The 164,657-nt window shown below is 38.6% G+C and carries 161 protein-coding genes, 18 tRNA genes, 1 pseudogene and 2 riboswitches (1 of these 182 only partly in view); of the genes and pseudogenes, 37 read left to right on the forward strand and 143 right to left on the reverse strand.

From position 1 onward, the window contains the following. The 3 genes from fusA to rpsL form a co-directional block, all read right to left on the reverse strand. Positions 1 to 271: the 5' end (the start) of an elongation factor G gene (gene fusA / locus IEV09_RS03755; RefSeq protein WP_188366941.1), read on the reverse strand. The gene continues 1,817 nt to the left of window position 1, outside the view; 271 of the gene's 2,088 nt are visible here — the first part of the coding sequence; its start codon is at positions 269 to 271; the stop codon falls past the left edge of the window. A gap of 79 nt (positions 272 to 350) precedes the next feature. Then, the gene (gene rpsG, locus IEV09_RS03760) at positions 351 to 821 is read right to left on the reverse strand and encodes a 30S ribosomal protein S7 (protein ID WP_188366942.1); all 471 of its coding nucleotides are present in this window, start codon (positions 819 to 821) and stop codon (positions 351 to 353) included. Between the two features lie 61 nt (positions 822 to 882). Further along, positions 883 to 1,296 carry a 30S ribosomal protein S12 gene (gene rpsL, locus IEV09_RS03765; RefSeq protein ID WP_188366943.1) on the reverse strand — a complete coding sequence of 138 codons (414 nt, stop codon included), beginning with the start codon at positions 1,294 to 1,296 and terminating at the stop codon, positions 883 to 885. Between the two features lie 316 nt (positions 1,297 to 1,612). Between rpsL and rpiA the strand changes: the two genes are divergently transcribed. Next, complete coding sequence (rpiA, locus tag IEV09_RS03770) at positions 1,613 to 2,290, forward strand: ribose-5-phosphate isomerase RpiA (RefSeq protein WP_188366944.1); 678 nt, start codon at positions 1,613 to 1,615, stop codon at positions 2,288 to 2,290. A 28-nt stretch (positions 2,291 to 2,318) separates the two neighbouring features. Here the strand turns inward: rpiA and IEV09_RS03775 are convergent, their stop codons facing one another. Then, positions 2,319 to 2,705: a hypothetical protein gene (locus IEV09_RS03775; RefSeq protein ID WP_188366945.1), complete on the reverse strand. Its 387-nt coding sequence runs from the start codon at positions 2,703 to 2,705 to the stop codon at positions 2,319 to 2,321. Between the two features lie 147 nt (positions 2,706 to 2,852). Between IEV09_RS03775 and gpmA the strand changes: the two genes are divergently transcribed. Beyond that, positions 2,853 to 3,521: a 2,3-diphosphoglycerate-dependent phosphoglycerate mutase gene (gene gpmA, locus IEV09_RS03780; protein WP_188366946.1), complete on the forward strand. Its 669-nt coding sequence runs from the start codon at positions 2,853 to 2,855 to the stop codon at positions 3,519 to 3,521. Positions 3,522 to 3,770: 249 nt separating this feature from the next. Here gpmA and deoD read toward each other — a convergent pair whose 3' ends face one another. The 12 genes from deoD to IEV09_RS03840 form a co-directional block, all read right to left on the reverse strand. Further along, positions 3,771 to 4,475 (reverse strand): purine-nucleoside phosphorylase, encoded by a 705-nt coding sequence (gene deoD / locus IEV09_RS03785; protein ID WP_188366947.1) that lies wholly within the window; start codon positions 4,473 to 4,475, stop codon positions 3,771 to 3,773. A 30-nt stretch (positions 4,476 to 4,505) separates the two neighbouring features. Next, entirely contained in the window at positions 4,506 to 5,321 is an 816-nt protein-coding gene (locus IEV09_RS03790; protein WP_188366948.1) for a purine-nucleoside phosphorylase, read from the reverse strand. 15 nt (positions 5,322 to 5,336) lie between these two features. Next, the gene (deoB, locus tag IEV09_RS03795) at positions 5,337 to 6,503 is read right to left on the reverse strand and encodes a phosphopentomutase (RefSeq protein ID WP_188366949.1); all 1,167 of its coding nucleotides are present in this window, start codon (positions 6,501 to 6,503) and stop codon (positions 5,337 to 5,339) included. A gap of 96 nt (positions 6,504 to 6,599) precedes the next feature. Further along, positions 6,600 to 7,556 carry an ABC transporter permease gene (locus tag IEV09_RS03800; protein WP_188366950.1) on the reverse strand — a complete coding sequence of 319 codons (957 nt, stop codon included), beginning with the start codon at positions 7,554 to 7,556 and terminating at the stop codon, positions 6,600 to 6,602. Continuing rightward, on the reverse strand, positions 7,556 to 8,701 hold the full coding sequence (locus IEV09_RS03805; protein ID WP_188366951.1) for an ABC transporter permease: 1,146 nt from the start codon (positions 8,699 to 8,701) through the stop codon (positions 7,556 to 7,558). The genes IEV09_RS03800 and IEV09_RS03805 overlap by 1 nt, the downstream gene beginning before the upstream one ends. Further along, a complete protein-coding gene (locus IEV09_RS03810) occupies positions 8,694 to 10,232 on the reverse strand; it encodes an ABC transporter ATP-binding protein (RefSeq protein WP_188367098.1) in 1,539 nt (512 codons plus the stop codon). Before IEV09_RS03810 ends, IEV09_RS03805 begins: the two co-directional genes overlap by 8 nt. A gap of 237 nt (positions 10,233 to 10,469) precedes the next feature. After that, positions 10,470 to 11,564, reverse strand: coding sequence for a BMP family lipoprotein (locus IEV09_RS03815; RefSeq protein WP_188366952.1), 1,095 nt, complete (start codon positions 11,562 to 11,564; stop codon positions 10,470 to 10,472). 230 nt (positions 11,565 to 11,794) lie between these two features. Next, positions 11,795 to 12,199, reverse strand: a complete 405-nt coding sequence (locus tag IEV09_RS03820; RefSeq protein WP_188366953.1) for a cytidine deaminase — start codon at positions 12,197 to 12,199, stop codon at positions 11,795 to 11,797. A gap of 15 nt (positions 12,200 to 12,214) precedes the next feature. Next, positions 12,215 to 12,877 (reverse strand): deoxyribose-phosphate aldolase, encoded by a 663-nt coding sequence (gene deoC / locus IEV09_RS03825; protein WP_188366954.1) that lies wholly within the window; start codon positions 12,875 to 12,877, stop codon positions 12,215 to 12,217. A gap of 13 nt (positions 12,878 to 12,890) precedes the next feature. Next, on the reverse strand, positions 12,891 to 14,192 hold the full coding sequence (locus IEV09_RS03830; RefSeq protein WP_188366955.1) for a pyrimidine-nucleoside phosphorylase: 1,302 nt from the start codon (positions 14,190 to 14,192) through the stop codon (positions 12,891 to 12,893). A gap of 173 nt (positions 14,193 to 14,365) precedes the next feature. After that, positions 14,366 to 15,379: a LacI family DNA-binding transcriptional regulator gene (locus IEV09_RS03835; protein WP_188366956.1), complete on the reverse strand. Its 1,014-nt coding sequence runs from the start codon at positions 15,377 to 15,379 to the stop codon at positions 14,366 to 14,368. Positions 15,380 to 15,395: 16 nt separating this feature from the next. Further along, the gene (locus IEV09_RS03840) at positions 15,396 to 16,001 is read right to left on the reverse strand and encodes a class I SAM-dependent methyltransferase (RefSeq protein ID WP_188366957.1); all 606 of its coding nucleotides are present in this window, start codon (positions 15,999 to 16,001) and stop codon (positions 15,396 to 15,398) included. Positions 16,002 to 16,159: 158 nt separating this feature from the next. Here IEV09_RS03840 and coaA point away from each other — a divergent pair, with 158 nt between their 5' ends. From coaA to IEV09_RS03855, 3 genes are all read left to right on the forward strand, one after another. Next, positions 16,160 to 17,080 (forward strand): type I pantothenate kinase, encoded by a 921-nt coding sequence (coaA, locus tag IEV09_RS03845; protein ID WP_188366958.1) that lies wholly within the window; start codon positions 16,160 to 16,162, stop codon positions 17,078 to 17,080. Between the two features lie 114 nt (positions 17,081 to 17,194). Further along, positions 17,195 to 18,760: a glutamine-hydrolyzing GMP synthase gene (gene guaA, locus IEV09_RS03850; RefSeq protein WP_188366959.1), complete on the forward strand. Its 1,566-nt coding sequence runs from the start codon at positions 17,195 to 17,197 to the stop codon at positions 18,758 to 18,760. A gap of 472 nt (positions 18,761 to 19,232) precedes the next feature. Further along, entirely contained in the window at positions 19,233 to 20,465 is a 1,233-nt protein-coding gene (locus IEV09_RS03855; RefSeq protein WP_188366960.1) for a hypothetical protein, read from the forward strand. A 56-nt stretch (positions 20,466 to 20,521) separates the two neighbouring features. On the opposite strand, the pseudogene IEV09_RS03860 reads toward IEV09_RS03855, so the two are convergent. The 12 genes and pseudogenes from IEV09_RS03860 to IEV09_RS03915 form a co-directional block, all read right to left on the reverse strand. Continuing rightward, a pseudogene (locus IEV09_RS03860) lies at positions 20,522 to 20,713 on the reverse strand (antirestriction protein ArdA); the annotation flags it as partial. Positions 20,714 to 20,919: 206 nt separating this feature from the next. Then, positions 20,920 to 21,228 carry an HAD-IA family hydrolase gene (locus tag IEV09_RS12835; RefSeq protein WP_188366961.1) on the reverse strand — a complete coding sequence of 103 codons (309 nt, stop codon included), beginning with the start codon at positions 21,226 to 21,228 and terminating at the stop codon, positions 20,920 to 20,922. A gap of 705 nt (positions 21,229 to 21,933) precedes the next feature. Continuing rightward, positions 21,934 to 22,698 (reverse strand): helix-turn-helix domain-containing protein, encoded by a 765-nt coding sequence (locus IEV09_RS03870; RefSeq protein ID WP_188366962.1) that lies wholly within the window; start codon positions 22,696 to 22,698, stop codon positions 21,934 to 21,936. 272 nt (positions 22,699 to 22,970) lie between these two features. Beyond that, complete coding sequence (locus tag IEV09_RS03875) at positions 22,971 to 23,435, reverse strand: GNAT family N-acetyltransferase (RefSeq protein ID WP_188366963.1); 465 nt, start codon at positions 23,433 to 23,435, stop codon at positions 22,971 to 22,973. A 135-nt stretch (positions 23,436 to 23,570) separates the two neighbouring features. Further along, positions 23,571 to 24,944: a bifunctional metallophosphatase/5'-nucleotidase gene (locus tag IEV09_RS03880; RefSeq protein WP_188366964.1), complete on the reverse strand. Its 1,374-nt coding sequence runs from the start codon at positions 24,942 to 24,944 to the stop codon at positions 23,571 to 23,573. 121 nt (positions 24,945 to 25,065) lie between these two features. Beyond that, positions 25,066 to 25,602: a ClbS/DfsB family four-helix bundle protein gene (locus tag IEV09_RS03885; protein WP_188366965.1), complete on the reverse strand. Its 537-nt coding sequence runs from the start codon at positions 25,600 to 25,602 to the stop codon at positions 25,066 to 25,068. A 102-nt stretch (positions 25,603 to 25,704) separates the two neighbouring features. Next, positions 25,705 to 26,331, reverse strand: a complete 627-nt coding sequence (locus IEV09_RS03890) for a DUF624 domain-containing protein (protein ID WP_188366966.1) — start codon at positions 26,329 to 26,331, stop codon at positions 25,705 to 25,707. An 83-nt stretch (positions 26,332 to 26,414) separates the two neighbouring features. After that, positions 26,415 to 28,226, reverse strand: a complete 1,812-nt coding sequence (locus IEV09_RS03895) for a beta-N-acetylhexosaminidase (RefSeq protein ID WP_188366967.1) — start codon at positions 28,224 to 28,226, stop codon at positions 26,415 to 26,417. Between the two features lie 115 nt (positions 28,227 to 28,341). Further along, positions 28,342 to 29,826, reverse strand: a complete 1,485-nt coding sequence (locus IEV09_RS03900) for an ABC transporter substrate-binding protein (protein ID WP_188366968.1) — start codon at positions 29,824 to 29,826, stop codon at positions 28,342 to 28,344. A 25-nt stretch (positions 29,827 to 29,851) separates the two neighbouring features. Further along, positions 29,852 to 30,772, reverse strand: a complete 921-nt coding sequence (locus IEV09_RS03905; RefSeq protein WP_188366969.1) for a carbohydrate ABC transporter permease — start codon at positions 30,770 to 30,772, stop codon at positions 29,852 to 29,854. 11 nt (positions 30,773 to 30,783) lie between these two features. Then, on the reverse strand, positions 30,784 to 31,689 hold the full coding sequence (locus IEV09_RS03910; RefSeq protein WP_188366970.1) for an ABC transporter permease: 906 nt from the start codon (positions 31,687 to 31,689) through the stop codon (positions 30,784 to 30,786). 64 nt (positions 31,690 to 31,753) lie between these two features. Then, a complete protein-coding gene (locus tag IEV09_RS03915) occupies positions 31,754 to 34,726 on the reverse strand; it encodes a glycoside hydrolase family 2 TIM barrel-domain containing protein (protein ID WP_188366971.1) in 2,973 nt (990 codons plus the stop codon). A gap of 354 nt (positions 34,727 to 35,080) precedes the next feature. Here IEV09_RS03915 and IEV09_RS03920 point away from each other — a divergent pair, with 354 nt between their 5' ends. Together IEV09_RS03920 and IEV09_RS03925 are read left to right on the forward strand one after the other, a co-directional pair. Beyond that, positions 35,081 to 35,923, forward strand: a complete 843-nt coding sequence (locus IEV09_RS03920) for an AraC family transcriptional regulator (protein WP_188366972.1) — start codon at positions 35,081 to 35,083, stop codon at positions 35,921 to 35,923. Between the two features lie 84 nt (positions 35,924 to 36,007). After that, entirely contained in the window at positions 36,008 to 36,160 is a 153-nt protein-coding gene (locus IEV09_RS03925; protein ID WP_188366973.1) for a hypothetical protein, read from the forward strand. Between the two features lie 78 nt (positions 36,161 to 36,238). Here the strand turns inward: IEV09_RS03925 and IEV09_RS03930 are convergent, their stop codons facing one another. The 3 genes from IEV09_RS03930 to IEV09_RS03940 form a co-directional block, all read right to left on the reverse strand. Further along, entirely contained in the window at positions 36,239 to 36,835 is a 597-nt protein-coding gene (locus tag IEV09_RS03930) for a TetR family transcriptional regulator (RefSeq protein WP_188366974.1), read from the reverse strand. A gap of 81 nt (positions 36,836 to 36,916) precedes the next feature. Next, the gene (locus tag IEV09_RS03935; RefSeq protein WP_188366975.1) at positions 36,917 to 37,597 is read right to left on the reverse strand and encodes an ABC transporter ATP-binding protein; all 681 of its coding nucleotides are present in this window, start codon (positions 37,595 to 37,597) and stop codon (positions 36,917 to 36,919) included. A gap of 3 nt (positions 37,598 to 37,600) precedes the next feature. Next, on the reverse strand, positions 37,601 to 38,677 hold the full coding sequence (locus IEV09_RS03940; RefSeq protein ID WP_188366976.1) for an ABC transporter permease: 1,077 nt from the start codon (positions 38,675 to 38,677) through the stop codon (positions 37,601 to 37,603). A gap of 236 nt (positions 38,678 to 38,913) precedes the next feature. On the opposite strand from IEV09_RS03940, the gene IEV09_RS03945 reads away from it, so the two are divergent. Then, positions 38,914 to 40,170, forward strand: coding sequence for an L-lactate MFS transporter (locus tag IEV09_RS03945; protein ID WP_188366977.1), 1,257 nt, complete (start codon positions 38,914 to 38,916; stop codon positions 40,168 to 40,170). A gap of 62 nt (positions 40,171 to 40,232) precedes the next feature. Here the strand turns inward: IEV09_RS03945 and yghU are convergent, their stop codons facing one another. Next, entirely contained in the window at positions 40,233 to 41,015 is a 783-nt protein-coding gene (gene yghU, locus IEV09_RS03950; protein ID WP_188366978.1) for a glutathione-dependent disulfide-bond oxidoreductase, read from the reverse strand. A 303-nt stretch (positions 41,016 to 41,318) separates the two neighbouring features. Here yghU and IEV09_RS03955 point away from each other — a divergent pair, with 303 nt between their 5' ends. Then, the gene (locus tag IEV09_RS03955; protein ID WP_188366979.1) at positions 41,319 to 41,978 is read left to right on the forward strand and encodes an aquaporin; all 660 of its coding nucleotides are present in this window, start codon (positions 41,319 to 41,321) and stop codon (positions 41,976 to 41,978) included. 48 nt (positions 41,979 to 42,026) lie between these two features. Here the strand turns inward: IEV09_RS03955 and IEV09_RS03960 are convergent, their stop codons facing one another. Continuing rightward, positions 42,027 to 42,662 (reverse strand): GyrI-like domain-containing protein, encoded by a 636-nt coding sequence (locus IEV09_RS03960; RefSeq protein WP_188366980.1) that lies wholly within the window; start codon positions 42,660 to 42,662, stop codon positions 42,027 to 42,029. 63 nt (positions 42,663 to 42,725) lie between these two features. On the opposite strand from IEV09_RS03960, the gene IEV09_RS03965 reads away from it, so the two are divergent. Next, complete coding sequence (locus IEV09_RS03965; RefSeq protein ID WP_188366981.1) at positions 42,726 to 43,250, forward strand: GNAT family N-acetyltransferase; 525 nt, start codon at positions 42,726 to 42,728, stop codon at positions 43,248 to 43,250. A 17-nt stretch (positions 43,251 to 43,267) separates the two neighbouring features. Here the strand turns inward: IEV09_RS03965 and IEV09_RS03970 are convergent, their stop codons facing one another. Then, the gene (locus tag IEV09_RS03970) at positions 43,268 to 43,888 is read right to left on the reverse strand and encodes a GDSL-type esterase/lipase family protein (protein ID WP_188366982.1); all 621 of its coding nucleotides are present in this window, start codon (positions 43,886 to 43,888) and stop codon (positions 43,268 to 43,270) included. A 213-nt stretch (positions 43,889 to 44,101) separates the two neighbouring features. On the opposite strand from IEV09_RS03970, the gene IEV09_RS03975 reads away from it, so the two are divergent. Further along, positions 44,102 to 45,247: a peptidoglycan-binding protein gene (locus IEV09_RS03975; RefSeq protein WP_188366983.1), complete on the forward strand. Its 1,146-nt coding sequence runs from the start codon at positions 44,102 to 44,104 to the stop codon at positions 45,245 to 45,247. Between the two features lie 193 nt (positions 45,248 to 45,440). Here the strand turns inward: IEV09_RS03975 and IEV09_RS03980 are convergent, their stop codons facing one another. The 5 genes from IEV09_RS03980 to IEV09_RS04000 form a co-directional block, all read right to left on the reverse strand. Beyond that, entirely contained in the window at positions 45,441 to 45,821 is a 381-nt protein-coding gene (locus IEV09_RS03980) for a VOC family protein (RefSeq protein ID WP_188366984.1), read from the reverse strand. 80 nt (positions 45,822 to 45,901) lie between these two features. Then, the gene (locus IEV09_RS03985; protein WP_188366985.1) at positions 45,902 to 46,555 is read right to left on the reverse strand and encodes an ABC transporter ATP-binding protein; all 654 of its coding nucleotides are present in this window, start codon (positions 46,553 to 46,555) and stop codon (positions 45,902 to 45,904) included. Further along, positions 46,556 to 47,434: a hypothetical protein gene (locus IEV09_RS03990; protein WP_188366986.1), complete on the reverse strand. Its 879-nt coding sequence runs from the start codon at positions 47,432 to 47,434 to the stop codon at positions 46,556 to 46,558. It abuts the gene before it with no gap. Further along, entirely contained in the window at positions 47,427 to 48,194 is a 768-nt protein-coding gene (locus tag IEV09_RS03995) for a hypothetical protein (RefSeq protein ID WP_188366987.1), read from the reverse strand. Before IEV09_RS03995 ends, IEV09_RS03990 begins: the two co-directional genes overlap by 8 nt. Continuing rightward, the gene (locus IEV09_RS04000; protein WP_188366988.1) at positions 48,191 to 49,297 is read right to left on the reverse strand and encodes a hypothetical protein; all 1,107 of its coding nucleotides are present in this window, start codon (positions 49,295 to 49,297) and stop codon (positions 48,191 to 48,193) included. The genes IEV09_RS03995 and IEV09_RS04000 overlap by 4 nt, the downstream gene beginning before the upstream one ends. A 138-nt stretch (positions 49,298 to 49,435) precedes the next feature. Between IEV09_RS04000 and IEV09_RS04005 the strand changes: the two genes are divergently transcribed. From IEV09_RS04005 to IEV09_RS04015, 3 genes are all read left to right on the forward strand, one after another. Continuing rightward, entirely contained in the window at positions 49,436 to 51,421 is a 1,986-nt protein-coding gene (locus tag IEV09_RS04005) for a sensor histidine kinase (protein WP_188366989.1), read from the forward strand. Then, entirely contained in the window at positions 51,418 to 52,008 is a 591-nt protein-coding gene (locus tag IEV09_RS04010; RefSeq protein ID WP_188366990.1) for a LuxR C-terminal-related transcriptional regulator, read from the forward strand. Before IEV09_RS04005 ends, IEV09_RS04010 begins: the two co-directional genes overlap by 4 nt. A gap of 122 nt (positions 52,009 to 52,130) precedes the next feature. After that, complete coding sequence (locus tag IEV09_RS04015; protein ID WP_188366991.1) at positions 52,131 to 52,589, forward strand: GNAT family N-acetyltransferase; 459 nt, start codon at positions 52,131 to 52,133, stop codon at positions 52,587 to 52,589. Here the strand turns inward: IEV09_RS04015 and IEV09_RS04020 are convergent. Continuing rightward, entirely contained in the window at positions 52,575 to 53,132 is a 558-nt protein-coding gene (locus IEV09_RS04020) for a histidine phosphatase family protein (protein ID WP_188366992.1), read from the reverse strand. The genes IEV09_RS04015 and IEV09_RS04020 overlap by 15 nt on opposite strands. Beyond that, positions 53,129 to 54,079, reverse strand: coding sequence for a helix-turn-helix transcriptional regulator (locus IEV09_RS04025; RefSeq protein ID WP_188366993.1), 951 nt, complete (start codon positions 54,077 to 54,079; stop codon positions 53,129 to 53,131). The genes IEV09_RS04020 and IEV09_RS04025 overlap by 4 nt, the downstream gene beginning before the upstream one ends. Positions 54,080 to 54,179: 100 nt before the next feature. Between IEV09_RS04025 and IEV09_RS04030 the strand changes: the two genes are divergently transcribed. Next, entirely contained in the window at positions 54,180 to 54,662 is a 483-nt protein-coding gene (locus IEV09_RS04030) for a GyrI-like domain-containing protein (protein WP_188366994.1), read from the forward strand. 293 nt (positions 54,663 to 54,955) lie between these two features. On the opposite strand, the gene IEV09_RS04035 is transcribed toward IEV09_RS04030, so the two are convergent. The 3 genes from IEV09_RS04035 to IEV09_RS04045 all read right to left on the reverse strand — a co-directional run bounded on the left by IEV09_RS04035 (position 54,956) and on the right by IEV09_RS04045 (position 56,978). Next, the gene (locus tag IEV09_RS04035) at positions 54,956 to 55,537 is read right to left on the reverse strand and encodes a hypothetical protein (protein ID WP_188366995.1); all 582 of its coding nucleotides are present in this window, start codon (positions 55,535 to 55,537) and stop codon (positions 54,956 to 54,958) included. An 83-nt stretch (positions 55,538 to 55,620) separates the two neighbouring features. Further along, positions 55,621 to 56,202: a uracil-DNA glycosylase family protein gene (locus tag IEV09_RS04040; protein WP_373281471.1), complete on the reverse strand. Its 582-nt coding sequence runs from the start codon at positions 56,200 to 56,202 to the stop codon at positions 55,621 to 55,623. 38 nt (positions 56,203 to 56,240) lie between these two features. Continuing rightward, on the reverse strand, positions 56,241 to 56,978 hold the full coding sequence (locus tag IEV09_RS04045; RefSeq protein WP_188366997.1) for an alpha/beta hydrolase: 738 nt from the start codon (positions 56,976 to 56,978) through the stop codon (positions 56,241 to 56,243). Positions 56,979 to 57,115: 137 nt separating this feature from the next. Here IEV09_RS04045 and IEV09_RS04050 point away from each other — a divergent pair, with 137 nt between their 5' ends. Continuing rightward, on the forward strand, positions 57,116 to 57,802 hold the full coding sequence (locus tag IEV09_RS04050; RefSeq protein ID WP_188366998.1) for a DUF2238 domain-containing protein: 687 nt from the start codon (positions 57,116 to 57,118) through the stop codon (positions 57,800 to 57,802). A gap of 55 nt (positions 57,803 to 57,857) precedes the next feature. On the opposite strand, the gene IEV09_RS04055 is transcribed toward IEV09_RS04050, so the two are convergent. The 6 genes from IEV09_RS04055 to IEV09_RS04080 form a co-directional block, all read right to left on the reverse strand. Further along, positions 57,858 to 58,409, reverse strand: a complete 552-nt coding sequence (locus IEV09_RS04055) for a TIGR01440 family protein (RefSeq protein WP_188366999.1) — start codon at positions 58,407 to 58,409, stop codon at positions 57,858 to 57,860. Then, positions 58,409 to 58,912, reverse strand: coding sequence for an ECF transporter S component (locus IEV09_RS04060; RefSeq protein ID WP_188367000.1), 504 nt, complete (start codon positions 58,910 to 58,912; stop codon positions 58,409 to 58,411). The genes IEV09_RS04055 and IEV09_RS04060 overlap by 1 nt, the downstream gene beginning before the upstream one ends. Before the next feature lie 5 nt (positions 58,913 to 58,917). Then, entirely contained in the window at positions 58,918 to 59,697 is a 780-nt protein-coding gene (locus IEV09_RS04065; protein ID WP_188367001.1) for a hydroxymethylpyrimidine/phosphomethylpyrimidine kinase, read from the reverse strand. Positions 59,698 to 59,835: 138 nt separating this feature from the next. Further along, positions 59,836 to 59,991, reverse strand: coding sequence for a hypothetical protein (locus IEV09_RS04070; protein WP_188367002.1), 156 nt, complete (start codon positions 59,989 to 59,991; stop codon positions 59,836 to 59,838). Positions 59,992 to 60,009: 18 nt separating this feature from the next. Continuing rightward, positions 60,010 to 60,873, reverse strand: coding sequence for an acyltransferase (locus IEV09_RS04075; protein WP_188367003.1), 864 nt, complete (start codon positions 60,871 to 60,873; stop codon positions 60,010 to 60,012). Positions 60,874 to 61,035: 162 nt separating this feature from the next. Continuing rightward, entirely contained in the window at positions 61,036 to 62,412 is a 1,377-nt protein-coding gene (locus tag IEV09_RS04080; protein WP_188367004.1) for an NCS2 family permease, read from the reverse strand. A gap of 54 nt (positions 62,413 to 62,466) precedes the next feature. Then, a riboswitch (purine riboswitch) is annotated at positions 62,467 to 62,568 on the reverse strand. Positions 62,569 to 62,789: 221 nt separating this feature from the next. On the opposite strand from IEV09_RS04080, the gene yaaA reads away from it, so the two are divergent. After that, positions 62,790 to 63,536, forward strand: a complete 747-nt coding sequence (gene yaaA / locus IEV09_RS04085; protein ID WP_188367005.1) for a peroxide stress protein YaaA — start codon at positions 62,790 to 62,792, stop codon at positions 63,534 to 63,536. 85 nt (positions 63,537 to 63,621) lie between these two features. Beyond that, complete coding sequence (locus IEV09_RS04090; RefSeq protein WP_188367006.1) at positions 63,622 to 64,602, forward strand: Gfo/Idh/MocA family protein; 981 nt, start codon at positions 63,622 to 63,624, stop codon at positions 64,600 to 64,602. 37 nt (positions 64,603 to 64,639) lie between these two features. On the opposite strand, the gene IEV09_RS04095 is transcribed toward IEV09_RS04090, so the two are convergent. From IEV09_RS04095 to IEV09_RS04105, 3 genes are all read right to left on the reverse strand, one after another. After that, on the reverse strand, positions 64,640 to 65,584 hold the full coding sequence (locus IEV09_RS04095; RefSeq protein ID WP_188367007.1) for a Gfo/Idh/MocA family protein: 945 nt from the start codon (positions 65,582 to 65,584) through the stop codon (positions 64,640 to 64,642). A 507-nt stretch (positions 65,585 to 66,091) separates the two neighbouring features. Next, positions 66,092 to 68,347: an ATP-binding cassette domain-containing protein gene (locus IEV09_RS04100; protein ID WP_188367008.1), complete on the reverse strand. Its 2,256-nt coding sequence runs from the start codon at positions 68,345 to 68,347 to the stop codon at positions 66,092 to 66,094. Positions 68,348 to 68,427: 80 nt separating this feature from the next. After that, positions 68,428 to 68,643, reverse strand: coding sequence for a hypothetical protein (locus tag IEV09_RS04105; protein WP_188367009.1), 216 nt, complete (start codon positions 68,641 to 68,643; stop codon positions 68,428 to 68,430). Between the two features lie 110 nt (positions 68,644 to 68,753). On the opposite strand from IEV09_RS04105, the gene arr reads away from it, so the two are divergent. Next, positions 68,754 to 69,173, forward strand: a complete 420-nt coding sequence (gene arr, locus IEV09_RS04110) for an NAD(+)--rifampin ADP-ribosyltransferase (protein ID WP_188367010.1) — start codon at positions 68,754 to 68,756, stop codon at positions 69,171 to 69,173. Positions 69,174 to 69,348: 175 nt separating this feature from the next. Next, the gene (locus IEV09_RS04115) at positions 69,349 to 70,251 is read left to right on the forward strand and encodes a D-alanyl-D-alanine carboxypeptidase family protein (RefSeq protein WP_188367011.1); all 903 of its coding nucleotides are present in this window, start codon (positions 69,349 to 69,351) and stop codon (positions 70,249 to 70,251) included. 74 nt (positions 70,252 to 70,325) lie between these two features. On the opposite strand, the gene IEV09_RS04120 is transcribed toward IEV09_RS04115, so the two are convergent. Next, a complete protein-coding gene (locus IEV09_RS04120) occupies positions 70,326 to 70,946 on the reverse strand; it encodes a DJ-1/PfpI family protein (RefSeq protein ID WP_188367012.1) in 621 nt (206 codons plus the stop codon). A 95-nt stretch (positions 70,947 to 71,041) separates the two neighbouring features. Here IEV09_RS04120 and IEV09_RS04125 point away from each other — a divergent pair, with 95 nt between their 5' ends. After that, complete coding sequence (locus tag IEV09_RS04125) at positions 71,042 to 71,989, forward strand: helix-turn-helix transcriptional regulator (protein ID WP_188367013.1); 948 nt, start codon at positions 71,042 to 71,044, stop codon at positions 71,987 to 71,989. Between the two features lie 84 nt (positions 71,990 to 72,073). On the opposite strand, the gene IEV09_RS04130 is transcribed toward IEV09_RS04125, so the two are convergent. The 3 genes from IEV09_RS04130 to IEV09_RS04140 all read right to left on the reverse strand — a co-directional run bounded on the left by IEV09_RS04130 (position 72,074) and on the right by IEV09_RS04140 (position 75,647). After that, on the reverse strand, positions 72,074 to 73,447 hold the full coding sequence (locus IEV09_RS04130; protein ID WP_188367014.1) for a M24 family metallopeptidase: 1,374 nt from the start codon (positions 73,445 to 73,447) through the stop codon (positions 72,074 to 72,076). A gap of 165 nt (positions 73,448 to 73,612) precedes the next feature. Continuing rightward, positions 73,613 to 74,419, reverse strand: coding sequence for a MurR/RpiR family transcriptional regulator (locus IEV09_RS04135; protein ID WP_188367015.1), 807 nt, complete (start codon positions 74,417 to 74,419; stop codon positions 73,613 to 73,615). Between the two features lie 28 nt (positions 74,420 to 74,447). After that, positions 74,448 to 75,647: an MFS transporter gene (locus IEV09_RS04140; RefSeq protein WP_188367016.1), complete on the reverse strand. Its 1,200-nt coding sequence runs from the start codon at positions 75,645 to 75,647 to the stop codon at positions 74,448 to 74,450. Positions 75,648 to 75,841: 194 nt separating this feature from the next. On the opposite strand from IEV09_RS04140, the gene IEV09_RS04145 reads away from it, so the two are divergent. The 3 genes from IEV09_RS04145 (at position 75,842) to vanS (ending at position 78,693) form a co-directional block, all read left to right on the forward strand. Further along, positions 75,842 to 76,597, forward strand: a complete 756-nt coding sequence (locus IEV09_RS04145) for an AAC(3) family N-acetyltransferase (protein ID WP_188367017.1) — start codon at positions 75,842 to 75,844, stop codon at positions 76,595 to 76,597. A 325-nt stretch (positions 76,598 to 76,922) separates the two neighbouring features. Then, positions 76,923 to 77,615 (forward strand): VanR-ABDEGLN family response regulator transcription factor, encoded by a 693-nt coding sequence (gene vanR, locus IEV09_RS04150; RefSeq protein WP_188367018.1) that lies wholly within the window; start codon positions 76,923 to 76,925, stop codon positions 77,613 to 77,615. After that, the gene (vanS, locus tag IEV09_RS04155; protein ID WP_245329618.1) at positions 77,605 to 78,693 is read left to right on the forward strand and encodes a vancomycin resistance histidine kinase VanS; all 1,089 of its coding nucleotides are present in this window, start codon (positions 77,605 to 77,607) and stop codon (positions 78,691 to 78,693) included. The genes vanR and vanS overlap by 11 nt, the downstream gene beginning before the upstream one ends. A gap of 87 nt (positions 78,694 to 78,780) precedes the next feature. On the opposite strand, the gene IEV09_RS04160 is transcribed toward vanS, so the two are convergent. Beyond that, positions 78,781 to 79,593, reverse strand: coding sequence for a metallophosphoesterase (locus tag IEV09_RS04160; protein ID WP_188367100.1), 813 nt, complete (start codon positions 79,591 to 79,593; stop codon positions 78,781 to 78,783). A gap of 284 nt (positions 79,594 to 79,877) precedes the next feature. Between IEV09_RS04160 and IEV09_RS04165 the strand changes: the two genes are divergently transcribed. From IEV09_RS04165 to IEV09_RS04175, 3 genes are all read left to right on the forward strand, one after another. Continuing rightward, positions 79,878 to 80,249, forward strand: a complete 372-nt coding sequence (locus IEV09_RS04165; RefSeq protein ID WP_188367019.1) for a hypothetical protein — start codon at positions 79,878 to 79,880, stop codon at positions 80,247 to 80,249. A 106-nt stretch (positions 80,250 to 80,355) separates the two neighbouring features. Further along, positions 80,356 to 80,796, forward strand: coding sequence for a LytTR family DNA-binding domain-containing protein (locus tag IEV09_RS04170; protein ID WP_188367020.1), 441 nt, complete (start codon positions 80,356 to 80,358; stop codon positions 80,794 to 80,796). Next, a complete protein-coding gene (locus IEV09_RS04175; RefSeq protein WP_188367021.1) occupies positions 80,793 to 81,200 on the forward strand; it encodes a hypothetical protein in 408 nt (135 codons plus the stop codon). The genes IEV09_RS04170 and IEV09_RS04175 overlap by 4 nt, the downstream gene beginning before the upstream one ends. Positions 81,201 to 81,251: 51 nt before the next feature. On the opposite strand, the gene IEV09_RS04180 is transcribed toward IEV09_RS04175, so the two are convergent. From IEV09_RS04180 to IEV09_RS04210, 7 genes are all read right to left on the reverse strand, one after another. Further along, the gene (locus IEV09_RS04180; protein ID WP_188367022.1) at positions 81,252 to 81,836 is read right to left on the reverse strand and encodes a DUF3885 domain-containing protein; all 585 of its coding nucleotides are present in this window, start codon (positions 81,834 to 81,836) and stop codon (positions 81,252 to 81,254) included. A 36-nt stretch (positions 81,837 to 81,872) separates the two neighbouring features. Further along, complete coding sequence (locus tag IEV09_RS04185; RefSeq protein WP_188367023.1) at positions 81,873 to 82,859, reverse strand: ornithine cyclodeaminase family protein; 987 nt, start codon at positions 82,857 to 82,859, stop codon at positions 81,873 to 81,875. A 93-nt stretch (positions 82,860 to 82,952) separates the two neighbouring features. Beyond that, positions 82,953 to 83,909: a glutathione S-transferase family protein gene (locus tag IEV09_RS04190; protein ID WP_188367024.1), complete on the reverse strand. Its 957-nt coding sequence runs from the start codon at positions 83,907 to 83,909 to the stop codon at positions 82,953 to 82,955. Between the two features lie 167 nt (positions 83,910 to 84,076). Next, positions 84,077 to 85,240, reverse strand: a complete 1,164-nt coding sequence (locus tag IEV09_RS04195) for a glycoside hydrolase family 5 protein (protein WP_188367025.1) — start codon at positions 85,238 to 85,240, stop codon at positions 84,077 to 84,079. A 19-nt stretch (positions 85,241 to 85,259) separates the two neighbouring features. Continuing rightward, the gene (locus IEV09_RS04200) at positions 85,260 to 86,627 is read right to left on the reverse strand and encodes an MFS transporter (RefSeq protein WP_188367026.1); all 1,368 of its coding nucleotides are present in this window, start codon (positions 86,625 to 86,627) and stop codon (positions 85,260 to 85,262) included. An 18-nt stretch (positions 86,628 to 86,645) separates the two neighbouring features. Then, the gene (locus tag IEV09_RS04205) at positions 86,646 to 88,295 is read right to left on the reverse strand and encodes a glycoside hydrolase family 43 protein (protein ID WP_188367027.1); all 1,650 of its coding nucleotides are present in this window, start codon (positions 88,293 to 88,295) and stop codon (positions 86,646 to 86,648) included. Between the two features lie 217 nt (positions 88,296 to 88,512). Continuing rightward, positions 88,513 to 89,463 carry a helix-turn-helix domain-containing protein gene (locus tag IEV09_RS04210; protein WP_229731661.1) on the reverse strand — a complete coding sequence of 317 codons (951 nt, stop codon included), beginning with the start codon at positions 89,461 to 89,463 and terminating at the stop codon, positions 88,513 to 88,515. A gap of 131 nt (positions 89,464 to 89,594) precedes the next feature. On the opposite strand from IEV09_RS04210, the gene IEV09_RS04215 reads away from it, so the two are divergent. Beyond that, positions 89,595 to 91,922: an ABC transporter ATP-binding protein/permease gene (locus IEV09_RS04215; RefSeq protein ID WP_188367028.1), complete on the forward strand. Its 2,328-nt coding sequence runs from the start codon at positions 89,595 to 89,597 to the stop codon at positions 91,920 to 91,922. A gap of 85 nt (positions 91,923 to 92,007) precedes the next feature. On the opposite strand, the gene IEV09_RS04220 is transcribed toward IEV09_RS04215, so the two are convergent. Both IEV09_RS04220 and dsdA read right to left on the reverse strand, forming a co-directional pair. After that, on the reverse strand, positions 92,008 to 93,333 hold the full coding sequence (locus tag IEV09_RS04220) for a GntP family permease (protein ID WP_188367029.1): 1,326 nt from the start codon (positions 93,331 to 93,333) through the stop codon (positions 92,008 to 92,010). Positions 93,334 to 93,351: 18 nt separating this feature from the next. Further along, on the reverse strand, positions 93,352 to 94,644 hold the full coding sequence (gene dsdA, locus IEV09_RS04225) for a D-serine ammonia-lyase (RefSeq protein WP_188367030.1): 1,293 nt from the start codon (positions 94,642 to 94,644) through the stop codon (positions 93,352 to 93,354). Positions 94,645 to 94,946: 302 nt separating this feature from the next. Between dsdA and IEV09_RS04230 the strand changes: the two genes are divergently transcribed. Together IEV09_RS04230 and IEV09_RS04235 are read left to right on the forward strand one after the other, a co-directional pair. Further along, positions 94,947 to 95,492 (forward strand): helix-turn-helix domain-containing protein, encoded by a 546-nt coding sequence (locus IEV09_RS04230; protein WP_188367031.1) that lies wholly within the window; start codon positions 94,947 to 94,949, stop codon positions 95,490 to 95,492. A gap of 130 nt (positions 95,493 to 95,622) precedes the next feature. Then, entirely contained in the window at positions 95,623 to 96,084 is a 462-nt protein-coding gene (locus IEV09_RS04235) for a hypothetical protein (protein ID WP_188367032.1), read from the forward strand. A 27-nt stretch (positions 96,085 to 96,111) separates the two neighbouring features. Here IEV09_RS04235 and IEV09_RS04240 read toward each other — a convergent pair whose 3' ends face one another. Next, positions 96,112 to 97,101, reverse strand: coding sequence for a helix-turn-helix domain-containing protein (locus IEV09_RS04240; protein ID WP_188367033.1), 990 nt, complete (start codon positions 97,099 to 97,101; stop codon positions 96,112 to 96,114). A gap of 281 nt (positions 97,102 to 97,382) precedes the next feature. Here IEV09_RS04240 and gpmI point away from each other — a divergent pair, with 281 nt between their 5' ends. Continuing rightward, a complete protein-coding gene (gene gpmI, locus IEV09_RS04245; RefSeq protein ID WP_188367034.1) occupies positions 97,383 to 98,912 on the forward strand; it encodes a 2,3-bisphosphoglycerate-independent phosphoglycerate mutase in 1,530 nt (509 codons plus the stop codon). A gap of 153 nt (positions 98,913 to 99,065) precedes the next feature. Here the strand turns inward: gpmI and IEV09_RS04250 are convergent, their stop codons facing one another. From IEV09_RS04250 to IEV09_RS04310, 13 genes are all read right to left on the reverse strand, one after another. Then, positions 99,066 to 99,521: a GNAT family N-acetyltransferase gene (locus IEV09_RS04250; RefSeq protein WP_188367035.1), complete on the reverse strand. Its 456-nt coding sequence runs from the start codon at positions 99,519 to 99,521 to the stop codon at positions 99,066 to 99,068. 184 nt (positions 99,522 to 99,705) lie between these two features. Beyond that, on the reverse strand, positions 99,706 to 100,302 hold the full coding sequence (locus IEV09_RS04255; RefSeq protein ID WP_188367036.1) for an alpha/beta hydrolase: 597 nt from the start codon (positions 100,300 to 100,302) through the stop codon (positions 99,706 to 99,708). Between the two features lie 12 nt (positions 100,303 to 100,314). Then, positions 100,315 to 101,415 carry a VOC family protein gene (locus tag IEV09_RS04260; RefSeq protein ID WP_188367037.1) on the reverse strand — a complete coding sequence of 367 codons (1,101 nt, stop codon included), beginning with the start codon at positions 101,413 to 101,415 and terminating at the stop codon, positions 100,315 to 100,317. A 78-nt stretch (positions 101,416 to 101,493) separates the two neighbouring features. Next, entirely contained in the window at positions 101,494 to 101,940 is a 447-nt protein-coding gene (locus IEV09_RS04265; protein WP_188367038.1) for a GNAT family N-acetyltransferase, read from the reverse strand. A gap of 161 nt (positions 101,941 to 102,101) precedes the next feature. Continuing rightward, positions 102,102 to 102,371: a type II toxin-antitoxin system RelE family toxin gene (locus IEV09_RS04270; protein WP_188367039.1), complete on the reverse strand. Its 270-nt coding sequence runs from the start codon at positions 102,369 to 102,371 to the stop codon at positions 102,102 to 102,104. Continuing rightward, positions 102,368 to 102,583 carry a type II toxin-antitoxin system RelB family antitoxin gene (gene relB / locus IEV09_RS04275; RefSeq protein ID WP_188367040.1) on the reverse strand — a complete coding sequence of 72 codons (216 nt, stop codon included), beginning with the start codon at positions 102,581 to 102,583 and terminating at the stop codon, positions 102,368 to 102,370. The genes IEV09_RS04270 and relB overlap by 4 nt, the downstream gene beginning before the upstream one ends. A 207-nt stretch (positions 102,584 to 102,790) precedes the next feature. Beyond that, positions 102,791 to 103,408, reverse strand: a complete 618-nt coding sequence (locus tag IEV09_RS04280; protein ID WP_188367041.1) for a sugar O-acetyltransferase — start codon at positions 103,406 to 103,408, stop codon at positions 102,791 to 102,793. Between the two features lie 103 nt (positions 103,409 to 103,511). Next, complete coding sequence (locus IEV09_RS04285; RefSeq protein ID WP_229731662.1) at positions 103,512 to 103,979, reverse strand: nucleoside deaminase; 468 nt, start codon at positions 103,977 to 103,979, stop codon at positions 103,512 to 103,514. A 20-nt stretch (positions 103,980 to 103,999) separates the two neighbouring features. Next, positions 104,000 to 105,448 (reverse strand): cytosine permease, encoded by a 1,449-nt coding sequence (locus IEV09_RS04290; RefSeq protein WP_188367042.1) that lies wholly within the window; start codon positions 105,446 to 105,448, stop codon positions 104,000 to 104,002. Between the two features lie 5 nt (positions 105,449 to 105,453). Further along, positions 105,454 to 106,593, reverse strand: coding sequence for an ankyrin repeat domain-containing protein (locus tag IEV09_RS04295; protein WP_188367043.1), 1,140 nt, complete (start codon positions 106,591 to 106,593; stop codon positions 105,454 to 105,456). Positions 106,594 to 106,603: 10 nt separating this feature from the next. Then, positions 106,604 to 108,025, reverse strand: a complete 1,422-nt coding sequence (locus IEV09_RS04300) for a YlbE family protein (protein ID WP_188367044.1) — start codon at positions 108,023 to 108,025, stop codon at positions 106,604 to 106,606. Continuing rightward, the gene (gene fdrA, locus IEV09_RS04305; RefSeq protein WP_188367045.1) at positions 108,022 to 109,560 is read right to left on the reverse strand and encodes an acyl-CoA synthetase FdrA; all 1,539 of its coding nucleotides are present in this window, start codon (positions 109,558 to 109,560) and stop codon (positions 108,022 to 108,024) included. The genes IEV09_RS04300 and fdrA overlap by 4 nt, the downstream gene beginning before the upstream one ends. After that, positions 109,557 to 110,408 (reverse strand): oxamate carbamoyltransferase subunit AllH family protein, encoded by an 852-nt coding sequence (locus tag IEV09_RS04310; protein WP_188367046.1) that lies wholly within the window; start codon positions 110,406 to 110,408, stop codon positions 109,557 to 109,559. The genes fdrA and IEV09_RS04310 overlap by 4 nt, the downstream gene beginning before the upstream one ends. 139 nt (positions 110,409 to 110,547) lie before the next feature. Between IEV09_RS04310 and IEV09_RS04315 the strand changes: the two genes are divergently transcribed. Next, positions 110,548 to 112,191, forward strand: a complete 1,644-nt coding sequence (locus IEV09_RS04315; protein WP_188367047.1) for a PucR family transcriptional regulator — start codon at positions 110,548 to 110,550, stop codon at positions 112,189 to 112,191. A 242-nt stretch (positions 112,192 to 112,433) separates the two neighbouring features. Here IEV09_RS04315 and IEV09_RS04320 read toward each other — a convergent pair whose 3' ends face one another. From IEV09_RS04320 to IEV09_RS04330, 3 genes are all read right to left on the reverse strand, one after another. Beyond that, positions 112,434 to 112,937 (reverse strand): GNAT family N-acetyltransferase, encoded by a 504-nt coding sequence (locus IEV09_RS04320; RefSeq protein ID WP_188367048.1) that lies wholly within the window; start codon positions 112,935 to 112,937, stop codon positions 112,434 to 112,436. 239 nt (positions 112,938 to 113,176) lie between these two features. Next, complete coding sequence (locus tag IEV09_RS04325; RefSeq protein WP_188367049.1) at positions 113,177 to 114,244, reverse strand: hypothetical protein; 1,068 nt, start codon at positions 114,242 to 114,244, stop codon at positions 113,177 to 113,179. Beyond that, the gene (locus IEV09_RS04330) at positions 114,244 to 114,756 is read right to left on the reverse strand and encodes an RNA polymerase sigma factor (protein WP_188367050.1); all 513 of its coding nucleotides are present in this window, start codon (positions 114,754 to 114,756) and stop codon (positions 114,244 to 114,246) included. The genes IEV09_RS04325 and IEV09_RS04330 overlap by 1 nt, the downstream gene beginning before the upstream one ends. 287 nt (positions 114,757 to 115,043) lie before the next feature. On the opposite strand from IEV09_RS04330, the gene IEV09_RS04335 reads away from it, so the two are divergent. Beyond that, positions 115,044 to 115,439 (forward strand): hypothetical protein, encoded by a 396-nt coding sequence (locus tag IEV09_RS04335; RefSeq protein WP_188367051.1) that lies wholly within the window; start codon positions 115,044 to 115,046, stop codon positions 115,437 to 115,439. Positions 115,440 to 115,529: 90 nt separating this feature from the next. On the opposite strand, the gene IEV09_RS04340 is transcribed toward IEV09_RS04335, so the two are convergent. Both IEV09_RS04340 and IEV09_RS04345 read right to left on the reverse strand, forming a co-directional pair. After that, a complete protein-coding gene (locus IEV09_RS04340; RefSeq protein ID WP_188367052.1) occupies positions 115,530 to 116,096 on the reverse strand; it encodes a cob(I)yrinic acid a,c-diamide adenosyltransferase in 567 nt (188 codons plus the stop codon). A 13-nt stretch (positions 116,097 to 116,109) separates the two neighbouring features. Next, positions 116,110 to 118,593 (reverse strand): vitamin B12-dependent ribonucleotide reductase, encoded by a 2,484-nt coding sequence (locus tag IEV09_RS04345; protein ID WP_188367053.1) that lies wholly within the window; start codon positions 118,591 to 118,593, stop codon positions 116,110 to 116,112. A 232-nt stretch (positions 118,594 to 118,825) separates the two neighbouring features. On the opposite strand from IEV09_RS04345, the gene IEV09_RS04350 reads away from it, so the two are divergent. Together IEV09_RS04350 and IEV09_RS04355 are read left to right on the forward strand one after the other, a co-directional pair. Next, entirely contained in the window at positions 118,826 to 119,506 is a 681-nt protein-coding gene (locus IEV09_RS04350) for a YoaK family protein (protein WP_188367054.1), read from the forward strand. Between the two features lie 18 nt (positions 119,507 to 119,524). Next, the gene (locus IEV09_RS04355) at positions 119,525 to 120,076 is read left to right on the forward strand and encodes a beta-class carbonic anhydrase (protein ID WP_188367055.1); all 552 of its coding nucleotides are present in this window, start codon (positions 119,525 to 119,527) and stop codon (positions 120,074 to 120,076) included. A gap of 76 nt (positions 120,077 to 120,152) precedes the next feature. Here the strand turns inward: IEV09_RS04355 and IEV09_RS12840 are convergent, their stop codons facing one another. The 4 genes from IEV09_RS12840 to IEV09_RS04375 all read right to left on the reverse strand — a co-directional run bounded on the left by IEV09_RS12840 (position 120,153) and on the right by IEV09_RS04375 (position 123,291). Then, a complete protein-coding gene (locus IEV09_RS12840) occupies positions 120,153 to 120,290 on the reverse strand; it encodes a Beta-galactosidase C-terminal domain (RefSeq protein ID WP_188367056.1) in 138 nt (45 codons plus the stop codon). A gap of 60 nt (positions 120,291 to 120,350) precedes the next feature. Further along, a complete protein-coding gene (recQ, locus tag IEV09_RS04365; protein WP_245329617.1) occupies positions 120,351 to 122,111 on the reverse strand; it encodes a DNA helicase RecQ in 1,761 nt (586 codons plus the stop codon). A gap of 102 nt (positions 122,112 to 122,213) precedes the next feature. Then, the gene (locus tag IEV09_RS04370) at positions 122,214 to 122,645 is read right to left on the reverse strand and encodes a GNAT family N-acetyltransferase (RefSeq protein WP_188367057.1); all 432 of its coding nucleotides are present in this window, start codon (positions 122,643 to 122,645) and stop codon (positions 122,214 to 122,216) included. Continuing rightward, entirely contained in the window at positions 122,620 to 123,291 is a 672-nt protein-coding gene (locus IEV09_RS04375) for an SGNH/GDSL hydrolase family protein (RefSeq protein ID WP_188367058.1), read from the reverse strand. Before IEV09_RS04375 ends, IEV09_RS04370 begins: the two co-directional genes overlap by 26 nt. 172 nt (positions 123,292 to 123,463) lie before the next feature. On the opposite strand from IEV09_RS04375, the gene IEV09_RS04380 reads away from it, so the two are divergent. Then, positions 123,464 to 123,937, forward strand: coding sequence for a YehR family lipoprotein (locus IEV09_RS04380; protein ID WP_188367059.1), 474 nt, complete (start codon positions 123,464 to 123,466; stop codon positions 123,935 to 123,937). A gap of 60 nt (positions 123,938 to 123,997) precedes the next feature. On the opposite strand, the gene IEV09_RS04385 is transcribed toward IEV09_RS04380, so the two are convergent. The 3 genes from IEV09_RS04385 to IEV09_RS04395 form a co-directional block, all read right to left on the reverse strand. Beyond that, a complete protein-coding gene (locus tag IEV09_RS04385; RefSeq protein ID WP_188367060.1) occupies positions 123,998 to 124,729 on the reverse strand; it encodes a class I SAM-dependent methyltransferase in 732 nt (243 codons plus the stop codon). 15 nt (positions 124,730 to 124,744) lie between these two features. Beyond that, entirely contained in the window at positions 124,745 to 126,421 is a 1,677-nt protein-coding gene (locus IEV09_RS04390) for a formate--tetrahydrofolate ligase (RefSeq protein WP_188367061.1), read from the reverse strand. Between the two features lie 148 nt (positions 126,422 to 126,569). Further along, entirely contained in the window at positions 126,570 to 128,336 is a 1,767-nt protein-coding gene (locus tag IEV09_RS04395) for a glycerophosphoryl diester phosphodiesterase membrane domain-containing protein (protein WP_188367062.1), read from the reverse strand. A gap of 152 nt (positions 128,337 to 128,488) precedes the next feature. Here IEV09_RS04395 and IEV09_RS04400 point away from each other — a divergent pair, with 152 nt between their 5' ends. Further along, the gene (locus IEV09_RS04400) at positions 128,489 to 128,968 is read left to right on the forward strand and encodes a GNAT family N-acetyltransferase (RefSeq protein WP_188367063.1); all 480 of its coding nucleotides are present in this window, start codon (positions 128,489 to 128,491) and stop codon (positions 128,966 to 128,968) included. Positions 128,969 to 129,254: 286 nt separating this feature from the next. Here IEV09_RS04400 and IEV09_RS04405 read toward each other — a convergent pair whose 3' ends face one another. The 50 genes from IEV09_RS04405 to IEV09_RS04650 all read right to left on the reverse strand — a co-directional run bounded on the left by IEV09_RS04405 (position 129,255) and on the right by IEV09_RS04650 (position 164,657). Next, the gene (locus tag IEV09_RS04405) at positions 129,255 to 129,698 is read right to left on the reverse strand and encodes a PTS sugar transporter subunit IIA domain-containing protein (RefSeq protein ID WP_188367064.1); all 444 of its coding nucleotides are present in this window, start codon (positions 129,696 to 129,698) and stop codon (positions 129,255 to 129,257) included. Positions 129,699 to 129,708: 10 nt separating this feature from the next. Next, positions 129,709 to 131,604, reverse strand: coding sequence for a heparinase II/III domain-containing protein (locus IEV09_RS04410; RefSeq protein WP_188367065.1), 1,896 nt, complete (start codon positions 131,602 to 131,604; stop codon positions 129,709 to 129,711). Positions 131,605 to 131,666: 62 nt separating this feature from the next. After that, positions 131,667 to 132,482 (reverse strand): PTS system mannose/fructose/sorbose family transporter subunit IID, encoded by an 816-nt coding sequence (locus IEV09_RS04415; RefSeq protein ID WP_188367066.1) that lies wholly within the window; start codon positions 132,480 to 132,482, stop codon positions 131,667 to 131,669. Continuing rightward, positions 132,472 to 133,299, reverse strand: a complete 828-nt coding sequence (locus IEV09_RS04420; RefSeq protein ID WP_188367067.1) for a PTS mannose/fructose/sorbose/N-acetylgalactosamine transporter subunit IIC — start codon at positions 133,297 to 133,299, stop codon at positions 132,472 to 132,474. The genes IEV09_RS04415 and IEV09_RS04420 overlap by 11 nt, the downstream gene beginning before the upstream one ends. A 12-nt stretch (positions 133,300 to 133,311) precedes the next feature. Continuing rightward, complete coding sequence (locus IEV09_RS04425) at positions 133,312 to 133,812, reverse strand: PTS sugar transporter subunit IIB (protein ID WP_188367068.1); 501 nt, start codon at positions 133,810 to 133,812, stop codon at positions 133,312 to 133,314. A 24-nt stretch (positions 133,813 to 133,836) separates the two neighbouring features. Continuing rightward, a complete protein-coding gene (locus IEV09_RS04430) occupies positions 133,837 to 135,024 on the reverse strand; it encodes a glycoside hydrolase family 88 protein (protein ID WP_188367069.1) in 1,188 nt (395 codons plus the stop codon). Between the two features lie 2 nt (positions 135,025 to 135,026). Next, positions 135,027 to 135,779: a GntR family transcriptional regulator gene (locus tag IEV09_RS04435; RefSeq protein ID WP_188367070.1), complete on the reverse strand. Its 753-nt coding sequence runs from the start codon at positions 135,777 to 135,779 to the stop codon at positions 135,027 to 135,029. Positions 135,780 to 136,795: 1,016 nt separating this feature from the next. Next, positions 136,796 to 138,985 (reverse strand): AraC family transcriptional regulator, encoded by a 2,190-nt coding sequence (locus IEV09_RS04440; protein ID WP_188367071.1) that lies wholly within the window; start codon positions 138,983 to 138,985, stop codon positions 136,796 to 136,798. Positions 138,986 to 139,111: 126 nt separating this feature from the next. After that, a complete protein-coding gene (locus IEV09_RS04445; RefSeq protein WP_188367072.1) occupies positions 139,112 to 139,942 on the reverse strand; it encodes a carbohydrate ABC transporter permease in 831 nt (276 codons plus the stop codon). Positions 139,943 to 139,952: 10 nt separating this feature from the next. After that, positions 139,953 to 140,849, reverse strand: coding sequence for a carbohydrate ABC transporter permease (locus tag IEV09_RS04450; protein ID WP_188367073.1), 897 nt, complete (start codon positions 140,847 to 140,849; stop codon positions 139,953 to 139,955). Between the two features lie 110 nt (positions 140,850 to 140,959). Continuing rightward, the gene (locus IEV09_RS04455) at positions 140,960 to 142,330 is read right to left on the reverse strand and encodes an extracellular solute-binding protein (protein WP_188367074.1); all 1,371 of its coding nucleotides are present in this window, start codon (positions 142,328 to 142,330) and stop codon (positions 140,960 to 140,962) included. Positions 142,331 to 142,986: 656 nt separating this feature from the next. Further along, positions 142,987 to 143,763: a phosphonoacetaldehyde hydrolase gene (gene phnX / locus IEV09_RS04460; protein ID WP_188367075.1), complete on the reverse strand. Its 777-nt coding sequence runs from the start codon at positions 143,761 to 143,763 to the stop codon at positions 142,987 to 142,989. Next, positions 143,753 to 144,847: a 2-aminoethylphosphonate--pyruvate transaminase gene (phnW, locus tag IEV09_RS04465; protein WP_188367076.1), complete on the reverse strand. Its 1,095-nt coding sequence runs from the start codon at positions 144,845 to 144,847 to the stop codon at positions 143,753 to 143,755. The genes phnX and phnW overlap by 11 nt, the downstream gene beginning before the upstream one ends. A 1-nt stretch (position 144,848) precedes the next feature. Then, a complete protein-coding gene (locus tag IEV09_RS04470) occupies positions 144,849 to 145,829 on the reverse strand; it encodes an extracellular solute-binding protein (RefSeq protein WP_188367077.1) in 981 nt (326 codons plus the stop codon). Beyond that, positions 145,762 to 147,438 carry an ABC transporter permease subunit gene (locus tag IEV09_RS04475; protein WP_188367078.1) on the reverse strand — a complete coding sequence of 559 codons (1,677 nt, stop codon included), beginning with the start codon at positions 147,436 to 147,438 and terminating at the stop codon, positions 145,762 to 145,764. The genes IEV09_RS04470 and IEV09_RS04475 overlap by 68 nt, the downstream gene beginning before the upstream one ends. Further along, positions 147,435 to 148,202, reverse strand: a complete 768-nt coding sequence (locus IEV09_RS04480) for an ABC transporter ATP-binding protein (protein WP_188367079.1) — start codon at positions 148,200 to 148,202, stop codon at positions 147,435 to 147,437. The genes IEV09_RS04475 and IEV09_RS04480 overlap by 4 nt, the downstream gene beginning before the upstream one ends. 220 nt (positions 148,203 to 148,422) lie before the next feature. Continuing rightward, a complete protein-coding gene (locus IEV09_RS04485) occupies positions 148,423 to 148,617 on the reverse strand; it encodes a CsbD family protein (protein ID WP_188367080.1) in 195 nt (64 codons plus the stop codon). An 18-nt stretch (positions 148,618 to 148,635) separates the two neighbouring features. Beyond that, positions 148,636 to 149,160: an Asp23/Gls24 family envelope stress response protein gene (locus IEV09_RS04490; RefSeq protein WP_229731664.1), complete on the reverse strand. Its 525-nt coding sequence runs from the start codon at positions 149,158 to 149,160 to the stop codon at positions 148,636 to 148,638. Positions 149,161 to 149,214: 54 nt separating this feature from the next. Next, positions 149,215 to 149,391, reverse strand: coding sequence for a DUF2273 domain-containing protein (locus IEV09_RS04495; RefSeq protein ID WP_188367082.1), 177 nt, complete (start codon positions 149,389 to 149,391; stop codon positions 149,215 to 149,217). 14 nt (positions 149,392 to 149,405) lie between these two features. Then, the gene (gene amaP / locus IEV09_RS04500) at positions 149,406 to 149,972 is read right to left on the reverse strand and encodes an alkaline shock response membrane anchor protein AmaP (RefSeq protein WP_188367083.1); all 567 of its coding nucleotides are present in this window, start codon (positions 149,970 to 149,972) and stop codon (positions 149,406 to 149,408) included. 232 nt (positions 149,973 to 150,204) lie between these two features. After that, complete coding sequence (locus IEV09_RS04505) at positions 150,205 to 151,092, reverse strand: ROK family protein (protein ID WP_188367084.1); 888 nt, start codon at positions 151,090 to 151,092, stop codon at positions 150,205 to 150,207. Positions 151,093 to 151,105: 13 nt separating this feature from the next. Continuing rightward, positions 151,106 to 152,026 (reverse strand): dihydrodipicolinate synthase family protein, encoded by a 921-nt coding sequence (locus tag IEV09_RS04510; protein WP_188367085.1) that lies wholly within the window; start codon positions 152,024 to 152,026, stop codon positions 151,106 to 151,108. Between the two features lie 14 nt (positions 152,027 to 152,040). Beyond that, positions 152,041 to 152,733 carry an N-acetylmannosamine-6-phosphate 2-epimerase gene (locus tag IEV09_RS04515; protein ID WP_188367086.1) on the reverse strand — a complete coding sequence of 231 codons (693 nt, stop codon included), beginning with the start codon at positions 152,731 to 152,733 and terminating at the stop codon, positions 152,041 to 152,043. Between the two features lie 34 nt (positions 152,734 to 152,767). Further along, positions 152,768 to 153,409, reverse strand: coding sequence for a YesL family protein (locus tag IEV09_RS04520; protein WP_188367087.1), 642 nt, complete (start codon positions 153,407 to 153,409; stop codon positions 152,768 to 152,770). A 22-nt stretch (positions 153,410 to 153,431) separates the two neighbouring features. After that, entirely contained in the window at positions 153,432 to 154,277 is an 846-nt protein-coding gene (locus IEV09_RS04525; RefSeq protein WP_188367088.1) for a MurR/RpiR family transcriptional regulator, read from the reverse strand. Between the two features lie 18 nt (positions 154,278 to 154,295). Continuing rightward, positions 154,296 to 154,751 (reverse strand): NanQ anomerase/TabA/YiaL family protein, encoded by a 456-nt coding sequence (locus tag IEV09_RS04530; protein ID WP_188367089.1) that lies wholly within the window; start codon positions 154,749 to 154,751, stop codon positions 154,296 to 154,298. 4 nt (positions 154,752 to 154,755) lie between these two features. Beyond that, positions 154,756 to 155,586 (reverse strand): carbohydrate ABC transporter permease, encoded by an 831-nt coding sequence (locus IEV09_RS04535; RefSeq protein ID WP_188367090.1) that lies wholly within the window; start codon positions 155,584 to 155,586, stop codon positions 154,756 to 154,758. Positions 155,587 to 155,598: 12 nt separating this feature from the next. Then, positions 155,599 to 156,465 carry a carbohydrate ABC transporter permease gene (locus IEV09_RS04540; protein WP_229731665.1) on the reverse strand — a complete coding sequence of 289 codons (867 nt, stop codon included), beginning with the start codon at positions 156,463 to 156,465 and terminating at the stop codon, positions 155,599 to 155,601. Positions 156,466 to 156,633: 168 nt separating this feature from the next. After that, positions 156,634 to 157,977, reverse strand: a complete 1,344-nt coding sequence (locus tag IEV09_RS04545) for an ABC transporter substrate-binding protein (RefSeq protein WP_188367092.1) — start codon at positions 157,975 to 157,977, stop codon at positions 156,634 to 156,636. Positions 157,978 to 158,166: 189 nt separating this feature from the next. Beyond that, positions 158,167 to 159,642 carry an MDR family MFS transporter gene (locus IEV09_RS04550; RefSeq protein ID WP_188367093.1) on the reverse strand — a complete coding sequence of 492 codons (1,476 nt, stop codon included), beginning with the start codon at positions 159,640 to 159,642 and terminating at the stop codon, positions 158,167 to 158,169. Between the two features lie 80 nt (positions 159,643 to 159,722). After that, positions 159,723 to 160,913, reverse strand: a complete 1,191-nt coding sequence (gene metK, locus IEV09_RS04555) for a methionine adenosyltransferase (protein ID WP_188367094.1) — start codon at positions 160,911 to 160,913, stop codon at positions 159,723 to 159,725. Next, positions 160,911 to 160,993, reverse strand: a riboswitch (SMK box riboswitch). Its footprint overlaps the gene before it by 3 nt. A 123-nt stretch (positions 160,994 to 161,116) precedes the next feature. Then, positions 161,117 to 162,556: a sulfatase family protein gene (locus tag IEV09_RS04560; RefSeq protein WP_188367095.1), complete on the reverse strand. Its 1,440-nt coding sequence runs from the start codon at positions 162,554 to 162,556 to the stop codon at positions 161,117 to 161,119. 103 nt (positions 162,557 to 162,659) lie between these two features. Continuing rightward, positions 162,660 to 162,731, reverse strand: a tRNA-Glu gene (locus IEV09_RS04565). A gap of 9 nt (positions 162,732 to 162,740) precedes the next feature. Next, a tRNA-Ser gene (locus tag IEV09_RS04570) sits at positions 162,741 to 162,828 on the reverse strand. Positions 162,829 to 162,852: 24 nt separating this feature from the next. Continuing rightward, positions 162,853 to 162,926, reverse strand: a tRNA-Ile gene (locus tag IEV09_RS04575). 14 nt (positions 162,927 to 162,940) lie between these two features. After that, positions 162,941 to 163,011 (reverse strand) — tRNA-Gly (locus tag IEV09_RS04580). 9 nt (positions 163,012 to 163,020) lie between these two features. Next, a tRNA-Phe gene (locus tag IEV09_RS04585) sits at positions 163,021 to 163,093 on the reverse strand. A gap of 30 nt (positions 163,094 to 163,123) precedes the next feature. Next, positions 163,124 to 163,197: transfer RNA gene (locus IEV09_RS04590), tRNA-Asp, on the reverse strand. A 32-nt stretch (positions 163,198 to 163,229) separates the two neighbouring features. After that, a tRNA-Met gene (locus tag IEV09_RS04595) sits at positions 163,230 to 163,303 on the reverse strand. A 142-nt stretch (positions 163,304 to 163,445) separates the two neighbouring features. Next, positions 163,446 to 163,535 (reverse strand) — tRNA-Ser (locus IEV09_RS04600). Positions 163,536 to 163,552: 17 nt separating this feature from the next. Beyond that, positions 163,553 to 163,624 (reverse strand) — tRNA-Glu (locus IEV09_RS04605). A gap of 57 nt (positions 163,625 to 163,681) precedes the next feature. Beyond that, a tRNA-Ile gene (locus IEV09_RS04610) sits at positions 163,682 to 163,755 on the reverse strand. A 15-nt stretch (positions 163,756 to 163,770) separates the two neighbouring features. Further along, positions 163,771 to 163,841 (reverse strand) — tRNA-Gly (locus IEV09_RS04615). A gap of 1 nt (position 163,842) precedes the next feature. Further along, positions 163,843 to 163,919, reverse strand: a tRNA-Asp gene (locus IEV09_RS04620). A 45-nt stretch (positions 163,920 to 163,964) separates the two neighbouring features. Further along, positions 163,965 to 164,038, reverse strand: a tRNA-Met gene (locus tag IEV09_RS04625). A 141-nt stretch (positions 164,039 to 164,179) separates the two neighbouring features. Further along, positions 164,180 to 164,269: transfer RNA gene (locus IEV09_RS04630), tRNA-Ser, on the reverse strand. A 38-nt stretch (positions 164,270 to 164,307) separates the two neighbouring features. Next, positions 164,308 to 164,381: transfer RNA gene (locus IEV09_RS04635), tRNA-Ile, on the reverse strand. A 14-nt stretch (positions 164,382 to 164,395) separates the two neighbouring features. Beyond that, positions 164,396 to 164,469: transfer RNA gene (locus IEV09_RS04640), tRNA-Met, on the reverse strand. A gap of 33 nt (positions 164,470 to 164,502) precedes the next feature. Then, positions 164,503 to 164,575, reverse strand: a tRNA-Ala gene (locus tag IEV09_RS04645). Between the two features lie 23 nt (positions 164,576 to 164,598). Continuing rightward, a tRNA-Pro gene (locus tag IEV09_RS04650) sits at positions 164,599 to 164,657 on the reverse strand.

The raw sequence follows: 164,657 nt of genomic DNA on the forward strand, positions 1-164,657 counted from the left end.
CGATTGTGAAATCCACGTGTCCTGGTGTATCGATGATGTTTACGCGATTACCTTTCCATTGTGCTGTTGTAGCAGCAGATGTAATAGTAATTCCACGTTCTTGCTCTTGCTCCATCCAGTCCATTTGTGAAGCTCCCTCGTGGGTTTCACCAAGTTTGTGGATTTTACCAGTGTAGTATAAGATACGCTCAGTTGTTGTAGTTTTACCCGCATCAACGTGAGCCATGATACCGATATTACGAGTGTTTTCTAAAGAAAATTCTCTTCCCATGTTAGGTTGTTCTCCTCTCAAATAGTTACTTTATGCTAAAGTTGCAATCTTTCTACTTCTTAAAAAAGTAGGGAGGATCTTACCAACGATAGTGAGCGAATGCACGGTTAGCATCAGCCATTTTATGAGTGTCTTCACGTTTCTTAACTGAAGCACCTGTATTGTTAGCTGCATCCATGATTTCTTTTGCTAAGCGTTGTTCCATTGTGTGTTCTCCACGCAAACGTGCGTAGTTAACAACCCAACGAAGAGCTAACGTTGTACGACGTTCAGGGCGAACTTCAACTGGTACTTGATAGTTAGAACCCCCTACACGACGAGCTTTTACTTCTAAAACAGGCATAACGTTTTTCATTGCTTGTTCGAAAACTTCCAATGGATCGTTACCTGTTGTTTCTTTAATAATTTCAAATGAGTTGTAGATGATGTTTGCTGCAACTCCACGCTTACCGTCAATCATAATACGGTTAATTAAACGTGTTACTACTTTCGAGTTATAAATTGGATCTGGCAAAACATCGCGTTTTGTAATTGGTCCCTTACGAGGCATCCATAACTCCTCCTTTACGTATAATATGTTTTTGTGTTTCGTTTAATTTCAATAGTTGTTCTTAAGCTTTAGGACGTTTCGTTCCGTATTTAGAACGAGATTGTTTACGGTCGTTAACTCCCGCAGTATCTAAAGCACCACGAACGATGTGGTAACGTACTCCAGCCAAATCTTTTACACGTCCTCCGCGTAATAAGACAACACTGTGCTCTTGTAAGTTATGGCCAATCCCTGGGATATAAGCTGTAACTTCAATTAAGTTAGATAAACGAACACGCGCATATTTACGTAACGCCGAGTTAGGTTTTCTTGGTGTCATTGTTCCCACACGAGTTGCTACCCCACGTTTTTGAGGTGAGTTCACGTTTGTGTGAATTTTCTTGAAACTGTTATATCCTTTGTTCAATGCAGGTGAATTTGATTTATCCGCCTGAGATTTACGAGGTTTACGTACTAATTGGTTAATTGTAGGCATTCCTTGTATTCCTCCTTCCTTAATTCGCTATTATAGACCCACACATCCAGGTGGTTCTTTTCATGCGATAAAAAATAATGCAATTTCATGCATTCGATCTGATTGTACTTTTCAACAGTCAGCATGTCTTCAAAAAAGACCTGTATATAAGCACCTTCGAAATCATACCATGCTTTAACAAGCGTGTCAACACTTTCCCTCATTATTTTCTGGTCTTTTTCATTTTTCTTCACCTACTGATTTTAACTATTCTTTTCAAGGTTTCACCTATATAATAGAAGGAGCATGAAAAACTCGTTATAAGGTGGGAATTAAAATGAATTTAAAAGAAATGGTTGGTATTAAAGCAGCAAGTTATGTTAAAGATGGGATGACGGTTGGTTTAGGGACTGGATCGACTGCCTATTATATGATTGAAGAACTCGGTCGCCGTGTGAAAGAAGAAAATCTAGATATCGTAGGTGTTCCGACTTCTTTTGCTTCAAAAGAACAAGCCGAAGCACTTGGGATTATCATTAAAGATATCGATGCAGTGACACACATTGATTTAACGATTGATGGTGCGGATGAAATTAGCCAAACTTTTCACGGCATCAAAGGCGGTGGCGCGGCATTACTTTTTGAAAAAATTGTTGCAACGTATTCAAAAGAAGTCATTTGGATTGTTGATGATTCCAAAATGGTTGAAAAGTTAGGTAAGTTCCCCTTACCCGTTGAGGTCGTCCCTTATGGTCAAGAGCAGCTCTTCCGTCTTTTCCAAGAAAAAGGCTATAACCCAACTTTCCGTATGGAAACAGAAGATCAATTGAGAAAAACCGATTCCGGCCACTCAATTATCGATTTAAACTTAGACGTCATTGAAGATCCGATTGCTCTAGCGTTGGAACTCGATCAAACCGTAGGCGTCGTTGAACACGGCTTATTTAACAATATGGTAAATACCGTCATTATCGGCGAAGCTCACGGACCAAAAGTCATCGAAAACATTCGTTAACTTCTATATAAATACAAAAAAGCAGCGATTATGTCTCTTCGAACATCATCGCTGCTTTTTTGCGACGTTTTTCTAAAAAATAAATACCTAAGAAGTTTAACCAAACCGTCAGAATCGATGGCAAATAAAAAGTCAAAAAGATTTCTAGTGCCAAAACGTATGAACCCGTTAACGCGAATACAATCCCAATCGGCAACGTCAAAACGACCACGCCATGCCCGACTAAAAATAAAGCAAACATCGCTTGTTGCACTCTTAGAAAAACCATCATCCGAGAACTCAATAGCAAAAGACTAAATAAGATTGCACAGAAGATGATATAACCTGCTCCATTATCAAAATCAAACCAACCAAGCTGACGATAAGTAATGAAACAATTAGATAAAAATATCACCCAAAACCAAATTCCACGCATGCCTTCTCCTCCTTTTCTACTATATATATGTTTATTTAGTATACCTGAATCTGCTTATCAATGGTTCTAATTGGTATTTTTTTATAAAAAGATGTACGCTAAACATATCAAATTTATAGGGTATTGCCCTAAGGAGGAATGTTACACATGGTAAAATTAGTTTTTGCTCGACATGGTTTGAGCGAATGGAACAAGTTAAATCAATTTACTGGTTGGGTGGATGTCGATTTAGCACCTGAAGGGATTGAAGAAGCGAAAGAGGCAGGCAAAAAAATCAAACAAGCTGGGATTGAATTCGACATCGCATTTACGTCTGTTCTCACTCGCGCCATCAAGACTTGTAACTACATTCTAGATGGTAGCGATCAACTCTGGGTACCACAAATTAAATCTTGGCGTTTAAACGAAAGACATTACGGCGCACTCCAAGGCTTAAACAAACAAGAAACACGTGATAAATATGGCGATGAACAAGTGCATATTTGGCGCCGTTCCTATGACGTGCTTCCTCCATTATCGCAAGAAAAACCCGACCGTCGTTACCGCCACTTAGCGCCACAAGATATTCCTAAAGGCGAGAACTTAAAAATCACGTTAGAACGCGCCCTGCCTTTTTGGCAAGACGAGATTGCGCCGGCACTTCTAGACAACAAAACCGTACTCGTCGCCGCTCACGGAAACTCGCTACGTGCATTAGCCAAACATATTGAAGGCATTTCCGATGAAGATATTATGAACTTAGAAATCCCGACCGGCATCCCACTTGTTTATGAAATGGATGATCAGTTGAATGTATTGAATAAATATTATTTATAAGAAATAAAAAGTCAGCACTAGGAATCTCCTAGTACTGACTTTTTTTATTTTTAAATACATACGATTGACTAGAACTGCTAGAGGGTCTCTTTGCCTCTCGCGCCAAAGCGCTCCAAAGCAACGACCTCTATTAGACGGTATAAAAAAGGCAGCTACTCGGTCATAAGCCAAAATCTTTTTGAAAGTAAAAAAACACTTTCAAACGATTTCCGGCTTATGACTCGTAGCTGAACGCCTTTTTTATAACCTTTATCTTATCGCTGTTTCTAGGCCGATTTGGATCATTTCGTTGAAGCTTGTTTGACGTTCTTCTGAAGTTGTTTCTTCGCCGGTGATTAAGTGGTCACTTACGGTACAGATTGCTAGTGTTTCGACATTGAATTTTGCGCCTAAGTAGTATAATACCGCGGCTTCCATCTCAACACCTTTGACTCCATATTTTGCTAGTTCCAACGTTTCAGCTGTGTACTCTTTATAGAAGCTATCTTCTGATAAAATATTTCCGACGTGGGTCGTTACGCCTTTATCCATTGCAATTTCATAGGCATTTTTCATTAAATGGAAATCCGCAATCGGTGCAAACTCAAAATAAGGGAAGTTGCGCTTAATAATCCCACTAGTCGTTACCGCTCCTTGGGCAATGACTAAATCACGTACGTGAACATCTGTCGATAACGCGCCACATGTTCCCACACGGATTAATCGTTTCACGTCATAAGATTGAATTAATTCATGGATGTAAATCGATGCTGATGGCATCCCCATTCCTGTCCCTTGTACAGAAACGCGTTCGCCTTTATACGTTCCCGTATATCCTAGCATACCGCGGACATTGTTATAGCAAACAGGGTTTTCTAAAAACGTCTCAGCGATGTATTTCGCACGCAATGGATCTCCTGGTAATAAAATTTTATCTGCAATTTCACCTGGTTTTGCTTCGATATGAACACTCATTCTTTTATTCCTCCTCAAATGTGGTATGCATTATAATGCTGCTAATGTTTCTTTCACTAATGATTTGAATTCTACTTTTACGCGTTCCGTTGTTTCAACAACTTCTGCGTGGTTTAAGTTCTTTTGCATTCCTGCAGCTAAGTTTGTGATACAAGAAATGCCAAGTACTTTTAATCCGCTATGTGCAGCAACAATCACTTCTGGTACGGTAGACATCCCAACTGCATCTGCGCCAATCGTACGCGCGAAACGAATTTCAGCTGGTGTTTCATATGTTGGACCAGAGAATCCCATATAGACGCCTTCTTTTAAGTGCAAGCCTTTTTCTTCAGCGATTTTTTTAGCGATTTCGCGATAGCTTAATGTATAAGCTTCACTCATATCCGGGAAACGCGGTCCCATGTCTTCTTCGTTTTCACCAATCAATGGGTTATCGCCCATGAAGTTGATTTGGTCTGTGATTAACATTAAATCACCCGGTGTGAATGTTGTATTTACGCCACCACAAGCATTCGTTACGATAACAGAATGTGCTTCTAATGCTTTCATGACACGTACAGGATACGTTACTGTTTGCATTGAATGTCCTTCGTAATAGTGGAAACGTCCTTGTAAAGCTAATACTTTTTTACCTGATAACGTACCATAGACTAATTGTCCTGCGTGACCAACCACTGTTGATACTGGGAAATGCGGGATTTGATCATAAGGAATCACAACTGGGTGCTCGATTTCTTCCGCTAACTCGCCTAAACCTGAACCTAAAATTAAACCAAATTCAACGTCTGCCACGCCTTGGTCTTTCATAAATTGAATTGTTTCTTGTAACTTACTTGTTAATGTCATTAATAGTTCCTCCTTTTATTTTAAAAGCGCTAAGAAGCTCTTGCCGTTTTCTGTCGCTGGCACGCCAAAATTCTCTGCAATCGTCGCTGAGATATCGGCGAAGAATCCTTGCGGGATGGCCCCTGCTTGTTCGAATTTTTTACTAAAGACAAGCAATGGCACGTACTCACGTGTATGATCGGTTCCTGGAAAAGTTGGATCATTTCCGTGGTCCGCCGTAATCAGTAATAAATCCTCTTCTTCTAACGCAGCCAAGATTTCTGGGATGCGTTGATCGAAATCTTCAATCGCTTTTGCATAACCTTCCACATCGCGGCGGTGACCATATAACGCGTCAAAGTCCACGAGGTTGGTGAAGCTTAAACCGGTGAAATCTTGCTTCATAACGTTTAGTAGTTGATCGACGCCATCCATGTTGTCTTTCGTCCGAACCGAATCCGTGATGCCTTGACCGTTGAAAATATCATTGATTTTCCCGACCGCAATCACGTCTTTGTCGTTATCTTTTAGGGAATCGAGAACCGTGCGACCAAATGGATCGAGTGCGTAGTCATGACGATTGCTTGTCCGTTTGAAATTGCCTGGTTCGCCTAAGTAAGGACGCGCGATAATGCGACCAATCATATACGGATCGTCTTTCGTAATCTCTCGGACGTATTCACAAATACGATACAGTTCTTCTAACGGGATAATGTCTTCATGTGCGGCAATTTGTAAGACTGGATCTGCCGATGTATAGACGATTAAATCACCGGTCTCCATTTGATGTGCACCGTAATCATCTAAGACTTGTGTCCCTGAATAAGGCAAGTTACACACAATTTTGCGTCCTGAAAATTCTTCGATTTGTTTTAACAACTCCGCTGGAAATCCTTCTGGAAAAACACGGAACGGTGTTTGAATATTTAACCCCATAATTTCCCAGTGTCCAGTCATCGTGTCTTTACCAACCGAAACTTCTTCTAATTTCGTCGCATACCCTTGATGATCTTGACGCTGCTCAACACCTTTTAAGGGGCGAATCGCACCTAAACCAAGCGCTTCAAGATTTGGAATATTTAAACCCGCGACTTCTGCAATGTGTCCTAAAGTATCTGAGCCAACATCGTTAAATTGAGCAGCATCAGGTGCTTCACCAATTCCGACTGAATCCATCACGATTAAATGTACACGTTTAAACATTTGATTTCCTTCTTTCTTTTGGTTGTTTTCTTTTATTCTACACAAAAGGGCAGATTAAAGCGATATTCTCCCTTAATCCCACCCTTTTGCAAAAGATTATTTTGATTTGATATAGTTGCGACCATTCGCTTTTGGACCAGAAGCTTTTCCTAAAAAGGCAACCAATACAATAATCGTCATTAAATATGGTGCAATTTGTAATAAAATTGGCGGGATGGAGGAAATGATTGGTAGTTGCGCACCGATAATACTTAAACTTTGTGCAAAACCAAAGAATAAAGCGGCTCCCATCGCCCCAAGTGGATTCCATTTACCAAAAATCATTGCTGCCATTGAAATGAATCCTTGACCAACAATCGTTCCAACTGAGAAGTTCCCAGAAATGGATTGCGCAAAGACTGCGCCACCTAAGCCACCAAGTAAACCAGAAATTAAAACACCCGCATAGCGGAATTTGTAAACATTAATACCTAATGTATCTGCTGCTTGTGGATTTTCACCCACTGAACGCAAACGCAAACCAAAGCGTGTTTTAAATAAGACAAACCAAGCAAAGACCGCAATTAAAATCGCTAAGTACGCTGGTAAGAACGTATTTTTAAAGAAGATTGGTCCTAACACCGGAATTTTTTCTAAACCAGGGAAAGAATAGTAACCTAGATTATACGTAATATTATCCGTTTGACCTTTACCATACCATGCTTTGATTAAGAAAACCCCTAAAGCCGGTGCCATCAAATTGACAACCGTACCACTAATAATATGATCGGCACGAAACGTAATTGTCGCAACCGCATGAATTAATGAAAAGACTAATCCGACAGCGCCTCCGACTAAAATCGCAAGCCACGGTGTCCATGCACCAAATTGATCCGCCATCTCTAAGTTAAAGACGACCGCACTAAATGCTCCCATTACCATGATTCCTTCTAAACCTACGTTAACGACGCCACTACGCTCAGAGAAGGTGCCGCCAAGAGCGGTTAAAATCAAGGGCGTGGAGTATGTAAGTGTGGCTAATACAATTAAGGCAATTGTTCCAACAACTGACATTATTCTTCGCCTCCTTCCGCTTTTTCTTCATCAGGTTCTAAAGCTGTCTCCATCACAACAATGGCTTCAATCGCCTCGTCTTTACGCATCGGTAAAAACTTATTGACTGCCACACGGACAATATAGTTAATTCCTACAAAGAAGATAATCAAGGCAATCGATACGTTGACAATTTCAAACGGGATATTGGCACCTGTTTGCATGCCTAGACCACCAATTTTCAAAACACTAAAGAGTAAAGCCGATAATAAAATCCCAATTGAAGTCCCTGAACCAAGTAAAGAGACCGCCATACCGTCAAAACCAATCGCAAGCGAACCTGTTTGAACGAAGAAGTTTTGGTATGTTCCCAAACCTTCCATCACGCCACCTAAACCAGCAAGGCCACCAGAAATGACCATTGACATGACGATTGTGCGACGGCTACTCATTCCAGCATACTCTGACGCATAAGGGTTTAAACCAACCGAACGAATTTCATAACCTAACGTTGTTTTCTTCATTAAGAACCATACAAGAACCAACATCAACAGCGCTAAGAAGAGTCCGCTGTTCACTCGTGAACCTCCGAAAAATTCGGTTAACCACGGTAGACGCAACGTCGCGTTTTCTGCAATCGGCTTCGAAGCATCTAAGTTGTTGCGCATGCTTTCTGGCATCACGTTTTGTAACATGAAGGTACTTAAATATAATAAAATGTAGTTCATCATAATCGTTACGATAACTTCACTCGTACCAAAAAAGGCACGTAAGAAACCTGGAATCGCGGCAGCTACTGCTCCTGCTGCGGCACCAATCAAAACAGCTAGTGGCAACATCAGTAAGCGCGGCATATCTGGGAAAGCTAAAGCAAACCAGACACTGGCAACCCAACCACTTAATGCTTGTCCAGATAACCCGATATTGAAAAATCCGGCCGAGTTGGCAACCGAGAAACCAAGTGCTGTAAAGATTAACGGGGTTGCTTGACGAAGCGTCTCCCCGATACTACGTGTACTTCCTAATGAGGCGTCTAGCATCCAAGCGTAACCTGAAATCGGATTATAGCCGAATGCGATCATTAATAGACCACCTAATAGCAATCCGAGTATAACGGATATCACGGGAATTAAAATATTCCGAATTCTTTCAGTGCGGTTATGCATTCTCCGTCACCTCCTGTTGTTCTAATTCTTGACGGGCTTTTTCTAAAGAAGAGCCAGCCATTAATAATCCAAGCTCTTGTTCTGATGTTTCATCGGCATTCACGACGCCGACAATTTGACCGTCGTGAATCACGGCAATTCGATCCGAGACATTCAGAATTTCTTCTAATTCAAAACTTACAAGTAGCACGGCTTTAAATTTATCTCGTTGCTCGATAATGCGTTTATGAATAAATTCAATCGCTCCGACATCCAATCCACGAGTCGGGTTAGCGACAATTAATAAATCTGGATCGCGACTAATCTCGCGCGCAATAATTGCTTTTTGTTGGTTTCCGCCAGAAAGTGCTTTTGCAGGTACCAATTCATTCACCGTACGAACATCATATTCTTGAATCAAATCACGTGCATGGTAATTCATTTCACTGTAATTTAAGATGCCAAAATGACTCATTGGCTCTTTATAATACGTTTGTAACGCAATATTTTCTGAAACCGACATTTCTAAAATCAAGCCGTATTTATGGCGATCTTCTGGAACATGCGATACGCCAGCTTCGGTAATTTTACGTGGACGTAAATTCGTGATTTTCTCATCGTTTAAAATGATTTCACCACTTTCAACTTTACGCAAACCAGTCAATGCTTGAATTAATTCCGATTGACCATTCCCGTCAATCCCAGCAATCCCTAACACTTCTCCGGCACGCACTTCTAAACTCAAGCCTTTAACTGCTGTTAAGCCACGGTTTTCTTTGACAACTAAATTATCAACCGACAACACGACTTCTTGTGGATCAGCTACTTTTTTATCCGTTTTAAAGGAAACTGAACGGCCAACCATCATATCGGCTAACTCTTGTGAATTCACATCCGCAACATTGACTGTGCCAATGCCTTTTCCACGACGAATGACCGTACAACGATCCGCTACCGCTTTGATTTCATCTAATTTATGCGTAATCAAAATAATTGATTTGCCTTCTTGCACTAGCCCTTGCATAATTTTCGCTAGCTCTTCAATCTCTTGCGGTGTTAATACTGCTGTTGGTTCATCGAAAATTAAAATATCCGCTCCACGGTATAACATTTTCAAAATCTCAACCCGTTGTTGCATCCCTACCGAAATATCGCGAATATGGGCATCCGGATTGACTTGCAAACCATATTGATTGGACACACGTAAAATTTCTTCACGCGCTTTACGGCGATCTAATAACCCTAAACGTCCTGGTTCATTCCCTAAAATAATATTCTCGGTTACGGTAAAAGCATCGACTAACATAAAGTGTTGATGAACCATCCCAATTCCTAATTGACTTGCTTTTGTCGGACTCGTAATCTTAACCACTTCACCGTTCATGAAAATGTCACCTGAAGTTGGTTCAAGTAAGCCTGATAAAACATTCATTAATGTTGATTTCCCTGCGCCGTTCTCACCAAGTAACGCATGAATTTCACCTTTTTTGACTTGCAAATTAATTTGATCGTTTGCTTTAAAGGTACCAAAACTCTTGGTAATATCCCGCATCTCGATGACAAATTGTTCTCCCGTCACAATGCTCACTTCCTTTTTTTAAATGACTCGTACTAAAAATAATAGCAACAAAAAATAGAGAGAGTACTTCTTTTTTCTCTCAATTAAAGACTTTCTAAGAAAATCCTTAAGTGAAAGAAAAAAGACCGTTGCGCCAAAGTCATATTTGATTTTTGCGTTCCGGTCTTTCTTCTCACAACATTTATCTGTCAAATATCTAATAATTTAAAACTATGCTGCAGGTACTTCTGGTACTTCAAGTTCACCTGAAATGATTTGTTCTTTCGCTTTGTTGACTGCTGCTAAAGCTTCTGCTGATAATTGACCGTCTGTTAAGCCAACACCCTCTTCTTTCAAACCATAAACAGTATGTTCGCCACCAGGGAATTTACCTTCAACCGCTTTTTGAGCTAAGTCTTGAACAACTGTTCCAACACCTTTAGTTGTTGAAGTTAACGTGAAGTTTAAATCTTCGCCGTCTAATTTGTAGCCACCCTCGTCTGATTGATCACGGTCAACACCGATAACCCAAACTTTTTTGTCGCCTGTTTCGTTAATTGCTTTCGCTTCTTGGAAAACACCATTTCCTGTTTCGCCTGATGCGTGATAAACGATATCTGCGTCTTGTCCATACATTCCTTGAGCAATTGCGCGACCTTTATCTGGCGCACTGAAATCACCTGCGTATTGAACTTCAACTTTTACTTCTTTACCTAATTCTTTCGCTCCAGCTTCAACACCGGCAACAAAACCAGCTTCGAAACGGTCGATTACTTGCCCTTTAACCCCACCAACGAATCCAACTTTGTTTGTTTCAGTTGAGTAAGCTGCTGCGATTCCTGCTAAGTAAGCTGCTTCATGGTCTTTAAATGTTGCAGATACTACGTTGTCGCCTTCAACAATATCATCAATGATGGCAAAGTTGATATTTGGATTTAATGCTGCTTGTTCTTTAATCGCTGGTTGTAATTTATAACCAATACCAAAGACTGTTTGGAATCCTGCGTTTAACGCTTGGTCAATATTTGGAATATAGTCTGCTTCGTTTTGTGATTGGAAGTACTTGTAACCACTTGTACCTTCCTCCACGTTGTTTGCAGCGCCCCATGCTTTTAACCCTTCCCATGCGGATTGGTTAAATGAACGGTCATCTACTCCACCAGTATCCGTAATTAGTGCGGCAGTTGCGATTTCTGTTGTCGCGTCGCCCCCTGCTGATCCATTTCCTGCGTCTGATCCGTCTGTTTTACCGCCACCACATGCTGCTAGTACAAATGCACTTGCTAATGCTACTGCGCCGAAACCGAATAATTTTGCTTTTTTCATTTCTGTAAAGCCCCCTAATAAATAGTTTTTATTTTCAAAAGCCTTTAACGGCCCCTTGAACAGATTAAGATTTCTCTCGTGAACACACTTGAGAAAAAATGAAGTAAAACAACGACATTGACGCTTGATTATTCGCTTACTCTTTCATTCAGTATAACGAATTTCCCCTTATTTGACGAATTAAAACCTGTCCACGATTGGAAAGTCGTCGCGTCGCTTACATTGTTGCATTAACCCGGTAAATCTTTACTACTAAATGAATATGGCAATAAGGACTCAATGGTTGTTTCTTTCATTACACCGTCATCACCAAGTAACGTTACTGGCATCGTTGGCTCACAAAATTCAACCATGACTTGACGACAAGCCCCACAAGGCGAAATCGGCTCTGGTGTGTGCCCAACCACGACTAAATGTTGAAATTCACGTTCACCTTCAGAAACAGCTTTAAAAAAAGCGGTGCGCTCTGCACAATTACTCAAGCCGAAAGAGGCATTTTCGATGTTTAATCCTTGATAGACTTTGCCTGATTTTGTCACCAAGCACGCCCCAACTGGAAAATGAGAATACGGAACGTACGCTTTATCCATCGCAGCGATTGCTACGTCTAACCATTCTTTTTTCGCTTTTCCCATGCGGAAATCGCCTCCTTAGTAACCGACACCTGTCGATCCTGAAATAATTGCCACACTTGCACTGGTCCCTAGACGGCTCGCTCCTGCTTCAATCATCGCGCGTGCTTGTGTTTCATTATGAATCCCACCGGAAGCTTTAACGCCCATTTCAGGTCCAACCGTCTCACGCATTAAACGAACGTCTTCTTCGGTTGCGCCTCCCGTTGAAAATCCAGTCGATGTTTTAACAAAGTCAGCACCTGCCGCTTTTGCTAATTCACATGCTCGAACGATTTCTTCTTTGGTTAATAAGGCTGTTTCTAAAATCACTTTGACTAACGCACGATCTTTCGCTGCTGCGACAACGGCTTCGATATCTTTTTGAACAAGCGTATCATCACCTGATTTTAATGCGCCGACGTTAATGACCATGTCGACTTCGTCTGCGCCATTTTGAATCGCATCCGTTGTTTCAAAAGCTTTAGTTGCTGACGTATTGGCTCCTAAAGGAAATCCAATTACCGTACAAACGGCTGTTGGCGAAGTTTTTAGTTCTGCTGCTGCAAGTGCGACCCAAGTTGGGTTGACACAAACAGAATAAAAATGATGCTCCTTCGCTTCATTAATAATCTTCATTACACCATCTTTGGTTGTTTCTGGTTTTAAAACTGTGTGGTCCATCATGCGGTTCAAATTCATTGTTTGCCACTTCCTATTCTGTAATCATTTCGTGGATTAACGGTGGTTCAACAACCGTTGCTCCGATTTCAATATTTTGTTCAATTAGTGCGGTCACTTCTGCGACATTCGACGTATTGCTATAAATCGTGACTAACGCTTCGCCAGCTTCAACGTGATCGCCAATTTTCTTATGCAGCTTCAAACCAACCGCATAGTCAATCGCATCATCTTTTGTTCTTCTACCAGCACCTAGCATCATCGCCGCAATCCCTAACTCATTGGCAACGAGTTTTGTGACGACGCCAGATTCTTTTGCTAAAACCGGAATTTCATATTGTGCCGTCAGTAATTTTTCTGGCGCTTCAATATAAGAAACATCGCCGCCTTGACTCGCAATCATTGTTTTGAATTTTTCAAACGCGCGACCAGACTGTAGCGCTTCTTCTAACAATTGACGCGCTTCTTCCAACGAGTCGGCTTTATTCGCTAAAACAACCATTTGACTGCCTAAAACGTAACACATTTCAATTAAATCTGCGGGCCCGTTTCCTTGTAAGGTTTCGATTGCTTCGACAACTTCTAAACTATTCCCAATCGCTTCGCCTAAAGGTTGCGACATATCTGAAATGACAGCCATTGTTTGGCGCTTGGCCAACTTACCAATCCGGACCATCGTCTTCGCTAAACGTCGTGCATCTTCCGGGTTCTTCATAAAGGCACCTTCACCAGTCGTTACATCTAAAACAATCGCATCCGCTCCAGCTGCGATTTTCTTACTCATAATAGAGCTCGCAATTAAAGGAATCGAACTAACGGTTGCCGTTACATCACGTAGTGCGTATAGTTTTTTATCAGCTGGTGCTAAGTTACCCGATTGTCCAATGACCGCCACTTGGTTTTCGTTAACGAGTCGAATGAACTCTGCTTCGGGTACTTCAATTTTAAAACCAGGAATTGCTTCCAGTTTATCTAGCGTGCCCCCGGTATACCCCAGACCACGGCCAGACATTTTCGCCACTGGCACACCCACACTTGCCACAAGTGGTGCTAAAATCAACGTTGTCGTATCACCGACACCACCGGTTGAGTGTTTATCGACTTTTATGCCATCAATTGAGGATAAATCAATCACCTCACCCGAATGCGCCATCGCTAACGTCATCGCGGTAATTTCTTCATCGGTCATGTCTTGAAAATAAACAGCCATCATAAAAGCGCTCATTTGATAATCAGGAATCTGATCATTCGTATACCCTTTGATCAGCCATTCAATTTCTTGTTGTGTTAATTGTCCACCATTGCGTTTTTTTTCGATTAAATCTACTGTGCGCATCGCTCGGACCTCACTTCCTCATCTCATTCATTATACAGAATTTCCAAAATAGGTAAACCACTTTAGTAAAACAGTTTACTTAATATACAAAACGATTGAAAACCCTTCCAAACAAAATATACATCGCCTGGATTCGATTGTCAACCGCTTTAGCACTATTTAAAAATTAAAAATTATTCTGTGTTCATTTTCACACTCTCACGGATTATTAATTTAGTTTCAAAAATTTTATTTGGAATCCGCCGTTCTGGGAATTCAATCGCATCGACAATAAACTTAGCTGCTGTAAAACCAATCTCAAAGACGGGTTGTGTAACCGTCGATAAAGAGGGTGTCAATGACGGCGTGAACGGCAAATCATCAAAACCAATGACTGAAATATCCTCTGGTACTTTTTTACCCGCTTCATACAGTGCCCGATAGCAACCAATCGCCACAGCATCATTACTACAAAAGATCGCCGTAATCTCAGGATGTGTCAAGACTTCTTTTGCCATCTGATAGCCACCCTCAATCGTTAAATCACCTGTTGCGACATATTGCTTCTTGTACGGAATCCCCGCATCCTTCAAAGCATGACGGTAAGCATTATATCGTTCTTGCAATTGATAATAGGTGCCATTTTCTTTGAGTAAGGCAATGTGCTTATGCCCTTGTTTCGTCAAATAATGAACGGCTTGATATGCCCCTTCGTATTCTTTGATAATTAGGCGACCAGTGTCTCGTTGATTAATCCCACGATCAATTAAAATCAACGGCATGCGACGATAAAAGTCACTGCCATAAGCGTACTCTTCAGGTAATAAATTCGGTGTCGCTAAAAGTACACCATCTACGGAACGATGATTCAAATCTTGTAACAGTTGAATTTCTTTTTCTAAACTTTGTTGGGAGTTACATAAAATCAACATGTAACCGAGTGGATTTAAATACTTCTCGACACCTTCAACCATTTTTGAGAAAAAGAAGTCGGTCACGTCCGGTACAATCATGCCAATCGTTTTTGAGTGGCGATTAATTAAATTCGATGCAAAATAATCTGGTCGATATTGGTGTTCATGGACAATATCTAAGACCCGTTTGCGCGTTTCCTCACTAAAACGACTGCCTTTATTATTTAAAATTTGTGAGACTGTCGTTACAGATACACCCGCCATTTCTGCAATTTGACGAATCGTTTTTTTCATTGGTGTCTCCTCGATTCTATGCTTCCTTCACGCTTTGGATAATATAATAACCGCGGTCTTTTAAAATAATTTCAGCGTTGCCAAACGTTTCAAGCATTTTCTTTTGGGCACTTGGCGCCCCTTGTTTCTTTTGAATCACAATCGTTAACGTGCCACCCGGTAACAACAAATCTGCCGCATTGACTAAAATTTCATGCACCACTTGTTTACCAGCACGAATCGGTGGGTTACTTAAAATCCCTGCATAAGCCGAATGATTCAAAGTTTCATAGATGTATGAAGCATGAATTTCAACATTTTCGATCTTGTTTTGTTTCGCATTCGTTTGCGCCAATTCAAGTGCACGCTCATTGACATCAACCATTTCGACAACACGCTTCGTATCATAAGCTAACGACAAACCAATTGGGCCATAGCCACAACCTAAATCCAGTAACGGTCCTTCCGGTAAATCGGTCGCATCAAAGGCGTCAATTAAGACACGCGAACCAAAATCAATCGTTCCTTTTGAAAAGACATTACTATCCGTTGTAAAATGAAACAGCTTTCCTTTTAATTCAAAATCCCAATGCGCGTATTCGTGCGCCGTATCTGGCGACTTACTATAATAATGATTTGTCATCTTTTTTCTTCCTTTAAATTAAATTGTTTCTTTAATCATAACGAATTTTGATTACTTGTAAACCATCTTTTTCAATTGCTTTTACTTTTCTATGATTTAATTTTTCTTTTTGTGATAAAATAATGCATAAAGTTACTTGAGGAGGTCCCCTAGAAAAAATGAAGGAAAGCATGAACTATTATGAAATTCCTCGGTCTGAATGGCAAAGCTTTTATACGAAAGAGCATATGCCCTTGACCCAGGACGAGCTCGATAGCATCAAAAGTCTGAATGACCAGATTTCAGTACAAGACGTTGAGGATGTTTACATTCCATTAACGCATTTAATCCATCTCTATATGAAAGAATTCGAATCTTTGACTTTAAGCAAAGGACTCTTTTTACACCGCTACGTCAAAGTTCCGCCATTCATTATTGGGATCGCCGGCAGTGTCGCCGTCGGAAAAAGTACGGTGGCCCGCTTACTACAAACCTTGCTTTCTCGTCTTTTTTCACGACGCAACGTTCAGTTAATTACGACCGATGGTTTTTTATACCCCAATGCGGTCTTAGAAGAACGAAACATCATGAATCGTAAAGGCTTTCCCGAAAGTTACGACATGCAACGACTGATTCAAACATTAAATGAAATCAAAACCGGCAAAGATGTCGAAATTCCGCTTTATTCCCATCAAATCTATGACATCGTTCCAAATCAATTTGAAACAATCGAACAACCGGATATTTTAATCGTTGAAGGCATTAATACGTTACAATTACCGGCAAATGAACAAATTTATGTCAGCGATTTCTTTGATTTCTCGATTTTTATTGATGCCGAACCGGATTTAATTGAGAAATGGTATTTGGAACGCTTCGAATCGCTCCTTGATACTGCCTTCTTAGATCCAAAAAATTACTACTATCAATATGCCATCGGTGATCGCCAAAAAGCGCTCGCGATGTCACGAACCGTTTGGAAAAATGTGAACTTAAAAAACTTAGAAGAATTCATCTTACCGACGCGTGGTCGAGCAGATGTCATCTTACACAAACAAGAAAATCACTTAGTTGACCAGATTTCTCTAAGAAAACACTAATTTAACGCGATTAATAATTGCCAAACGAAAATAATTTTATTATGATAAGATTGGAGATTCATTTTGAAAAAGTTCGCTTTTTCATCAAATTATATAGAATAGGGGTCATTCACCGTGACAAACATTGACATTATGCCGAACGTTGAAAAAATCATCGTTCTTGATTACGGCAGCCAGTATAACCAATTAATCACTCGTCGCATTCGTGAATTCGGTGTGTTTTCTGAATTATTAAGCCACCGCATCACAGCTGAAGAAGTTAAAGCAATCAATCCAAAAGGAATTATTCTTTCTGGTGGACCGAACAGTGTTTACGCGGACAATGCCTTCCGTATTGATCCAGAAATTTTAAATTTAGGGATTCCTGTTTTAGGAATTTGCTACGGTATGCAATTAATTACCGACGAACTTGGTGGAAAAGTTGAAGCTGCGGATAATAAAGAGTACGGTAAAGCCGAACTAAACATTACAAGCGACAAAGCGGATTTATTCCAAAACACACCAAAAGACCAAATCGTATGGATGAGCCATGGCGATTTAGTAACAGAAGTTCCAGCTGGATTTGATGTTGTTGGTACAAGTAAAGATTGTCCAATCGCTGCGATGCAAGACGCTAGTCGTCACATCTACGGCGTACAATTCCACCCAGAAGTTTTACATTCTGAATACGGAACAGACCTATTAAAAGCATTCACTTTTGATATTGCAGGTTGTGCAGGTGACTGGACAATGGGTAGCTTTATCGAAATCGAAATCGCTAAAATCCGCCAACAAGTTGGCGACAAACGCGTATTACTTGGCCTTTCAGGTGGCGTTGATTCAAGTGTCGTTGGTGTCCTTTTACAAAAAGCAATCGGCGATCAACTAACATGTATCTTTGTTGACCACGGCTTAATGCGTAAAAACGAAGGCGATGAAGTAATGGAAATGTTAGGCGGTAAATTCGGTCTAAACATCATCCGTGTTGACGCCAAAGAACGCTTCTTAAGCAAATTAGCTGGCGTAAGCGATCCAGAACAAAAACGTAAAATCATCGGTAACGAATTCGTTTACTTATTCGATGACGAAGCAGGCAAAATTGCCGGCGAACAAAAAGTTGAATTCTTAGCACAAGGTACGCTATACACTGACGTCATTGAGTCTGGTACAGAAACCGCTCAAACAATTAAGTCGCACCATAACGTCGGTGGCTTACCAGAAGACATGGAATTCCAATTAATCGAACCATTAAACACTTTATTCAAAGATGAAGTTCGTGCAGTTGGTACAGAACTTGGCATGCCTGACTCAATCGTTTGGCGCCAACCATTCCCAGGACCAGGCTTAGGCGTACGCGTACTTGGCGAAATCACAGAAGAGAAATTAGAAATCGTTCGCGAATCTGATGCCATCTTACGTGAAGAAATCAAGCTTGCTGGCTTAGACCGCGATATCTGGCAATACTTTACTGTCTTACCAGGTATCCGCAGTGTTGGTGTGATGGGCGATGGCCGTACGTATGACTATACAATCGGTATCCGCGCAATCACTTCAGTTGATGGCATGACCGCAGACTTCGCACGTATCCCGTGGGATGTATTGCAAAAGATCTCAGTGAGAATCGTAAATGAAGTCGCGCATGTGAATCGAATCGTTTATGATATTACGAGCAAACCACCGGCAACTGTTGAGTGGGAATAAAGAATTAATAGCTAGAAAGCCTTTAAAAAAGGCTTTTCTGGCTATTTTTCTTTTTATTGAACTTTTTATTTTCTCGTTTCGTATAAATGAAGTCGATTTTCATAGGTGCATAATTTCACTTGTGTTTTATACCAAGGATGATGGGTTCCTACCTTAATAGTAAGAGTCTTTTTTGTTTTATCAGCTTTTCTTTTCGTTCAATTTTGATTTTCATGAGTTCAAATTCTTTCTTATTTGTTAATAATACGTCCAGCTCCAATGAGGTGTGCTTTCCAATAGGAGTCCGTTAAATTGGCATCACTGACTTTTTTACTGACCAGATGCTCGTGTAACTTCTTATCTTTTTCATTTCATCACGTCATTCTTGAAATAGAAAAAGAGCAGTCCGTTTTTATCGGACTGCTCTTTAAAAATATTATATTTACTTTTAGTTATTTTTTATAGATAATGAAGCTAATAGGAGGGGATTTTTTTGCAAAAGAAACCTGATAAAAATAATTATTCTTTATTGAATTCAGCAGTGTTATTAGTACTTCTTTACATACCCGTAATATTATTATCAAAAAATCTATACAGCGTAGTTAGTATCTATGTCATTCTAATTAGCATATTCCTTATTCGGATAAATAGGAAAACTATTATCAAAAATATTAATACTTTTTTTATAGAACGAAAAAATATTAAAAATCTAGAATACTATCGAATTACAGATGACAATAAAGTTATTGACCTAGAAAAAAGAAAGCATACTTTTAGTCTTTTCAGTGATATGACGATGGGAACATTTCTAATTTTAGCAGTAAATCTTATGGCTATAGATAGTCTCATACAACATTTTCTAGGAGAATCTTCTGTTTTAAAATTAGTAACTGCAATCGTAATTAGTATTATAGTTCTTATCTGCTATGGAGGTATTATAGCTGGTATAGTTTATAAATATACAACAACTGTTTACGTTGCAATACCAATGATTAGCGCCATTGTTTACTTTTCATTTTTAGATCCCTTAGTTTCTTTTTTTCCTGATTTCGCTCGATTTGCTGGCTATTTATTAACTACAATCATATTATACTTCATATTGACTTATACATTTCCGGCTCATGTTTTAAGGAACTTAAATAGTAAAACAGTTTTGATTAGCTCATTTACCACAATTTTAACTGCATTTTTGAGTCAAATATTACAATTTTTTTTTGCTAGTTATGTTCAAAATAAACATTATTTATTGACACTCGATGCTGTAAGAAATACTACAAATGTATCCAATAGCCTGAAAAGCATTATTATAGATAATCCAGATTTAATAAATATTATCAATCATTTTTTACTAAAAGAGACATCCAGTTTATTAACATCAATGACAAGTTTGATCGTAACTGCTTTGACAATTTCTTATATTATAGGGGCATTAATAATCAATAGGAAAATACGAAAAAATAATCTGAAAGCCACATTTGTTTATCGGACACTAATCAGGAATGAACAGCCATCATACAGTGATTTAATTACATGCTCTTTTTATGGTGGTGAAGAATATGAGAATCTGCTTTTAAACAATGATGTAACCTTAAAAATAATTTTGGAAAATGAAGTAGATATTGAAATTCCAGATATTTCCAGAAAAACAAGACTTGTTGCATGGTGGAAAAGAAACTCAATAATTTATTCTACACTTCAAGATATCCGACAAATTTTTGAAAAATAATCTTTTAATACACCATGTGAAGTTGCAATATAGTTGCCTTCGATTTCCATATATCACCCTAAAGCTTGATAATCGATATAGTTCTGTAAGTTACTGGGTACTTCACCAAGTTGCCCCGTTTCTTCGACATAGTAACGGGTAACATCTTCCATAGAATCACAATCGCTGTAGCAAATAATATAATCTTTGTGCTCTAATAATTCTTCTAAGCTGTTAAACCACATACCTTGGATTTCACTTAGTTCATCATTCCTGAAAATGACAAATGAATAACACCTAAAAAATTACGTTTTTATTTAATCTACAGTTATGTTGAGTATGTTTTCTACCTTATTGTTAAATCCATTGTCGTCCTATAAACAATGGATTTCAGTTCGGAAGCATTGTTTTAAATTACGATAATAGCTAGAACAATTCTCTTATCTCCATTAGATTTGAAATACAACTATTATCATCATTCGTTTTTTTTCGATAAATTAATACTGTTTATATTCGCATAGATTGCTACTTCTATGTCTAGTAATCTATCCCCTATATAATATGTTTTTCGTTTGTCCAAGTTGTACTTTTCAATTAAATACTCAATCGCCTGAGGATCCGGTTTGCGTTTAAATTCATAACTACTGGTGACCACTTCAACAAAAAAAGACGCTATATTCAAATCCTTGAGTATTGTATTGGCTACATCACTCTTATGTGTGTAAATATAGTTCTGGACATTATTCTGTTTTGTCCACAATAAAATTTCTTTGGATCCGTCCATTAATTTTATATCATTCACCTTAGATTTATTTTTTCAGAGAAAAATCGTTTCATCTTATCATACGAAATATCATTTTCTAACAATTCTTCCTTCAATAAAGATACCACTGATTTACTCAAAATATGCTTTTTTACCGCTCCGTAATCAAAATAGATTTTAAAATATGAAAAAGTTTCTTCTAAAGATTTTAGAAGAACATTATACGAGTCTAATAGCGTTCCATCTAAATCCCAAATAAAATTATGCGTACTCTACATCTTTCCTCTGTAAGTTTATATGTTGCTTAAACTTTTGTCATGTCGTCTGAAAAAATTAGCTATTTCCATTGACGGCGACTATATAATCCTCTCAGTTAGACCAGGCTCCATTTTTATACCATCTTCTCTATTACAAAAAATTATATCATTCGACATTTTTTGTCTACTATTAATTGATTTTAACGTTTTTCTCATATATTAAATACCTATCATTTTATTAGCTTCTACTACTCATATATGAGTAGTAGAGTGCATCTGTCTTGTTTGGTTTTCAGTGTTAGTTCAATCTGATTAAAACAACTGAATTTAATTATTATAATTTAATAAAAAACTGTTTAAAATTAACTACTTAATTATGAATAACTTACTAGTCTCCGAAATTTAGATTCAAGAATCTAAATTTCGAGGAGAAATATCATGATAAAAGTACTTCTCCACTATCCTTTTATTATTTTATATCCACATGGTCTATCAGTAACCAACTATTTAAATCTGCTAAGTTATTATTTACTTGATTAACGGAGTCTGAAAGATCAATAATTTTAACTTTTTTATTTTTAACTAAGGTTTTACGATAGTTTTCATCTACTACAATGTTACTATTCTCACTAATTTTTTTTGTATCTGAAAGTATTTGAAAAGTGAACTCCTTCTCCTTAGTTGTAAAAGAGAGTTTATTCTGTCCTCTCAAATCAACGTATAAATTATTTTCATCACTATCAAAATAATATCCAGTTGCTAAATCGATGAAAGGTTTTTTTATTTTAAAACTGATACTATACGAAATGTCATCTGGAAATAAGATATTTTCCCCTGTATTTACATCAAGGTGTTTTGAGCCTTCATCCTCGGATACCGTAACAGATATAATCTCAATATCAGTAGGTTTTAATTGGACTACCTTGTTTTCCCAATAAAAATAACTAACAAAAATAGCAATCACCACGACTGTAATTATGGAAATGATATATACATTTTTACTTTTTATATTGAAGCTTAACTTGTTCACCATCTTTTTATCTCCTCTCATTAGTTCATCTAGAGATAAACCAAAATAATCACTTAATTGTATCAATTGGTTTAAATCTGGATAGCTTTTACCTGTTTCCCATTTAGAAATTAGCTGTCTGCTAACAAAGAAAACATTCCCTAATTCTTCTTGAGTCAAGTTGTGTAAAAGTCTATTCTCTTTAATGATTTTTCCGATTTCCAATTTTGACGCCTCCTTTAGTTGTATAATACGGCTATTGCTGACAAATTCGCTAGCAATAGATTAAAACATCCAGAAAAACACATGCTCTGAATCGTAACATCGTATGTTACTTCATTATTTATTAAATCGACACACTAAAAGCCTAAATATTATTATTCAACGTTTAGGCTTTCGATATCGTTTCAACTTGGTTACCCATCGGGTTGAAACGATCCTCAATAAAAAATAAATCGATTATTTGTAAGATATGAAACAATTATTCAGTGATTCCTCTAGACTTTAAATGAAAATCTCATTTCGTTTTCAGCGAATCCAAGATAAATAAATTCTAGTTTTCTTAGTAATTCAATAGAAGCCACGTTATCACTAGCCACTCCAGCTTTGACAGTCTTAATTCCTCGTTTTTTCAAATGATTGATAACAGCTGTGACTGCTTCATAAGCATAGCCTTTTCGCGCTTCTGATCGACAAATTGAATAACCTATCCAACAATTCTCTTCCTCTTGCTTAAGATAAACATCACCTATTAACCAGCTATTTTTTGTGTCCACGAGGGCAAGTTGCATGCCGCTATTTAAATCATTTCCACCTAAAAGCACCTCTGCATACTCTTCTTTCGTCAACCCTTTAAATCCTTGGTACTGCATCCAATCCATGTCATTTCTATAATCCATAAAACGATTAATATCACTTTCGTTAAATGGGCGTATGATACACCGTTTTGTCTGAATTTCCATATGAACCTCTTTTCATTTATTATAGAGAGCTATTTATTAAAACGAAATCGATCCGTATCAAAGTCTTATGAAGATGTCGACGACAAGCCTTCACAAATTCTTTCATTATGACATCCGCATTCTTTTGATTCCCTTTTAAACACTTTCTTCAAATATTCTCTGCACTTTCGAACTCACAAAGACTTCCTCGTCCATCAAATATTTTTCAACCAAATCTCGAATAAAGCCTGGTTCAAATGCCGCTTCACTATCCTCTACTCTCAGACTTGGATAGCCGCTTCCTCTTTGGAGATAGTCGTCTGTCATGATTGAGTAGATTTTATCATCTTCCAATGGGTGGCCGTCAATTGTGATTCGATCGGTGTTTTTCACTACTTTCACATTCTGGCTGAATCCCAGCGATCCTAAAACACTGCCTCTAAATCCAGGTCCTTTACCACTGTTCCTGATATGCCCCTCATCAAAGGATAGAAGAATCGCTTCACGAATGGCTTTTCCTGAAATCTGATAGTGTGTCGGATTCAGTTTTGAAGGGAAGTTTTCAATCAGGCTCTTTCTTGAGACTGGATTTGTAAGTGCCCGTTCGGCAATGCCGGTGTGCATGATGGCTAAATCAGACGGTTTTTCTTTCATCAAAGCATCGCAAATAAAATTAATTAACTCGGATTCATTAAAAGCATCGAATGCTAACGCTCGAATATGTGGGAGCGGCTGGGATAATATTTGATCGGTCGTTGTTTCAATTTCTTTGTATAAGGTATCGAATCGTGCATTTTGTTGTTCCACTAAATCGAGTTGGATATTCTCAATTTCTACAATGCCTGTCTCTGTAATTTCTAACGTGATCTTTCCTAATTTTTCGCCTTGTCCGGATTGTGAGTAGCCTTTAAAAGTCGCGATGTCATGCGTATGTCCGCCTAAGCATAAATCAATTTCTGGCAATTGTTCCAGCATGACTTTATCGACGAATAGTCCACTGTGAGAAAGCAAAATCGCATAATCATATTGTCCTTTTTGTTTCTCAAGTTCTTGTTTTACTAACGTAATGGGTTCTTTTGTCGTCACGCCTCCCATCATAAAAAAGGTATCGTATGAGGCATGTTCAAAATCTTTACTGTAATAAGGCGATAACCCGACAACCAAAAAACGTTTATCGGCTTTTGTCAAAAAGATCGACGAATAAATACCGTCGATCTTTTTGTGATCCAGATCTCGAATGTTTGCCGATAAAAATGGCACGCCGCTTTTCGCCAATTCAACAATTGCCTCTTTGCCTAAATCAATTTCATTGTTGCCTAAACTCATCGCATCGATCTGGCTATCAATCATTAGTTTCATCGCTGATTTCCCACCATCTGCTTGAACAACAATACTCGATAAATCGGTGTAATCGCCACTATCCAGATACAAATCGTGTTCTGTTTTATTTGCTCTGATATAGGCGTGAACTTGCTTGAGGTTATTAAAATTACTGTGAAAATCATTTGTATGGTAAATCACTACATTCATATGTGTCCTCCGATTGGTATTGTATAATAACAACATAAACGAGATTGAATACTCTCTCTTTAGAAAGCGATCCTCTTTAATTGAATCGTTTCCCACACGTCTTATCTGCTTGTTATTCATCTCAGTTATTCATCGATTTCTGATGCTGCTTCAATTTTTTTATCGCCCAAGTATAATGGCTTGGGGTATTAGAGACAAAGTAACTGCCTAGTGTGCTGCCTCCGACCCACTCAAAAATCCCTTTCGTAAACAACTCTTCATCTGAAAAGGTTTCCATTAATGCCATGGTTTGTGCATGGCTTTCTTTTAATGCGTGGAGTGAATCGGTATAAGGCGTCGTTTGGTGTCTCTCCCAGAATTTAACATTCATCGCCCCATATGTTCGCCAATTGTAGCCTTCTTCTAGAAAGGGTTTTGGGATACCTTTTTGATTGCTCTCTACCCAGTTGAGTAGCAAATGTTGCCACTCGACTAAATGAATCAGAACATCTCTCGTGTTTTTATCTCTCTTCCAATGGGCTTCCTTTTTATTCTCGATGTTAAAATCAAATGTGCTTTCTAGTTGCTGTTGCGACATTGATTCCAGTAAAGTCATTAATTCTTGATAGTTCTCATTAGCTGCTTGGCGTAATGCTTGTTTCGTTGTGGGTCTAGCCATGCCTATTCCCTCCTCGTATTTTTGTTTTAATGATACCATATAATAAGTACAACAAAACCGTCCGCCACATTTTTACTTGTGGGGACGGTTTTCTCTTTATTTTTAGGCTTCTGTTTTTTCTATCGCTGTTGCGAAAACACTTTTTAGTAGTAAGACAACGAGTAGGCTTGGTAAGACTAGTCCGAGTAAAAAGACGATTGGGGCAAAAATCGCTAGGAAACGGAAGAAGAATAAACTAAATCCGATATAAATGGCGCCAATTAAAATCGTCCGTGGAATGTAGGCAATCATTAAGAAAAAGCTGTTTTTGATTGTCACGAATACGTGATTATTAAAAGAAGCGAATAAACCGTACGCATATATGACTAGGAGTGTCGAGCAAGTCATTAAGACGTAGATGATAATTTTCAAGACGATAGCGCTACTGGCCGTGCTCTCACCCAAAATAGTTAGGTAGGCAAACAGTCCTAGTACGAATGAGAAATGCAGTAACGAGACAATCATCGGTCCTTTGATGTTCTTTTTAAAAAAGGCGAGGTGTTCTGACAACAAATTCGTGTCTTGCCCTGTGATGATGCGATTGAGTGAGTAGAACATCGCGGTAATCGCGGGTCCGATTGTAACAATTGGAATCATTAATAGTAACGTGATTAAATTAATCAGCATCAAATCAAAGACTTTTCCTAAAAATTTCATCCATGGATTTTCTAGATTAAATACTTTACTCATAATAATTCCTCCATTATTCGCACTTCTTCCTACTTTTATTACTCAGACTATTATCGACTACTTCTCACACTTTCGCAATGGGTCTATTTTTCCTTGATTTTATCGGATGCCCAGAAGAATACTTCTTGGATGCGATAAAGTTCGGATTCTTGGCTGACTTCGCGCCAGCTATTCTTGTATGCCATGAACCATTCTTCGATTCTTTCAGATAATCCTTGGTTTGAAAACTGACTTTCTTTTTGTTGTAAAATCAACGTAATGCCTAGTTCTTGTAATAATTTCATGCCATCGATAGCGATTAAATAAGGCAGTAGGCGATGTCTTTGGGTACTATCTAATTTCGGTGTCACTTGGATGATTTTTTTACTTAAATCGGTTAGCGCTACAATTGCTGCTTGAATGGCATCGATTTGATTTTCATCAACGGCTTCTAAACGATCTTCTTTTAAGTTGACTAAATCACGCCATTTGAAGACCCATTTAGTTGGGATTTCAGCTAAGATGGCTACGACTTCGCCAGACACGTTTTCAAATTCTAGTTGCGAAATTTTTTCGTTCATTTCTGCAAATGAAGTCGTTGCTTGATTCCAAGACAAGGCCGCCCCATAAATCATGCCAGGAATACTCATATCGGGGTGGTTTAAATGACCGCAGTCACCCCAGTCGGTATTTAATAGTCCTTGTGCTTGATAAGTCTTCGCGTATTGACACATTCTTTGAATATTCTCAAAGGATACTTCGAATTGATTCACAAGTTGATCCCAACCGGAAACACCTGGGCAACAGTATTGTTTGGCTCCAGCATTGGCAACGGTCTTAACAGAATGGTCGTCTTGGTCGGCTGCATATCCCCAACTTAAGCAAATCGCTTCTTGCGGTAAGCGTCCTAAATTTTCTGGCGCGTTGACAATGATATCGCCCCAGAATAATGGGGTGATTTGTTGTTCAACTAAATACGTACAAATTTTAGCTAAGAATTGTACGTAAAGTTCTTGTTCCCCAATTTCATCTGCGACGGATTTACTGCGACCTTTTCCAAGATCAAACGTTTCATCGCCACAAATATTGAATTTTTTTGAGCGGAACAATGGGATAAATTGCGCCATTAGGGATGTTACGAATTCAAAGCTTGCTTCGTTTGTAATATCTAGGGTATGGTGTTCCATCCGATCAACAAAACCAAACGCATCATCGACTAGATCTGGCATTTCGCACAAGTGACGGAATTTTTGTGTGCGTAAGACTTTATATAAATGACCAAACGTTGCGATACTTGGTACCAGTTCGATATTGCGCGCCGCACAGTAGTCGTCAATTTCTAAGATATCATTGGCTGTTAATGGGGTGTCGTCACGCCAGACCTCACTCAGTCCTTCAAATAAGAAACTATGTTCCATGTATAGATGCAATTGATTGATTTTATACATGGCTAATTTATCAATGTACTGTTTTAAGTAACTCAATTGCGGGATTCTGCCACGAGTCACATCTAAATAATACCCACGAACATCGATTTCTGGCCAGTCATCGATGGCAACAAACGGTAATGCTGCACCGTATTCTTTGATTAATTGACGCAATGTTTGAATAGCATACAGTATGCCTTCATTCGTACTTGCTTGTAAAAGAACACCCTTTTCATCAATCGTCAGTGTATATTGTTGTGCTTTTAGTTCTGCGTTCATTTGTAATGTCACCGCTGTAAATTTACTGCTCCCACGTGTAATTGCTAGCGTATAACCGAGTGTTTCTTTCATGCTCGCTTGTAGCATTTGGACATAAGGATAGACGGCGCGATCACATGTTTGATCAATGACAATTTGACTGTCGTAAGATAATACATATTGTTTCGTATCATTAACCTGTACTTTTTGTGGTTTTGGAAGGATATTCATTTTGGACACCTCTTAAATTTTTGATATTTTTTGACACTGAAACAACCGCTCTTCCAATCAATTGGGAAAGAAGCGGCTGTTTCCTCGACTTTATTTTTTAAAGATCAGTTGCGATTTATTGCTTGGTTTTCCAAGCATTGTATTGATCGGTAACATCTTTCACTAACTCTTGATAACCGGCTTCATCTAAAGCGCTATAGTATTCCTCTAAAACTTTATCCACATCTGCCTGTGGATAACCGCCACTTTGTAAAACGAAACCATATTTTGCAACAACGTTATTCACAGCACTAATCACAGCTGAACTATTTGATGCGTCAAAACGGAATCCAGCGGTAATTGATTTCTCCGCATTTTTGTTAAACTCTTGATACAATTCAACTTTATTAGCAGGTTCGCCTTCTTCTAAAGCCACGAATTCTACGTTCGTTGATTCCCAAGCACTATGGTCGTATTTTTCGCCTTTTTTAACAATAAATCCATCAACCATATCGTAGTCTTCGCCTTCAATTCCATAAGTAAATAAATTGGCTAACGTTTCATCCGAGTATAATAAACCTAAGAAATCGACCGATGCTTTCGCTGCTTCTTCCGTTGTGTTCGAAGCGATGGCATACGTTGAACCTAATGTTGTATTCGAATCGACATAGTTTTTAGTCATATGAACCATTTCAACTTCTTGTTGGTAACGTGAACTAGCAGAAGCGTTATTCGGTACATCTGTCCACCAGCTAATTCCCCAGAAATCGGTATTTAAACTATCAGTTGGATTGGTATTCGTAATATCCCCTTCTTGAATATAGCCTTTTTCGCCCCAGTCGCTCATCATCTTGATGTATTCAACGTATTCATCGGTTTTAATTACTTCAACGACTTCATTTTTTTCGCGATCGACACCGATATAGTCATTACCAGTAATCCAAGCATAATCATCTAAGAAAAACTTGTACGCAAATGGTGTTGCTTGTGTTAAGAGCGGTGCTTTGATGCCTGCTGCTTTACTGTCAGCTAGCATTGGTTCGATGTCTTTTAATTCTTTAACAGTTGAAAGGTCCCAACCGAATTGATCCACTAACTCTTTTCTAAACATTAAGCTATAGCCTTCTGCAATTTCTTTATAAACGGGTACAAAGTAATTTTTACCATTGTATGACGAAGCTTCCCATACATCGGCTGGGAGTCTTTCTTCTAATTGGCTCCCCTTTAAAATTTCTGTAATATCATAGGCGCCATTATTTTGAACTAAATCATCGGTTGAAATCGCGCCCATCCAGTTCGCTGTCCAGAATAAATCAATTTCGCCATTGGCTAAAGATAAATTGACTTTATTACTGTATTCGCCGGCTGGCATTTCTTCATAATCAAGTTGTACATCAATTTTATCTTTAATATAGTCATTGATTGCATCTTGAACCGCTTTGACTTGTTTCGAATCGGCTGAAGCCATATTTTGTGTCGGGCGTACGACTTTAATAATTGTCTTTCCGTCTTCTGTCGTCTTCGCTCCTGCCTTCGAACCTCCGCCGCCACATGCCCCTAATACAAGGGATAACGCGCCGATCATTGATAACAGACCGATCATTTGATTGTTTTTTTTCATCGTTATTTCTCTCCTTTTTATCTGACTAACCTTTAACAGAACCTAAAGTTAAGCCTTTAACAAAATATTTTTGGAAGAATGGATATAAAATAATAATTGGACCAATCACGATTAAAACTGTCGCCATTGTGGCTGAGTTTGATGGAATCGTTCCACTCATCGCTGCAATTGCTTCAGATGGGACATTATGCGAATTCAGTAGCATATCGATATTTTTTGAAATATTCATTAATAATAATTGTAGTGGCTTTTTGGTATCGCTTTGAATGTAGAGCAATGCGCCTTGCCACTCGTTCCAGTAGCCCGTCGCCATCATAAAGCCAATAGCTGCTAATACTGGCTTCATCAATGGTAAAACGATTTGGAAGAAAATCCGATACTCCCCTGCACCATCAATCGAAGCCGAGTCAACCAACTCTCCTGGGATACTCGTTTGAATAAATGTTCGCATAATAATAATGTTCATCGTCCCAATTGTTGCCGGAACAATTAGGATGAATAACGTGTCCTTTAAATGATAGACATTCGTATTCACAATATATGAAGCCAATTGTCCACCACTAAATAACATCGGAATCGTAATCATCACAATTAAAAATGTCCGCAATTTAAATTCTCGCTTGGTCAACACATAGGCGTACATACTCATAAAGAATAGACCTAAAAAAGTTCCAACGACGGTAATGAAGATTGTCACACCATAAGAAACCGCTAATTGTTGCCCATAGCGTAAGACGACCATGAACCCTTCCGTCGAAAGCTTTGATGGAAAGTAGGTAAAACCTGATTCGGCAATCACCGCTTCATCGGTAAATGCCGAAATAATAATTAGTAAAACAGGTAAGACACAAAATACCGCGTAAAGTAGTAGGGTAAAAGCTAATAGAAATTGCCCCGGTGTTTTACGGTCTTTCAGGCTCACTATTTTTGTTTCCTTGATACTCATCTTTTCGCCTCCTAGAATAATGCGTTGTCTGGTTCGAGTTTACGGACGATCATATTTGAAATTAAAATTAAAATCATTCCGACTATGGATTGAAATAACGTCGTTGCTGCCGTAAAACCAAAGTTTGAACTTGTAAAAATCGAATCCAAGACGTAGGAATCAATTACTTGCGTTGTATCATATAACATACTTGAGTTACGTGTGACTTGGTAAAATAACCCTGTGTCCGAACGCATTACGCCACCGACACTTAATAACAATTGAATCGTAATCATGGGTACAAGGGACGGTAAGGTAATGTGCAAAATTTGTTTCCATTTATTTGCCCCGTCAATTTCAGCAGACTCGTAAAGGCTACTATCAATTCCAGCGAGAACCGACATGTATAAAATCGAACCATAACCGACACCGTTCCAAATCTTGACTAACGTTAGAATAAAAGGCCAAGCATTTGGCTCCATATACCATCTAGTTGTCAGATTAAACACTTCATTAATCATGCCGTTGTTTGAGTTTAAGTACGCATAAACCACAAACTGTACGGCTGCGTAAGAAATAAATGTTGGGATAATCATAATCGTTTGTAACGATTTGGAGAATCTTTTAAATACCAGTTGATCGAGTGCAATGGCTAAGGCAATACTCAGTACCATTCCAACAACCGTAAAGACAACATAATAGAATAAGGTGTTTTTCAACATATTCGTAAATAAAGCTTTGGATGAGATAAGAAACTTGAAGTTTTCTAATCCGACCCACGGGCTATTCCACATCCCAAGAGTGTAATCATACTTTTTAAAAGCTAGAATCACTCCTGCCATCGGAACATAACTAAAGAAAAACAAAATTAATACGGCTGGAAGAGCCATCAGTAAATACGGACGATTCTTCCATAGATTTGCGAATGTTTTAGACATTTTTTAACCTCTCCTTTGTTTCTTTGTTCAACGCTCGATTGTCTGTTTTCGACTTTTTCAAAGATTAACTAAAGTAAAAATCCCATTCAAAGGTCATTTGTGTGTCATTTAATCGATAGTTTTCATCTAATTTCGGACCGCAAGAAGCACTTCCTACACCACTTTGTGCAAAGTCTAAATGCAAGTAATATTGGTCGTTTTCAGGTAATTCATCCCAGTGTTTCGTGTGGGTTAAATCTGCCAACGAATAGCGTAGCAACGAAAAGGCAAAATCTTGTTCGCTCGTTATTTCAATTTTTTGTTGCTTGTTTGAAGTGATTGAAACTTGGCGGATTCCTAAGCGATTGCCATATTCTTGTGGTTTTAAATAAATCGTTTCAAGTTCATCGATCGATTGATTGTGCCGTCCAAAATAGCTCAAGGACTGCATATCGATATACGATTCATGTGGCCCTTTTCCAAGGTATTCGACTTGGTTGTAAGCTTTGTCTAATGGTACGTACAGACCAAAGCGTGGCAAGTATGGCATTTCGTCATTTTTAATGGCATCAACATGGAATGTCACCTTACCAAAGCGATCGATTTCCCAATAAAATGCGACTTTTAAAATCCATTGACGTCCGACACTTAACACCTTTCCTTTAAAGGCAATGCGGATTTTGTCAGTGGTTTGAATTTCATAGTCGGTGACTTTCATCGAAGCTTTGTCGTAGTTCGCCCAATCCCATTCGTCGATAATCAATTTATCGTTATCGATTGGCGCACGCCAGATACACCACTGTGCGTCCGCTTGATTTAGCACCTTTTTTTTATCAATAATGGCGCTTGTTAGCAATCCACTTGTCTTACTGACGTCATATTGTTTGGTTCCCAGCTTGATGTGAATCGACGCTTGGGTTTCTTCTACACTAGACGCTTCTGCCATTTCTAAATAACTAGGACGTTTGACTTCAAAAGGTTTTAATTGAATTTGATCAAAACCAATTTCACCAAATCCTTGTTTGCTAATGTATTTGATCAGTAAGCCATACACCTTTTTATCCACTTGAACAAAAATATGATTATTATCTGATAATAATTCCGAATCGTTATGTGGTAACTCTTTACCAAATTGATCAAAATAGATAATTTTGAAATAAATATTTTCTTGTAATGAGGTAAATTGGTAGTCACTGCTAAATTCAATCTCGACTTGTTGCGTGTCTTGATTCCATTCATAATGACTCATTCGAACCGGTCGAAAGACTTGTCGATGCTCCAACGCTCCTGGGTGAAAGGCACGATTTGGTAAAAGTAAGCCATCCATACAAAATGAATTGGAATGTGGGAAATCACCAAAATCGCCACCGTAACGATACTTCGGTGCTTCTTTTGTTCCGATATTAATCGTATGATCCGCCCATTCCCAGACAAACAACCCAATGAACTCATCGTGTTTTTCAAAAAGTGCGTGGTAATCTTCGAGTCCGCCAGGTCCGTTCCCCATCGCGTGGGCGTACTCGCACAGCATAACCGGTTTTGTGAGTTGCTCTTTATCGTCAAAGTATTCCGTATTGAGTTCTTCAATCGATAAATACATGCGACTATGAACATCAATCCACTCATCCGAATAGGCAATACTGCGGTCACGATAATGGTACCCTTCGTAATGCAGCATCCGATAAGGATCAACTTCACGCGCGTATTTCAACATTTCTTCTAACACAATGCCATAGCCCGATTCATTACCCGCAGACCACATGATGATTGAGCCAAAGTTACGATTGGGTAATAGATGCGCTTTCATTCTTTCAATTCCAGCAGAGAGATAGGCCGGGTCTTTGGCAATCATATTGTAGTTGTCATTCCAACCTAACCCCGGTAAAGCTACGACGCCATGGCATTCAAAATCACTTTCACTAATCACATACAAACCAAGCTCATCGCACAGTTCATAGAAATCACCTGTTTTTGGATAATGCGCCGTACGAACGGCATTAAAGTTTAATTTTTTCATTAAAATCAAATCTTTTTTATAGGATTCTTGATTGGCAACGGGTCCGTTTTCTAACGTCGAATCATGATGATTGACGCCAACTAATTTCTTTTGTTTGCCATTGATATAAAGCACATTGTTTTTCAACTGAATCGAACGTAAAGCTAACTTTTGTCGAATGACTTCACCCGCTGTAATCAATAAGAGCGTGTACAATTCTGGTCGTTCATCTGACCATAAACGAGGCTCGGCAAGAACAATGCTCGTTGGTTCATTTGTTTTGATTTTTTGGTACATCACTTCATGGCCATCTGGTCCAATAATTTGCAAGGAAACTTCGGCTAAGGTCGCCGACTCAATCGAGAGATTCAAACAGGCTTCATCTTTTGTCACTTCTCTTTGTTCAATAGAGAAATCATCGATCCGCTTGACTGCACGTTTTAGTAAGTAAACATCCCCGATAATTCCAGAAAAACGAAACTTGTCTTGGTCTTCTAGATAGGTTCCGTCCGACCATTTTAAAACGATGACTTCAATCTGATTCTTGCCTTCAATTAAAAAGGGTTGAATATCAAAAATCGAATAACTACGAGAAATCTGACTATAACCAACAAATTGTTGATTTACTTTTACATAAAACGCTGAGTCAACGCCTTCGAAAACGATTTCATGCTCATTTTTTAATTCCTCTTTTGTGATTGAAACGTCTCTTGTATAGTAGGCTCCTGGGAGTTCATTCGGAACATACGGTGGGTCAAAGGGAATAACGTACTCATAGTTTGAATAATGTGGTTGGTCGTAACCATGCATTTGCCAAGCAGCAGGCACGGGTATTTTTTTTGTTGGTTGTGGAAATGCTAATTGTTCATCGATATACGGGCGGATATTTTCAAAATATTGAAAGTCCCATTCCCCATTTAAGTTAACGAGTAATTTGGAATCCAATTTACTATGAGATTCCTTTGCTTCAAAGACTTCACTAAACGGAATATAGTAACTGCGATGTGGCAGCGTTCCGACACGATTGATTTCTAAGTCTTCAAAAAATGTTTTCAATTTCAATAATTTACCCCTCCAATTAAATAAAGCGTTTTCGGCCTGTTTCTAATCTAACGAAATTTCTGATAAATGACTATTCCAAAAGGTACTTAAAATATGTCAATTCATAACTTGCTGTTGATCGATTCTATTATCAAAATCACCAACAAACTATGAGTTCATAGTATTCTAATTGTTTTTTTCGTCATTCAGAATTAGATCATGAGCATTCAGCCTCAAATAATACGAGACAAAATGATCGTTTATTTATGTCATTTTGAACTTTATATATGTTTTTTCGTACTCAGACGCTAGGATTCGATTGGATGGATGTGTTACTATCAAAGAAATAACGAAAGCAATGAGGAGGTGCGACACATGAGAGAAGTCTGGAAACACTTTAACCTTTCGCCAGATAATATCGTGCTATCTGAATGTGGGATTCAACAGTTTTTACCCGGTCAAGGTTATAGTTATGTCGTGACAGAAAATTTCGTCTTGCATTATATCGAGTCTGGGCGAGGCTTCATCACCATTAATAACAAAACCTACTACTCGGATGATTTTAACGGTTATATTTTGAGAAGAGGCCAAACCGTGACATATAGCGGCGACAAAATTAATCCTTGGAAAACCTATTGGGTCGGGATTACAGGAACCCATTTCAAAGAGTTCCTCAAAAAATTACAATTAAATTCGATCGATACCCTTTCTTTTAAAAATGATAGTGAGGTCATCCAAATCATTCAAGATATTTGTAAAGAAGCCCGTTCTGAAGCGGAAGTTTCTATTTTTAAATACAAATATAAAACGTATCAATTACTTCTCGCGCTTGAATCAGAATTCAAACAAGAAGATTTTCTTGATTTTGACTATGAAAAAGATATGACGGTACAAATTTATGACTATATTTGTAAAAACTATTCGAATCAGCTAACCATCAAAGATCTTTCTCAAAAATTTTCGATGAGCCGTAATAGCTTATTCGCTAGTTTTAAAGAAAAATACCAAATCACGCCGAAGCAGTTTATTCTAGAACTTCAAATGAGTAAAGCTTGTCAATTATTGAAGGAAACGACTTTGCCGATTGGTAACATTTCTGATTTAGTTGGTTTTCAAGACTATTTTGTCTTTTTCAAAGCATTTAAGAAAATGATGGATTTAAGTCCCAGTGACTATCGAAAGTCAGACATCAGTAAAGAAATCCACGAAAAAAAATAAACCCCTGCACCGGTAGTGATACTTAACGAGAACAAAAAGATAAGGTATACTAGGAGTGACCAGTAGATAAAGTAGGTGAAATACATGGGTAAATATCAACTCGATTCAAGAGGTAAAGCAGCAGTCACAAAATTCCACGAAAAAAACGTGCCGGAAAAAAACGATAAAAATGCACGAATTAAAGCATTACGTGAGAAGCATTTGAAAACTGTCGCGAAAAAAGAAGAGAATAAATAAGAAAAAAAGGATGTACGCCATGATCCCAACTCTGTCTAAGAAGTTGGTTCATTGAGTACATCCTTTATTTCTTTCGTTCTATCTGACACCATTCAAAATCCAACGTGTCCGCAAACGAAAATCATTGATTAGTTCTTCTGTTGTCCAGTTATTCACCATAAAATCAGTGATGGCATCCATGACGAGTGCCATAATGAAGTATAAAAAGCTAATGGCTTCTTCGGAATCATTGATGTTAAATTGATTTTGAGCAAGTAGCTCTTTCCATTGGATAACCATCGGTGAGTCTTTTGCTAGCGGTTCTCGCTTGGCATTCGACAAGAGATTGGTTTGTGTGCATAATTTCAGCTTTTTCCAATGATCATCGTTGGTATCTAGCTCGCTACACCACTCGAGGTAGCGTTCGATACCTGAGAAGAAATCACTTTGATCTTTGTAAATAAAAGTCAGGATATCGCCATGAATTTCTTTGGCACATTCTTTGACGGTATAAAGATAGGCATCTTCCAAATCAACAAAATATTTGTAAAAAGCACCCCGAGAAATCGCTGCTTCTTCGACAATTTGAGCGACTTTGACTTGGCTAATCGGTTGGTCGTAAAAGATGTCTAGTAATACGCTATCCATTTTTTTTCGTTTCTCAGATTTCAGGTGAAAGAATGTTTCACTTGGCATGTACTTCTCCTCCTCTTCTACGAATCCTCGCTACCCCTTATCTTATAACGTTTTCGCCTGTTTTTCCAGTCTATTCATTACTCAAAAGTCTGTTTCTTCAATTAATTGACCATCTTCCATCCGATAGACGCGATCGCTCCATTGAATCATTCGAGCATCGTGGGTAACCATGACGGTCGCTTTTTTCTTTTCGTGCGCTTCTTTAACTAACAGTTTTACGACTTCATAGGCATGATCCGTGTCTAAGCTAGCAGTTGGCTCATCGGCTAAAATCAAGCTCGGGTTGTTAAATAATGCGCGTGCAATCGCCACTCGTTGACGTTCCCCACCGGATAAATCTCTTGGATATTTGTCTTGTAAATCGAGAATATCTAATGAAGCCAACAGCGCTTCGATTCGTTCTTTTTCCTTTTTTTGTTTAGAAACTTTATCGACTAAATAAAATTGTTCTTTGACTTTTAAAAAGGGAATGAGATTCGAACTTTGCAAAATAAAGCCGATATCTTTGAAGCGTAATTTGGCACGTTGTTTTTCATTTAAACTGGTAAAGTCTGTTTCATTAATCAAAATTTCGCCTGAAGTTGGATTTTGCAATCCACCGGCAATCGTTAAAAAGGTACTTTTCCCGGAACCTGATGGTCCGATAATACTAATGAACTCGCCTTCTTTCACTCGAAAATCGAGTCCTTTTAATGCGGTTATTTTAGTCTTATCTTTCCCAAATGTTTTCACAATTTGATTCATTACGAGTATGTCTTTCATTTTTTAGCCCCCTATCGCTGAAATTGGATCTACTTTTGTAACGGTACGAATCGAAAATAGTCCGCCTAAAACCGCAACAATGATTAAGATGCCGCTATATAGCAACCATTGTGTCAAATCAAAAGCAAACGGCATCGCACTTGGTAAAATCAAACTCGTGCCATACGCTGCGACAAAAGAGATGCTGACACCTATTAGTCCGACGATAAATGACTGAGCGATGATTGATTTGGCGATGAATGCCGTGCTAATCCCTTGAGCTTTCATTACACCAAAAATAGCCGTTTTTTGTAACGTAATCACATACATAAAGATGCCGACAATCGCAGTTGCGATCACAAATAAGAAATAAATCATTGAGTTTAAAGTTAAGTTTTGAGCCGAAAAACCAGGTAAATTCTCAATAAAGTCGTCCGTTGTTAATGTCGTCAATTGGGTACCTGTTTCGTTATTGACGGTCGCGTTACTTTCTTTAGCAACCACAATATTAATTGGTTTTTCTTTTTCAGAAGCAAACGGTTGGTCATTGTATTTTAGTTTTGTCCACGTATCAAGCGACGTATAAATGACTGGGGTCACCGTATAATACGTCTCAGGGAAAATACCGACAATCGTTAATTCTTCATCAGAACGACCAATCTTAATCGCATCGCCTATTGCAAAACCTTCCTCTGCTAAATTCTCAGAAATAATCACTTCATTTTCTTTGGCAAATCGTTTACCTTCTAGCATTTCAGGAAGTAAGAAAGCCTCTGGGTCGGTCCCAAAAACAGATGCATTGATTTTTTCGTCTTGACCGATGACAACACTACTGTAAAGTCCGATGCCAGCTTTTTCAGTCGCATCAACTCGTTCGATATCACCTCTGGTTAACTGGGATGCCGCAAAGGTTTCATTGGCATCTTCGGATAAGACAATCGTTTGCGCGTCCCAATCGACGATGACTTGCTTAAATTCCCAATTCAATCCTAGTGCTAATCCCGACAGGATAAAGACCACGTAAGCGATTAAAAACATGATGCCTACGATTAATCCGTATCTTAATTTTGAATACCGCATTTCTTTTAATGCTAAAAACATACTACTAGCCCCCTATTTCTATCTGGTGACGAAATGTCACTTTTGAATCATAACATAAAAAGTGACGATTTGTCACTTACGAAAGATTATTTTAAAAACATCTGAATATTTGTCGCTTTAAAAGCTATAGAAATACTTCACTATTTTTACCTATTGGCTTAAAAAATAATGCGCTTTCTTTCACATTCTAGTGTATACTAGAGCAGTCATAGTAAATAATAAAGGAGAGAATTTTTATGGAACACACTCTAGTAACAAGCAAAAAACTAAAAAATAGATGGTTAATTGCGCTCTCTGGAGTTTTATTGCACTTATCTATTGGTTCTGCTTATGCATGGAGTATTTACACCAACCCAATTAAACAAGCGAGTAGTTGGTCAGAGGGGCAAATTTCTTTTGCCTTTAGTTTGGCGATTTTTTGTTTAGGTTTTTCAGCAGCCTTTATGGGGCATTTGACCGACAAATATGGGCCACGCATGACCGGAACGATTGCATCGGTTTTCTTTGGTGCAGGAATTGCCTTGACTGGATTGGCGATTAGTATTCAATCTTTACCCATGCTTTATTTGAGTTATGGTTTAATTGGCGGTATCGGTTTAGGTACCGGTTATGTCACACCCGTTTCAACCATGATGGCTTGGTTTCCAGACCGTCCAGGTTTAGCTACAGGAATGGCGATTATGGGATTTGGATTTGCGACATTAATCACAACGCCAATTGCTGAAATGTTAATGGCAAACATTGGTCTAACCAACACTTTCTATGTACTAGGTATTAGTTATTTTGTAATTATGTTCTTATCTTCGCAATATTTAGCAAAACCGCCTGTTGGTTGGGTTCCTGAAGGATTTAAAGAAGATAAACCAAAAAAAGAAGAAAAAGTAACGACAACAGGACCTACGCTAACAGCTAATGAAGCCATTAAAACAAAACGCTTCTGGATGCTATGGGTCATGTTATTCATCAACATCACTTGTGGAATCGCTTTAATTTCTGCGGCTGCACCATTAGCTCAAAAATCGACCGGCATGACCGCAGGACTGGCAGCTACAATGGTCGCAATTATGGGCTTATTCAATGGTGGTGGACGTTTTGCTTGGGCAACAATTTCGGATTATATTGGTCGTCCAAATGTCTTCACCCTTTATTTTGTCATTGATGTAATCGCATTAATCGCCCTTTACTTCACACGTTCACCGATTGCATTTATGATTTTAATTTGTATCGTGATGACTTGTTATGGCGGCGGATTCTCAGCTGTCCCTACCTATATTAGTGATATTTTTGGCAACAAATCAGTTGCCGCTTTGCACGGTTATATTTTGACCGCTTGGGCATTAGCTGGTATGGCTGGTCCAATTTTACTGTCATGGATTACGGATATATCAGGTTCTTATGCAACAGCGATGCTTGTCTTTGCAGGCATGTCAGCCGTGGCACTTGTATTATCACTCCTAATTCGTCGTGATATCGCAAAATATGCCGTTAAATAACTTTCATTAACAAAAACCACCACAAAAGCTTCTTCCCGATGCTTTTGTGGTGGTTTTTTTGATTAAATTTCTTTGTACTCAAGTGCGAGCGCTCGTTGAATAGCCGGTCTTTTTCCGATTTTCTCTGCCCATTTGATTAGATGCGGATACTCTTGTACTTGTAAAAATTCACCGGCATCGCCATACATTTCACCTTGGACTAAGCGACCGTACCACGGCCAAATCAACATATCAGCAATCGTATAGGTCTCTCCTAGCATATATTCTTTATCGGCTAAATGTTGATCCAATACATCCAATTGACGTTTGGTTTCCATTGCATAACGATTAATTGGGTATTCTTGTGCAAAAGGGGCGTAATGATAAAAATGCCCAAAACCGCCACCAACCAAGGGTGCTGCACCTGTTTGCCAAAATAACCAGTTCATCATCTCGGTTCTTTTCGCTAACGTTGTCGGGATAAATTGTTGGTATTTTTCAGCTAAATAAAGCAAAATCGAGGCAGATTCAAACACTGGTAACGGTGGATTGACGGAATAGTCGACCATCGCTGGAATTTTTGAATTCGGATTGATTTTGACAAACTCACTACCGAATTGCTCCCCTTTCATAATATCGATTCGATACAAATCATATTCGGCAGCTGCAACATTTGCCTCTTTTAATTCTTCAAGTAAGATGGCAACTTTTTGTCCATTTGGTGTCCCAAGTGAATAGACTTGTAACGGGTGTTTTCCGATAGGTAGTTTTTGTTCAAAGCGACTACCAGCTGTTGGTTGATTCCCAAATGGATTTTTCTGTGCTGGATTTTCTTGCCAAACTTTCGGTACTTGATATTCTGACATACGATCTCCTCCTTGTCTTTTCAGTATAGAATGAGACGGTTTTTGTGACAAGGAAAGCCACTTGATCATTCGGGTATGCTGGATAATGTTTCTCCTTTGTCTCTAGGCGAGGTCGCTGGTGATAATCATCCCTTACTTGATTTTCTTATCATGAAATGACAGGACTGATGTCAACAAAAAGATACCCTTACAATTCGATTGCAAAACCTTAATATTTGTCAATCTATTTCACATCATAGTATAATAAACAATCCTCATTTTTCATGATACTCGAGGAAATTTAAAGAGAAAAGTGGGAAGTACATGGAATTGAAAAAAGGGTTTGCCGAATTTATTGGGACGTTTGTTCTCGTTCTTTTCGGAACAGGAACAGCAGTTGTCACAGGTGGTGAAGATGTTTTAACGATTGCGATGGCGTTTGGTTTATCGATTATTGCAATGGCTTATTCGATCGGAACAATCTCAGGGTGTCATGTGAATCCAGCAGTTACAGTCGGTATGTGGGTCAATAAACGTATCGATACAAAAACAGCGGGTATTTACATCGTCAGTCAAGTATTAGGTGCTATTGTAGCGACAGCAACACTATTATTTATTTTAAACAGTGCAGGTCTTGAAACAAGTAATCTTGGTCAAAATTCAACCGCGACTGTTGGCGTACTTGGTGCTGTCATCATTGAAATTATTTTAACTTTTGTCTTTGTGACAGTTATTATGGGTGTGACAGGTAAAAAAGGCGATGGGAAATTTGCTGGTTTAGCGATTGGTTTTGCTTTAGTTCTCGTTCACTTATTAGGTATTAAATTGACAGGAACGTCTGTGAATCCTGCCAGAAGTTTATCCCCTGCTATTTTTGCTGGTGGCGATGCACTCAAAGATGTTTGGGTATTTATCGCAGCACCTTTAATCGGTGGCGTCCTAGCTGCTATTTTTTCAAAACAAGTCTTAGATTCAGAAGAATAAAAAAATCCAAACAGTTTGCTATTACTCAGGCAAACTGTTTGGATTTTTTTACTTTGGTCGCACGGCAATTCGTAAGACCGTTTTATTTTTTTCTGGCGCGACTTTTCTAGGGTCACTTAAATAGATTTCTTTGTGTGTCGGACTAAGGCGCTCCAAATCATTTGCCTCACAAAAGTCCGTCATTTTTTGAAAGGTTTCCGCTTCCGTATCATATGAACCAAGGTGAAGGGCTTGAACGACGAGTCCTTCTTCGATTGTCTCAAATTCAATCACAGCAAGATGTGGATTGGGTTTGCTTTTGGCGACGCGTTCAATGGTTTCTTGTACAAAATCTGCACGCACGAAATCCGGTTGACGAATCATGAGCTTAAAGGTTAAGTGCTCTTTATCGAACTGTCCATTGGCTTGATATTGCTGAATGCCTTGCTCATTTAAGGACCAAATGCCTTCTAAAGGATAGACGGTGTATTCGTAATAACCATTCGGCACAATGCCTTTTTTGGGCGCCATGCGAATGCCATAGGCCACCGAATACAAGGCTCCTACGACTTCGGAAAAAGCCTCACTGTTAGGATTACCCGCACCAACCAAGGTCAAAAACTTTTGTGGTGGGATCGCTATTTGCACGGGCTGTTGCTTCGGTAAATACAGTTCTTTTTCTTTTTTACGCCATTCATACTTCATTGCTTTTTTCTCCTTTACGCACGTTATGTTATACTTATTTTAACAATCAAAAGGAGGTCTGTCATGCAAATTCGTACCATTCACCCCACTGATTATCTTGCGGTTGATTTATTAATTCGTGCAGCTTTTACTCCAACTGCATTCGGTTATGGTAATGAAGCCGAGCTGGTGGAAAAAATCCGCTTAAGTAAAGAGTACATCCCTGAACTTGAACTTGTTGCTGTGAAAAATCAGATGATTGTCGGCCATGGCTTATTAAGCGAAGTGTCGCTTGTCCATGAAAAAGATCAAACAATTGGACTCGTTCTAGCCCCTTTAGCGATTTCGCCTGATACACAAAAACAAGGAATTGGTAGCCAATTGATGCACGAACTTGAAGCGCGAGCGCAACAATTGAACTATCCATTTATTAGTATTTTAGGGCATCCAGATTACTATACGAAATTCGGTTACGTGCCGGCTGAATATTATTTAGTCAAAGCGCCTTTTGACGTACCGACAGAAGCCTTTATGATCAAATCGTTAACGAAAGATGGACTGAAAAAACGTCCAGGAATGATTCAATACCCGAGTGCTTTTAATGAATAATTTGAAAAACATTTGATCTACGGATGAAATGTTTTTTTCAATTCTTCCCATAAGATACGATACGCTTTTTCATAAAGATGGATGCCATCACTCGTCCACTCTCTTTTTAGATGCCCTTTTTCATCGCTCAAAAGAAAATTGACATCGATTGTCTGATAATCATATTGTTTCATCAGACTTTTGATTGCGACATTTGCTTCCGCAATTTTTGCATTGGTCCGATAAGGTATAATATCTGTTAACCATGGCTGCGTCTGGGCTAAATCATGCATTTTTGACTCGCATACAGGATAAAAGGCTAAAAAGGTCACTTGGCTTTCTGGCAATTTTTGTTTGATTTGATTGAGTATTTGTTGATAATTGGCGAGTAAGTGATCCAATTGATAATCGGCTTGATTGAAATCATTACTACCGATGTTGAGCACAATTTGTTTGGGCATTAAATCAAAAATCAGCGTATCGATGACCGATAGAAAAGCATCCGATGTCGCACCGCTCCATCCTCGATTCAAAACTGTACCATTCGTCCAGTCTTCTACTGGAAATTGCTCCATTAAAGAAGAACCGGTAAAGACTATTTGAGCACGCTCTTTTTGTTGATTTTCTTTTTGATAACGCAGAATCGTTGTTGGGTCCATTCTTTCACCTTTTTTCGTTTATTTCTCTCTATCATAAAAGGGTTCCTCGCTCAATACAATCGATTCCTCTAAGAATCAAGCCTCTCTTTTATTTGTTTTGAATTTTACATCACAAAATAAATCACGAACAAATCAACAATCCCTATTGTAATCCATTCCTTCGCATGATATTATGTGAATAATAACACAAATAAATTTTTGTAGGAGGCTCTCATGAAAAAAACAAATTTATCCGCAGTGATTCTTTTAGCCAGTCTAACGTTAGCTGCTTGTAGTCCAGATGCACCAAAAACTGGTGACTCAGCAACGATAGAAAGCACACAAGTTCAGACGGAAGCAAGTGAAAGTCAAGCGGTAACTGAAACAAATATCACGATTGCAACAGGTAAAGATACTAGTACCGAAATTCCAGCAGAAGGTACATTAGTGATGCGCCAATTATATACGGCACCACACGGTACAAAATCATTTGCTGCAGTGAATGTTTTAATGAATGGTGATAAAATTGTCGACGCGCGTTTGGATGAATTCCAATACTTAGCTCCAGGCGACTTTACGGGTGTACCGAACTCAGATGGTGGATTTGGTGAAGCCTTTCCTACAGATACAATTTTAGCAAGCAAAGAACAAAATGATGCGGCTTATTCAGCAATGATGGCTGAAAAAGCGGGTGCCACTCAAACATGGCAACAAAGCATCACGGCAATTACTGATTTCACAAAAGGAAAAACCGTTGCTGAATTGGAAGATACGGTCAAAGCTTTAGAAGGTCTTAGCGAAGGTGAAAGTCCAGCAGATGTCATTTCTGGTGCGACATTCACAGATTCACTTGGTTACTTACAATCGATCATTGATGCAGCAACAGAAGGTGCGGTTTCGATTGGTGCCAAAACATCTGCAACTGACTTTAAAACGGCACAATTGTTAGGCGCACCACATGGTGATAAATCATTTGCTATGACAACCGTAGCCCTTGAAGGCGATAAAGTTGCCGCAGTCTTTGTCGATGAATTCCAATATGTCGATGCCGCAGCATTTGGTGGCGTGCCAAACTCAGATAGCGACTTCGGTCAAGGCGTTGCCGACGGACTCGTACTTGCTTCAAAAATTGCGAATGACGAAGCTTATTCAGCAATGATGGCTGAAAAAGGTGGATCAACCAATGCCTATGCAGCGAACATGAAAGCCATCCAAGACTTTACAATTGGCAAAACAATTGCTGAATTAGAAGCTACAATTGGCGAGCTTGATGCTTTAGGTGAAGAAGATAGCCCAGCAGATGTGATTTCTGGTGCAACTTTCTCCGACTCAAAAGGTTATTTACAAGCGATTATCGATACAGCGAAAGAAGCGAAGTAATGAAAAAAAAGGTGTGACAAAAGTCGTTTTGCTCTGAGAAACTGGAGGTAAATTCGAACAATTGGGTCTTTCAATTGCTCGAATTTAGTGAAGTTTCGAAAAAGAGCAGACTTTTTTCACCCGTATATCTATCAAACATTCGTGCGAAAACAAGAGGTTGTGACTTACGTCACAGCCTCTTGTCTTTTTATTTTTAGACCGTTAATTCAAGTTGATTGCCTTCTGGATCGAGTGCCACGCTCTCATAGTAGCCATCGCCGGTCGTTCTCGGACCGTTAATAATTTGGTAACCATCTGCTTTTAGGCGGTTGGTTAAAGTATCGACCGCTTCTTTGCTCCCGAGTGAGAAAGCGATATGGGCAAATCCTAAGGGATACAAACTGTTCTCGCCTGAAATTTCAGGGCGTGTCATGATTTCTAAGCGTGCACCATTTTCAAATGAAAGAAAGTACGATTGAAAACGGGTTTTTGTATTTTGATATTTGGCTCCGGCCTTGCAATCAAAATAGGTTTCATAAAATTGACGAGCGCCTTCCAAATCTTTGACAAATAAACCAATGTGTTCGATTTTCATAGGAAAAACTCCTTTTCAAATAGTGTAGCACGTACGGACAAAAATGGTTATTTAAAATAAGTAGACGCGTAATCACCCGCTCATTGACTCGTAAATAACTGCTGTTCTTCCAATACGCGTCCTTGATCCATTTCGTGTACGGTGTCACATAAGGCTTCGATGTCTTCTGCGTAATGCGAAGCAATTAAAATCGTCTTACCGGATGCGCGCAATGATTTTAAGAGCTCGCGAATTTCAATGACACCATAGCGATCTAGGCCATTCATCGGTTCATCAAGTAATAAAATTTCGGGGTCTTCCATGATTGCTTGAGCAATCGCCAAACGATGACGCATGCCGAGCGAATAGCTTGAGACAGATTTCTTTTCGTCCGGATTCAGTCCTACACGGCGAATCGCGTCCTTAATTTGTTCATCTGTCAATTTTCTTTTAATTGAAGCTAGTAGTTTTAAGTTTTTAAAGCCACTCATCGAACCGATAAACCCTGGATTTTCAAGAATAATCCCCATGTCTTGTGCTTGCGAAACCTTGACTGCTTGACCGTTGATTAAGATTTCGCCTTCATCGGCTTTCATAAAACCACAAATACATTTAAACAAAACTGTTTTCCCTGAACCGTTTCGACCAATAATCCCATGAATTTTCCCTTTTTCAAAAGATAAATTGACTTGATTCAACGCGATTGTTTCTTTAAATTTTTTCGTTAAATGGTTAATTTCAATGGCGAACGTCATTTATTTTCCCCCTTTAAAGGTATCGATGTCTTTGTGAATAAAAAGTTGAGCGGAACCACCCAGCAATAGGAGATTCCAAAAACCGTAATTTATAAGAGCAAATGTGATTGACGGCAAGTTCCCTTGATGAGCCCAATCCAGATAGGTCAAACTCACCCAAGAAACGGGTGAAAAGAAAAAGATTTGATCGCCAAAATTTAAGCGTCCAAGATAGACAGAAAAATACGCCAATGAAATCAGTGCCCCTGCCACAATCATCCCACTATTTTTACCAAGCATTAAATTAAAAAATAACAGAATCGCTGCAATAAAAAGTGTTCCTAACCAAAACAATAAAAAGCCAATCATCATCGCTTGTATTGGGCTAAATTCCGCCATGACGATGGCAATTGGTTGAAATTGTAGGCCGATTTCTCTTGGTATTTGGGAAATTTGCTCTGTACTAAGTACCTCTAGAACACTGCCCCATTCTTTCGTAAACACGACATTTGGCAGCAAAATCACAATCGACCCAATGACATAAAGCAAAGTGTAAAGAAAACTTGAAAGAATCATATACAAGATTTGGCCTAAAATCCAATTCCTACGTCCCGTACGAATCGATAGAAAATCGGTGTGGGCATCGATAAAAGGGGCGTGTCCGTAAAACAAAAGCGCGGTTCCTCCAATGATAAAAAATAAGGAAGGGTTTTGGATGAAAAATGGAAAACTCCAAGGCGACACGTCTTGTTGCAAATAGTTAGCCAATTCTTTTAACGGTGAGAAAGTATAGTATTGATAGATAAACATAATGGCTAAAACAATATAGACGCGAGGATTGAAAGTAATCTTGTGAAAATTCGTTTGGGCACTTAACCAAATCATTCTGAAACTAGCCATTTAACACCCTCCCTTTGATACGCCAAATCGTTATTTGTCCGAATATGAGACAAAATAGTAGCGTCACAAATGCTTTGATTAATAAAGACTGGGTCGCATCGATTCCTCCATAAACGGCTGCAATCCAATACAGCGGGTCGATCACCATTGGTAGCTGCATGTTTGACGTGATTCGTAGGAGTGAAAAATAAATAATCATTGGCGCAGCAGCCGTTGTAAAAGCATTGGGTACAAAACTAGAGAAACAAACCGCACCCACCGCTACAAACGCGCCAACAAACCCTTGATGCGTCAAATAAAAAAGCGCGCCTTTTAGCGCCTCGCCTTGGTTGACCAACATGTCATACGCTTCGTAGGAAGAGGGATTCACAAAAAAGGGATATTTGATCCATAATAACAAAAGAAAAAGTCCAATTCCTACAAACAAAGTGAAAAATCCAGTCATTGCGGCTACGATCACTTTTGTTAAACTGTATTTGGTGACACCGGAGCGAATCACAAAAAAAGAAAGGGCATTTTCTTCGACTTCTTTGGCATAACTTAAACCGTAAGCAAAAATCGGTAAGATGGTCAAAATGGTACTCGCCATGCCACTGCCTTGTAAAGCAAGACCCATGAAATACCAAACAGAGCCATAAGATTCATTTTGCAACATGCCACCAACCGCGACAAATAAGAGAAAGGTGACTCCAAGACAGCTCACAATAAAGCTTCTAGAAAACAATCCACGTTTCAGCTCGCTTAGTAATAAGTACTTCATTCTTCAATCGCCCCCTCAATGATTTTTCCTGTTTCCGCATTAAACATAAATATTTGATATTTCGGGTATTCAAATGACTGTCCATCCGCGCTTTTAAAACGAGTTGTTTGCCACGTTGTCAGTCGCCAAACAGGGATAAGTTTGATGCCTTCTTTGTCAAAGACAGGTAAGTATTCTAAATCCAATGATTCCATGTGTCGATCAGCCAATAGCAACTGCTTTTCAAATGACGCTAAAATGATTTCAGGTGACAAAATCGATACCTTTGTCAATTCGCTCCTTTCTTGCATGAGATACCTTGCTTCAATTAAAATCGCACCTGCTTGCGTGTAAGTCACGACGACTTTCGGTATTAAGCGTGGATGCGTGGCCTCGGCTGTCCGATTCTCCCACTCTTGTGTCACTAATGGCATGCCTGCGATTACTTGCTGTAAATGAAAAATATACGCTTCATCTTTTTCCGTCGGTAAACGAACAAATTCCTCTTGTACGGTTGAAGATGCGATTTGCTCACGCATTTTTTCGGTTGTTAATGTGTAGGTCACTTCTTCCCTCAGTGTGATCTCTTCTTCAGATATTTTTTGGAAAACGGCTTCAATCGCTGCCGATGCTTGTTCTTTCGTAGCAAACGATAAATCCATTGGCTGTTGGTAGTCATCTACCTGAAAGTCAAATTCTTGATAAAAAGAAAGGTCACTTAATTGTTTAGTTACGTCCATTACACTTAAACGATGATAGGGAAAGGACTCTTCTGACAGTTCCATTTGATAACTAAAGCCCCCATTTAATCCGGTTTTTGTACCGAAAGCTTCGCCATCATCATAAATCATTAAATATTCTCCTAATTCTGTGCGATAAACCGGTCCTAGGGCAGTAATCTCAGTAGTCGTAATCGCTGTTTGTAAAATCGTCTCTTCTAACGATGCCATTGAAAAGCGTATTGGTTCAACACTAAATGTTGATACTTTTTCCGGATAGGCGATCGTTTCTACGTCGAAATCGTAGATCAATTCATACTTAACCATTGTTGGGCTTTCCTTTGCGCAACTACTCAACATGAATAACATGAAAATGAAGACAAACCGCTTGATACTTTTAGCCATTTTTTTATCTCCTTCCCTTTCTTATTTCCAGTTTAAAGAAAGCGGATTCGTTCGTCCTCTGTATTTTGTGCAATTTTTCTTTTATTTGTCTATTTTATTTGATAGACTACAGTTAAATTAACTTAAAGGAGCATAAAAATGAATATAGCGAAGAAAAGTAGTTTTCTGCTGATTTGCGGCAATTTTGTATTATTTATTTACACGACTTATTTGTTGAATGATTTTTTACAATCCTTTTACGTTTCCGTATCGCAGCAAGTTTTATTACTGAATTTTTTCGTTTTTCTTTTTAGTGCGTTTATTTTTATGCGCAGCCGTACTTTTAACCAACAGACGTTTCTTTATCTGTTAACGACCATCCTGTTAGGCTGGACGCTTAACTTCTATCCTTTATTTTCTGATGAATCGCTGCCTTACATGATTGCTCTCGTCGCACATTTCTTATTACCTTGTGCTTTTTTGTTGTTATTTCAGACGTTCACAAAACAGATCAATCGCATCTGGCAGTTGATTAGTTTATTTAGTCTTATCTTAGTTAACCTCAATAATTATGATCGCCGATTTGATCCGTGGGATTTATTGTTGTTATTTTTCTGGTGCGTATTCTTTTACTGGCAAGCTCGTAACAAACAATCTCGTTCCGAACAAAACGCGCAAAAAACCATTTTACTCCTGCTAACTTTGACGCTTCTTCTTTCTTTTTTGTTCCGACTATTACCGTCCTTACTCACAGATACGTCTCTCGTTTTGCCATTCTTTTTTCAATTCTCCGAAGGTCCAAGTTCTTTCTTGTTCTCGCTCATCCCGATCGTTGGGATTGGTTTTCTTGTCATTCAAAAAAAAGACATTCACTTTCATTTAGACATCAAAGATTACTTGGGGAAACTTGGGTTGGGTCTTTTGTTATTTGGGGCGATTCTCTGGGGTTCTGTTCAGCTATTAGAAATTCCATTACCCAAATTATTGATTATCGCAACCGCATTTTACGGTCTTTATTTCATTTCTGTCGTCGTTACCCAGCAAAAATTTCTCGCTCGCTTTACCAAAACAACCGACGCGCAAAAACAGTTGGCATTGGATGAAAAAATGGTGCAAGCAACTACGATGGATTTGCTCGAAAACACGATTCAACGCTTACTCGAAAAAGGATTCGACGCCGATGGGGTATGCCTCATTTGGAAAGGTTCCAACCAATTTTTCATTCGACATAAAAGTGGCAGCTTAAAACACATTCGTCTGTCGAAAAAACTGAAGGCGGAACTGCAAACGCCCACCCATCGTTTTACGTATCAGAATCAAAGGCTCTATAAAAAAGTGCTATTTGGGGACTCGCAGACGCTCGGCTGGCTCTTAGTCAACGCTCCTTCCACGCCCGATTTTTCGATGCTCGATGAACTGCTACCGGCTTTATCCTTTAGCCGAACCGCTCAAGTCAAACAACAGCCGCTCATTCCAGAGTATTTATCATTGTATCAGGAACAATTGCAAGGCATCGCCTATCTCAAAGAAATGGAAAAAGTGCGAAAAGAATTGTCTTATTACTTACACGATGAGGTTTTGCAAAATATTTTAGCCATCAAAACGTTATCCGAGTCTACGAGTGCCACCGATGAGGATACACAGTTCACACTACAAAAAATCAGTATCCATTTAACCCAAATGAACCGCGACATTCGTGAAAAAACATTCGATTTATATCCTAGTATATTACTCGAGTTGCCTTTTAAACAAAGTATTCTACACCTGATTCATCAGTTGCAACAGCGATACACAACGGAAAAACTGCCGCATATCACCACGAAGATTGATGATGCGGTTGAAGTACAACCAGCCATTCGTTTTACCATCTATCGCATCCTAAAAGAATTGATGCATAATGCAGTCAAACATGCTAAAGCAACGACTGTGACAATCACGATTGAAGATGCTCACGGCACCTTGCACTTTAGCGTAGAAGATGATGGTATTGGGATGACACAACCTAACAGGTTAAACGAGCAACTCGGCTTACGCTCCGTCACGCAAGATGTCCACAGCCTAGCGGGCACTATCACCTTCTTGCCTCGCTCGCCCAAAGGAACAACCATTCAAATGGCTTTACCTAAAAGGAGGGAACACGATTGAAGATTTTTCTGTTTGATGACCACGAATTGTTTGCTCGTAGCATTCAACTCGCCTTGCACCCCACTTTCCCTGAGTTAGAAATTTACACACAAGCACACGATAGCTTGGCTGTTGTGCAAAAGGGAAAACCTGAAATTATTTTGATGGATATTCATTTAAATCATAAAAATGGACTCGATGAAGGACGGCTGATTTTAGAACATTTCCCAAAGCAAAAAATGATTTTTTTATCAGGATATGATCCGATTGAGTATATCGAAAGCGCTAAAAAGATGGGCGCTAAAGGGTTCCTCAGCAAAAATGGTTCGTTAGAAGAATTAATTCACAGCATTCAATTGGTAGACCAAGGACACACTTGCTTCCCAAACTATCAACCTTCGCTCGACCCACTAACAGATCGAGAAAAACAAATCTTACAATTAAGTGCGCAAGGATTGTCGCAACAAGCAATCGCCGATCAATTAGGCATTGGGCGTCGGACAGTCGCGAGTCACATCCAACACATTTTAGAAAAATTACAAGTCGGATCAACCATTTCTGCCGTTATGAAAGGCATCGAACTCGGACTCATTCGAATCAATATTTAATGGATGATAAAAAAATAGCTCGCTTATTTTTCAACGATCATTGAAAAATAAGCGGGCTATTTACGGCATTCCAATAAACGATTTGTTATACTTAATAAAACAAGTAAAGTGAGGACTTTTGTATGCACGTCATTTCTATCAAGCAACAACCCGAATACGCTGAGCGCGCGATTCGGTATTTTCAAAAACAGTGGGCGAGTGAGGAATCCATGAAGCTTTATGAAGACTGTATTACCCGTTCGATCACTTCGCCTTCTTCCCTGCCACAGTGGTATTTACTCATGGATAACGATACGATTATTGGCTGTGCCGGTCTAATCGTCAATGATTTTATTAGCTGGGGCGATGTCTGGCCGTGGCTTTGTGCGCTCTATGTAGAGGAAGCTTATCGTGGGCAACGGTTGAGTCACTTACTGATTGAAACGATTCAAGCAGACGCCGCAATGCTGGGCTTTACGAATCTTTATTTGTGTACCGACCATCTGGATTTATATGAAAAATTTGGTTTTAAATATTTAGGGACAGGCTATCATCCTTGGGGTGAAAGCAGTCGCGTCTACGGTAAGTCACTCACTGAATGATTCCTCAATAGCTGTGATTGTTCCTGTACCGACTGGAAAATACATCTCTTGATTGGTATAAGGCAAATCGTGTAAAAGATGGAAAATAATATTAATCACACCGCCGTGCGTAACGATTAAAACATCGCCGGTGGTTTTTTGTGCTTGAATATTTTCCCAAGCCGCTTTGATCCGTTCATAAAAATCGTTGGGACTTTCACCATCTGGGTATGTCTCATCCATTTTTAGCGTGCGATAATACAGTCCGGGATAATCGATCGCCGCTTGACTGTTTTTCATGCCAGCTAACTTGCCGTTGTTCATTTCACGCCACTCTTTTGAAAGTAGATAAACAGGTGGATTGGTTAAATAACTTGTGAGAATGTCAGCGGTTTGCTTTGTTCGAGGCAAATCACTGACAATTATTTTCTCGAAAGTATGTTGCGAGAGTTGTTGCCCTAATGCATGGATTTGCTGAATCCCTTCTTCAATTAATCCTTGTTGCGACCAACCACCACGAACACTTTTGTCGTCTTGTCCATGTCGAACCAAATAAATCGTCATTTATTGCCACACTCCTTTTCATTTGTTAATGCTTTTAATAAACGCTCGGGCGCTTGAATAATGGATAGTTCCTTACCTAAAAACCGCAACCAATTGACCGTTTCTTCGAGTTGTTCATCTGCTTCAAATGCCAACCAACATCGGATTTCCCCTGTCATTTGATAAGGGTCTAGGTAAGCTAACTTCATTTCAAAGGGATGGTACTTGTGGTATTGGGCGATGGCTTTTGAGCCAAGGTGTAAGACGGTATTTTGTTGTCGTTGTTGCCTCGCTTTGTGTAAAACCTTTTTCGTTTGATACGTTTCGGCATTTTTTAAGATTTCGACGTTTGCAACCGTTGAAAAAGGAATCGCCTTCGTCTGAAAATCAGCTAAATCAATGCACGCTAACCACCACGTTTGGTTGTCTTTGTAGAGTGATTTCAAATAAATGTCGAGGTCTGGTAAATCGGTCCGATTCAATGATAAATAGCGATTTTGTAAAAGCGATTGAATCAATTGTTCTAGTAGTGGATCTGGAATATCCGATAATTCCAATAAATCGGGATTGTGTGGATTGGTTCCTTGAAAGAGTAATGTTTCGTTCAACATTAGTAAATCATCTTGCTGCGATTCGGATAAGAGTCCCATAATTTTTTCAGCTAGTGATTGCCGACTTTTTAGGAAGGGTAATTGTTGATTCCGGCTCGCCATAAAAGAAATAAAAAGAGCCTTTATTTCATCATCGGTAAAGCGAATCGCTGGTAACATCGCATTGTGTAAGACCGAATATCCACCATCTCTTCCAACTTCTGCGACAAGTGGCAAACCAAGACGTTCGATTTCTCGAATATCACGTACCGCTGTTGAACGGGAAATTTGGAATTCTGCCATCACTTCTGCGACGGTAAAATGACCACGATTATTCATAAATCGCATTAAAGTATTAATTCTTTCTGTTTTTTTCACTGTACACCTCGTTAAACGTGTCATTTTTTGATAGGATTCGGTTGTATGATATAAGTGTAAAACAAATTGCTTTTAGGAGCAAAAGAAAGAAGGCAATCTCATGACAAACTATCTTTTAGAAGAAAAACCAAGTTTTACTGTAATGGGAATTGGTGTGGAATTAAAAAGTCCTTATACCGATTTCGCTGGTATCGCTAACGAAAAGCAAGCTTTTGAAAGCAAAAATCAAACGGAAGGTCTCGTCGATAAACTACGCGCAATCGCTAGTAATGACTACTTCTTTACTGTCAATGAAGCCTATGACAATAAAATGATGTATTATGTTGGCGTTCAAAGTGAGGAGAGCTTACCTGAAGTGACGCGCGTGATTCAATTTCCAGCTGGAAGTTATGTTGTCGTTTCCGGTCATGCCGATTCACCGGAAGCTTTGCGTCAAACTTTAACCGGTATCGCCTTTGGTCAAGTGCTTGGTCAATTGAGTGAGTATCGTTATGTTGGTGGTCCAAATGCTGTGGTCGAAATGGGCGAAGAAAATGGACAGTTCCATGGTGAAATGTGGATTCCTGTCGTTAAAGACAATTAATCTGAAAATAAAGGCAGGTGTGACAAAAGTCGTTTTGTTCTGAGAAACTGGAGGGAAATTCGAAAAATTGAGACTTTCAATTGCTCGAATTTAGTGAATCTTTTCGAAAGAGTAGACTTTTGTCACCCGTTTGTCCATCAAATGTTCGCATGAAAAAACATACTAAGATTAGAGGGTAAATTCATCAACGGATGAATTTACCCTCTATTTTCTATTTTTAGATTATAGTGAAAGGAAGCTCTTTCGGGAGTTGACTCTAAACGACTTTTCCCGTCCTTTTTCACCTTGGAATACTACTGGGGTTTCACTGTTTCAACACCAAAGGCTTCTAAAATTTGTTTGATCTGCATTGGGCGATTATCGAGTTCAATGGCTGGGGCATACTTTTCCCCTTCACGTAAAAATAAGCCTTCTTCTTCACAGCCGATTGAATTGCCTTCTGGAAAAACAGGATAAATTCGTTGGTTTTTCAAACGGATTTTTAAAACTGGAACTTGAATCACATCCGTAATCGAGTGCGGCATATTAATACGTAAAATCGCATCCGGTTCTTCAAACGGTGAGTAATAAAACAACTGATTCAGACCATAGGCACCGAGTTTCACTTCTTTTTGACTAATTTGAATGGGTGAAATAACAACCATACATCGCTGTTCTTCATTCGTAAATTTGGAAATCTCATCGACCGGTGGCTCTTGAGTAAATATGGGATACGATAAGTAGGGGTATTCCTCAAGCCATATTTCTTCAATTTCATGAATGGCAATTCCTTTTTGAATATTTTCTAAAGGTAAAATATAGCCTTTATGATAGACTTTAAAAAGTTCAACGCCATGTTGGTCAAACAATTGTTTTTCGATTTTCATTCTATTCATGGTTCCTTCGTTATCTCCTAACTACGCAATCTACTGATACTTTAATTGTATGCCAAGTACTTACGCTTATCAATCATTTGACATCAACTTGCTAAAATTTGCTGTACGAGCTTTTGTAATTCTGGGACTGTTTTCGCTTCAAAGTCGGGATTTTTATTCAACCAACGAAAATTCAATGGTGAGGGATGAGGAATTGGAAAATAAGTCGGTAAGTATTCTTGATAGGCTGCGACCGTTGCTGTCATGGTTTTTTTCGCTTGTTTTTTTAAATAGGCCTTTTGTGCGTAGCTTCCAATTAAAACAATCAACTCAACTTCTGGCATTTGTGCCAATAATAGCGGATGCCATTTTTCAAAAAAGTCTAGCCGTGGCGGCAAGTCACCTGTTTTGGATTTTCCAGGGAAATAAAAGTCCATTGGTAAAACAGAAATCTGTCCTGTTTGGTAAAAGGTTTCTTCTGATACCCCTAGCCACTCTCGTAAACGATCGCCACTTTTATCGCGAAAGACGTCTCTTCTTAGTTGCGTCTTAATTCCCGGTGCTTGTCCGATCAGTACAATTTTAGCGTTGGGCGTGGCACTAAAAATCGGTGTCCAACCTTTCGCTGTCATTTCTTGGTTTTCTGGATCATTGATTACGGCTTGTCGAATGTCTTCGATTGTCATTTCTCTCATCCTTTCCGTTCATAACGCCAGCCTTTGATTTAGTCGAATTGTTCTAGCCACTGAATCAATTGTTGACGAATGGCTGCTTGCTGCTCGTCATTGGATATCGTTGCTTGATGATCGCCTTTTTGTTTGCCATAACTCCCAAATCCCGCATGATTTCCCCCTTTGATGACTTCATAGCGAGTATCTGAGGGTAAATATTGTTTCGCCGATTCATACGCTTCGGCATTTAAAACACCATCATTTGTCCCCGTAATTGAAAGTACCGGGACTTCCAACGTATTGAGCGCCCCTTTTTGATCGGGGTAACTGGCTAGAAAAACCATGCCCTCGATTGCATCTGCATTCGAAACAAGGTAACGACTAGCCATCACACCACCTAACGAATGTCCGGCTAAAACAAAGCGCTTTTGGGGATGCGCCGCTTGGATTTCTTCGGCCCGATTCGGAGCCAGTACTGCTAAATTCAGTGGAAAATGGACAACATAAACATCGTAGCCTGCTTGCGCCACTTGTTGTGCCCAAAGACTATAGCTTGCTGGGTCAACCAACCCTCCCGGATAAAAAATCAACCCAATCGACTCTTTGTTGCCACCCGAATAAAAAGTATAATGTTTTTCTTCTTTTGCGCTTTCGCTCACTCTTTGTGCTTGGATGCTTGGTTGATGCATTTTTGTTTGCAGCACTAGCCAGCTACCCACGAATAGTATGCCCAGGATGCTTACGATTCCGATAATGATTTTTTTATACTTACTTCTCTGTTTTGTTTGCATTGTCCAGCTCCTTTTCTCTTATCATAGAACAAATTGGCTATTCTGACAAAGAATAGAGTGAGTACGCTCGCCTTTTGTTTTTACTTGAAATTATTTAAAAAAGATGGATAATAAAGAATAAAAAAGGAGCGGATTCAATGAAACAAAAGCCACTTCCTGACAAGTATTATTTTTATCCGATTTCTCTCTTCGGACTCTTATTGACACTGGTTCTTTCATTCCTGGCATTCAATCAAGTCACAGGAATAAAAAAAGCATGGTTTCTCGTTTTTCAAGTCTTTATCGGTGTTCTTCTTTGCCTGCTCCCATTTTTGGTCGAGCGACGATTTAAATTGCTTATTTCCTCTTACTTTAAAAAAACCTATTGGCTCTTTCTTGGCTTATCTGTTTTTCTAGGTACCGGCTTGTCCTTTTATCTGCGTATCCGTTATTGGGATAAAATGCTGCATGCTTTTAGCGGAATGGTCCTGACTATTTTAGGCTTAGGTGTTCTTAGCCTGCTCATGCCTAAATTCAAGCACCTTTCAACCGCAACAATTTTACTTTTCTCCTTCTTTTTTGCGATGACTTTGGGTGTTTATTGGGAATTTTATGAATTTACGTTTGATGGTCTTTTAGGTTTGAACATGCAACAATTTGCGACCATTACCGGTAGAAATTTGGTTGGACGCCACTCTTTGATGGATACGATGAGTGATTTGTTTGCTAATGCCCTCGGCGCTAGTCTTTTCACCCTCTATTGCGCTTTTAAAATGAATCGGTCCAATGACTGGCTACAACACTTCTTTTTTATTTCAACAAAAGAACCTCGCGTAACCAAATGAAAAGCATGAATCAGGAGCGAACACTCGCCTCTGATTCATGCTTTTTTGTTGTTTATTAACCTTCTGATTGATACGCTGCACGTGGGCCGCCAATGTATTTCGGACGTGAACGTAGCGCCGTCACATGGGCTGCGCCAAGTTCTTTTTTCGTTGGTCGCACAGGAACTTGAACATGTTTGATGTGCATACCAATCGCTGTATCCCCAATATCAATACCTGCTTGTGCGACAATCGCTTCAACTTCGACTGGATCCTTAAAATACTTAAAGGCCGCCACCGAACATGCCCCACCTGCAGTTAGACTCGGCAAAACTTCCACGATTTCCCAATTATTTTTTTCTGCAACCTGACGTTCAACAACCAGCGCACGATTCAAGTGTTCACAACCTTGTACCGCTAAATGAATACCATCGTGCTCAAGTCTGTTGTTGAGTGTTTCAACGACCCACTCACCAATTTCTTGACTAGGATATTTGCCGATTTTCTTCCCTAAAATTTCACTCGTGCTACAACCTAAGACAAACGTATTGCCTGGTTTTAGCTGCGCTTCAGTTAGAATTTCGTTGACCATTTGCGTTAAATCGGTCACAAAACTTGTTTTTTCCATTATCGTGGACCCTCTTTCATTAAAGGTAAATTTATTTTACGTATCGATGCCATTACGAGTATCGTTAAGCTCGCACCGAAAATATTTTGAATGACGTTCCCAAAAATCGAAGCGACTCCTGCCGGCCAAGTGTAGATTAGCGCCGTAGCAATCGCATAACCGATTACCATCAACAGACTGGCTAAGACAAAGCCCACCCCATGTAGCCATTTAGGATTTTTTTGGAAGAAGTAACCCGCAACCGCTCCTTGTAGACCATGAATGAGAAAAGAAGCCACAATCCACTGTGGATAGCCGGCAAACAAATCAATCAAACCACCACTTAAAGCGCCAACCCAAAAGCCGCCTAGCGGACCGAGTAAAAATCCCGCACTGTAAATTCCGACTTCAGCCAGCGTCACAAAACCATTCGTCGCCGGTACAGGAAAAATAAATAAGAGTGACAATACGACAGTCAGCGCCGTCAACATTGCAATAATAACGAGTTGTTTTTGTAATTTCATGATTGCTACCCCTTTCTTTTCGTTGGATGCCAAACGTTCCCTGCATCCCCCACAACGACACCATTTTCAATTGATTCATAGACGTAGCGTTTACTTTTTTCGATGCTTTCTATCAAAGTCCAGCCATGTGCTAAATAGGCACAAATGGCTGATGAAAAACTACAGCCAGCTCCATGATTCGTTGTTCGATTGGATAATGGTCCCGTAAATGCCTGTGTTATCTCACCATCACGGAAAAAATCCGTTGACACTTTCCCTCCTCCGGTCACGATCACTTTTACCGGATGGGCTTTCGTAAAGCTTTGTGTCACAGCCGTCATTTCTTCGAATGTGTCAATCGCGTGCGAGTCCGCTAAAAGCTGCAATTCATTGCGATTGGGCGTGATTAAATCGACCAACGGAAACAATTCTTTGATTTTTTGTATATAATTTGTTGCTAATTGCTCCTCGGTTTCTTTAAAAGCCAAAACAGGATCTAAAATAATCGGAAATTCGCCTTGATGGCGTCGACAGAAATCAAGAACGACATCGACAATTTCCACCGTTGCTAAGAGACCAATTTTCACTCCATCGAGTTGAAAGTTTTTTTCAATTGTTTGTAATTGTTCTTGAATCAGTTCAACAGGTAAACTACGAATCGCAAAGCTGTTATCTTCTTCGACCGCAATACACGTTAACACCGTTAAACCAAACGTATTTAAATTTTCGAAGGTGCGTAAGTCGGTTTGAATCCCACCGCCGCCCCATGTATCGGAACCACCGATTGTTAATGTTTTTAAAACCATGTTCGCTATTCACTCCTTTTGAATAGTATAAAACGATTGGCTGGAAAGCAAAACAGCCAATTGGCTAGTTTCATACCCATCCACTTGATAAAAATAACGTGAACTTCTACGAATAGAAACGTTCACGTCGTCAATCATTTATTTTTTATTTTTTTGATTGGCATAAATCCCTAGCGCAAAACAAGCAGCTGCGGCTAAAAACCACCAATAACTCTTATTCAAACCTAAAATTAGGAACATGCCTCCAACAAAAAAGAAGCTTGTCATCTTTGTGTTTGTATAACTTTTCTTCATGCTTTTCCTCCAATGTATTTATTCAAATAGACTCGCTAAAAAACTTGGCTTTTTTTCTTTAATAACTACGGGTTGGTCAAAAAGCGTTGCAATGACTGCCATTTTATCAAGCATTGTACGTTTTTGAATGCTTCCTAATTGCTTACGAAATTCTTGCAGATTCTCTGGGTAAGCTTCATTCGTGTAGATGATTTTTGGGTCAAAATCATATGTTTCTTCAAAGTCTGTTTTTTCTTCCTCAGAAAAATTATGCATACTCTGACGGTCCCAAACAATCTGACGTTTGACAACTTTTGCTGGCGCTCCCGAACAAATACAATTAGAAGGTACGGCTTTCGTTAAAATAGAGCCATAGCCCAACACTGTCCCTGAACCAATCGTTGCCCCTTTTAATAAACTCGCACCTTGTCCAATCCACACGTCATCACCAATAATCACATCTTTTCCATGATTGATAATTTTACGACTCTCAATCGATAAAACGATATGAACATCTGATGTTCGAATCCATATCCCAAATGAAAACATCACACGTTGACCAATCAACACCGTTCGATTTTCAGACACAATCGCATTTAAAAAACCATTAAATGAACAATCTTTCCCCATTATAAAAGTTGAATTCTCCCAGACAGAAAGATTCAAAATAACTTTTTTATTCAAGGTATTTTCTAAATAACATAGCCCATTATTTGCCATAAAGTTAATCTTACTATTCATTAATTCCGCATCAAAAGGCAGAACCAATCGATTATTTTTGCCATTAAATACCAATTGACATTTGGGGTTACGTGCCATAAACGTATCATAACTTATCGTTTTCCCATCTGCTCCCGTCAGAATAATTTGATTGTTATTTTCCAATTGAATAATAGACTGCATATGTAAACCTCCTCACAAAATACTTTTTCTCGATTCATTATACCTTATAAATAAAGCGGTTACTAAGGAAGAAAATAAAAAAAAAGCGCGAAGCAATAAGAACTCCTCTTTCCAAAAATAATTTTGAAAGATTCTTTGCTTATTACTTTGCGCTGAAGGATTTTACAATGTAAACAAGTATGCAATCGAAATAATTGAAATGACATGCATCGCTTTTGGTATTTCATTTGTACGTTTTGCGAAGATCATGCAGATTTCATAAGATAAGAAACCTAGAACCAATCCTAATGCGATTGAACCTGTTAGTGGCATCATAACGATTGTTAAGAATGCAGGAATAATTTCTTCGAACGGGCCATCCCAACGAATGTTACGAATATTTTGCATCATGAAAATTCCGATAACGACCATTGCTGGTGTCGTTACTGCCGAAGTTACAAGTGATAGTAATGGGAAAAAGAATGCTGACAATAAGAATAAAATTGCCACAACGACACTCATTAATCCCGTTCGAGCACCGGCAATGATCCCTGAAACCGACTCGATATATGTTGATAAACTTGATGTTCCGAAAAGCGAACCAAAGAATGTACCTAATGCATCGGCACTATAAATGCGCTTGTTGTCTTCGAATTTTTCACTTTTAATATCTGAAACTTGTGTTGCTGCTGCAGAAAGCGTTGTTGCTGTTCCAAAGAAATCTAAAAATAAGAACGTTAAAATAACAATAAATGAATCCAATGATAACATTTTATCTAAGTTTTTAAAGGCCACAAGGAATGTTTCATCTAACATCGCTTGCATTGGCTCAACTGGTATTACGACAGGTGATCCTGCTGGTAATTGTGGTAGACCTGCTACGACCGTTTCACTTAAGTTAAACCAGTCCATTGTTGCACCAAAACGAATGAACAACCCGCAAAGTGCTGCGCCAATCATTCCTAAGAAAACCGCGTATTGGTTTTTACGTACTAAGAAGAAGGCTGCAACTAGTAAACCGAAGAATGCGATGATGACGTTTGGATTATCGAAGCCACCAAATTTAATGAACATGCCTTCGTCTGGTACGATAATACCTGAGTTTTTGAAACTCACAAAAGCAATAAAAATCCCTAATCCAACCGTACCGGCTTGTTTAACCGTTGTCGGAATAGCCGTAATAATTTTTGAACGGACACCTGAGATTGCTAGAATTAAAAATAAAATTGATGCAACAAGCACACTTGCTAATGCTTCTTGCCACGTTTTACCCATTTGTAAAACAACCGAATAAGCAAAGAAGGCGTTCATTGACATACATGGCGCTAACCCTAGTGGGAATCGTGCCCATAAGCCCATAATTAACATCGCAATCGCTGATGATAAGATGGTTGACATAAAGACTGCATCTTGTGGCATACCTGCTTGCCCTAAAATAATCGGGTTAACGAAGATGACATAAGACATCGCTAGAAATGCGGTTAAGCCCCCTGTTAATTCACGTTTGTAAGTCGATCCTGATCTTGTAATTCCAAAATACTGATCAATTTTTTCTTTCATTTCTTTTTTCTCCTCCTTGGTAATTAAAAAAACCAATCACAATGACAAAAAGGACAAAAAAACGACCCTTGCCATAGTAAGCTACTTTGCGGGTAGCTTGTAGAAACTTCTAGACCTTATTACCAGAACTATATGGTTTTTCTTCCTTGGTTATCATAACAGGATTCACCCGAATAATCAATATAAAACACGAACGAAAAGAATGATAATACGATTAAAAGTTCATTATTAACCGAATAACTCCTCACATTTCAGGCCTTAATGGGTTAAAAAGGTTAAAAAATGCACCTTTTTGAAAAAACTTCATTGAATACTTTTTTACTTCATCCAATGGTACAATAGAACAAAGAATCACACGTACACGAAAGGATTTATTTATGAAAATTATTATTTCACCGACCAAAACAATGACGACTCAACCCGATCATTTTTTACCACAAAGTCAACCGGCCTTTTTAGCGGAGACGAAGAAAATCCTCACCCACTTACAAAAGCTTTCGCTTGAAGAAGCGACGAAACTTTGGAAATGTAGCGCCCCCTTAGCTTTAGAAAATTATGAACGCATTCAGCAAATGGTTTTTAACCAGAATCTCACGCCAGCGATTGTCAGCTATAAAGGACTACAATATCAATACATGGCCCCTGATTTATTTACCGAACCCGCGCTGACTTATATTCAAGAAAATTTGCGGATTCTTTCTGGTTTCTATGGTGTTTTGCGCCCGTTTGATGGGATTGTGCCTTATCGTTTAGAAATGCAAGCCCCTTTACCTATCGCAAAATCAAAGCACCTCTATGATTTCTGGGGGAATAAAATCTATACGGCCTTATTCGCAGATCAACAGCCAGTCATTAATTTAGCTTCCAAAGAATATTCAAAAACATTGACCCCTTATCTAAAAGAAAACGATCAACTAATTGACATTGCTTTTATGCATGCCATCGACAACAAGCTAAAAGTCAAAGCGACTTTAGCCAAAATGGCACGTGGTGAGATGGTTCGTTACTTAGCTGAAAATCAAGTCAAAACACTCGATGAAATTAAGCAATTCGACCATCCGCACTATCGTTTTTCAAAAACACACTCTTCCGTCAATAAATTTGTTTTTCTCCATCAAGAATAAGGGATTATTCCATTGTTTTTTTCGCTACAACTCTCTATACTGTAAGTGATTTCAAAATGATGTTTTGATAGAAAGGATGACGCACTTGAAGTACGCATTATTAACAGATTGGCACGTTCACACAGAAGGATTTTTAAATCAAATTCCACAAGATGAATGCTTATATGTTTGGGATTCGATTGAAGAAAGAGGTCGTAAAGCGTCCGAAAAATATGGCGCGCCTTATGAATCGGACTTAGAAAAAGTTTTATCCGATGCCAATGTTCAAGCAGTTGTAATTGAAGCACCCACAACGTCTCATAAAGAATTAATTTTAGCTGCGATTGCTCATGGTAAACATATTTTTGTCGACAAACCGTTGACAACGAATTATGCAGACGCACTGGAAATTAAAGAGGCTCTGGACAACAGTGATTGTCGTTTTGTCTTATCACTTGAGTCCTTAATTTCAGGTAGTTATCGCTTTGTCAAAGAACAAATCGATGCTGGTACGATTGGCGATGTCGTTTCGGTTTACTTCCGACGCGCGCACAGCGGTGTTTTAAATGATTGGCTTCCAGCTTACTGGTACGATCAAACACAATCAGGTGGTGGCGCAACGCTGGATCTTGGTTGCCATGGTTTAGCGATGTTACCTTACCTTTGTGGTAAACCTGTGGAAGTCAAAGCAATGATGACGCAATTTGGTGACAAAGGGATTGAGGACAACTCCACAACGGTTATGAAATTCGAAAACAAAGCAATCGGTACGGCGTTTACTTCATTTATGACAAATGTTGGACAAAACTTCTTAGAGGTAGTGGGACAACAAGGTTCGATCCTAGTTTACGGCTCACCTGGTGACACCGAAGATACGATTATGATTCAATCAGAAATTGATGAAAAATATAAAACAAAAACAATGATTGACGGTTCCACTTTAGCAGAGCACCCTTACCCAATTGCTGTCTTCTCTCAATTGGTTGACGATCCAAGCTTACCAAATCCACCAGAATACGGGATTGATACAGCCGTTGAATTGAGTTGGATTATTGAACAAGCTTATTTAAATGGCGGAATCAATTAATCATTCTAAAAAAATAAAAATGTAGCCTTTAAAAGGGCTACATTTTTTGTCTAATTTTTTCGATTGTTGCAATAATTTGATACGTATCTTCTAAGCTGTGAACACTTGATTCGCACTGTTTTTCTTTGATTTGTTCCATAAAATGTTCAATTTCGAGGGTCATGTCATCCCCTTTGATTGGGAAATGGTACGTCGTTTCCGATTGATTATTTAATTGGATTGTATATTGCTCTAAACGATAGAAATATGGAATTGTAATCTTTCCGTGTTCCCCAATAATTGTTGCGATCCGTTCTTTTTCTCGATCAATCGCCCCTTCTACGATAGCCATGGTACCATTTTCAAACGTGAGTGTTGCTTTAAAGTACTCATCCACCCCATTAAAAAAAACAGCTTTCGCTTGTACGTTCTGAATCGCACTTGCGATTAAAGCTTGTACAAAACCAATCGAATACGTGCCAACATCATTTAATGCGCCTCCGTGATCCGCTTGAAATAAATAGGATGTGGTATCACGATCTTCACCGACATCAAAACAAAAGCTCGCTTCGATTCGTTTTATTTCCCCTATCTGTTCCATATCTTTTTTTAATTGTAGAAATCCTTTGTTGAATTTCGTTTTAAAAGCTTCCATAAAGAGTGTTTGATTTTCTTGTGCAACCGTCATGATATCCTTCATTGCTGCAGTGGTTAAAACAGCCGGTTTTTCACATAAAACTGGAATCCCTTGTTGCAAGGCTTTAATTGACCATTCTTTATGCCATTGATGTGGTAAAGCAAGATACACCGCATCAATGTTGGGATCTGCTAATAAGTCTTCATAAGTGGAGTAGACTTGAATTTCTGGGTATTCTTGTTGAAATTCTTGATTGGCAGCAAGTGATTTGGAGCCAATTGCGGTGACTTTTCCCTCACTAGTGTGTTGAATGCTTTCAAAAAAACGTTTTGCTATATTGCCATAACCAATAATACCAAAATTCATTGATTTTCCTCCTATTAATATCGTATTGAAAATCATGTTCTTCTTTACTTTAAAGCAAGTCGAAGCATTCGTCTAGCAAAAAAAAAGATGAAACCTAAGTCCCATCCTACTTTACTTATCAACTGTTACAGAACACTTCATTTATCACTTTGGTTGAGCCGGACAATAAAATCTGTCCTTCGGCTACTTCAGAAAAGTCATGTAATCGAAAGTTCACGATTTCATGACCGTCCTTCCAGTAGCTCAGACCAAAACGATTTTATTATCACCTTGGTTGAACGGGTTAAAAAGTGTAGCGACTGCGGAGATAAGTGGTCACTAGAATAAAATCAAAAACCGATTTTCTCTAATGCCCTCTTATCTCTTGTCGCTGAGCACACTTTTTAACACCTGGATTGAACGGGATAACTGAAGCTGTGACTCAATAATAAGCCTGAATCTTTTTGAAAGTAAAAAGCACTTTCAAACGATTCTTTGCTTATTACTCGTCACAGAACGCTTCATTTATCACCTTGATTTAAATAAATATTTTGCTGTGATTGAATCGACGTTTTTCATGTCTTTGACGTAGCCTGAGAACATGATTTCTCCGCCGTTTTTACCGGCTTCTGGTCCGATATCGATTAACCAATCGGATTGGCGCATGACGTCGGTGTTGTGTTCAATCACAATCACGGAACTGCCGTTAGCGACTAGTTTTTGTAGTAAGACAAGGAGTTCACTCACGTTGGCCATATGTAGACCGGTCGTTGGTTCATCTAAAATATAGAGATTTCCTGACTTGTGTAGCTCACTAGCTAACTTAATACGTTGGCATTCACCACCGGACAAGGTATCCATCATTTGACCGAGTGATAAATAACCGAGTCCGACTTCTTCCAGTGTTGCGAGTGTTTTCGTAATTTTATTGTTTTCGAAAAAGGCTAATGCATCGCTGACTGTCATCTTCAAGATTTCAACAATATTGTATCCGTCTAACTCGTACTGTAAAACTTCTTCTTTATATTGCGAACCTTGACAGACCGTACACGTCGTCTTCACGCCTTCCATGAAAGCTAAATCCGTCACTGTATAACCTTTGCCTTTACAGTTTTCACAACCACCTTTAGAGTTAAAGCTAAACAAAGCTTTGTCGACATTGTGTTTCTTCGCATAAATATCACGGATGGTTGTTAAAATTTTCGTATAAGTGGCTAAGTTGGAACGGTTCGATTTGTGTAGAGCGCTTTGGTCAATCACGATGGCTTCTGGATGTTGTTCCATAAAGTCCGTAAATACTAATGAACTTTTTCCTGAACCAGCCACACCGGTCACGACAGTAAAGACATTTTTAGGAATCTTTGTTGTCACATTTTTCAAGTTATTGGTTGTGGCATTTTTAATTTCAAAAAACTCGGTTGCTTCACGTGGCTTTTCATTCCACTCGATTGGACGATTTAAGTATTTACCAGTTAAGTTGTCGGCTTCTTTCAATGCTTCAACGGTTCCTGTAAACATGATTTCACCACCGTGACTACCAGCTAGTGGACCAACATCGACAATTAAATCGGCGACTTCTATCACATCTGGATCGTGTTCCACGACTAAAATCGTATTGCCTTTATCTCGGAGTTTTTGCAGCATTTTATTTAAATTTTGAACATCTCGTGGATGAAGTCCCGTACTTGGCTCATCAAAAATATAAATAATATTATTCAAGCTACTATTTAAATATTGCACGACTTTAATTCGTTGGGATTCTCCACCGGAAAGGGTCGTTGTTTCACGTGAAAGGGTTAAATAATCCAACTTCATATCAATTAAATTTTGAAGGCGTTTCGACATTTCTTCGACAATCGGTTGTGCCTCAGATTCAGTAATGGTTTGAATAAAGTCTAATAACTCGCTTAACTCCATATGAACGGCATCATCAATATTTTTTCCATGAATCGTACTACTTAACGACTTTGGATTCAAACGTTTCCCGTGACAGTCTTCACACGTATCAAAAGTCGTAAATTCTGCGACCTTCTGCTGGGTATTTTCAGAATGCTTACTTAAGTCACGATCAATAAACAAACGACGGAATTTATAAATAATCCCTTCGTAATCCGTTTTAAAGGTGCCATCTTTATGAGGGACAACGACTTTTTCACCGTGTCCATAAAGCAGTTTATCAAGTAATTCTTTTGGGTATTCATTTAATGGCAAATCTTTATCGAAAAATCCTGACTCTGCAAAAGAGTTGTAATACCATGTTCCTTTTGCGAAGGCTGGGAATAAAACAGCATCATCGTTCAATGATTTCGTTAAATCGACAATCTTCTTGAAATCGGGAGCAATCACTTTACCAATCCCTTGGCAAGTGAGACACATACCTTCAGGGTCATTAAAGGAATACGTATGTGCGTAACCGACAAAGGGTTTCGCGACACGTGAATAGAGCAAACGTAAAAACGTGTAAATATCCGTTCTTGTACCGAGTGTTGATCGGGCATTTCCACCTAATCGTTTTTGATCGACAATAAACGCGGGTGATAAATTTTCAATACTTTCAACATCTGGTTTCTCGTACTTCGGTAAGAACCCTTGAACAAATGTGCTATACGTTTGATTCATTTGACGTCCTGCTTCGTTGGCAATCGTATCAAAAACAATCGAAGACTTTCCTGAACCTGAAACACCCGTGAAAATCGTTATTTTGTTTTTCGGTATCTCTAGCGTCACGTCTTTCAAATTGTTTTGTTTCATACCTTTTAGAATAATACGGTCTGTATTCGACATCGAACAACCTCCTTCTGGTTTTTTGGCCGGTTTTCCATCATAACAGAAGACACGTGCCTTGTAAACGAATAAGATGACTTTTATTTTTCAGATTTTTTAGCGATTTCACGCTCAATTAGATCGAGGGACAATTTTAGTGCTGCCACTCGATTTTTGGATAACGTGATTTGCGATTTGTAGCTGCCACCTTTCGTTTGCTTTTCTTCTAATGAAACAATCGCTTTTTCAATTTTACTCAAGGTTGAAACAAGTGATTTTTTCGCTGCGGACAACTCTTCAATCGTATATTCTTGCATCTTTTTTCCTCCTTCAAAATCATTCTCTTCACGATAAACAAAATTCCTCGTTTTTTCAACAAAAAAAGCGTAGAATAAGACTTCAATCGAATTTCTAGGAGGTTTTTATGATGGAAAATCAAACACAAGTCCTTGATCGTGGACCTTTCTTTCATGGCACAAAGGCCAAATTAGCATTAGGCGATTTATTACAGCCGAAATATGAGTCCAATTATGAAGAAAAACGAATATCCAATTATATTTATTTTACCGCAACACTCGATGCTGCTAAATGGGGCGCTGAATTGGCGGTTGGTGACGGACAGGAACGGATTTATATCGTCGAACCGCTTGGTGATTTTGAAAACGATCCGAACTTAACCGATAAACGTTTCCCTGGAAATCCAACACGTTCTTATCGTTCAAAGCAAGCCCTAAAAGTTATCGCTGAGTTGAAAACGTGGGAACGCCACCCAGAAGCGATCATTCAACAAATGCGTAATCATCTAGCTGCGATGCAAGCTGCTGGTACCGCAGAAATCATTGATTAATTCGCTGAACGTTCTTTTTCTTGTTGTTTGAGAAAAAGAACGTTTTTTTGTTTATCAATCCTTCTTACAATTGTCAGAAAATCGTAAGAAGTTCATCAGTTGTTGCGAAACATTCAGCGGTTCTTTTTTGTTATGCTTTTTGTAAGCAATCAAATAAAGAAAAAGAGGGTTTTCAATGAAAAAGCAACGTAAAATTCTTAGTTCCATCTTATTAATTGGTCTCGGCATTTTTTTGGTTTCTTTCTATTTCCCAACCAAACGACCACCTTTTTTATCTCATAATGAAAAAAACAATCACAGACTGACGGTATCGAATCTGCATAGTCAAAATGTTATTCTACAAAAACTGGATACCCAAGAAATTATTTATCAAAAAAATAAAGACGAACAAATCGCCATCGCCTCTTTAACAAAAATCATGACCGCTTATATCCTGTTAACCGAAGCACCTGATTTAGAAGCGAACTTAACAATCGATCCGCAAGTCATCAATGAATTAACCACCCTAGGAGCTTCCTTATCCGGTTTTATATCGAACGACCAAATAACAATACGAGACCTTGCCTATGGTATCTTGCTCCCTTCTGGTGGTGACGCTGCTGTGATCGCCGCCAATTGGCTGTCTGGTAGTGAAGCAGCATTTACAAAAAAGATGAATCAATACGCCCAAGATTTAAAGATGGAGCAAACACAGTTTAAAAATGCCACGGGACTGGATGAAGCTGGGCACTATTCGACAGTCAGTGACTTACGATTACTTTTAAACAAAGCTTTAAAAAATCAAGACTTCTATCAAATTTTCACCACTTTTGAACACCAAACAAATACAAGTCCTTTTGCACCTGAAGGCTACGCTTTATCGAGCACCTTACTGAAAGAAAAAAACGATTTATCCTTACAGCATGGCACTCTTTTGGGTGGTAAAACAGGCTACACGAAAAAAGCCGGCCTTTGTTTAGCGAGTATCGCCGAAATTAATGGTGAGCTGTATCTATTCATTTCAGCTGGCGCAAACGGTGATCCGAATACGGAGCAATTTAACTTAACCGACGCCAAACTGCTTTACAATCAGTTGTAACCTTGGGATTTCAAAGTAAAAACACACAGACGCACGTTCTCAAAACGTTTGTCTGTGTGTTTTTTACCCGTTATCTACAACGTTTCCATTAACTCAAAAAAATAATTAGAATTGCCTGTACTAAAGTAATTATACCAAGCTTCGAGTGTATTATTTTCAAACACATTTAAACTTTCAATGATTTGCCTCGTCCACATCAATGCTCCCGTCGAACCCGCTGTAATCAATTGATTATCCGATACAGATGGATTATCTAAATACAGCTCTCCTCCTTGATATGTAGGGCAAAACATTTCAAGAAAACCGACGCCATTACTAGTGTGTGAGTATTTGTTTAATATACCGAAGTTTGCCAGTGCGACTGTTGCTCCACAAATAGCTCCTACTGTACCTCCTCCAAGAAGTAAATCATTTGATTTTTTGATAATTTCTACGTTTTGGGGTTCATCCCATGTATCTGCCCCCGGTAGTAAGATCACTGTATTTTCTCCCATTTCAATCTCTTCAACTAAACAATCAGGAATGATTTTTATCCCTCCCATTGTTGTAATAGCATTTTTCGAGTGACTAACCGTTTTTATCGTTACTAATGGTGCATTCTTCTTGAAAAAACGCCTAGAATTTAACTCGGCTAAAATATACCCAACTTCCCAATCTGCCAGCGTATCTAACACATAAATATAAATTGTTTTCATAATTTCCCTCCATTTATTGGTTATGTTATTATTATACCTATTGATTGTTGACATCATTATGGCAACAATCAAAAAAATTAAAGGATGGATTTTAAATGAAAGTAAATAGACTAGTTAGCATCATTTTAACTCTCATTGATAAAAAAAGAATAAGTGCAAAAGAATTAGCCGACATGTTTGAAGTCTCAACTCGAACAATTTATCGTGATATAGATGCTATTAGTATGATTGGTATTCCAATTCATTCAACTTCTGGTGTCGGTGGTGGGTTTGAAATCATGGAAAATTACAAGATCGATAAAAGTACTTTTTCTCAAGCCGATTTAACGACTCTTTTAATGGGGATTTCTAGCATTCCAAATATAATGAAAAATGATGAGTTTACACATACACTTACAAAGATAAAAAATTTAATCCCTACAGAAAATATAGAAACGGTTCATCTTCAACCGGATCAGTTGCATATCGACTTTAGTCTTTGGATGGGTAATAGAAATTTAGAAAACTATATAAATGTTATAAAAGATGCTTTAAAAGAAAAAAAATTACTTTCATTTGAATACATCAATCACAGAGGATATCAAACAAAACGTCAGGTTGAACCTTATCAACTGATTTTAAAAAGCAGTCAATGGTATTTTCAAGGCTATTGTTATAAACGGAATGACTTTCGATTATTTAAACTAACTCGCCTATCCAACTTAAAAAAAGAAAATAGTTGTTTTTCACCAAAGAACTATGAAAAACCATTGTTAGATACTACTGACATACTGGACAAATTGCGAACAACTATAAAGCTTCGTATTCATGAATCGCTTATGGAGCAATTACTTGATTATTGCGCCTATGATCAATTCTCGAAAGAGGGTGAAAATTTTTATATTGTGAATTTCCCTTTTATAGAAAATGATTACCATTATGGTATTCTGCTAAGCTTTGGAGAACGATGCGAATGCTTAGAACCCTTACATGTTCGTTCAGAATTAAAAAGAAAAATAACTAATTTATCTAAAATATATGAGCCTTCATCTTATAAAATTTGAGTGATTACTGAGTATTAAAAAAATGGGATTGACGAAGTTGAAAGCAACTTCATCAATCCCATAATTATAAAACCTTATTTTCTTTTACCCGTTATCTACAACTAAAGCTGTTTCTTTATCTAATAAGAATGGGCGATAGTAAGCCAGTGTTCCTGCAAGTGGCAACAACTCTTCTGCTAAATCAATCCCTAACTCATTCTTCATGTACGCTCTTCTTTCAACAATTCGCGCCCATAATGCTGGGTATTCTTTTGCAATACTCGTTCTCAATGCTTCATCAGCAATCGCAACCGTACTTTCAGCCGAGACACCGTTATAACCTTTTTGAATCGGAATGAAATCGACTTGGAAAATCATTCCCGATTGAATCGTAGCCGTTGAATCTTCATATAAAGGTGAACTCATCCACTCTTCGTTTGCAGTTAAGTGTCCTGGGTTTAATTCCCAACCGTATGTTTCTTGTGGGTAGTGCGCTTTAAAATCACGGTAGAAGTCCCCGCCGACAACACCTAACTTCATATTTGTTAGCCAGAAATGATAAGCACGATAATAAGGCAGTACCACTTCTTCAAAGTAACCTGGGTCGGCTAATTCCAATTGCTCTCTGTCTTTCACCGCATAACTATTTCGACTCGATAAACCACCACGATAAGAAATCGTCAATGCCACTTTATCGCCTTCTTCAAGTTTTCTAGCTGTCGGGTAAAGGTTTGCTCCAATAAAACGATCGCCAAATGTCGAAATCGTTACAACGTTTGGATAAAAACCATTGGCTTGCAAATAATTCCCTACCTCTTGTTCTGTCATACCAACTTCTAACGCATTCATCGCATTTAAAACGGAATCCGATGCAAGCGAAGCACCATATTCGTAATGTGCCATTTCATTGGCGTTATTCACAATTCTTGCACCAAAACTTGGGTCAATATATAAATACGTACCATTGAATAACTTCTCTTCTGGTACAACTGTTTGAATCGCACGAACAATAAATGCTGGCATATCATAATCTTTGGTCATTCCTGGTAAAACTTTCCAACCAACAATCCCAACTTTTCCTGAAGTATCAATTGTTGCTTGTTGCATGATTGCTTGCATTTCACTTAAATCATTAATCGGCTGGTTCGGTAACGAGAATAAGCTACATTTAATTCCGGCACTTTTCGTTCTTGAGTAACCCACTTTATTGAAGTTCTCATTTCCTAAAATTAAGGTGCTGCTGCCATCAATATTAAAAATTTGTAACCCTTCTTCAAAACGAGGAATGAAACCTGTTAAATATTCAAAGTTTCCTCCATGTTCTTTATCCGCATAAACAATCACCGATGAAAAGCCTTCTTGCTTCATCACTTCGATGAGTCTTGCTCTTCTTTGTTCCATCGTTGCCTCACTAATTTGAACAACTTCTGTCACATTCTCTACTTTCGGTGCTTGTACTTTTTTGGCTGTAATTCTCATGCTTACGACGCCCTTTCATCTGATTTATTTTTATCGTTCTTTCGTACTGACACCTTTATTATAAGCCTGTTCGAAAAATACCGTCGTTCATTTTTTGAACGATAGTAACGAGTAAGCATTCTTGATCCGTGTTTGACCACCTTAAACGACAAAAACGAGGCTACTTTATTTCGTAGCCTCGTTTTGCGAGTAAGTCTGAAAAATATAAGACTGTGACACCAAATCAAAAAAGTACGTCACACCATATTTTCCAATCAATCCTAATTTGTCTTCTTTAATATCTTTTGCACTCAAGTACAAAATATCATCATATTGTTCGATAAATGCCTCGCTGCGATTTGCCGTCAATAAGATTTTCCGGCCTTTTAACTGACTCATTTGCTCCTGAATGGACTCACTAAAAACACCGGATACAGAAACCACAATAAAAAATTGGTCACCTTCATTGGCTGTTCTAAAATCCATCCCTTCTTCAAACTTCGATGAGACGACTTCGATTAGTTTATGCGCATAAAGCATCTCTTGTTGGAATTTGTCCATTGTACTAGCGGTATTATTCCCACAAACAACATAGACTTGCTCGGACGCACGAATTTGCTGACAAAACGAATCAATGACTTCTTTTGATACCAAAGCAGAGATATCCGATCGCATTTGTAACAATTGTTCATCAAGGATTTTTTTATATTCTTCAAAGCTGTAATAGTCTCTTAAGTGAATATTCGAAGGAAAAGCAATATCAGAAAAGGAATGTTTTAAGTCACTAAAATTCTCATAGCCCAACCGTAACGCATACCGTCGAACCGATGATCTCGACACGTGCACATGGTCTACAATGTCGTTGATGCTCACTTGATCTAGGATTTTAAGATTTTGCAACAAATACTTCGTAATCGCATAGTCACTCGTGTTGTGTTCTTCATTCACAATATGACTCATTAAATTTAAAATACCTAACGTGTTGGCATTCATCTTCCATCCTCCCCTTTTCCCTTAACAATTATTGCGAAGAAGCTTGTTTGTTCTCACGATCGACTTTTCGGTTTAGACTTTCCGAAGCTAAAAACATACAGATGCCATACACAATTAAAAAGATTGGTAAGGTTTCAATGCCAATTTTGGGTGCGACAAAACCAAAGAGTGGTGGCAAAACAACCGATCCGGTATAGGAAACAGCCATCTGAACACCCATCATTTGTTGCGCAACTTCTTGACCAAAGCGTTGCGGCGTATCGTGTAGCATCGCCGGATAAATCGGTGCACAACCAAAACCAATTAAACTAATCCCTAACAAGAGTAACGGATAGCTCTTGGCAAAAAATAAGAGCACGCCACCTAACACAATTAAGACTTGCCCTAATTGGATCAATTGACGATTCGTTAAGCGCATCGAAACAAAACCTGAAACGAAACGTCCAAGCATAATAAAACCAAAAAAGCTCGAAACCGCAATCGCTGCTTTGGCGCCATCAATTCCTTTGGCATGAATCAAATAACTACTTGACCATAAGCCCACCGTTGCCTCGACACCGATGTATAAAAAGAAAGCATACAAGGCCGCACGCACTTTTTTCGATTGAATAAATTTAAAGAAGCGAATTTCTTCAAACGTTGGGTTATCGCTCATTTCCTCTTTCACCGAAATTCGTGGTTCACGTGTTCGCCACATTGGCAATGTCAAAAACAAAACCAGGACAAGTGCAAATTGAATCAAAGCTACGATTAAATAGCCATAGCGCCAAGAAGCATTTTGCGATAAGACGCGCGACATAATTAATGGACTCGTTAACGCCCCGATTCCCCAGAAACTATGCAGCCAATTCATGTGATGTGCTTGATAATGTCGGGCAACATAATCATTCAACCCTGCATCAACTGCACCCGCACCTAGTCCTAACGGAACCGCAGCGAGTAATAGCCACAAGAAGTGCGGTGCAGCATAAAAGCCCAACAGCGCACAAGCTGTCGCTAAAACACTGAACGCTGTTAACTTTCCTGTACCAAAACGACGAATTAATTTTCCACTAAAAAAACTGGAGCCGATTGTGCCAAGTGAAATCGTCATTGAAACAATTCCGGCAAAACTTTGTGGCACACCGAACTCTGGATACATCTCGGGCCAACCAACACCCAACAAGGCATCTGGTAACCCTAAACTAATAAATGTGATATAAATAATTGTTAAAAATAAGACCGCCATGAATGTATACTTCTCCTAAATATCATATTTTATTTCCTATTCATCTTATCATTTGTCCGATTCAAAAACGAGTGAAAGACCCCTTTTTCCATTGATTTATCGGAATCCTGTTTTGTCGATTGCATCCGCCTGCAAAGATAGATAAAATGAAAAGAACAGATGCAATAAAAATAAAATCCGTAAAGGGGCTTTCTATGTTAAATCCAAAAAAAATCATTGCTGACTTGCGCCAATTAGGTGTCAAAGAAGACGATATTATTGTCGTGCATTCCTCTTATAATGGTTTACGTGGCGATCAACAAATCGAAGGTGGACCAGCAGCCGTCATTGAAGCGTTAAAAGAAACGGTCTCAAAAGGCACACTCATTATTCCGACCTTTAGTTATGAAAATGTTCACCCCGAACAACCTGCTTTTAACGTAACGACGACACCTGTTTGTATTGGCATCCTACCTGAAACGATGCGTTTATCAAAAGACGTCATCCGCAGCGTCCATCCAACTCATAGTTTAGCTGTTTGGGGCAAAGATGCGCAAAGTTTTACCGAAAACCACTACAAAGACCATACACCAGTTGGGGTGAACTCACCTTTAAGTGAGGCTTATCGCCGTGGTGGTAAAATCATTATGCTCGGCGCACCGTTTGCTCGCAATACAAGCTTGCATGGTGTCGAAGAAAAAATCTTACCTGACTATTTATTTACGACCAATTATGATTACGACATCACGTTAGAAAATAATGAAAAAATCACGATGCATGTTTTACGTCATGATTTTTCTCGCCACGAACAACGCTATGACCGTGTCTTAAATATCTTAGAAGAGGGCGTCGATTACAAGATCGGTAAAGTCTTAAATGGTCAGACATGTGTCATGAACGCACCGGCCGTTTGGGATAAAGCATTGGTTAAATATAAGGAAGACAGCCATTATTTTGTCGATCCTCAGTAAAAAGTGAAATTCATGAACGGAGCTAGAATGGGCCTGTGACACCAGTCACGGCCTTATTTTTTTCATATGAACATTTGATGGATAAACGGGTGACAAAAGTCTGCTTATCGCAAACTTCACTCAATTCGAGCAATTGAAAGTCCCAATTTTTCGAATTGATCGCCAGTTTCTGAGAGTCAAACGACTTTTGTCACACCTCCAATCCGCTTGTCAGGCTTTTTTGGATTGCAGCAAAACTTTAGAAAAAAACAAAGAATTACTGATACGGTCGTTATGGTTCTAAGCTATAATGAAAGAAAGACATGTAAAGGATTGTGAGCATTTTATGGAAAAAATTGTCGTAGTTGACGATGAAAAAGAAATCGCCCATTTAATAACAACTTTTTTACAAAATGATGGGTTTGACGTCCATACATTTTATGATGGGCAAACAGCTCTTGATTTTATTCAAACAAATGAGGTTTCGCTGGCTGTTTTAGATGTGATGATGCCTGGTTTAGATGGGTTTCAGCTCTTACAAGCCATTCGTCAAAGTTACTTCTTCCCCGTCTTAATGTTAACAGCAAAAGGCGAAGACCTCGATAAAATTACTGGGTTAACGTTAGGCGCCGATGATTATATTACGAAACCATTTAATCCACTTGAAGTCGTCGCTCGTGTAAAAACACAATTGCGTCGCTTCAAACGCTATAATTTTGCGAATCAAGAATCGATTGAAGAGGAACTTTCAAAGGATGGGCTAACGTTAATTAAAAATAGCCATAAAGTCTTTTTGTATGAAAAAGAAATCTTGATTACACCGATTGAATTCAAAATTTTACAATATTTATTTGAAAAACAAGGGACCGTTGTCTCTTCCGAAACGTTATTTGAAGCCGTTTGGCAAGAAAAATACTTAGATAACAACAATACCGTGATGGCACACATCGCTCGCCTACGAGAAAAACTTGGCGAACAACCACGTCAACCAAAATTCATTAAAACCATTTGGGGAGTTGGCTATCTCATTGAAAAATAATAAAAAAATCAATCCCATCATCCAAAAGATATTAATCCAATATTTTTTAACGACCTTGATTCTTTTGCTTATTCTTGGCGGTACGCCTTTGCTGCTTCGACGCATTTTACTACAACGCGTATGGCAGGAAAAAGATTTCTTCTATCCTTTTTTATCTTTTGTAGGGAACAATTTAGTAGCGATTGTCATTGTCGGTGTGTTCATTATTTGGATTATTACCTCGACTTATTTTATGACCAAAATGACCGGTTATTTAAACGAAGTCATCCAAGGGACAAGTCAACTGCTAGACGAGCCTGACAAACGGCTGTATCTTTCCAAAGATTTATTTAACGTTCAAGAAGAAATGAACTTGTTACGCGAGCAAAACAATCACAACCAACGTGCAGCGAAAGAAGCAGAGCAACGTAAAAACGACCTGATTGTTTATTTAGCTCACGACTTGCGCACCCCTTTGACAAGCGTTATCGGCTATTTAACTTTACTACAAGAAGAACCTGACCTTTCGCCGACTGCCAGAGCCCGTTATACAGGAATCGCACTCGATAAAGCGCAACGACTCGAACAACTGATTGGCGAGTTTTTTGAAATTACGCGTTTCAACTTAACCACACTCGTTTTAAATAAAGAGGTCGTTGATTTAAGTCTGATGTTAGAACAAATAAGTTATGAATTCTTACCAATTCTAGCTGAAAAGCATTTATCTTGGCACTTAGCGATTGAAAAAAATTGCCAAGTCACCATTGATGCTGAAAAAATGGAACGCGTCTTTGATAACCTTATCCGTAATGCCATCAATTATAGCTACTCCGATACGACACTTATTCTCAGCCTATCCGTCGATGAACAAATCCAGATTTCCTTGAGTAATCAAGGGCCAACGATTCCACCTGAAAAAATTGAACGCCTTTTCGAACCCTTTTATCGGATGGATACCGCTCGTGGAACGAGTAGTGGTGGTACTGGACTTGGATTGCCGATTGCTAAAGAGATCATTGGGGCATTTGATGGCACGTTAACAGCCACGAGTGAAAACAATACCGTGACCTTTACCATTTGCTTACCAAAAGATACTTAAACCGATTCGTTTCACGTGAAACATTTTGTGGAACAATAAAAAACAACCGAGCACTCACATGAGGGGTCGGTTGTTTTTTTTGATTGTTTAAAATCGAATCGTAAATGAACTGATTTCTGGTGGGACGCGAAAACGGGCATGAATTGTTGCCGTTCCTAAGCCACTGTTTACATATAAAGACGTACCATCAGATAATTGGTACAGACCTTTTTTGTATTTACGAGCATAAGGTGGTGTCGGTGCTTCAATAAAGGGAATATTGATTTGTCCACCATGACTATGCCCGGCTAAGACCAATTGTGTATCCGTATCAATAAATTCATCCGCCACATCTGGTTCATGAGTTAAAATAATCGAATAATCATAGCGTTCACGATACGCTAATACTTCTGCAGAGGATGGATTACCTAATAACGAATCATCCATTCCTCCAATAAATAAGACACCACCATTTGGCATCGTTAACGTCTGTCCACTGTTTCTTAAAACCGTAAAACCACCTTGATTCATCACCGATTCATAGATGCGAGACGCACCACCACCGTAATCATGGTTTCCCCACACCGCATACTTACCGGTTGTTGCTTGCATCGCAGCTAGTGCCGCAACGACTTCTTCGACGGGTGCATATTGTGCATAGTTATCAAATAAGTCACCTGTAAAAACAAGAATATCTGCTTGTTCTTGATTGACTTTGCGGACAATTTTATCCAAACGTTTTTCTGAATAGGCTTCAGATAATTGAATATCTGAAACTTGAACGACCTTCATCTGATTTTCCTTTGTTCCTTGTTCAAAGGTCATGTGATTGACTTTTACAAAACTTGGTTCGATTTTAAAAGCATACACAGGAATCAATACGAGGGTCAATACTGCGACTAACATTAGCCATTTTATCATTTTCATTTTAAACCCTCTTTCTAAAAAATAACTCTACTTATCATAGATTGAGGCGACACGTTTCGCTAGCACATCAGCAGATATTTAGAGAAAACTTAGAACTTAAAGCAAAGAATATCGATCAATTTGCAACGAAGTATGATTTTCTTGCAACAAAGCAAAAAGGACGAGCCCTTTTGAATCGGACTTGCTATTCTTAGGTCAGAAAGAAACACACAGCAACAAACACATACAAACATTGTCGTCCGTCACATTCAGTCAAACCATAAAGGAGAACACTTATCATGAAAAAAATCCAACAAACATTCACACAAACAACACTCGGTTCAATTATCTGGATTGCAATTTTAACAACGATCTTCGACTTCCCAGAAATGACGATTTTAAAAGTCGTTGCACTTGGTCTTATCGCTGGACTGGTTTTCGGAATTGCTTATCCCATGTTATGGCAACATGCCTCTTTCAAAACAAGAACGAAATTAACCACGAGCGTGCTACTCAATACAGTTGCTGGAAGCTTGGCTGTCTACATTGTTTCACCATTAATGTTCCACTGGTTGCAACCGGCGCTAATCGGTATTTTCGTATTAACCGTCTGTCTGCACCTTGTTGGCCTTTCTCTCTACATGCGCTTTGAAAAACGTCTGATCAAATAAAATCAGCCCCTTTTAAGGAAAGAGACGTGCGCTTTTACATGCATTACGCTACACTGAAAGCATCAATAAAAAACACTTGCTATTGTACAGTAAAAAGGAGCGAAACATGAAAATCACGTATCAATGGGACCCTTTACAACCCTTAAATGAAGTAAATATTATTGCGAACGAAAAAAATCAAGCCGAAGTCGAGAAAATATCGAAACATTTGAACACTGTTACCAACCTGTCCGTTATCAATCCAACCAATGATCGAAAATTATTACTTCCTTTAACCGAGATTGAATGCTTTGAATCCTTTGGACATTTATGCAAAGTTTTCACGAAAGAACAAGACGTGTATCTCATTCAAAAACGGTTAAAGGAAATCCCTAAAATGAACTTGCATCATTTTCAGCAAATTAATAACGCGACGATTTTAAATATCGCCATGATTCAATCGTTTCATTCCGGCGAACACGCCCGTTTAGAAGTACATACAACAACCAATCAATCGTATATCGTCAGTCGCCACTATGCCAAGCAAATAAAGGAGAAATTACAATGATCAATGAATTAAAAAATAACTTTACGCAAACAACAGTCGGTTCGATTATCTGGATCGCTATCTTAGCAACCATTTTTAACTTCCAAGAAACAACACCACTCCACCCTATCTGGACAGTGATTGCCATCGGCTGTATCTTCGGCTTCATCTTTGGAGTGATTTATCCCTTTTTATGGAATTATTCAACTTTTAAAGCAAGTATCAACATTGCCATTAGCACCGTGCTCAATACAATCGGCGGTACGTTAGCCGTTTATCTTTTCTCCCCAACAATGTTCAACTTTATCAAACCCTACATCATCGGGATTGTGCTTCTAACATTAATTGGCCATACGCTAGGATTTTATGCATATTCAAAAATGGAGAATCGAAAATTAGCAGCGGAACTCAATCAGAAAATATAAAAAAACAATCACCTGAAACGACTCTTTGGAAGTCGGTCAGGTGATTCTTTTTTATTTTTGTTTTTCAAAAGCTTCTTTGATGACTTCATCAGGGAAATAAATCACATAACCTCGGTCATCATACACATGTAGAATAATCCCATTTTGCGGGTGAATGAGATAAACACTTGGGTAATCTGCTTCTTTGGTTGTTTTAAATCGCGGTTTACGGTTTAGGAAATCTTGATTCAGCAAACAAACAATCAACTTAGACCAATCAATATTTTGGCTGATTGTTGTCAAAATCAACTGCTCTCCTTCTCCCTTGTGATAATCGCTTTGATGACTACTAAAAATAACTGATTTTCTTTGCTTGATAATTTTCCGAACAAATCCATGGTGCTTCCCGTTTACGGTCTGGGAAGCAGTGTCAATGACGATGATAACTTCTTGATTTCCAGGAAATAATTGGTTTATAACCACACTTACTTCCTTTCTAGCCGATGAAAACATCGTTTCATTGTATTCGCCATTTTCTAAGAATTGATATTGATCTTTAGCTAAATCAAATAACTCAAACAGCGGATCATTTTTCCACATTTGTGGCTCAAGTGCCATTCCCCCATAGCAATCTTGCATTATTTGATCTAAATTCATGAACCTTCCTCCATTTTCAGCTCCAGAAAAACGACATTAACCCCACTCGAGTCCTTTTGCTTTAATTTTTGCTTGCTCAAGAATCATTTTAGCCGTAATCACGTCTTGCGCCGCTATGCCAACCGATTTGAAAAAGATGATTTCTTGGTCATTTTCTCGCCCAACCAGTGTACCGTTAATGACTTCACCGATATCGCCTGTAAACTGCTCTTTTGTAATCGTTTGGTCTGCTAAGGGAATCAATAAATCGCCGCTTTCTGATAACACTGCTTCTTCGGAATCAAAATAGATCTTTTGACTACGAACGAGCAACGATGCTGGAATTTCTTGCATCTGTGGCTGATACGACCCAACACCACTAACTGTCGCACCGGCTTTCACTAATTCCCCATCAAACACCGGACTGGTTGCCGTCGTTGCAACGATAATTAAATCGGCATCTGTAATCGCTTCATTCGCCTCTTCAACAGCCATAATCTTCACACCATAATGATGCAATTTTTGCTTCATCTCAGTGACAAATTTTTGGGTTTTCTCAAAATCACGCCCTGCCACTTGGACTTCCTCAAGTGATCTGGCAATCAGCATCGCTTCTAATTGTGCCGCTGCTTGAGCTCCGGTCCCAATTAACGCCCCTTTTCGGCAGTCTTTTTTGGCTAATTGTTCAAAAGCCACACCTGACGCTGCCCCTGTTCGTAATTCTGTAATGTACGTCCCGTCTAACATTCCGGTAATGGCTCCTGTTTCGTTATCTAGAACAAGGACCTGTCCGTTAATGGTCGGTAACCCTTTTCGGCTATTTTCCGGAAACATCCCTAAAATTTTAATACTTGAAGCGGATTCCTCGCTACAATAAGCGGGCATATAAATAAAGGTGCCTTTGCCGTTTTCTGTCCCAATTTGCGTTCGTAATGGCACTTCAACTTTTCCTTCTGAATATAAACGAAAAGCTTTTTCGACTGCTGTCATAGTCTCTTTTAATGTAAAAAATTCTTGAATGTCTTCTCTTGAAAGTAGTAACATGCTTTTTCTCCTTCTTTACTGCTCGATTCTCTTTTTTCATTATAACAAAAAAGCTTATTCAACAAGCAAATACTTGTCAAATAAGCTTACGTTCTAAATACTCCAGTCTAAAATCGGCCCAAATGGCACGATGCGATTTGGATTAATCGTTGGATGACTGCCATAATAGTGGTGTTTAATATGGTAGAAATTGACCGTTTCTTTAATTCCTGGATAATTGTAGAGCTCTCTTGTGTAGCGCCATAAGTTTGGGTATTCTCTTAACTCACGAAGATTGCATTTAAAATGCCCATAATAAGCGGAATCAAAACGAACCAACGTCATGAATAAGCGCCAATCGGCTTCGGTTAACTGCTCACCAACTAAATATTTACGAGTACTCAAATGTGCTTCTAATTCATCTAACACACCGAATAACTTTTGAACTTCTTCTTCATACACTGCTTGTTCTGTCGCAAATCCAGCTTTATAAACCCCGTTATTCACGCCATGATAGACCTTGTCGTTCATCGCATCGATTTCTTCACGTAAGTTTTCTGGATAGTAATCCCCCAGCGTCGCACCAACTTCATCAAAAGCGGAATTGAGCATACGCATAATTTCAGAAGATTCATTGTTAACAATCTTACCGGTTTTTTTGTCATACAAAACAGGAACGGTTACACGACCACTATAATTTGGTTCGGCGTGTGTGTACACTTGATGCAGATATTCAGCATTTAATATCGGATCGGGAATGACCCCCTCGCCCGGCTCAAACGTCCAACCATTTTCAAGCATATAAGGATGCACAACCGATAATGAAATCATCTCTTCTAAGCCTTTTAATTTACGCATGACTAACGCACGACTTGCCCACGGACAAGCATAAGAAATATATAAATGGTAACGATTTGGTTCGGCTTTAAAGCCACCTTCACCAGTCGGTCCTGCACTTCCATCTGCCGTTACCCAATTACGAAATTGTGAATCTTTACGAACAAAGTGTCCACCTGTGCTTTTCGTATCGTACCACTGGTCATGCCACTTACCTTCTACTAATAGTCCCATTTCTTTTACCCCTTTCAAAAAACTTGATGCTTCTATTATAAATGAGAAAAGAGCATTAGGCGAATGGGAAGCTTAGTGGGTTATAAGCTAAGTCGTTCAAGTTGTTTTCAAAAAAACTCAGCTACTTAATGGATTCATCCATCAAGTAGCTGAGTTTTTACTACAATTTAAATTTTCGCCCATTTTTTTGATAGGCAACGACTAAGGTCCCATGAATCCCAGCCATACCAAGCCGGTTCGTTAATCGTATCAATGTTCAATTTATAGGTCCAAAAGAAATGACCCTCACCGATATTCCAAGTTGCAACTGATTTTTGCCACAATTGTTGATACGCTTCAACTAACTCGCTTGTCGCTAAACGATTATTTGCCTCAAATGTTTGTTGCGTAGGATTAATGCCTCCTTGCGTATCGACCCCAGCTGTGTAGGAGTTAAACAATGACCACTCACCAACAAAAACGGGTATATACGCTGCAACCTCTGCCAGCTCTTTTCCAAGGCCATCTAAATAAGTTAAGTAAGATTCGACTGCTTGTTTCGTTCCTTCCATTTCAGCAAACATTAAATATTGATGGGTATCAAGCATAACATTTTCAAAAGAACCACTTTCAAAGAAATCTTTCCAAGCGTGTAACTCAAAAGCATCATGAAAGGCAATGACTGTTTCAGGCAATAAAATCACTCTTAATTGTTTGTAAGCTTCACGATAAAATTGCTGTAAAAAAGACATGGTTAGTGGGCGACTTCCTTCTGCCATTTTAACGTCTCGTGCTTGATAACGATCGAGTGGACGCATAATTTCCCACATTTTTTCTGTAATCGGTTCATTAATTGGCTGAATACCCCAAAGCGCTGGATGATTTTTATATCTAGTAGCCAGACTCGTTAGAACGGAAAGAACAAATGTCACGTCCGTCTCCTCTTGTCCCCATTTACAGACACCTGAAATCCCGCCATTATCAAAACCATTTTGGCTTCCTGGAACGGTATGTAAATCAAGCAAAATACGAATATCATAGGCTTGTGCCCAATTAAAAGCACGGTCTAAATACTCAATCCCTCCGACAAATGGTGGTCGATCACCAAAGATAAAATACGGAACAGGTATCCGGATAAAGTTAATCCCTTCTGCCTGCATTCGAATGAAATCCGCTTCTGTCATAAATTCTGCCCGATGCGTATTGATTCGCGCTTCATAGGCTTCTTTCGATAGATCATGTGCCAAATAATATTCATCATCTGCTGGCGTATCGATAAATAATTCAGGTGTCATCCATTTTTCTAGCACGAGCCATCCACCCAGATTGACGCCTTTTATTTTTGTTGTCATTGTCATTACTCCCGTTCTGTTATTGATTTTTTCTCTGATTTAAATCAGCAACCATGCCTTCAAATTCACCGTCTAGTTTATAGAAAAATAATACTAATAAAATCACCATGTTAATTGCGATTGGCAACACCCAGAAAACAAAGTTAATACTGATAAGCGCTTGTGCCGACTGTACTGTTGCTTGGCCTGCATAACCTCCTAATGAAAGAATCACTCCCAGTAAAGCCGATCCTAAACCATTTCCAACTTTATAGCCGAAACTGCTTGCACTGTTCGTCAATCCTTCCATTCGCAATCCAGTCTTCCACTCGCCATAGTCAACCGTGTCAGAAACCATCGCCCACATCACCGCTCCTGAAAAAGCGCCTCCAATTCCACGCACGATACTTGAAGCATAAATCCCAAAGATCGAACCACCCAGCACCACAATTAAAACGGTTCCAATTGATTGGATAATTAAACCAATTCCCATTGAATTTCGCTTACCTAAACGTTTGACGAATGGTGCGACTAAAAACATACTTACAATCTGCGCGATATTCATTAATGAATTAATCATTTGTGCAATCTGGTTGTTTCCTAAAATACTTTTTGCATAATAAACGGTTGAACCTGTCGTTAATGCCATGTTAATAAATAGTAACATTAAAATGCCCGTGACCATCATCCAATATTTATTTTTGAAAAGCGCCTGAATGCCTTCTTTAAATGAAATCTCTGTCGATTCTTCATTAATTGGTTTTACACGCTCTTTTGTACCAAAAAAGTTAATCATAAAAGCCAAAACAGCAAAGACACCAAAGATACTAAATGTTTTGGTCCACGCACTCGCATCATCACCAAAATAATTGACGAGTGTTAAGGTATAAGAGTTAATAATGAGTGTCCCTAAAGTCGCAAGCAAATTGCGGAAGATACTGAGAACACTGCGTTCATATGGATCTTGCGTCATTAGCGCATTTAATGATGAATAAGGCACATTGATTGCCGTATACAACACACTTGATACCAAATTATACGTTAAGAAAACATAAATGAGTTTCCACGTGCTCTCCCATTGGGTTGGTACAGAAAAGAGCAACACACCTGCAACCCCGAAAGGTATCGCCATTCTTAAAATCCACGGACGCGCTTTTCCATACTTCGTCTTCGTTCGATCCACAATCATCCCCATCGCAACATCCGTCAGGCCATCTAAAAATCTTGAAATCAACATAATAAACCCGACAGCTGCTGCATTTACGCCCGCGTAATCGGTGTAATAAAACAATAGATAAGTGGTCATGGCTGTATAAATAATATTACAGCCAAAGTCACCAAATCCATAAGCAATGCGTTCAAGTACCCCTACTTTTGTTGTGTCTTGTAACTCCATTTGATTCTCCATTGATTGTACCTCCGTTTTTTATTTTGATTCGACTTTGTAGTAAGAAAAATCAGCATAAGAATCCCGTTGATGGGCATCGACTGAACCTATAAAATTAAATAACCCCGTAAAACCACCAATCTCTCCTGGCTCGCCATTCACGCCCTCGTCTGACAAATAACTAACATCGATTTTGTGCCCTAATCGCATCCATTCCTCTTCATCAAATAAGCGATATAAGAAACCAGCTTGCCCGTTTTCATAGATGATTTTTAGTGATACTTCTCCTGTTGGAATCGTTATTCTCAAATACGGAGATTCAATTCTTTTACCATGTTTCGCTTGTAATAGTGTTAAAACAGGAACGTTTTTTTCTTCAGAATAAGTGACATGAAGATAAATCCAATTATTCGAATCATAATACAGACCGAGCCCTGCTGTTTCAGAGTAGTGATCGGGTTGAAAAACGACGCGTGTTTCGACTGAATAGTCGAATGCTGTCGCTCGTGTAGCCATAATTGCCGGATTCATTTGTGAAAATAAGGAATCTGCGCCATGAATTCTTAAATGTCCAGGATTCTCAGTCGTATTGACCCAAGTACTTTCTTGATTACGATAGGGTGTCATAAAACGTAAATGATAAGACGCATTAAATGAATCGAAAACATCATGATTGATTGGCGCTAGTATTTCGTGATTCGTTATGGCTTCTGTTGTCATTTTGGCGAGGTTGCTACCATCTTTCATTTCTAACCAATCGTCGGCTGTCCATGTCATCTTTTGGATCGATGTTTCTCTTCCTAAAGGATTGAGCAATGTATTTTCTAACGGACGTGACATTAAATGTGGCATGTACCATTCGCCATTTGGTGTTTCTACAAGTGAAGCATGACCCGCTTTTTGCATGATTGATTCTGGATTATAACGATCAAACCGCCCGGCATCTGGATCACCTAATGAAAACAAATGACGTGGGGAGGACGTAATGATTGGTTCCCCAGAAGGATGTGGCGTATAAGGTCCAAAAATATTTTTCGAACGTCCGATTTCTACCCCATGTGCATAACCGGTCCCTCCTGCGGCGATAACTAAATAATAATACGCCTTACGTTTATAAATTTGTGGCGCTTCTGCGCAACCACGTGTCGTGAAGCCATGATTTATACGATGCCATTTCCCAATAATACCGCCTTTTGCTAAATTCACTTCTGCAATGACAATATGACCTGGGGCTTGATATCCTTCTCTTGTCTCCCATTCTAAGATGGCGACATATTTCTTACCGTCATCATCATGATAAATTGCCGGATCAAATCCAATAGAAGTCAGATAGATCGACTCCGACCATGGGCCATGGATGCTATCTGCAGACATGGCATACGAATCCGAATTAAATTCTCGTCCAGCCATGTTCACCATATGTGAATAGGCCAACCAATATTTCTTAGACTCCTTGTCGTAAGATAAATGTGGAGCCCAAATACCTGCCGGTGTGTTCGTCCCCCTCAAATCGACTTCACCTTTTTTTAAGACATAATCAATCAATGTCCAATTCGCCAAATCGGTTGATTGAAAAATTTGAATGGCTGGATTCCAATGAAATGTTGATGTTGCAAGATAATAGACATCTCCTACTCGAATAATCGACGGATCCGGAGCCATTCCGGGAATAATTGGATTTTGAATCATCGCTCATTACTTCCTTTCTCTTTTTATGTATTTTTTGTTTTTGTAACCACTTTCATCACGCCTTCATCTTAAGAGAATTTCGCACAAAGTGACATATCATAATTCAGCAAACTTTTACCATAATCCGTAAATGACTTTTAAATCACTGAGCAAGTCCTGCTTTTTAACGACAAAAAAAGCCTCGCTACTTTTCATCTGAATGTAGAAGGCTTCGTTGTTAGATTTTATTTTCTTGTCGGTATTGTTTCGGTGATTGTCCGCTCCAATTTTTAAACTGGCGTGAAAAATGCGACACATTTTGATAACCAATGACATCGGATATATCACTAATTGAAAGACTTGGTTGGATTAAGAGTGCCTTGGCTTCATTGTATCGAAGTTGATCGAGGTAATGTTTCGGACTCACTGAATAGACTTTTTTAAATTCTTTTAGCATGGTACTTTCACTGATACCTAATGACTCGGCAATTTGATGCAACGATAAATAACCACGATTGGCATCAATTGGCGCTTTTCGGAATTGACGAAAGTTTTCTTGTAAACTGGCTGCAATTTCTGTTGCCAAGAGCAAAGTGGCATTATTTGATTTTTTGACATTTTGCTCCGCATGTTCGGCATAATCCAATAAATGAATGATTAATTCGATCATCAATCTTTGAATATTTAGCTTTTCTTTCAAATCAAAGTTTCCAACATTTAAAATCTCAATATAACTTTCTAATACTGCAAGTAATTGAGGATATGCTTGATTGTTTTTATTTAAAAATAAAGGACAGTACATTAATAATTTTTGTTGAATGATTGGGTCATCAATATCAAAATGAATACAGAAATAAGTCATTCCTTCTTTTGAGATACACTGATTTTCATGAGCTAAACCCGGAAAGATTAAAATCAAATCTCCAACTGTAAAATCATAAGAAGTGCCATTCAAAATCGTCCGTTGTGTGCCTGACAAAACATAATTAATTTCAAAAGCAAAGTGCGTTTCTCGTTCCGCTTTCCATAGATAGGGAACGGTTTGCTGGTGTCCTCCAAATAATTTAATATTCGTATAAATATTTGGTGTATGGACAAGAGATTTTAACCAATCAGGCGTGATATTCAACGTCATCGCTCCTCTTCTTTCATTCACTGCTATCTTACGCTCTTTCATTCCAACAGGCAATACAGACCTCGGAAATTCTGACAATCTCCCCTAACTTTGACTTTTCTATGAAACTTTCCTGTAAAGTTTGACGAAGTCTTGCAACAAGAAGTACTATTAAGTTGTTAGGGAAACGAAAGGAATTTAAATAAATGTTAGAACTTAAAGATATTAAAAAGCATTATACCGTTGGTGAAACGGTCACAAAAGCACTCGATGGCGTTTCTGTCGCTTTTCGAAAAACGGAATTTGTTTCGATTTTAGGAACGAGTGGTTCGGGTAAAACAACCCTTTTAAATATCATTGGTGGTCTGGATAATTATGATTCGGGGGACTTAATTATTAATGGGACATCAACAAAATCATTTAAAGATAGTGATTGGGACGCTTATCGTAACAACTCGATTGGGTTTATTTTCCAAAGCTATAACTTAATTACCCACCTTGGCATTATTGATAACGTCGAACTTGGGATGACCTTAAGCGGGATTTCAAAAGAAGAACGGAAACAAAAAGCGATGGATGCCTTGATTCGTGTCGGTCTAAAAGACCATATGCACAAAAAACCGAATCAACTTTCTGGTGGTCAAATGCAACGGGTTGCGATTGCCCGTGCCTTAGCCAATGATCCGGATATCTTACTTTGTGATGAACCAACTGGCGCACTCGATTCTGAAACAAGCGTCCAAATTATGGAATTAATCAAGGGGCTTTCAAATGAAAAGCTCGTGATTATGGTGACGCATAACCCAGAATTGGCTCATGAGTATGCCAATCGGATTATCGAAGTCTCCGATGGAAAAGTGAAATCGGATTCGAATCCACATATCGAAGGTCAAAAAGGCGATCAATTTGAATTCAAACGGACGAAAATGTCTTTTGCGACCGCTTTGCGTTTATCGTTCAATAATATTCGGACAAAAAAAGGGCGGACGTTCTTAACGGCTTTCGCTTCTAGTATTGGGATTATTAGTATTGCGGTGGTTTTATCGCTTTCTACTGGTTTCCAAACACAAATTAATGACACCCAATCAAAAACGTTGGCGCAATTTCCAGTAACGATTTCGCAAGTCGCCGCTGAATTAACCGCGATGGAGCATCCGACATCCAAAGATACAGACTTCCCAGACAGCGATTATTTTACTGTTGAAAAAGGGCAAGAAGATTCCGTCCAACATTTCAATAAAATCGATCAAGAATTAATGGATTACATCAATGAGTTAGATCCAAAATTAAGTCAAAACATTGGCTTTAGTCGTGCAACAGGCATGAATCTGATTCGAAAAGTTGACTCGACCGTCGAAGCCGTGCGCTTTTCAAATGAATCGGCAACGACAACAGGCATGTCTGCGATGAACGCATCGATGGGTGTGGGTGTATCGACTTTCCCAAGAGAACTCGTTGAAAATGAAGAAAGCTTTTTACAACAGAATTATCAATTACTGGCTGGTAACTATCCAAAAGAAGCGACTGATATCGTTTTAGTTGTCGATAAAAACAACAAAACCAATATTAATGCTTTAAAAAATCTTGGATTTGATGTCAAAGAAGGTGAAAAAATCAATTTTGAGGACTTCATCGGTACAACCATTCAGCTAGTCAATAACGATAACTATTACACAAAAGTACCAACTGGCAACTTTTTACCTTCTGAAGTCAATCAAGAGATGTATGACAATCCGGATAACAAAACATTAACCATTACGAGTGTTTTACGTGTCCAATCCGATGCGACGATGGATTTACTGGCTCCAGGGATTGCTTACAGTGATACCTTAGCTGAAATGATTATTGAGGAAAATAAAAACTCTGAAATTGTTCAAGCACAAAAGAACAGCGAAACCAACGTCATGACGAACGAACCGTTAGATGACTTTTCGAAAGAACAATTGATTGGCTACTTAGGTGGCGCAAGTTTCCCAACCAACATTTATATTTATCCGAACAACTTTGAAGCAAAAGAAGACGTGCTTGCTTATTTAGATGAGTACAACGAAGGGAAATCGAAAGAAGACAAAATTATTTATACCGATTTGGCTGGCACAATGACTAGTTTAACCGGTGGGATTATGGACGCGATTACTTATGTCTTAATCGCTTTTGCTGGTATTTCTCTTGTCACAAGTATGATTATGATTAGTATCATTACTTATACTTCCGTCATTGAAAGAACTAAAGAAATTGGTGTATTAAAAGCTTTAGGTGCACGTAAAAAAGATATCACTCGTGTCTTTGATGCTGAAACCTTTATTTTAGGTGTCGCTTCAGGCTCGCTAGGTGTGATTATTGCTTGGCTACTGACCTTCCCAATTAATGCCTTGCTATACAGCATGACCGATTTAAAAAATGTGGCCCATTTAAATCCTGTACACGCGATTACCTTAATTATCGTCAGCACTGTTTTAACCATTATCGGTGGGCACATGCCTGCACGAATGGCAGCGAAAAAAGACGCGGCGATTGCGTTACGATCAGAATAATCAATTAAAAATAGCTTCCAGACTCTAAGGTTGAGTCTGGAAGCTATTTTGCTGTTCTTATTCAAATAAACTATTTCTTTCATTTTTATAAAATAATAAATGAAAGCGCTAGAACCGTCACTAAGCCAGTGAGAGAAATAATAATACTCGTCAATGGTAAAACTTTATAGGCCAGTTTTGAGTCCATTTTTGAAGCTGTTACGACTGACCAGAACATATCATCATTTCCGTGGAAGACCATGAATGCACCCGAAGCACATGCTAGAAAAATTAAGATGGTGCCTGTAAATGAATCATAGCCCATTGCTGGAATCGCTGGTGCAATAATTGATGTTGCTGTTAATAGCGATACCGTAATCGAACCGATAGCTGATCTGAAAATCACACCAATCAAAAAGGGTGTAATTAAACCTAGTGAAGAACCCACCATAATATCGGCTAAAAGATCTTTTAATTCGGTTGCTTGTAAGACAGCACCAAACGCACTTCCGGCACAAATAATCATTAAAATTTGTGCGCCCGTACGTAATGACGTACCGAAAATACCATCAAACTGCCAGATGGTATCATCTTTTTCATTTTTCAAACATAAAGCGAGCGCCAATAAGAGACCTAGCGCTAACGCAATTTCCGTTGTGCCGATGATATCTAAAAATCCGTACACAAATGAGCCCGCACTTAATTTGTCTAGGACAAAAGTTTTGAGCATAATCATTACAACCGGTAATAAAATTGGTGCAATCGCTAATGCAAAGCCAAATTTGGCTTCAACTTCTTCGACTTGGATATCGGTGTCTGTTTCAGGATAGGGATATTTTTTTCCTAACCATTTTGAACAAAAGTAAAGGACGATTAGTAATGGAATGGCAAATAACAACGAGACCAAAATCACACGACCAATATCTAGTGATAAGACATTCATCGCAGCCAAAGGCCCAGGCGTCGGTGGGATAAAGGTTGTCGGGATTAAGCAACCGATACTTAATGAAATAATCATCACCATATAATCAATTTTCGCTTCTTTACTAATTTTTTTAGCTAAAGGAGCTAATAAAATGAACGCCGATGAACAAAACACAGGAATTGAAACAATTAAACCGGTTAGTGCTAATCCAACTGAGGCAAATTTCGGTCCGGTAATCGCCACAATTTTTTTGGCAATGACATCGGTTGCACCACTGACTTCCAGTAAGCCCCCCGTCACTGTTCCAATAATAACGATTAAACCTAAGTTGGCCGTTGCTGAACCCATCGCATCCTTCATCAATGTTAAAATCGATAAAAAACCAATTTTAGACAATAATCCATAAACAAAAGAGACGGTCAACAAAGCGAAAAATGGGTGTAACTTTACTTTAACACTTAAGAAAATTAAGACCAGAATTGATATAACTAACGCAAGAGCTGCCATAATGCCATTTTCTCCGTTCTATTTTGATAGGAAGTTTTTTCCAGTTTCATAGTAGTGATCCATTTCTTCTTTTGGAACCATGTTACCGCCTGTTCCCCAAATAATATGTGTCCCCGTTTTAACGATTGCTTCTTGCCCACCTAATTTTTTGTTAAGGTCCACAAATGATGCCACACCTGCTGTTGCAGAAGGCTCAACAAAAATCGATTCTGCATCTGCCAAAACAGTTAAATATTCGTATAAACGATCATCTTTCACTGTTGTTTCTGCGTATAAAATTGGTTTAATTACTTTTCCTACTAGGTTAGATGCACGCCCTACCGCTAAACCATCCGCTGCTGTTTTACCATCAATTCCTAAATCATTGACTGAAATCTCATCATTTAATCCTGTATACAGTCCGAGCAACATACATGGCGCATGCGTTGGCTCAACGAAGACGATTTTGACACTTGGTCCGAAAACAGTAATCAAACCAAATGCGACACCACCGGGGCTTCCGCCAACACCACAAGGAAGGTAAACAAATAATGGGTTTTCTTCGGAGACAGTAATATTCGCCTCTTTAAATTGTTGTTTCAAGCGCAATGCTGCAACGGCATAGCCTAAGAATAAATCTCTTGAGCCTTCATCATCAACGAAATGACACATTTCATCTTTTTCTGCTTCTTGACGTCCTAGTGTTACTGCTTTACTGAAGTCCCCTTCATGCTCAACAACAATCACTCCTTTTGAACGTAATAAATCTTTTTTCCAAGCTTTCGCATCATTAGACATATGAACCGTTGTTGAAAATCCAAGTTTTGCCCCCATAATACCAATACTTAGACCTAAGTTCCCAGTTGATCCCACCGCAATTCCGTATTGACCAAATAACGCTTTAAATTCATCGCTATCTAATTTACGGTAATCATCGGTAAGGGAGAAATCCCCTGATTCTAGTGCAACTTTTTCTGCGAATTTCAAAACCTCATAAATACCACCACGAGCTTTGATTGAACCTGAAATAGGTAAATCATTGTCACATTTTAAGTACAATTTCCCATCCAATTCAACCGAATCTTTTTCTTCTAACGCTGCTAACATGTTTGGTACTTCTACCAATTTTGATTCAATAATACCATTTGTTGACGCTGTTTCTGGAAATACTTGTGCAATGTAAGGAGCAAAACGTTCTAAACGTTCCGATGCATCTTCAATATCTGCTAGATTAAAAAACGTTTCACCTTCTTGACCGTAGTAAGGATTTTTCCAACATACCTCTTTGTAATCTTTCAATTCAGTTAAAAAATCGTCCATTTTAATTTTCATGACTATTCCTACCTTTCGACTATTCGTCTCTTTATTTTTTATTTTCTTTGCTGATCGTCTGAAACATTCCGCTTAAGTCTTTAAAAATCTGCTAAAATTCTATATAATTAACAAAATGGATATTCAATGAAATTTAACAGATGAATTCTTTTTATAAAAATCTTTATACAGGTATTTTTTGAACTTTCGAGAATATTTTGTTAACGATTTCAAAAAAAGAATACCACATAAGCATACAAGTGTAAAGTGAAATTGAACACTCGTTAAATACAATTGAACGAAAAAGAGAATAGAGGGGTTTTATGGAATCAATTGATATTGGGAAAAAAATTGAAAAATATCGAAAAGAAAAAGAATATAGTATGCGAGAATTGTCTCGAATCACAGGAATCACACCTTCAATGTTAAGTCAGATTGAACGAGGATTAGCAAATCCATCGATCCAAACACTGAAGACATTGTCAAAAGCTTTGAACGTTCCCATCTTTTATTTTTTCTTAGAAGAGAATCGGACAGAGAACTTAATTGTGCGTCACAATGAGCGAAGAAATATAAGCGTTGGTGATATCACGTATGAACTATTATCACCCGATCTTTCTGGTGAGCTAGAAACAATTATTATGACTGTGCCTAGTAATACTCTTTCTTCTGACTCACCCATCGGTCACAAAGGCGAAGAAATTGCCTACGTGATGGAAGGAAAAATTGTTTTATATTTAGAAGAAACAAAATACATCTTAGAAGTTGGTGATACCGTTAAAATCCCCCCCTTTATGAATCACAAGTGGGAAAACAATACCGATCAAGCTGTTAAAATCATTTTCTCTGTCACACCCGCCGTTTTTTAAATATAAACAAACAAGCAGGCAGCCAGACCTTTTTCGTCTAGCTACCTGCTTTTAACTGCTTCACACTTACCTCGAGCAAAGCGCTATTTTTTGCACCTTGGGGTATAATTGTTTAAAAGGGGGTTTTTCTATGAATCAATGGTCTCGTGTTTTTCGTTCTTTGAAGCATATGATTGCTTCGCTTGCCTTAATTGCTATTTTTTTATTTATCATCAAACGAATTATCAATTTATTTTTATTTCGAGTGTCTGAACAAGCTGTCTTACTTGAAATCTTAAAAATTGATTTCGAAGAATTGTTTTTACTCGGAATTTTCTTGATTCCTCTATTTTTCAGCATATTTCTTGTAAGTGGACTGATGATTTTTATTGCAGGAAAACTGTTTAATTGGACAAAAGAACAAGTAACGCGCCTAATTTTATTTGCTGAGAAGTTATGTGTAGCGCTTTTCCCTACTTTTTTACTCGCAGGTTCACTCGATACCGATTCATTCGTAACCATGACGAGTATCATTTCTTTCTTCGCCATTTTTTCATTTGTTTTTAAAGCAAATATTTTTGAAAAATCAGTACCTGAACACAAAAAACCGTGACCCAAAAAGGACACGGTTTTTTATTTTCTAGTTGTCTAGCTTATTCTTATTGATTGTTTCAGAGATAATCGCGATGATACCGAATAAAACCCCAGCGACAGGATAAATAATCCAGCTTCTCTCCCAATCATTCGTCAAGAAACTATAGCCAAGATAGCCTGCAACAACAATTAACCAATAGACTCCAGCAATTGGTTCTAAAAAACCACGACTGGCTTTTTTACTGCGGCTGTATTCCCCTTCTTGTAGTAATTTCTCATAACTCGACCATTTCATTTCTGTTTCAATAATAATATAGACGCCAATCGCAACTAAAATCAGCGTTAGAGCGACTCCGAGAAAGACAATCCCTTCGGTTCCAACTAAAATACTACTCACGACAATCGGCAAAACTGCTAGGATACAACACATCACACCAATCACCATTAAACGTGTATGTGATCGCTCGTATTCTCTTTTTCGTTTGTTGACCATATCGGTGACGCCATATTTTGTTTCAAAAATTTCAGTTTCTAAAAATTCGTAAGCTTCTAATTGTTTGCCACCTGTAATAAATAAACCAACCGCACTTGCGACCATCACTAATAAAACGACAATTGCGATGCTTAATGTGAATGCTTCTGAGATTAAAAACCAAATAGCCGTTCGATTCGCTAAAGAAAGCATTAATAAAAATGGTGATAGAATACAAAGGAAAACACCAAAAGCAATTTTTCCACCTGCTGATTCTGATTTGTCTAGATAATCATTCGCCTCTTCTAATGATATCGTACGTAAAGGTTTTTCATTAAAATCTACCTCTACTTTTTCCTGCGTTTCACTGTATTCTTCCTTCAATAAATAATCAATGCTTACGTCAAAAATTTGACTCATTTGAATGATCTTCTCCACGTCTGGAATCGATTGTCCACCTTCCCATTTGGATACAGATTGACGCGACACATTTAACTGTTCAGCCAAGTCCTCTTGTGTCCACCCAGATTTTTTTCTTAAGGCAATAATTTTATCTCCCAACATTTCAAACACTCCTTTTTCATCTCTTTGAAAGTGACGCTCCTTCTTTTCACTATAATTATACCGTCTTTTATGCGATTACGACAAGAAAGTCTACTAGTCAAGTTGTCAACTGGTGGTTGCAGTCGTGTCAAATCAACGATTGCTATTCCAAAATTCGCATTAAAAAGTTCTTAACTCTTTTTAGCCAGACCTAGAAAAATAATAGAAAAAGTGCTATTATTAAAGTGATATTGTTTCACAATATAATGAAAAGTTTCATTTAAATTTAGGAGGATATTTCCATGACGAAACATGTACCTGTTGCTCTAATTATTTTAGACGGTTTTGGCTTACGAAACGAAACAGTTGGAAATGCTGTTGCGCTAGCAAACAAACCAAACTTTGATCGTTACTATAACCAATACCCACACACACAGTTAAAAGCTTCTGGCTTAGATGTCGGTTTGCCTGATGGTCAAATGGGTAACTCTGAAGTCGGTCACACAAACATTGGTGCCGGCCGTGTCGTTTACCAAAGTTTAACTCGTGTAGACAAAGCGATTTTGGACAATGAATTTGAAAAAAACCCTGCAATTAATCAAGTCATGAATCACGTAAAAGAAAATGATTCAAAATTACACCTTTTTGGTTTATTATCAGACGGTGGCGTTCATAGCCATATTAACCACATTCTCGAAACCGTTCGTGTGGCCAAAGAAAAAGGCTTAAAAAATATTTTCTTACACATCTTCATGGATGGACGTGACGTTTCACCAACTTCTGGTAAATCTTACGTGCAACAATTAGATGCTGCTCTTGCTGAATTAAACTTTGGTGAAGTCGCGTCAATCTCTGGTCGTTACTATGCAATGGATCGTGACACTCGTTGGGAACGCGTAGAACAAGCTTACAACGTGATTGTTCATGGACAAGGACCAAAAGCTGCTTCTGCCCTTGAAGTCGTTGAAGCAAGCTATGCCAAAAAAGTTTTCGATGAATTCATCGAACCAGTTGTGATTGAAAAAGACGGTCAACCTGTTGCAACAATCGACGACAAAGACGGTATCATCTTTGCGAACTTCCGCCCTGACCGTGCAATTCAATTATCTCAAGCATTAACACAACCAGAGTGGGATCACTTTGACCGTGGTGCGAAAAAAGATATCGAGTTAGTAACAATGACTTTCTACTCACCAACAATCGTTGCAACAGCAGCTTTTGAACCAACAGAAATGAAAAACGGTATCGGTGAAGTCTTATCAAATGCTGGATTAAGACAATTACGTATTGCTGAAACAGAAAAATACCCACACGTAACATTCTTTATGAATGGTGGTCGCAACGATGAATTCCCTGGAGAAGATCGTATTTTAATTCCTTCACCAAAAGTGGCAACTTATGACTTACAACCAGAAATGAGTGCCTATGAAGTAACGGATGCATTAGTTGCTGATATCGAAGCGGGAAATCACGAAGCGATTATCTTAAACTACGCAAACCCTGATATGGTTGGTCACTCTGGTATGGTTGAACCAACCATCAAAGCAATCGAAGCTGTTGATGAAGGTTTAGGTCGTGTCGTTGATGCAATCTTAGCTCGTGGTGGTTACGCAATTATCACTGCTGACCACGGAAATGCGGAAACATTATTTGACGAAAACGGCGAGCCACATACTGCTCATACAACAGTACCAGTTCCTGTAATCGTAACGAAAAATGATGTAACATTACGTGAAGACGGTCGCTTATCAGACTTGGCACCAACAATGTTAGACTTATTAGACGTTGAAAAACCAGCTGAAATGACAGGAACAACTTTAATTATTAAATAATCAATAAAAAACCCTTGAGGCAGCCCGCATACTGGCTACTTCAAGGGTTTTTTCGTTATAAATCATGTGTAATTCCCTCAATTTAAATCAACTACGATCTATGTGGTCTACGATATTTTTTAACGTAATCGGATAGAAAGAGTTCAGTACATACTATTTTTTAAACATAAATGATTTTGCATTTTCGCCATAGCTCTTTTCACCAGTTTTAATAAATCCTAACTTTTCATAGAAATAATGATTACTAATTGAGTAGCTTGGTGTTTCTACTATCCAGTCATCGTTACCATAGAGCTCCTCCATTTGGCTCCATATTTTTTTGCCATAGCCCTGTCCGATATACTTTGGTAGGACACAAAAATATCTGACTTCCCTTTTATTGATATCGACTGATATAAAAGCCAGCTCACAATCTTCTGTGTAAACAAGATACGAATGACTACCATCATTCAACACCTTATTGGCTATTTCACCACTATCATACCCTTTAGGTCCATCTTCTGCACCTTCACCAAAATACAACTGTGTATCATAATTAAATGATTTTGTTAATATATTAGTTATCGCTTCACTATCCTCGACTCTAATTCTCTTTAGATTCAATTTCATTCTAGTCACATCTTCCTTATTATTGATCCTCTTTACTAAATCCCGATAAAGATTGAATCGTTCCTTTTCTCTTTTGAATAAGTATACTATTTTTCAATCAGACTCAATAGTCCGAAATCTTTAATTTATATAATAAAAGACGATAAAAGGTTTGAATAAATCTCCTTTTATCGTCTTTGTTTTATTATGAGTTGATCAATGCTTTCGCTTGCTCTATTTCTTCATAAACTAATTGGTGTCCATAGTGATGAACCAACGTTTCAACTTGAATATTTGCAGCTTTTAGCTGTTCGTGTAATTGATTGAATTGATCGATTGTAATATATGGATCGTTATCACCGCTCGTAATAAACATCTGCAAGTTCGGTTGCTCTTTAAACGGAATCTCTGAACGAACCGGTGATGGATGGAACAACAAGGCATTTTTAATTGGTAAGTCTTGGAATTCTTTAAAAACATTCACTGCTAAGTTCGCCCCGTTTGAATAACCGACAACCGTAATGGTAAAATCTTCCAATCCGTAATGTTTAATCATTTTTTCTAGGGTGTCCTTAAAATCGTAAGTCGCACTTGCTAAGCTTCTTAAATCAAAACTACCATCGCTATAGCGAGCGAAGTAGCGCGCCATGCCTTGTTCTTCGACTTCGCCTTGGAAACCGATTAAAGCTGCTTCTGGGTCTAATTTTTGGCCGATTTCAAATAGACTCGATGCACTGCCACCCGTTCCGTGTAATAATACAATGGCATGTTTATTTTTTCCTGGAATATGAATATGTCTCATGATCGAACTCCTTTACTTTGTTTTAACGAGTTGATGACGTAGACGATTTAACTCGTTCTCTTCTTCTTGCATCAATTCACGTTCATTTTTAATTGCTTTTAATTCGTCAATTTTTTCTTTAATTTCCGCTTTTTTTTGTAACACATCGTACTCATAGCGATCACGATAACCGTACTCGCGCATTTTCGTAATTGGTTCTACTTCCACGGGCATTAAGTTCGCTTTGATTTCTTCTGTCTGATCGATAAAGTGCGGTGGAATTAATAACGTTGAGCCTAAATTTTCAACTGTTTCATCTAGCGTAACTCCTGGTCCTTCAGTCGCCAGCTCGATTAAAATGCCACCTTTTTCTCTGAAGTACAATGCTTGGAAATATTTTCTGTTTTTAACTTCTGTTGGTAAATAACCAGCTTTAATTAATTTTTCACGCCAATCATGAATTTCAGCAGCTGTCACTTTTAAGGCGATATGGTGAACAGCACCAATTCCCATTCGGCCACGTCCACGTGTTTTTTTATTCAATTCAATCACGCCACCTAAATCATCGCTGACTTTTAATTGAATAAACTCTTCATCTTCATCGATTTTTTCATAACCCATGATATTGGTCAATAAGTCGAGTGTTTTATCCGGTTCTCCTGAGTAAAGTGCGGCATTATGAATACCGATAAACGCATTTTCTTTTTTAACGCCATTGTATTCCCAAGACATTTCAGACCCGTAGTCGCCTTCAATAAATTCTAACTCCAACCCATCTGGATCTCTAAAACCAATCCGGCGTTTATTAAAACGTGTGTATTCAAAATAAGGAATATCAAACTGTCTAAAACGGTCGCGCCAAAAGTCAAAACTATCCGGTGCGATTGCGTAACTTGCGACACCAACTTGCCCGTCACCTATTCTACCTTCTACCGCGTCCGTCCAAGGAAAAGTTGTCACCAAACCAGTACTTGCATCAGTATTTCCATAGTATAGGTGGTAATTTTCTTTATCATCAAAGTTTAATGTTTTTTTGACTAAACGTAATCCTAAAAAGCCTGCATAAAAGTCCGCATTACGTTGTGCGTGACCTACGATTGATGAAATATGATGAATCCCTGTTGTTTTTAACATATTGTTTCCTCCGTTTCTCTATATTCGTATATTATTACGAATTCGAAAGGTATTCAACAAATATGCTCACACTGTATATCATCGCTGTTTTTCCATCAAAAAATTAATAAAAGACACGCCTCTAACTTGGACTTCATTTTGCTGCACCACTTGATATCCTTGACTTTCGAAGAAGGGACGTGCGGTGATCGAAGCTGCAACCGTCAATTTTTCACCTTTATGCATCAATTCGAGTTGACGCAAAAGTTCTTTGGCAATTCCTTGTCGCTGAAAAGCATGATGGACAAAGAAATAGTCGATATAGCCATCCGTCGTTATATCGGAAAATCCGACAATTTGCTGATTCAGTATCGCTAACTTGCCCATTTTTTGGTGCATGTCTTGCTCCCAACGTTCTTCATCAATCGCAGACCACGTCGTCACTTGCTCAAGTGAATAGTCCGCCTGATTCACAATTTGAATCGTTTGTTTAATTAACTGTAACACTACTTGTTGATGCTTCTTTGTATAGTTTATAATCTCCATCTTTTTCCCTCTACATGACTTGTATTCTTATTCTACCATTCTATCCTTTAATTCGAATTTATTTTGCCTCGAGTTCGCTCTTTTTTCACAAGGTTTTCTCATTTTTCAGCAAAGAGAGGGGCCGTGACATCCGTCACAGCCCCTTTCCTACTCTTTATTAACTATCCTTCATAAATTGTTTCGCGTTTACCTGCTTTGATAACAAGAACTAGAGCATAATCATCATGAATATCACATATCAATCGATATTTTCCTACTCGATATCGCCACAATCCACTTTTCTCAGCAGTTAGACCTTTTCCAGTCCAACGAGGATTCTCACAACCTTCGATATTTTTATTCAACCAAAGTAAAATTTGTTTTCGAATGGGAGTGTCTAACTTCAAAAATTCTTTTTGTGCGTTTTTATCAAATTCAACGTGATATTTCATAAACCTTCAGCCTTCATCATATCTTGAAGAGAGACAGATTCACCGGATAAATTTCTTAAAGCTTCAGATCCTGCTTGCAAATCTAAAAAATCTTCAATTTTTTCTGTTAGCGCTTGTTTCATTAATGTTGATAAGGGTTGACCCGTTAGTTCAGCATAACTTTGAAAAAGTGCTTCTTCTTGCTTGTTTAATCTTATTGTAGTAACACTCATCTTATTCGCCTCCTCAACTATATACGTTAATTGTATTACAATGTAATGCACAAATCAAGTTTTAGCTAGGAGTTTTTTTTATGAAATAATAAAAACTTAAAGAACATTTCTAAATTCTAAAGCTTCAAACCTTGCAATAAAATCACCTAGGTAATCATGACAGCAAAACCCGCACGCACAAAACACCTTCAGGCAGCTTGACTGCGCTTAAAATAACTCTTCTTTCAAAAAGACACTATCTGCCTCCGTAATTTCACGGATGACTTTACAAGGAACACCTGCGGCAAAAACATTATCGGGAATGTCTTTTGTCACCACACTACCGGCGCCAATCACGACATCGTTGCCAATGGTGACACCCGGACAAACGGTCACATTGGCACCAAACCAACAATTATTACCAATCTTAACGGGTTTTGCATAACATTTTTTCGGCTCTTCCGCACCTGGTACATTCACGCCTAGTCGTTCACTGGCGACAAGTGGATGAATCGGTGTGACGATTGTAACATTTGGACCAAAACTGCAATTGTCACCTATGAATACTTCCGCATCATCTTGAACGGTAAAATTAAAGTTGGCAAAAAATTGATTACCAATTGTTGTGTGCGTACCATAATGGATATAAATCGGGCCTTGAAAAAAGGAAGCCTCGCCAACTGCTTTAAAAATATCTTGGATAATCGTTTGGCGTTCTTCCGTCTCATCTTCTAAAATTTGATTGTAACGGATACATAAGTTATGCGTTTTCAATTTTATTTTCCTTAATTCGGCGTCACCTGGATTATACATTTTCCCTGCTAGTAAAAGCTGCTCTTCGTTCATTCAATCCCTGCTTTCGTTTACGTTTTGTTTCATTTATTATACGCATCTTTTCATCAATACGCAAAAAGAGATTCGGTGGATCAGGCCACCGAATCTCTTTTTATTATTCTGGATTTAAGTCTTTAAATTCTTGCCATAACGCATCACATTCTGGACGTTCTCCGATAGCTTCCATATCGAAAGCCTTTGGATCACTGCCGTCGAGATAATTACGCAAGTGCATATCTGAAAACCCGTGGACTGCGGCATCATCGCGTGTGCTACTATAGTAAACTTTCTTAATATTGGCCCACATCATCACGCCGACACACATCGGACATGGTTCGCAAGTGGCATACACTTCACAATCGGATAAATCCATCGTGCCTAATTTCTTACACGCTTCACGAACAGCCACCATTTCTGCGTGAGCGGATGGATCAGTGTCACGCATCATCGTGTTACCAACGGCTGCAACGACTTCACCATTACGAACAATCGTTGCGCCAAATGGTCCGCCATCTTTGCGTTTCATGCCCTCAATTGTGGCTTTGGCTGCTAAATCAAAGTATTTATTCATTTCTGTACTCATGGTTAAACGCTCCTCTTTTTTTATTTTTGATTGTCGATCAGATTCCATACGGTATATAACACAAATGAACTAATTAAACCGGAGAAGAAGGCGAAATCATTGATTGCTTTTAAGAGTGGAACTTGTGGGAAAAAGGCACCAATCATTGATAAGGTAAAGCTGATCGCTAGCACGATAACCGCGCGTGTATTGTAGTCACGGCTTTGGGTACTTCCTTCAGCGGCGTAAATTTCTTGTAAGTTGAGTTGGCCTTTTTTATTAATAAAGAAATCAGAAATCATAATACCCGCAATTGGACCAAACATCGAACCAATGAAACTATAGAATAAGAACAAGTGATTAATTATTTTCCACGGTAAGATGAACACCCCTAGTAATCCAGTCAAGATACCGCCTGTTTTAACCGTGAAGAGTTTCGGTGCTAGAGCCGTTAGTTGTAAACCTGCCGGGAATAAGTTTCCGAAGACCACAAAAGCTGTGGCACCTAAGTTTAATGCCATAATTAAAACAATGACTGCTAAACTTGAATCCATTTGGTTAATCGCCATCACGATATCGAAGTTTTGCATTTCAGGAAAGGCAATCGCGGTTCCAGCAAACAAACTGACACACGTAATTGCAAATAAAATATAAGATAAGATAAATCCAAGTGGTAAGCCAATTGCCATGGACTTAATGTCTTTGGCTTTTTGTGTAAAGTCTCCCATATTAACAATTGGACCTGCCCAGTTTGACACAAGCGCGCTGACACAAGCAATAAATAACGCAGCACTAAATTGATGATTCTCTGGTGAATAACTCATTACGTTGCCAATGCCACCTGCCGTATTGATCGCCCATGCTGCAGCGCCAATAATAAAGATGTAGACAACTGGTGAGGCATACGTGCCTAATTTATCAATCACTTTTGTCCCACCCATGAAAAGTCCGACAGTAATGACCCAAACGAGGACAAAACTCAATGCCGTGTAAAGCGGCAAACCTAAAATATTGGCATCTCCACCAATTGTCATGTAGCCTGGGATAATTCTTGAGAAAATCACATCCATCGCTTTGGCAGTCACCACACTTTGCGTTCCAAAGAAAACGACCCCTGCGATCAATCCTCTAGCTAATGCTGGAATGATCGAGCCTTTTGTCCCAAAAACAGAACGTAAAACCATCGTAAACGGAATGCCGTATTTAGCAGAAGCCACCCCGTTAATCACATAAAACGTTGAAACAATCAATGCCGAAGTCATCACAGCGGCTAACACTTGTTTGGAATTTAAGCCTAAAACGAAAAATCCGGCGACGGTCATATACGATAGGATATTGTGGACTGATCCCATCCATAACGTTGTAAATTCCATCACGCCCCAATTACGTTCCTCGGCTTGTTTCGGGCGTAGTTCTTCGGCCACTGATGAAAAATCAATCAATTCTTCTTTTGGTGGCTCCCCTTGAATTGGTTCGAACACTTTTTCCATTTTCTTTACCTCTTCCTTTCAATCAAATCCTTTGATTGTTGCGCATGTTCGCCGTATAACGGATTCTTTGGTTGAATGCGTTGCGCTTCAATCATCGTGTCATAAGCGGCTTGATGCATGGCTAGGCTACGGTAGCTATTGGCTTTGTGGAATAAATAATCCACACGAGTCGGGTCAGCTGCAAGTAACTGGTCCATGATGGCGATTGCTTCTTCATGTGCCCCAATTTCTCTTAAAAAGTTCGAATAATGGTAACGATAAAACGTTTTGTTGATTGATTGGTCAATTCCTTGTTCAAAATAATGACGCGCTTGGTCGCGATTCCCCTGACGTTTGGCTAAATTCGCTAAGTAATAAGAAAATTCAATGTCTTGTTCGAGGCCCTTTTGATAATAAAAAGTGGCACTATCATCACTACCGAGCGCTTCATAGGCATATCCTAGGTAATACCACACCCCTAAGTTTCCTGGCATTTGACTTAGTTGCGCGATAGCTGTCGTGATTTTCCCTTCACGTAACAATTGACGAATCACGGTAAAAACATCTTCACGCCCCTTTTCTTTTAGAATCGTTGTAATTTTTTGATGCCCTAATTGTTCGGCATAATCGATCGAACTCATTTGAAAATCATCGGTCATTGACGCATCGGCTTGATAATCTAGTAATGCCAAAATGACGTCTTGGTAAAGAAATCCCTCATCACCTAAAATGACTGCTTCTAATAAGGGTGTCCAACTTAAACGATTCTTTTCATCTGGCGGCACACCCGCTGCTAATGCCGATTCCACGACGGGTAAGAAGCCTTTTTCAGCAGAAGGATGTAAAGCCGTTCCACCAAAGCGATTGACTTGTGCCAGTTCAGGTGAGAATGGCAACATCAATTCAAAGACGGCTTTAAAACCATTGGCCGCCGCTGCAATAAAGGGCGATAATTGCGTCTGATCTCTTTGGCTTGGTCGATAGCCTTTACCTAATAAATAAGCGACCACGGCTACTTGGTTATGCATCACCGCTACATGAAGCGGTGATTGCCCTTGCTCGTTGACCAGTTCTAAATCCCAATCAATGATTTGTTCGAATGTTTGTAAAATCTCACTCGTCGATTTGTTCGTTAATATTTCAAAAATGAATGCATCCTTTGCCATCACTCTCGCCTCACTTAAATTTTTTACTAAATGCGATGATTGCTTTCACAAACGCTTCGTATGGTGGATACGTAATACCGGCACCAATCATACCAATCCCTGCTTCTTTGTGTGCAATTGCTGTGTTAATCACAGGTAGCGTATTTCTTTGAATGACTTTGATAATGTCAATCCCACTTGGTAAGCCCATAAAATTGAGCGCTGGAATCGTAATATTTGGGTTTTGCCCAGTCGTAATTTCTTCCATCGATTGCGTATAATCCAGCGCATCGGCGACTGTTCCACCAACGAGCGCCACAATTGCGGGTGCCGCTGCCATTGCAAAACCACCTAAACCAAATGTCTCAGTAATCGCACTATCCCCAATATCTAAACCAGAGTCTTCTTCGGTATAGCCGGCAAACATTGGGCCAATGACTTTTTGCGAAGGACCGACAAACCAATCGGTTGCGCCCATACTTGCTAAGCGAATCCCAAATTCCGTTCCATTACGCGCCATTGTCGTGACGATTGAACTATATTCTTCTACGCCGACTGCCGCATCTAAAGCCGCTTTACAAAAGGCCATCCATGTCGGACCTGAGAAATAGTCACTACTTGCAATAAAATCAAAGACTTCTTTTTGATCCGCAACTGAAAAGCTCGTTTGAATGATCCCTGGCGTTAGTGCTTGAATTAAAAGGACCGTTCCGGCAACGTTACGGTTATGCAATTCATCGCCCATATGCACCGCTTGCGCTGCTAATAGACGTAAATCAATGCCTCCTTCAATAAAAGTCATCGCTTCGGCTAACATCGGGCCAAAGACATCACGCATCCAAATTAGACGGTCAATAACCGATTGATCATTGGCACCCATGCGTAAAATTTTCGAAAGTTGTTCACTTAAGTTGGTGTAAGACACGTTACCATACGTTTTGTTTTCAACGATATGCATATACATCGATGCCGAAGTCACTCCGGCCATTGAACCGACTGCTTGGTGTTCATGACAAGGACTAAATTCGATTTCACCCGCTTCAATCACCGCACGAGCACCTTCTAAGGTATCCGCAAAACCTTCAAAAACAACCGCTCCTAAAACAGCGCCTTGCATTGGACCATTCATGTTTTCCCATTTAATTGGTGGACCTGCGTGTAAGATCAAGTTCTTCTTCATGCCAGGCACGACATCAAGTGCACGACCGTAACCGGTTAAATAAATACTAGCAGATGTCACTCGTTCAAAGACTCGCTCGTTAGCTTCCGCGATTTTCGCGGCATTTTCTGGTTGTTCCAATACTTTTAATGCCTCTAAAACCGCTTCATTTCCATAACCTGGTGGCATCCAGTCGAGTTGTTGACTATGACCGCCTTGTGCTTCAATATCTTGCGTAAAAGCTTCCATTCCTACGTTAATTACGTTTAATTCTGATTGAAATAATGCGTTCATTTTTCGTCACCTTTCTCTACAAACTCACGGGCAAGTAACGCGGCATTTTGCATACTGCTCGCATACGTAGCACCAGTGCTTTCTAATTTTTTCAATTGAACGTCTAAGTTTTGGCGATCGATATCCGTCCCTAAAATATACCCAATGACTTCTAAATGACGACCTAGCGCTTCTGCTGCTTTTTTAGCCTCAATAATCGCCGGTACCATCACGCCAACTGGATCTTCATGCGCACCATAACCTAACACGAAATCAAGTAAAATCACACCGACTTCTGGATCTTTTGCGATCGTTTTGAAGTCCGCTAAACGACTACTTGGATCAATCATCGGGTGCGGTTTGCCGTCAGTATATTCATCAGCACCGTAGTCAATAAAGGTATGCGCTTGTTCTTTTGTTTGGTTCAGATCGTGAGCCGTATTGCTATAAACATTGGCATATTTTTCTTTGGCTAATGCATAGGCTTCTCCACAAAGCGTACCGCCTGAAAAGAGCCCTCGAATGTATTGTTGTTCGGGCTTTAGTTTACCGCGAACTTCTTCAATTAACGGCCAGTTCAGTGGGTGTAAATCAAGTGTGCTTGTATCAATTCCAGCTAATTCGACTGCTTTTAGCGCCGCATTTTTTGACTTGCCGACAAAGTGTACATTCCCATCGACCCGATCTTCTAATTGACCTAAGAACCAGACAACAACTGGTTTATTGATGGCTTTGGCTTGTTGAATCATTTTTTCTTCTACTGCTGGATCGGGCACTTTCGAGACAAGAACAATCACACTCGTATTCGGATCTTCTGCCAACTCTTTCATGCTAGCTAACATCATGCGTCCGCCAACTTCTTGCGTTAAATCACGACCACCAACACCAATTAATTGTGAGATTCCCCCACCAAATTCATGAATTCGAACGGCAATTTCTTGTGAGCCGGTCCCTGACGCACCAACAATGCCAATCTCTCCTGAACGAACTGCATTCATAAATCCTAGACCAATTTGATTAATCATCGCCGTGCCACAATCAGGTCCCATCATCAGCAAACCTTTTTCAAGCGCCAAATCTTTTAAGTGAATCTCCTCTTCCACGCTCACGTTGTCACTAAACAACATGACGTTTAAGTTTGATTCCAATGCTTGTTGTGCTTCTCGTGCGGCGTAGTGACCGTTGACTGAAATCAACGCTAAATTCGCTGTTTCGTCCATTTCATAAGCTTCTTGAATGGTCTTTGGAATTTTGACTTTGTTTGATGCGACATCGACTTTTTCTTTGCGGTTCAGTAACTCTTCAACTTCAGCTAAGATTTCAGCTTCTTGTGTCGGATCTTCCACCGATAAAACGATGACTAAATCACTCGATTCCGCATTTGCTACGATTTCATTCCACAGGCCGACATTTTTCATGACTTCTTTGTTCATTTCGGTTGCCATTGCAATAATGACTTGGTTAATTCCGTCAATTTGATTGGCTTTGGTTGATAGTGCCATTAGTGATACGGAATCGATGTAACGATTTGAAATTACTTTTACAACTACATTCATTTTCTCTCTTCTCCTTTTTCATTCCATAGGTCAAAGCCTGTTAAAACGCCCCACAATAAGTCATGCCCCGAAGTCGAGCCAATTGCGAATGTCTGCGCCATCGCTTGTCGAAAATCAGCATCGGAACCTTTGCTTTCACCAATCCCTTGCACGACTTGCAGCAAACTTCTTTTTCCCCGCCCGCTCAGCGCAAAATACAATTGATGCTGGCTAATCCGATTGGTTCGGTACCATTCATCTGTAATGATTTGTTGCCATCGGTTCGTGTGATTGGTTTTCTCACAAAAAACGAGTAAAATGCCAGTTAAAAAATCATCGCCAGACGGTGTTAAGCCTAGCCCTAAACCAAGAATTCGTTGGATTTGCGTTTGGATTTCTTGCCAATCGTCCTGTAAGAAAGCCGACTGAAAAGCGACGATTTCTTTGGTTAATAGTTGATAAAATGGCACCGCACTCAACGGTTGTTCGTCTGTCTGCCAATCATTCACCTTTGTTTTTAAGTCCGCTAGTCGGTTCGTATCAATGATTTTCCAAGGAGGATTGAGTGTTTCTTCTAGCGTTACTTGTAACGTCGCATGAAATTTCGGGTGTTTAAAAAGACGTCCTTCGAATAACTCTACTCGGTCTCCGACTTGTAATTGTAGTCGTATCTGGTCAAACATCGGAAAAGACAAACTGTTTGGACTGCCTAAAACAACGGAGGAACCAATCGTTAATAAGGTAGGAAATTGGTTATTTAATACAACATTTGCAGTTTGATCAAATAAATCAACAATTTCTCCTTCAATTCGCTGATTCTGATAGTATTCGCTTGATTTATCACTAATAAATCCATTATAGTTAAGCATAGTTTGCACTTCTCTCGTTTCCTTTTGATTTACACCCTTATTCTAACTTCAATGTAATCGCTTTTATATAGTCGTTGTATGTGAAAATCGCGCCTTTTTTTAGATACTTTAACCAAAAATTCGATTGGAGAATGATTTCATGGATATTACTGATTTTTTAAAATTGCCTTTCGCTAAATCCTTTACTTTACTCGCTGGAGAACACGGAACGCATCATCAAATTACCGGTGTGAATATTTTGGATAATCCAAAAGCTTCTGACTGGTTATCTCCGGGTGAACTCATTGTGACTTCAGGTTATTTTTTCAGCGAAAGCCCCGAAGCCCTTGAACGTTTTTTAACGCATTTTCATCGCTTGAACATTGCCGGGATTTGTATTAAGCCCCAAATTTACTTGACTCCCTTACCCAAAGCATTGATTGAACGCTGTAACGAACTGGCGATTCCTTTGATTGAAATCCCTTATGGTATCGCTTTTTCAAAAATCTTAAACACCGTGATGAACTTATTATCAAATGAGTCGAACGAAGCCAATCAAATGGCGCTTGACTTTAGTTCTGACCTCTTAGAAGCCGGTCTCAAAGGCGATGGTTTTACGGAGGTTCAGCATAAATTGGAAACGTTACTCGGTAATCCTCTAATTATTACCAATCAAGATTGGAGTCTCCTCGTTGAGCACGTTGACGAAGCTTTTTTACCTTATATCCAAAAAAATACGCATCAAATGCACTTTCAAAAAGAAGCATTTGATACGTTACCACCCAATTTAGCCTATTTAAAGCACCCGTCGAGTTTTGCTTTGAACAACCAACAAACGGGGACGATTTTACCCGTCTTCTTTAACGACATTACTTATGGTTACTTGATTGTCCTACAAAAAAATCGCGATTTAAATCGGAAAGATTATTTAGCCTTGGAGCATGCATCGATTACTGTTGCACTGGAAATTGTCCATCGTACCGAAAAAGAACGTATCCAAAATAAAGTCTTACGCGATTTTTATCGAGAATTACTCTTTGGTCATTCTTCTATTGAAGATCTGAGTGCCTTTAACATTGAGTTTAATTATGAGATTCCTTATACCGTTGTTATCGTGGCACTCGATAGTATCAATGAGGACACAACCAATTTAGTTCAACAAAAATACGAAGAAGAGCGCACGATTCGTCAAGTTTTTGCCGCCGCTAAATTTTTCCAAGACCCGATTTTCACGGAACTTCACCTTTTCAAACAAGGGGGTTATTTTATCGGTCTCGTCGGACACGCCAAGCAACAAACAAAAATTTCACCTACGATGGAACAACAGTTTTTTGAAGCCTTTCAAGCCTATTTATTAAAAAACGTGCCGTCTTCTTTTTATCTCAATATTTATGTCGGAACGAAACAAGCGATTGATTCATTGACCCAAAGTTACCGGGAAGCCAAACGCATCATCGACTATCAAAAGCCGGCACAAAGCAAAATCTACTTCGCGCAAAACTTTTACTTTGAACTCTTTTTGCGCCAGCATATTCAAACAGACGATGCGATGAGCTATGTTAAACACTACCTTGCGCCACTGCTCATACCGAAAAATCAAGATTTACTTGAAACACTGACCGCCTACTTAGACAATCATTTGAACTTAGCGACGACTTCAAGAGATTTATTTATCCATCGCAACACCTTGCTTTATCGCATCACCAAAATCGAAAAAATCCTCGGCTATCCACTCGATACTTCGCAGGCAACGTTGAGCTTACAATTAGCTCTGCACTTCTTGAGAGAGTATGGGAAAGAGTGAAGTGCAAGGCAACGACTAACAAAATAAGGCGAATAACCGACAATCCAAAACAATTAAGGTTGTCGGTTATTCGCTCTATTCGATTGCTTGAACAGCGTGTGGCTATTTTTTTAAAAAGATATTTATAAACAGGGACTGAATCCATTAAGATAGGCAATCGATTAGGAATCCGATTTTTTTCTTCATGCTAGATAACTTTTCTATGATTCATTGTAGCGATTTTTTGAAGCGATTCTTCAAGATTAGTCGTTTGACTCATTTGCGTCACGGTATTTTTGTAAAATAATTTCGTCACCATTTTTCTCGCTCGTTTCAATGAAACCGAATTTCTTGTAAAGCTGTAATGCAGGCTCATTATCTAGTTTGGTCGATAAGGTAATGACTTTTTCTTTGGCTTTTTGAAACATGTGGTCAATAACAAGCGCTAAAGCTTTTGAGGCATAGCCTTTTCCTTGATAATTCTGATCAATCATAAACTGCCATAACCAATTACGCTTATCTGGTTCCGGAATTGTCTCATCAAAAACAACTGCCGTGTAGCCTATGATTTCTTGATCGAGACAAATAAAGTATGCCTCAGCAAAAGGAATCTCAGCCGCTTCTTTAATGGCTTCTGATACCTTTAACGTTAAATTTTTCCCAACTTGTTCTGGTGTGGAATGCAACGCTTCACCAAATAGAGAGTTCGAATGATTAACAGCTAGTAAGGAAATGTTGTTTGTTTGTTCATTTATTCGTTTTATCATTTCAACCTCCTACTTTCATTTTTATGATAACATATCACCTGTTTTTTTGTATTCGCTTTCTTTAACTTCGCATCGGTTATTTTAATGTGATAAATTAACTTATTCAGATGTACAGCTACCATATATAAAAGGGAGACGGCATATTATTTTCGTTCCATTGTCGGATATTCCACATCCGAAAGACGTCATCAGTAAGCCGAGAATCAACATAGTGGGAATCCGTCACCCAAATCATTATGCTATTCACTCGATAACGGAATGCTTTCCCTCTCTTCTATAACAAATAAGACTTCAGAACTTTGATCATAGCCTGAGTAATCGAATGTTAATTCGAGGGATTTTTGACCCTCTTTGTATTTAAATTTAGTTTTTTTAGGTAAATAAGATTGATTCTTTCCCTGTTCATTGACTTGCAATTGAAAAGATTGATCCCCAGGTTTCGGCGCTATTTGTTTCAAATATTCCTCGGAAATCGTTACGACAAAGGATGTTGGGTACGCAAGCGCACTTGGTGTCGTGTTTTTTAAATCCTCTGTTGTATAAAAAGGAATTGGCGGAAATTGACTCGTTGTTTGTTTCAAGGGGATTTCCCATTTTCCACTCACTTGCTCAATTACGAGTTTATTTTCGCCCTGCTTCAACTCTTGTTGCTGATTAGCTGAAATGCTCTCAACAATCAGTGTGGCATCGTCTAAATCTGGCAATTCTTCCATATCTTTTGTATTTAACCGATAGGTGAGTTCTAGCTTACCGGTTGCTCGATCAATTGAATAATCGATTTGGACGGATTGAATCGGATTAATTTCAGTTGAAGCGACCTGATTTTTTGAGTTGAAGTTAATGACTGTTTGTTTGGCTTGATTTTCAATCGAGAATTTCAAGTGATAGTCTTCTAAATCAGACGACAATAATGTTGAGTTTTTTGGTAAATGAATCGAAAAATGCAAGCCTAGCGTCTGACTGTCTGCATAATGTTCGAGCAATTTTATTTCAATATTTTGATCAATCGCAACAGAAGGTCCTTTCTTTACGAAACCTTCTTGCTTCAAACGTTCAGAAGTAAATTCACCAAATCGCAGTAAATTCATCGCTGCTAATCCAATCGGTGTTATCGAAGTGATCACCAATAGCATTAAAACAGCGACTAATATGTAAATTGAGTGACATCTCACACGTGGCTTTCTTTTTACCAAAGAGGGTTCGTTTAAAATTGTTTTATAGGTTTCATCCAATCGATGACGTACGACACTTGATACCGCCTCTTCTTTCCTAATCGTTTCTTTCAATTTATCTTCGGATAGTCCCATTACGCTTCTCCTTTCGATGATTGCTGTACTTTTAGTTTGGCTTTTGCCCTTGCTAATCGTGTCTTTGTGGTATTAATCGGTAAATCAAGCATACGACTAATTTCCTTGATGGAATAGCCGTTATAATAGTAAAGCACCAACGGAAGACGGTATTTGACATCCAATGCAAGTAAGTGTTCCCTCAGTTCAAATGATTCACTATTTGGATTCGCGGCTTCCGGTAACCAATCGATGAAATCAATTGGTTTGTTGTTTTTTTCTAAAATCGCATGGCAGTTATTAATTAAAATCCGACAAAGCCACGTTTTAAAGTAACGATCTTTTTTCAAATTTTTGAGATTTTTAAAGGCATCAATCATTGTTTCCTGTAGACAATCTGCAATGTCTTCTTCATTATTTAAAAATTTCCGTGCCATGTTGTAGAGATATTTTTCGTTTTTTTTCATCAAACGAACAAAATCTTCATTGCTGCCAGACTTCGCTCGCTTAATCGAGAGTAAATCATTTAACAACTTGCAACCTCCCTTTTATTTTTTAGTACCTATTATATTAGAGACGGAAAAGAGTCGAAAAGTTTCATTTTATAAAATTAAATCTTATTTTTTGGTTCGTTGGTAAGGGTAAATAAAGCAGAAGTTCTCGAAAATCGAATTCGAATACGCAATCGATTGATACTACATGGATTCGGTTTTATTAACCGTTTAGGAGAAAATCATTGATTGCATGGCTATTTTCGCTATCATTATCATTGAAAACAGCGATTATTTTGGCGATAGATAAATAAAATGAGGTGGATAACGTGTCATCAAGTATTGATTTTTCTTTAAGTCGTTCGACCGATTCGAACAAAGTCATTCAATTTCCTACATCTTTATATGATTATATGGAGTATACTTTTTTCTGGATAAAATCTACTTGGGTAGATGATGTTACCAGAAACGGTCTCGATTACATTGGACCGTCAATTATCGACAATGATATTCCTAAGTTTAAAGAAATACTCATTGCATGGAAACAGTTATTTACGTTGGCAACGGAAAACTTTGACGTACCTATCGGATATGATTGTGAAACTTCCGAGAGGTATAAAGAGCGTGTGAATCGAGAAAAAACCATTCATTTAATCGAGAATTTGATCGGATTATGCGATTTAGCCATTGAATTAAATGATACCATCACAGTGCACGGTCTTTAAATCGAAGACGCCACAATCATTACAAAATGAAACAAAAAAATACGAACCCCATCTCTTGCTAAAAGAAATGTGGGGTTCGTATTTTATCTTTTAATCATTATGAAAGACTTTTCCTGCTCGTTCGTAAAAGGGTTCTTTGACATCGTAGACAAAGTTCATATAACGCGCTAGGACGAAGAACAAATCGGACAAGCGATTCACGACTTTAAAGGCGTGCAGGTTAATCGGAATCCCATCGCTGACGAGTTGGGTAATTTCACGTTCGGCGCGACGAGTGACCGTGCGTGCAATATGAAAATGGCTCGCTAGTAAGTGACCACCTGGTAAGACAAATTTCTCAATTGGTGGGACTTGTTTGGCGTAAGCATCGATCAGACTTTCGACTTCGAGTAAGTGTTGTTGATTGACGATATAGTCACGTACGCCTTCTGGTGTCGCTAAATCGGTGCCTAGATCAAACAACAAGACTTGTAACTGCAACAGTTCTTTTTGGAGTGCTAGATGGTCGTCAGCCAATTGGGAAATAATTTCGCCAATCCAAGCATTCGTTTCATCTAAACTGCCATATGCATGGACGCGAGGGTCAGACTTCGCTAAACGCTCACCGCCAATAATACTGGTTTTACCTTGATCGCCACTTTTCGTATAGATTTTCACGTGGGGTTCCTCCTTATAGGCCACATCTTAATTGAACTTTACAATTCGTACACGTACTACAACCACCAATTTCTTCGATCGTTCCTTCTAAACAAATCGGACATTTCTCGACTTCAATTGCGTCTAGCTGAACGGGAACAGCAACTGTTTCTTGCTCTTCGTCTAACACGATTGAGGTGTCGTTTTCAACTGCTTCAAGGGTTAAGACTTGTGATTCACGGCTGCCATCGACATAAACCGTGCCACCTTTTGCGCCTCCGCTATATAAGTTTTCGTAGATTTTCGCAACTTGCTGTACCGAATAGCCACGTGGTGCGTTAACCGTCTTCGAAATCGAACTATCGACCCAACGTTGAATGACGCATTGCACGTCAACGTGAGCTTCCGGTGCCAATTCCATTGCCGATACGAAGAATTCTGGTAATGCGTCTTTGATCGCTTTTGGTTCACGTTCTAAGTACTCTTCAACGATTGCTGCATTGACTTCAATAAATTTCCCTAAACGTCCACTACGGAAATAAGAGAATGAGAAGTACGGCTCGAGTCCGGTTGAAACACCGGCCATTGTTCCCGTTGATCCAGTTGGTGCCACTGTCAACAAGTGTGAGTTACGAATCCCGTGCTCTAAAATACCTTCGCGAATTTCAGCTGGCATTTTTTTCATGTAGCCTGAATCAATGAATTTTTGACGTAATTCACGTGTTTCGGCATCAGTTTGACCGATTAAGAATGGGAAGCTCCCTTTTTCTTTGGCTAAGTCAATCGATGTTTGGTACGCTGTCACAGCGATTTTTTCGAAAATTTGATCGACAAGGGCATTACCTTCGACCGATCCATACGTTTTTTCACAATAAATCAGTAAATCAGCTAAGCCCATTACGCCCAGTCCGACACGACGTTCTCCTTTGGCTTGTTTTTCGTTTTTATCAAAGAAATAAGGGGTCGCGTCAATCACGTTGTCTTGGAAACGGACACTTGTTTCTACCGCATGAGCTAACTTTTCAAAATCAACAGCTTTCGTTTCGTTATTGACCATGTTCGCTAAATTCACGGCAGCTAAGTTACATACCGCATACGGTGTTAAAGGCTGCTCGCCACACGGGTTGGTCGCGACCACTTTTTGACCGTAAGCTGTCGCATTGGTCATTTCATTCGCATTGTCGATAAAGAAAATCCCTGGTTCCGCTGAATAAGTCGCACAAAACGTAATTAAATCCCATAACTCGCGCGCTTGAATTTCTTGGTACGTCTTAACGCTGCGTCCTGTTGCTTCCCACTCGCGGACGTCGCCAATTTCTGCCCAGTTTTGGTCATAATCAGCCATTTCTTCTGGTGTGTATTGCTCGATTGCTGGGAAACGTAAAGCGTAAGTGCCATCTTTTTCAACGGCGTCCATGAAGTCTTTCGTTAAACAAACCGAAATATTGGCGCCGGACAAGAATTCACTGTTAGTCACACTATACGTACCACCTTGTTGCAATTTCACTTTTGCTTCAGCGATAAATTTTTGGTTGTTTTCATCTTTCGCAAAATCAGAAGCAATTAAATGTTCCAGCATCGCTTTTTCGCCAAAATCAAGTGGCGTAAATTGGAGTTTCTCTTGTGCTAAACGACGAATCGTTTCATTGGATGTCGTCTGGATTAAATGACGTAGAATCGATGGATTTTGCATTTTTGCTAAAATAAACTCAAAGATATCTGGGTGCCAATCGGCCATCATAATCATTTGTGCGCCACGACGACTGCCACCTTGTTCGACTAAATGCGTTAAATTGGCTAAATCATTCAACCAAGAAACCGAACCGGAAGATTTACCGCTCACCCCACGGACGATCGCCGAGCGTGGGCGTAACGTTGAACCGTTCGTTCCGACACCGCCACCACGACTCATAATTTCCATGACTTCTTTACGGTGATTGGCTAAACCATCACGCGAATCGTGAATAAATGGCATCACGTAGCAGTTAAAGTACGTCACTTGTGAATCGGTGCCTGCGCCATAAAGAACACGGCCGGCTGGAATTAAGTTTTGATTGACTAATTGCTCATAGAACGCATCAAAAGCGGCTGCGTATTTTTTCGGTGATTGCTCTTCTTTCGCGATTCCATGCGCCACACGCTTGGCAATTTGTTCATAATAAAGTTCCAACGGTTTTTCAATCTCCGTTATCGGACGAATCACACGACCGCTACTTGCCTCTTCACCTTCTAAAACACTGCGAAATTCTTCTTCGACTTCGATTTCAACGGTTTCAGCTTCAATATTCACCACATGACCTAAACCACGTGCCGGATATTGCGGATCAGGCTTGGTTGTCAAAACAACCAAGTCTCCAATAACAAGCGTTTCACCTGTCGGATCTTTTGCCGCGTAACGATCGAGCATAATTAAGCGTGAAATACCTGAGAACTGTTGTCTCATGTCTGTTGTAATCGGATAAATCCCCGGAAAATCAGGAATAATTTTATTTAAATTTTCGATTTGCATTGTTATCATTCAAAACACCTCTTAAAATCATTAAGCACAACATATAGTGCCGATAGATTGATTTTAACACCATATATTGTGTATTTCAATCTTGACTTTTGAAACCGATTCTGTTATTGAGAACTATTCTCAATAACTTTTTGCTTTTTTTAGTGGATAAAAGTTATACTAAATAAACAAGCTTTTCTTCATTAACAACGTTTGAGACGCTTTACTTCTATTCGAAAGGAACAGATAAAAGATGAATTCAGAACCTTATTACAAACGAAAAATCATATTAGCCCTGTTTCTCAGTGGCTTATCCGGATTTATTGATATTTTGGGATTATTTAGCATTGGTGGCATGTTTCTATCTTTTATGAGTGGTAATTCGACGCGTTTTGCATTTTATTTAGCGGATGGTCATTTTCGCCAAGCCCTCCCCTACTTATTAATTATTTCAGGCTTTGTCTTCGGTGCTTTTTTAGGTGACCAACTCAAGAGCCATTTTCCTAAATACAAATTAATTAGTATTTTAATTGTTGAAACAGCCTTAATTTTAACAAGTTATACGATGCTTCATTTCACCTTCTCGGATGAGTGGACCCATCTTCCATTGACCATCGCGATGGGTTTGCAAAATGCGATTCAAATTGAAGTCGGTGATAAAATTATTGGTCGAACGTTCTTCTCAGGCGTTTTACACTCACTTGGCGCCTCTCTTTCACAACTCTTGCAAAAGAAAGCTTCATGGAAATCACCGGCACTTGATCTATTGATTTGGATTGTTGCGGTCTCAGGCGCGTTTTTAGCTGGTATCCTACAACCGAACATTCCAACCAAAACACTCCTTGGTGCGGTCTCAATCATTTTACTTTTACTGATTCTTTTTATTATAATATTAAGAAGTGCTGAGAAAAGAAACTTTATCACGCTACGCTAATTTAAAGGAGACGAGAAAATGAAACAAGTTTTTAAAGATATTTTATCGTATAATGAAGCTTTTGTAGAAAATAAGGAGTATCTCCCCTACCAAACAGATAGCAATCCGAATAAGAAATTAGCGATACTAACTTGCATGGACAGTCGCTTAACCGAATTATTACCGGCCGCGCTTGGTATTAAGAATGGTGATGCTAAAACCATTAAAAATGCGGGCGGAATGATTACAAGTCCTGTCGGATCAACCATTCGTAGTCTCGTCGTTTCGATTTATGCCTTTGATATTAAACAAGTAATGGTAATTGGACACGATGATTGCGGTATGAGCCATGTTGATAATTCACCTTTAATTGAAAAAATGAAAGAACGCGGCATCTCAAAAGAAGCCTTTGAAACATTTGACTCGGACAAGTTTGATACTGCTCGCTGGTTAGAAGGATTTGATAATGTGGAAGAATCCGTGGCAAAAACGGTGGATGCCATCATTAATCATCCACTCATCTCAAAAGACGTCGAAGTTCGCGGATTTGTGATTAATCCAAATACTGGGAAATTACGAGTTGTGAAATAAGAACTGGTATTCAAATACAATGACCCTCAAAAGTTGGACTTCTTAGGTCGAACTTTTGAGGGTCATTATACTTTGCTTAATTATTTTTGTTTAACTTTAAAAGTAACACTTCATATGGTCTTAATTGTAGGTGTTGCTCTTTTTCAGTATTCGTAATTAAATCGATACTTGTGTCAGATACTTGAATTTCCTTTGTCGTCTCAGAGAAATTCATCACGAAAATGATAAAACTTATCAGACTACGTATAAATTATTGTACTGTTTTTGAACATTGTTAGTCCTGTTTCAATACAGCCAAAAACGCTTCACCGTATTTTTCTAATTTATTTTGTCCAACACCTTTAATGTCTAAGAATGCCAGCGAGTTTTGTGGTTGTTTCTCGGCTAATTCTTTTAAGGTTTGGTCTGAAAAAATAACGTACGGTGGCATGCCTTGTTCACGCGCAATCTCTAATCGTAAGTTGCGTAGTTTCTCGAACAATTCATCGTCAGCGACAATTTGTTTGACGACGTTTTGTTTGCGTGAGACTATTTCTTTACCTAATAGGACTTGAACGCCTTTATTTGAAACAGACAAGGTTGGAAATTGTCCTTCTGAAGGGGTTAAGTAACCTTCGGCTGTTAAATAGTCAATCAGTCCACCCAAATCTTTTTGGGTCCAATCTTTCATCAAGCCGTGTGTCGGTAATTGCTCAAAACGCCACTGTTTGACTTTCTGGTCATTCGATCCGCAGAGTACTTTAATGACTAGTGATTTACCAAAGCGCTCACCCATTCGTTTAACGCATGATAAGACTTTTTGTGTTTCAACCGTAATTTCAACGACCTCACGATCATCCAAACAGTTGCTACATTGCCCACATTCGCTGGTATTTTCTTCGCCAAAATAACGCAAAATATACTGCTGTAAACACATTTGTGTATGGGCGTATTGATTCATTTCTTGTAATTTCATATGTTCACTTTGACGATAAGTGATGTCGGATTCCGATTGTTCGATAAAGAATTTTTGAATTTGAATATCTTGTGCACCGTACATCAAAATTGCTTCACTCGGCAAACCGTCTCGTCCAGCACGACCGGCTTCTTGGTAATACGATTCAATGTTACCCGGCATTTGCGCATGGATGACGAAACGAACGTTACTTTTATTAATTCCCATTCCAAAAGCATTGGTTGCGACAATCACAGCGATTTGGTCGTACAAGAAGGCTTCTTGATTGCTCGAACGATCGACTTCACTTAAACCTGCATGGTAGCGACCGGCTTTGATTTTATGATGGGTTAATAATTGATAAATGCGTTCGACTTCTTTACGAGTACTCGCATAAATAATGCCTGCTTGGTCTTTGTTTAGACGTAAATACTCAAGTAAGTAAACATCCTTTTGGTTTTTAACAACTTGAAAAGATAAGTTTTTACGAGCAAAACCTGTCTTGACTTCGTTTTCCATGGGAATGCCTAGTCGTTTGCGAATGTCTTCTGCAACTTGAGGTGTTGCGGTTGCCGTTAGTGCCACGATGGGTGGTTTTTGGTCGAATTGTTGAATCGTTTCAGCGACACTTAAATAACTTGGACGAAAATCATGTCCCCATTGTGAAATACAGTGGGCTTCATCGACTGCCAATAAACTAAGCGGCACGTAGCGTAATAATTCTTGAAAATCAAAACTCGTTAAACGTTCAGGTGCAACGTAAAGAAGTTTGACTTCCCCTTGCCCCACTTGGCGAAAACGTTGATTGGTTTCTTCTTGTGACAACGTACTATTAATATAAGTCGCTGGTATCCCCATTTCATTCAATTGATCGACTTGGTCTTTCATTAGTGAAATTAGCGGCGAGATCACAAGGGTCAAACCTTCCAACATGAGTGACGGTAGTTGGTAACAAACCGATTTCCCTCCGCCTGTTGGCATGATTCCTAACACATTCTCACCGTTTAAAATCGCATCGATAATGGTTTCTTGCCCCGGACGAAACTCGGAGTAACCAAATTTTTCTGCTAAAAGTTGTTGCTTTGTATTAATTAGATTCATCTCCTCAATCTCATTCCTTTGACTTCGACAAAAACAAGCAATCAAAGTGATGGTCTTAGTATACCAAAACTTTGATTGCTTGTTTCATTTTTTAGAGAATCGTTACGCTTTTAAACGTTTGTGTAAATAATACTTCGTGACACCACGCATCGGCATGTCTTCTAATGAACCAAAAATTTCATACCCATTTTTTTGATAAAATTCAAGTGCTTGATAGCTTTTTGTTGTTAACGTTAAATGAATCATCTCACGTTGTCGCGCGATTTCTTCAATTTTTTGCATAAGTTGGCTACCAATTCGTTGTTCACGGTAACCCTCATCTACGGCTAATAAATTGATGTAAATCGATTCATACGTTTGTTTCGCAATTAATCCTCCGGCTATTTTCCCTTGATAAACGGCTGCGATAGCAATCATTTCATCCTCGATTTTTTCAATACCTGCTGCTTCGTTTTGTGCGTCAAAAATCCCTTCTAACACGCTACGTAATTCTTCTACTTCAATTGACTCAAAGGTTACTTGATTCTTTTCCAAATTGAAACCCCATTTCTTTTAGTATGGCATTGGCAATTAAGAAATGCCCATTTTTATTTGGATGCACCCGATCATCCGATAATAGATAACTTGATTGTTGCGTTAAGTAGTCATCCACTACTGCTTGTAAATCAAAATAAGGCAATTGATTCTTTTCAGCTAGTCGTTTGACTACCGCTTGGTATTTCTTTAATTGCTGCAGCATCGGATCGTCTGAACTCTTTTCAAACATAAAAGGACTCAGTAAAAAAATCCCTTTGACTTTTTCTTTTGTTTGATCGATTAAGGTTTGATACGTTTGTTCGAATACATCGAGAGTGACTAGATCAGTCGGATGTTGAAACGCACTGTCAAAAAAGCGCCAAACATCGTTGATTCCGATTAAAATTGCCACATAATCAGGGGCTAAATCAAGGACATCCCTCTGCCAACGCTGCGCTAAATCGGTCACGCGGTTGCCACTGATGCCTTTATTAATCACCTTGATGACGTATTCTGGATACACCGCCGTTAAAGCTTGCGAAATCATTGAGACATAGCCTTCGCCAAGACTATCAAAATTGCCTGGAGTACTTTGATAATTTCGATTCACATCCGTGACAGAATCTCCGATAAAAAGAACTTTTGTTTCTTTTTCAATGAGCATGAGTACATTCTTCCTTTCACAGTAAACGTTTCCTCCATTATACCGATACATCTGATAAAAAAACAGAGGCAATCCTAATTTAACGCCATTTGTTCCCTTTTTTTCAAGCAATAAAATTGACGAATCCTTCGACATCATTATACATTTACGGTATGAAAGCGAGGCGATTCTCATGAAACAGCCAATTAAAAAAGGATTTTTTAGTCTATTATTTTTTGTTCTTTTGGTCTTATTTACTGCCTGTAGTCCAGGTTCCGATGCCAAACCACAATCCAAAACATTTATCAACGAGTCACCTGAAATGACTACTGAGATGATCTACACTTACGAAGGGGATAAAGTGATTCATCAAAAAACGACGAATACTATGCCTTATTCAAGCCTAGGAGTCACAACCCAAGAAGAAGCCAAAGCAATTCTTGACCCGATTGTTGAACAATATCAAGGCTATGAAGGCTTAACAGAAACCATCGACTATCAAGAAAATCAATTTATCGAAGTGGTCGAAGTTGATTATTTAGTTGTTGATATTGAAGCAATACGCAATATCCCTGGTATGACTTTTGAAGGAGATGTTTCTAACGGAATCAGTCTAAAACGCTCGGAAGAAATGCTCTTAGAAAATGGATTTATCGAGAAAGAATGACATACTAATCGACAAAAGACACCCAAATTTTCCATTTGGGTGTCTTTTTTGTGTGTTTATTTATTTTTTGGTTGCCGAAATAATCAACATCATTGGTCGGCGGCTTTCTTCTTTCATACCTGGTAAATCGAGCATTTCTACTGGTGGAATTGGTTCTATCACGTGGGTTAATTCCAATTTATTTTGTAGTAACGTGCTCAAATAGGTCGTCAATGTCCGATGGTATTTCGTCATCTTGGTGCCAAGAAACGAGACTTCACGCACACCTTCTTCGTAATAGCGATCAACTGGAAAATGATCAATTTCGCCGTTTTCTGTATAAATCCAATCTTGACGGCCATCCGCGGTAAAGATTGGATGTTCGACGGTAAAAATCAATTGCCCACCAGGATTTAATAAGCGCGTCATTTGCTTGACTAATCCTTGGAAATCCTCAATATAATGGAAGACCAACGAACTAAAAATCAAATCAAATGTTTCTGTTAGCGTATCTAATGCATCAATGGATTGGCACAGATAAGTGATTTTATCATCGGTTGTTTGTTCACGAGCAACGGTCAACATTTTCTCAGATGAATCAATCGCCAGAACAGACGATGCCCCTTTTTCTCGGAAATATCGTGCATGCCAACCGTAGCCACAACCTAAATCTAAGACTTTTTTATCGGTTAATGACGGTAAGATTTTTTGTAAGTTGTCCCACTCACCCGCTCCGGCTAGACCGAGTTTTGAACGTGACATTTGCGCATACTGTTCGAAAAAAGTTGGATTGTTATAGACATTTTGTGTCAATTGCCACACTCCTTTTTAGAATAAACCCGTAATCGTACCAAATTCATCGACATCAATGCCTTCTGCCGCTGGAACTTTTGGCAAGCCTGGCATGGTCATCATTGCACCCGTTAAAGCGACAATAAAACCGGCTCCGGCCGACACTTTTAATTGGCGAATTGTCACGTCAAAATCCGTTGGTGCTCCGATTAACGTTGGGTTATCAGAAAATGAATATTGCGTTTTCGCCATACAAATAGGATAGTTTCCAAAACCAAGACGCTCTAATTCTTTCATTTCAAAACGAGCAGCAGGTGTTAATACGGCTTTTTCTCCACCGTAAACTTTTTGAACGATTTTATTGAGTTTTTCTTCAATTGTATCTTCTAAATCATAGGCAAATTGGAAATGATTTTCTCTTTCAGCTAGCTCGACCACTTTTTCTGCTAGAGCAACTCCACCTGCGCCACCTTTTTCCCAAACTTCTGAAATGACAACATCGACACCACGTGCTTGACAAGCGGCTTGGACAGCATCTAATTCTGCCTGTGTATCGGTCGGAAATTGGTTGATTGCTACGACAACTGGCAAGCCAAATGTCTCTTGCATATTGCTTAAATGGCGCTCTAAATTCGGTAAACCTGCAAGTACTGCTTCAATATTTTCGGCTCCAAGTTCGCTCTTTGCTACGCCTCCATGCATTTTTAAGGCGCGAATCGTTGCGACTAAAACAACGGCATCCGGTTGTAATTCGGCCATACGACACTTAATATCGATGAACTTTTCCGCCCCTAAGTCGCCACCAAATCCGGCTTCTGTCACACAGTAATCGGCATATTTTAACGCCATTTTCGTTGCTAAGACACTGTTACAACCGTGCGCAATGTTGGCAAACGGGCCTCCATGAATCAAGGCAGGCGTATGCTCCAATGTTTGCACAACGTTTGGATGAATCGCATCTTTTAATAAAGCTGCTAATGCACCCGTCGCTTTTAAATCACCGGCTGTCACAGGCTGAGCATTAAGATTATAGCCGACAATAATTTTCGCTAGTTTTTCTTTTAAATCCGTCAAACTATTGGATAAACATAAAATCGCCATCATTTCAGATGCAACGGTAATATCAAAACCATCTTCACGTGGCACACCATTAGCTTTGCCTTGTAACCCATTGACGATATGGCGCAATTGACGGTCATTCATGTCGACAACACGCTTCCAAGTAATGCGACGTGAATCGATCTGTAACGCATTCCCATGATGAATATGATTATCTAGTAACGCAGCTAATAAATTATTAGCTGCACTAATCGCATGGAAATCACCGGTAAAGTGCAAGTTAATGTCTTCCATCGGAACAACTTGCGCATAACCACCACCTGCAGCGCCACCTTTCATCCCAAAAACCGGACCTAACGACGGCTCTCTTAAGGCTAACATCGCCTTTTTACCAATCGCAGATAACCCATCCGCGAGTCCAACAGAAGTCGTTGTTTTTCCTTCGCCTGCTGGTGTCGGTGTAATGGCTGTCACTAAAATTAATTTTCCATTTGGTCGCTCCGCCAATTGATCCAATTCGCGAACATTTAACTTCGCTTTGTACTTGCCATATAAATCATAGCTTTCATCTGTTAATCCTAAATCTTCTACAATTTCTTGAATCGGTTTCATTGTTGTTTGTAATGCAATTTCAATATCCGATAAAAAAGCCACTTCAATCAAACTCCCTTTTGTTATTGTTACGTCTAGTATTAATCGAAAACAATCGCTATTTCAAGTCTTTTTTGCTGAAATGGCAAACATTCTCATTTAAATACGATTGTTTATACCTAATATCGATTTATCATCCGACTTTTAGCGTTTATTCCAGTAATTCTTGAACTCGTTGCGCTAACGTACGCTCTTGATCGAATGTTTCGCGAATCGCAAAAGCTTTACTTGGTTCATTGGTAATAATCCCATCGACATTCAAACCAAATGCACGGCGGACTAAGTTTTCTTGATTGACTGTCCAAACCATAATTCCCTTGCCCTGATCGCGCGCTTGCTCCATTAGACGTTGATTCAGTGAAAATTCCTCAATGACAACCATATCAGCTGACGTTTTTGGTAAATTACCAATATTCAGGGCTACTAGATAGCCCGTTTTGATCTCAGGGTCAAGTTCTTTCACCCGTGCAACCGTTGTTTCATCTAGTGATTGAACGATATATTCTTTCGTTACATCGGCTTTTTGTAAGATTTCGACAAATTTTTCTTCCATATCGTCTGATTCATCGCCGTGTAATTTCAATTCGACGACGAGCTTCATATCGATTTCTTTGGCTACCGCTAAATAGTCTTCAAAAGAAGGAATAAAATCGCTATGCCCGCCGGCTGACACTTGAATTTCTTGTAATTGTGCCAACGTTAAGTCTTGGATTCGTTCTGGTCGATTGGCTAAGCGTCCAAGATTGGCATCATGAATCACCACAAATTGCTGGTCTTTCGTTTGCTGAATATCCATTTCGACAAAATCAGCCTTGGCCGTTTTCGCTGCTCGCAAGGAACCAATCGTATTTTCAACCCCTTCTGCCATATAGCCACGATGGGCAATGATTTGCGTCGTTGGTTGATATAAAATTTTTGTTAACGAGACCGTGTTTCCCACAACCGTACTAATAAAAACAATCGCTAGAATCGGGTAAAGGATTTTTGACCATGGTCGAAAGAAAAAACTTTTCGTGTCACGTTTAATCGCCGATGGTGCTCCCGTACGATTATAAGCTAGCCGATATAAGACATTGGCGAACACCCCTTGTAATAAACCAAAAGAAAAAAAGAGAACGATTTGTAAAAATGTCAGCGTGATTCCTGCTACAACGGGTGCTGCTACAGGTAAAATACGTTCAATAATCATCAACGGAATTAACAATACACCCGTCAATGTTCCGATAGCCAACGCATATAGACCTACGATAATTCCCAAATAAAGGATATTAGTGATACTTTTTTTACGTGTATGCTGCCAACTTTTTTTAACTGCCTGTAAAATCGTTGCTTCTTTTTCGACCACAAAATATGGGACAACAAAAATCAGACGTAAACTTAAATAAATAATTAGAGCAAAGACACCGAAATAAATCAGCCAACCGCCATTAAATTTTAGTAATTCATCGGTAATAAAGTGTGGGATATACAAATTACTTGCTAAACCGGGACTCATACCAATTGATGCGATCGGTAAAATTAAGATAAAGTAAATTAAAAACACGACACTTTGAATGTTGATAATATAGCGTGCTTTGTTATTCAACTTTTGAATAATCGTTTTTAATCGATACGGTTCTTGTGTGTCTTGCAAGTGAGCCAGCATAAAATAATAGGCCTGCTCATAGTAGATAAAAAAGATACTCGTCAAACCAAGCACTAACAAAACAACCAACGCCACTGGGTGACGGAGAACTTCAAAAATGGTATTTTCGGTAATACTCGAAAGGCCGGTTACGTTTAAAATTTGTAAGAATAAATAAGACAACAAGGGCAAAGCAATCAGGACTCGTAACATGCGCAAAAAGAAGACACTTTCTAAATACAATTTCAAATTTTTGTGAATTTGATACATACTTTGTTTCAATTGCTCGATCATTCGTAATCATCCTCCTTCTAATACTCTCTTCGTTATTATAACAATAATTGTCTATTTATACGAAAATTTCTCGCTTGTGCTTTAGCCTATCGTTCGTTTTTTGATGAACTCTGTGCTACGCTTAAAGCAAATTGAAGGAAGGATGAACCGCTATGTTGCTTCAAACAACACGTTTAATACTCCGCCCCTTTCAACTACAAGATTATAGCCACTTACATGCACATCATACATCGACAATCGAGCCGCATCCAAATCAAGAAACGACACTATTTGATGAATTGGACCTTTTTATGTCTGAAACGAGCGACACACCAATTGAAAAATACATTCAAATTGCTATCGTACTCAAAGAAAACCAAACCTTAATCGGTGATATTACAGTGACCTATCGCAATCAATCATTTGCCCTTTCGTTTGCGACCTTGCCAGAGTTTCAAAGACAAGGTTACATGCAAGAAGCGCTCCTAACTTTTCTCCCTTACCTAGAAAAACGCTATCCAACACTTAATATTATTTGCCTAGTCCCTAAAAACAATCCCAGTAGTCAACAATTACTTTACAACTTGAACTTTAAACAAACACAATATATCTCTGATTTTGACTGTCATCTTTACATCCGACAAAAAGAATAAACAAAAACAACCGCTAAACGAAAGTCGTTCAACGGTTGTTTTTTTGGGAGTTTATTTACTTGGAAGAGGTAAATAAAATGAAAAAGTATTTAAGGGTTGTTTGTTGGTATGTCTATATAATAGACGTAAAATATGAATTATTTGTGTTCAGATTCAAACCATTTTATGAAAAATAAGTAAACAAAAAATTAAGAAGGATTCTTCAATGATATTTAAGTAACCTTGTTGAAAAAATCTAAATTAATCAGGTTGAACGTCTTAATATTTTCTCTTGCGTCAAGCCTTCCTAAATACCATTTTCAACTACTCCACATACCTCTTCATTTAATCTGACAGTCAAATCTAAGTATTGAATTCCCTCTTGTCCAGTTTGTAATAATGTATCAACTAGCTCTCTCGCGCAAGTCATCCCTAAGCGAAGCATAGAACCTTCAATTAGCATTGGTAGGTTTGTGCCTGAGACTACTTCGACACCTGTGTACTCATTTGCGCTGACCACGGATGTCTTAAACGGTGTGCCTCCTAAAAGATCAGCAAAAATAATGATTTCAAGCCCATCTTGCTTTAATGTAGAAATTCCCGATGTCATTTCTCGAGAATATTCTTCTAATGTCATATCTTGTAAAAATGGAACCACGATTACTTTTTCTTGTACCCCCGTAATCATTTCCATCGCTCCCAACATTCCGGGAGAATAACTACCATGCCCTGTAATAATAAATCCAATCATTCTTTTTCTCCTATCTTTTTACATATAATTTATCTTTTCCGTACAATAATCTACCGCACTCACTTAAGTATAGTTTATCCCCTAAATATGTATCTCTAGCACTGTGATAGTATTCATTGGAATACTTTCCCGCCAAATGAGTCAGTCTTAGTCCAAAATAAAAAATATCTGGACAAAAATTTGTTTGATTATTTTGATAACAATCAATTTTTTCTATTAATATTTTCCCCTTCGGATAGAGGTATTCATATGATAATAACTCATCCTGAAATTTTTGCTGAAAAGTCAGTTCTTTGTATGAATTTTTCTCATTGTATTTTTTTGAACCTATTTTATCGTTAATTGAAGGCATGCTTTCAGTACTATGCTGCAAAACAAAAGGGCTTCCTGTTAAATAAATGCCTCTTCCATCCAACTCTGGAATTATTTTTTCATCTAACTGGTAGCGAGTAGTCAAGAAATGGTCTCCTATACATTCACTCGTATTAACTATTATCAGAACGGTAAACAATTTAAAATAAATAATTTTCCGCTTGAAAATAACTAACTTACCATTGAATCGTCCTTTCCACCCCACTTCAAAAATCACTTGCTCTTTATTCTCAATACTTCTGTGATACAAGGGTTCAGCCATCGATTCGTACGTCCAAGAGGAAGTTATTCTAGTAAGTGGTATTTCATCAATTATTAGTGAACTATGACTGAATTCTTCTTTTAAGTGGACTCTCAAACTCTTCTCTTGATAAGTATACCGTCCTGGGTCGGTAATTATTGTGTTCCCTTGATAAGTAAAAGTCAATGAACCTAAAGATGCATGTCCATGACCACTTCCATGTCGACCATTAAATAAGGTTAAATAGACATTTGAATCTTTATAAGCTAAGAAACCGCTCTCTCCCGTTCTAAACAGTGATGGTAATGGCTTTCTTTTTTGTCTCTTAATCTTGTTACCAACATAGAAAACCCCTGGATTTTGTTCAATCTCTATTTCTAAAAATCCCGATAAACTGTAAAGATTATACACATATGTAAAATCAACCGCATCACTATCATGCAAGGGTAATAAATAATATTTTTGATCGCAATAATAGATACTAGATTGAATGCCTCTTCGCAAGATATGCTCTATTTCTTGTGAAAATGGTAGTGCCAAGTAAATACTGTTTAACCATAGTTGCCAAGCACACATTAAAACTTGATGATGATATAACGGACTTTGCTCCCAATGAATACCATCATCAAAAAACTGAAGCTTAAACGCCTCTGTCAAGGTTGTCCAGCCCCACTTTTCAACCTCAGACGAAACCAATCCAGGTAATAGTTGTGACGTTGCCAAAATTCCTGTCACCGCTAAAACGCCCCAATTACTCAAATAATTTTTTGTTGGGAAATGATCTTTCAAAAAAATAATCTGTTTTAAAACAGCTTCTTTCAATTGTTTTTTTTCATTGGCTGATAATCGATGTTCTAAATCTGAAAAATAGACAAAACTCTTCATCCAATTATTTAGTCTAAGTCCCACATCTAAACTTCTCCAAACATGCGGGCTTTTTTCTTGCCAGTCAATAAAGGTAAAGAGTAATTTTTTCCAAAGTTCAAAATACACTTCGTCTTTTGTATAGGCAAACAAAATCCCTAAATCAACCAAATAGCCATTACGACTGACCATATAGCACCATTCTGGATCACCATTGGGACTTTCCAGCAAATGTGCTAAACATAAATCATAAGGAGTTCTGACAGCTTCCATATCCATTGGATCATCAAAAATAATTTTCCCTTCTTTTAAGAATTCACCGCGATTTAAAATTGTTTCGAAAAAAGAATTATTTTTATTGACCTCTTGTTCTATCACTTGATTTTCGAAAAACAAGTAATTATATTGAGCTATTTTTTCAAAATTCATTTGGCTTTCCTTTCAAAAAAGAGGCTTCCCTATTACTAATAAACGAAAGTCTCGTTATATTTTTAGCCTAAAACACCCAAAACTGAGCCTAAAATTCCAATGGTGAACAATAATGCAAGTAAGCGGTACGTTGTCCAGTTACGTTTCTTGATTAGATAATAAACAATAATTGTAATAACAACCGAGAGTAACTTAGGCATAATTTTATCCAAAATTTCTTGCAATGCCACTACTTGCTCTGTGCCATCAGCCATTTGTGATACATATTGAATAGGAATATTGGCCTTTACAAAAGTAGTCGCTAATCCAGCAATAACTGTTACCCCAACAATGTTTGCAGCTGCAGAAATTTTACTGATTTTTGTACTCAGTGTATCGATAATACTTGTACCCAATTTAAAACCTAAATACCCCATTGATATCTTAATAATAAACATCGAAACTAACATTGATGTCCAAAAGCCCATTGGAGCAAAACCCATTCCATCCATAGCTAGTCCAGCAAAAATTGTGGAAAATAATGGTGCGATTCCAAATTGAGCGATAGAGTCACCAATACCAGATAAAGGACCCATTAAAGCCATCTTAATACTGCGCGCATCTTCAATATCTTCTCCATGATCATACATTGCTAACTGCATACTCGTTACAAACGGTGCCATGTGTGGGTTAACATTATAAAATTCAATATTAGCCAGAGCTTTTTCTTTCAATTGTTCTTGATCATCTGCATATATTTTTTGTAATCCCGGCATAATACTGTATAAATAACCAATTCCTTGATAAGAGTTGTAGTTAAATGAATTTTGTAATAAATAGGATCGAAGCGCCGCACCTATATAGTCTTTTTGAGTTAATTTCAAATTTTTAGATTCCATCAGAAAAATCCTCCTCATCAATATTGGATAAATCGTTATAAGAAGTTTTAGCCGATGCTAAATTAGGTGAACCTGCTGGCCCCTCTTCTTTTCCGTAGTAAACAATCATCGAGAAAACGGTTCCAACTAAAGCGATAGCCATCGTTGGTAATTGTAAATACGCTGCACAAATATATCCTAACAAAGCATACGGTGTTAATTTTTTCTCCAACATAACAGACATAATCATAGCGAATCCAATTGCTGGAATCAGCCCCCCTGCAACAGAGAATCCTTTAATCAACCACTCAGGAAGAGCTTCCACAAAACTTTGTAATGCAGGTCTAGAAACCGCTGCGAAGAAACCGATTACAAATCCTGTAACTAAAAAACTGATAAACGTAGAATTTGCTAAGAGATTGAATTTTTTAAACTTTCCTTCTTGAATTAATTTTTGTGCATTCTTCGTTGTTCCTGAAAACATCGTATATAAAGCGGTTGTCACTAATTGGAAAAGTACAGCAAATGGAAATGATAGTGCTAAAGCTGATTCCGGTGTTACGCCTTGATCTTTCATCGTTATTGCCATAATTGTTCCAACAATCCCTGGTCCCACTGGATTGGGAGGTACCGTACCGCCTGCACCAACACCGAATCCCATATATGCAAGCTCGGCAATTGCTCCCATTGTTAAAGCTGTAGGAATATCATTTAGTACAACTCCTACAAAAAACGACATAATTAGTGCTCGGTTAGTATAAATCCCTAATAATTGACCTGCATAACAAAATCCTGTGATTAAGGCAATGAGTAGTGCCTGAGTCATTGAAATATCCATCTTCTTTTCTCCCTATTTCAAAATTTTTTCTAAATTATCTAGTGACTGTGCTCCATCATTTGAGACAGGTGATGTTTTTGTATTAAAAGTACATCCATATTTGTCCCGTAATGTCCGTAGTGCCAATTTGTCTTCCTCGCCAAGATAAATAAATTGAGATACTTTTTCTTTACCCGTTTTTGCATGTATATTCCCAACATTTATTTCTTTGACAGGAAATCCTTGTTCAGCTAAGGCTAAAACATCTTTTGGTGAAGAAACAACAACAAAAATAGATTGCGTATCTGCAGCTTTCCATATAACTTTTGCAGTTCTTTCAATATTCCAAAAGCGTAAACCAACATCCTGAGGGACAACTGATTTCATTAAACTTTGTTGCATGCCATCAGATGAAACTTTATCATTAGCACAAATTACTAAATTAACCCCTAAGCTTTTAATCCATAATTGTCCTTGACCGTGAATTAAGCGTTCATCGATACGGATCATCTTTACATTTGGTTTTGTCTCCATTATTATTCTTCCTTTCTGGTATTTCTACCAATACATTTCCCAATCTTTATAAAATCGAATAAGCGCTTCTAAATAGTAATAGTCGCCCCAAATATTGCCTTCATCGACACCTTTCCCACTGTGCCATGAATAAACACCATGGTTTATCAGAGAGACCGTCCCTTGACTCAATTGTTCGGTATAATTATCAATCAAACTTTCTAAGATACTGTGTTGTGAATGCGCATACAATTGTTTTTTATCAAATGTTTCTGGTAAATACTTATTCATCAAACTCATTCCACAAACAGCAATTGCAGCAGCCGACGAATCTCTTGATTGTTGTGATTGATCATCAAAAATTAGATCCCAGTAGCAAATAAAATCTTGAGGTAGTCGATTTAAGAAATAATTCGTTACTGCTTCATAATTTAGGAAATCTTCTTCTTTTGGTTTATATGCATAATTTAATGCAATCCCATACATTAACCAACTTTGTCCTCTTGCCCAACTAGAATCATCGGAATACCCTTGTCTTGTTCGACCACCAACTGGTTTACCTGTTTCTGGATCAAAATAAAAAGTATGAAAAGCGGATGAATCTTCGCGAACAGCATATGAAATTGTTGTATGATAATGTCTATCTGCCACTTCGCTATATCGTTGGTCTCCTGTTTCTGATGAAGCCCAATAAAGAAGTGGAATATTTAACAAACAATCCACGATTAAGCGATAATTATCTGTGGCTCCTAGCTCACCCCACGCTTGGATAAAATCACCCTTTTTTTGATAACGTGTCATTAACTTATCCGCTGCAAGCAAAGCTGCTTGGCGTGCTTTTAAATTGCCAGTAAGTCTATACCCTGCTACACAAGATGGTGAATAGAGAAAACCTAAATCATGGTGATCAACTTCAATGTTGTTTTCAATTCGATGTAAAAAACTATCAACGTGTTTGTCTGCTAACTTTTTATATTTTTCATCTTTCGTATACTCATAAGCAAGCCATAACATCCCTGTCCAAAATCCCGTAGTCCATTCGATATTTTCTATCGTATCGTAACTGTGATTGATAGTATTCGTCGATGGAAATCGTTCACCTAAACGGCTCATGTTATGATCTATTTTTTTTATCGCAATTTCAATCGCTTGTTCAATTTTCTCTTTTGTTAAAAAACCATTGTTCATGAATCTGTGGCTATTTTCAATATTTTCAATATTTAATTTATTCATTGTTATATCCCTTCAAATTCTATATTGATCGAATAATGTTGGTGATGTATTAAACTGTAAGAAAATTCAATCGGTTTCTTGTTATTATCAAAGTATTTTTTTTGTAATTTCACAACTGGTAAGTTCACTGGCCATTCAATATTCGCCATTTCTTCAGGAATTAGATTTAATATCGTTGACTCACCTGCTAGCAGTCCGAACTTAATTTCCTGTTTCATCGGTAGGTTGGTTAAATTGTGTTTTAATTTATATTCTTCTGACAAACTACCTCCAGATTGGAATTGACGAATCATTTCATCTGTTAGCATACTATCTGCTACATAGCGAATTTGAATTTTCCAAATGAAGTTATCAATCATTGCCAGCTGAACAATTTGTGTTAGCTGTTCTTCCTCATTGAGCTCTAGTAACTTAGCAATGTCTTTTTGAACCACATTACGATGAATAGTTGTTGCTGTTTGTTCGACCATGTCATTTGTTTTTTTCTTTATTTTCGTATTAATAAGAGGTCCATTTTCATCAAAATACACTTTTTTATGCTTCAAATTTCTTCGAACAAAGGTACCTTCTCCTTGACGTCTAATCAAGTAGCCTTCAATCACTAAATCTTGCAACGCACGTACAACAGTTGTACTACTCACATCATAGATTTTCTTTAGTTCCCCTTCAGAGTAAATTTTTTTTCCTGGTTTAAATTCTTCACTATCTATTTTCCTAATAATATCTTGTTTGATTACTTCATACTTGGGCTGCATCGTTCATCCTCCTAACTTAACGTGTTAAGTACAAAGCAATAATACCATATTCACTTTATTTGTAAACCCTTTTATTGAATAAACCATAAAAAAAGTCCAACTTAACACGTTAAGTTGGACTTTAAAATGATATCAGTGAGGCATTTGCTTGGATAGATTTCAATCGAGTTCTTTTTCCCAAAACTGTACTCTTACTGACCGTGTACACACGCCTATTAGATATTTTAGACCGCAGATTGAAATATATTTCCAGCATTATTCATTAAACGATTGAGGCCCAGTGAAAATCGTTACGACAAACTCGTATGCTTAGCACATCCCCTTAACCAAAGATCTCTTTCCAAAAAGCGAAAACTGCAATTGATTGTTTTCATATTGCTCAACTCATTGGAAAGTCTTGTTAAAATCATCTGATTGATCTTATCAAACATTTTACTCAGTCAGGTAAACTTCAAAAAGTATTAGAAACGGCTCCTAAACAGTTGGTCCATTTATATTGATAAACAGCTTCCCAGTTCCCTTCCTTTATCAAATCAGTATGATTAATCGTTTATTGTTCTATAAGTAATGAATTGAAAAATGTCATGAGATGTATCATTTTTTTCGCATACTGAGCTATTCAAAAAAAGATAAATAACAAATCACCTAAATTTTCACCCGTACTTTTTGTTAAAGAATCGAATTTTTTGATCCTTATCTCTACATGCTAAAAAATAGTTAAATAAAAACAACCGCCAAACGAAATTCGTCCGACGGTTGTTGTTTAGGAAGTTTATTTACTTGAAAGAGATAAATAAAATGAGAACGTATTTAAGGGCTATTTGTTAGTATGTCTATATAATGGACGAAAAGTATAGATCATTTGTGTTCAGATTCAAGCTTTTTATGAAACATACGCAAGCAAAATAATGAACTGAACCTCATTAATATTGGGAATATCCACATAATCCTAAAGTGTATGACTAAGACCAACGATTGACTTCGTGCATAACTATGGCTCTTGATATCTTTGAACATTAGTCCTCAATTAAGTAGCTTTGATATTTCCCAGGTGTCGTCCCAGTGTGTTGCTTGAAGATTCGAATGAACGTATTCACATTTTTACATCCGACTTCCTCTGCTACTTCCGTCACATTTTGATTACGCTGAGCAAGCAGTTCTTTCGCACGATTCACTTTCAATAAATTTAAATACGTTTTAAATGAAATCCCCGTAGATTCTTTAATTAGCTTGCTCAAATACGATTCCGTTAGATGAAAACGCCCCGCTAAATCGCCTAGTGATAGGTCTTCAGTATAGTGCCCATCAATATACTCAATCACGTGGCTAACAACATCATAATTTGTCGCCTCAACCGCTTGTGTCTGTTCAAAAAATTCCGAGAAAATCAATTGAAACAATTGGTATAGCATCTTTTGATCCGTACCGATCAATTTTTCAAATTGCTCTTTATGTTCCTGATAAAACAAAGAATAATCGGTATTGTTGATTTGCATCAAGCGTTTGAGTGTATTTAACAGTGCTTGTTTCATAGTTTCTAAATCTTGTGTATTCAAACGACGCTCAATAAAATTGGTTCTTAATAAATTCTCTAGCCCTTGCTTCGCCTGATCGACTTCTTTACTTTTTACTAAATTGATAAGTTTTTGTTCAATTTCAACAGGGTAAATATACGTCATCCCTTTTTGTTCCCGTTCGTTAATCGTTAATTTTTCGTTTCTAAAAGACGTCTCTACACTTAAAACAACGACATCTTGTAAGCTACGGGGAAGTTCCTCTAAATTGTTAAAAGGCGCTGACATCACAAACGCTACATTCGTTGATAGTTCTTGTTTGATAATTTTTCTCAACGTGGCCATTGTTTGAATAATTAATTCTTGGTCTTTTGTTAAATAGATCAAGAGAAACTGATCATAATTCATTGGTTGGATAAATAATGTTGATTTATCTGCCAATGTCCCATACTCTAATATTTTCTTGCGTGCTTTAACGAGTTGCTTATCAGACAATTCAATTTCATCCACTGCTTTGCCATTCATCGTTAAAACAACGACGACTCCGCCATGATCCAGCGCTTCCCAGCCAAGGATTGGTGCCATCCTTCTTAATTCACTTTGTGGGTACTTATCAAGCAAAATATTTTTTAGAAAGATTTCTCGAATCTCGTCCATGCTTTCTTCTTTAAATTGTCCTAAGTCATAATTTGTCATTTTGAGGTTTTCAATTCGCTCTAAAATGGCATCCATATTCAATTTTTCTGGTTGCGCATCTTGTTGGATTTTTGAAATAATCTTTTGGTACGGTCGATAACTGGTTCGACTAAAGTAGAATGTTAGACAAGAACCGAATGCTAATAATCCAAGTAACAGACTAAGAATAAACCAGACCGTGTCAATTGGTACTTGGCTAATCGCACGATTCGGATAGATTAAAACAAAATAGACATCTGGCACTGATAATGAGCGTTTCCAAAAAACGGTATCTTTCGATAATACTTGTGTACCAATCCCGTTATTATTAAGTAAATGGCTCGATTCAAAACCTTTCTCCATTTTTAAAGGTAAGCCCCCTCGGTAGTCATCACTGACAAAATAAAACTTCCCTTCTGGATAGCGACTGTACGATTTATATACAGCGCTTTCATTCCAGTTGAGGATAAAATAAAGGGATTCATTGACCTCGGGAATGTACATTTTTCGAATCAGATAAATTTGATTGTTAAAGGAGAAAAAAGTCATCCCATTCAAATCTTCCGTATTAAAAAACGCCGCTATTTCCGCACTATCCTCTAAACCAATAAACGATAAATAATCATCAAATAAAAAATAGCCATTTAAGCCAACGACAATCTCATCTTCGCCTGTTGTAATTCCCACCTTGTAATCAAACTGATCGCCTGAAAAGAGACTCGCTTTCATTTGATCAAATATTTGTGCGTATAATGTATAACTTTGCTGCGATTTTTCAGCAAGCAATTTAACATAAGGGTTTTCCGATAAAATTTTTGTGGAATCAAGCGCTGTTTTAAATTTCGAGTCCATCAGACTTGCTTCTCGCTCTAAATAAAACTCAATTTCCGTCACCGATTCGTATTTTTGTCGAGACACTTCTTTACTAATCACTGTAAACAAAATGATAATGGTATAGATAATAATAATTGCCGAGAATGAAAAAAAGATCTTTCGATAAATACTCCCTTGTTTCATAGACAATCGCCTCCCCCTAAAATTATGACACAGTCTAGAGAGATATGAAAGACAAAAAACCACTCCGCATCCCCAGTGGTTTTCACGCTATTGTCTTTAAACATCATTTTTACGTCTTGCGTATTCCTAACCTTTCGTGGCACCACCCATACTAAATCCTTTAGACATAAAGCTTTGAGATAACCCATACAAAATTACAACGGGTAAAGAATAAAGGACAGAAAATGCTGCGAGTCGGCCATAATTCACCATTCCAAAATTTCCAAAAAATTGGAAAATAGAAACCGAGGCTGGCATTTTTTCTGGCGACTGAATTAAGATATAGGGTACAAAGAAGTTACCCCAACTACCTGTAAAAGTAAAAATTCCTACCGTAAAAATCCCTGGTAACATCAATGGTGTGACCACTTTTCGAATCCCTTGCCACACGGACGCACCATCGACCCAAGCCGATTCTTCTAAGTCTAACGGAACCGAATCCATAAAGTTTTTCATCATCCAAATACCATAAGGCAGTGAGGAAGCAGTTAAGAAGAATGTTAACGCAATTAAAGAATCTTGAAATTTCAAGTATAAAAACATTTGAAAGACGGGCACAATCACTGCCGTCATCGGTAAGGAAGTCATAAATAAAATGGTCATCATAAATGATTTCTTATATTTTAAGCTATACCGTGATAACGGGTAGGCTGCCAACACACACAGTATCACAATTAAAATCGACTGCCCACCAGAGATCGCTAGTCCAATACCAAACGATCGAATCAAGGCAGGATCCGTAATGATGGACTGAAAGTTTGCCAAAGTAAAGGCAGTTGGCATTTTTAATGCTTGAATCGCACCCGTATCAATCGAGGCGAAAATCATCCAAAGCAGTGGCATTAAAAATAAAATTCCTAATAAACTAAGCAACACGTAGTGAATGATCGTTTCCATCTTATAACTTTTTTTTGCCATGATTTTTCACCTACACCTTCACTTTTAATGTTTTCATATAGATTAAACTTGCGATGGCACCAATTGCTAATAAAACTAACGAAATCGCTGTACCATAACCTAGTTGATAACTAACAAAGGCTTGTTGATACATAAATACAGGTAAGGTCGCCGTGCTGACACCGGGCCCGCCACCAGTCATCGTATAAATCAATGTAAAGACGCCCAACGTTTGAAGCGTTACTAACATTAAGTTCGTTGCAATTGTCCCCTTAACCATTGGAATTGTAATTTTGGTCACGATTTGCCAACGAGAAGCGCCATCCATTACCGCTGCTTCTTCGACTTCTTTTGGAATATCATCCAATGCCGATTGAAAAACCATCATAGAAAAGGCTGTTCCTCGCCAAACGTTCGCGATAATCACACTAATCATTGGGAAAGTGAATAACCATGCGATCGGTTCGATATTTAACAGTCCTAATAACCAATTGGCTGTTCCAGTTTCACCTAAAAAAGCGACCCAACAAAAGGACACAACGACTTCTGGTGTTACCCAAGCGGCGATAATAATTAGACCTATCACTCGACGAAATGCCGTGTTTTTTTCTCTCATTAAAAAGGCAATTAAAAATCCTAAAAAACATTGCCCAATGACCGCTGAGAAAAAAACGAAAACAATCGTATTCCAAATACTAATTCGAAAATTTGGATCTTGAAACATTTGTACGAAGTTATCAAAGCCGATAAATTGAAACTGACTCGCATTGGTACCCGTTAAAGCTAAGTTAGAGAATGAAAAAATAACGGTTAAGATCATTGGTCCGATGAAAAAGATTAATAATAATATCCAACTCGGGAATAGAAAAAAAATAGATTTGACGTTATCTGATAATTTCTTTTTCGGTTGTTGTATTCCTTGCTCCATACGTTCCACCTTCTTCTAATTAAGAATTTTTGATAGCCTATAAATAAATTGAACAAGACCATCGGCTTGTTCAATTTATCCAATAGGTAAAACACGTGTTGATGCAAGAACTAATTAATATTTTCTTCTCCAACAATTCGCGTAACATTTTTTGCATACTCATCGGCTGCTTGTTCCGGTGTTTTACTTCCCGTTGCCACCGCTTCAACCATGTTTTGAATTTCTACAGAAACGTTTGGATATTTATCATCTGCCGGTCTAAAGTGTGCATTTTGTAAGAAGGCCGTTGCCTCTTTAATAAATGGTAAAGCCGTATATTCTGGTAATTCTGCTGAGTCATTACGTACCGTTAAGTTTCCTTCAGACATCGCACGTTTCACTTGAGCCTCTTCGCCACCTAACGCCTGAACCACTCTCCAAGAAACATCTTTGTTTTTCGCTTTAGCAGGAATTGCCCATGTCCAACCACCAGACATTGTCGTCGATCCTGGTTCATCGCCATTTTCAGTTGGCATTGCCGCAAAACCAAAACGTTCTGTCATGTTTTCTACTGGCGCTGCGCCACCTTCACTCCAGTTTCCTGTATTCCAGAAACCATCTAAAATAATTCCTGCTTGGTCATTCGGGAATTTATCTTGCATCATCACCGAACCGTAGTTACTATTAATCGCAATCGATAATGACGGTCCTAATTTTTTCTGATTGTAGATTTCATCAATAAATTTCAAGGAAGATAAAATACCATCTGTACCGACATGCCATTTACGGGTTTCACTGTCGAATAATGTATCTTTCGTTCCATAAAGCAGCATTTCAAATGTTTGCATCGAAACCGACTCACCATTAGCTTTCGCTACTCCCATCCCAAATGGAATGACTTCCGGTTGTGTTGCCTTAATTTTTTCAGCTGCTTCAATAATTTCTGCCCAATCTTTTGGTTGCCATTCTTTATCTAGACCCGCTTTTTCAAAGACATTTTTGTTGTACCATAATCCTCGAGAATCGGATGTTCCTGGAATCGCATAGAGTTTACCATCTTGCGCCGTCGATCCCGCTTTTAAGTTCTCGGTATAATTGCTCCACTCATCCCATTCTTTAACGTAGTCATCTAAGGCGGTTAAATAGCCGGCATTGGCATCAGAATTTAGCATAAATGAATCTTCTGCCACCACATCGGGTGCGGTACTTTCCGATTGCATCGATAATGCGACTTTAGAGAAATAATCCCCTTCACTGGCAGTAATTGGAGATAGAACAATTTTGATGTCTTCATTTTCTTTTTCAAAGTTGGGAATAAATTCTTCATTTAGATATTTACGTAAGTTGTCATGTTCACCCGTATCGCGCCACGTAATTTTTATTTCTGTTTGTCCATCCGCTGTAGCCCCTTCATCTTTTGCTTCATTACCACAAGCAACCAATGTCAATCCCAGTACCGCTAACGATGTTAACCCAATCATATTCCGAAATCTCTTCTTCATCTTTTTTCCCTCCACTATCTCTTCCTTATTTTGTACAACAATGTCGGCCGACTAACGTTGTAAGCACTTTTATTATTGCTTGTTTTTTCGATAAACACAATCCATAAAAAAGGGAGTTATCCTTATTCTATGTATCCGTTTACATAAATTGGGTATTTTACCGAAAATCGATATTTTCTTTCCCTGATACAATGGATGCCACCTGACACACTATTTTTTACATATAGAAATAATGAGCCTTTGGTCTCTTACGTCTTTCGATTTTCAAACGTATCCTAAAGCCGATAAAGCAGCAATGCTACTATAATCTTGAAACGGATCTGACGACAAGCGTTCTCTCCGATACGCTAATGATTTCATTGCAGAAGATTCGTTCTTACCAGACAAATATACAAAATACCCGACAAGCGGACTGAAGAAAAATGACTTGCGTGCTGCTGCGCCTAAAGATGGTATGTGAATTACTATTTGTTGGTGCTTTAGCACTTACAAATAGTGTGAAGCTTCCAAGTCGAGAGACTACAGGCTCGAGACGGTCTCGCAGCTCCTCCAGCAAGGCAATTTTTCGTAAGGAAGCGTGAGCTTATCCTCTCCTTAGTAAAAAAAAAACAAGCCACTACTCTTCTATGAGCAAAGGCTTGTTTTGTTCCTGTTATTTATCCGATCGTCGGTAATTTTTCTAAAAATTCGGTTAGATCGTTAACGCATAAATCCGCGCCTGCTTGGTAAAATTTATCGGTGACTTTTTGGATTAACGTTTCCTGTTCTGCTTTCGTTAATGCCTCGTATTCCGTAAGTGATAAGCCCATCTCTGAACTTCCGACAACAACTGCCACGGTATAGACGCCGGCATTTAAACCTTCTTCAATATCTGAAATGGTATCGCCGACTTTCACGACTTCATCAACACTTTTCGTTTTGAAATGAGCCATGTTGGCATACACCATATATGGATATGGACGTCCTAAGTTGCCTACAAGATCGGCTGTCGCAATAAAGTCTGGTGCATAACCGGCTTTTGCCGCAACGTCTTTCACAACTTCCATCATTGAGCTTGTATAACCGGTTGTCGTTCCAATATTGTAACCTTGGTCGCGTAATTCGTTATAAACAGCTAACGTATCGGGTTTTAAGCTCGAGTTTTCTGCTAAATCTTCGAATAATAATGCTTCAAAACGTTCATAAATCGCATCGACATCGGCTTCGGTTGGTACTTGTCCATATTTTTCTTGCCATTGTGCTTGGACTTGCGGTAAATTCAGTAAAGTTTCTGTGTGGTCTCGTTTTAATTTACCCATTGGTTCTCGGATTTCGTCGAGTGTTAAGTTGATGCCTTTTTCTAAAAAAGCATTTTTAAATGCCATGACAGGTGTCATACAGCCAAAATCCACCGTTGTTCCTGCCCAGTCAAAAATAATCGTTTTAATTGTCATTGTTTTCCTCCGTGTATGCTTTCATTACAACTAATAATTGCTCAATGTCTGTGCGATAAATTTCGCCAATGTTCCCAATGCGGAAACAGTTTAACTCACTAATTTTACCAGGGTAGATGACAAATCCATGTTCTTTTAAATAATCATAGAAAGGTTGGAAGGTAAAATTCCCATTTTCTGGATAATAAAACGACGTAATAAACGGTCCTTGATGCTCTTTAATGACCGCTTCATAACCGAGTTTCGCCATTTCATCGCGTAACAATTGATTGTTGCTAGCATAGCGTGCGTAACGTGCCTCAATGCCACCTTCTGCTTGTAATTCCTTCAATGCTTGTTGAAAAGCGAGTACCGTATGCGTTGGTGACGTAAAACGCCACTTACCATCATGATTCATTTCCTCGTATTGCGCGTATAGGTCAAGCGATAATGAATGCGCATGCCCTTTGCGTTTTTCGAGTTCTTTTTTGCGTGCAATCACAAAAGAGAATCCTGGTACGCCTTGAATGCATTTATTTGAACTGGAAACGAGAAAATCAATGCCTAGTTCAGCGACATTTAATGGGATGCCACCAAAACTCGACATCGCATCAACGATTAATAAAAGATTTTTTTCTTTGGCAATTTGTGCGATAGCTTCAAGGTCATTTAGAATACCTGAAGTCGTTTCACTGTGAACCATTGCAATCGCTGAAATCGTTGGTTCTGCCGCAATAACGGCACGAACGGCTTTTGGATCGGGGATTTTATCTTCTGCGACTTCATATAAAGTATAGCGTAGATTGGCGTATTCAGCCATTTCTTTCAAACGACGACCATAGGCGCCATTGGTACAAATTAAAAGATGATCAGTCGGTAAAAGCATGGAACTCATCACCGATTCGACACCAAATGTGCCACTGCCTTGCATCAGAATACTCGTATAATCAGTTTCCGAAACTTCGGCTAAACACAGTAATTCGGCACGAATTTCTTGGGTAATGTCTTTGTATTCTTGATCCCATGTACAATGATCGACATTCATTACCGCTTTGACTGTATCCGACGTCGTAAGTGGCCCAGGTGTTAGTAATTTATAATTCATTTTAATTGACTCCATCCATTAGTTCTTGGTGTTCTTTTAATAGTTCCGCTGTTAGTTCCGCTGGGAAGACTTTTTGATTGGTTGCGGCATGTGCACTATTGGCCGTTTCCCCTTCATAAATTGGGCTTGGATAAATCTCAATCAAATCCGTACGACCTTTTTCTAAAATGACATTTAACATTTCTTGAGCTTTTGGATTGGTTTTATCGCCTTTATCAACAACGGCAAAAGATTCTGTCAAGGTGTACGTTCCTTCTGTTCCTTCAACGTAACCGATGGGCTCGCCATTTTCTTTATCTAGAACGGCTTGATGACGTAATCCAAATCCGATTGGAACTTCACCTAAACGGACTTTTTTAAGCGGCGCAGAACCCGAGCTTTCAAAGTGATCACCCGCATTTTCATAGATTTTTGTTAAAATATCGCGTGCTTCTTCTTTGCCGTATGCATCAATTAAGGCTTGGAACAACAACCATGCCGTAGATGACTGCTTAATGTCTGAAATCGAAATCAGATTGGCATATTTGGGATCGGCTAAATCTTTTAAGCTTGCCGGAACGGGCACATTCGCTTCCGCTAACGCATCCGTATTATAGAAAATCGCTCCTTCTTGTACAGAAAAAGGGGCAGCGAAATCAACATCGGCCACTAATGGTTTTAGGTTGGTTTCCAATGGTTGAAACATTTGTTTGCTTTCTTGGGCACTCTTCAAATAAAAAGTACTCATCGTGACCAAATCGGCTTCAATGTTTGTCCCTTCGGCCAATAATTTACTCCCTAAATCCGACGTGCCAAACGTCTGTAACGTGTACTGATCCTTAAAGCCGTTGTCATCCAAAACTTTTTGCATGACTTGGACCGGTTCATCATCGGCATTCGTATAAATAATCACTTTATCTTGTGACGCATCGCCTTTACCGCACGCTGCGAAAAGAACGGAACATGTAACCAATCCTAGTAAAAGACTTTTTCTCATTTTCATTTAAAACGCTCCTTCTAATCCATTGAATCCCATTTTGTACAATTAAATTAATCGTTAACAAGAACAGGGATAAAATAAAAATCTCATTAAATTTACCAAAGTGTTGTAATTCTTTTAATTTGGTCGTGATGACCATTGTATTGGCGCTTGATAAGAAAATGACCGCGCTAATCGTGACCATTGCATTGGAAAAATAATAGCCAATCATTTCTAAAATCGTTTCTTTTGAATTTGGGATTAAAATACGCCAAATCGTTTTTAGCCAACTATCTCCCATTAAATGCGCACTGTTTTCCCAGTTGATATTCATTTTTTGTAACGCTTCTTTTGCCATTTGATACGGGGTTGAAAAATAATGGACGATAGTCACAATCACTAAAATCGCCAATGTATTGTGTAATATCCCCCCACTAAAAATTAATAAGTAAGAGACCCCTAAAACCATACCGGGAATCGAATTGGTAATCGTTGAAATACTATCAATCGCTCCTTTAAACCAACTCTGTTCTTTGCCACGTGACGTGACGATTGCTGCAAAATAAGCCAAAACGGTTCCGAAAATCGCCGTTAAGAAAGCCATCATCAAGGCGTTTTTCAAGGTCTTCATTAAGAATTGATCTTGCATAAACGTTTGAAAATGGACCAAAGTGAAATGCAGATCATTCGGCCAACTTCCTATAAACGGAATGACAAATAGCACTAAGAACACAAGGAGCATAAAAGTAGATGTGATAAGAAACAAGGTACGAAACGCACCATCACGAAAGGCATTTTTCTTTAAGACTAAACGTTGTGGCTTTTCATAGCGCACCATTTTCTTTTGTAAGTAGTTCAAAACAACTACACTAATAATCGATGGTAATAACATCGTTAACGCAACCATCGCACCCAATTGAAAGTCTGGGATTGTGCCCATAAATCCTTCATATAACAGGGTCGTAATAAAAGGTGTCTGACCACCCAGTGCACTCGGAATCCCAAAATCGGTAAAAGTCATAAAAAAGCCTTGTAAGAATGCGACAGCTAATACACGATAGAGTGGGCTAATAATTGTTTTATGTAACGACGTATACCATTTATCTCCCATGAGACGCGAGACAATAAACAAACGCGTATCGATATACTTCATACTATTATTAATCAGCATAAATATCGGGGGTAACGTATAAATAATGAATCCCAGTAAAATACCAATGGTTCCATAAATATTGAACCATTGTTGGCCGATTATTTTACTCCATAAACCCTGTTTTCCAAAGGCATAAATCAAGACAAAACCATAAGTGATGGTCGGTAGTAACATCGGTAATAGTAAGATTCGCGTGTTGAAACGAATAAATCGTCGACCAATTTGCGTGAAGTTTGCGCCATATGCTAATAAAAATCCGAGTAAAGTCGAACAAGACGTCGCAATTAAGGCGTACATCACACTGTTCTTAAATGACTCTTGCCATTTCTGGTTAAAAACGCGACTCATTTCTGCTAATGGATTGTCTGATTGCTGAGGCCACGCTGTTATGAGAACTTTGACTAGCGGTAGCGCCAAGAATGAAAGAAAGAAAAGTAACACCAACCATTGCGTCAGCCGTTTGGCATTCATCGCCTTCATGCGAGCACACTCTGCGCAGCTGCTTGTTGGAAGATTCGTTGAATATTTTGTTGTTTAATCGCTAGTTGATTGACGATAAATTCTTGGACAAAATCCGACGTGCCTTGATTGACAATTTCGACTGGTGTGCTGCATTGTGCGACCCGTCCATTATCTAAAACCACAATCTTATCTGACATCGTCAAAGCTTCTTCTGGATCATGTGTCACAATGATAATCGTTAAGTTTAACTTTTTTGAAATCTCTTTAATTTTCGCTTTGATCGATTCTTTGATGACACCGTCCAGTGCACTTAATGGTTCATCTAATAGTAAGATTTCAGGTTTCATGACTAACGTCCGACCTAAAGCCACCCGTTGTTTTTGTCCACCTGATAGCTGATCAATCGGCTTGTCTAAGTGTGCACCCAAGTTTAACAATTCGATTAATTCATCGACTTCTTCTTTTGTCGCTTTCTCTTTATAGTTACGTAACCCATACGTCAAGTTTTGATACGCCGTTAAATTAGGAAATAAAGCGTAATCTTGGAAAACAATGTTAAAAGGGCGTTTTTCCATGGGCATCTTGGTAATTTCTTTGTCTTTAAAATAAAGTTTCCCTTCTGTGGCTTCTTCTAAACCTAAAATAATATTTAATAGCGTCGATTTCCCCGAACCTGATTGACCCAAGATCGAAACAATTTCGCCTGTTTGAATTTCTAAGTTCACATCATCTAAGACTTGTGTTTGATGGAATGTTTTTTTTATGTTCTCAATTTTTAGCATGTCGATACCTCCTGAAACCTACTATAACGAAGGCATGTAAAATTCAGGCCTTCTTTTTTGTTAACCTTTGTAAATTTTTGGCCGAATAACCTTTACAAAGAAAGTAACGACAAAGAATCCAGTTTTCTCGCCACAACAAAAAAGCATTGAAGCGATTGAACACTCACAATCATGTGAACGCTCAATCGTCATCAATGCTCGATTTTTATTTGACTCGATGTTACTTGTCTAATTTGTGTTTGATCTCTTTTGATACTTCTTCGACTTTATCTTTTGCGTCGGCTGCAACTTCTTTAACTTTTCCGAGAGCTTGATCAAACATCCCTTCAGCTTTCATTTTATCATTACCCGTCACGTCACCCGCGACTTCTTTCGCTTTGCCTTTAATTTTATCGCCAGTTCCTTTGTCTGTCATACGTCAGACCTCCTTTATTTATTCTACTCGAGGTTCTAAAGCTTCGTCGGCTTTGTCTACCCCTTTACTGATGCCTTTTTTCGCCTTGTCTGCTTGCTTAGAAATGTATTCTCCCGTTGAAGAAGCCACATGCGTTACTTTATCTTGTACGGTTTCTTGCTCTTCTTCAAACTCTGCTTTGGTCTTAATATCAACCACGTTAACATTGACTTCAATCACATCTAGGTGTGTCATTTTACCGACTTGTTCCGAAATCAATTCTTTCATTTGTTTGTAAATATCCTTAATATCTTTGCCATACTCAACAACGACATCCATATCAACTGCTACTTGTTTTTTACCAACTTCAGCATGAATGCCTGAAGTCACATTATCTGTATTGACTAATTTCTCAGCGATATTAGAAAAGAACCCACCATCAACGGTCAATAGACCATCAATTTCTTCTAAAGCAATTCCAATAATCTTTTGAACAACCTTGTCATCAAAAGTTAACTCACCTTTGATTCCTGAAGCTGACTCGTCAACCTTAGGTACAATCATTTTCTCTGTATTTACTGGGTTTACCATAATAATTCCTCCTAATCCTTCGTTCATCTATTTGTCAAACATTCCTTGTTGCTGAATGTAATAACCGATACTTAAGCCGATCCCCACAAGTAATAGGACAAAGAGTGTCTTGAAAAAACCGAAGCTTACAATGGACACGCCTATTAACAAACCGCCACTTCCACCAATGATTGGCAACTTATAATCTTCTATTATGTTTTTCATCAATTTGTCCCCTTTCACACCACTCGTGGTTCTTTTTTATCTGAAATTTTTTCTTTATATAAATCCCGAAAATCAATATCGATTGTAATCCCTTTATCACTACCTACTAATTGCTTGATGTCATGCTTCAATTGATTTTTCCATACGACTTCTTGATCAATTAAATTCGACGTTCTTTTTAATTCACCGATAACTTTGATATGCAACTTCTTACGAATCGCTCGCACTTTTACTTTCGGTGAGGAAACAAAATTTTTCTCATTTAAACTTGCTTTGGTCAGTCCTTCGATGGCTTTTTTATCAATTGTTAACGAACCATCACTTCCTGAAACGGTAAATTGACTTTCACTTTTTGGATAAAAGATAATATATAAAAATAACAAGATGGAACAAATACCCAAGACCATCGATAACCAGAATAACACTTGAAGAATTAAAACATTTCCTAAAATTAACTGCGTAAAGAAATGTAGATTCACCGGTAATGCCATAATCGGGTACAACGACAAGGAAACAATGACGAGATAAAGAAAGAAAATAAGATTTAGCAAAATGCAGATGATTTTTTTCGTTTTTGTCATAAATATTCCTCCTATCTTTTTTTGAAAGCGCTCCTTCACCTAAAAAGTATACAGTGGTTTTTTTCCCCCGTAAAGCAATATGGGTATCACTATTTTCAAAAAAATCGCTAAATACTGGTGCCATGCCCTTAATCTCTTCATCAATATTGGTCAGTATTCACAGTTCAGAACGCTATTTTTAGACTTATCCATAAAAAAACAGCCTCCACTTTTGGATGCTGTTCCTTGTATTTTATTTTTTTTGACGTTCTTTAAAGTGGTAATAGGCACCTAGTAATCCGGCATCATTTTTATGTTCAGCAAAAACAATAGTTGTCTTTTCAGCCAAACTTGAAACCAATTGTCTTTTTATAGCACCCTCCATTTTTTCTTTTAAGTACCCTTCTTGTTCCATAATCCCTCCACCTAAAACGATGGTTTGAGGGTTCATAACATAACAAATATTAGCAATTCCTGTCGCTAAAACATCGACCATTTCATCAATTGCATCAATACAAATTTGGTCGCCTGCTTTAGCGGATTCAAAAATTCTATATCCGTTCCATTCCGCCATTTTGTCCTGTTTACGATTTGCCACTTTTTCAACCAGAGCCGTTGTTGCACCTAATTGTTGGAACTCATGCCCGTTCATATGCATGTAGCCCACTTCGCAAGCACTATTACTATAGCCTCGAAAAATTTTTTCACCTAATAAGATACAACCTCCAATTCCCGTACCAATCGTTAGACAAACCGTTATTTGACTATTTTTAGCGCTACCTGAAATGACTTCTGCCAGCCCTGCGCAATTCACGTCATTCTCAATTTCACAAGGAATGTGATACTTTTTCTCTAATACTTGTTTAAACTGTGTACCCGCATAATTCGGAATTTGTGGACCTGAATAGAAAATAGCACCTTCTTCTGGATCAACCATTCCAGCACTTGAAATAGCGATGCCTGAGAGATCATAGTCTGCCAAATACTGATCCACAATCGCCATGACTTTTTGAATAATGCCTTTTCCTCCAAGATAGGCTTCCGTTGGACGTTTCGCAGTATGCATTAGCTTCCCTGTTTGATCCACCAGTCCATATTTAATCATCGTACCACCAATATCAATACATGCATAAAAAGTCATTTAGACTCACCACCTATTTACAATAGATTTCAATTGTCTCGTTAATTAAGTTTGCTGCTTCTTGGGCAATTTCTAAATCTTGCTCATTGAGCGGCGCTAGTGGTTCACGAACACTGCCCAAATCTAGATTTTCATTTCTTCGTAGAATTTCTTTAATCATGCCATACATATTTCCATGTCCGGAAACCATTTTATAAATCACGGTATTAATCGCATATTGTAAATCCTTCGCTCTTGCCAACTCTTTTTGAGTAATCAGCTCATCTAACTTTAAAAACAGTTCTGGCATCGCGCCATACGTTCCACCGATACCACCACGAGCGCCCATCACACGCCCACCTAAAAATTGTTCATCAGGTCCATTAAAGACGATATAATTTTCGCCACCCGCTGAGGCAAACATTTCGATATCTTGTACAGGCATCGAGGAGTTTTTCACACCAATCACACGCGGATTTTTGCGCATTTCAGCGTACAACGCAGGTGTTAAGCTCACCCCGGCCAATTGTGGAATATTATAAATAATAAAGTCCGTCTTTGGTGCCGCCTGGCTCATCGCATTCCAATAATTTGCAATCGCATGTTCCGGTAAACGGAAATAAATCGGTGGAATCGCCGCAATTGCATCGACCCCCAGTTGTTCTGCATGTTCTGCTAATACCAGACTGTCTTTCGTATTATTACACGCTACATGGGCGATAATCGTTAATTTTCCTTCCGCCGCTGCCACGACATTTTCAAGGACGATTTTGCGATCTTCAACACTCTGATAAATGCATTCACCGGATGAACCGTTGACATAAACACCTTTTACGCCTTTTTCAATATAGAATTTCGTTAATGCTTGAACTCTTTCAGGACTAATTTCTCCAGCTTCATCATAACAAGCATAAAATGCCGGGATAATACCTTCATATTTACTTAAATCTCTCATCAGTTTGAACTCCTTTAATTTTCATTCAAAATATCGGTATATTTTTTCGTAATTAGTTGTGGTCGGGTAATACTCGAACCAACGACAACACTATAACAACCTAAATCCAGTACTCGCTTGGCTTTTTCAGGTGAATCAATATTCCCTTCTGCAATGACAGGGTGCTTCACTTGAGCTAAAATTTCGCGCATAATGGCAAAATCATCGGTCTCAATTTTTAAATTTTGACTTTGCTTCGTATAGCCAACCAACGTCGTACCAATATAATCAAAACCTAATCGATCAGCATACAACGCTTCTTCCACCGTTGAACAATCCGCCATCAATAATTGGTCTGGATATTTGTCTTTAATTTTTTGAAACAATTGATCCAACGTCTCGCCATTCGGTCGCGTTGAAAACGTCGCATCTAAGGCAATAATTTCTGGCCCAGCAGCCACTAATTCATCAATTTCTGTCATTGTCGCTGTGATGAACGCTTCTGCCCCTGGATAATCTCGTTTAATAATCCCAATAATCGGCAAATCAACCTGCTGTTTGATTTCAAGAATATCAACAACTGAATTGGCTCGAATCCCTGCCGCGCCACCTTCTTTTGCCGCAACCGCCATTCTTCCCATAATAAATGACGAATGAAGCGGCTCATCTGGTAATGCCTGACAGGAAACAATCAGCTTGTCTTTTACATTTTCCACCTTATCTTTCATACTTTTTAGTCCTTTCTTCCAATGTTTTTTGTTGTTATTGATACTTTTTAAAAACTGGTTCTATTATTTTTGTCTGTACGTAAGCAATCAATGCTAGACCAATAAACAATAAAATCGAAAGTGTTAAAAGCATCGTTAACGGTGAGAGCATTAAAAGTAATGTCACGAATATAATCGGGACTATCAGCTGAATCGTTTTCAAAAAATTCAAAAAACTCAATAAAAAAGCATTCTTAATCGTTTGCGTAAAACTAGACTGAAATTGCCCACTAATTTGAAAAGCATACAGTCCCACAATTAGGCTAATAAAACCAATACCATAACTGATAACTTGTAAAACAAAAGCGGTCGGATGGGCGATATTGGAAAAAATTCGTATATTCAAATAAACCGAAACGATGATAAGTAGAGAGACTCCCCCTAACAAGCCACCTTGTTTCCAATTATTTTTTAATTCGTTCCAGTATTCTTGAATCACAAGCATATTGGGTTCTTCTCTTAGACGACCCGCCACACGGTAAATCGTTACAAGCGCTGGACCAATCGTTACGATCGGTAAACAACTAATGAGAAAAGAAAGATTTAAAATCATTAAATTAAAAATTTTCGTAGCAATACGCATAAATTTATTATCAAGTCCAAATATTTTTTGTTTTAATGATGCTTGATTTTTCAATATATTTATTCCTTTCTCTCATTTAAACGAGTTTTTCAACAACTGCACGGGTGCTTTTGTGTTGGTTTTCTATGCTAACGGCCTTGTTTCGACTACGATATGTTTGAAAAAGCAAATCAACTAAAAATAACTGACCTACTTTAACAGACGTTGATCCTCCTTCTAATGGGGATTCTTTGGAACCACATAATAAATACGCATCTGTATAAGCAATTAAGGGTGATTGTTTAAAATGTGTAATACAAACCACTTTAACGCCCGCTTCTTTTGCTTGTTTCGCAATATGTATAATATCCTTTGTTGCACCTGAATAAGAAAACAAAACAAGTAAATCTTCTGGTCCACCCAAGGATATCGCCATCGATTGCATATGTGGATCATTAATAATACTGACTTTATCCGTAATTCGGATAAATCGATTCCATGCGTCTTGTGCTATTTGTAGGCTGTCACCTACACCAAAAAAATAAATCTTTTTCGATTCTTCCATCATTTCAATCATTTGTTGCAACATTTTAGCATCGAGTAATTGATACGATTCTTCAATCGCTTGAATATGACTAGACATCACTCGATCTTCTAGTTTACTTGAATCAAGTGCGGAGTCATTATTCTCTTCTGAAGCTAGATATAATGATAGTTGCATTTTGAACTCTTGGTATCCTTGAAAAAGCATGGTCCGACAAAAGCGGTAAACACTCGTTTCTCCTACTTCACATACATTCGCTAAATCGGTAATTGACATATATAACACTTTCTCGGGATTCGCTAAAATATAATCGGCGACCTTCTTTTCAGCTTTTGTGAGTTGATTATAACTGGTTTGAATTTGTAAGGTTAACCCAACTTTTTTTCCTTTTTTTATCATTTTATTTTCTCCTTCATTTTACGGTTTGGTCCGTACTTTGATCACCCCTTTTTTGACAAAATGGTGTTGATCCGATTGGATACCCGGTTTATGTTTTTCTTCGGTAAAACAAATAATAAACCGATTCTCTCCTAATGGTACGATTATTTCTTTCTCACATTCTATCGTACCAAAGTCACTTTTCTCCTCATAATGATTTGTCTCTGATTTTTCAATAAAACCAATCGCTACCTGTTCTTCCCCAATTAAGTCAAATTGAATATCAACATATTTTTTATGATACTCAAATTGAATGGCATCTGCTGGATTCAAATTTGCCTCCATGATGTTCACATAAACCTCTTGTCCTTCTATTTCGGTTACACCTAAAGGGAGTTGTTTCAAATCTGTTTGTTGGATGAATGCAATCGCTCTGTCTAAATTGGGATGAATACCTAAGTATTTTTGCACATTCTCAAACGTATCATAAATCATCGTATCATCCTTTCACTGCACCCATCGTGATTCCTTGAGTAAATGATTTTTGGAAAATTAAAAAGATCGCTACAATTGGTACCGCGGATAAAAATGCACCCGCCATAATTAAGCCATAGTTGGTTGCCATTTCGGCTTGCATCGTTGCGACACCTAATGAAATGGTTAAATTATCACGCGAGGAAAGCATCACTAGTTGCATAAAGTAATCGTTCCATGTACTAATAAAAGTGAAAATTGCTAATGCTGCAAATCCTGGTTTTACAATTGGAAAAGCAATACTTATAAACGTTCGTAGTTCCCCACAGCCATCCATACGTGCTGATTCTAGTAACTCCGTTGGAATGTTTTCACTAAATTGCTTCATCAAAAAGACACCAAAAGGCCACCCAATTAATGGTAAAATCACTGCTGCTAACGTATCGTGAATACCCATAAAATTGACAATTCGAACTAACGGTACAAGAACAACTTGTTTAGGCAATGCCATCGCTGCTATGAAAATCGAGAATAAGATTTTTTGACCATAAAAATGTTTCTTGGCTAACACATATCCTGCTAATGCTGATGTAATACAAACTAAAATCATTGTTACACCTGAAGTAAAAACCGAATTCCACAGCCATTTTAAAGCGGGGTTTTGAACAACTAAGCGTTGGAAATTTTCTAACGTTGGTTCAGCAGGCCACCACTGAGGCGGAACCATTATTGTTGCTGGCTGTGATTTAAACGCACCCGTCATAATCCAATAAAATGGGAATACGAAAAAAACGGTTAATGCTAACAACACAATGGTTGAAAGAATACTTGTTGTCGTTATTTTTTTTGTTTTCATCTCTACGCTCCTTTAATATTCAACATCATTTCCTAAAATCTTAAACTGGGCGAAACTAATAAATGCAATTAAGGCCGCTAAGAAAACACCCATTGTATTTGCGTAACCATATTCGGAAAGTTTAAATGCTTTTTCATACAAGTAGTACATCAAAGTACTCGTTGAATAGTTCGGACCACCCGACGTTAACAGTTGAATTAATGCAAAAATTTGAAACGAATTAATCGTTGTAATCACAACGATATATAATGTCGTCGGTAATAGACTTGGCCACTTTATTTTCCAGAAGACTTGATTCTCTGTCGCACCATCAATTCTTGATGCCTCTACAAGTGAATAATCAATATTTCCCATGGCTGCAATATATAAAATAATTGGTTGTCCTACAGAAGTCGTCAGTAGAATAATCATGATTGCCCATATCGCCCATTGTTTATCACCTAACCAACTAATATTTTGTTCAATGATACCACCTGATTTTAAAATATAATTTAAAATACCCGAAAGTGGGTCATAAATCCATTTCCAAACAACCGTTACCGCGACACTTCCTGTAACAACAGGTAGGAAAAAAACAAAACGGTAGAAAGAACGAGAGAAAATATTTTTTTCATACGTTTGTGCAGCTACAAAAAGAGAAAACAAAACAACAATTGGTACGGAACCGACAACAATCAAAATCGTATTAATTAATGATTTTATAAAAATAGGATCTTTAAACATTCGAACATAGTTATCAAAGCCAACAAAGGTAAAATCGGTCATTGTATAGTTGAAGAAACTAGTCACAAAACCAATCACCATTGGTAGCAAAACAAAGACACCGAAAAAAATTAACACTGGTGCTAAGAATGTGTAAGCGACGATTGTTTCACGCATTTTTAGCTTATTACGTTTTTTGGTCTTACCTCTTGAACCTGAAAAAACTTCATTGGTTAGAGATACACTTGCTTTTTTCATAATTGCTCTCCAATCGTTTAAATTAATAAAAAGAAAACTACTTTTCTTATCGTATAGCTTTGGACAAGAAAAGTAGCATAAGTTTAATTATTTCGATGCTTTCTCAATTGTCTCATTTGCTTTTTTAGTGAAATCAACTAAGGCATCTTTTGGTGTATCATCACCGTTAGAAACCGCTTGTACCATTGGGAACCAAAGTGTACGCATTTCTGCAAAACCATCAATTGTATTATAGTAAGGACTATAATATTGTGTCCATGATGCTAACATATCCATGCGCTCATCATCGTATAAGTCACCAAAAGATGTACGAACTGGGAAAGCACCTGTACGAACCACGTTTTTCGGTCCCCACTCAGCGTCATCCGCAATAAATTTTACAAATTCTTTTGAAGCAGCAACTTTATCTGAGTCTTTATTATCAAAAATCGCGAAGCCATTTACTAAGTACTCTAAATCAGGAATACCATCCTCTGAAGGGAAAGGCACTTCTAGGTAATCAACTTTACTAGATTCCAATAGCTGTGCTTGTGTTTGTGGCTGTGCCGGCGCCCATAAAATGGTAAAAGCCGTTTGTCCATTGGCAAAGTTTTGGATATCCGCCGAGCCATCAAATTGAGAGCCATTCATTAACAAACCATCCGTAATCCAACCATGAATTCTTTCCATCGCTGCAATCGCTTCTGGTGTATCCGTTGTATATTTCATTACTTCTGCATCTGTAATCGGACTGCTGTTCAGGTTGGCAAAGAATGCACGAGGCGCTTGGTCCCCACCTTGCCCATTACTAAAGAATGAACCTGGATTATAACCTTTTTCTTTAAGCGCTTTCAAAACTGTTTCAAAATCATCGGTTGTCCAGCCCTCTTTAACTAGATCTTCTACACCTGCGTCTTTTAACATTTCACGGTTTAAAGCCATGTAAAACGGTGCCGAACTGATTGGATACATGTAAGCTGTGTCACCAGCTTTACTCGCTTTAATAAGGGCATCATTGTTCACATCTTGTACAAATTCATCTGTAAATAAATCATTCAAGTCTGCTAATTTACCCGCTTTTCCCCATGCAATAATTCGTCCCGGTGCATCAAATAATACGTCTGGCGCTGTTCCGGCTTCAATTGCAGTTGTGATCTTCTCTGGTCCTGACGTAAAATCAATCGTTTCTAATTTCACCTTAATATCAGGATTTTTTTCTTCAAAGGCTTCAATAATTTTCTTCTCGTACGTTCCTACACCATCATTTGTATTTTCTTGCGTAAATGTTGGAAAAGCCCACCAAGTGATTTCTGTTTGCTTTGCTTCACTACCACCTGCTTCAGAATTAGACACATCAGAACCTTTTCCACTATCCTGACTACCACTACCGCCACATGCTGCTAATGATAAAATTGCTGTTGCAGTCAATAATGAAACCATTAATTTTTTCATTTAATAACCTCTTCTCATTGAATTATTGTAATCAAAAAAATTATGCCAACGTATCACCGACTATAGGAAAACTTGCGCAAGTTTCGAGTGAATGCGTTTACATTTTTTATTATACAGGAAAAAATATTTTTTTCAACCAACAAAATAAAAAAGTTTTCCTTTTTTATTCAAAGGAAAACTTTTTTATTTTTAACTATTTGTTTTTTTCTGTTCTTTCAATAACAACACAAAGCCAATACATCCTACAACTAGAACAAAACCTGCGACATAAATTCCCCATAGGCCATCGTGCAAAATCTCTCTTAATGGACCAAGAAGATTTTCTGGTAATAATTTAGCTGTTTGTGGATTGACTAATTTATTCATAATATCTGGATCATCCGTTAAATTGGCTGTTGCTAGTTTGCTACGAGTCACCGTATTTAGGACCAAACCAAAGACCGAAACCATAACCGTTTGACCAATCGTTTTACTTAGTGTGTTAAAGGACGTTGCAACACCAAGTTGATCCGCACCGACACTATTTTGAGCAGCAACAGTCGTCACCACGATGGTTGCTCCCACACCCACACCTGTAATCGATGAGATAATCAAAAAGACAATAAATGGTGCATTCATCGGAACAAATAACAATGCAGTACTACTAATCAAGGCAATTCCTAACGAACGTAAAAGGGCGACTTTGACCGAACGGCGAACCATCCAACCACCTGCAAAAATCGATCCAACAATCCATAGAATCGATAACGGCGCTAAGACTAAGCCACCCAAACCTGCCGGATAGCCCAACACACCTTGCATCCACATTGGAATGTAAACTTCGACAGCCATTAAGAATCCACTAATCAGTGCAGCCACTAAGTTAACGACCACAAACATTTGATTGCGGAATAAATCGAGTGAAATAACAGGATCTTCCGCTTTTTTCTCGACATAAATAAAGAAAAGAATCGATAAAATAAAGGCAACTAGCATACCGAAGAATTTAATATCCATACCGGATTCACTTAAAAACTGAAACGAAAGTAACAGTGTCAATAAGATCGACATCAAAGATAAACTTCCCATAATATCCATTTTCTTTTGATCTTTTTCACGTTTTTCTTCAACTAAATAACGCGAAACAAGAACGATTAAAACAATCCCAATCGGTACATTAATAAAGAAAATCCAATGCCAACCAACGGTATCAACAATTACCCCACCAGTTAATGGACCTACGACACTCGCAATTCCCCAGGCAGTACTATTTAACCCTAACATCTTTGTTCTTTTTTCAGCTGCATACATATCCGATAAAATCGTCAAGGCAACAGGCATCATTGCACCTGCACCAATACCTTGAATCGCACGCGCTACAATTAATGTCAGCATCGTATTCGACATACCGCACATTGCTGAACCGATAATAAAAATAGCTGTTCCTAATATAAAAATGGGGCGACGACCGACTTTATCCGCTAACTTTCCATAAATCGGTGTAAACATAGCATTTGTTAATAAATAAATTGAAAAGACCCAGTTCATCATTTCAATTCCATGTAATGAACCGACAATTGTCGGCATGGCAGTTGTGACGATTGTTCCTTCAATCGCAGTCATAAAAGTCGCTACAAAAACGGCAATCGTGACAATTAATACATTTGTTTCTCTTTTTTTCTCCATCTCATCCCTCTTTCCTTTTTAAACAATACAAAAAAACAACTTCCATCACAAGGGTTAACCAATGATAGAAGCCGCCTCTTTTAATCCTTCACACTTGCTAACAAAGCTTCCACTTTATCGGTTTTTTCCCATGGCAAGTCGATATCTGTACGACCGAAGTGTCCATATGCCGCTGTTTGGCGGTAAATGGGACGACGTAAATTTAACATTTCAATGATTCCTGCTGGACGTAAGTCAAAGTTTTGACGAACCGCTTGAATTAATTTTGCTTCTGAAACTTGACTCGTTCCGAACGTATCAATCGCAATCGATACTGGTTGTGCAACGCCAATCGCATAAGCCAATTGGACTTCTGCTTTTGTAGCGAGTTTTGCAGCGACAATGTTTTTGGCAATGTAACGAGCGGCATAACTTGCTGAACGGTCAACCTTTGTCGCATCTTTACCAGAAAACGCGCCTCCACCATGACGTGAATAACCGCCATACGTATCAACAATAATTTTACGGCCTGTTAACCCCGCATCTCCTTGAGGCCCACCTATGACAAAACGGCCTGTCGGATTAATATGATACTTCGTTTGTTCGTCTAGCAATTCTGCTGGGATAATGGCACGGATAACTTGATCCATAATATCTTGACGTAACGTCACATTATCAACCGATTCATCATGCTGAGTACTAATGACTACTGTATCGACACGAACCGGTCGTTGTTGATCGTCGTATTCAACCGTTACTTGTGACTTCGAATCCGGACGTAAATACGTTAACTCGCCTGATTTACGTAATTCTGACAAACGACGAACGAGACGATGACTCAAAGCAATTGGTAATGGCATGAGTTCTGGCGTTTCATCAACCGCAAAACCAAACATTAAACCTTGGTCGCCGGCACCAATTTCATCTAATAGGTCTGAACCGCCTTGACGTGACTCGAGTGCTTCATCTACTCCTTGAGCAATATCGGGTGATTGTTCATCAATCGCGACGAGTACCGCCACCGTATCGCCATCAAAGCCGAATTTCGCACGTGTATAGCCAATGTCTTTGACCGTTTCACGAACCACTTTTTGGATATCAACATAAGCCGTTGTTGAAATTTCTCCAAAGACTAAAACTAAACCCGTTGTAACAGATGTTTCACATGCTACACGAGCCATTGGATCTTGCTCTAATAATGCATCTAAAATCGCATCACTAATTTGATCGGCTACCTTATCTGGATGGCCTTCTGAAACAGATTCTGATGTAAATAAATGTCTTTCTTTCAATGTGATTCCCCCTGATTAATTTTCGGTTACAAGGCATCTCCGCTTTTTTAAGCGAATCCTCTCGGGAACTTGCAACGCCTTTGATTATAGCAAATTTTCAATTATTTTGCTTGCCTTTTTACCGATTTTCAAGAGATTGCTTTCATAAATGAAAAAAGAAGCTTGATTACTCAAACTTCTCGAGGAATAGCATTGATTCATTTTTATTTCTTGGGTTTAATTTTATTGGCCCAAGACGCATACATTTTTGTCATTTCAACTGCACGTTCCGGATAAGCTTCCAGTAAATTATCAGCCGGATTTTCAGTTACCCGTTGCGTTAATTGAAATAAGCTTTGCCCTTGCCCAATATCGGAATGTTCAACTTCTTGCATCACACGACGAGCGTTTTGTGATTCTTCATCACTATGGACTTCATGCAGTTTCCAATCTTTGGTCCGCACACTCCACTGGAATCCCGTATCAAAATAGAGTGCCTCATGCCCTTTGCCTTCACCGATGAAGTGCGGCACTAAATTTAAACCATCGATGGGAACTTCTGGAGCAATTGTCGCTCCTGCTAAGTAGGCAAAAGTCGGCATTAAATCCAAACTTGATGCCAACTCATTCGTTTGCTTACCAGCGGTTATAACTGACGGCCAACTAACCAAATAAGGTACACGAATTCCACCTTCAAATAAGCTATATTTTGTCCCAGTTAATGGTGCATTCACGCCATAATTACAAGAAGAACCACCATTATCCGTTAAATAGACGACGATTGTTTGTTCTTTTGTCCCTGTTTCATCTAACGTATCAAGCAGTCGCCCAATTTCTTGATCCATTAATTCTAGTTGAGCTAAATAATAAGCGCGCCCATTCGGTAGATTTGGCGAAATCGCACCGTCATACCAATCCAAATACGTATCCATCTCTGGATTAAAATCAGGATAAGCCGGTAAGTTCCGTTTATCGAGTTCTTCTTGTGGTAATTGCCAAGCAAAGTTATGTACGGCATTAAAAGCAACCATACAAAAATACGGTGCCTCTTTGGCAATTGATGTTTCCATAAAAGCTTTTGCCCGTTTCCCAAATTCAATTGTTAAGTGTTCATGGCAATCGACTGCTTGACCATTTTCATACATGGCGTGCATCCCGTGCCGATTCGCCGCCTCACCATATGCAACCTCCGCATCTTTAACATGTATCATATAATGGAGACGCCCCATCCCTTGCGCTGCTAGACCATAAAAAGAAGTATCAAAACCATGTTGATCCGGACAACTTCTTCCTCCTGGAACATCGGGTCCATAATGGACTTTTCCAAAATAACCGGTTTGATAACCGGCTTGTTGTAAAACTTCTGGGAGAATCGCATAGCCTTTTGGTGCAAATTTCGAGTTACCAAACCATTCGGCTCCCCATCGCTGTTGATGACTTCCCGTAATTAATCCGGCACGTGAAGGCGAACAAATTGGAGCGCTTACAAAACCTTGCTCAAATAACATGCCTGAATTTCTTAACCGATCCAGATTCGGTGTATGAACCGCCTCATCCCTGCCATAAAAAGATAAATCACTATAACCATGGTCATCGGAAAGAATAAATAATATGTTTGGTTGACTCCCAAATAATGTTTCAATCGTTTGTTCTTTATTTTCCATAGGACACCTCGTTTGATTGTATTACCATCATTATACAGGAAGCCTCTCTCATTTACGTCAAATTTTACACAAAAAAAAAGCATTCAAAATGAATGCTTCAATATGATCCGTACGGGATTCGAACCCGTGATACCGCCGTGAAAGGGCGGTGTCTTAACCACTTGACCAACGGACCAATTATAAACGGAGAAGGAGGGATTTGAACCCTCGCGCCGATTTCTCGACCTACACCCTTAGCAGGGGCGCCTCTTCAGCCTCTTGAGTACTTCCCCAATATTATAAATATTGGATATAAATGGGCCTAAATGGACTCGAACCATCGACCTCACGCTTATCAGGCGTGCGCTCTAACCAGCTGAGCTATAGGCCCTAAATTTTACCAAAAGCGGGTGACGAGAATCGAACTCGCGACAACAGCTTGGAAGGCTGTGGTTTTACCACTAAACTACACCCGCAATGGGTAATGGCGCGAGACGGAATCGAACCGCCGACACATGGAGCTTCAATCCATTGCTCTACCAACTGAGCTACCGAGCCAAAAACAAGTGTAAATTGAAAATTGTAAAACGGTCTGGACGGGACTCGAACCCGCGACCTCCTGCGTGACAGGCAGGCATTCTAACCAACTGAACTACCAAACCATGGAACTAGTATACTGCTAAATTAACAGTAATTGCGGGAGCAGGATTTGAACCTACGACCTTCGGGTTATGAGCCCGACGAGCTACCGAACTGCTCCATCCCGCGATAAGGAATGTATAAACATTCAAAAATAATATTGGATTTAGGTTTACATGAGTGACAATGTTTCTTTTTTTAGGAAACTTCGCTCACTTTGTTCGCCAAGTACTGTTCATCATCTACAATAAATTGTAGTGATTCTCAGCAAAGGAGGATGAGGGATTCGAACCCCCGCACGGTTTTACCCGCCTGACGGTTTTCAAGACCGTTCCCTTCAGCCGGACTTGGGTAATCCTCCGAAAATAAAAATATAAATGATCCGTACGGGATTCGAACCCGTGTTACCGCCGTGAAAGGGCGGTGTCTTAACCGCTTGACCAACGGACCATTATGAATGTTTTACTACAATAAATACTTCATGCTGAAATGAAGTTCACGTAGCAATGGGCCTAAATGGACTCGAACCATCGACCTCACGCTTATCAGGCGTGCGCTCTAACCAGCTGAGCTATAGGCCCGTTATAACAAAATCAAGCGGGTGACGAGAATCGAACTCGCGACGACAGCTTGGAAGGCTGTGGTTTTACCACTAAACTACACCCGCATGGCGGTCTGGACGGGACTCGAACCCGCGACCTCCTGCGTGACAGGCAGGCATTCTAACCAACTGAACTACCAAACCATATATGGTGATTTTGTTATAAGTGTACTGTTTAATTAACAGTAATTGCGGGAGCAGGATTTGAACCTACGACCTTCGGGTTATGAGCCCGACGAGCTACCGAACTGCTCCATCCCGCGATAAGTGAATGATTAACATTCGAAAATAATGTTGAATTTAGGTTTACATGAGTGACAATGTTTCTTTTTTTAGGAAACTTCGCTCACTTTGTTCGCCAAGTACTGTTCAACATCAATACTAAAGTATTGTGTTTCTCAGTAAGGAGGATGAGGGATTCGAACCCCCGCACGGTTTTACCCGCCTGACGGTTTTCAAGACCGTTCCCTTCAGCCGGACTTGGGTAATCCTCCGGAAAAAAATATTTAGAGATGAATATACAATGCCACGATGGACCTTGTAGGACTCGAACCTACGACCGGACGGTTATGAGCCGTCTGCTCTAACCAACTGAGCTAAAGGTCCAGGCTCTAAAAAAATCGCGGCGAAGGGGTTCGAACCCCCGACCTCCCGGGTATGAACCGGACGCTCTAGCCAGCTGAGCTACACCGCGAAAATAAAACAAGAATCATTTATTCAAATGATATGGAGCCTAGCGGGATCGAACCGCTGACCTCCTGCGTGCAAAGCAGGCGCTCTCCCAGCTGAGCTAAGGCCCCGTAAAAATATTGACTATCGGGAAGACAGGATTCGAACCTGCGACCCCTTGGTCCCAAACCAAGTGCTCTACCAAGCTGAGCT

It is taken from the genome of Enterococcus alcedinis (assembly GCF_014635985.1).
GTDB lineage: Bacteria > Bacillota > Bacilli > Lactobacillales > Enterococcaceae > Enterococcus_I > Enterococcus_I alcedinis.

What these genes read in the sequence shown, in the direction of transcription:
- rpsG (WP_188366942.1), bottom strand. Translation starts at nt 821, where the DNA reads ATGCCTCGTAAGGGACCAATTACAAAACGCGATGTTTTGCCAGATCCA.
- rpsL (WP_188366943.1), bottom strand. Translation starts at nt 1,296, where the DNA reads ATGCCTACAATTAACCAATTAGTACGTAAACCTCGTAAATCTCAGGCG.
- rpiA (WP_188366944.1), top strand. Translation starts at nt 1,613, where the DNA reads ATGAATTTAAAAGAAATGGTTGGTATTAAAGCAGCAAGTTATGTTAAA.
- IEV09_RS03775 (WP_188366945.1), bottom strand. Translation starts at nt 2,705, where the DNA reads ATGCGTGGAATTTGGTTTTGGGTGATATTTTTATCTAATTGTTTCATT.
- gpmA (WP_188366946.1), top strand. Translation starts at nt 2,853, where the DNA reads ATGGTAAAATTAGTTTTTGCTCGACATGGTTTGAGCGAATGGAACAAG.
- deoD (WP_188366947.1), bottom strand. Translation starts at nt 4,475, where the DNA reads ATGAGTGTTCATATCGAAGCAAAACCAGGTGAAATTGCAGATAAAATT.
- IEV09_RS03790 (WP_188366948.1), bottom strand. Translation starts at nt 5,321, where the DNA reads ATGACATTAACAAGTAAGTTACAAGAAACAATTCAATTTATGAAAGAC.
- deoB (WP_188366949.1), bottom strand. Translation starts at nt 6,503, where the DNA reads ATGTTTAAACGTGTACATTTAATCGTGATGGATTCAGTCGGAATTGGT.
- IEV09_RS03800 (WP_188366950.1), bottom strand. Translation starts at nt 7,556, where the DNA reads ATGTCAGTTGTTGGAACAATTGCCTTAATTGTATTAGCCACACTTACA.
- IEV09_RS03805 (WP_188366951.1), bottom strand. Translation starts at nt 8,701, where the DNA reads ATGCATAACCGCACTGAAAGAATTCGGAATATTTTAATTCCCGTGATA.
- IEV09_RS03810 (WP_188367098.1), bottom strand. Translation starts at nt 10,232, where the DNA reads ATGCGGGATATTACCAAGAGTTTTGGTACCTTTAAAGCAAACGATCAA.
- IEV09_RS03815 (WP_188366952.1), bottom strand. Translation starts at nt 11,564, where the DNA reads ATGAAAAAAGCAAAATTATTCGGTTTCGGCGCAGTAGCATTAGCAAGT.
- IEV09_RS03820 (WP_188366953.1), bottom strand. Translation starts at nt 12,199, where the DNA reads ATGGGAAAAGCGAAAAAAGAATGGTTAGACGTAGCAATCGCTGCGATG.
- deoC (WP_188366954.1), bottom strand. Translation starts at nt 12,877, where the DNA reads ATGAATTTGAACCGCATGATGGACCACACAGTTTTAAAACCAGAAACA.
- IEV09_RS03830 (WP_188366955.1), bottom strand. Translation starts at nt 14,192, where the DNA reads ATGCGCACAGTAGATTTAATCGAAAAAAAACGCAATGGTGGACAATTA.
- IEV09_RS03835 (WP_188366956.1), bottom strand. Translation starts at nt 15,379, where the DNA reads ATGAAAAAAACGATTCGTCAAATTGCAGAAATGGCGGGTGTATCTGTA.
- IEV09_RS03840 (WP_188366957.1), bottom strand. Translation starts at nt 16,001, where the DNA reads ATGACAAATCATTATTATAGTAAGTCGCCAGATACGGCGCACGAATAC.
- coaA (WP_188366958.1), top strand. Translation starts at nt 16,160, where the DNA reads ATGAAGGAAAGCATGAACTATTATGAAATTCCTCGGTCTGAATGGCAA.
- IEV09_RS12835 (WP_188366961.1), bottom strand. Translation starts at nt 21,228, where the DNA reads ATGGACGGATCCAAAGAAATTTTATTGTGGACAAAACAGAATAATGTC.
- IEV09_RS03875 (WP_188366963.1), bottom strand. Translation starts at nt 23,435, where the DNA reads ATGGAAATTCAGACAAAACGGTGTATCATACGCCCATTTAACGAAAGT.
- IEV09_RS03880 (WP_188366964.1), bottom strand. Translation starts at nt 24,944, where the DNA reads ATGAATGTAGTGATTTACCATACAAATGATTTTCACAGTAATTTTAAT.
- IEV09_RS03885 (WP_188366965.1), bottom strand. Translation starts at nt 25,602, where the DNA reads ATGGCTAGACCCACAACGAAACAAGCATTACGCCAAGCAGCTAATGAG.
- IEV09_RS03890 (WP_188366966.1), bottom strand. Translation starts at nt 26,331, where the DNA reads ATGAGTAAAGTATTTAATCTAGAAAATCCATGGATGAAATTTTTAGGA.
- IEV09_RS03895 (WP_188366967.1), bottom strand. Translation starts at nt 28,226, where the DNA reads ATGAATATCCTTCCAAAACCACAAAAAGTACAGGTTAATGATACGAAA.
- IEV09_RS03900 (WP_188366968.1), bottom strand. Translation starts at nt 29,826, where the DNA reads ATGAAAAAAAACAATCAAATGATCGGTCTGTTATCAATGATCGGCGCG.
- IEV09_RS03905 (WP_188366969.1), bottom strand. Translation starts at nt 30,772, where the DNA reads ATGAGTATCAAGGAAACAAAAATAGTGAGCCTGAAAGACCGTAAAACA.
- IEV09_RS03910 (WP_188366970.1), bottom strand. Translation starts at nt 31,689, where the DNA reads ATGTCTAAAACATTCGCAAATCTATGGAAGAATCGTCCGTATTTACTG.
- IEV09_RS03920 (WP_188366972.1), top strand. Translation starts at nt 35,081, where the DNA reads ATGAGAGAAGTCTGGAAACACTTTAACCTTTCGCCAGATAATATCGTG.
- IEV09_RS03925 (WP_188366973.1), top strand. Translation starts at nt 36,008, where the DNA reads ATGGGTAAATATCAACTCGATTCAAGAGGTAAAGCAGCAGTCACAAAA.
- IEV09_RS03930 (WP_188366974.1), bottom strand. Translation starts at nt 36,835, where the DNA reads ATGCCAAGTGAAACATTCTTTCACCTGAAATCTGAGAAACGAAAAAAA.
- IEV09_RS03935 (WP_188366975.1), bottom strand. Translation starts at nt 37,597, where the DNA reads ATGAAAGACATACTCGTAATGAATCAAATTGTGAAAACATTTGGGAAA.
- IEV09_RS03940 (WP_188366976.1), bottom strand. Translation starts at nt 38,677, where the DNA reads ATGTTTTTAGCATTAAAAGAAATGCGGTATTCAAAATTAAGATACGGA.
- IEV09_RS03945 (WP_188366977.1), top strand. Translation starts at nt 38,914, where the DNA reads ATGGAACACACTCTAGTAACAAGCAAAAAACTAAAAAATAGATGGTTA.
- yghU (WP_188366978.1), bottom strand. Translation starts at nt 41,015, where the DNA reads ATGTCAGAATATCAAGTACCGAAAGTTTGGCAAGAAAATCCAGCACAG.
- IEV09_RS03955 (WP_188366979.1), top strand. Translation starts at nt 41,319, where the DNA reads ATGGAATTGAAAAAAGGGTTTGCCGAATTTATTGGGACGTTTGTTCTC.
- IEV09_RS03960 (WP_188366980.1), bottom strand. Translation starts at nt 42,662, where the DNA reads ATGAAGTATGAATGGCGTAAAAAAGAAAAAGAACTGTATTTACCGAAG.
- IEV09_RS03965 (WP_188366981.1), top strand. Translation starts at nt 42,726, where the DNA reads ATGCAAATTCGTACCATTCACCCCACTGATTATCTTGCGGTTGATTTA.
- IEV09_RS03970 (WP_188366982.1), bottom strand. Translation starts at nt 43,888, where the DNA reads ATGGACCCAACAACGATTCTGCGTTATCAAAAAGAAAATCAACAAAAA.
- IEV09_RS03975 (WP_188366983.1), top strand. Translation starts at nt 44,102, where the DNA reads ATGAAAAAAACAAATTTATCCGCAGTGATTCTTTTAGCCAGTCTAACG.
- IEV09_RS03980 (WP_188366984.1), bottom strand. Translation starts at nt 45,821, where the DNA reads ATGAAAATCGAACACATTGGTTTATTTGTCAAAGATTTGGAAGGCGCT.
- IEV09_RS03985 (WP_188366985.1), bottom strand. Translation starts at nt 46,555, where the DNA reads ATGACGTTCGCCATTGAAATTAACCATTTAACGAAAAAATTTAAAGAA.
- IEV09_RS03990 (WP_188366986.1), bottom strand. Translation starts at nt 47,434, where the DNA reads ATGGCTAGTTTCAGAATGATTTGGTTAAGTGCCCAAACGAATTTTCAC.
- IEV09_RS03995 (WP_188366987.1), bottom strand. Translation starts at nt 48,194, where the DNA reads ATGAAGTACTTATTACTAAGCGAGCTGAAACGTGGATTGTTTTCTAGA.
- IEV09_RS04000 (WP_188366988.1), bottom strand. Translation starts at nt 49,297, where the DNA reads ATGGCTAAAAGTATCAAGCGGTTTGTCTTCATTTTCATGTTATTCATG.
- IEV09_RS04005 (WP_188366989.1), top strand. Translation starts at nt 49,436, where the DNA reads ATGAATATAGCGAAGAAAAGTAGTTTTCTGCTGATTTGCGGCAATTTT.
- IEV09_RS04015 (WP_188366991.1), top strand. Translation starts at nt 52,131, where the DNA reads ATGCACGTCATTTCTATCAAGCAACAACCCGAATACGCTGAGCGCGCG.
- IEV09_RS04020 (WP_188366992.1), bottom strand. Translation starts at nt 53,132, where the DNA reads ATGACGATTTATTTGGTTCGACATGGACAAGACGACAAAAGTGTTCGT.
- IEV09_RS04030 (WP_188366994.1), top strand. Translation starts at nt 54,180, where the DNA reads ATGACAAACTATCTTTTAGAAGAAAAACCAAGTTTTACTGTAATGGGA.
- IEV09_RS04035 (WP_188366995.1), bottom strand. Translation starts at nt 55,537, where the DNA reads ATGAATAGAATGAAAATCGAAAAACAATTGTTTGACCAACATGGCGTT.
- IEV09_RS04040 (WP_373281471.1), bottom strand. Translation starts at nt 56,202, where the DNA reads ATGACAATCGAAGACATTCGACAAGCCGTAATCAATGATCCAGAAAAC.
- IEV09_RS04045 (WP_188366997.1), bottom strand. Translation starts at nt 56,978, where the DNA reads ATGCAAACAAAACAGAGAAGTAAGTATAAAAAAATCATTATCGGAATC.
- IEV09_RS04050 (WP_188366998.1), top strand. Translation starts at nt 57,116, where the DNA reads ATGAAACAAAAGCCACTTCCTGACAAGTATTATTTTTATCCGATTTCT.
- IEV09_RS04055 (WP_188366999.1), bottom strand. Translation starts at nt 58,409, where the DNA reads ATGGAAAAAACAAGTTTTGTGACCGATTTAACGCAAATGGTCAACGAA.
- IEV09_RS04060 (WP_188367000.1), bottom strand. Translation starts at nt 58,912, where the DNA reads ATGAAATTACAAAAACAACTCGTTATTATTGCAATGTTGACGGCGCTG.
- IEV09_RS04065 (WP_188367001.1), bottom strand. Translation starts at nt 59,697, where the DNA reads ATGGTTTTAAAAACATTAACAATCGGTGGTTCCGATACATGGGGCGGC.
- IEV09_RS04070 (WP_188367002.1), bottom strand. Translation starts at nt 59,991, where the DNA reads ATGAAGAAAAGTTATACAAACACAAAGATGACAAGCTTCTTTTTTGTT.
- IEV09_RS04075 (WP_188367003.1), bottom strand. Translation starts at nt 60,873, where the DNA reads ATGCAGTCTATTATTCAATTGGAAAATAACAATCAAATTATTCTGACG.
- IEV09_RS04080 (WP_188367004.1), bottom strand. Translation starts at nt 62,412, where the DNA reads ATGAAAGAAAAAATTGATCAGTATTTTGGAATTACAAGATCAGGATCG.
- yaaA (WP_188367005.1), top strand. Translation starts at nt 62,790, where the DNA reads ATGAAAATTATTATTTCACCGACCAAAACAATGACGACTCAACCCGAT.
- IEV09_RS04095 (WP_188367007.1), bottom strand. Translation starts at nt 65,584, where the DNA reads ATGAATTTTGGTATTATTGGTTATGGCAATATAGCAAAACGTTTTTTT.
- IEV09_RS04100 (WP_188367008.1), bottom strand. Translation starts at nt 68,347, where the DNA reads ATGTCGAATACAGACCGTATTATTCTAAAAGGTATGAAACAAAACAAT.
- IEV09_RS04105 (WP_188367009.1), bottom strand. Translation starts at nt 68,643, where the DNA reads ATGCAAGAATATACGATTGAAGAGTTGTCCGCAGCGAAAAAATCACTT.
- arr (WP_188367010.1), top strand. Translation starts at nt 68,754, where the DNA reads ATGGAAAATCAAACACAAGTCCTTGATCGTGGACCTTTCTTTCATGGC.
- IEV09_RS04115 (WP_188367011.1), top strand. Translation starts at nt 69,349, where the DNA reads ATGAAAAAGCAACGTAAAATTCTTAGTTCCATCTTATTAATTGGTCTC.
- IEV09_RS04120 (WP_188367012.1), bottom strand. Translation starts at nt 70,946, where the DNA reads ATGAAAACAATTTATATTTATGTGTTAGATACGCTGGCAGATTGGGAA.
- IEV09_RS04125 (WP_188367013.1), top strand. Translation starts at nt 71,042, where the DNA reads ATGAAAGTAAATAGACTAGTTAGCATCATTTTAACTCTCATTGATAAA.
- IEV09_RS04130 (WP_188367014.1), bottom strand. Translation starts at nt 73,447, where the DNA reads ATGAGAATTACAGCCAAAAAAGTACAAGCACCGAAAGTAGAGAATGTG.
- IEV09_RS04135 (WP_188367015.1), bottom strand. Translation starts at nt 74,419, where the DNA reads ATGAATGCCAACACGTTAGGTATTTTAAATTTAATGAGTCATATTGTG.
- IEV09_RS04140 (WP_188367016.1), bottom strand. Translation starts at nt 75,647, where the DNA reads ATGGCGGTCTTATTTTTAACAATTATTTATATCACATTTATTAGTTTA.
- IEV09_RS04145 (WP_188367017.1), top strand. Translation starts at nt 75,842, where the DNA reads ATGTTAAATCCAAAAAAAATCATTGCTGACTTGCGCCAATTAGGTGTC.
- vanR (WP_188367018.1), top strand. Translation starts at nt 76,923, where the DNA reads ATGGAAAAAATTGTCGTAGTTGACGATGAAAAAGAAATCGCCCATTTA.
- IEV09_RS04160 (WP_188367100.1), bottom strand. Translation starts at nt 79,593, where the DNA reads ATGATAAAATGGCTAATGTTAGTCGCAGTATTGACCCTCGTATTGATT.
- IEV09_RS04165 (WP_188367019.1), top strand. Translation starts at nt 79,878, where the DNA reads ATGAAAAAAATCCAACAAACATTCACACAAACAACACTCGGTTCAATT.
- IEV09_RS04170 (WP_188367020.1), top strand. Translation starts at nt 80,356, where the DNA reads ATGAAAATCACGTATCAATGGGACCCTTTACAACCCTTAAATGAAGTA.
- IEV09_RS04175 (WP_188367021.1), top strand. Translation starts at nt 80,793, where the DNA reads ATGATCAATGAATTAAAAAATAACTTTACGCAAACAACAGTCGGTTCG.
- IEV09_RS04180 (WP_188367022.1), bottom strand. Translation starts at nt 81,836, where the DNA reads ATGAATTTAGATCAAATAATGCAAGATTGCTATGGGGGAATGGCACTT.
- IEV09_RS04185 (WP_188367023.1), bottom strand. Translation starts at nt 82,859, where the DNA reads ATGTTACTACTTTCAAGAGAAGACATTCAAGAATTTTTTACATTAAAA.
- IEV09_RS04190 (WP_188367024.1), bottom strand. Translation starts at nt 83,909, where the DNA reads ATGGGACTATTAGTAGAAGGTAAGTGGCATGACCAGTGGTACGATACG.
- IEV09_RS04195 (WP_188367025.1), bottom strand. Translation starts at nt 85,240, where the DNA reads ATGACAACAAAAATAAAAGGCGTCAATCTGGGTGGATGGCTCGTGCTA.
- IEV09_RS04200 (WP_188367026.1), bottom strand. Translation starts at nt 86,627, where the DNA reads ATGGAGAATCAAATGGAGTTACAAGACACAACAAAAGTAGGGGTACTT.
- IEV09_RS04205 (WP_188367027.1), bottom strand. Translation starts at nt 88,295, where the DNA reads ATGATTCAAAATCCAATTATTCCCGGAATGGCTCCGGATCCGTCGATT.
- IEV09_RS04215 (WP_188367028.1), top strand. Translation starts at nt 89,595, where the DNA reads ATGTTAGAACTTAAAGATATTAAAAAGCATTATACCGTTGGTGAAACG.
- IEV09_RS04220 (WP_188367029.1), bottom strand. Translation starts at nt 93,333, where the DNA reads ATGGCAGCTCTTGCGTTAGTTATATCAATTCTGGTCTTAATTTTCTTA.
- dsdA (WP_188367030.1), bottom strand. Translation starts at nt 94,644, where the DNA reads ATGAAAATTAAAATGGACGATTTTTTAACTGAATTGAAAGATTACAAA.
- IEV09_RS04230 (WP_188367031.1), top strand. Translation starts at nt 94,947, where the DNA reads ATGGAATCAATTGATATTGGGAAAAAAATTGAAAAATATCGAAAAGAA.
- IEV09_RS04235 (WP_188367032.1), top strand. Translation starts at nt 95,623, where the DNA reads ATGAATCAATGGTCTCGTGTTTTTCGTTCTTTGAAGCATATGATTGCT.
- IEV09_RS04240 (WP_188367033.1), bottom strand. Translation starts at nt 97,101, where the DNA reads ATGTTGGGAGATAAAATTATTGCCTTAAGAAAAAAATCTGGGTGGACA.
- gpmI (WP_188367034.1), top strand. Translation starts at nt 97,383, where the DNA reads ATGACGAAACATGTACCTGTTGCTCTAATTATTTTAGACGGTTTTGGC.
- IEV09_RS04250 (WP_188367035.1), bottom strand. Translation starts at nt 99,521, where the DNA reads ATGAAATTGAATCTAAAGAGAATTAGAGTCGAGGATAGTGAAGCGATA.
- IEV09_RS04255 (WP_188367036.1), bottom strand. Translation starts at nt 100,302, where the DNA reads ATGAGACATATTCATATTCCAGGAAAAAATAAACATGCCATTGTATTA.
- IEV09_RS04260 (WP_188367037.1), bottom strand. Translation starts at nt 101,415, where the DNA reads ATGTTAAAAACAACAGGGATTCATCATATTTCATCAATCGTAGGTCAC.
- IEV09_RS04265 (WP_188367038.1), bottom strand. Translation starts at nt 101,940, where the DNA reads ATGGAGATTATAAACTATACAAAGAAGCATCAACAAGTAGTGTTACAG.
- IEV09_RS04270 (WP_188367039.1), bottom strand. Translation starts at nt 102,371, where the DNA reads ATGAAATATCACGTTGAATTTGATAAAAACGCACAAAAAGAATTTTTG.
- relB (WP_188367040.1), bottom strand. Translation starts at nt 102,583, where the DNA reads ATGAGTGTTACTACAATAAGATTAAACAAGCAAGAAGAAGCACTTTTT.
- IEV09_RS04280 (WP_188367041.1), bottom strand. Translation starts at nt 103,408, where the DNA reads ATGAACGAAGAGCAGCTTTTACTAGCAGGGAAAATGTATAATCCAGGT.
- IEV09_RS04285 (WP_229731662.1), bottom strand. Translation starts at nt 103,979, where the DNA reads ATGAGTACAGAAATGAATAAATACTTTGATTTAGCAGCCAAAGCCACA.
- IEV09_RS04290 (WP_188367042.1), bottom strand. Translation starts at nt 105,448, where the DNA reads ATGGAAAAAGTGTTCGAACCAATTCAAGGGGAGCCACCAAAAGAAGAA.
- IEV09_RS04295 (WP_188367043.1), bottom strand. Translation starts at nt 106,593, where the DNA reads ATGGCAAAGGATGCATTCATTTTTGAAATATTAACGAACAAATCGACG.
- IEV09_RS04300 (WP_188367044.1), bottom strand. Translation starts at nt 108,025, where the DNA reads ATGAACGCATTATTTCAATCAGAATTAAACGTAATTAACGTAGGAATG.
- fdrA (WP_188367045.1), bottom strand. Translation starts at nt 109,560, where the DNA reads ATGAATGTAGTTGTAAAAGTAATTTCAAATCGTTACATCGATTCCGTA.
- IEV09_RS04310 (WP_188367046.1), bottom strand. Translation starts at nt 110,408, where the DNA reads ATGCTTAACTATAATGGATTTATTAGTGATAAATCAAGCGAATACTAT.
- IEV09_RS04315 (WP_188367047.1), top strand. Translation starts at nt 110,548, where the DNA reads ATGGATATTACTGATTTTTTAAAATTGCCTTTCGCTAAATCCTTTACT.
- IEV09_RS04320 (WP_188367048.1), bottom strand. Translation starts at nt 112,937, where the DNA reads ATGATAAAACGAATAAATGAACAAACAAACAACATTTCCTTACTAGCT.
- IEV09_RS04325 (WP_188367049.1), bottom strand. Translation starts at nt 114,244, where the DNA reads ATGGGACTATCCGAAGATAAATTGAAAGAAACGATTAGGAAAGAAGAG.
- IEV09_RS04345 (WP_188367053.1), bottom strand. Translation starts at nt 118,593, where the DNA reads ATGATAACAATGCAAATCGAAAATTTAAATAAAATTATTCCTGATTTT.
- IEV09_RS04350 (WP_188367054.1), top strand. Translation starts at nt 118,826, where the DNA reads ATGAATTCAGAACCTTATTACAAACGAAAAATCATATTAGCCCTGTTT.
- IEV09_RS04355 (WP_188367055.1), top strand. Translation starts at nt 119,525, where the DNA reads ATGAAACAAGTTTTTAAAGATATTTTATCGTATAATGAAGCTTTTGTA.
- IEV09_RS12840 (WP_188367056.1), bottom strand. Translation starts at nt 120,290, where the DNA reads ATGAATTTCTCTGAGACGACAAAGGAAATTCAAGTATCTGACACAAGT.
- recQ (WP_245329617.1), bottom strand. Translation starts at nt 122,111, where the DNA reads ATGAATCTAATTAATACAAAGCAACAACTTTTAGCAGAAAAATTTGGT.
- IEV09_RS04375 (WP_188367058.1), bottom strand. Translation starts at nt 123,291, where the DNA reads ATGCTCATTGAAAAAGAAACAAAAGTTCTTTTTATCGGAGATTCTGTC.
- IEV09_RS04380 (WP_188367059.1), top strand. Translation starts at nt 123,464, where the DNA reads ATGAAACAGCCAATTAAAAAAGGATTTTTTAGTCTATTATTTTTTGTT.
- IEV09_RS04395 (WP_188367062.1), bottom strand. Translation starts at nt 128,336, where the DNA reads ATGATCGAGCAATTGAAACAAAGTATGTATCAAATTCACAAAAATTTG.
- IEV09_RS04400 (WP_188367063.1), top strand. Translation starts at nt 128,489, where the DNA reads ATGTTGCTTCAAACAACACGTTTAATACTCCGCCCCTTTCAACTACAA.
- IEV09_RS04405 (WP_188367064.1), bottom strand. Translation starts at nt 129,698, where the DNA reads ATGATTGGATTTATTATTACAGGGCATGGTAGTTATTCTCCCGGAATG.
- IEV09_RS04410 (WP_188367065.1), bottom strand. Translation starts at nt 131,604, where the DNA reads ATGAATTTTGAAAAAATAGCTCAATATAATTACTTGTTTTTCGAAAAT.
- IEV09_RS04415 (WP_188367066.1), bottom strand. Translation starts at nt 132,482, where the DNA reads ATGGAATCTAAAAATTTGAAATTAACTCAAAAAGACTATATAGGTGCG.
- IEV09_RS04420 (WP_188367067.1), bottom strand. Translation starts at nt 133,299, where the DNA reads ATGGATATTTCAATGACTCAGGCACTACTCATTGCCTTAATCACAGGA.
- IEV09_RS04425 (WP_188367068.1), bottom strand. Translation starts at nt 133,812, where the DNA reads ATGGAGACAAAACCAAATGTAAAGATGATCCGTATCGATGAACGCTTA.
- IEV09_RS04430 (WP_188367069.1), bottom strand. Translation starts at nt 135,024, where the DNA reads ATGAATAAATTAAATATTGAAAATATTGAAAATAGCCACAGATTCATG.
- IEV09_RS04435 (WP_188367070.1), bottom strand. Translation starts at nt 135,779, where the DNA reads ATGCAGCCCAAGTATGAAGTAATCAAACAAGATATTATTAGGAAAATA.
- IEV09_RS04440 (WP_188367071.1), bottom strand. Translation starts at nt 138,985, where the DNA reads ATGAAACAAGGGAGTATTTATCGAAAGATCTTTTTTTCATTCTCGGCA.
- IEV09_RS04445 (WP_188367072.1), bottom strand. Translation starts at nt 139,942, where the DNA reads ATGGCAAAAAAAAGTTATAAGATGGAAACGATCATTCACTACGTGTTG.
- IEV09_RS04450 (WP_188367073.1), bottom strand. Translation starts at nt 140,849, where the DNA reads ATGGAGCAAGGAATACAACAACCGAAAAAGAAATTATCAGATAACGTC.
- IEV09_RS04455 (WP_188367074.1), bottom strand. Translation starts at nt 142,330, where the DNA reads ATGAAGAAGAGATTTCGGAATATGATTGGGTTAACATCGTTAGCGGTA.
- phnX (WP_188367075.1), bottom strand. Translation starts at nt 143,763, where the DNA reads ATGACAATTAAAACGATTATTTTTGACTGGGCAGGAACAACGGTGGAT.
- phnW (WP_188367076.1), bottom strand. Translation starts at nt 144,847, where the DNA reads ATGAATTATAAATTACTAACACCTGGGCCACTTACGACGTCGGATACA.
- IEV09_RS04470 (WP_188367077.1), bottom strand. Translation starts at nt 145,829, where the DNA reads ATGAAAATGAGAAAAAGTCTTTTACTAGGATTGGTTACATGTTCCGTT.
- IEV09_RS04475 (WP_188367078.1), bottom strand. Translation starts at nt 147,438, where the DNA reads ATGAAGGCGATGAATGCCAAACGGCTGACGCAATGGTTGGTGTTACTT.
- IEV09_RS04480 (WP_188367079.1), bottom strand. Translation starts at nt 148,202, where the DNA reads ATGCTAAAAATTGAGAACATAAAAAAAACATTCCATCAAACACAAGTC.
- IEV09_RS04485 (WP_188367080.1), bottom strand. Translation starts at nt 148,617, where the DNA reads ATGACAGACAAAGGAACTGGCGATAAAATTAAAGGCAAAGCGAAAGAA.
- IEV09_RS04490 (WP_229731664.1), bottom strand. Translation starts at nt 149,160, where the DNA reads ATGATTGTACCTAAGGTTGACGAGTCAGCTTCAGGAATCAAAGGTGAG.
- IEV09_RS04495 (WP_188367082.1), bottom strand. Translation starts at nt 149,391, where the DNA reads ATGAAAAACATAATAGAAGATTATAAGTTGCCAATCATTGGTGGAAGT.
- amaP (WP_188367083.1), bottom strand. Translation starts at nt 149,972, where the DNA reads ATGACAAAAACGAAAAAAATCATCTGCATTTTGCTAAATCTTATTTTC.
- IEV09_RS04505 (WP_188367084.1), bottom strand. Translation starts at nt 151,092, where the DNA reads ATGACTTTTTATGCATGTATTGATATTGGTGGTACGATGATTAAATAT.
- IEV09_RS04510 (WP_188367085.1), bottom strand. Translation starts at nt 152,026, where the DNA reads ATGAGAGATTTAAGTAAATATGAAGGTATTATCCCGGCATTTTATGCT.
- IEV09_RS04515 (WP_188367086.1), bottom strand. Translation starts at nt 152,733, where the DNA reads ATGAAAGATAAGGTGGAAAATGTAAAAGACAAGCTGATTGTTTCCTGT.
- IEV09_RS04525 (WP_188367088.1), bottom strand. Translation starts at nt 154,277, where the DNA reads ATGATAAAAAAAGGAAAAAAAGTTGGGTTAACCTTACAAATTCAAACC.
- IEV09_RS04530 (WP_188367089.1), bottom strand. Translation starts at nt 154,751, where the DNA reads ATGATTTATGATACGTTTGAGAATGTGCAAAAATACTTAGGTATTCAT.
- IEV09_RS04535 (WP_188367090.1), bottom strand. Translation starts at nt 155,586, where the DNA reads ATGAAAACAAAAAAAATAACGACAACAAGTATTCTTTCAACCATTGTG.
- IEV09_RS04540 (WP_229731665.1), bottom strand. Translation starts at nt 156,465, where the DNA reads ATGCGTGAAACAATCGTCGCTTACACATTCTTAGCACCAGTGTTAATT.
- IEV09_RS04545 (WP_188367092.1), bottom strand. Translation starts at nt 157,977, where the DNA reads ATGAAAAAATTAATGGTTTCATTATTGACTGCAACAGCAATTTTATCA.
- IEV09_RS04550 (WP_188367093.1), bottom strand. Translation starts at nt 159,642, where the DNA reads ATGGAGAAAAAAAGAGAAACAAATGTATTAATTGTCACGATTGCCGTT.
- IEV09_RS04560 (WP_188367095.1), bottom strand. Translation starts at nt 162,556, where the DNA reads ATGGAAAATAAAGAACAAACGATTGAAACATTATTTGGGAGTCAACCA.